This window comes from Caulobacter segnis (assembly GCF_029543125.1).
In the GTDB taxonomy this organism is placed as follows: domain Bacteria; phylum Pseudomonadota; class Alphaproteobacteria; order Caulobacterales; family Caulobacteraceae; genus Caulobacter; species Caulobacter segnis_D.
Genome location: NZ_JARQWW010000004.1, coordinates 1 through 221,492, shown reverse-complemented (window position 1 = coordinate 221,492; position 221,492 = coordinate 1). Strand labels below are relative to the sequence as shown.

Annotated in this window: 216 protein-coding genes, 4 tRNA genes and 1 pseudogene; 119 read left to right on the top strand and 102 right to left on the bottom strand. The window is 67.6% G+C overall.

Going from position 1 to position 221,492, the window contains the following annotated elements:
- Nucleotide 1: 1 nt before the first annotated feature.
- Entirely contained in the window at nt 2–2,212 is a 2,211-nt protein-coding gene (locus P7B02_RS13730) for a TonB-dependent receptor (protein ID WP_277786914.1), read from the bottom strand.
- Between the two features lie 183 nt (nt 2,213–2,395).
- On the opposite strand from P7B02_RS13730, the gene P7B02_RS13725 reads away from it, so the two are divergent.
- On the top strand, nt 2,396–2,869 hold the full coding sequence (locus tag P7B02_RS13725) for an SgcJ/EcaC family oxidoreductase (RefSeq protein WP_277786913.1): 474 nt from the start codon (nt 2,396–2,398) through the stop codon (nt 2,867–2,869).
- A gap of 58 nt (nt 2,870–2,927) precedes the next feature.
- Here the strand turns inward: P7B02_RS13725 and P7B02_RS13720 are convergent, their stop codons facing one another.
- Together P7B02_RS13720 and P7B02_RS13715 are read right to left on the bottom strand one after the other, a co-directional pair.
- On the bottom strand, nt 2,928–3,716 hold the full coding sequence (locus P7B02_RS13720; RefSeq protein ID WP_277786912.1) for an SDR family oxidoreductase: 789 nt from the start codon (nt 3,714–3,716) through the stop codon (nt 2,928–2,930).
- Nucleotides 3,713–4,117 (bottom strand): nuclear transport factor 2 family protein, encoded by a 405-nt coding sequence (locus tag P7B02_RS13715; protein ID WP_277786911.1) that lies wholly within the window; start codon nt 4,115–4,117, stop codon nt 3,713–3,715. The genes P7B02_RS13720 and P7B02_RS13715 overlap by 4 nt, the downstream gene beginning before the upstream one ends.
- A 52-nt stretch (nt 4,118–4,169) precedes the next feature.
- Here P7B02_RS13715 and P7B02_RS13710 point away from each other — a divergent pair, with 52 nt between their 5' ends.
- Entirely contained in the window at nt 4,170–5,096 is a 927-nt protein-coding gene (locus tag P7B02_RS13710; RefSeq protein ID WP_277786910.1) for a LysR family transcriptional regulator, read from the top strand.
- 12 nt (nt 5,097–5,108) lie between these two features.
- Here P7B02_RS13710 and P7B02_RS13705 read toward each other — a convergent pair whose 3' ends face one another.
- Entirely contained in the window at nt 5,109–6,317 is a 1,209-nt protein-coding gene (locus P7B02_RS13705; RefSeq protein WP_277786909.1) for an acetyl-CoA C-acyltransferase, read from the bottom strand.
- Nucleotides 6,318–6,412: 95 nt separating this feature from the next.
- On the opposite strand from P7B02_RS13705, the gene P7B02_RS13700 reads away from it, so the two are divergent.
- Complete coding sequence (locus tag P7B02_RS13700; protein WP_277786908.1) at nt 6,413–7,324, top strand: NAD(P)H-dependent flavin oxidoreductase; 912 nt, start codon at nt 6,413–6,415, stop codon at nt 7,322–7,324.
- On the opposite strand, the gene P7B02_RS13695 is transcribed toward P7B02_RS13700, so the two are convergent.
- The 4 genes from P7B02_RS13695 to P7B02_RS13680 all read right to left on the bottom strand — a co-directional run bounded on the left by P7B02_RS13695 (nt 7,321) and on the right by P7B02_RS13680 (nt 11,093).
- Complete coding sequence (locus tag P7B02_RS13695) at nt 7,321–8,757, bottom strand: coniferyl aldehyde dehydrogenase (RefSeq protein WP_277786907.1); 1,437 nt, start codon at nt 8,755–8,757, stop codon at nt 7,321–7,323. The two genes, P7B02_RS13700 and P7B02_RS13695, sit on opposite strands and share 4 nt — an antisense overlap.
- A gap of 132 nt (nt 8,758–8,889) precedes the next feature.
- On the bottom strand, nt 8,890–9,900 hold the full coding sequence (locus P7B02_RS13690; RefSeq protein WP_277786906.1) for an aldo/keto reductase: 1,011 nt from the start codon (nt 9,898–9,900) through the stop codon (nt 8,890–8,892).
- A gap of 36 nt (nt 9,901–9,936) precedes the next feature.
- Entirely contained in the window at nt 9,937–10,233 is a 297-nt protein-coding gene (locus P7B02_RS13685) for a putative quinol monooxygenase (RefSeq protein ID WP_277786905.1), read from the bottom strand.
- A gap of 59 nt (nt 10,234–10,292) precedes the next feature.
- Nucleotides 10,293–11,093 (bottom strand): type 1 glutamine amidotransferase domain-containing protein, encoded by an 801-nt coding sequence (locus P7B02_RS13680; protein WP_277786904.1) that lies wholly within the window; start codon nt 11,091–11,093, stop codon nt 10,293–10,295.
- A 117-nt stretch (nt 11,094–11,210) separates the two neighbouring features.
- Here P7B02_RS13680 and P7B02_RS13675 point away from each other — a divergent pair, with 117 nt between their 5' ends.
- The 8 genes from P7B02_RS13675 (at nt 11,211) to P7B02_RS13640 (ending at nt 21,868) form a co-directional block, all read left to right on the top strand.
- Nucleotides 11,211–12,107 (top strand): LysR family transcriptional regulator, encoded by an 897-nt coding sequence (locus P7B02_RS13675; protein WP_277786903.1) that lies wholly within the window; start codon nt 11,211–11,213, stop codon nt 12,105–12,107.
- 129 nt (nt 12,108–12,236) lie between these two features.
- Nucleotides 12,237–13,577 (top strand): amidohydrolase family protein, encoded by a 1,341-nt coding sequence (locus P7B02_RS13670; RefSeq protein ID WP_277786902.1) that lies wholly within the window; start codon nt 12,237–12,239, stop codon nt 13,575–13,577.
- 30 nt (nt 13,578–13,607) lie between these two features.
- The gene (locus tag P7B02_RS13665; protein ID WP_277786901.1) at nt 13,608–14,780 is read left to right on the top strand and encodes a sialidase family protein; all 1,173 of its coding nucleotides are present in this window, start codon (nt 13,608–13,610) and stop codon (nt 14,778–14,780) included.
- 124 nt (nt 14,781–14,904) lie between these two features.
- The gene (locus P7B02_RS13660) at nt 14,905–18,177 is read left to right on the top strand and encodes a TonB-dependent receptor (RefSeq protein ID WP_431355816.1); all 3,273 of its coding nucleotides are present in this window, start codon (nt 14,905–14,907) and stop codon (nt 18,175–18,177) included.
- Nucleotides 18,178–18,283: 106 nt separating this feature from the next.
- Entirely contained in the window at nt 18,284–19,009 is a 726-nt protein-coding gene (locus P7B02_RS13655; protein WP_277786899.1) for a SapC family protein, read from the top strand.
- Nucleotides 19,006–20,034: a cupin-like domain-containing protein gene (locus tag P7B02_RS13650; RefSeq protein WP_277786898.1), complete on the top strand. Its 1,029-nt coding sequence runs from the start codon at nt 19,006–19,008 to the stop codon at nt 20,032–20,034. Before P7B02_RS13655 ends, P7B02_RS13650 begins: the two co-directional genes overlap by 4 nt.
- A 36-nt stretch (nt 20,035–20,070) precedes the next feature.
- Nucleotides 20,071–21,555, top strand: a complete 1,485-nt coding sequence (locus P7B02_RS13645; protein WP_277786897.1) for a tryptophan halogenase family protein — start codon at nt 20,071–20,073, stop codon at nt 21,553–21,555.
- A 10-nt stretch (nt 21,556–21,565) separates the two neighbouring features.
- Complete coding sequence (locus P7B02_RS13640) at nt 21,566–21,868, top strand: hypothetical protein (RefSeq protein ID WP_277786896.1); 303 nt, start codon at nt 21,566–21,568, stop codon at nt 21,866–21,868.
- 82 nt (nt 21,869–21,950) lie between these two features.
- Here P7B02_RS13640 and P7B02_RS13635 read toward each other — a convergent pair whose 3' ends face one another.
- The 4 genes from P7B02_RS13635 to P7B02_RS13620 form a co-directional block, all read right to left on the bottom strand.
- Nucleotides 21,951–22,241: a helix-turn-helix domain-containing protein gene (locus P7B02_RS13635; protein ID WP_277786895.1), complete on the bottom strand. Its 291-nt coding sequence runs from the start codon at nt 22,239–22,241 to the stop codon at nt 21,951–21,953.
- Nucleotides 22,238–22,555, bottom strand: coding sequence for a type II toxin-antitoxin system RelE/ParE family toxin (locus P7B02_RS13630; RefSeq protein ID WP_277787152.1), 318 nt, complete (start codon nt 22,553–22,555; stop codon nt 22,238–22,240). The genes P7B02_RS13635 and P7B02_RS13630 overlap by 4 nt, the downstream gene beginning before the upstream one ends.
- 104 nt (nt 22,556–22,659) lie before the next feature.
- Entirely contained in the window at nt 22,660–23,844 is a 1,185-nt protein-coding gene (locus P7B02_RS13625; protein ID WP_277786894.1) for a DUF3089 domain-containing protein, read from the bottom strand.
- Between the two features lie 59 nt (nt 23,845–23,903).
- Nucleotides 23,904–24,326 (bottom strand): winged helix-turn-helix transcriptional regulator, encoded by a 423-nt coding sequence (locus P7B02_RS13620; RefSeq protein ID WP_277786893.1) that lies wholly within the window; start codon nt 24,324–24,326, stop codon nt 23,904–23,906.
- Between the two features lie 84 nt (nt 24,327–24,410).
- Here P7B02_RS13620 and P7B02_RS13615 point away from each other — a divergent pair, with 84 nt between their 5' ends.
- From P7B02_RS13615 to P7B02_RS13605, 3 genes are all read left to right on the top strand, one after another.
- Nucleotides 24,411–25,145 carry an SDR family NAD(P)-dependent oxidoreductase gene (locus P7B02_RS13615; RefSeq protein WP_277786892.1) on the top strand — a complete coding sequence of 245 codons (735 nt, stop codon included), beginning with the start codon at nt 24,411–24,413 and terminating at the stop codon, nt 25,143–25,145.
- A 198-nt stretch (nt 25,146–25,343) separates the two neighbouring features.
- On the top strand, nt 25,344–25,841 hold the full coding sequence (locus tag P7B02_RS13610) for a PAS domain-containing protein (RefSeq protein WP_277786891.1): 498 nt from the start codon (nt 25,344–25,346) through the stop codon (nt 25,839–25,841).
- 191 nt (nt 25,842–26,032) lie between these two features.
- Nucleotides 26,033–26,983, top strand: a complete 951-nt coding sequence (locus P7B02_RS13605) for an SDR family oxidoreductase (RefSeq protein WP_277786890.1) — start codon at nt 26,033–26,035, stop codon at nt 26,981–26,983.
- Here P7B02_RS13605 and P7B02_RS13600 read toward each other — a convergent pair.
- The 3 genes from P7B02_RS13600 to P7B02_RS13590 form a co-directional block, all read right to left on the bottom strand.
- On the bottom strand, nt 26,964–27,647 hold the full coding sequence (locus P7B02_RS13600; RefSeq protein WP_277786889.1) for a YkgJ family cysteine cluster protein: 684 nt from the start codon (nt 27,645–27,647) through the stop codon (nt 26,964–26,966). The two genes, P7B02_RS13605 and P7B02_RS13600, sit on opposite strands and share 20 nt — an antisense overlap.
- Before the next feature lie 14 nt (nt 27,648–27,661).
- Nucleotides 27,662–28,093, bottom strand: a complete 432-nt coding sequence (locus P7B02_RS13595; protein WP_277786888.1) for a hypothetical protein — start codon at nt 28,091–28,093, stop codon at nt 27,662–27,664.
- Between the two features lie 167 nt (nt 28,094–28,260).
- On the bottom strand, nt 28,261–29,154 hold the full coding sequence (locus P7B02_RS13590; RefSeq protein ID WP_277786887.1) for an AraC family transcriptional regulator: 894 nt from the start codon (nt 29,152–29,154) through the stop codon (nt 28,261–28,263).
- Nucleotides 29,155–29,376: 222 nt separating this feature from the next.
- Between P7B02_RS13590 and P7B02_RS13585 the strand changes: the two genes are divergently transcribed.
- A complete protein-coding gene (locus P7B02_RS13585; protein WP_277786886.1) occupies nt 29,377–30,603 on the top strand; it encodes an MFS transporter in 1,227 nt (408 codons plus the stop codon).
- Between the two features lie 187 nt (nt 30,604–30,790).
- On the opposite strand, the gene P7B02_RS13580 is transcribed toward P7B02_RS13585, so the two are convergent.
- Entirely contained in the window at nt 30,791–31,714 is a 924-nt protein-coding gene (locus P7B02_RS13580) for an AraC family transcriptional regulator (RefSeq protein ID WP_277786885.1), read from the bottom strand.
- Between the two features lie 122 nt (nt 31,715–31,836).
- Here P7B02_RS13580 and P7B02_RS13575 point away from each other — a divergent pair, with 122 nt between their 5' ends.
- Nucleotides 31,837–32,781 carry a zinc-binding dehydrogenase gene (locus tag P7B02_RS13575; protein ID WP_277786884.1) on the top strand — a complete coding sequence of 315 codons (945 nt, stop codon included), beginning with the start codon at nt 31,837–31,839 and terminating at the stop codon, nt 32,779–32,781.
- On the opposite strand, the gene P7B02_RS13570 is transcribed toward P7B02_RS13575, so the two are convergent.
- Together P7B02_RS13570 and P7B02_RS13565 are read right to left on the bottom strand one after the other, a co-directional pair.
- Nucleotides 32,768–33,013: a hypothetical protein gene (locus P7B02_RS13570; protein ID WP_277786883.1), complete on the bottom strand. Its 246-nt coding sequence runs from the start codon at nt 33,011–33,013 to the stop codon at nt 32,768–32,770. The two genes, P7B02_RS13575 and P7B02_RS13570, sit on opposite strands and share 14 nt — an antisense overlap.
- Before the next feature lie 352 nt (nt 33,014–33,365).
- The gene (locus tag P7B02_RS13565; protein WP_277786882.1) at nt 33,366–34,064 is read right to left on the bottom strand and encodes an alpha/beta fold hydrolase; all 699 of its coding nucleotides are present in this window, start codon (nt 34,062–34,064) and stop codon (nt 33,366–33,368) included.
- A gap of 228 nt (nt 34,065–34,292) precedes the next feature.
- Here P7B02_RS13565 and P7B02_RS13560 point away from each other — a divergent pair, with 228 nt between their 5' ends.
- Nucleotides 34,293–34,628, top strand: coding sequence for a hypothetical protein (locus P7B02_RS13560; protein WP_277786881.1), 336 nt, complete (start codon nt 34,293–34,295; stop codon nt 34,626–34,628).
- Nucleotides 34,629–35,277: 649 nt separating this feature from the next.
- Nucleotides 35,278–35,778: a DUF805 domain-containing protein gene (locus tag P7B02_RS13555; RefSeq protein ID WP_277786880.1), complete on the top strand. Its 501-nt coding sequence runs from the start codon at nt 35,278–35,280 to the stop codon at nt 35,776–35,778.
- A 278-nt stretch (nt 35,779–36,056) separates the two neighbouring features.
- Here the strand turns inward: P7B02_RS13555 and P7B02_RS13550 are convergent, their stop codons facing one another.
- Nucleotides 36,057–37,475 carry a helix-turn-helix domain-containing protein gene (locus tag P7B02_RS13550; RefSeq protein ID WP_277786879.1) on the bottom strand — a complete coding sequence of 473 codons (1,419 nt, stop codon included), beginning with the start codon at nt 37,473–37,475 and terminating at the stop codon, nt 36,057–36,059.
- Nucleotides 37,476–37,617: 142 nt separating this feature from the next.
- Between P7B02_RS13550 and P7B02_RS13545 the strand changes: the two genes are divergently transcribed.
- Genes P7B02_RS13545 through aceB form a run of 3 tightly spaced genes read left to right on the top strand, consistent with a single transcriptional unit; the run spans nt 37,618 to nt 41,072 of the window.
- Entirely contained in the window at nt 37,618–39,237 is a 1,620-nt protein-coding gene (locus tag P7B02_RS13545) for an isocitrate lyase (RefSeq protein WP_277786878.1), read from the top strand.
- Nucleotides 39,238–39,249: 12 nt separating this feature from the next.
- Nucleotides 39,250–39,474, top strand: coding sequence for a hypothetical protein (locus tag P7B02_RS13540; RefSeq protein WP_431355815.1), 225 nt, complete (start codon nt 39,250–39,252; stop codon nt 39,472–39,474).
- Between the two features lie 17 nt (nt 39,475–39,491).
- On the top strand, nt 39,492–41,072 hold the full coding sequence (gene aceB, locus P7B02_RS13535) for a malate synthase A (RefSeq protein WP_277786877.1): 1,581 nt from the start codon (nt 39,492–39,494) through the stop codon (nt 41,070–41,072).
- 36 nt (nt 41,073–41,108) lie between these two features.
- On the opposite strand, the gene P7B02_RS13530 is transcribed toward aceB, so the two are convergent.
- The 3 genes from P7B02_RS13530 to P7B02_RS13520 are packed head-to-tail and all read right to left on the bottom strand — an operon-like array spanning nt 41,109 to nt 45,495.
- Nucleotides 41,109–42,722, bottom strand: a complete 1,614-nt coding sequence (locus tag P7B02_RS13530; protein ID WP_277786876.1) for a carboxylesterase/lipase family protein — start codon at nt 42,720–42,722, stop codon at nt 41,109–41,111.
- A gap of 18 nt (nt 42,723–42,740) precedes the next feature.
- Nucleotides 42,741–44,348: a carboxylesterase/lipase family protein gene (locus tag P7B02_RS13525; RefSeq protein WP_277786875.1), complete on the bottom strand. Its 1,608-nt coding sequence runs from the start codon at nt 44,346–44,348 to the stop codon at nt 42,741–42,743.
- 13 nt (nt 44,349–44,361) lie between these two features.
- Nucleotides 44,362–45,495: a serine hydrolase domain-containing protein gene (locus P7B02_RS13520; protein ID WP_277787150.1), complete on the bottom strand. Its 1,134-nt coding sequence runs from the start codon at nt 45,493–45,495 to the stop codon at nt 44,362–44,364.
- Between the two features lie 150 nt (nt 45,496–45,645).
- Here P7B02_RS13520 and P7B02_RS13515 point away from each other — a divergent pair, with 150 nt between their 5' ends.
- From P7B02_RS13515 to P7B02_RS13495, 5 genes are all read left to right on the top strand, one after another.
- Complete coding sequence (locus P7B02_RS13515; RefSeq protein ID WP_277786874.1) at nt 45,646–46,380, top strand: IclR family transcriptional regulator; 735 nt, start codon at nt 45,646–45,648, stop codon at nt 46,378–46,380.
- A 130-nt stretch (nt 46,381–46,510) separates the two neighbouring features.
- The gene (locus tag P7B02_RS13510) at nt 46,511–49,426 is read left to right on the top strand and encodes a TonB-dependent receptor plug domain-containing protein (RefSeq protein WP_277786873.1); all 2,916 of its coding nucleotides are present in this window, start codon (nt 46,511–46,513) and stop codon (nt 49,424–49,426) included.
- Between the two features lie 63 nt (nt 49,427–49,489).
- Nucleotides 49,490–50,971, top strand: coding sequence for an MmgE/PrpD family protein (locus P7B02_RS13505; protein WP_277786872.1), 1,482 nt, complete (start codon nt 49,490–49,492; stop codon nt 50,969–50,971).
- Nucleotides 50,972–51,028: 57 nt separating this feature from the next.
- On the top strand, nt 51,029–51,775 hold the full coding sequence (locus P7B02_RS13500; RefSeq protein ID WP_277786871.1) for an IclR family transcriptional regulator: 747 nt from the start codon (nt 51,029–51,031) through the stop codon (nt 51,773–51,775).
- A gap of 5 nt (nt 51,776–51,780) precedes the next feature.
- Entirely contained in the window at nt 51,781–52,134 is a 354-nt protein-coding gene (locus tag P7B02_RS13495) for a MerR family transcriptional regulator (protein WP_277786870.1), read from the top strand.
- A 59-nt stretch (nt 52,135–52,193) separates the two neighbouring features.
- Here the strand turns inward: P7B02_RS13495 and P7B02_RS13490 are convergent.
- Nucleotides 52,194–52,269 (bottom strand) — tRNA-Lys (locus P7B02_RS13490).
- Nucleotides 52,270–52,353: 84 nt separating this feature from the next.
- Between P7B02_RS13490 and P7B02_RS13485 the strand changes: the two genes are divergently transcribed.
- A complete protein-coding gene (locus tag P7B02_RS13485) occupies nt 52,354–52,683 on the top strand; it encodes an Hpt domain-containing protein (RefSeq protein ID WP_277786869.1) in 330 nt (109 codons plus the stop codon).
- Here P7B02_RS13485 and P7B02_RS13480 read toward each other — a convergent pair whose 3' ends face one another.
- Both P7B02_RS13480 and gcvA read right to left on the bottom strand, forming a co-directional pair.
- Nucleotides 52,684–53,019: a chorismate mutase gene (locus P7B02_RS13480; protein WP_277786868.1), complete on the bottom strand. Its 336-nt coding sequence runs from the start codon at nt 53,017–53,019 to the stop codon at nt 52,684–52,686.
- Between the two features lie 7 nt (nt 53,020–53,026).
- Nucleotides 53,027–53,983 (bottom strand): transcriptional regulator GcvA, encoded by a 957-nt coding sequence (gcvA, locus tag P7B02_RS13475; RefSeq protein ID WP_277786867.1) that lies wholly within the window; start codon nt 53,981–53,983, stop codon nt 53,027–53,029.
- A gap of 177 nt (nt 53,984–54,160) precedes the next feature.
- Here gcvA and cobA point away from each other — a divergent pair, with 177 nt between their 5' ends.
- From cobA to P7B02_RS13450, 5 genes are read left to right on the top strand one after another with little or no spacing between them, the layout of a single operon-like run.
- Nucleotides 54,161–55,003: a uroporphyrinogen-III C-methyltransferase gene (cobA, locus tag P7B02_RS13470; RefSeq protein WP_347276654.1), complete on the top strand. Its 843-nt coding sequence runs from the start codon at nt 54,161–54,163 to the stop codon at nt 55,001–55,003.
- Nucleotides 55,000–55,359, top strand: a complete 360-nt coding sequence (locus tag P7B02_RS13465) for a DUF2849 domain-containing protein (RefSeq protein WP_277786866.1) — start codon at nt 55,000–55,002, stop codon at nt 55,357–55,359. Before cobA ends, P7B02_RS13465 begins: the two co-directional genes overlap by 4 nt.
- A gap of 13 nt (nt 55,360–55,372) precedes the next feature.
- Nucleotides 55,373–57,031 (top strand): nitrite/sulfite reductase, encoded by a 1,659-nt coding sequence (locus tag P7B02_RS13460; protein ID WP_277786865.1) that lies wholly within the window; start codon nt 55,373–55,375, stop codon nt 57,029–57,031.
- Nucleotides 57,015–57,515: a DUF934 domain-containing protein gene (locus tag P7B02_RS13455; RefSeq protein ID WP_277786864.1), complete on the top strand. Its 501-nt coding sequence runs from the start codon at nt 57,015–57,017 to the stop codon at nt 57,513–57,515. Before P7B02_RS13460 ends, P7B02_RS13455 begins: the two co-directional genes overlap by 17 nt.
- A 3-nt stretch (nt 57,516–57,518) precedes the next feature.
- Complete coding sequence (locus tag P7B02_RS13450) at nt 57,519–58,256, top strand: phosphoadenylyl-sulfate reductase (protein ID WP_277786863.1); 738 nt, start codon at nt 57,519–57,521, stop codon at nt 58,254–58,256.
- Nucleotides 58,257–58,266: 10 nt separating this feature from the next.
- On the opposite strand, the gene P7B02_RS13445 is transcribed toward P7B02_RS13450, so the two are convergent.
- The gene (locus P7B02_RS13445; RefSeq protein ID WP_277786862.1) at nt 58,267–58,626 is read right to left on the bottom strand and encodes a hypothetical protein; all 360 of its coding nucleotides are present in this window, start codon (nt 58,624–58,626) and stop codon (nt 58,267–58,269) included.
- Between the two features lie 123 nt (nt 58,627–58,749).
- Entirely contained in the window at nt 58,750–60,969 is a 2,220-nt protein-coding gene (katG, locus tag P7B02_RS13440) for a catalase/peroxidase HPI (protein ID WP_277786861.1), read from the bottom strand.
- A gap of 220 nt (nt 60,970–61,189) precedes the next feature.
- Here katG and P7B02_RS13435 point away from each other — a divergent pair, with 220 nt between their 5' ends.
- Nucleotides 61,190–64,450, top strand: a complete 3,261-nt coding sequence (locus P7B02_RS13435) for a hypothetical protein (protein WP_277786860.1) — start codon at nt 61,190–61,192, stop codon at nt 64,448–64,450.
- Between the two features lie 55 nt (nt 64,451–64,505).
- Here the strand turns inward: P7B02_RS13435 and P7B02_RS13430 are convergent, their stop codons facing one another.
- Together P7B02_RS13430 and P7B02_RS13425 are read right to left on the bottom strand one after the other, a co-directional pair.
- On the bottom strand, nt 64,506–64,805 hold the full coding sequence (locus P7B02_RS13430; protein WP_277786859.1) for a hypothetical protein: 300 nt from the start codon (nt 64,803–64,805) through the stop codon (nt 64,506–64,508).
- A 77-nt stretch (nt 64,806–64,882) separates the two neighbouring features.
- Nucleotides 64,883–65,380: a 3D domain-containing protein gene (locus P7B02_RS13425; RefSeq protein ID WP_277786858.1), complete on the bottom strand. Its 498-nt coding sequence runs from the start codon at nt 65,378–65,380 to the stop codon at nt 64,883–64,885.
- A gap of 91 nt (nt 65,381–65,471) precedes the next feature.
- Here P7B02_RS13425 and P7B02_RS13420 point away from each other — a divergent pair, with 91 nt between their 5' ends.
- The 6 genes from P7B02_RS13420 to P7B02_RS13395 all read left to right on the top strand — a co-directional run bounded on the left by P7B02_RS13420 (nt 65,472) and on the right by P7B02_RS13395 (nt 69,288).
- A complete protein-coding gene (locus P7B02_RS13420; protein ID WP_277786857.1) occupies nt 65,472–66,059 on the top strand; it encodes a glutathione S-transferase family protein in 588 nt (195 codons plus the stop codon).
- Between the two features lie 17 nt (nt 66,060–66,076).
- The gene (locus P7B02_RS13415) at nt 66,077–67,093 is read left to right on the top strand and encodes a S1/P1 Nuclease (RefSeq protein ID WP_277786856.1); all 1,017 of its coding nucleotides are present in this window, start codon (nt 66,077–66,079) and stop codon (nt 67,091–67,093) included.
- A 3-nt stretch (nt 67,094–67,096) separates the two neighbouring features.
- Nucleotides 67,097–67,543, top strand: coding sequence for an NUDIX domain-containing protein (locus P7B02_RS13410; protein ID WP_277786855.1), 447 nt, complete (start codon nt 67,097–67,099; stop codon nt 67,541–67,543).
- Nucleotides 67,544–67,602: 59 nt separating this feature from the next.
- A complete protein-coding gene (gene folD / locus P7B02_RS13405) occupies nt 67,603–68,496 on the top strand; it encodes a bifunctional methylenetetrahydrofolate dehydrogenase/methenyltetrahydrofolate cyclohydrolase FolD (RefSeq protein WP_277786854.1) in 894 nt (297 codons plus the stop codon).
- Between the two features lie 67 nt (nt 68,497–68,563).
- Entirely contained in the window at nt 68,564–68,914 is a 351-nt protein-coding gene (locus tag P7B02_RS13400) for an MmcQ/YjbR family DNA-binding protein (RefSeq protein WP_277786853.1), read from the top strand.
- Nucleotides 68,911–69,288, top strand: a complete 378-nt coding sequence (locus P7B02_RS13395) for a lysozyme inhibitor LprI family protein (RefSeq protein ID WP_277786852.1) — start codon at nt 68,911–68,913, stop codon at nt 69,286–69,288. Before P7B02_RS13400 ends, P7B02_RS13395 begins: the two co-directional genes overlap by 4 nt.
- A gap of 4 nt (nt 69,289–69,292) precedes the next feature.
- On the opposite strand, the gene P7B02_RS13390 is transcribed toward P7B02_RS13395, so the two are convergent.
- The 5 genes from P7B02_RS13390 to P7B02_RS13370 all read right to left on the bottom strand — a co-directional run bounded on the left by P7B02_RS13390 (nt 69,293) and on the right by P7B02_RS13370 (nt 75,468).
- Nucleotides 69,293–70,810, bottom strand: coding sequence for a S10 family peptidase (locus P7B02_RS13390; protein WP_277786851.1), 1,518 nt, complete (start codon nt 70,808–70,810; stop codon nt 69,293–69,295).
- A 255-nt stretch (nt 70,811–71,065) separates the two neighbouring features.
- Nucleotides 71,066–71,413, bottom strand: coding sequence for a type II toxin-antitoxin system HicB family antitoxin (locus tag P7B02_RS13385; protein ID WP_277786850.1), 348 nt, complete (start codon nt 71,411–71,413; stop codon nt 71,066–71,068).
- The gene (locus P7B02_RS13380; protein ID WP_277786849.1) at nt 71,410–71,664 is read right to left on the bottom strand and encodes a type II toxin-antitoxin system HicA family toxin; all 255 of its coding nucleotides are present in this window, start codon (nt 71,662–71,664) and stop codon (nt 71,410–71,412) included. The genes P7B02_RS13385 and P7B02_RS13380 overlap by 4 nt, the downstream gene beginning before the upstream one ends.
- Before the next feature lie 87 nt (nt 71,665–71,751).
- Entirely contained in the window at nt 71,752–74,163 is a 2,412-nt protein-coding gene (locus P7B02_RS13375; protein WP_277786848.1) for a TonB-dependent receptor plug domain-containing protein, read from the bottom strand.
- Nucleotides 74,164–74,232: 69 nt separating this feature from the next.
- Nucleotides 74,233–75,468, bottom strand: a complete 1,236-nt coding sequence (locus P7B02_RS13370; protein WP_277786847.1) for a dipeptidase — start codon at nt 75,466–75,468, stop codon at nt 74,233–74,235.
- Nucleotides 75,469–75,811: 343 nt separating this feature from the next.
- Here P7B02_RS13370 and P7B02_RS13365 point away from each other — a divergent pair, with 343 nt between their 5' ends.
- The 3 genes from P7B02_RS13365 (at nt 75,812) to rnk (ending at nt 77,692) form a co-directional block, all read left to right on the top strand.
- Nucleotides 75,812–76,417 (top strand): RBBP9/YdeN family alpha/beta hydrolase, encoded by a 606-nt coding sequence (locus tag P7B02_RS13365; protein WP_277786846.1) that lies wholly within the window; start codon nt 75,812–75,814, stop codon nt 76,415–76,417.
- Nucleotides 76,417–77,058, top strand: coding sequence for a DOPA 4,5-dioxygenase family protein (locus P7B02_RS13360; RefSeq protein ID WP_277786845.1), 642 nt, complete (start codon nt 76,417–76,419; stop codon nt 77,056–77,058). Before P7B02_RS13365 ends, P7B02_RS13360 begins: the two co-directional genes overlap by 1 nt.
- A gap of 208 nt (nt 77,059–77,266) precedes the next feature.
- Entirely contained in the window at nt 77,267–77,692 is a 426-nt protein-coding gene (rnk, locus tag P7B02_RS13355) for a nucleoside diphosphate kinase regulator (protein ID WP_277786844.1), read from the top strand.
- Here the strand turns inward: rnk and P7B02_RS13350 are convergent.
- Nucleotides 77,689–79,509 carry a DUF885 domain-containing protein gene (locus P7B02_RS13350; protein ID WP_277786843.1) on the bottom strand — a complete coding sequence of 607 codons (1,821 nt, stop codon included), beginning with the start codon at nt 79,507–79,509 and terminating at the stop codon, nt 77,689–77,691. The genes rnk and P7B02_RS13350 overlap by 4 nt on opposite strands.
- Nucleotides 79,510–79,591: 82 nt before the next feature.
- Here P7B02_RS13350 and P7B02_RS13345 point away from each other — a divergent pair, with 82 nt between their 5' ends.
- Nucleotides 79,592–79,894, top strand: coding sequence for a hypothetical protein (locus tag P7B02_RS13345; protein ID WP_277786842.1), 303 nt, complete (start codon nt 79,592–79,594; stop codon nt 79,892–79,894).
- A 58-nt stretch (nt 79,895–79,952) separates the two neighbouring features.
- On the opposite strand, the gene P7B02_RS13340 is transcribed toward P7B02_RS13345, so the two are convergent.
- Nucleotides 79,953–80,321 (bottom strand): YciI family protein, encoded by a 369-nt coding sequence (locus P7B02_RS13340; protein ID WP_277786841.1) that lies wholly within the window; start codon nt 80,319–80,321, stop codon nt 79,953–79,955.
- Between the two features lie 147 nt (nt 80,322–80,468).
- Here P7B02_RS13340 and P7B02_RS13335 point away from each other — a divergent pair, with 147 nt between their 5' ends.
- Complete coding sequence (locus P7B02_RS13335) at nt 80,469–80,714, top strand: type II toxin-antitoxin system Phd/YefM family antitoxin (protein WP_277786840.1); 246 nt, start codon at nt 80,469–80,471, stop codon at nt 80,712–80,714.
- On the top strand, nt 80,711–81,091 hold the full coding sequence (locus P7B02_RS13330; RefSeq protein WP_277786839.1) for a type II toxin-antitoxin system VapC family toxin: 381 nt from the start codon (nt 80,711–80,713) through the stop codon (nt 81,089–81,091). Before P7B02_RS13335 ends, P7B02_RS13330 begins: the two co-directional genes overlap by 4 nt.
- A gap of 31 nt (nt 81,092–81,122) precedes the next feature.
- Here the strand turns inward: P7B02_RS13330 and P7B02_RS13325 are convergent, their stop codons facing one another.
- From P7B02_RS13325 to P7B02_RS13285, 9 genes are all read right to left on the bottom strand, one after another.
- Entirely contained in the window at nt 81,123–81,776 is a 654-nt protein-coding gene (locus P7B02_RS13325) for an ABC-type transport auxiliary lipoprotein family protein (protein WP_277786838.1), read from the bottom strand.
- On the bottom strand, nt 81,773–82,711 hold the full coding sequence (locus P7B02_RS13320) for an MlaD family protein (protein WP_277786837.1): 939 nt from the start codon (nt 82,709–82,711) through the stop codon (nt 81,773–81,775). The genes P7B02_RS13325 and P7B02_RS13320 overlap by 4 nt, the downstream gene beginning before the upstream one ends.
- Nucleotides 82,712–82,721: 10 nt before the next feature.
- Nucleotides 82,722–83,537, bottom strand: coding sequence for an ABC transporter ATP-binding protein (locus P7B02_RS13315; protein WP_277786836.1), 816 nt, complete (start codon nt 83,535–83,537; stop codon nt 82,722–82,724).
- Nucleotides 83,534–84,646 carry an ABC transporter permease gene (locus P7B02_RS13310; RefSeq protein ID WP_277786835.1) on the bottom strand — a complete coding sequence of 371 codons (1,113 nt, stop codon included), beginning with the start codon at nt 84,644–84,646 and terminating at the stop codon, nt 83,534–83,536. The genes P7B02_RS13315 and P7B02_RS13310 overlap by 4 nt, the downstream gene beginning before the upstream one ends.
- A 125-nt stretch (nt 84,647–84,771) precedes the next feature.
- On the bottom strand, nt 84,772–84,987 hold the full coding sequence (locus P7B02_RS13305; protein ID WP_277786834.1) for a hypothetical protein: 216 nt from the start codon (nt 84,985–84,987) through the stop codon (nt 84,772–84,774).
- 70 nt (nt 84,988–85,057) lie between these two features.
- Entirely contained in the window at nt 85,058–87,316 is a 2,259-nt protein-coding gene (locus P7B02_RS13300; RefSeq protein WP_277786833.1) for an acyl-CoA dehydrogenase, read from the bottom strand.
- 80 nt (nt 87,317–87,396) lie between these two features.
- On the bottom strand, nt 87,397–87,813 hold the full coding sequence (locus P7B02_RS13295) for a DUF1801 domain-containing protein (protein ID WP_277786832.1): 417 nt from the start codon (nt 87,811–87,813) through the stop codon (nt 87,397–87,399).
- Nucleotides 87,814–87,826: 13 nt separating this feature from the next.
- On the bottom strand, nt 87,827–88,246 hold the full coding sequence (locus P7B02_RS13290; RefSeq protein WP_277786831.1) for an SRPBCC family protein: 420 nt from the start codon (nt 88,244–88,246) through the stop codon (nt 87,827–87,829).
- A complete protein-coding gene (locus P7B02_RS13285) occupies nt 88,243–88,563 on the bottom strand; it encodes an ArsR/SmtB family transcription factor (protein WP_277786830.1) in 321 nt (106 codons plus the stop codon). Before P7B02_RS13285 ends, P7B02_RS13290 begins: the two co-directional genes overlap by 4 nt.
- 85 nt (nt 88,564–88,648) lie before the next feature.
- On the opposite strand from P7B02_RS13285, the gene P7B02_RS13280 reads away from it, so the two are divergent.
- Nucleotides 88,649–89,044 carry a DUF1801 domain-containing protein gene (locus P7B02_RS13280; protein WP_277786829.1) on the top strand — a complete coding sequence of 132 codons (396 nt, stop codon included), beginning with the start codon at nt 88,649–88,651 and terminating at the stop codon, nt 89,042–89,044.
- An 86-nt stretch (nt 89,045–89,130) separates the two neighbouring features.
- Complete coding sequence (locus P7B02_RS13275; protein ID WP_277786828.1) at nt 89,131–90,684, top strand: glucan biosynthesis protein; 1,554 nt, start codon at nt 89,131–89,133, stop codon at nt 90,682–90,684.
- Between the two features lie 43 nt (nt 90,685–90,727).
- Here P7B02_RS13275 and P7B02_RS13270 read toward each other — a convergent pair whose 3' ends face one another.
- Nucleotides 90,728–92,647, bottom strand: coding sequence for a TonB-dependent receptor domain-containing protein (locus P7B02_RS13270; protein WP_277786827.1), 1,920 nt, complete (start codon nt 92,645–92,647; stop codon nt 90,728–90,730).
- Nucleotides 92,648–92,756: 109 nt separating this feature from the next.
- Between P7B02_RS13270 and P7B02_RS13265 the strand changes: the two genes are divergently transcribed.
- The 4 genes from P7B02_RS13265 to P7B02_RS13250 all read left to right on the top strand — a co-directional run bounded on the left by P7B02_RS13265 (nt 92,757) and on the right by P7B02_RS13250 (nt 98,565).
- Nucleotides 92,757–94,859 carry a winged helix-turn-helix domain-containing protein gene (locus P7B02_RS13265; RefSeq protein ID WP_277786826.1) on the top strand — a complete coding sequence of 701 codons (2,103 nt, stop codon included), beginning with the start codon at nt 92,757–92,759 and terminating at the stop codon, nt 94,857–94,859.
- 121 nt (nt 94,860–94,980) lie between these two features.
- The gene (locus P7B02_RS13260; protein ID WP_277786825.1) at nt 94,981–97,023 is read left to right on the top strand and encodes a winged helix-turn-helix domain-containing protein; all 2,043 of its coding nucleotides are present in this window, start codon (nt 94,981–94,983) and stop codon (nt 97,021–97,023) included.
- Between the two features lie 148 nt (nt 97,024–97,171).
- The gene (locus tag P7B02_RS13255; protein ID WP_277786824.1) at nt 97,172–97,801 is read left to right on the top strand and encodes a urate hydroxylase PuuD; all 630 of its coding nucleotides are present in this window, start codon (nt 97,172–97,174) and stop codon (nt 97,799–97,801) included.
- A gap of 65 nt (nt 97,802–97,866) precedes the next feature.
- Complete coding sequence (locus P7B02_RS13250) at nt 97,867–98,565, top strand: squalene/phytoene synthase family protein (protein ID WP_277786823.1); 699 nt, start codon at nt 97,867–97,869, stop codon at nt 98,563–98,565.
- Nucleotides 98,566–98,587: 22 nt separating this feature from the next.
- Here the strand turns inward: P7B02_RS13250 and P7B02_RS13245 are convergent, their stop codons facing one another.
- Both P7B02_RS13245 and trmFO read right to left on the bottom strand, forming a co-directional pair.
- Nucleotides 98,588–100,642, bottom strand: a complete 2,055-nt coding sequence (locus P7B02_RS13245) for an alpha/beta hydrolase family protein (protein WP_277786822.1) — start codon at nt 100,640–100,642, stop codon at nt 98,588–98,590.
- A 192-nt stretch (nt 100,643–100,834) separates the two neighbouring features.
- Nucleotides 100,835–102,244, bottom strand: coding sequence for a methylenetetrahydrofolate--tRNA-(uracil(54)-C(5))-methyltransferase (FADH(2)-oxidizing) TrmFO (gene trmFO / locus P7B02_RS13235; RefSeq protein ID WP_277786821.1), 1,410 nt, complete (start codon nt 102,242–102,244; stop codon nt 100,835–100,837).
- Nucleotides 102,245–102,355: 111 nt separating this feature from the next.
- Here trmFO and P7B02_RS13230 point away from each other — a divergent pair, with 111 nt between their 5' ends.
- Both P7B02_RS13230 and P7B02_RS13225 read left to right on the top strand, forming a co-directional pair.
- Nucleotides 102,356–103,171, top strand: coding sequence for a hypothetical protein (locus tag P7B02_RS13230; RefSeq protein WP_277786820.1), 816 nt, complete (start codon nt 102,356–102,358; stop codon nt 103,169–103,171).
- Nucleotides 103,171–104,082, top strand: a complete 912-nt coding sequence (locus P7B02_RS13225) for a hypothetical protein (RefSeq protein ID WP_277786819.1) — start codon at nt 103,171–103,173, stop codon at nt 104,080–104,082. Before P7B02_RS13230 ends, P7B02_RS13225 begins: the two co-directional genes overlap by 1 nt.
- On the opposite strand, the gene P7B02_RS13220 is transcribed toward P7B02_RS13225, so the two are convergent.
- On the bottom strand, nt 104,079–104,690 hold the full coding sequence (locus tag P7B02_RS13220) for a glutathione S-transferase family protein (protein ID WP_277786818.1): 612 nt from the start codon (nt 104,688–104,690) through the stop codon (nt 104,079–104,081). The two genes, P7B02_RS13225 and P7B02_RS13220, sit on opposite strands and share 4 nt — an antisense overlap.
- A gap of 140 nt (nt 104,691–104,830) precedes the next feature.
- On the opposite strand from P7B02_RS13220, the gene P7B02_RS13215 reads away from it, so the two are divergent.
- Together P7B02_RS13215 and P7B02_RS13210 are read left to right on the top strand one after the other, a co-directional pair.
- Nucleotides 104,831–105,724 carry a hypothetical protein gene (locus tag P7B02_RS13215; protein WP_277786817.1) on the top strand — a complete coding sequence of 298 codons (894 nt, stop codon included), beginning with the start codon at nt 104,831–104,833 and terminating at the stop codon, nt 105,722–105,724.
- A gap of 89 nt (nt 105,725–105,813) precedes the next feature.
- Entirely contained in the window at nt 105,814–106,704 is an 891-nt protein-coding gene (locus P7B02_RS13210; RefSeq protein ID WP_277786816.1) for a hypothetical protein, read from the top strand.
- Here the strand turns inward: P7B02_RS13210 and uvrA are convergent.
- From uvrA to P7B02_RS13195, 3 genes are all read right to left on the bottom strand, one after another.
- A complete protein-coding gene (gene uvrA, locus P7B02_RS13205) occupies nt 106,701–109,604 on the bottom strand; it encodes an excinuclease ABC subunit UvrA (RefSeq protein WP_277786815.1) in 2,904 nt (967 codons plus the stop codon). The genes P7B02_RS13210 and uvrA overlap by 4 nt on opposite strands.
- Nucleotides 109,605–109,947: 343 nt before the next feature.
- The gene (locus tag P7B02_RS13200; RefSeq protein ID WP_277786814.1) at nt 109,948–110,418 is read right to left on the bottom strand and encodes a DUF1203 domain-containing protein; all 471 of its coding nucleotides are present in this window, start codon (nt 110,416–110,418) and stop codon (nt 109,948–109,950) included.
- A 69-nt stretch (nt 110,419–110,487) separates the two neighbouring features.
- A complete protein-coding gene (locus tag P7B02_RS13195; RefSeq protein ID WP_277786813.1) occupies nt 110,488–110,754 on the bottom strand; it encodes a hypothetical protein in 267 nt (88 codons plus the stop codon).
- Nucleotides 110,755–110,940: 186 nt separating this feature from the next.
- Between P7B02_RS13195 and P7B02_RS13190 the strand changes: the two genes are divergently transcribed.
- Complete coding sequence (locus P7B02_RS13190; RefSeq protein ID WP_277786812.1) at nt 110,941–112,518, top strand: ABC-F family ATP-binding cassette domain-containing protein; 1,578 nt, start codon at nt 110,941–110,943, stop codon at nt 112,516–112,518.
- Nucleotides 112,519–112,521: 3 nt separating this feature from the next.
- On the opposite strand, the gene P7B02_RS13185 is transcribed toward P7B02_RS13190, so the two are convergent.
- Genes P7B02_RS13185 through P7B02_RS13175 form a run of 3 tightly spaced genes read right to left on the bottom strand, consistent with a single transcriptional unit; the run spans nt 112,522 to nt 114,418 of the window.
- Entirely contained in the window at nt 112,522–112,962 is a 441-nt protein-coding gene (locus tag P7B02_RS13185) for a flagellar basal body protein (protein WP_277786811.1), read from the bottom strand.
- A complete protein-coding gene (locus P7B02_RS13180) occupies nt 112,959–113,303 on the bottom strand; it encodes a rod-binding protein (protein ID WP_277786810.1) in 345 nt (114 codons plus the stop codon). Before P7B02_RS13180 ends, P7B02_RS13185 begins: the two co-directional genes overlap by 4 nt.
- 2 nt (nt 113,304–113,305) lie before the next feature.
- A complete protein-coding gene (locus P7B02_RS13175; protein ID WP_277786809.1) occupies nt 113,306–114,418 on the bottom strand; it encodes a flagellar basal body P-ring protein FlgI in 1,113 nt (370 codons plus the stop codon).
- Between the two features lie 186 nt (nt 114,419–114,604).
- Here P7B02_RS13175 and fliX point away from each other — a divergent pair, with 186 nt between their 5' ends.
- From fliX to gltX, 3 genes are all read left to right on the top strand, one after another.
- On the top strand, nt 114,605–115,042 hold the full coding sequence (fliX, locus tag P7B02_RS13170; protein ID WP_277786808.1) for a flagellar assembly regulator FliX: 438 nt from the start codon (nt 114,605–114,607) through the stop codon (nt 115,040–115,042).
- A 94-nt stretch (nt 115,043–115,136) separates the two neighbouring features.
- A complete protein-coding gene (gene dksA, locus P7B02_RS13165) occupies nt 115,137–115,565 on the top strand; it encodes an RNA polymerase-binding protein DksA (RefSeq protein ID WP_277786807.1) in 429 nt (142 codons plus the stop codon).
- A 74-nt stretch (nt 115,566–115,639) separates the two neighbouring features.
- Nucleotides 115,640–116,974: a glutamate--tRNA ligase gene (gltX, locus tag P7B02_RS13160; RefSeq protein ID WP_277786806.1), complete on the top strand. Its 1,335-nt coding sequence runs from the start codon at nt 115,640–115,642 to the stop codon at nt 116,972–116,974.
- Between the two features lie 4 nt (nt 116,975–116,978).
- On the opposite strand, the gene P7B02_RS13155 is transcribed toward gltX, so the two are convergent.
- Entirely contained in the window at nt 116,979–117,287 is a 309-nt protein-coding gene (locus P7B02_RS13155) for a CC_3452 family protein (RefSeq protein WP_277786805.1), read from the bottom strand.
- A gap of 73 nt (nt 117,288–117,360) precedes the next feature.
- Complete coding sequence (locus P7B02_RS13150; RefSeq protein WP_277786804.1) at nt 117,361–117,966, bottom strand: TIGR00730 family Rossman fold protein; 606 nt, start codon at nt 117,964–117,966, stop codon at nt 117,361–117,363.
- A 121-nt stretch (nt 117,967–118,087) separates the two neighbouring features.
- Here P7B02_RS13150 and P7B02_RS13145 point away from each other — a divergent pair, with 121 nt between their 5' ends.
- The 3 genes from P7B02_RS13145 to P7B02_RS13135 are packed head-to-tail and all read left to right on the top strand — an operon-like array spanning nt 118,088 to nt 121,208.
- On the top strand, nt 118,088–118,897 hold the full coding sequence (locus tag P7B02_RS13145) for a hypothetical protein (RefSeq protein ID WP_277786803.1): 810 nt from the start codon (nt 118,088–118,090) through the stop codon (nt 118,895–118,897).
- A gap of 38 nt (nt 118,898–118,935) precedes the next feature.
- Nucleotides 118,936–120,753 carry an ABCB family ABC transporter ATP-binding protein/permease gene (locus P7B02_RS13140; protein WP_277787149.1) on the top strand — a complete coding sequence of 606 codons (1,818 nt, stop codon included), beginning with the start codon at nt 118,936–118,938 and terminating at the stop codon, nt 120,751–120,753.
- Nucleotides 120,754–120,767: 14 nt separating this feature from the next.
- A complete protein-coding gene (locus P7B02_RS13135) occupies nt 120,768–121,208 on the top strand; it encodes a VOC family protein (protein WP_277786802.1) in 441 nt (146 codons plus the stop codon).
- 13 nt (nt 121,209–121,221) lie between these two features.
- On the opposite strand, the gene P7B02_RS13130 is transcribed toward P7B02_RS13135, so the two are convergent.
- Entirely contained in the window at nt 121,222–121,587 is a 366-nt protein-coding gene (locus tag P7B02_RS13130; RefSeq protein ID WP_277786801.1) for a VOC family protein, read from the bottom strand.
- A gap of 140 nt (nt 121,588–121,727) precedes the next feature.
- Here P7B02_RS13130 and P7B02_RS13125 point away from each other — a divergent pair, with 140 nt between their 5' ends.
- On the top strand, nt 121,728–122,189 hold the full coding sequence (locus P7B02_RS13125; protein ID WP_277786800.1) for an Lrp/AsnC family transcriptional regulator: 462 nt from the start codon (nt 121,728–121,730) through the stop codon (nt 122,187–122,189).
- 41 nt (nt 122,190–122,230) lie between these two features.
- Here P7B02_RS13125 and P7B02_RS13120 read toward each other — a convergent pair.
- From P7B02_RS13120 to P7B02_RS13110, 3 genes are all read right to left on the bottom strand, one after another.
- Nucleotides 122,231–122,305 (bottom strand) — tRNA-Asn (locus P7B02_RS13120).
- Nucleotides 122,306–122,676: 371 nt separating this feature from the next.
- The gene (locus P7B02_RS13115; RefSeq protein ID WP_277786799.1) at nt 122,677–123,339 is read right to left on the bottom strand and encodes a DedA family protein; all 663 of its coding nucleotides are present in this window, start codon (nt 123,337–123,339) and stop codon (nt 122,677–122,679) included.
- Between the two features lie 116 nt (nt 123,340–123,455).
- Nucleotides 123,456–123,974 carry an SAM-dependent methyltransferase gene (locus tag P7B02_RS13110; RefSeq protein WP_277786798.1) on the bottom strand — a complete coding sequence of 173 codons (519 nt, stop codon included), beginning with the start codon at nt 123,972–123,974 and terminating at the stop codon, nt 123,456–123,458.
- Between the two features lie 283 nt (nt 123,975–124,257).
- Here P7B02_RS13110 and P7B02_RS13105 point away from each other — a divergent pair, with 283 nt between their 5' ends.
- Nucleotides 124,258–124,911: a hypothetical protein gene (locus tag P7B02_RS13105; protein WP_277786797.1), complete on the top strand. Its 654-nt coding sequence runs from the start codon at nt 124,258–124,260 to the stop codon at nt 124,909–124,911.
- Nucleotides 124,912–124,939: 28 nt separating this feature from the next.
- Here the strand turns inward: P7B02_RS13105 and P7B02_RS13100 are convergent.
- Nucleotides 124,940–125,013: transfer RNA gene (locus P7B02_RS13100), tRNA-Cys, on the bottom strand.
- 148 nt (nt 125,014–125,161) lie between these two features.
- On the opposite strand from P7B02_RS13100, the gene P7B02_RS13095 reads away from it, so the two are divergent.
- From P7B02_RS13095 to P7B02_RS13070, 6 genes are all read left to right on the top strand, one after another.
- Nucleotides 125,162–125,734, top strand: coding sequence for a protein-L-isoaspartate O-methyltransferase family protein (locus P7B02_RS13095; protein WP_277786796.1), 573 nt, complete (start codon nt 125,162–125,164; stop codon nt 125,732–125,734).
- 193 nt (nt 125,735–125,927) lie between these two features.
- Nucleotides 125,928–127,367: a TolC family outer membrane protein gene (locus tag P7B02_RS13090; protein ID WP_277786795.1), complete on the top strand. Its 1,440-nt coding sequence runs from the start codon at nt 125,928–125,930 to the stop codon at nt 127,365–127,367.
- A 219-nt stretch (nt 127,368–127,586) separates the two neighbouring features.
- A complete protein-coding gene (locus P7B02_RS13085; protein WP_277786794.1) occupies nt 127,587–128,114 on the top strand; it encodes a DUF2497 domain-containing protein in 528 nt (175 codons plus the stop codon).
- Nucleotides 128,115–128,245: 131 nt separating this feature from the next.
- Nucleotides 128,246–130,951, top strand: a complete 2,706-nt coding sequence (locus tag P7B02_RS13080; RefSeq protein ID WP_277786793.1) for a valine--tRNA ligase — start codon at nt 128,246–128,248, stop codon at nt 130,949–130,951.
- Between the two features lie 197 nt (nt 130,952–131,148).
- The gene (locus P7B02_RS13075) at nt 131,149–132,903 is read left to right on the top strand and encodes a class I adenylate-forming enzyme family protein (protein WP_277786792.1); all 1,755 of its coding nucleotides are present in this window, start codon (nt 131,149–131,151) and stop codon (nt 132,901–132,903) included.
- A gap of 4 nt (nt 132,904–132,907) precedes the next feature.
- Nucleotides 132,908–133,273, top strand: coding sequence for an iron chaperone (locus tag P7B02_RS13070; protein WP_277786791.1), 366 nt, complete (start codon nt 132,908–132,910; stop codon nt 133,271–133,273).
- A gap of 4 nt (nt 133,274–133,277) precedes the next feature.
- Here P7B02_RS13070 and P7B02_RS13065 read toward each other — a convergent pair whose 3' ends face one another.
- Nucleotides 133,278–134,756, bottom strand: coding sequence for an amidase (locus tag P7B02_RS13065; protein ID WP_277786790.1), 1,479 nt, complete (start codon nt 134,754–134,756; stop codon nt 133,278–133,280).
- A 90-nt stretch (nt 134,757–134,846) separates the two neighbouring features.
- Here P7B02_RS13065 and P7B02_RS13060 point away from each other — a divergent pair, with 90 nt between their 5' ends.
- Both P7B02_RS13060 and P7B02_RS13055 read left to right on the top strand, forming a co-directional pair.
- A complete protein-coding gene (locus P7B02_RS13060) occupies nt 134,847–135,578 on the top strand; it encodes a TlyA family RNA methyltransferase (protein WP_277786789.1) in 732 nt (243 codons plus the stop codon).
- Nucleotides 135,579–135,629: 51 nt separating this feature from the next.
- The gene (locus P7B02_RS13055; protein WP_277786788.1) at nt 135,630–136,688 is read left to right on the top strand and encodes a M48 family metallopeptidase; all 1,059 of its coding nucleotides are present in this window, start codon (nt 135,630–135,632) and stop codon (nt 136,686–136,688) included.
- A gap of 7 nt (nt 136,689–136,695) precedes the next feature.
- On the opposite strand, the gene P7B02_RS13050 is transcribed toward P7B02_RS13055, so the two are convergent.
- Both P7B02_RS13050 and P7B02_RS13045 read right to left on the bottom strand, forming a co-directional pair.
- On the bottom strand, nt 136,696–137,292 hold the full coding sequence (locus P7B02_RS13050; protein WP_277786787.1) for a hypothetical protein: 597 nt from the start codon (nt 137,290–137,292) through the stop codon (nt 136,696–136,698).
- A 65-nt stretch (nt 137,293–137,357) separates the two neighbouring features.
- Nucleotides 137,358–137,774: a glycine zipper 2TM domain-containing protein gene (locus P7B02_RS13045; protein WP_277786786.1), complete on the bottom strand. Its 417-nt coding sequence runs from the start codon at nt 137,772–137,774 to the stop codon at nt 137,358–137,360.
- 241 nt (nt 137,775–138,015) lie between these two features.
- Between P7B02_RS13045 and P7B02_RS13040 the strand changes: the two genes are divergently transcribed.
- Nucleotides 138,016–139,263 (top strand): class I SAM-dependent RNA methyltransferase, encoded by a 1,248-nt coding sequence (locus P7B02_RS13040; protein ID WP_277786785.1) that lies wholly within the window; start codon nt 138,016–138,018, stop codon nt 139,261–139,263.
- A gap of 187 nt (nt 139,264–139,450) precedes the next feature.
- Here P7B02_RS13040 and P7B02_RS13035 read toward each other — a convergent pair whose 3' ends face one another.
- The gene (locus P7B02_RS13035) at nt 139,451–140,548 is read right to left on the bottom strand and encodes a PA0069 family radical SAM protein (RefSeq protein ID WP_277786784.1); all 1,098 of its coding nucleotides are present in this window, start codon (nt 140,546–140,548) and stop codon (nt 139,451–139,453) included.
- Between the two features lie 88 nt (nt 140,549–140,636).
- Here P7B02_RS13035 and P7B02_RS13030 point away from each other — a divergent pair, with 88 nt between their 5' ends.
- Nucleotides 140,637–141,047 carry a glycosyltransferase gene (locus tag P7B02_RS13030; RefSeq protein WP_277786783.1) on the top strand — a complete coding sequence of 137 codons (411 nt, stop codon included), beginning with the start codon at nt 140,637–140,639 and terminating at the stop codon, nt 141,045–141,047.
- Here P7B02_RS13030 and P7B02_RS13025 read toward each other — a convergent pair.
- The 3 genes from P7B02_RS13025 to P7B02_RS13015 all read right to left on the bottom strand — a co-directional run bounded on the left by P7B02_RS13025 (nt 140,982) and on the right by P7B02_RS13015 (nt 143,604).
- Nucleotides 140,982–142,100 (bottom strand): lytic transglycosylase domain-containing protein, encoded by a 1,119-nt coding sequence (locus P7B02_RS13025; RefSeq protein WP_277786782.1) that lies wholly within the window; start codon nt 142,098–142,100, stop codon nt 140,982–140,984. The two genes, P7B02_RS13030 and P7B02_RS13025, sit on opposite strands and share 66 nt — an antisense overlap.
- A gap of 67 nt (nt 142,101–142,167) precedes the next feature.
- The gene (locus P7B02_RS13020) at nt 142,168–142,983 is read right to left on the bottom strand and encodes a uracil-DNA glycosylase (protein ID WP_277786781.1); all 816 of its coding nucleotides are present in this window, start codon (nt 142,981–142,983) and stop codon (nt 142,168–142,170) included.
- A gap of 45 nt (nt 142,984–143,028) precedes the next feature.
- Nucleotides 143,029–143,604 carry an NUDIX domain-containing protein gene (locus P7B02_RS13015; protein ID WP_277786780.1) on the bottom strand — a complete coding sequence of 192 codons (576 nt, stop codon included), beginning with the start codon at nt 143,602–143,604 and terminating at the stop codon, nt 143,029–143,031.
- A 127-nt stretch (nt 143,605–143,731) separates the two neighbouring features.
- On the opposite strand from P7B02_RS13015, the gene P7B02_RS13010 reads away from it, so the two are divergent.
- From P7B02_RS13010 to P7B02_RS13000, 3 genes are read left to right on the top strand one after another with little or no spacing between them, the layout of a single operon-like run.
- Entirely contained in the window at nt 143,732–145,402 is a 1,671-nt protein-coding gene (locus P7B02_RS13010) for an electron transfer flavoprotein-ubiquinone oxidoreductase (protein ID WP_277786779.1), read from the top strand.
- A gap of 57 nt (nt 145,403–145,459) precedes the next feature.
- Entirely contained in the window at nt 145,460–147,202 is a 1,743-nt protein-coding gene (locus P7B02_RS13005) for a tetratricopeptide repeat protein (protein WP_277786778.1), read from the top strand.
- Nucleotides 147,203–147,217: 15 nt separating this feature from the next.
- Nucleotides 147,218–148,093: a 4-(cytidine 5'-diphospho)-2-C-methyl-D-erythritol kinase gene (locus P7B02_RS13000; protein WP_277787148.1), complete on the top strand. Its 876-nt coding sequence runs from the start codon at nt 147,218–147,220 to the stop codon at nt 148,091–148,093.
- 80 nt (nt 148,094–148,173) lie between these two features.
- Here P7B02_RS13000 and P7B02_RS12995 read toward each other — a convergent pair whose 3' ends face one another.
- Both P7B02_RS12995 and P7B02_RS12990 read right to left on the bottom strand, forming a co-directional pair.
- The gene (locus tag P7B02_RS12995; RefSeq protein WP_277786777.1) at nt 148,174–149,610 is read right to left on the bottom strand and encodes an ammonium transporter; all 1,437 of its coding nucleotides are present in this window, start codon (nt 149,608–149,610) and stop codon (nt 148,174–148,176) included.
- Between the two features lie 31 nt (nt 149,611–149,641).
- Nucleotides 149,642–149,980 carry a P-II family nitrogen regulator gene (locus P7B02_RS12990; RefSeq protein WP_269716426.1) on the bottom strand — a complete coding sequence of 113 codons (339 nt, stop codon included), beginning with the start codon at nt 149,978–149,980 and terminating at the stop codon, nt 149,642–149,644.
- A 327-nt stretch (nt 149,981–150,307) separates the two neighbouring features.
- Between P7B02_RS12990 and P7B02_RS12985 the strand changes: the two genes are divergently transcribed.
- Nucleotides 150,308–150,661: a DMT family protein gene (locus P7B02_RS12985; RefSeq protein WP_277786776.1), complete on the top strand. Its 354-nt coding sequence runs from the start codon at nt 150,308–150,310 to the stop codon at nt 150,659–150,661.
- Here the strand turns inward: P7B02_RS12985 and P7B02_RS12980 are convergent.
- The gene (locus P7B02_RS12980) at nt 150,651–150,788 is read right to left on the bottom strand and encodes a hypothetical protein (protein WP_277786775.1); all 138 of its coding nucleotides are present in this window, start codon (nt 150,786–150,788) and stop codon (nt 150,651–150,653) included. The two genes, P7B02_RS12985 and P7B02_RS12980, sit on opposite strands and share 11 nt — an antisense overlap.
- On the opposite strand from P7B02_RS12980, the gene P7B02_RS12975 reads away from it, so the two are divergent.
- The 4 genes from P7B02_RS12975 (at nt 150,787) to ppdK (ending at nt 156,867) form a co-directional block, all read left to right on the top strand.
- Nucleotides 150,787–151,170, top strand: a complete 384-nt coding sequence (locus tag P7B02_RS12975; RefSeq protein WP_277786774.1) for a hypothetical protein — start codon at nt 150,787–150,789, stop codon at nt 151,168–151,170. The genes P7B02_RS12980 and P7B02_RS12975 overlap by 2 nt on opposite strands.
- Nucleotides 151,171–151,262: 92 nt before the next feature.
- The gene (locus P7B02_RS12970; protein ID WP_277786773.1) at nt 151,263–152,162 is read left to right on the top strand and encodes a glycine--tRNA ligase subunit alpha; all 900 of its coding nucleotides are present in this window, start codon (nt 151,263–151,265) and stop codon (nt 152,160–152,162) included.
- 4 nt (nt 152,163–152,166) lie between these two features.
- Entirely contained in the window at nt 152,167–154,176 is a 2,010-nt protein-coding gene (gene glyS / locus P7B02_RS12965) for a glycine--tRNA ligase subunit beta (RefSeq protein WP_277786772.1), read from the top strand.
- 9 nt (nt 154,177–154,185) lie between these two features.
- Nucleotides 154,186–156,867 carry a pyruvate, phosphate dikinase gene (ppdK, locus tag P7B02_RS12960; RefSeq protein WP_277786771.1) on the top strand — a complete coding sequence of 894 codons (2,682 nt, stop codon included), beginning with the start codon at nt 154,186–154,188 and terminating at the stop codon, nt 156,865–156,867.
- Between the two features lie 150 nt (nt 156,868–157,017).
- On the opposite strand, the gene P7B02_RS12955 is transcribed toward ppdK, so the two are convergent.
- Together P7B02_RS12955 and P7B02_RS12950 are read right to left on the bottom strand one after the other, a co-directional pair.
- Nucleotides 157,018–158,220, bottom strand: a complete 1,203-nt coding sequence (locus P7B02_RS12955; protein ID WP_277786770.1) for a hypothetical protein — start codon at nt 158,218–158,220, stop codon at nt 157,018–157,020.
- Nucleotides 158,217–159,890, bottom strand: coding sequence for an amidohydrolase (locus P7B02_RS12950; protein ID WP_277786769.1), 1,674 nt, complete (start codon nt 159,888–159,890; stop codon nt 158,217–158,219). The genes P7B02_RS12955 and P7B02_RS12950 overlap by 4 nt, the downstream gene beginning before the upstream one ends.
- Nucleotides 159,891–159,998: 108 nt before the next feature.
- Between P7B02_RS12950 and P7B02_RS12945 the strand changes: the two genes are divergently transcribed.
- Nucleotides 159,999–161,189 (top strand): M48 family metalloprotease, encoded by a 1,191-nt coding sequence (locus P7B02_RS12945; RefSeq protein ID WP_277786768.1) that lies wholly within the window; start codon nt 159,999–160,001, stop codon nt 161,187–161,189.
- A 3-nt stretch (nt 161,190–161,192) separates the two neighbouring features.
- Here P7B02_RS12945 and P7B02_RS12940 read toward each other — a convergent pair whose 3' ends face one another.
- Entirely contained in the window at nt 161,193–162,314 is a 1,122-nt protein-coding gene (locus P7B02_RS12940) for a beta-ketoacyl-ACP synthase III (protein ID WP_277786767.1), read from the bottom strand.
- 238 nt (nt 162,315–162,552) lie between these two features.
- Here P7B02_RS12940 and P7B02_RS12935 point away from each other — a divergent pair, with 238 nt between their 5' ends.
- The 3 genes from P7B02_RS12935 to P7B02_RS12925 all read left to right on the top strand — a co-directional run bounded on the left by P7B02_RS12935 (nt 162,553) and on the right by P7B02_RS12925 (nt 164,414).
- Nucleotides 162,553–163,080 carry a porin family protein gene (locus P7B02_RS12935; protein ID WP_277786766.1) on the top strand — a complete coding sequence of 176 codons (528 nt, stop codon included), beginning with the start codon at nt 162,553–162,555 and terminating at the stop codon, nt 163,078–163,080.
- 111 nt (nt 163,081–163,191) lie between these two features.
- Nucleotides 163,192–163,515, top strand: coding sequence for a hypothetical protein (locus P7B02_RS12930; protein WP_277786765.1), 324 nt, complete (start codon nt 163,192–163,194; stop codon nt 163,513–163,515).
- Nucleotides 163,512–164,414 carry a sterol desaturase family protein gene (locus P7B02_RS12925; protein WP_277786764.1) on the top strand — a complete coding sequence of 301 codons (903 nt, stop codon included), beginning with the start codon at nt 163,512–163,514 and terminating at the stop codon, nt 164,412–164,414. Before P7B02_RS12930 ends, P7B02_RS12925 begins: the two co-directional genes overlap by 4 nt.
- On the opposite strand, the gene P7B02_RS12920 is transcribed toward P7B02_RS12925, so the two are convergent.
- The 3 genes and pseudogenes from P7B02_RS12920 to P7B02_RS12910 all read right to left on the bottom strand — a co-directional run bounded on the left by P7B02_RS12920 (nt 164,411) and on the right by P7B02_RS12910 (nt 166,968).
- Complete coding sequence (locus tag P7B02_RS12920) at nt 164,411–165,253, bottom strand: PhzF family phenazine biosynthesis protein (protein WP_277786763.1); 843 nt, start codon at nt 165,251–165,253, stop codon at nt 164,411–164,413. The two genes, P7B02_RS12925 and P7B02_RS12920, sit on opposite strands and share 4 nt — an antisense overlap.
- Nucleotides 165,254–165,340: 87 nt before the next feature.
- Nucleotides 165,341–166,352: pseudogene (locus P7B02_RS12915) on the bottom strand (NUDIX hydrolase).
- Nucleotides 166,324–166,968 carry an HD family hydrolase gene (locus P7B02_RS12910; RefSeq protein WP_277786761.1) on the bottom strand — a complete coding sequence of 215 codons (645 nt, stop codon included), beginning with the start codon at nt 166,966–166,968 and terminating at the stop codon, nt 166,324–166,326. The pseudogene P7B02_RS12915 and the gene P7B02_RS12910 overlap by 29 nt, the downstream one beginning before the upstream one ends.
- A 107-nt stretch (nt 166,969–167,075) precedes the next feature.
- Here P7B02_RS12910 and P7B02_RS12905 point away from each other — a divergent pair, with 107 nt between their 5' ends.
- Both P7B02_RS12905 and P7B02_RS12900 read left to right on the top strand, forming a co-directional pair.
- Entirely contained in the window at nt 167,076–167,891 is an 816-nt protein-coding gene (locus tag P7B02_RS12905; RefSeq protein WP_277786760.1) for a universal stress protein, read from the top strand.
- A gap of 68 nt (nt 167,892–167,959) precedes the next feature.
- On the top strand, nt 167,960–168,331 hold the full coding sequence (locus tag P7B02_RS12900) for a hypothetical protein (RefSeq protein WP_277786759.1): 372 nt from the start codon (nt 167,960–167,962) through the stop codon (nt 168,329–168,331).
- 6 nt (nt 168,332–168,337) lie between these two features.
- Here the strand turns inward: P7B02_RS12900 and P7B02_RS12895 are convergent, their stop codons facing one another.
- From P7B02_RS12895 to P7B02_RS12880, 4 genes are all read right to left on the bottom strand, one after another.
- Nucleotides 168,338–169,042, bottom strand: coding sequence for a hypothetical protein (locus P7B02_RS12895; protein WP_277786758.1), 705 nt, complete (start codon nt 169,040–169,042; stop codon nt 168,338–168,340).
- A gap of 109 nt (nt 169,043–169,151) precedes the next feature.
- Nucleotides 169,152–170,018 carry an AAA family ATPase gene (locus tag P7B02_RS12890; protein WP_277786757.1) on the bottom strand — a complete coding sequence of 289 codons (867 nt, stop codon included), beginning with the start codon at nt 170,016–170,018 and terminating at the stop codon, nt 169,152–169,154.
- Nucleotides 170,019–170,114: 96 nt separating this feature from the next.
- Nucleotides 170,115–170,372 (bottom strand): hypothetical protein, encoded by a 258-nt coding sequence (locus tag P7B02_RS12885; RefSeq protein ID WP_277786756.1) that lies wholly within the window; start codon nt 170,370–170,372, stop codon nt 170,115–170,117.
- A 45-nt stretch (nt 170,373–170,417) separates the two neighbouring features.
- Nucleotides 170,418–172,235: a tetratricopeptide repeat protein gene (locus P7B02_RS12880; RefSeq protein ID WP_277786755.1), complete on the bottom strand. Its 1,818-nt coding sequence runs from the start codon at nt 172,233–172,235 to the stop codon at nt 170,418–170,420.
- Nucleotides 172,236–172,387: 152 nt separating this feature from the next.
- On the opposite strand from P7B02_RS12880, the gene flbT reads away from it, so the two are divergent.
- The 13 genes from flbT (at nt 172,388) to P7B02_RS12815 (ending at nt 185,460) form a co-directional block, all read left to right on the top strand.
- The gene (flbT, locus tag P7B02_RS12875; protein WP_277786754.1) at nt 172,388–172,813 is read left to right on the top strand and encodes a flagellar biosynthesis repressor FlbT; all 426 of its coding nucleotides are present in this window, start codon (nt 172,388–172,390) and stop codon (nt 172,811–172,813) included.
- Nucleotides 172,773–173,132: a flagellar biosynthesis regulator FlaF gene (gene flaF / locus P7B02_RS12870; protein ID WP_277786753.1), complete on the top strand. Its 360-nt coding sequence runs from the start codon at nt 172,773–172,775 to the stop codon at nt 173,130–173,132. The genes flbT and flaF overlap by 41 nt, the downstream gene beginning before the upstream one ends.
- Before the next feature lie 269 nt (nt 173,133–173,401).
- Entirely contained in the window at nt 173,402–174,223 is an 822-nt protein-coding gene (locus P7B02_RS12865) for a flagellin (RefSeq protein WP_277786752.1), read from the top strand.
- A gap of 278 nt (nt 174,224–174,501) precedes the next feature.
- Nucleotides 174,502–175,323, top strand: a complete 822-nt coding sequence (locus P7B02_RS12860) for a flagellin (RefSeq protein ID WP_277786751.1) — start codon at nt 174,502–174,504, stop codon at nt 175,321–175,323.
- A 113-nt stretch (nt 175,324–175,436) separates the two neighbouring features.
- Nucleotides 175,437–175,721, top strand: a complete 285-nt coding sequence (locus P7B02_RS12855) for a flagellar protein FlaG (RefSeq protein ID WP_277786750.1) — start codon at nt 175,437–175,439, stop codon at nt 175,719–175,721.
- A 159-nt stretch (nt 175,722–175,880) separates the two neighbouring features.
- Nucleotides 175,881–176,717 (top strand): flagellin, encoded by an 837-nt coding sequence (locus P7B02_RS12850; RefSeq protein ID WP_277786749.1) that lies wholly within the window; start codon nt 175,881–175,883, stop codon nt 176,715–176,717.
- A 23-nt stretch (nt 176,718–176,740) separates the two neighbouring features.
- The gene (gene pseH, locus P7B02_RS12845; RefSeq protein ID WP_277786748.1) at nt 176,741–177,295 is read left to right on the top strand and encodes a UDP-4-amino-4,6-dideoxy-N-acetyl-beta-L-altrosamine N-acetyltransferase; all 555 of its coding nucleotides are present in this window, start codon (nt 176,741–176,743) and stop codon (nt 177,293–177,295) included.
- 79 nt (nt 177,296–177,374) lie between these two features.
- Nucleotides 177,375–180,317, top strand: a complete 2,943-nt coding sequence (locus P7B02_RS12840) for a hypothetical protein (protein ID WP_277786747.1) — start codon at nt 177,375–177,377, stop codon at nt 180,315–180,317.
- A gap of 39 nt (nt 180,318–180,356) precedes the next feature.
- Nucleotides 180,357–181,013, top strand: coding sequence for a hypothetical protein (locus P7B02_RS12835; protein WP_277786746.1), 657 nt, complete (start codon nt 180,357–180,359; stop codon nt 181,011–181,013).
- 9 nt (nt 181,014–181,022) lie between these two features.
- The gene (locus P7B02_RS12830; RefSeq protein ID WP_277786745.1) at nt 181,023–181,406 is read left to right on the top strand and encodes a hypothetical protein; all 384 of its coding nucleotides are present in this window, start codon (nt 181,023–181,025) and stop codon (nt 181,404–181,406) included.
- Between the two features lie 121 nt (nt 181,407–181,527).
- Nucleotides 181,528–182,040: a single-stranded DNA-binding protein gene (gene ssb / locus P7B02_RS12825; RefSeq protein ID WP_277786744.1), complete on the top strand. Its 513-nt coding sequence runs from the start codon at nt 181,528–181,530 to the stop codon at nt 182,038–182,040.
- A 180-nt stretch (nt 182,041–182,220) separates the two neighbouring features.
- Nucleotides 182,221–184,479 carry a TonB-dependent receptor domain-containing protein gene (locus tag P7B02_RS12820; RefSeq protein ID WP_277786743.1) on the top strand — a complete coding sequence of 753 codons (2,259 nt, stop codon included), beginning with the start codon at nt 182,221–182,223 and terminating at the stop codon, nt 184,477–184,479.
- Between the two features lie 60 nt (nt 184,480–184,539).
- Nucleotides 184,540–185,460, top strand: coding sequence for a DMT family transporter (locus P7B02_RS12815; protein ID WP_277786742.1), 921 nt, complete (start codon nt 184,540–184,542; stop codon nt 185,458–185,460).
- Here P7B02_RS12815 and bioD read toward each other — a convergent pair.
- Together bioD and bioF are read right to left on the bottom strand one after the other, a co-directional pair.
- Nucleotides 185,431–186,090, bottom strand: coding sequence for a dethiobiotin synthase (gene bioD / locus P7B02_RS12810; protein ID WP_277786741.1), 660 nt, complete (start codon nt 186,088–186,090; stop codon nt 185,431–185,433). The genes P7B02_RS12815 and bioD overlap by 30 nt on opposite strands.
- Nucleotides 186,087–187,247: an 8-amino-7-oxononanoate synthase gene (gene bioF, locus P7B02_RS12805; protein WP_277786740.1), complete on the bottom strand. Its 1,161-nt coding sequence runs from the start codon at nt 187,245–187,247 to the stop codon at nt 186,087–186,089. The genes bioD and bioF overlap by 4 nt, the downstream gene beginning before the upstream one ends.
- Nucleotides 187,248–187,383: 136 nt before the next feature.
- Here bioF and P7B02_RS12800 point away from each other — a divergent pair, with 136 nt between their 5' ends.
- Nucleotides 187,384–188,580, top strand: a complete 1,197-nt coding sequence (locus tag P7B02_RS12800; RefSeq protein WP_277787147.1) for an adenosylmethionine--8-amino-7-oxononanoate transaminase — start codon at nt 187,384–187,386, stop codon at nt 188,578–188,580.
- Between the two features lie 36 nt (nt 188,581–188,616).
- Here the strand turns inward: P7B02_RS12800 and P7B02_RS12795 are convergent, their stop codons facing one another.
- Entirely contained in the window at nt 188,617–189,138 is a 522-nt protein-coding gene (locus P7B02_RS12795; protein ID WP_277786739.1) for a superoxide dismutase family protein, read from the bottom strand.
- A gap of 151 nt (nt 189,139–189,289) precedes the next feature.
- Here P7B02_RS12795 and gyrA point away from each other — a divergent pair, with 151 nt between their 5' ends.
- Genes gyrA through P7B02_RS12775 form a run of 4 tightly spaced genes read left to right on the top strand, consistent with a single transcriptional unit; the run spans nt 189,290 to nt 193,874 of the window.
- Nucleotides 189,290–192,028 (top strand): DNA gyrase subunit A, encoded by a 2,739-nt coding sequence (gyrA, locus tag P7B02_RS12790; protein ID WP_277786738.1) that lies wholly within the window; start codon nt 189,290–189,292, stop codon nt 192,026–192,028.
- Between the two features lie 36 nt (nt 192,029–192,064).
- The gene (coaD, locus tag P7B02_RS12785) at nt 192,065–192,550 is read left to right on the top strand and encodes a pantetheine-phosphate adenylyltransferase (protein WP_277787146.1); all 486 of its coding nucleotides are present in this window, start codon (nt 192,065–192,067) and stop codon (nt 192,548–192,550) included.
- A gap of 22 nt (nt 192,551–192,572) precedes the next feature.
- Nucleotides 192,573–193,397 carry a peptidylprolyl isomerase gene (locus P7B02_RS12780; RefSeq protein WP_277786737.1) on the top strand — a complete coding sequence of 275 codons (825 nt, stop codon included), beginning with the start codon at nt 192,573–192,575 and terminating at the stop codon, nt 193,395–193,397.
- A 9-nt stretch (nt 193,398–193,406) separates the two neighbouring features.
- The gene (locus P7B02_RS12775; RefSeq protein ID WP_277786736.1) at nt 193,407–193,874 is read left to right on the top strand and encodes a peptidylprolyl isomerase; all 468 of its coding nucleotides are present in this window, start codon (nt 193,407–193,409) and stop codon (nt 193,872–193,874) included.
- On the opposite strand, the gene P7B02_RS12770 is transcribed toward P7B02_RS12775, so the two are convergent.
- Nucleotides 193,871–194,875 carry an endonuclease/exonuclease/phosphatase family protein gene (locus P7B02_RS12770; RefSeq protein ID WP_277786735.1) on the bottom strand — a complete coding sequence of 335 codons (1,005 nt, stop codon included), beginning with the start codon at nt 194,873–194,875 and terminating at the stop codon, nt 193,871–193,873. The genes P7B02_RS12775 and P7B02_RS12770 overlap by 4 nt on opposite strands.
- A 120-nt stretch (nt 194,876–194,995) precedes the next feature.
- On the opposite strand from P7B02_RS12770, the gene queA reads away from it, so the two are divergent.
- Both queA and tgt read left to right on the top strand, forming a co-directional pair.
- Nucleotides 194,996–196,045: a tRNA preQ1(34) S-adenosylmethionine ribosyltransferase-isomerase QueA gene (queA, locus tag P7B02_RS12765; protein ID WP_277786734.1), complete on the top strand. Its 1,050-nt coding sequence runs from the start codon at nt 194,996–194,998 to the stop codon at nt 196,043–196,045.
- Nucleotides 196,045–197,169, top strand: a complete 1,125-nt coding sequence (gene tgt, locus P7B02_RS12760; protein ID WP_277786733.1) for a tRNA guanosine(34) transglycosylase Tgt — start codon at nt 196,045–196,047, stop codon at nt 197,167–197,169. The genes queA and tgt overlap by 1 nt, the downstream gene beginning before the upstream one ends.
- On the opposite strand, the gene P7B02_RS12755 is transcribed toward tgt, so the two are convergent.
- From P7B02_RS12755 to P7B02_RS12745, 3 genes are all read right to left on the bottom strand, one after another.
- Nucleotides 197,166–197,759, bottom strand: a complete 594-nt coding sequence (locus P7B02_RS12755; protein ID WP_277786732.1) for a hypothetical protein — start codon at nt 197,757–197,759, stop codon at nt 197,166–197,168. The genes tgt and P7B02_RS12755 overlap by 4 nt on opposite strands.
- Nucleotides 197,760–197,831: 72 nt before the next feature.
- Entirely contained in the window at nt 197,832–198,365 is a 534-nt protein-coding gene (locus tag P7B02_RS12750) for a hypothetical protein (protein ID WP_277786731.1), read from the bottom strand.
- 61 nt (nt 198,366–198,426) lie between these two features.
- Nucleotides 198,427–198,501: transfer RNA gene (locus tag P7B02_RS12745), tRNA-Lys, on the bottom strand.
- 131 nt (nt 198,502–198,632) lie between these two features.
- On the opposite strand from P7B02_RS12745, the gene P7B02_RS12740 reads away from it, so the two are divergent.
- Entirely contained in the window at nt 198,633–198,824 is a 192-nt protein-coding gene (locus tag P7B02_RS12740; protein ID WP_277786730.1) for a hypothetical protein, read from the top strand.
- Here P7B02_RS12740 and panD read toward each other — a convergent pair.
- Nucleotides 198,821–199,189, bottom strand: coding sequence for an aspartate 1-decarboxylase (gene panD, locus P7B02_RS12735; RefSeq protein ID WP_277786729.1), 369 nt, complete (start codon nt 199,187–199,189; stop codon nt 198,821–198,823). The genes P7B02_RS12740 and panD overlap by 4 nt on opposite strands.
- Nucleotides 199,190–199,294: 105 nt before the next feature.
- Between panD and panB the strand changes: the two genes are divergently transcribed.
- The 3 genes from panB to P7B02_RS12720 all read left to right on the top strand — a co-directional run bounded on the left by panB (nt 199,295) and on the right by P7B02_RS12720 (nt 201,994).
- On the top strand, nt 199,295–200,146 hold the full coding sequence (panB, locus tag P7B02_RS12730; protein ID WP_277786728.1) for a 3-methyl-2-oxobutanoate hydroxymethyltransferase: 852 nt from the start codon (nt 199,295–199,297) through the stop codon (nt 200,144–200,146).
- Nucleotides 200,146–200,997 (top strand): pantoate--beta-alanine ligase, encoded by an 852-nt coding sequence (panC, locus tag P7B02_RS12725; RefSeq protein ID WP_277786727.1) that lies wholly within the window; start codon nt 200,146–200,148, stop codon nt 200,995–200,997. Before panB ends, panC begins: the two co-directional genes overlap by 1 nt.
- 64 nt (nt 200,998–201,061) lie before the next feature.
- Entirely contained in the window at nt 201,062–201,994 is a 933-nt protein-coding gene (locus tag P7B02_RS12720) for an alpha/beta hydrolase (RefSeq protein ID WP_277786726.1), read from the top strand.
- A 63-nt stretch (nt 201,995–202,057) separates the two neighbouring features.
- Here P7B02_RS12720 and P7B02_RS12715 read toward each other — a convergent pair whose 3' ends face one another.
- The 4 genes from P7B02_RS12715 to P7B02_RS12700 all read right to left on the bottom strand — a co-directional run bounded on the left by P7B02_RS12715 (nt 202,058) and on the right by P7B02_RS12700 (nt 207,244).
- Nucleotides 202,058–203,347 (bottom strand): MFS transporter, encoded by a 1,290-nt coding sequence (locus tag P7B02_RS12715; RefSeq protein WP_277786725.1) that lies wholly within the window; start codon nt 203,345–203,347, stop codon nt 202,058–202,060.
- Between the two features lie 64 nt (nt 203,348–203,411).
- Complete coding sequence (locus tag P7B02_RS12710; protein WP_277786724.1) at nt 203,412–204,233, bottom strand: 2-keto-4-pentenoate hydratase; 822 nt, start codon at nt 204,231–204,233, stop codon at nt 203,412–203,414.
- Between the two features lie 81 nt (nt 204,234–204,314).
- Nucleotides 204,315–205,739, bottom strand: a complete 1,425-nt coding sequence (locus P7B02_RS12705; RefSeq protein ID WP_277786723.1) for a mannitol dehydrogenase family protein — start codon at nt 205,737–205,739, stop codon at nt 204,315–204,317.
- On the bottom strand, nt 205,736–207,244 hold the full coding sequence (locus P7B02_RS12700) for a UxaA family hydrolase (RefSeq protein WP_277786722.1): 1,509 nt from the start codon (nt 207,242–207,244) through the stop codon (nt 205,736–205,738). Before P7B02_RS12700 ends, P7B02_RS12705 begins: the two co-directional genes overlap by 4 nt.
- A gap of 138 nt (nt 207,245–207,382) precedes the next feature.
- Between P7B02_RS12700 and P7B02_RS12695 the strand changes: the two genes are divergently transcribed.
- The 5 genes from P7B02_RS12695 (at nt 207,383) to P7B02_RS12675 (ending at nt 212,692) form a co-directional block, all read left to right on the top strand.
- Complete coding sequence (locus P7B02_RS12695) at nt 207,383–208,471, top strand: LacI family DNA-binding transcriptional regulator (protein ID WP_431355814.1); 1,089 nt, start codon at nt 207,383–207,385, stop codon at nt 208,469–208,471.
- Between the two features lie 94 nt (nt 208,472–208,565).
- Nucleotides 208,566–210,011 carry a glucuronate isomerase gene (uxaC, locus tag P7B02_RS12690; protein ID WP_277786721.1) on the top strand — a complete coding sequence of 482 codons (1,446 nt, stop codon included), beginning with the start codon at nt 208,566–208,568 and terminating at the stop codon, nt 210,009–210,011.
- 33 nt (nt 210,012–210,044) lie between these two features.
- A complete protein-coding gene (kduI, locus tag P7B02_RS12685; RefSeq protein ID WP_277786720.1) occupies nt 210,045–210,893 on the top strand; it encodes a 5-dehydro-4-deoxy-D-glucuronate isomerase in 849 nt (282 codons plus the stop codon).
- A 7-nt stretch (nt 210,894–210,900) separates the two neighbouring features.
- A complete protein-coding gene (gene kduD / locus P7B02_RS12680; RefSeq protein ID WP_277786719.1) occupies nt 210,901–211,656 on the top strand; it encodes a 2-dehydro-3-deoxy-D-gluconate 5-dehydrogenase KduD in 756 nt (251 codons plus the stop codon).
- Between the two features lie 19 nt (nt 211,657–211,675).
- Nucleotides 211,676–212,692, top strand: a complete 1,017-nt coding sequence (locus tag P7B02_RS12675) for a sugar kinase (RefSeq protein ID WP_277786718.1) — start codon at nt 211,676–211,678, stop codon at nt 212,690–212,692.
- Between the two features lie 9 nt (nt 212,693–212,701).
- Here the strand turns inward: P7B02_RS12675 and P7B02_RS12670 are convergent, their stop codons facing one another.
- The 3 genes from P7B02_RS12670 to P7B02_RS12660 form a co-directional block, all read right to left on the bottom strand.
- On the bottom strand, nt 212,702–213,376 hold the full coding sequence (locus tag P7B02_RS12670; RefSeq protein ID WP_277786717.1) for a hypothetical protein: 675 nt from the start codon (nt 213,374–213,376) through the stop codon (nt 212,702–212,704).
- Between the two features lie 25 nt (nt 213,377–213,401).
- The gene (locus tag P7B02_RS12665; RefSeq protein WP_277786716.1) at nt 213,402–213,701 is read right to left on the bottom strand and encodes a hypothetical protein; all 300 of its coding nucleotides are present in this window, start codon (nt 213,699–213,701) and stop codon (nt 213,402–213,404) included.
- 132 nt (nt 213,702–213,833) lie between these two features.
- On the bottom strand, nt 213,834–214,115 hold the full coding sequence (locus P7B02_RS12660) for a hypothetical protein (RefSeq protein WP_277786715.1): 282 nt from the start codon (nt 214,113–214,115) through the stop codon (nt 213,834–213,836).
- Nucleotides 214,116–214,213: 98 nt separating this feature from the next.
- On the opposite strand from P7B02_RS12660, the gene P7B02_RS12655 reads away from it, so the two are divergent.
- A complete protein-coding gene (locus tag P7B02_RS12655) occupies nt 214,214–214,462 on the top strand; it encodes a hypothetical protein (RefSeq protein WP_277786714.1) in 249 nt (82 codons plus the stop codon).
- A 114-nt stretch (nt 214,463–214,576) separates the two neighbouring features.
- Here the strand turns inward: P7B02_RS12655 and P7B02_RS12650 are convergent, their stop codons facing one another.
- Both P7B02_RS12650 and lepA read right to left on the bottom strand, forming a co-directional pair.
- Complete coding sequence (locus tag P7B02_RS12650) at nt 214,577–215,158, bottom strand: hypothetical protein (protein WP_277786713.1); 582 nt, start codon at nt 215,156–215,158, stop codon at nt 214,577–214,579.
- 233 nt (nt 215,159–215,391) lie between these two features.
- Nucleotides 215,392–217,197, bottom strand: a complete 1,806-nt coding sequence (gene lepA, locus P7B02_RS12645; RefSeq protein ID WP_277786712.1) for a translation elongation factor 4 — start codon at nt 217,195–217,197, stop codon at nt 215,392–215,394.
- Between the two features lie 197 nt (nt 217,198–217,394).
- Here lepA and P7B02_RS12640 point away from each other — a divergent pair, with 197 nt between their 5' ends.
- Nucleotides 217,395–217,994, top strand: a complete 600-nt coding sequence (locus tag P7B02_RS12640; RefSeq protein WP_277786711.1) for a DUF1134 domain-containing protein — start codon at nt 217,395–217,397, stop codon at nt 217,992–217,994.
- Between the two features lie 20 nt (nt 217,995–218,014).
- Here P7B02_RS12640 and P7B02_RS12635 read toward each other — a convergent pair whose 3' ends face one another.
- The 3 genes from P7B02_RS12635 to pheT all read right to left on the bottom strand — a co-directional run bounded on the left by P7B02_RS12635 (nt 218,015) and on the right by pheT (nt 221,345).
- A complete protein-coding gene (locus P7B02_RS12635) occupies nt 218,015–218,269 on the bottom strand; it encodes a hypothetical protein (protein WP_347276653.1) in 255 nt (84 codons plus the stop codon).
- A complete protein-coding gene (locus P7B02_RS12630; protein ID WP_277786710.1) occupies nt 218,266–218,568 on the bottom strand; it encodes a hypothetical protein in 303 nt (100 codons plus the stop codon). The genes P7B02_RS12635 and P7B02_RS12630 overlap by 4 nt, the downstream gene beginning before the upstream one ends.
- Before the next feature lie 350 nt (nt 218,569–218,918).
- Nucleotides 218,919–221,345 carry a phenylalanine--tRNA ligase subunit beta gene (pheT, locus tag P7B02_RS12625; RefSeq protein WP_277786709.1) on the bottom strand — a complete coding sequence of 809 codons (2,427 nt, stop codon included), beginning with the start codon at nt 221,343–221,345 and terminating at the stop codon, nt 218,919–218,921.
- Nucleotides 221,346–221,492 lie beyond the last annotated feature (147 nt).

Below are 221,492 nucleotides of genomic sequence, written 5' to 3'. Positions count from 1 at the left end.
CCTAGAACCGGCCGGAGAGGCGCACGCCGTAGGTGCGCGGCGGGCCGAACAGGGAGACCTCATCCCCGACGAAGGGGATGATGCTGGCGCGGTAGAGTTTGTCGGTCAGGTTCTTGCCGAACACCGCGACGTTCCAGCCGCGGTCCTGGCGGCCGAAGCTGATGCGGGCGTCCAGCTGGCCGTAACCGTCTTCCATGTTGGTCTCTTCGGGACCCCAGAAGATGTCGTCCTGGTAGCTGTACTCCACGTGGGCGGCCAGTTCGTACTCGCCGGCCACCTCGCGGCGCCAGTCGGCCCCGACGTTGAACTGGTAGTCCGGCGTGCGCTGGATCTTGTTGCCGCCGTAATTGATGCCGCGCAGCGGGTCGATGTAGTCGTCGTACTTGGCGTCCAGCACCGAGCCGGAGGCGAAGATGCTGAACTCGCGGGTCAGCTGGGCCTGGGTCTCGAGCTCGACGCCCTTGATCTTGGCGTTGGCGGCGTTGGCGATGACCAGGGTCAGGTTCACGTCGTCCAGCAGCTCGACCTGCAGGTCCTTGAAGCTGGTGTAGAAGGCCGCGATGTTGACCCGTAGGCGACGGTCGAACCAGTCGGTCTTCAGGCCAGCCTCGTAGTTCCAGGCGGTCTCGGGCTCATAGGCCTTGGAGGCGCCGGCCGCATTGGCCGCCGCGCCCTGCCAGCCGCCGCCCTTGAAGCCCTTGGAGGCCGAGGCGTAGAGCATCTTGCCCGGCGCCATCTTCCAGTCGAGCGAGACCTTGGGCGTGAACTCGGCCCAGTCCTTGGCGACGCTGATGTTGTACGGCGACAGCAGCGGCGAGGGCGACAAGGTGTTGGGCAGGCCCGTCGGACCCAGGCTCAGGACCTCGCCGCGCGACTGGAACGACTTCTTGTCCCAGGTGTAGCGGCCGCCCACGGTGAGGGTCAGGTCGGGGGTGACGTCGAAGTTGGCTTCGCCGAAGACGGCGTAGTTCTTGGACTCGCCAAAGCCGATGAAGATGTTGTCGCCGTCCAGGCTGTCGCGGGTGCTGCCGGCGCCGCCGGGCAGATACGACTTGGCGGTGTTGCGCGACGAGCGGTCGGTCTGCTCATTCAGATAGTAGAGACCGGCGAGCCAGCGCAGGCGGTCGCCGCGCGGCGAGGCCAGGCGCAGCTCCTGGGTGATGCCGCGATAGTCCTCGGCCTGGGTCAGGGTGGAGTCGGTGATCGACGGCGGCGAGCCGGCGCCGGCCTGGGTCCAGCGGTTGCGGCCCTCGCCCTCGCGGATCGCCGAGACATAGGTGACGGTGTAGTCGCCGATATCCCAGTCCGCGCGGCCGGTCAGGCCGCGCGTGTTGCGGCGGGCGTACTGCGGATAGGGGGACTCGTTGGTGCGCGGGTCCTGCGAGCGCAGGTTGGGCGTGATGAAGCCGAAACCCGGCTTGGTCGGATCGTCCACCGCGTGACGCGACGGGCCGCCGCCTTCGTCGCTGCTGATGTCGGCGGTGACCAGGACCTTGAAGGTGTCGGTGGGATCCCAGCTGACCGAGATGCGGCCGGCGTAGGATTCCAGATCCTCAAGCTCCTGGCCGATGACGATGTTCTTGGCGTAGCCGTCATGGCTGTTCTGGTAGAGCGCTATGCGGATCGCGGCGTTGTCGGTCAGGGGGCCGGTGATGTGGGCCTGGGTCGTGATGGCGTTGTAGTTGCCGTACGAGATGGAGCCGCTGCCGCCGACGACGGGTTCCGGCTTGGCGGTGATCAGGCTGATGGCGCCGCCGACGATGTTCTTGCCGAACAGCGTGCCTTGCGGGCCGCGCAGCACCTCCACGCGGGCCAGGTCGAAGATCGGCGGCGTCGCCGATCCGCGGCGGCCGATATAGACTTCATCGAGGAAGGTGCCGATCGAGGGGTCGGCGGTGGCGCCGTTCAGGCGCACCGAGCCCACCCCGCGGATGAACATCTCCGATTCCATCGAGTTCTGCTGCTGGTAGGTGAAGCTCGGGATGTGGGCGGCGATCTGGGACAGATCGGTGATGGCCGCCGCCTTCAGGGCCTCGCCGCCGATGGCGGTCACCGCCACGGGAATGGACTGGACGTTTTCCTCGCGCTTGCGGGCGGTGACGATCACCTCCTCGATCTGGGGCCCCGATTGGGCCCAGGCGCCGCCCGCGGTGAGGGCGGCCACGGCCGAGGCCGCGCAAAGAGACAGTCTGCCCGTGATCCTACGCGTCATCGATAACCCCCTAATGTTCTATGCGACACCTTGGTGGGTCGCTTTAAGAAAGTCTTCCGCCGCCTTGTGGGTCTTGTCAAGATAGTGACTGGAAGCGCCCGCCAGCCGGGAAGGTTTGACAGACCGCCGCCGGCTCGCTCATAACTTTCATAACAAGACTAAATGTGACTTAGGGAGATGATCATGAAGGCGATGCTGGCCATGGGCGCGGCGGTTCTGGCGATGGTGATGGCGGCCCCGGCGAGCGCGGCTCCGGCCGATGACGCCGCCAAGCTGGCGGTGGTCCAGGAGATGATCACCGCCTGGAAGGACCAGAACTGGCGCAAGGTCGCCGACCTGTTCACCCAGGACGGCGTTCTGCACTCGATGATGGTCGAGCCGGTGAAGGGGCGCGAGGCGATCTACAAGCGCATCGCCGGCCTGGGCGAAGGCGTGGACGCCGGCGGCGTCGTGCTGGACCCCCGCAACCTGGGCGTCATCAACGGGACCGTCTTCCTCGAACGCGTCGACCGCTTCTCCTACAAGGGCCACAAGGGCGCCGTGCCGGTGGTGGGCGTGATGGAGTTCGAAGGCGGCCTGATCAAGGAATGGCGCGAGTACTACGACCGCGCCCAACTGCTTTCGGAAATGGGCGTGAAGGCCGACTTTACGCACTAGGGGAGATCGGCCGGTCTCGACGCCCGCTTCTTTGGCGCGAACGTCGAGGGTGTTTGTTTCAGACGGTCGGAACCGTTCCGCCATCGACGGTGAGCTCCGATCCATGGATCGAAGAGGCGCGGTCCGAGGCCAGGAAGGCGATGGCTTCGGCGACCTCGAAGGGTTCGGCCCCGCGGCCTATGGAGATGCCGCCGAGGCCGTTCAGGACCAAATGGCGGGCGTCCTCTATCGTGCCGCCGCTGGCATCCTGGATGCGCTTGAGGAACGCGCCGGTCCCCTCGGTCATGATCCACCCAGGCGACAGGGTGTTGACCCGCACGCCCTTGGGGCCAAGTTCCTTGGAGATGGACTTGCTGTAGGTCCGCAGCGCCGCCTTGGCCGAAGCATAGGCAGTGGTCGCGTCCGGGAGAGGCAGGACCGACTGGATGGAGGTGACGTGGACTACCGCCCCGGCGCCCCGTTCGATCATCTGCGGGATGAGAAGGCGGTCCAGACGAACCGTCGCGAGAAGGTTCAGGTTCAGTTCGCCGAGCCAGTGTTCGTCCGTCAGGGCGGTGAAGCCGCCGCCCGGCGCCGACGAACCGCCGAGCACGTGGGCCAGGATATCGATGCCGCCCAGGCGATCGAGCGCCGCCTGGGCTAAGGCTTCACCACCCTCGACCGTCGTCAGGTCCGCCTGGACGAACTCGACGCCGTCGATGGGATCAAGAACTCCACGGGCGGAGGTAATGACCCGTGCGCCACCGGCCAGGAAGCGGTCGACGGTGGCGCGGCCCAAACCCTTGGTCCCGCCGCTGACGAGCACACGCTTGCCAACGAACTCCTTCGGATCCGCCGAGACGCTCATGCCGTGATCTCCAGGGCCTTGATGACGTCGCCATCGAGGTCGAAGCGGTAGGTGAAGCGGATCGGGCTCCCCTTGAAATCGCCATGCGTCTGACCTTCGACGACGACCTGACCATGGTCGTGTCGGATCGTGTCTGGGGTGAAGATCGCCTTGAGGCCGGTCCCCATCTTTGTAAGCAGGGTGCGTATCTCGGCCTGGCCCGCAAAGCGTTCGCCGTTGTCCAGCAGGACCGCATCGGCGGCGAAGGGCTTCATCATGCCGTCGATATCGAGCCGCGCGTTGGCCGCGACATAGTCTGCGATGGGAAGGGGAATTTCGAGCGACATTGTCCTTGTCCTGTTGGCTGCGGTCGCGGCCATGGCTGGCTGCCACCCTGATGAAGCCAAGTTAGCGATGGACATGTGACCCGATAATCGGGACAAATCGCGATGTGTCGTCACGGAAATCAGGACAATGGGGCAGGGCGGTCTGACGGAACTGGATGCCGTCCTGACGGTCGCGCGCTGCGGGAAGTTTCGGACGGCGGCGCTTGAGCTTGGCGTGTCGACGACCGCGCTCAGCAACGCGGTAGGCAAGCTGGAGCGCACCCTTGGGGTACGGCTCTTCAACCGGACGACAAGGAGCGTCTCCCTTACGGAAGCCGGCGAACAGTTCGTCGCGCAGGTCGCGCCGGCTGTAAGGGACATCCATGAGGCGATGAACATCGCGCGTTCCCGACAAGTGACACCCTCCGGTACGCTGCGCATCAACGCCTTTCCCACAGCCGCACGAGAGATTTTCTCGTCGCTCGTCCTGCCGTTTCAGCGGGAGCACCCTCAGGTCCACATCGACATTGTCACGGAGGGCCGCCTGGTGGACGTGGTCGCGGGTGGTTTCGACTTCGGCGTCCGGAGCGCCGACCTGGTTCCGGTCGACATGATCGCTGTTCCGCTGGGGGGCGCCCGGCGCAACGTCGTTGTCGGCTCGCCGAGCTATCTGCAAGCGCGGGGAACGCCCATCGTTCCTCAGGACCTCCTCGGACATTCCTGTCTGCGTGTCCGATTGCCGAATGGCGCGATCTACCGCTGGCCATTCGAGAAGGACGGACAGTCAGTCCATGTCGACGTCGAAGGCGCCTTCACCCTCGATGAAGCGAGTCTCGCCCGTACAGCCGTCCTCGCTTCGGTCGGTCTGACCCTGGCGATGGAGTCCGACGTTCGAGACGACATCGAGGCAGGCCGTCTTGTGCGGGTTCTTGAAGACTGGACGCCGGCTCTGTCACCCTTGAGCCTGTACTATCCGAGCAAGCGGAACCCGACCGCCGCATTCAAGGCGTTTGTGGACTTTGCCCGTCGGCGAAGTCACGCGACAACCTCAGATCAAGCCCTTCCTGCGCCCTGACGCTTACCCGCTCTACGCCCGCTCCAGCACCATGGCCGACCCGACGCCGACGCCGCCGGTGGCGGCGACAAGGCCGGTCTCCACATCCGTCTGACGCATCACGTCGATCAGGGTCCCAAGCAGGATCGCGCCGGTGGCGCCCATGGGATGACCCATGGCCAGATGCCCGCCATTGACGTTGACTCTATCCATGTCGGGCGCCCGGTCGCGCTCGAACTTCACCGGCACGGCGGCGAAGGCCTCCATGAACTCCACGGCGCCGACGTCGCGCAGGCTAAGGCCGGCGCGCTCCAGGGCCTTGTCCATGGCGGTGAAGCCGGCGGTCAGCTGCATCACCCGGTCGCCGGCCGCCTCGGCCTGGGCGCGGATGCGGACCAGGGGGTTCAGGCCCCATTTGTCGCCCGCCGCCTTCGTGCCCACCAGGACCAGCGCCGCGCCGTCCGAGATCGGCGGGCAGTGGGCGACGGTATGACGGTGGTCCACGGCGCCGATATCGGGGCGGTGAGCGGTCAGGATGTCGTCGAACCCGGCCGCGCCGAACGGGGCGAAGACGGGCGCGAGCTTAGTCAGGGACGCGCCGTCGCCGAAGTCGCGAATGTTCTCGTCGTGATCCAGGGCGACCGAGCCGTCAGGGTGGGTGACCGCCACCACGCGGTCGGCGTAGCGCCCCTGCGCCCAGGCCGCCGCCGCCCGTTGATGGGAGCGCAGCACGGCGGCGTCCATGGCCGCGCGGTCGATGCCCTCGGCGGTGGCGAGAAGGTCGGCGGCGACGCCCACGGGGGCCCAGCCCATGGCCGAGGCCATGCCCATGTCGGCGTAGTAGGTGGCCTTGTCGGTCATGAACTCGACCTGGGACATGCTCTCCACCCCGCCGGCGATGGCCAGCTCGGCCTCGCCCGACGCCACCCGCCGCGCCGCGTCGGCCACGGCGGATAGTCCCGAGACGCAGAAGTTGTTGATCGTCAGCACCGGCAGGTCGTCGGGCAGGCCGGCGCGGATGCGCGAGCCCAGGGCGATGTGTCCGCCCTGGGCGCCCACCTGGGTCACGCAGCCCAGGGTGAAGGCGCCGGCGGCATGCACCGCCTCGCGCCCGTTGCGGGTCTCCAGGGCCCGGACCAGCTGGGCGACCAGCTCCACCGGCGCGATGGTCGAGAGCGAGCCGCCGGGCCGGCCCTTGCCGCGCGGGCTGCGCACCGCGTCGTAGACATAGACCTCGACCATTCCTCGTCTCCCCGCTTGCGGCCGTGCCCGCCGCTTTGTAAGTCTCGTAGAGCAAGTTACAGGGCGGGCGAACCGCCTGACAAGGGGAGGGGCCTTTGACGCCACGCGAGAAACTGAAGTCCGGGCTGCGTCTGCCGGCCATCGCCGCGCCCATGTTTCTGGTCTCCGGTCCCGATATGGCCATCGCCGCCTGCCGCGCCGGCATCATCGGGTCCTTCCCGGCCAACAACGCCCGCACCCTCGACGTGCTCGACGAATGGATGAGCCGCATCAAGGCGGAGATCCCGGCGGACGGCCCGGCCTGGGCGGTGAACATCATGGTTCATCCGACCTATGCCCGTCTGGCCGACGAGATGGCCCTGGTGATGAAGCATAAGCCGCCGGTTGTGATCACCGCGCTGGGCAGTCCCGCGCCTATCGTCCAGGCGGTGCAGTCCTATGGCGGGATCGTCCTGGCCGACGTCAACTCGCTCAAGCACGCCAGGAAGGCGGCCTCGATCGGGGTGGACGGCCTGGTTCTGGTGGCCGCGGGCGCCGGCGGACACACGGGCCAGATCGCGGGCTTCGCCTTCGCCCCCGCGGTGCGGGAATTCTTTGACGGGATCATCGTGCTGGGCGGCGGCGTCGGCACGGGGCAGGCGATCCGGGCGGCGACCACGCTTGGCGCCGACTTCGCCTATCTGGGCACCCGCCTGATCGCCTGCGAGGAAAGCCTGGCGGACCCCGCCTACAAGCAGATGCTGATCGAGGCGACGGCCGAGGACATCGTCTGTTCCGCCGCGCTTACCGGCGCCTGCGCCAACTGGCTGCGGCCGAGCCTCATCGCCGCCGGCTATGATCCCGACAACATGGGCGACAAGGCCAGGATGAACCTGGGCGCGCCGGAGGACACCGCCGCCAAGCGCTGGCGCGACGTGTGGTCCGCCGGCCATGGCGTCGGCGGGGTCAAGGCGGTGGAGCCCATGGCCGCCATCGTCGACGGCCTGGCCGCCCAGTACGCCGCCTAGCGCCTGATCTGCCCGTCGACATAGCTGCGCATGCCCTTGCCATAGGGCGGGCGCAGCATCTTCAGGGGGCCGATGTCCCTGGTGATCTGGGTGAACACCGCCTTCCTGTGGCTGAACTCGCGAAAGCCGTCCTCGCCGTGATAGCTGCCCATGCCGGCGGGGCCGACCCCGCCGAACGGCAGCTCCTCCTGGGCCACGTGCATGATCACGTCATTGACCGTCACCCCGCCCGAGGTGGTGCGCGACAAGACGTTGTCCCGCTCGGCGGCGTCGGTCCCGAACCAGTAGAGCCCCAGGGGCCGGTCGTGGGCGTTGATGTAGTCCACCGCCTCGTCGATCCGCTCATAGGTCTTGATGGGCAGGATCGGGCCGAAGATCTCCTCGCGCATGATCTTCAGGTCGTCGCTGGGGTCGATGACCAGGGTGGGGGCGATCTTGCGGTGCTCCTGCTGGGCGAGGGTCTCGCCGGCGGGGTTGATCTCGATGACGCGGGCGCCGCTGGCCCGGGCCTCGTCCAGATAGCCCTGGAGGCGGTCATGGTGCCGCTGGGAGACCACGGCGGTGTAGTCGGGATTGTCGCGGATGGTGGGAAACATCCGCTCCACGGATTTGGTCGCCTCGTCCACGAAGCTGTCCAGCTTGTCCCGGGGAGCCAGCACATAGTCCGGGGCCAGGCAGATCTGGCCGGCGTTGAGGGTCTTGCCGTTCATCACCCGGGCCGCCGCCGTGGCCATGTCGGCCGAGCGGCTGAGGATCACCGGGCTCTTGCCGCCCAGCTCCAGGGTGACGGGGACCAGGTTCTCGGCCGCCGCCCGCATCACATGGCGGCCGATGCTGGTGGCGCCGGTGAACAGCAGGTGGTCGAAGGCCAGGCGGGTGAAGGCCTCGCCGATCTCGGGACCGCCCACCACCACGGCGATCTCCTCTTCGGAGAAGGCCGAGCCGAACATGCGGGCCATGAGGGCCGAGGTTGCGGGGGTATGCTCCGACGGCTTGATCAGGGCGCGGTTGCCGGCGGCCAGCACCCCGGCCAGGGGGGCGAAGGTCAGGTTCACCGGGAAGTTCCAGGGGCTGATGATGCCCACCACCCCCTTGGGCTGGAACTGAACTTCGGCCTTGGCGCCGAAGAGGCCGAGGATCGCCGGCGTGGTCTTGCGCTTCTGGGGGCGCATCCATTTGGCCAGGTTCGCCTTGGCATGTTTGAGCGCCCCGATGGAGGCGGCGACATCAGTGAAGGCGGTCACGTCCGGCGAGCGGGCGCCGAAGTCCTCGTTGGCCGCATCCTCGATTTCCCGCCGGTGGTCGACCAGCAGGGCGATGCAGCGCTCGATCCGCTCGATGCGGACCTGGGCGCTGGGCGCGCCATCCCTCAGGTGCGCCGCCTTCTGGCGGGCGAGGAGGGTCTTCATCGGTCCGGCGAGGCTGGCGTCCATGGGTCTTCTCCCGAGCGCCCCTGATTTGAGTGTTCTGAAGACGCGGGCGCGATTTATCCCACCACTGAAGGTTGGGCGCCGCAAGGTCAGTCAATCGCCCGCCGCGTCGTGCGGCGGGCGTGAGCGCCGGGATCAGGCGGTCGGAAGCGGCGCGTCCGGATGGACGAGGCCGGCTTCGCGCAGTTCGAGCCAGAAGGCGGCGGGAACGACCTCGTCGAGGGCCGCGCGGTCCTCGGCGATGCGGCCGGGGCGGCTGGCCCCGGGGATAACCGCGGCGACCGCCGGATTGGCCAGGGAGAACTGCAGGCCTGCGGCCTTCATGCTGATCCCGTGGCGGTCGGCGATGGCCTTGATCTTGGCGACCTTGGCCAGGATCTGCGGCGTGGCCGGCGCGTATTCGAAGTTCGGCCCGCCGACCAGGGCGCCGGAGCTGTAGGGGCCGCCGACCACGATCCCGAGGCCGCGTTCAGCTACCGTCGGCATCACGCGCTGCAGGGCGCGGTCGTGATCAAGCAGGGTGTAGCGGCCGGCCAGCAGGAAGCCGTCGGGGCGGGGGCCGTCGAGCGCCAGCAGAAGCTCGATCGGCTCCACCCGGTTCACGCCCAGGCCCCAGGCCTTGATGACGCCTTCGTCGCGCAGGCGGTCCAGGGCCTTGAAGGCTCCCTTGCGGGCGCTCTCGAAGACGCCAAGCCATTCGTCGCCATAAAAGTCCTGGGCCACGTCATGCACCCAGGCGATCTCGATGTGGTCGGTCTTCAGGCGTTTGAGGCTGTCCTCGATGGAGCGCAGGGTCGCGTCCTCGGAGTAGTCGTTGACGATCTTGTTGGGGCGGCCGTGCTTGAAGACGTCGCCCTTCTCGCCAAGGTCACGGGCGCTCACATCCTCGATCTCGTCCAGGATCACCCGGCCGACCTTGGTGCTGATCACGTACTGGTCGCGCGGCTTGTCGGCGAGGGCCTCGCCCATGCGGATCTCCGCCAGGCCCGCCCCATAGAAGGGGGCGTTGTCGTAATAGCGGATGCCGTCGCTCCAGGCCGCCTCCACCGTGGCGCGGGCCTCGGCTTCGGGGATGTCGCGGAACATGTTGCCAAGCGGTGCGGCGCCGAAGCCGAGCTTGCCGGGAAGAAGGGTCTTGAGACTCATGGTTCTGGTCCTCTGCGGGGGCAGGATGGAATGGGTTCAGGCGACCTGCGCCGGATCGAGCACCAGGGCGGTGCGTTCGGCCAGGTCGTTGATCTTCGACAGGTAGGTCTTGAAGTGCGCGGTCTCGCGGTGGGCGGCCACGGCGGCGTTGTCCACATAGAGCTCGTCGAGCACGAAGCGGTCGGGCTTGGCCTGGTCGCGCCAGACGTCCCAGCGCAGGTTGCCCGGTTCGGCCCGGCAGGCGGGCGCCATGCCGAACAGCAGGGACTGCAGCTCCTCGGTCTTGCCGGGGCGGGCGGTAAGGAGGGCCACGATCTTCACGGGTGCGGACATGTCTTGTTCCTGGATGCTGCTTGGGCGGAACGGGGGGCGTTCCGCCCAAGCCGATAGTTTCAGGCCCGGGTGAGCGAGCGGTCCAGAGCGGCCACGAACCTGGCGGCCAGCGGATGGTCTGACCGGGGGTTCTGACCTGTGATCAGTTCGCGATCCTCGACCACATTGGGCTCGAAATCGACGTCGTTGACGAGGACTTCGCCGCCGGCGGTCCGCAGGGCGTCGACCATGTTGAAGTAGAGCCTGGCGTGCAGGATGTGGTCCTCAACCACCTTCTCCTCCGAGTTGGAGAAGACGGTCATGCGGTAACCCGCATACTGCCAGCCCTTGGCCAGATCGGCGGCCCTGGCGACGTCGCCGTCGATCAGGGCGGCGCGGAACTCACTGGCCTGCGGCATGGCCGAGGCGACCGCGACGGGGCCGTGGCACAGCAGGGCGGTGGGTTTGCCGCGCTCATGGAAGTGGCGCAGGATCTCACCCGTCTCGGCGTCCTGCATCAGGTCGACCACGGGCGCCTGGCCGCCGGGGACAAAGACGCCGACGTAGTTGTCCAGGCCTTCGGCGATCACCGAGCGCAAGGTGCGGCCGGTGTTCATGGACGCATCCTTGGCGAAGAACGTCTTGGCCCGGGCATAGGCCGCTTCGTCGCCGCCGAAGTGGTCGGCGCTGTCGGAGGCCTCGTCGATGTGCGGCTTGGCGCCGTTTGGCGTGGCCAGCACCACTTCATAACCGGCCTCGACCAGCGCCATGGCCGGCACGACGGTTTCGTTCAGATATTGACCGGTGGCCGCCGTAGCGCCGCCCTGCACCTCGATGCGGGTGGCGTTGGAGCCGATCACGAGCACCTTTCCCTTGGTCATCACATCCTCCGTTGATCCAGGGTCATGTCCGTCTTGGACGGTCTGAAGGTGCGCCGATGGGTGATATTCCAGAAGTTTATTGATATGATCTTAGATATTCACCTGACGATATAACTCATGCGCTATGACCTGAACCTGCTGCCGGTGTTCGTCACCCTGATGGAGGAGCGCAACGTCACGCGCGCCGCCGAGCGGCTGGGCATCACCCAGCCGGCGCTGTCCAACGCCCTTGGGCGGTTGCGGCTGGTGATGCGCGACCCGCTGTTCATCCGCGAGCGTTACGGCATGCAACCGACGCCCATGGCGCTCGAGCTGGCCCCGGTGATCGCCGCGGCCCTGGCGAAGATCGACGATGTCGTCCTTGGTCAGCAGGAGTTCGATCCGGCCAGGGCCGAGCGCCTGATGGCCATCGCCTCCAACAGCTATGTGGAGTTCGTCATGGGCGCGGCGATCGTCACGCGGCTGGGCCGCAGCGCGCCGGGCATCAAGCTTCGGCTCATTCCCTACGGCAGCGACCTGGCCGAGACCGGGGTCGTCTCCGGCAACACGGCCATGGCGCTGGGCCGCATTGTCGAGGCGCCCGACAACGTGGTCGTCCAGCACCTGATGGACGAGACCCTGGCCTGCGTGGTGCGCGCCGATCATCCCGAGGTGGGCGACAGCCTCTCGCGTGAACAGTACGAGCGCCTGAAGCACGTCAACGTGCTGCCGCCCGGCCGTCTTCGCGCGGGCCTCTTCCAGGCGCTGGAGCAGCAGGGCCTTCGGCGCGAGGTGGCGGTGTCGGTGACCCACTTCCTGGCGGTGCCGGAACTGATCGCGGTCACCGACTATTGCTCGACCCTGCCCAGCCGCATCTGCCGCCGGCTCGCGGCTGATCCGCGCCTGAAGATCCTGCCGGCGCCGGCGGATCTTGGGACCTTCCCGGTGCAGATGGCCTGGCATGTGCGCTACCGGCATGATCCGGCGCACAGGTGGCTGCGCTCGGTGGTGAGCGAGGCGGCCAGGGCGCTCTGATCCGCCTGGCGCCGTGCGTGCGCACATTCGCGTCGCTCGGGGCCGATTACGTCTTCAGGTCGATTGCGCCTCCCGCTCCAGACGCTAGCCTCGCCTTCCGGTCTCAGGGGGCCAGTTCAGGGGGATTGCATGCGGGTTTTGACGACGGCGTTCATCGCGGCGCTTGGCTTGATGGGGACCGCCGAGGCGGTGGAGCGCAAGGCGCTGGTCGGGGGCACCCTGATCGACGGCACCCTGCGTGAGCCGATCCGCGACAGTGTCATCCTGATCGAGGACGAGCGGATCGTCGCCGTCGGCACGGTGGGATCCCTGGCGATCCCGGCCGACGCCGAGCGCATCTCCACCGAAGGCATGACGGTGATGCCGGGCCTTTGGGACATGCACGTCCACCTGATGCTGAGCGGGCATTCGGACTATCCCCACTGGCATTCGACCTATGTGGGAAAGGTCCAGCAGGAGGTGATCATGCCGGCGGGGGCCAAGCAGCTCCTGATGGCCGGCGTCACGGGCGCGCGCGATCTTGGCGCGCCGCTTGAGGAGAGCATCGCCGTCCGCGACGCCATCAAGGCCGGCAAGATTCCAGGTCCGACGCTCTTCGTCTCCGGCCCCTTCATCCAGAAGAAGCCCTATCCGGGGACCGAGGGCTATCGCTGGGGCGTGTCCTCGCCGGAGGACGCACGCGCCAAGGTGCGCCGCATCGCCAACGCCGGGGTCGACACGGTCAAGCTGATCGACATCGACCAGATGAGCGAGGCTGAGATCAGGGCGGTGGTCGACGAGGCCCACGCCCACAAACTGTCGGTGGTGGGTCATGCCCACCGCCCCGACGAAATCCGGCTGGGCCTGAAGTACGGGGTCGATGTCTTTGAGCACACGGGCCTGGGAACCTCGGCCGAGTATCCCGAGGACATCGTCAAGGCGCTGTCGGAGCGAACCGCGCGCAGCGGTCAGGCGGGCTTGCTCTACTGGACGCCGACGGTGTCGATCCTCAACAACTATCCCGAATGGCTCAAGGACCACGAGTTCGTCGACGCCATCGACTGGCATGAAGGCCTGACGCCCGAGATCATCGCCGACATCAAGGGCTCGCTGACCCATCCCGAGCGCATCGCCTACTTCCAGCAGGTGCCGCAGCGCGTGCCGACCCTGAAGCGCAAGTTCGAGCAGCTTCGCGCCTCGGGCGCGGTGCTGCTGATCGGCACCGACTCCGGCGTGCCGATGATGTTCCACTCCGGCAGCACCTGGCAGGAGATGGACCTGTGGGTGAACGGCTTTGGCGTGCCGCCCATCGAGACCATCCGCGCCGCCACCTACTGGCCGGCGGTGGCCATGAAGGCCGACAAGGACTACGGCACCGTCGCCGAGGGCAAGTACGCCGACATCATCGCGGTCAAGGGCGATGTGCTGAAGCACATGTCCCTGCTGCAGCGGGTCGATATGGTGGTCAAGCACGGCAAGCGCGTGAAGTAAGGGGCGGGCCTTGGAGCCCGCTGAGTTGTGATGGTGTTCAAGTCCCTGATGCTCGCCGCGGCGAGCCTGACCCTGGCCGGCGCGCCCTACGAGGTGGCGCCGGGATTGTTCCAGCCGGGCCAGCCGGACCTGGGGCTGAAGCCGGCGCCGGGCGCGCGGACCTTCACCGTCTTCGCCCCCGGAGAGCAGACGGACAGGTTCAGCAACGGGGTGGTGCTGATCCCCTTCAAGGGCAGGCTCTATGTCCAGTGGCAAAGCTCGGCCAAGGACGAGGACAGCGCCGACACCTGGGTGGCCTACAGTGTCAGCGACGACGGCGAGACCTGGAGCGCCCCTATGGAGCTGGCGCCGGCGGGCAGGGACGGCGTGATGCGGTCCAGCGGGGGCTGGTGGACGGATGGGGAGACCCTGATCGCCTACGCCAATGTCTGGCCGGAGGGCTTCCAGTCCGGCGCTGGCGGCTACGCCGAATACCGCACCAGCCGCGACGGCCGCGACTGGAGCGAGCCGAAGCGGGTCATGGGCGCGGACGGGCGGCCCGTTGAGGGCGTGATCGAGCAGGACCCCCATCGGATCGACGGGCGGGTCATGACCGCCTTCCACCTGCGCCCCGGCATGATCGCCAAGCCGTTCTTCACCGACGATCCGCTGGGCGTCTCGGGGTGGACGCAAGGCAAGATGGAGAGCCTGCAGCGCGACGCCTCGGCCGCCGCAGCCGCGCACGAGAAGCGCCTGAGCCGCGAGATCGAGCCCAGCCTTTATCGCCGCGCCGACGGCTGCGCGGTCATGGTGTTCCGGGACGAGGAGCTGAGCTTTCGGCAACTGGCGTCCGAAAGCTGCGACCGGGGCGTCACCTGGACGACGCCGGTCCTGACGAACATGCCGGACGCCCGCGCCAAGCAGAGCGCCGGCAACCTGCCCGATGGCTCGGCCTATCTGGTCAATGCGCCCAACGGCGACCGGCCGCGCATGCCGCTGGCGGTGACGGTCAGCCACGACGGCCGCCGCTTTGACCGAAGCTGGATGCTGCGTGGGGGAGGGGACCTTCAGCTCCTTCGCCATGCCGGCCAGTACAAGCGGCCGGGCTACCACTACCCCAAGAGCGTCGTCTGGAACGGCCATTTGTATGTCGGCTACGCCGCCAACAAGGAAGACGTGCAGGTGACGCGCGTCCCGCTGGCCTCGATCGCCCGACAGCCCTGATGATCCGACCCCGGCGGGGGCGATCACGCGAAAAGTGATGATCCCGGTGTCATTTTGACGCCGTCTGGAAAAATCGCGTCCCGCGTTTGTTAGCGGTCACAAAAAGTGATGTCAGCGCTGTCAAATGCTGGTTTCGCGCATTGACCCGCGATATTTTGCGATGTTACCGGTACCGAATTCGCCGATAGGTTGTCGCTCGGAAGGCTTGGCTGCCTCTCCGAAACGCTCAATTTTTCGTCGATGTCAAAAACGAAACAAGCCCCGCGCAGGGCACATTTGGGGGAACACCATGGAGCGGCAAAACCGCCTTCGGACATCCGCGTCCTTCCTCGCCATGTCAGCCGCCCTCCTGGCGGCGGGCCACGTCTCCGCCCAGGAAACCGGGGCCGGAACCGAGGTCGAGGAAGTCATCGTCACCGGCATCCGCGCGTCCCTGGACCGCGCCCTGGCCATCAAGCGTGAGAACAGCGGCGTGGTCGAAGCCATCGCCGCCGAGGACATCGGCAAGTTCCCGGACACCAACCTGGCGGAGTCGCTGCAGCGCATTCCGGGCGTCGCCATCGACCGCACCAACGGCGAAGGCTCGCAGGTGACGGTCCGCGGCTTTGGCGGGGGCTTCAACCTGGTGACGGTCAATGGCCGCTCCATGCCGACGGCAAACGTCCAGACCGTGGGCGGTGACCAGTCCGCCGACTTCGCCGGCGGCACCAGCCGCTCCTTCGACTTCTCCAATCTGGCCTCCGAGGGCGTCGCCACCCTGGAAGTCTACAAGACCGGCCGCGCGGCGGTGCCCTCGGGGGGGATCGGGGCCACCATCAACGTGCGCACCCGCCGTCCCTTCGAGGCGCGCGAGAGCGGCTTCAGCGGCAGCGTCGGCGCAAAGGCGCTTTACGACACCAGTCTCGAGGAGAAGCTGGAGGACGCCGACAAGATCACGCCTGAGCTGTCAGGCCTGCTTAACTGGGTGGATGAGGAGGAGCGATTCGGCGTCACCCTGTTCGGCAGCTACCAGCAGCGCAACTTCACCAGCCGCAGCGCCACCTCCAATGCGTGGAACATCCGAACGCTGGATCAATTCCTGAACCCCGGAAACGGCTTCGTGCGCGCCAATGGCAGCACGGTGATCGAGAACCGGCCGTCCAGCGGTTCGACCCTCGTGGCGATCCCCAACGACAGCCGCTACCACTTCTCGCAAGGCGAGCGTGAGCGCATCAATGGCCAGCTGACCCTTCAATGGCGGCCCATCGAGACCCTGACCCTCACCGCCGACGCGGTCTATGCCCGCAACAAGGCCTTCGAGCGCCGCAACGACCAGAGCAACTGGTTCAACCGTCCCTTCGACCGGGTGGTCTTCGACGACAACCCGGTGGTGGCCACCGCCGTCTTCCTGCAGGAGAACCTGTCGGGGGTGAAGGACGTGGGCTTCGAGCAGCAATACCGGGCCAACAAGGACAGCCTGGAATCCTACGCCGGCAACGCCACCTGGGAGCTGACCGACCGCTTCACCGTGTCCCTGGACGGTCACATCTCCAAGGCCGACAGCCTGCCGGACGCGCGCAATGGCGCGAGCTCCACGGCCGTGGCCATCGGCGCGCCGATCATCTCGTCGCACTCGGTGGACTATCGCGGCGAGATCCCGGTGCAGTCGGTGACGATCAACGACCGCACCGGCAACGCCAACGGCAACGGCGTGCTTGACGTGGGCGACCTGGGCAGCCAGGTGGCGCGCACGTGGTCCCAGGCCCAGACCCAGAAGGTCAAGGAGATCCGCCTCGACGCCGGCTACGAGCTGGACGACAACGGCAGCCGCTTCGACTTCGGGGCCAACTTCCGCAATTCGAAGATGCGCCAGCTGGCCTCGTCCACGCAGCAGGATCTTGGCAGCTGGGGCATATCCAATCCGCGCGACGTCAGCCAGTACGCGGGCAATCTCGTCGAGAGCTTCTGCCTGTCGTGCCGCTTTAAGGAGTTCAATCCGCAGCAGTCGGGGGCGGGTCTGATCGCCTTCCGCGCCGATGCGCTCGATCTCTATGATGCGCTCTCTCCGGTCTATGCCGCGCGCGGCAACCCGGTGGGAATCACCGGCCAGAACGACAACCGCGTGGATGAGGACATCTGGGCGGTCTATGGCCAGGTGACCTGGCGCGGCGAACTGGGCGGCCGTCCGGCCACCCTGGTGGCCGGCGTCCGCTACGAGCAAACCAAGGTGGAGGCCATCTCGCTGGTGCGCCGCCCGCGCGCCATCCGCTGGACCGCCGACAACGACTTCGCCGTCGCCACCGGCGACACCTACGAGCCGATCTCGGGCTCGGGCAAGTACAACAACCTGCTGCCAGCGCTCGATTTCTCGATCGAGCTTCGCGAGAACCTGCTGGGCCGCTTCTCCTTCAGCCGCACCATCGCTCGCCCGGACTTCGGCAACCTGTTCGCGGCGGCGGCGGCCCAGGCGCCCAACCGGCCGATCGCCAACGGCGCCGTGCCCCTGGGCACGTCCGGCAACCCGGATCTGGACCCGCTGATCTCCGACAACTTCGATGTGGCCGTGGAGTGGTACTACAAGCCCTCCAGCTACATCTCCGCCGGCTTCTTCGAAAAGCGGGTGAACAACTTCGTCGGCACGGGGACCTTCGAGCGCGGCCTGTTCGGTCTGCGCGACCCGAGCTCCGGCGCCCCTGGCACCCGATCGGGCACGGCGCGGGATATCCTGACCTCGCTGGGCGCCGACCAGACGGACGTCAATCTCTTCACCATGACCGCCCTGATCCAGACCACGGGATCGGCGGACGCGGCCAGGGCGCAGTTCGTGGCCAACCGCACGGCGGGCGGCGACCTCAACCAGGCCTTCGTCGACCAGATCCTGGCGGCGGTCGACCTGGAGGCGGTGGCGGGCGATCCTCTGTTCGAGTTCAACGTCTCCCAGCCGATCAACAACCGCACCGGCAAGATCCACGGCTTCGAGGTGGCGGCGCAGCACTTCTTCGGCGACACGGGCTTTGGCGTCGCCGGCGCCTACACCATGGTGGACGGCGATGTGACCTTCGACATCGGCTCCGACCCGGACGAGGACCAGTTCGCGCTTTTGGGGCTCAGCGACACGGCCAACGCCACGCTGATCTACGACAAGAACGGCATCTCGGCCCGTATCGCCTACAACTGGCGGGCCAGGTACCTGTCGGCCACCAACCGCGGCGATGGGCGAAATCCGGTGTTCGTGGCGCCCTTCGGCCAGCTGGATTTCAACATCAGCTACGACGTCACCGACAAGCTGGCGATCTCCTTCGAGGGCATCAACCTGACCAGGGAAAGCCTGCGCACCTACGCGCGTGACAGCAACCAGCTCTTCTACGCGCAGGAGCTGGACACCCGCTATCTCCTCGGCGCCCGCTATCGCTTCTAGCCAGGCGAGCCCAGGATAAGGGGAGGGGCCGCTGCTCCCACAGCGGCCCCTTTCCCGCCTCTTCATTCGAGGGGCGCGGTGTCAAAGTGTCGGAGAGGGAGCGGGCATGGCGGGACGAACCTTGCTCAACAATGTCGACCACATGGACGTGCGGGTGATCACCCGGCACGAGCCCAGGTTCGGCGACGCGGTGAACCAGGCGCTCGTCTTCCCCACGGAGTTCGAGGCGCTCCAGCGCGAGTACCCGATCTTCTTTCGGCGGGACGCCAACGGCGCACTGCAGGCGGTGGTGCTGCTGGGTCTGGACCGGGACGAGAACCTCTATCTGGGGGATGGCCGATGGCAGGCGCGCTACGTGCCGGCCATCCATCGGCGCGGCCCGTTCTCCATCGCCCTGCAGGCGCGGCCGGGCCAGGCGCCCGAGCCGATGATCCACATCGACCTTGATCATCCGCGCGTCAGCCAGACGGAGGGGGAGGCGCTGTTTCTGCCGGCCGGCGGCAATTCTCCCTACCTCCAGGAGCTCAGCCGGACCCTTGGCGACATCTATGAGGGGCTTGAGGCGGGCAAGGCCATGTTCGCCATCTTCGAGGAGATGTCGCTGATCGAGCCCGTGAGCGTGGGCGTCCGCCTGGATGAGACGGTCGAGTACGATGTGCCGGGCCTGCACACCATCAACGCCGAGCGGCTGGATCAGTTGGCCGGGGCGCAGCTGGAGGCCCTGCACCGCGCCGGCTTCCTGCGGCTCGCCTACGCGGTCGCCGCCTCGCTGCCCAACATGTCGCGCCTGATCGAGCTGAAGAACCGCAAGCGCGCGGCGCGGGCGGCATGATCGACATCGCCCGCAGGACGCAAGTTGTGGAAGGCGCGCGTCCCGGCGACATCGACTTCGACGCCATTCTGCGCGGGCAGTCGCCGACGGTGTTCAAGGGCATGGCGCGGGACTGGCCGCTGGTCCAGGAAGGGCTGCAATCGCCCGCCGCCGCCATGGCCTATCTGAACCGCTTCCAGGCGGGCCATCCGGTGGTCGCCTATGTGGGGCCGCCGCAGATCAAGGGCCGCTTCTTCTACGACGACGCCGGGGGCATGAACTTCCGCTCCGAGCGCGTCACCCTTGATGCGTTCATGGCGCGGATCGCCGCCAGCCTGGATGAGCCGCAGGCGCCGTCTCTCTATGTGGGCTCAACTGACGTCGACACCTATCTGCCGGGGCTGCGGGCGGAAAACGACCTTGGGCTCGATCCTGTGCTGTTCGGCGAGCAGGGGCCGCTGGTCGGCCTGTGGCTCGGCAACCGCACGACCGCGACGGCCCACTACGACATGTCCAACAACATCGCCTGCTGCGTCGTCGGACGGCGGCGGTTCACGCTTTTCCCGCCCGGCCAGGCGGCCAACCTCTATCCGGGGCCGCTGGAGCCGACCCCCGGCGGCCAGGTCGTCAGCATGGTGGACTTCCGAGAGCCTGACCCCGACCGTTTTCCAAACTTCGAAAAGGCGCTGGCCGCCGCCCAGGTGGCTGACCTGGAAGCCGGCGACGTGCTCGTCTACCCGGCGCTGTGGTGGCACCACGTGGAGGCGCTCGACCCCTTCAACGTGCTGATCAATTACTGGTGGAACACCGCGCCGGCCTTCATGGACACGCCCATGAACACCCTGCTGCACGGTCTGCTCAGCCTGCGTGATCGTCCCGATCATGAGAAGCAGGCCTGGCGGGCCCTCTTCGACTACTACCTGTTCGGCCCCGCCGATCGCGCCGGCGCTCATCTTCCCGAACCGATGCGAGGGCCGCTTGGTCCTTTGGACGCCCTGCAGGCGCGGCGCCTGCGGGCCCTTCTTCTCAACCGCCTCAATCGCTGACCGGTCCTCGAAGAGACCGGCGCAAGGGAGATCGCCATGGACGGACAGGTCGTAAGAAAGGTCGTGGTGGCCGGGGGCGGCTCGGCCGGCTGGATGGCGGCCGCGGCGCTGGCGCGTCAGCTTGGTCCGCTGCTGGATATCGTCCTGGTGGAGTCCGACGAGATCGGAACTGTCGGCGTGGGGGAGTCCACCGTCCCGACCGCCCGGACGTTCAACGCGCTGCTCAAGCTCGACGAGGCGGAGTTCATGAGCGCCGTCCAGGCGACCTTCAAGCTGGGCATCTCATTTGAGAACTGGGGCCAGGTCGGCGACCGCTACATCCACTCCTTCGGCCAGATCGGCAAATCCAACTGGCTGGGGCACTTCCATCACTTCTGGCTGGAGGCCAGGGCGCAGGGGTTCGGCGGCGAACTTGGCGACTACTGCCTGGAGCTGAAGGCGGCCGAGCAGCATCGCTTCGATGCCGGCGCCGAGGCTCCCCTGAACTACGCCTATCACATCGACGCCACCCTCTACGGCCGCTACCTGCGCGCCAAGTGCGAGGGCGACGGCGTGCGCCGGGTCGAGGGCAAGATCGTCGAGGTTAAGCAGCGGGCCGACGACGGCTTCATCGAGGCCCTGGTGCTCGGCTCCGGCGAGGTGGTCGAGGGTGATCTTTTCATCGACTGCACCGGTTTCCGAGGCCTTCTGATCAACGGCGCCCTGGGGGTCGGTTTCGAGGACTGGGGCCGGTGGCTGCCCAATGACCGGGCCTGGGCCGTCCAGACCAGCACCGACGTCGAGCCTGGCCCCTATACGCGCGCTATCGCCCACAAGGCAGGCTGGCTGTGGGGCATCCCGCTACAGCGGCGGGTGGGCAACGGCCTGGTTTTCAGCAGCCAGTTCATGAGCGACGAGGAGGGGCTGCGGCAGCTGGAGGCGATGATCGAGGGCGAGATGCTGATCGAGCCCAAGCTCATCCCGTTCCGCGCCGGGCGCCGTCACAAGGCCTGGGAGAAGAACTGCGTCTCCTTGGGCCTGGCCGCGGGGTTCATCGAGCCGCTGGAATCGACCTCGATCCATATGATCATGATCGCCATCCACCGCCTGCTTCAGCTGTTTCCCTTCGCCGGCTGCAACCCCTCGCTCAGCGACCGTTTCAACCATCTGGCCGACGACGAAATCCTGAAGATCCGGGACTTCATCGTGCTGCACTACAATGTCACCGAGCGGGCCGACAGCCCGTACTGGGACCACGTCCGGACCATGGAGATCCCCGAGACTCTGGCCCATCGCCTGGCGCTCTTCCGCGACAACGGCCACGTCTTCCAGGCGCCGGGGGAGCTATTCCAGATCGACTCCTGGCTTCAGGTGATGATGGGCCAGCGGCTGGAGCCGCGCGGCCATCACCACATGGGCCGCCTGATGCCCCCCGCCCAGCTGCGCGGCGCGTTGCATAACCTGAAGCTGGACATCACCCGGGCCGTGGAGCGCATGCCCTCGCACCAGGTCTTCATCGACAGCTACTGCCCGGCGCGCTGAGCTCTCGAAGATGACGCCGGAAGCCTTCCGCGCGTTGGTGATGAGCCTTCCAAGGGTTCGGGAGAGGGCGGTGCTTGGGGCCTGGGAGTATCGCGTCCGCGACCGTGCCTTCGCCACCCGTGGCTGGCCGCAGTCCGAATGGCTGACGCTCAAGGTTCCCGCAGGCGATCTGGCTGGGCTCCTCGCGCGGGAGCGCGGCTGGCAATCCCTTCCCGGCAGGCCGGGTGTCGTCCTGCGACCGCTTGGCGACCTCGACGAGGAAGGTTTGCGCCCGTTGCTTCGCGCCGCCTGGAAGCTTGCCAACGAGGGGTGAACGAGCGCTCGTTGGGGGCTCGAAACGGCGAAGCATCAGGCCCGCCCAGGCGGCCTCCGTTCCTGTCTGTATTGCGTCGCGGTCAGGCTGTCAGGGCTTCCTCGACCACATCAGGCCGCTTGGCGATCACGGTCAGATAGGCCCGATCCGACAGGCTGGGTTCGCTGCGGTGCTGTTCCCAGTCGCGCAGCTGACCGAGGGAGAAGCCGTACTGCATGGCGAATTTTTCCTGGGTCAGCTTCTGTCCCTTGCGGATCGCCTGAACATCGACCTTGGCGACAACGGCGTGCAGGCTCGCCCGTTCGGTGTCGCCCTTGGCGAATGCGATGGCGTCTTCAAGCCCGGCGGAGATCTTGTCGAAAGCGCGGCTCATCTTCGGGGTTCTTTCGTGTAGTGGTCGGTAAGTGTCGCGGTCAGCTTGGCGAGCTCGTTGCATTCCGCCTTCGTCAGGTTCGCCTTCTCGCCCTTGCCGAACACTGTCAGCAGGAACACCGGGAAGTTATCGCCAGCGAAAAAGGTGATGACACGAAAGCCTCCCGACTTGCCCTTGCCTCGGCCCGCGAGGCGAGACTTGCGGCAGCCACCCGTGCCTTTCATCAAGTCGCCGGTCGTCGGATCCTGCGCTACCGTATTGACCGCTGCGGTGCGGTCTTCGTCGGTCATGCCGGCATCGTTGGCGGCGGAGATGTAGGAACGGGTTCCGGCAACCGTCGCATAGCCAAAATATACGGATCTCCCGTATGCCCGTCTAGGGTAACTACGGGTTTTCCGTATTGCCCTGCGGCTGGGGTCTAAGGTTTTGCGGCTTGCCGCGCCTCGGTCTGCGTACGGATGACATCAGCCAGATTTCCCGCGACGAGATTGAGGTCAAGAATGTGCAGCCCCATCACGTCGAGCGGCCGTCCGTCTGCAAGCCAGTCGCCCGTAAAGTCGCCGGGCCGCTTGTCCTTGGGCTCGCGATTGATGCCGACCACCAGGAAGGCGCCGTGGACGTCGACCCGGCATCGCGCGCTCAGCATGCCGGAGAGATTGACGAAGGGGGTTTTGATCGCGTCGTTGTTCACCGTCCAGGGCTTCTGCTCGGCGGTCAGCTCCGGCAGGATCGTCTCTCCGGTCGTCGAAAGATACGGCTCGAGAACCCCACTCCCCCCAGCGAGGTTGGCGGGGTTTGTGCAGACCAGATCGCTCCCGGGAAAATCCGGCCTGACATCCTCGGCCAAGCGCGTTTCCTCGCGGATGGCGTTGAACGCCATGAAGCAGCTGGTCTGACGCGCGTCGCGGCACGGCGGAATATTCTTGAACGTTCCTCCGACCTGACCGCCCGAAGGGACCATGACGAACGCGCCAGGAAGGATCGCTGACAGCAATCGGCTTTGGGCTGGCTTGCCATCGATGCGGGCCTTGATCAGATCGATGGCCCTGTTCGCACCTTGAGAATGGCCGATGATCACGAAGGGGCGGCCCTTGTTGTCGTGAGCCATGTAGTGGTCCCAGGCCGCCAGGACATCCGCTTCCCCGATACGGCCCGCCGCGCGATAGACCGACCGTTCCGGTTTGGCGAAATCCGGTCGCATGGAGGTGGCGGTGAACTGCCGGTGAAACGGCGCATAAATTCGGCAAACCCGTCCAAGCCGGGCGACCTGTTGGCGAACCGCGCGAAGCTCCGCCTCCGTAACGCCCGGCGCGGCGATCAGACCCGGATCTTGGGATACCGTGGGATAGAGATAGAAGCAGTCAGCTGGCGTCTTTTGGGCCTTGAGGAATGGTTCAACGTGACCGACTCCGTCGCCGCCTATCCGGGTCGCGTCCAGGTTCCATTGGCAGGACTGTGACCCCGGTCGGCAGACCCAATTGGCGGTGAGCGTATAGTCGAGTGGGGCGGGCGCCGCCTGCGCGCGCGCCTGGACTGCGAAGGACAGGGCCGCAAGGCCCGCGAGGAGCGGCGCCGATTTCCTTCTGTAACCCAGACGCCGCATGTACCGCCCCGTTGACCGACGGTGAGCGTAGGCTCGGCCTGTAGCCAGGCCCAGAGGCTTTAGCCCTGCGCGGCCTTCCAGTTTTCGCGCTGCGCGAAGACGCGGGTCACCTCGGCCATGTTCTCGGTGCCCCAGGTGCAGAGGGGCACGAGCGCGGTAGCCAGGCTGACGCCCAGCGGGGTGAGGCTGTAGTCCACGCGCGGCGGCACCTCCTTGTAGTCGGTGCGCAGCACCAGGTCCTCGGCCTCAAGCTCCTTGAGCTGCTGTATCAGCACCTTGTCGCTGACATCGCGGATGGCGCGCCGCAGCTCGCCATAGCGGGTCGGTCCGCCCTGGGCGAGAAAGTAGAGGATCAGCGGCTTCCACTTGCCGGCGATGAGCCGAAGCGTGGCGTCCAGGCCGCAGGTGAATCCCGGCAGGGTCGGCGTGCAGACGTCGGTCTGGGACGGGGGGGAGGAGATGGTCGAGGGATACGATGACATTTTTAGGTACTTACCAAAAGGTGCATACTTGCGGATAGGTAGGCGTCTCGCCAGCTGAGTGCAACCTCATTGAAGGAGCACATCATGAGCAGACTGAACGGCAAGACGGCGGTTATCACCGGCGGCGGCAGCGGCATCGGCCTGGGCGCCGCAAAGCGCTTCATCGAAGAAGGCGCTTTCGTCTACATCTTCGGCCGCAGGCAGGCGGCGTTGGATGCGGCGCTCGCCGAGCTCGGCCCCAACGCCCGCGCTGTGCGCGGGTCGGTGACCGACCTGGCCGACCTCGATCGTCTCTATGAGACCGTCAAGGCCGAACGCGGCGGGATCGACATCCTGCTGGCCAACGCCGGCACCGGCTCGTTCGCGCCGCTGGGCGAGATCACGACCGAGCACTACGACCAGATCTTCGACCTCAATGTGAAGGGTCTGGTCTTCACGGTGCAGAAGGCCCTGCCGCTGATGGGACAGGGATCGTCGATCATTCTCACCGGTTCCAGCACCGGCGTGATGGGCACGCCCGCCTTCAGCATCTACAGCGCCACCAAGGCCGCGGTGCGCAACCTGGCGCGCAGCTGGGCTCTGGACCTGAAAGGCACGGGCATCCGCGTCAACGTCATGTCGCCGGGACCGATCACCACGGAGCTGGCGGTGGAGGTTCTGGGTGACGAGGGGGTCGCGCAGATGGGCGCCTCCACGGTTCTTGGCCGCATGGGCGACGCCTCGGAGACGGGCGCGGTGGCCGCCTTCCTGGCCTCCTCCGACAGCAGCTTCATGACCGGCGGCGAGGTGTTCGTCGACGGCGGCCTGGCGCAGGTCTGAAGCGGAGGCGCGGGAGCTTCGGCGGCAGCGCCAAAGCTCCCGCGCGGCCACCAGAGGACCATTGAGGCGGCTCAGCAGGGGAGCTGAATGAGGCTATCCGCCGCAGTGTGGAGATCAACGTATACGTTCAGCTTGACCAAATAAGCGCACCAGTGGAGTCCTCCGCCCCGGGTTGTTCCCGCGTATCTGGGGGTGGGGTTGTCGGAAGTCGTCGATCGACTGGGGCTGGGCGTCGCGTTCGCTGATCATGAAACCAGGGTTTTGGCGGCTAACGCCAACTATGCCCGCATCCTGGGGCGAAGTCTTGAGGCCGTGATGGGCCTGAGCATGACCGACGTCACCCACCCTGATGACGTGGGCTTCAATGGCAGGTTGATCGCGATGGCCGCCGGCACCGGCGAGCCGTTCACGGTGCGCAAGCGCTACCTGCTTCCGTGCGGCGAGGCGCTGTGGGTGGAGAACCGGGTCTTCGCCCTGTCGGCGGCGCCGCAGAAGGAGCCGCTCTATCTCGTGGTCAGCCGACGCATCGACGGATGTCCGGTGGTCGATGAAGGCGACGCGCGCGCACACATGGCTGAGTATGTCCGCGACGTGTCCGGGCAGCTTGCGAGGATGGCCAGGAGCGCCGGGCTTTTCGAGGCGGAGGAATTGCTCGACCTGGCGTCTCTCATCGTGCGTGAGGAGCTGGGAGCCTGAGCCTTCGATCTCGATCGCCTCAAGGACCGCCTGTTGATCGGGGCGACGGGTGCTGAGGCGAGGGATGTCAGCGCTAGATGGAGTTTTGGGCAGAAACCACGTGGCATCCGATATTCGCATTTCGCCGTGATCCGGCAGGTTGGCGGCCTTAAGGCCTCCGGCTCATCGGGCGGCCTCCGAATGAGGCGATCATGGCGAACTGGACAGCATCCGACATCCCCGACCAGCAGGGTCGAAAGGTCGTGGTAACAGGCACCGGGGGTCTGGGCTTCGAGGACGCCCTGGCGCTGGCGCGGGCCGGAGCCGAGGTGATCATCGCCGGCCGTAACCGGATCAAGGGCGCAGAAGCCGTGGCGCGGATCCGCGCCGCAGCGCCTGGGGCGCATGTCTCTTTCGAGCAGGTCGATCTGGCCAGTCTCGCCTCCATCGAAGGCTTCGCCGAGCGCCTGACGAGCGAGATCGACAGCCTTGATCTTCTGATCAACAACGCTGGCGTCATGCGCCCGCCAAGCCGCCTTGAGACCGAGGACGGCTTCGAGCTGCAGATGGGCACCAACTATCTGGGCCACTTCGCTCTCACCGCTCGTCTGATGCCCCTGTTGCGCAAGGGGCGCGCGCCTCGAGTGGTCACGGTGTCGAGCATCGCGGCCCGTCAGGGCGCCATCGATTTCGACGATCTGAACGCCAAGCGTCGATATGATCCCATGCCGGTCTACGCCCAGTCGAAGTTGGCCTGTCTGATCTTCAGCCTCGAGCTGCAAAGGCGCGGGGAAGCGGCCGGATGGGGTGTCCAGAGCATCGCCGCTCACCCAGGACTCTCGCGCACCGACCTGCTGCACAACGCACCGGGGCGCACGAGCCCCATCGGGATCTTGCGAAGCCTGCTGTGGTTCATGTTCCAGCCCGCGGCGCAGGGCGCCTTGCCGACGCTCTTTGCGGCCACGTCGCCGGCCGCGCGGGACGGAGGCTATTATGGGCCCGATCGCATGATCGAGACGCGCGGCTATCCGGCTGTAGCCCAGATCCCAGCGGCGGCGCTGGATTTGGAAGGCGCCGCGCGGCTTTGGGAGATTTCGGAAGCCCTGACCGGGGTGCGGTTCGGATCCGCGGGCCAGCGGCCCGTCAGGCTTCAAGCGCTCTGATGAGGGCAGGGGCCAGCATCTCCTGAGCCGCTGGCTGGCCCCTGTTCCTGGCCGTTCGTTGAAGTGCGGTTGTGGCGTCCTGGTGAAACCGAAAGAGGGCGGGGTGTTGCGAGATGCCCGTCTCGTCAGTGACCTCGAAGACCAGGCGACGACAAAGCGCCCGGGATGGCGAGGTGAAGGCGCGGCACGAGATCGGCCGCACGGGATAGACGCCGCAACGCTCATCGGGGCCCAGAAGCGGACACCGCAGGCGCAATCGAGCCGGGTCGTCGGCGGCCTCCACGATCGCCGCGGCGTCGCGAAGGCGCGCCATCAGCGCGCCGCGCTCCTCATCGGTGAAATGAGCGGTGATGTAGCTTGCGATCATCGCGGCCACACCGGGCGGCGTCGCTACGGCCAGATGGCAACAGGCGGCGCAGCCCGCCGCGCAGTCGATCGACCGCTGGTTCGGAAAGTGCTCCCCATAGGCCAAGCCGACCGCCGAGAGCAGCTCGATCACGCCCAGCGCCGCGTCGACGAGCGTCGCGGCCTCGTCCGCCCTGGCCTGGGCCTCGGCGCGGAAGGTCGAGAAGATCGTCTCATAACGCTCGGCGAGCGAGCGGGTGAGCGCGCCAAGCTCAGCGATGCTCGCCGCGGTGCGGCCGTGGGATTGATGTGCCGACAAGGCGTTCAGTCCTGTCAGTCTCGCCCGCCGCAGGCCTTAAGCCAGGCAAGGCGCCATCCGGCGCCCTGACCTTCGCCTCGGCCGGCTTCTCGCGAAAGCGCCGCACCGATCAGCAGGATCAGGACAACCGCCATGTGGATGCGCGGCTGGACGTAGTCGATGAACAGGAAGGCGAAGACCAGCCATGCGCTGGCGGCGGCGATGCCGATCGCCAGGCCGCCGCGGCGGGCCATGACGTCCGACCCCGCCCGTACGATGAGGACGGCGGCCAGGCCAAAGGCGACCTGGCCAAGCGCGTAGGCGCTGTGCAGGCCATAATAGAGCGAGGTTTGCGGACCTGGCGTCAGACGCCCTCCCAGATGGGAAAGGACGACCTCGATCAGGAAGTGCAGAGCGCCGGCCCAGAAGAGATAGCCGTAGGCGACAAAGAGCAGGTTTCTTCGCACGATCGACCCTCCAGGCATGTCGCGCAGGCGCGAGGCGGTGGCCCGGATCGGCTGAACATCCCGTCCAGGCCAGGCCTCATCGTGTCTCTGGGCGGGCGGTGCGACTATCGCCGATACGCCGGGAAACGTGCCCGATCCTGCGAACCTTCGCGGTCGCGCCCGGCCGATCAGCCGGGAACGGCGCGAAGGTTCATAGCGTCGCGCTTTGGCGCCAGGCCAAAGGCCCGCGCGTAGTCGCGGCTGAAGTGCGAGGGGCTCTCATAGCCCACCTGATAGGCCGCCTCGGCCACATTGGCGGCGTCGCAGATCATCAGGCGCCGCGCCTCCAGCAGCCGCAGCTGCTTTTGGAACTGGATCGGCGACATGGAGGTCAGCGCCTTGAAGTGCTGGTGATAGGAAGAAGGGCTCATCCCGGCCTCCCCGGCCAGATCCTCGACCCGAAGGGGCTGGGCGAAGTTGTTGCGCAGCACGAGGATCGACCGGCAGATCCGGTCGGTGTGTGAGTCTGGCAGGGCCTTCTTGCAGATGTCGCCGCCGTGCGGGCCGCTGAGCAGCCAGTAGTAAATCTCCCGCATCACCGATGGATAGAGAACGGGCACGGCCCCTGGCGTGTCGGCCATGCGCAGCAGGCGCAGGACGCAGTCTCCCAGGATGTCGTCTATCCGGGTGACGAAGGCGCTTGAGGCCGAGCGGGGGGAGGGGGTCGGCGGGGCCTGCATCATCTCGAGGACCTCGCGCATGGCCGACACGTCGATATCGATGACGATGCCAACGAAGGGCTCGGTGGGGCTGGCGTCGACGATCCGCCCGGTGGCCGGCAGCTCCATGCTGACGATCAAGGCCTCCATCACCCCGTAGTCGAGGGTCTCCTCGCCGATCATGATCTGCTTGCCCCCCTGCAGCACGATGCAAAGGGAGGGCTGGTGCAGCCTGCGATTGGCCATCGGACGATGATAGGCGCGCAGCAGATGCACCCCGCCCATGGGGGTCTCGAACAGGTTCTCCCCGCCGCCATTGGCGTCCGCGTAGGCGTTGGCCGCCGCCAGGAGCTTGTCGCGCATGGCCAGCGTAGCTGCCGACACATCGTCGTTTGTAGGAATGGGCAGATTTCTTGCGGTTTCAGACATTCGTCTCATCCGGGAGGGCCTCTAGCTTGATGGCGCCAACCCCAAGCGAGATGAGTTCATAAGATGGCAGATGTGATCGCTGCGTCAAATATAAAATCGGCGATCGATTCTGTTGAAAACGAATACAGCGATATCGAATACGTCACTGGATGGCGCATGATGCTGCTTTTGGCGGCGTTATTTCTCGTCAGCGCTCTTTGTCAGATCGACAGAATACTACCATTTATTCTGTCCGAGGCGATAAAGGCGGATCTGTCGCTGAGCGACACGCAGATCGGTCTGATCAACGGCGTGGCCTTCGCCGTCTGCTACTCGCTGCTCTCCCTTCCATTGGCGCGATCCGCCGACCGGGGCTCCCCGCGCATCGTTCTTGTCGCCTGCATCCTGGTCTGGAGCGCGATGACCTCGCTCGGCGGCTTGGCGGCGGGCTTCGCCTTCCTGGCCTTCAGCCGCCTGGGCGTCGCCATCGGCGAGGCCGGAGCCGTGCCGGCGGGTCATTCCTTGATCGCCCGCAAGATCGCGCCTCAGCGTCGAGGCCTGGCGATCGGCGTCTTCGCCATGGGCATCCCCATGGGGGCCATGGCGGGTTTCGCGCTGGGCGGGTTGATGAACGACGCCTTCGGATGGCGCGCGGCCCTTCTCGGCGCGGGAGCGCTGGGCGTGTTGATCGCTCTTGTCACATGGGTGACGGCCGGGCCGACCGCGCCGCTTCGCCGGGCGCAGGCGCTTGGCGAACCTTTCATGCGCTCGGCTCTTCGGCTGCTTTCGTCGCCTGATTACCGCTGGCTGTTCGCGGCGGCGGTCGCCATGGGCTTCGCCGCGGCGCCGTTCTACGCCTTCGCCACGCCGTTCCTGATCCGCGAGCATGGCTTCAGCGCCAGCCAGGCCGGGGTGGCGTTTGGTCTGATGCAGGGACTGCTTGGGCTGTTTGGCACCATCCTGGGCGGGCGCGGTTTCGACCGGGCCGTGCGCTCGGGATCGGGTCAGGTTCTGGCCCCGCCGGCCATCTTGTTTTTCGTGGCCGCGGTGACGACGACCGCCGCCTTGATCGTCCCGGTCGGCTGGATGGCGCTGGCGCTCTTTGCGCCTGCGATGTTGTCCTTCTCCTTCATGCTGCCATGGGCCTTCGGCTCTGGGCACCTGGTCGCCGGCCGGGGCAAGGAGGCGCTTGCTTCGAGCCTGGGCATGATCGGTTCCGGTCTTCTTGGACCCGCGCTGGGGCCCTTGATCGTCGGTGCGGTCAGCGACGCCGCCAGCGCCGCCCAGATCCCCAACGGCCTTGGCCTGGGGCTGCTCATCGTGCCCGCGGCCGCCGTCCTTGCCGGGGCGGCCTGCCTGATCGCCAACAACCGCATCGCCGCAAACCATTTTGGCAAACGGTGAGCGCACCGAAAGTCCGGATCGGGGACAGCCCCGTCCCCGCTCCGGCCGAAGACCGTCCGGCCATCCGGCCGCTCGGACTTCGAAGCCATCGATGGCGCAATCCCTCCCCAGAGCCAGCGCCATCGGTGGCCATGACTTTTGAGCCCGACCCCGGGGCGAGGCGCCGCCTTCCTGTTGGGGCGCGCGGCTAGGCGGGCGCGCCCCAACCGTCGGCCGCGAAGCGCCGGGGCGGGCTTCCCATCACGCGCCGAAAGGCGGCGGTGAAGGCGCTTTCGGATTCGTAGCCTACCGATCGGGCGATCACGCCGATCGGATCACGGCCCGCCAGCAGACGCTCGGCGGCGAGCATCATCCGCCAGCGCGTCAGATAGGCGATCGGCGTCTCGCCCATGCGCTCGCGAAAACGTCGCGCGAAGACCGTGCGCGACATTCCCGCGGCCGCGGCCAAAGCCTCCAGGCTCCAGTCACGGACGGGGTCGGCATGGATCTGCGCAAGCGCGGTTCCGATCTGAGGGTCGGCCAGTCCGGCAAGCCAGCCGACCGCGTCCTTTGGGACCTGCGCCAGGTAAAGCCGCAGGGCCTGCGCCAACATCATGTGCGCCAGATGCTGAGCGATCAGCCAGGCGCCTGGCCGCGCCTCACGAACTTCGCGCATCATGAGTTCGATCGACCAGCGAAGCGCTGACTGGTCGGCGGCGGAGCGGATATGGATGATCGGCGGAAGCGCCGCCAAAAGCGCTTCGGCGTGACTGCCGTTCACCTCGAAGCGGCTGCCAGCCAGGAGCACATCGCCGCCGCCATTATAGACCACGACCTCGCCATCTCGGTTGGGAGACAGGGCCGCGCTGGCCAAGGTCGGTTCAAGCGTCGGATCGCTGGCTATGCGCACATCGCAGCCGCTCGCCAGAACAAAGCAGTCGCCGTGCGACATCCGCAACGCCTCGGAGCCATCCTCCAGCTGGAGCCAGCAGGCGCCGCGCAGGACCGCATAGCACTTGATCCGTCCGCGAAGATCGTCGAGCCGCAATGACCAGTCGCCGCCCGCATCGAAGCCGGCGGTGATGTAGCTTCGCGGTTTGAGCAAGGAGAGGACTTCGGAGAGGGGATCCATCAACACCGGTACGCTTGCGATGAAGTTCGGGACGGCCGCGCATGGCTCGCCGCGGCCCAGGCGACTACCTGCTTTCGACGCCTGGCGCGCCGCCAGCGCGATCTTAGCAGCGGAGCTTCCCCATGAAGGCTGTAATTGTCAGGGAGTTTGGCCAGACGCCCGACTATGGCGAGTTTCGCGAACCATCGGCCGAGCCCGGCCTGGCGGTGGTCAAGGTGCGCGCCGCGCCGCTTAGCCCCATCGTCAAGGCCCTGGCCCGCGGCGCGCACTATACGAGCGCCGCCCAGGCCGGGTTCGTTCCCGGAGTGGACGGCGTCGGCGTCGACCCGGAGGGGCGGCGGGTCTATTTCCTCTTTCCGCAAGCCCCGTTCGGCTCGATGGGGGAGTTGTCGCTGGTGGCCGAGGGCATGACCGCCCCGGTGCCCGACACTTTGTCTGACGTGGACGCCGCCGCGGTGGCCACCGCTGGTCTGGCCTCGTGGATCGCCTTGACGCGCAAGGCGCGGCTCATGGAAGGGCAGACGGTTCTCATCAACGGCGCGACCGGCGCGGCGGGAGGCATGGCCGCCCAGATCGCCCGCCGCTTCGGGGCGGGCAAGGTTGTCGCCGTTGGGCGGAACCCCGAGCGGTTGGGCCGCGTCGACGCCGACGTTCATGTCGCCCTCGATGATGACGCGGACGGCCGGTTGAGGGGCCAGTTTGATGATGGCGTGGATGTCGTTCTCGACTTTCTTTGGGGAGACCCCGCCCGCAGGATGATCAATGCCGCCGCTCAAAGGCGGGCCTCCAGAACGGGAGAGCCCCGCCTTCGGTACGTCCAGCTGGGTTCAATCGCGGGCGACGAGATCAGTCTGCGCGCCGATAGCTTGCGTGGATCGGGGCTCGAGCTTCTGGGCAGCGGCATCGGCAGTGTATCGGTACACGACTTCATCGCCGGCGCTGGCGAGCTGCTCGCCGAGGCGGCAAGGATGAGCTTCAGCGCGCCCGCGCGATTGCTGCCCCTCAGCCAGGCCGCGCGGGCGTGGGAGGGACCGGAGGGTGTTCGCTATCTGCTCACGCCAGACTGAGGCGCTTCGGCGCGTTCGGGGGGCTCGACCGAACGCGCGTTCGCACCGCGGGGAGGGCGGCGATTTCGTCGGAGACGATGACGTCCTGTGACCCAACGGGCTGGCGCTTGATGTCGATCGCGTGCTGCAGGCTGCTGCCGAAGCCGGTTATGACGATCTCTTCAACCTGTGCGTCGTCCTGGGCGTGAACGGGCGCGGCGATCGGCAGGGCGGCGAAACCGGCGGTGCTCATCAAAGTCGCTTTGGTCACGCTCCGCCGGGCCATGTGTATGTCCTCGCAGCGATGATGCGGTGAGGGTCTTTGCGCCCCCGCCGTCACGCTGGGCAGACGTCAGCGAGCCGGCTGGGGACAGTTTTTAGCCCGCGTTTTTTGTGTAATCTTCGCTACGACGACCTGAGCGAGCCGCGATGGCTGCTTGCCCCTGAACAGGTCGTCTTCGATAGAAGGACGCCTGGGCGCTTTTGCGAGAGCCGGCAGCCGCCGTTGACGCCGCCGAGGTCGCGGCGACGCTCCTTTTCCAGCAGGTGGTGAAGTCGGCGCCGACGCTGATCTTCTCGATCACCGGCCGCGCCGCCGGCCGGATTCAGGTCCTGAACTCGCTGGCCACTTCCGCCAGCCAGTCCGCCAGCAGCCTCGAGAGCGCGCCCGCCGCCTCTAGCGGGATCATGTGGCCCGAACCCTCGATGACCGCCAGCCGCGCGCCGGGAATGCCATCACGTAGCTGCTCGGCCTCCGCCAGGCTGCGAAGCTGATCCTGCGCCGCCGCCACCACCAGGGTGGGACAGGCGATCTCGCCCAGCCGTCCCACATCTCCATCGCGCACCAGGGCCGACTGCCGCCGGAACACCTCATATCCCAGCCGCGCGCTCATCTTGCGCACCCGCTCCGCCAGGGCCGGGGCCGCCCCCGGCGCCAGGGACGCCGCCACCGCCGCCAGGCTCAGGCCCTTGAACGCCTCGGTCTTCATCTGCCCCGCCACCGCCGCCCGCCGCGCCGCCTGGATGTGGTTGTCGCCCCGCGCCGAGGTGGCGATCAGCGCCAGGGCGCTCACCCGCTCCGGCGCCCGCCGCACGGCCTCCCGCGCCACGTAGCCGCCCATGGAGAACCCGATCAGCACGAACCGATCCGGCGCTTCATCCAGCAGCCGCTCCGCCATGGCCTCGATGGTCCCGTCCCGCGTCACATCCGCCTGGCTCACCGGCCCATAGGGCGCGAACGCCGGCGCGATGTCCGTCCACAGATCCGCGTCGAGCATGTAGCCGGGGGTCAGGACGACGGGCATGGGGGGCCTTTCGTAGCGGGAACATGGTCTCTTAGGCCAATGACGCCTACGTTCCAAAATGCCCCCGCTGAGCCGGCGGCGTGGGGAAGCCCACTTGCGACAACCCTCGCGTGAAATCGGCTCGGCAGCGGACGAAATCCCGACTAGCTTTTACGTCTGGGCCGGGGGGCGACCATGAGCACGTTCGAGTTCTTCTTTGGTTTCTAAGGCCTGATCCTCGGGCTCGCGGTGGTCGAAGTCGTGAGCGGCTTTGCGAAATTGCTGCGCGCGCGCAGTCAGATCCGGCTGGGCTATTGCACCCCGTTGCTGGCGCTCTTCATCCTGCTGGATCTGATCCAGTTCTGGACCGACACCTGGAACGGCTATCAGAACGTCCCGGTCAATGCCGCGGTCCTGACGGTCGCCCTTGCGATCGCCGCGATCTATTACCTGGCCGCCTCCCTCATCTTCCCTGATCATCCGGAGGAGTGGGAGACGATGGACGCCTACTACGATGGCGCAAGCGGCTGGTCTTCGCCGCAAGCATCACCGCCAACCTCCTCAGCGCGTTCGTCCTTCCCCTGATAGCGGGCCAGCACGACCATTTCAGGCAAGCGACATCGACCGCCTTCCTGCTCTTCATCGCAGCGTGGACGGCGCCCATGGTGCTGATCTGTGTCGTTAAGGACCGGCGCATCAATGCGCTGGCTCTGGCTCTTTATTGCGCCGTCCTTTTGGCGGCGACCTTCTATGAGGCGATCATCGCCCTGTAGCCCTCGCAGGGCATTGACCCGCTATCCGGAACTTCGCTCCGGCAGCACCAGGGACACCGTCCGCGGCGCCGCGTCGATCAGCCGCCGCCCCGGCCTGACCCCATCGCTTCGGCGGGCGAGGGGAGGGGATAAGTGCGATCTTCCTCACGGGCGTCAGGACCCGCGCACAATCGACCCTCAAATCACATCCCGGCCGAGGCCGGACCTCTGGAGGATCGGTCATGAACGAGCTGCTGGCTTTTACGCTTCTCTTTGTCTTCGCCCTGCTCGCCCTGGCGGCGGTGCTGCACATGTTGCGGCGCTGACGAGGGGGCGCGCGACCTCGACGCGCCGACGCGCGGCGATGGCGCGCCTCTTCAAATTACATGGTAAAGCTTTTCGAGGGGGTGGCTCCCGCCGGTGGCCGGCGGGCCGTTTGGGCGCGTGCCGGGGACGGGCGCGGCAAGAAAACGAGGGGCTTTATGGACTGGAAGTTCTTGTTCTTCTCGACCGACAACCGGATCGGTCAGAAGGATTTCTGGATCGGCCTGCTGATCCTGTTCGGCGCCAACATCGTCGCGGGCCTGGTCCCGATCATTGGCTGGTTCGTCAGCCTGGCGCTGATCTGGTGCGCCATCGCCCTGACCGCCAAGCGCCTGCATGATTTTGGCAAGAGCGGCTGGCTGCAGGTGGCGCCCATGGCCCTGTGCATGATCATCGGGACCGTCGGGGTCATCATGACCAGCATGGGCGTGCTGATGGCCAGCCTGTGGGGGGGCGACCCGTTCATGGCCATGGCGGCCTTCAGCGGTCTGTTCGGCCTGATCAGCATCATCAGCCTGATTTACCTGGCCTTCCTGCTATGGGTCGGCCTGTCCAGGGGCGACGCCGGTCCCAACCAGTACGGCCCCGCCCCCACCCGCAGCCAGTTCGACAGCCCCCCGCCGGCCCCGCCATCGGACGCGCCGCCGCCGGCGGCTTGAGGCAAAGGCCGGGAGACCGCCGGCGGCTGGATGGCAGGCGACGAGGCAGACCCTGGCTTCGCCGCGGGCGATCGTGCATGCGTTGCGCCGCTGCCCGGTCCGCATGGGCGTCGGCGTGAACACCAGCCATGCCCGGTTCGACGCCGGTCGATCCTCCGATAGGGGCGATGGCGCAGCTGGAGCTTGTCGGCAGGCAAACAGCTGATCTCGCGAGTTGGAACCAGGCGCTTTGCCTGCGCGCCATGACCCACGCGGCCATGCCCGCGGAATGACCGCGATCAGGCGATGAAGGCGAATGGAGAGACGGGCTTGTTCATCTCGTCAATCAGCATGGTGCGGTTGATCGGGGCGGCGGCCCGTTGCGGGCAGGCGGGGCGTTCGCAGATCCGGCAGGCAGGCCCCACCTCGGTCACCACGGGAGAGGTGAGGTCGAGGCCGCGCGCGTAGGCCAGCTTGCTGGCGTAGCGCAGCTCGCAGCCCAGGCCGATGGCCAGCTGATCTTCCTGGCCCGAATGCAGGCCCGCGATCCGCCGCACCGTGCGCGCGAGCGTGAAGTACCGCTCGCCATCCGGCGTCTCGATGATCTGGGTGACCATCCGCCCGGGGGTCTTGAAGCTGTCGTGGATGTTCCAGCGCGGGCAGGTGCCGCCGAACCGCGAGAACGGAAAGGCGCCGGCGGCGAAGCGCTTGGAGATGTTGCCCGCCGCGTCCACGCGCACCATGAAGAAGGGCACGCCGCGTTGGCCGGACCGCCCCAGGGTGGTCAGCCGCTGGGCGGCCTGTTCAAAGCTCAGTCCGAAGCGCGCCCGAACCCGCTCGATGTCGTAGCCCGTGGCCTCCATGGCCTCCAGGAAGGGTCCGTAGGGCGTCATGACCGCCGCCGCCAGATAGTTGGCCAGGAACACCTTCAGCAGCTGACGCGAAGCGCGGTCGGGCGGCGTCAGCCGGTCGGCCAGGGCGTTGAGGTCGCCGCCGTGCTCCAGCAGCCCAAGCTGATAGGCCATGGAGAAGGTGCGGCTGGCCGGGGAGAGGGTCTCCGACAGCATCAGGCGCTTGCGGTGATGGTCGTACCGGCGCAGCGAGGCGCTCATCACCTCGGCGGGCATGACCCGGGTCTGCACGCCGTGGGCTTGCTGAAGTCGTTCGCGCAGCCCCGGGCCGAGGTCTTGCGGATCGGCGTTCAGCGCCCTGGACAAGGCTTCAGCCAGGCCCTCGAGCTCTTCGAAGTAGTTGCGGTGCGAGGCCGCCAGATCGCGCACCCAGTCGGTGGGCTGGGACGTTCCGGCTGCGGTCTCGCCATTGCGCTCCACGGCGCCCAGATCGATCAGCCGGCCGCGGTCCAGATAGCCGCGATAGAGGCGGATGATGGCCTCGCTCAGATCCGGCGAGGCCTCGAGCAATTCGGCGATGTCGTGCCGGCTGACGCGCAGGTCGGCGAACATCCCGTCGGCGAACACCTCCTCCAGGCCCGCGCCGCCGCCCGGATCGTCGGTGGAGAGCGCCCTCAGATCGATGTCGAAGGCTTCAGCCATCCGCAGCAGGACCTGGGCGGTGACCGGCCGCTGGTTGCGTTCAAGAAGATTGAGATAGCTGGCGGACACGCCCAGTTGCTCGGCGGTGGCCGACTGGGTCAGCCCCAGGTCCCGGCGCAGGCGACGCAGGCGTCCGCCCAGAAACAGCTTCTTGTCACCGGCCACATGTCACCGTGTAAAAAATTTACAGAAGTGACAGAGTAAAATCATTTCAACTTGGCTTCAATAGGTTCGCCTCGCGCCGCCTGTCCCGCCAAGGTCATCGCCACGAAACGGACGCCCCGGGCGCCAGCAAGGATCGATGACCATGACCACGCGCAAGACCTACGCCGAGCATCGCGACGAGCTTATGCGGCGCTATCCGCAAGGCGCCACGCCTGGCGGCGTCGCCATCGACGACATCATCCAGCTGCGCCTGCAGAACACCTTCCCAACCCACCTGGACATCGCCCGGGCCATGGCGCCGGTCATGCGCGCCGACATGGCCGCCTATGACGCCGATCCGTCGAAGTTCACCCAGTCCCTTGGCTGCTGGTCCGGCTTCCACGCCCAGCAGATGATCAAGTCGGTCAAGCGCCTGCGCGGCACGACCAAGGGGGCTTACGTCTATCTGTCGGGCTGGATGGTGGCCGGGCTTCGCAACCGCTTTGGCCACCTGCCGGACCAGTCGATGCATGAGAAGACCTCGGTGGTCGACCTGATCGAGGAGATCTACGTCTCCCTGCGCCAGGCGGACGAAGTGGCCGTCAACGACCTCTTCAAGGCGCTCAAGAAGGCGCGCCAGGAGGGCGACGCCGTCGCCCAGCAGGCGGCGATCAGGGCCATCGACGGCTTCGAGACCCACGTGGTGCCGATCATCGCCGACATCGACGCGGGCTTTGGCAACGAGCACGCCACCTATCTGCTGGCCAAGGAGATGATCAAGGCCGGCGCCTGCTGCCTGCAGATCGAGAACCAGGTCTCCGACGCCAAGCAATGCGGGCACCAGGACGGCAAGGTCACCGTGCCCCGCGAGGACTTCATCGAAAAGCTGCGCGCCTGCCGCCTGGCCTTCGAGGAGCTGGGCGTCGACGAGGGGGTCATCGTCGCCCGCACCGACAGCCTGGGCGCGGGTCTGACCCAGAAGGTGCCGGTCAGCCAGGCCGACGGCGACCATGCCGCCGACTATATCAAATGGCTGAAGACCGAGCCGATCACCACGGACGCACCGCTGCGCGACGGCGAGCTTGCGATCTACAAGGACGGCGACTTCGTCCGCCCGGTGCGCATGCCCAACGGCCTCTTCGCCTTCCAGGAAGGGTCGGGCCGGGCCCGCGTGGTCGAGGATTGCATCGCCTCGCTCACCGACGGCGGCGCCGACCTTCTGTGGATCGAAACCGACACCCCCAATGTCGACGAGATCGCCTCCATGGTGGCCGAGATCCGCAAGGTCGTGCCCAACGCCAAGCTGACCTACAACAATTCGCCGTCCTTCAACTGGACCCTGAACCTGCGCAACCAGGTCCGCGCCCAGTGGGTGGCCGAGGGCAAGATCCATCAGGACAGCTATCCCGAGGGCGCGTCCCTGATGTCGGCCGAGTTCGACGGCACGGATCTGGGCCGCGAGGCCGATGAACGCCTGGCGCGTTTCCAGGTGGACATCGCCGCCCGCGCGGGGGTGTTCCACAACCTCATCACCCTGCCGACCTTCCACCTCACCGCCAAGAGCATGGACGAGCTGTCGCGCGGCTACTTCGGCGACGATCGCATGAAGGCCTATGTCAATTCGGTCCAGCGCGAGGAGATCCGCCGCGGCGTCTCCGCCGTGAAGCACCAGCACGAGGTGGGCTCGGACCTTGGCGACACCTTCAAGGAGATGGTCGCCGGCGAGCGCGCCCTGAAGGCGGGCGGCCACGCCAACACCATGAACCAGTTCGCGGCCGAATAGGGAGCACGCACCATGGAACTGCAATTTTCCCCCACGCCCATGCCCGATCCCAGCGACGAGCAGCGCGCCGTCCACCGGGTCGCCGAGGCGGTCCACCGTCTCAACGAAGCGGTTCGCCGCGCCACGGAAGCAGGCTATTCCGTCGAACTGGTGCGGACCTCGCGCATCCACGACGGAGCGGGCAACTGGGGCGACCAGATCGTCCCGACCGTTCGTGGCGCGACCGCCGCGTCCTGATCTTCGGAGAGCCAAGAATGCCCCTGGACCACGCCGCCCATCACCAAGTCGTCGGGCCGGTCGAAGGCCGCGCCGCTGAAGTGCTCACGCCCGAAGCGATCAGCTTCGTGGCCGACCTTCACCGCCGCTTCAACGCGCGGCGCAAGGCGCTGCTGGAGACCCGCCAGGCCCGCCAGGCCCGCTTCGACGCCGGCGAGCTGCCTGACTTCCTGGCGGAGACGGCCGACGTGCGGGCGGCGGACTGGGTGGTCGCGCCGCTGCCGGCCGACCTGTTCGACCGCCGCGTGGAGATTACGGGGCCGGTGGACCGCAAGATGATCATCAATGCGCTGAACAGCGGCGCGAAGGTGTTCATGGCCGACTTCGAGGACGCCACGGCCCCGACCTGGGACAACGTCGTCTCCGGCCAGGTGAACCTGAAGGATCGCTGGGCCGGATCGCTGTCCCACACCGATGCGAAGTCGGGCAAGTCCTACGCCCTGGGAGCCACCCCGGCGGTTCTGCTGGTCCGGCCGCGCGGCTGGCATCTGCCGGAGCGTCACCTGGAGGTGGATGGCGAGGCGGTCAGCGGCGCGCTGTTCGATTTTGGCCTCTACTTCTTCCACAACGCCCGCGCCGCTCTGGCTCAGGGTTCGGGGCCGTACTTCTATCTGCCCAAGCTGGAGAGCCATCTCGAGGCGCGGCTGTGGAACGATGTCTTCGTCCACGCCCAGCAGGCGCTCGGCATCCCGCAGGGGTCGATCAAGGCCACGGTGCTGATCGAGACCATCCCGGCGGCCTTCGAGATGGACGAAATCCTCTACGAGCTGCGCGAGCATGCCGCCGGCCTCAACTGCGGGCGCTGGGACTACATCTTCTCGTTCATCAAGCGTCTGGGGCGGCGGCCTGAGTTCCTCACCCCGGACCGCTCGGCCATGGTCATGGGCAAGGCCTTCCTCGGCGCCTATTCGCTGAAGCTGATCCAGACCTGCCATCGCCGGGGCGCCTTCGCCATGGGCGGCATGGCGGCCCAGATTCCGGTCAAGGACGACCCGGCGGCCAACGCCGCGGCGTTCGAACGTGTCCGCGCCGACAAGGAGCGCGAAGCCTCCGCGGGACATGACGGCACATGGGTGGCGCACCCTGATCTGGTGCCCGTGGCCCTGGAGGTGTTTGACCGTCTGATGCCCCAGGCCAATCAGCTCGACCGCAAGCTGGAGGACCTGGAGATCACGCAAGGCCAGATGCTCGAGCTGCACCCGGGCCATCGCTCGACCGCCGGGGTGCGCGAGAACATCCGGGTGGGCGTGCGCTACACCGAGGCCTGGCTCGCCGGCCGGGGCGCCGTGCCGCTCTACAACCTGATGGAGGACGCGGCGACCGCCGAGATCTGCCGCACGCAGCTTTGGCAATGGGTGAAGCTGGGCGCGACGCTGGACGACGGCGGCCTGATCGACCGAGCTCTGTTCGAGCGGCTCCTCACCGAGGAGGTCGCCGAAATCCGGGCCCGGTTCGCGCCGCAACGCCTGGACGCCGCCGTGGAGCTCTTCTCGCGGATGGTCCTGGCCGATCAGCTGGAAGAGTTCCTGACATTGCCTGCCTACGGGCTCATCGTCTGAGCGCTGGTTTGAAGGCCGCGCGCACCGGCGCGGCCTTCACCCCTCGGTGCTGGTTGTGGCGCGGACCGGGTCATAACGATCCATGAAGCGGCGTTCGGCGCTGAACGGATCATCCCGCGGTTCGACCGGAATGTCGAAGAGCAGGGTGGAGCGCCGCCTGGCGTCATAGGTCGGCCATCGTGGCAGGCCCGCATGATTGGGATCGCCGGTGTGGGCGAAGGCGAGCCAGGATTTGGCCATGGCCTCGGTCATGGCCCGCGTCTGATCGCTGGCCGGACCGGTAAGGTGTTCGGCCTTGTCGACATTGTCGAACATGAACGGCAGGTCCAGCGTGTGCTGGCTCAGGCGTCGGCCGCCTTCGGCCGGAGAGCGCCAGGTGAGTTGGTACATCCAGGTGGGGTTGTTCGGCCCGTTCAGCGCGGCGCGCCGCTCGCCCATGATCACCGCGTTGCGGATGTAGGATTTCCACGACACGATCCGGAAGAAGAGCTCGCTGTTGGCGGCTTGCGGAGCCGATCGTCGGAAGACCGCAAGGGCCTCGGCGACATCCTCCGCGGGGATGAACCTCGCCAATCTCGCCGCCAGCTGCGTGTCGTCCATCACGTAGACCGAAGGATCGCGTCCCAGCTGATTGGACAGTTCCGTCTGGGTCGTTCCCACCATCATCGGCTTGCGGGCGCTGATCGCCGGGGCGTTGGGGATGAAGGGATGAGCCTCGAAAGAGACGCCGTCGAGGCAGGGTTCGAACCTGTAGCCAGCCTCGCCGATCACCTTGCGCTGGGCGACGATCAGCGCGCGCAGGGGCGCCGCCTGCAGGGCCGCAACGTCTCCGGGCGCGATGGAGAGCGCCTTGAGCAGGGCCTGGGTGAGCGCGTCCGACTGATCCTGGGTCTGCACCATCAGATGTGAGCCGGACTGCACGACGCCCTTGTGGAAGAGCGGAGCCGCCTCTTTTCCGGCAAAGCAGATGCTGACTTTCCGGCCGCCGCCCGACTGGCCGTAGATCATCACATTGTCGGGGTCTCCGCCGAAGGCCTCGATATTGTCGCGCACCCAGGCCAGGGCGGCGACGAGGTCGAGGTAGCCGACATTGCCCGACTGGGCGAAGCGGTCGCCAAACGCCCGTGACAGGTCGCAAAAGCCAAGGACGTTGAGGCGATGGTTGATGGTGCAGACCACCACGTCGCCGCGCCTGGCCATGCGTGTTCCGTCATAGACCGCGGCGGAGCCGGAGCCGGCTTCGAAGCCGCCGCCGTGAAACCACACCATCACAGGCCGCTTGCGATCGCGGCTGGCCTGCGGCGTCCACACATTGATGCGCAGGCAGTCCTCGCTCATGGGCCGGTCGTCGGCCAGGGCGCTGGGGATCTGAGGGGCCTGATCGCCATAGTCGAAGGCGTCGCGGACGCCCGCGAAAGTTTCCGGCGCACGCGGCGGCATGAAGCGGCCCGTCTGCGCGGTGTCCGCTCCGTAGCGCATGCCCTTGAAGACATGAACGCCCTCCACCGTGCGGCCGCGATAGCGGCCGGCGCGGGTCTCGACGACGGGCTCGTCCTGCGCAGCGGCCCGTGAGACGCCGGCTCCGAGCATGGGAGCGCCGAGCATGGCGGCGGCGAGCATGGAGCGCCGGGTGAAGTCGCCTGCGGTCATGGGATGGCTCCTTGGGGATCAGCTGTCAGTGGGGGCGGCCGCGGCTCGCCCCGCCCAGTATTGGCGGAACTCACCGCGCGGATCGTCGACGACACCCGTCCGCGCGCCGAGGATGAGCGTGGCGCGGCGATCGGGCGTGTAGGGCGACCAGTCGGCCAGGGCGCCGCCGGATGGATCGCCTGCGGCGGCGAAGCGGACGAAGGCGCCGGCGAGGTCGTCGGCGAGGCGTCGATGCAGGGTGGAGTGCCCATAGAGCGGCAGGCGCTCGTCATGCATGGCCGCCGCCACGTCGATGCCGTGGGTCGCGCCATAGCGCCTGCCGAATGCGGGGCTGGCTTGCGTCCAAAGATAGCTCCACACGGGCGCGCCGCCGGCCCTGGCCTGGGCGGCCTTGCGCTCGGCGATCAGGGTCTGGCCGCGTCTGTAGGTCTGGTCGCTGACGGCGCGGGCGACGAGGATGAGCGGCGTGGCCGTGGGATCGTCCTGACGATAGCGCGCCAGGAGATCTGGCGCGTCGTCGCCGACCAGGGCGGCGATGCGCTCCAGGGCGCCGGCCCAGGACAGATCGAAATCGCGTTCCCGGTAGGTGCGCTCGTCGAGCACCGTGCTGACGATCAGGGGCACGTGCGCCGAGACAGCGGGTGCGTCGGGATCGAAGGGGTGACGGGGCAGGGCGGGGCCGAGCACGGGCGCGAAGTTGTTGGGCGCCTCGCCGCGCCGTCGCGCCTCGGCCTCGAGACTGGCCTGGGCGGCGAGGATCTGGTCCCAGGGCAGGGCCTGCAGCTTTCGGATGTCGCCGCGGCCAAGGCCAAGCGTCCTGAGAAGGGCGTCGCTTGCCCTGGCGCCGGCCTCCTGATCGACCGCCCTCAGACGCGGTCCGCTCATCACCGCGGCGCGATGGAACAGGCCCTTGGCCGAGGGCATGGCCATCAGGTGGCAGACCTTCGCGCCGCCGCCTGACTGGCCGAAGATCAGCACGCGTCCGGGATCGCCGCCGAACCGCGCGATGTTGTCCCGCACCCATTCCAGGGCCGCGACCAGATCGAGCAGGCCCGCGGCGCCCGCGTCGGCGAAGGGGCCGGTCTCGGCCAGATGCAGATAGCCAAAGGCGCTCAGGCGGTGATTGACGGTGACGACGACGCAGTCGCCGAACCTGGCCAGCATCTCGCCGTCCGATCCCGGTCCATTGCTCGATCCGCCGTAGAAGCCGCCGCCATGGAAGCGCACGAGCACCGGCCGCCGCCCGGCGTCGAGACCGGGCGTCCAGAGGTTCAGGACCAGGCAGTCTTCACCAAGGCCCCCCGGCTGGACATCGTTCATGATCAGGTCGGCATAGGCGTGCCGCCGGTCGGACGGCGCCTGGGGCGCGACATGGCCGTAGTCGAGGCAGTCGCGCACGCCGGTCCAGGGCGCGACGGGCCGGGGAGCGAGGTAGCGATTGGCGCCGCCGGTGGGCGCGCCATAGGGCACGCCCTTGAAGCTGTTGATCCCGCCAGCCTGAAGGCCTCGGATCTTGCCCGCCGCCGTCTCCACGATCGGGAGCATCGTCGCGGCCGAGGCGGCGCGGCTGAAGGCGAGGCCGGCGACCAGGCCGCCCAGCATCATGCGTCTTTGAAGGAGGATCATCGTACGGGCGTCCTCAGAGCAGGGCGGGCGCCAGGGCCGCCCAGGCGGCTTCGGCGGTCAGTTGCTGGCGGCCAAAGCCCATGGTGGCGACCACCAGGTCCTGCTCGGGCAGGACAAAGCAGAACTGACCCCGGGCTCCGGCGGCGAAGGCCATGCTCCTGGGCGCCAGCGGCACGCGGCCGGTGGTGTTGAGCCACCAGAGAAACCCGTAGGAGGCGTTGAGGGGGGAGGGGGTCCAGGCCGCCGCGATGAAGGCGGGATCGATCAGCTGGCGGCCGCCCCATCGCCCCTTGTCCAGGTAGAGCTGGCCAAGCCTGGCCATATCGCGGCAGGACAGGGTGATCGAGCCGCCTATGCGGATGTTGCCGCGCGGATCGATCCCTTCGCTCTGATAGGCGAAGTCCTCGCATCCCAAAGCGGCGACCACCTCGCGCATCATGTAGGCATGGCTGGTCTCGCCCACGGCGGCGGCGACGATGTCGGCCAGGTGATCGGCCGCCGCGCCGTCGTAGTAGAACGTCGTGCCTGGCGCGATCGACCGGCCATAGCCATCCGGAGAGCCCGGCTCGCCCCTGGTCTGCCATTCATAGTCCACCCCCGGCCCTGGAACGGCCGGCTGATCGAGCCGCTTTGGCGGCTTGGAGCTGGGTTTTACGTTGAGCGTGCCGCCGGAGGTCATGGTCAGCAGATGGCGGATGGTCGTTTGCGGCTGCAGGCCCGACATCTGCGCGCAGTGATAGTCTGACGCCAGGTCGTCGAGCTTCAGGCGGCCTTGCGTGACCGCGCGCCCCACCATGGTGGCGCCCCACGACTTGCCCGACGAGAAGGAGACGTTGCGCCAGTGCGGGTCGGCGCGATGCCAATCGTTGGCGAAGTAGCGCTCATAGACCAGCGCGCCGCCGCGGACCACGGCGAGGCCCTGCCGCTCGCCTGCAGCGCCAAGAGTGTCAGCGGCTCTATCCAGAGCCTCCCGCGACAGGCCGTGCGCCATGGGATCGCCAGACCGCCAGGGGCCAGGGCCTGGTCCGCGTCCCGCGGCGTTCACCGAAGGGGCGCTGGTGGCGCAACCGCCCAGCGCCAGCCCGGCCGCGCTCAGCGCGCCGGCCAGCAGACCTCTGCGCCCGGGCGCCCAGGCGCCCCCACCCATCTCCACCGCGTCCTCCCCGTGTTCCGTCAGGCGGAACAGCGTTTCGTTATATTGAACCCATAGTCGAACGCTTGTTCGAATTGTCAATGCCGTGAACTTGCGGCGCGGTCCGCCTGTCCTCTAGCTTCGCACCCCATTGGAGGTGTGCAATTGGACACGTCGGTCGCCCGAGCATTCTCGATCCTGGAAGCGGTGGCCCGCGCGCCGGCGCCCGTGCGCCTGTCTGATCTGGCCCACGATCTGGCGCTCCAGAAGAGCACCGTGCATCGCATCCTCAAGACCTTGTCGGCGCTCGGCTATGTGGATCAGGAGGCGGTCACCGACCGCTACCGGCCAACCCTGAAGGCCTGGGAAGTGGGCATGGTCGCCGTTCGCAACCATCCGGTCCGTCGCGCCGCGGCGCCGTTCCTGACCGACCTGCAGACCGCCACGGGCGAGACCGTAAGTCTCACGGTGCTTAGTGGCGACGACGTGCTCTATCTCGACAAGATCGTCTCGCCCCGGCCCATGAAGTTCAGCACCCAGCCCGGCAGCCGCATTCCTGCGCCGCTTGCGGCGGGCGGTCAGGCGATTCTCGCGCATGAACCCGAGGCGGCCGCCATCGTCCGGCGCGTCGCGGCGCGCCTGCTCAACAGGCGCGATTTCGATTCCGACGCCTTCCTGCGCCAGCTTTTGGTCATCCGCGAGCGCGGCTACACCCTGTCTCGCCCCGAGCCTGACGTGGTGGCCGTGGCCGCCCCGATCATGGGCCGCGACGGGCGCGCCGCCGGCGCCCTGACCGTGTCGGGACCGGCTTCGCGGCTGGGCGAAACCGAGCAGCAGGCGGCCATCGAGGCCCTGCTCCTGGCCTGCGCGCGCCTCGCCGAAACGGTCGGCCAAATCTAAAGCCCATCCGGCGCCGCGCTGAGCCGCATACCGCAATTTCTAACGGGCGTTTGACACGGCATTCCACTCGATACAGCATGTAGCGGCAAAGTGTGCCGCAAGACGGCACAATAGAACATTAGGGTGGATCATGCGGTTGAACGTCATCTGCGGCGCCTCGGCGCTCGCCTTGCTATGGGGGGGCGGCGCGGCCGCCCAGGAAGCCTCCTCGGAAGTCGAGGAGATCGTCGTCACCGGATCGCGCATCGCGCGCACCGACTATGTGGCCGAAAGCCCGATCGTCACGGTGGGGGCCGACGCCATCGCCGCCCGGGGGCCGGCGACCCTCGACGCCACCTTCAACCAGATGCCGCAGTTCGCGGCCAGCAACGCCAACAGCGGCTCAAGCCCGGCGCGTCAGGGGCGCAACAACGCCAACCTGCGCGGCCTGGGCATACAGCGCACCCTGGTGCTGATCGACGGACGCCGCACCCAGCCCTCGGACGCGCTTGGCGCGGTGGACCTGAACACCATCACCCCGGCCTTGGTGGAGAATGTCGAGATCATCACCGGCGGCGCCTCTGCCATCTATGGCTCGGACGCCATCGCCGGGGTGGTCAACTTCAAGCTCAAGCGCGACTTCAAGGGCCTCGAGCTCGACGCCTCCTACGGGATCACCGACCGCGACGACGCAGAAGCCGTGTCATTCTCGGCGACCTTCGGCGCCGGGACCGGCGATGATCGGGGCCGCATCGTGGCCGCGGTCACTTACTTTGACCGTCAGGGCGCCTATCGCGACAGCCGCCCGTTCTTCGAGCGTTCCGGCTTCGCCAGCGCCCTGCAGGGCGGTGGTTTCGTCTCGGCGGCCACCAACCTGCCATCGCAAGGGGTGCTCAACACGGTGTTTGGCCGTTATGGCGCCGGCACGCCAGCCCGCAACGCCTCCTTTGGCGTCAATCGCGACGGCACGATCTTCACCACGGCGGCGCCGATCCTCAACCTGCGCTATCCGGACGACGATCCTTATGTGACCTATGAGGACCGGGTGGTCTTTCCGCTGGGCAACACTCTGCCTTTGCAGACGCCCATCGAACGCTACACCGCCTTCGTGCGCGGCTCCTACGATGTGGCGCAGGACGCGGAAGCCTACTTCCAGTTCAACCACATGCAGTACGACAGCGCCTACAGCCGCGCCGGCTGGTCAGCCGGATCGGGCACGCCCGCCGGCCTGATCCCGGTGACCAATCCGTTCATTCCCGCGGACCTTCGCACGATCCTGGCCTCGCGGCCCAACCCCACCGCGCCGGCCAACTTCGTCTTCAGCACCAGCCGCATCGGCCGCACAGACTACCAGTTCGCCTATGATCTCAACGAGACGGTGCTGGGCGTCAAAGGCAAAGTCCCGTTCCGTGACTGGACCTTCGACGTCTACGGCTCCTACGGCACGACCAAGACCGACGAGACCAGCTCCGGCTTCGTCAACATCGCCGCCTGGAACACCCTGGTGAACGCCGCCGACGGCGGCGCCTCGGTCTGCCCGGGCGGGTTCAATCCCTTCATCCCCGCCGCCCTTGAGGACACGCCGGGTCAGGAGGGGTGCTACAACTTCCTCAACCGCAATCTGAAGGAGACGACGAAGCTCACGCAGCAGATCGTCGAAGGCTCCCTTCAGGGCGGACTGTTCAGCCTGCCAGCCGGGCAGGCGAGGTTCGCCGCCGGCGCCAGCTACCGCCGCGCCACCTACGAGTACGCCCCGGACAACGCGCGGGTGTACAATGAGGTGTGGCCCGTGCAGCTGACCGGGCCGACCGACGGCTCCTACAACGTGCGCGAGGTCTTCGCCGAAGTCTTCTTGCCGGTGCTGCGGGACCTGCCGTTCCTAGACGAGCTGAACCTCGACCTGGCCTGGCGCCACTCCGACTACAACCTCGTCGGCGGGGTCAACACCTATAAGGCGTCCGTCGACTGGGCCATGGGCGGCGGGCTTCGCGCCCGCGGCGGCTATCAGCGGGCCATCCGCGCGCCGAGCCTTGGCGAGCTCTACGCGCCGCCCGAACGCGCTTCGGCCGCCCTGGGCTCCACCGCCATCGGAGCGGGCGACCCCTGCGACGTGGGCGGACGGCTGCGCAACCCGGCCCTCAATCCCAACGCCGCCCAGGTGCGCACCCTTTGCCTGGCGCAAGGGGTGGGGACCAGCATCATCGACATCTATCGGTTCGCCGGCAGCTCGGTGGGGGGGCTGGCCTCGGGCAACGAGGCGCTCGAGGAAGAAAAAGCCAACACTATCACGGCGGGCCTGGTCTGGCAGAGCCGCTTCGAGGCGCCGCTGCTTCGTCGCCTGTCAGCCTCGGTGGACTACTACAATATCGAGGTGGAGGACGCGATCGGGGTGATCACCGCCCAGGTCGGTCTGTCGCGCTGCTTCAACGCCGACGGCCAGTCCAACCCGACCTACGATCCGGCCAACTTCTATTGCAGCCTGACCGAGCGCAACGCCAACGGGGGCATCGAGACCCAGCGCCAGCCGACCCTGAACCTGGCGGCCTACAAGACGTCGGGCGTCGACGTTCAGGTGGACTGGGGCTTTGACATGGCGGACATCGGCCTGGGCGACACCGGCGCCCTGAGCTTCAACCTGATCGTCACCCGCCTGCTGGACTACAAGATCCAGAACCTGGCCGGGGCGCCCTTCCTCGACTACGCCGGCACCATCGGCAACAGCCAGATCGACAGCGGCGCCATCGGCTTCCCGGACTGGAAGGTCGCCCTGACCTCCGGCTGGCGCAAAGGCCCGCTGGACGTGCGTCTCAGCTATCGCTGGAACGACAGCATGAGCCACTACAGCGCCGTCGGCGTGGCCAACTCGACCCTGCCGGGGGTCAAGACCCGCCAGTACTTCGATCTGGCGGCCAGCTGGCAGTTCGATGAGAAAACCCGGCTGCGCGCCGGCGTCCAGAACCTCCTCGATGAGGCGCCTCCGGGCTGGGTGGGGCAGGGCGCTACGGACCTTGCGCTCTACGACCTGCTGCAGCGCCGCTACTCGATCGGCCTGACCCGCCGCTTCTAGCCAATCCTCCCTCGCGGGCCCGCCTGGACGCGGGCCCGCATCCTTTTGCATCGAGGATGCGTCATGACTGAAGCCAATCGCCGAGACCTCGTCGCCGCCATGGCCTTTGGGGCGTTCGCCCTGCCGGTCGTCCCGGCGCTCGCCCGCCAGCCAGGACCTGGCGCCGCGCCCGCCGGCAAGAACACCGCGGCCCTGTCGCGCTACATCGCCACAAGCCAGAGCTTCTCGTTCCCGGAAGAGCACCGCGAGCTGGCCCGGCGCCACATCCTCGACACGCTCGCCTCGGCGGTCGCCTGCCGCGACCTGGAGCCGTCGGTCCTGGCGCGCGACTACGCCCTGGCCCAGACGGGCGACGCAAGGAAGAACGCCGTCACCATCCTGGCCAGCAAGGATAAGGCCGCCCTGGTCGACGCCGTCTTCGCCGGAGCCATGACCGCCCACGGCGCCGAGATCAACGATTTCAACCCGGCCTCCTTTGTCCAGCCGGGACCGTCGGTGGTCACCACGGCCCTGGCCCTCGCCGAGGCGCGGGGCAAGTCGGGCGAGCAGGTGCTGCGCTCGGTGATCGTCGGCTACGAGCTGGCCGGCCGCGTGCCCCGCGCCATCGGCAACAAGAACCTGCAAAAGGCCAATATCGCCAACCACGGCTTTGGTCCGGTCTTCGGCACGGCGGCGACCGCGGCCTCAATCCTTGGCATTGCCGAGGCGCGGATCGGCGACGTGCTCACCTACTGCGCCCAGCAGGCCTCCGGGTCCTGGCAATGGATGTCGGATGTCGAGCACATCGAAAAGTCCTTCGTGTTCGCCGGCATGGGCGCGCGCAACGGCCTGCAGGCGGCCTTGATGGTCGAGGCGGGCTTCACCGGCGTGCGCAACAGTTTTGACCTTTCCAACGGCTGGTTTCGCTCGCCGATCTTCAGGGGAGAGGGGAGCAATCCCGACTACCTGATCGAAAGGCTGGGCGAGCGCACCGAACTGCATGAGACCGCCTACAAGCGCTATCCGGTGGGCGGACCGACGCAGCCGGCCGTCGACGGCTTGCTGAAGCTCCTGCCCAAGATCGACCGGAGCAAGGTCGCCAGCGTGACCATCTCCATGCCAGGGCGCTGGGAGGCCTTCCGAAACGCCGAGATGCCGGCGCTCAATCTGCGCTACCTGTCCTCGATCATCCTCATCGACGGCCGCCTGGACTTCGTCTCCGCCCAGTCCCTGCAGCGCATGCATGGGGACGCGGCGGTCAGGGCGCTGATGGCGCGCGTGGAGGTCGTCCACGACCCCGCCCAGGAGCACGCCGAAGGCCAGGCACGAACCGAGTCAGCCCGCGTGGTGGTGGTCCAGGAGGATGGCCGCCGCCATGAAATCTTCGTCCCCTGGGTCGCAGGCTTCCCCTCGCATCCCATGAGCAAGGCCGACGTGGAGGCCAAGGCGCTGGAGCTGATGACGCCGCTCCTGGGGGGCGGGCGCGCCAAGGACGTCGTCGCAGCCGTGTGGGACATCTCGTCATTGCGAAATGGGGGCGAACTCGTGCGGCTCGTGGCGCGCTGAGTTGCATCGCGCCGCGAACCAGCGTCACTGAATGACCTTGAGTACACGAAGACCATCATGCGCCCAGTCGAGACGGCCCTGAACATCCTCGAAGCCCTCGGCAGGCTGCAGCCGGCCGGGGTCTCCGAACTGGCTCGTGAGCTGGACCTGCCCAAGTCCACGGTGCAGCGCGCTTTGCGCGCCCTGGCCGAAACCGGCTGGATCGAGACCGTGTCGGACGAGAAGGGGGCCTGGTCGCTCTCCCTGCGCGCCGGCCTTGCGGTCGGGCCGTCGGATTTCGCCACGCGTCATCTTCGCGCCGCCGCCATCCCGGTGATGGAGGAGCTTCGTCGCCGCACCTCGGAGTCGGTCTATCTGGCGGTGCGCGACGGCTTTCGCATGGCGCTGGTGGAGCGGCTGGACGGGATTAACCCCGTGACTCACGCCTGGCCGCTCTGGCGGCCAGGACCAATGCATCCTTCCTCCCTGGGGCGGGCGATCCTGGCGGTCATGCCCGATGAGGAGCTCGACGAGTATCTGTCGCGTCCTTTGGCCAAGGTCAGCGCGCAGACGATCACCGATCCGGACCTGCTGCGCGCTGAACTGCGGCGGTCGCGCGAAAGGGGCTTTGCCCTGGCGTATCGTTCCAACTGGCCCAACGAGAACGGGGTCGGCGCGGCGATCAGGAACAGTCGGGGCGAGCCGTTCGCGGCGATCTCGGTGTCGGCGCCGGTGGAGCGGGTCGATGAATCGGCCTGCGAGGCCATGGGCGACCTCCTGGCCGATGCGGCGCGCCGCATTAGCCTGGGCCTGCAACGGCGTTGATCGCAATGACCTTGACCGCTTCACGAGCGCCCGCCGTTGATTGCTCCATTCAGGACCTCGCGCCGCGCCTGGGCGTCAGCGCCCGCACCCTGCGTTTCTATGAGGAGCGGGGCCTCATAAAATCCACGCGCGGCCGCGGCGGCGCCCGTCACTACGACCCCCGCACCGCCGACCGCGTCGCCAGGATCGTGACGCTGCGGCGTCACGGCCTCAGCCTTGATCAGATCCAGCAGGTCGTCGACGCCGGCGGCCAGGACGGATTGATCAGCACGCTCGAGGCGATCCCGGACGACCAGGCCGCGCGGCTCGCCGAACTGGAACGGTTGATCCACCGGTTGTCATCGCAGCGGGCGGACTAGCCACGGCGGGCCGCGACCCGAAGGTCATCCCGCTAAGGTCTTATTTTTCAGGGAAGAAGTGGTGGGTGTACAAGGATTCGAACCTTGGACCCGCTGATTAAGAGTCAGCTGCTCTACCAACTGAGCTATACACCCACACCCGTCTCCGAAGCGCTTGGCCCCGGCGGCGAGGCGCGGAACATACTCGAAAAGATGGGCTTGGCAAGCGTGGTTTCAGCGATGACGAAAGATATCTCCCAGGCCGTCGATTTTCCTTATCTGGAAGGCTTCGCGGCCGGGGATTTCGTGGTCATCGACGCGGTGCTCGGCCTGTTCTGCGAGCAGGCCCAGATCTGGATCGCGCTGCTGGAGACCGACGGCGACCAGTGGATCGACGCCGTCCACACCATCAAGGGCGCCGCGCGGGGCATCGGCGCCTTCCCGCTGGGCGAGGCCTGCGAGCATGCGGAGGCTATCGGTCCCGCTGGGATCGGGGCCGTGCGCCAGGCGCTGGATGCGGCTCTGCTGGAGGTCGAGGTCTACCGCCAGAGTCTGGCGGCGAAGGCCTGATCAGCCCTCGCGCGTCTTGTCCCAGACGGTGAATTCATAGGCGATGCAGCGGTCGATCAGCTGACGCCACACTGGCTCGGCGATGGCTTCCGACAGGCCGGCCTCACGGGCGGCGGCCTTCACCTTCTCCACCACGTCCTCGATGCGGGCGCGGTCGTGGACGGCGTTGCGGTTCGGCTTGATGCGCGCGGCGGCGTCCATGTAGCGCTGGCGTTCGGCCAGCATGAGCACGAGCGCCCGGTCCAGGGCGTCGACCCCCTGACGAACGTCGATCATGGTCGTGCAGTCGGCGGGCGCGGGCCGGGGATCGGTCGCGCTGAGGATGTCTTTGGGCATGAAGTCTCTAGATGCCTGCGCCGTTGTCCAGGGTTTGGAGCGCCGCCTCGTGGGCCGCCGCCTCCGCGTTCAGCCATGCGACGAACGCCTTCACTTGCGGCAGTCGTCCCTTGGCCTTGGGATGGACGACGTAATAGGCGAAGTCGACAGCCGTGGCGATCTCGAAAGGCGTCACCAGGCGCCCTGAATCCAGATCGGCCTGGGCCAGGGTCCGTTTGGCCAGCGCGATCCCCCGGCCGTTGGCCGCCGCCTCGATGACGAGGCTGGACTGGTTGAAGCGCGGGCCGCGCTGGCCGTCCACGTTGCGGATCCCGCGCGCCGCCAGCCACATGGCCCAGTCGGGGCAGGAGGGGTCGGCGTCGGGCGAGCCGTCGTGCAGGAGGATGTGGCGCGCCAGATCCTCCGGCTTCTCCAGCGGGTTCTGCTCCAGCAGCTCGGGGCTGGCGACCGGGATCACCGTCTCATTGAGCAGGCGGATGGTCTCAAGTCCTGGGTAACGCCCGGAGCCATAGCGGATGGCCAGATCCACCTCGCCGGCGGCGAAGTCGACGACCTCCATGCCGGCCGACAGCCAAACGTCCACCTGGGGATGGGCCTCCTCGAACTTGCCAAGGCGGGGCACCAGCCACTTGGCGGCGAAGGAGGGGGCGGCGGTCAGGCTCAGGCGGCGGCCGTCCACAGCGGCGGTGAGCAGGGAGGCGGCCTCGGCCAGGCGGTCGAAGGCCTCGCGAAGGGCGGGCAGGGCGGTCTGGGCCGCGTCGGTCAGCAGCAGGCCCTTGGGCGTGCGCTTGAACAGCGCCGCGCCGACATACTCCTCCAGGTTCTGGATCTGCTGGGACACGGCGCCGGGCGTCACCGACAGTTCGTCGGCGGCGCGGCTGAAGTTCAGATGGCGGGCGGCCGCCTCGAACGCGCGGAGCGCGTTCAGGGGCGGAAGACGCCGCCGTTCGGTGCTCTTTTCCATGAGTTTTACTGAACGCCCCGGCAGAAGACCTCGTTTGCGATCTGGACCCTCCCGAACCAATTTGCAACCACCCGCAGGCGTATCGGCCCTTTTCGTCCGCGGGGGCTGCGGGGCGGATCTTCGGGTCTGCCCCGCAGGCGATTCAAGGGTTCAGCTTTTAGAGGACCTGCAAGGCCCATGTCCCTCAAGGGCGCTTCCTCCGCCAAACCCGCCCGTCTCGTCGCCCTGCGCGGCGGGGCTTCGAACGCGCGCGTGGAAGGCAGCGTAGTGCTGGTCGGCGCGGGTCCCGGCGATCCGGACCTGCTGACCATCAAGGCCCTGAAGGCGCTGCAGGCCGCGGACGTGATCGTCCATGACGGCCTCGTCTCCGCTGAAATCCTCGATCTGGCGCCAGCCAAGGCGCGCCGCATTGATGTCGCCAAGCGCAAGTCGCGCCACACCTTGCCGCAGGATGACATCAACGGCCTGCTGGTGGCGCTGGCCCAGGACGGCCTGTCTGTGGTGCGCCTGAAGGGTGGCGATCCCTTCATCTTCGGCCGCGGCGGCGAGGAGCTCGAGGCCTGCCGCGCCGCGGGCGTCGACTGCACGGTCATTCCTGGCGTCACCGCGGCTTTGGCCGCCGGCGCCTCCTCCGGCGCGCCCCTGACGCATCGCGGCGCGGCGCAGGCGGTGACCTTCGTCACCGGTCACGCCGCACACGGTGAGCCCGATCTGGATTGGCCGGCTCTGGCGCGGCCCAACCACACGGTGGTGATCTATATGGGTCTGTCGACGGCGGGCCTGATTGCTGGCCGCTTGATGGACGCCGGTCGTGCGTCGGCGACGCCGGCCCTGGTAGTCGTCAACGCCAGCCGCGCTGACGAGCAGCGCATCACAACCACCCTGTCCGACTTGGCCGAGGTCGCAGCCGGCCTGTCGGGCCCGGCGCTGCTGATGGTCGGCGAGGCCATGGCGCTGGCCCAGGCGGGCGGCGCCGATCTGGCCTTGGACATCCTGACCAACCGGAGCGCCCTGGCATGAAGGTCGTCACCGCCAACCGCCTGATCGACGGCGAGGTCGTGTTCTGGAAGGCCGGCCAGTGGGTCGAGCGCTTCGCCGACGCCGAACTCTTCACCGAGGCTGAACCCGGCGAGGCCGCCGTGGCCGTGGGCAAGGGCCAGCCCAAGGTGATCGTCGAACCCTATCTGATCGACGTGGTCGAAAGCGGCTCGGGTCTCGCGCCCGTCAGCTATCGCGAGCGCATCCGGGCGCTAGGCCCCACCAACGAACCCACCCACGGCAAGCAGGCCGAGGGCGGCGCGGCCATCGAGGCCCTGCAACACGCCTCCGGCGCGGCGCGGTCCTCGGGCCGTCTTGATCTGATCCGCAGAAAGTAAGGGGAGGGAGCCGATGTATCTTTACGACGCCCTCGACAAGGAATTCCTGGCCGACCGTTCCGCCGAGTTTCGCGGGCAGGTGGCCCGTCGTCTCGCCGGCGAGCTGAGCGAGGACCAATTCAAGCCGCTGCGGCTGATGAACGGCCTCTATCTGCAGCTTCACGCCTACATGCTGCGCGTGGCGATCCCCTATGGCTCGCTGAACGCCGTCCAGGCCCGCCGTTTGGCCGAGATCGCGCGGCGCTACGACAAGGGCTACGGCCACTTCACCACCCGCCAGAACATTCAGTTCAACTGGATCAAGCTGGCCGACGCGCCGGATATCCTGGACCAGCTGGCCGAGGTGGACCTGCACGCCATCCAGACCAGCGGCAACTGCATCCGCAACGTCACCGCCGACCCCTATGCCGGGGCGACCGCCGAGGAGGTGGACGATCCGCGCGTGTGGTCCGAGGTGATCCGCCAGTGGTCGACCCTGCACCCGGAATTCTCGTTCCTGCCGCGCAAGTTCAAGATCGCCATCACCGCCGCGCCCAAGGACCGCACGGCGGCGCGGGTTCACGACATCGGCCTGGTGGCGCGGCGCGATCGCGACGGGACGCTGGGCTTCGAGGTGATTGTCGGCGGCGGCCAGGGGCGCACGCCCTATGTGGGCCCGACCATCAAGGAGCACCTGCCGGCTGGACGCCTGCTGAGCTATCTGGAGGCGGTCCTTCGCGTCTACAACCGCCACGGCCGGCGCGACAACATCTACAAGGCGCGGATCAAGATCCTCGTCGCCGCCCTGGGGGCCGAGGAGTTCGGCCGCCAGGTGGAGGAGGAGTGGGCCAAGATCGACGGGGCCCGCGCCGACCTGCCTGACACCGAGCTTGCCCGCATCCGCGGCGCCTTCGCCACGACCCCGTTCGAGACCCTGCCGGCGACGTCGGCGATCTTCGAGGCCAACAAGGCCGCCGATCCCGCCTTCGCCCGCTTCGCGCGCAACAACGTCAAGCCGCACAAGAAGAGCGGCTACGCCGTCGTCGTGGTGTCGCTGAAGGCCGTCGGCCAGACGCCGGGCGACGCCACGGCGGATCAGCTGGAGGTGGTCGCCGATCTGGCCGAACGCTACAGCCTGAACGACCTGCGCGTGACCCACGCTCAGAACCTGGTGCTGCCGCACGTGAAGCTGGACGACCTGCCGGTGGTCCACGCGGCGCTGCAAAAGGCGGGTCTGGCCACGGCCAATATCGACCTGGCGTCCGACATCATCGCCTGCCCGGGTCTAGACTACTGCGCCCTGGCCAACGCCCGGGCGATCCCGGTGGCGCAGCACATCGCGGCCAAGTTCGCCGACGCCGACTACGCCGAGAAGGTGGGCGAGCTGAAGATCAAGATCAGCGGCTGCATCAACGCCTGCGGCCACCACCACGTCGCCCACATCGGCGTGCTGGGCGTCGATAAGAAGGGCGAGGAGTTCTACCAGCTCTCGCTCGGCGGCTCCGGCGCGGAGGATGCCTCCATCGCCCAGATCCTTGGCCCGGCGCTTCCCGCCGACAAGGTGGCCGAGGCGGTGGACACCCTAGTCGACAAGTACCTGTCGGTGCGGGAGGGTGAGGAGCGCTTCCTCGACACCTTCCGCCGCGTGGGCATGGCCCCGTTCAAGGAGGCCGTCTATGCCGACGCTCATTAAGCTGACGGGCGGCGCCTTCGCCGACCTCGACAACGAGTTCGTCCATGTGGCGGACGAGGACGACGCGCCCAACGTGGACGCGGTGATCCTGTCCTTCACCCGCTTCCAGGCCGAGGGCGAGGCCCTGCTGGCCGCCGGCCGTAAGGTCGGCGTGCGGCTGGAGAGCGATCAGGCGGTCGAGGACCTGGCCTATGACCTGCCGCGCCTTTCGGTGGTGGCCTTGGCGTTCCCCAAGTTCCGCGACGGCCGCGCCTTCACCAGCGCGCGGCTGCTGCGCGAGCGCCTGGGGTTCACAGGCGAGGTGCGCGCCGTAGGCGATGTGTTCCGCGAGCAGGCCGGGTTCATGGTCCGCTGCGGGTTTGACGCCTTCGAGCCTTCCGATGGGTCGACGGCGCAGGAGTGGGGAACGGCCGCCGGGCGGTTCCGGCATGTCTACCAGCGCGCCGCCGACGACCGTGCGCCAGCGTTCGAGGAAAGGGCCTGAGGCATGGCCTTTGACCGCGAGCATCCCCATTCCTTCGCGGCGCGACTGAACGCCGACCTGCGCGACGCTCACCCCGGCCGGGTGCTGGAGGCGGCGTGGGCGGTCTATGGCGACAAGCTGGCGCTGGTCTCCTCCTTCGGGGCGGAGTCGGCGGTGCTGCTGCACTTGGCCTCGAAGGTCACCAAGAAGATTCCGGTGCTCTTCCTGGACACCGGCATGCTGTTTGGCCAGACCCTGGACTACCGCAAGCAGCTGGCCGAGCAGCTTGGCCTGACGGATGTGCGCGACCTGCGTCCCAAGTTCGCCGATCTGGCCCTTAAGGACCCCAGGTCCGACCTTTGGAAGACCGACACCGACGCCTGCTGCGACATCCGCAAGGTGCGCCCACTCGACGAGGCGCTTGGCGGTTTCGAGGCCTGGATCACCGGCCGCAAGCGCTTCCATGGCGGCGACCGCCTGAACCTTCCGGTGGTGGAGGAGGCGGGCGCCCAGGTGAAGTTCAACCCGCTGGCCAACTGGTCGAAGCAAGAGCTCGACGCCTACGTCGCCAAGCACGACCTGCCGGCCCACCCGCTGGTGGCCAACGGCTTTCCGTCCATCGGCTGCTGGCCCTGCACCAAGCCTGTCGAGGCCGGCGGCGACGTCCGCGCCGGCCGCTGGCAGGGACAGGAGAAGACCGAGTGCGGCATCCACGTGGCCCGCGCGCCGGGACGTGAAGCGAGCATGGGCGAGGGGATTTAGGCGTTCAGCTTCAGCGCTTGATCAGGTCGCTGTCGAAATAGATCACGCCGCCGCCGTCGAGCTTGCGCACCTCCATATGGATCACGCCGGGTTTGACCTTGGTGATCTTGGCGCGGGCGAACGACTTGGGGCCGGTGGCGAAGGTGTTCGGGCCGGCGGCCGAGAGGACGAGGTAGCGGTTTTTCTTGTCGCCCACGTGGTCGGGAAGCGAGACCTCGAGGACGCCCGGCAGCTCCTTGATCCGCCAGTCCGCGCCGGCGCCCGACGGGCCGTCCTTTTGCGTCCAGACGCCGGCATACTCCGATAGCGGGCCTGCGAGCGCCACGGCCGGAGCGGCCAAAAGGGCGGCGATGATGGCGGCTTTGTGCATTTGCATCTCCCAAGAGCCACAACCTGCCATTGCGGGGGCCGCTCTTGGATTAAATCCAGTTCATGCCGCAAGCGCGCAAGGCGAAGCCTCCAGCGCCGCGAACGACGCTGGAGGTTGACCTCATCAGGCCGCCTTGTATCCCCGCTTCAGGTCGAAGCGGTCGGCATTCATGACTTTCGTCCAGGCCGCCACGAAGTCGCGGACGAACTTCTCACCGGCGTCCGCCGAGGCATAGACCTCGGACAGGGCGCGCAGGAGTGAGTTGGAGCCGAACACGAGATCCGTGCGCGTCGCCGTCCAGCGCTCGTCGCCGCTGGCGCGGTCGGAGCCCACGAACACCTCGTCCCCACGGTCATCGACCTCTTTCCAGGCCGTGTTCATGTCCAGCAGGTTGACGAAGAAGTCGTTTGTGAGCTGACCCGGGCGGTCGGTGAGGACCCCGTGTCTGGAGCCGCCATGATTGGCGCCCAGCACCCGAAGGCCGCCCACCAGCACCGTCATCTCCGGGGCGGTCAGGCCCAGAAGCTGCGAGCGGTCGACCAGGAGCTCCTCGGTCGGGACGTTGAACGGAACCTGCAGGTAGTTGCGGAAGCCGTCGACCCGGGGCTCCAGGACCGCGAAGCTGTCCACGTCGGTCTGCTCCTGGGTCGCGTCGGCGCGGCCGGGCGAGAAGGGGACCTCTATGGCGTGGCCGGCGGCCTTGGCCGCCTGCTCCACGCCCAGCGAGCCGCCCAGGACGATCAGGTCGGCGATGGACACCGTTCCGGAGAAGCCGGCCTTGATGTCCTCATAGACCTTCAGGACCTTGGCGAGCTTCTTGGGCTCGTTGACGTCCCAGTCCTTTTGCGGGGCCAGGCGGATGCGCGCGCCATTGGCGCCGCCGCGATGGTCCGAGCCGCGATAGGTGGCGGCCGACGCCCAGGCGGTGGAGACCAGCTCGGCGACCGAGAGGCCAGAGGCGGCGATCTTGTCCTTCAGCGCCTTGATGTCGGCGTCGCCGATCACTGGGCCCGACACCGGCGGGATCACGTCCTGCCAGATCAGGTCTTCGGCCGGAACCTCTGGGCCGAGGTAGCGGATCTTCGGCCCCATGTCGCGGTGGGTCAGCTTGAACCAGGCGCGGGCGAAGGCGTCGGCGAAATAGGCCGGATCATCCCGGAACTTCTCGGAGATCTTGCGGAAGCCCGGGTCGATCTTCAGCGCCATGTCGGCGGTCGTCATCATGGTCGGAAGGCGGCGGTCGGGGCTGTGGGCGCCCGGGGCCATGTCTTCCGGCTTCTGGTTGATCGGCTGCCACTGCTTGGCGCCTGCCGGGGAGCGGACGAGCTCGTACTCATAGTCGAGCAGCATGTGGAAGAAGGTGTTGTCCCACTTGGTCGGCGTCGGCGTCCATGCGCCCTCGATGCCCGAGGTGATGGTGTGGTCACCCATGCCGCTCTCGTGGCCCGACTGCCAGCCAAGGCCCTGCTGGGCGATGTCGGCGCCTTCCGGGCTGACCCCGACCTTTGAGGCGTCGCCGGCGCCGTGGGCCTTGCCGAAGGTGTGGCCGCCGGCGGTCAGGGCCACGGTCTCCTCGTCGGTCATCCCCATCCGGCCGAAGGTCTCGCGGATGTCGCGGGCCGATTTGAGCGCGTCAGGAACGCCGCCGGGGCCTTCGGGATTGACGTAGATGAGGCCCATCTGGATGGCGGCGAGCGGGCTCTCCAGGGCCTTGCCTTCCTCCTCGATGATGCGGGTCTTGTTGTCGGGGTGGCCGACCCACTGTTCCTCCGTGCCCCAATAGACGTCCTGCTCGGGCTGCCACACGTCGGCGCGGCCGCCGCCGAAGCCGAACACCGGCCCGCCCATGGACTCGATGGCCACGTTGCCGGCGAGGATCATCAGGTCGGCCCAGCTGAGTTTCGCGCCGTACTTCTGCTTGATCGGCCACAAGAGGCGGCGGGCCTTGTCCAGGTTGCCGTTGTCCGGCCACGAGTTCAGCGGCGCGAAGCGCTGCTGGCCGGAGCCCCCGCCGCCCCGTCCGTCGCCGGTGCGGTAGGTGCCGGCGCTGTGCCAGGCCATGCGGATGAAGAAGGGGCCGTAGTGGCCATAGTCCGCCGGCCACCAGGGCTGGCTGTCGGTCATCAGCGCGTGCAGGTCGCGCTTGACCGCCTGGTAGTCCAGGGACTTGAAGGCTTCGGGATAGTTGAAGTCCTCGCCCATGGGATCGCCGGGCTTGAGGATCTCCAGCGACAGCTGGTTGGGCCACCAGTCGCGGTTGGTGCGGCCGAGCAGCTTGCGCAGCGCGGCGGGTTCTTTTCTCGGGTCGCTGAGCGGGCTGCCCAGGTTCGATGCGTCATCCATGCGTAACCTCCCTTTGTCTCAACTCCCCCGTCCATGACCGTAGGCCCGCGCCATGAGCGTCGGCAAAATGAAAAACCCTATGGCGAAGCATGAGCGGCTCTATGGAGGCCCGTTTTGGGTACGGCGGGGCCTTTCAAGCGCAGCCTTGGGTAGAGTCGGGCCCCCGAATCTGAGCACTTTCCTGGCCTGGTCCGGCGCAATCTGAACAAGGGAGGGGAAAATGGTCTCGCCGATCATCAAGTATTCCCTCGACCAGTTCCGCATGCTTTCGGTCACCGAGGCCCAGAGCCTGACCGCCGCGGACATGAAGCTGCTGTCGGCCTCGCAGCTGGGGGCCATGAGCGCCACGGCGATCGGGGAGCTTTCCCAGGCCCAGGTCGATGCTCTGTCCGCCGCCCAGATCAAGGGTCTGAAGGCGGCCCAGATTCCGCTGATGGACGATGCGGTGTCGTTCTCGGCCGCCCAGCTGAAGGTGTTCGCCGCCGATCAGATGCGGGGCTTCTCCACGACCCAGATCGCCGGTTTCGACGCGGTCGAGCTTGGAGCGCTGTCGGGTCAGCAGCTGTCAGGCCTCACCGACACCGCGCTCAACGCCCTGGTGGCGACCCAGCTCGACGCCATCAGCGCCCGGCAACTGGCCGGACTGACCGCCCAGGCTCTGTCCCAGCTCGACGCCACCCGTGTCGGCTTCCTGGACGCCAGCCAGATCCGCGGCCTCAGCGTGGCCCAGCTGCGTGGCCTCAGCGCCGCCGATTTCGCCGAGTTCAGCACGACCCAGGTGTCGTCCATGACCGGCGCCCAGCTTGGCGCCCTGTCGGCGACCAACCTGCAGAGCCTGTCGGTCACCCAGATGCGCGGCCTGGACGCGACCCAGGTCAAGGGGCTGACCTCGTCCCAGCTGAAGGCCCTGGGAGCGGCCGACTTCGCCGAGTTCGGCCAGATCCAGATCGCCGCCCTCAGCACGGCGCAGGTCGGCGCGCTCAGCAGCGCCCAGCTGGCCGCCCTCGACCAGACGCAGGTGCGGGCCTTGGCTGGAACCCAGATGCGCGGCCTTGCGCCGGCGCAGCTGAAGGCCCTGACAACGGCTGAAATCCTGCGCTTTGGCCCCGAACAGATCGGCGGCCTCCTGGCGAGCCAGCTGGCGGTGCTCGGCGCCGGCGCCCTTGGGGCCATGGACGCCACCCAGATCAGGTCGCTGCCGGCCAGCCAGATGCAGGGGCTGACCCCGGCCGCCTTCGCCGGATTGAACCAGACGCAGGTCGGCCTGCTGAGCGTGTCCCAGATCCGGGGCATGTCGGCCAACCAGGTGCGGGCGCTCGACGCGGGGGCCTTCGCGCAGCTCAGCGCCACCCAGATCTCCGCCCTGACCGGCGGGCAGATCGGAGCGCTGTCGACCACCAACTTCCTCGGTCTCGACGCCACCCAGGTGCGCTCCCTGGACGCCAGCCAGGTGCGCGGCATCGCCGCCAGCCAGCTCGCCGCCATGGACCTGGGCGACGTGGCGGAGTTCGGGACCACCCAGATCAGCGCCATGAGCGGCACGCAGGTGGGGGCGCTCAGCGCGGCGCATCTTTCGGCGCTGGACCGCACGCAGGTCCAGGCGCTGGGCGCGTCGCAAATGCGCGGGGTCACCGTCGCCCAGATGGCCGGGCTCAGCCTGACGGATCTGGACGAGTTCGAGACGACGCAGATACAGGCCATGTCGATCGGCCAGCTGGCGGCGCTCGGCGCCACGGCGGCCGGGGCGCTCGACCAGACCTGGATCGGCGCGCTTTCGGCCCGGCAGATGACGGGGTTGTCGACCACGCTTCTCGATCAGTTCAGCGCCACCCAGTTTGGCCAGTTGAGCATCGACCAGATCAAGGGACTCAGCGCCGCGCAGATACGGTCGCTGGACGTGACCGCCTTCAGCGCCCTTGGCGATGCGCAGATCGCCGCCTTCTCGACGCTTCAGTTCGGGGCGATTTCGGCGACCAATCTCAATACCCTCGACGCCGCCCAGATGCAGGCGCTGGACCCGGCCAAGCTGAAGGCGCTGAGCGCCGGGCAACTGGCCGGACTTTCGGCGACGCGGATCGGCGACCTTGATCCGGCCCAAGTCGCCGCCCTGGCCCCGTCCCAGATCAAGAGCCTCTCGGCGACCGCCTTCGCGGGCCTCGACGCCGGCCAGGTCGCCGTGCTCAGCGCCGCTCAACTGAAGGCGCTGGCGGCCACGCAGCTGTCGGCCCTGGACGCCACGGGAGTCGCCCGGTTCAGCGGCGCCCAGCTGAAGGTGCTGAGCGGAGGGCAGCTGAGCGGGCTGTCGTCGCTGGCCCTGCTTGGCGAGGCCGCGCTTGACGGTCTGAGCGCGGCGCAACTGGCCGGACTGAAGCCGGCCCAGTTCACCTCGCTCACGGCGACCCAGGTAGCCTCCCTGGAGGCCAGCCAGATACGCGGCCTGACCGCCCAGCAGATCAGGGCGCTCAGCGCCGGAGATCTGGCCGAGTTCGCATCGACACAGCTCGCCGCGCTCAACAGCATCCAGCTTGCGGCCCTGAGCGCCGGTCAGCTTTCGGGGCTGGCGGACACCCAGCTGCAGTCCCTCAGCGCGACCCAGATGCGCTCCTTGACCGTCGCCCAGCTGAAGGAGTTGAGCGCTGCCGATTTCGCGCGTTTCGGAGCCGAGCAGCTGAGCGGTCTGACGACGCTTCAGATGGCGGCGTTGCCCGGCGACCGTTTCGTCGGTCTCGATCAGACCAGGATCGCCGGCCTGAAGCCCAGCCAACTGGCGGGCATGGCCGCCCAGGCCTTCGCGCAGCTGACCAGCACCCAGGTGGGCCAGCTCACCACGACCCAGACCCGCGGGCTCACGGTGGCCCAGCTGCGGGCGCTCGGGGCGGGCGATTTCGCCGAATTCACCCCGGCCCAGATCGCCGCCTTCAGCGGCTCTCAACTGGGCGCCCTGTCGACCACCAATTTCGCCGGCCTCAGCGCCACGCAGATCGGCGGCCTTGACGCGACCCAGGTGCGGGGGCTCGGCGCCAGCCAGCTGGGACGACTGGCGCCGGACCGCCTGGCCGCGCTCGCCGAGACCCAGATCCGCGCGCTCAGCCAAAGCCAGCTGCGCGGACTGGCCGAAGGCGCGCTTGGCTTGTTGGCCGCCACCCAGATCGCCTTCCTCGAGCCCACCCAGATCCAGGGCCTGAGCGCCACCCAGATGCGCGCCATGTCGATCACCGACCTGGGACGCTTCTCGACCACCCAGGTGTCGGCCCTGACGCGATTCCAGGTCGCGTCGCTGGCGGCGGATCTTCTCGACGCCCTGACGACCACTCAGATGTCGCTCTTCGCGCCGACCCAGATCGCGAGCTTCTCGGCCGCCCAGCTTGACCGTCTGTCCGCCGCCCACATCGCGGCCCTGACCGACGAGCAGGTCGCAGGCATGACCGCCGCGCAAATCCAGTCCCTGAACGACGCCCAGCGTCAGGCGCTGGTGGAGTAGCTTCGAGCGCGCGGCGAGCGTCCGGGTTTGGATGACGCCGGCGCGGCCGCGTTTTCTACAGACGGCTGCGGTCGTGCTGCACCGTTGATCGCGGGATGCGGGTGGCTCCGCGACGCGTGGAGCGGGTGCTCGCGGCGGAGGTTTCCTCAGCGGCGCGGGCGGAGTCCGCGGCCTGGTTGGTCCCGGCGGCCGCCAGCGCGGTGTTTTTCTTCTTCGGCGGCGGAAGATCGAAGCGCGGCCTCGGCGTCGGCCACGAATAGGGCGCGTATTGCGGGGGCTGGTTCAATCGGGTCTGCGCCACGGCGGCGGGCGCGATCAGGGACAGGCTGGCGGCGCACAGGATCAGCAGGCGCATGGGAGCTCCGACGGGTTGAACGCCCATCGAGTTTGTCCGAAAGCTTCGCGGACTTCAACCTGAGGTGGTTTTTGCCCTTACCTGGGCGGGCAGCCCTTGAACTGGCCGACCTTCGAGACGCTGAGCCTGGACAGGTTCAGCGGCATCATCGGGCTCATGGAGCCGCGGCCGGAGCCGGTGAAGAGGTCGATGCGCTCGCCCTTGATCGCGCCGCCCACGTCGGAGGCGTACCAGTAGCCGTCATGCACGCCGCCGTCAGGCATGGGCAGGCCAACGGTCTCCTTGATGAAGAGCACGGTGCGGCGGGGGATAAGCTTGCTGTCGATGGCCGCCGTGCGCATGGCCACGACCTTGCAGCCCAGGCTGTCCAGCGCGCCGACGCCGCGGGCGCCCGCGTGATACAGCGTGGCCTTCAGCTTCATGTCGACGATGCCGGGCGTGATCGCCGACAGCGCGCCGATGATCAGATCGCCCATGGGATCGGATCCCGTCGTCTGGGCGTTGTTTGCGTGAGCGGCCGAGGAAAAACCGGCCGCGACGGTGATGGCGGCCACAAGGCCAACAAGGCGACGCATGGGAGGTGGTCCTCTTTGGCGGCGTATCTGGTTGTGCGGGCCATTGCTTAGGCTATCAAGACGGCTCCGGCAACCTCCTTGGAGTCGCACCGTGTCCCTGCGCGTCTATGGCGACAGCATCTCCGGCAATTGTCTCAAGGTTAAGTGGGTCGCCGATTTTCTAGGGATTCCATACGTCTGGACCGAGACCAGCGTGGTGAACGCGGAGACCCGGACGCCGGAGTTCCTGACCTTGAATCCGGCCGGCCAGGTGCCGATGATTATTCTGGAAGACGGCCGACCGCTGGCCCAGTCGAACGCCATCATCGGCTGGATGGCGCGTGATTCCGTCCTGGTCCCGGCCGATCCTTATGACCACGCCCGGATGATGGAATGGCTGTTCTGGGAGCAGTACAGCCACGAGCCCTATGTCGCCGTGGCGCGCTTCCACATGCATTACATGGGCAAGACACGCGAGGAGATCGGCGAGCGCATCTATGAGCGTGGCGCCGCGGCGCTGAAGCGCATGGACGACGCCCTGCAAGGCGGCGGCTTCCTGGTCGGCCAGGCCGTCAGTCTCGCGGATGTCGCGCTTGTCGCCTATACCCGCGTCGCCCACGAAGGCGGGTTTGATCTTTCCGACTATCCCGCCGTCACGGCCTGGGTGGCGCGTGTCGAAGCCGCCCTCGGCATCGTCTGATCCTTCGGAGACCCTTCATGCGCCGCGCCGCACTCGCCATCGCTCTCAGCCTCGCCGCCATCGCGCCCGCCGCGCCGGCCTTCGCCTGGGGCGCCTACGGCCACCGCCTGGTGGGGCAGCTGGCGACCCAGGCCCTGCCGGCCGAGGTGCCCGCCTTCCTGCGCACGCCCAGGGCCGTGGACGACATCGGCGAATACGCCCGCGAGCTGGACCGCTCCAAGGGCTCCGGCCGCGTCCACGACCATGACCGCGATCCGGGCCACTTCGTGGACCTGGACGAGGCGGGCAAGGTGCTGGGTGGACCGTCGTTCCTGCCGCTGCCGGCCACCAAGGCCGACTACGAGACCGGCCTTCGCGCCCACAATCTCGACATGTGGAAGGCCGGATACCTGCAGTTCTCGCTGATCGACGGCTACCAGCAGCTGGTCAAGGACTTCACCTACTGGCGCATCCTGACCATCGTCGAGAAGCGCGAGAAGAATGCCGGGCGCCTGAAATACTACCGCGCCGACCGCATCCGCCGCGAAGCCCTGCTGATGCGCGACCTGGGCGTCTGGGCGCACTATGTGGGCGACAGCGCCCAGCCCCTGCACGCCTCGGTCCACTTCAACGGCTGGGGCGATTATCCCAACCCCAAGGGCTACAGCCAGGAACGCAGCGTGCACGGCGTGTTCGAGGGGGAGGCCGTTGTGGCCAACGTCACCGCCGCCTCGGCCAGGGCGCGGATGAAGCCGTTCGCCGACTGCAACTGCCCGGTGGATCAGCGCTTCACCAACTTCCTCACGGAATCGGCGGGCCATGTGGAGCCGCTCTATGTCCTGTGGGGCGAGAAGGCGTTCAGCACGGAACCCAACACCCGCGGCGCCGCTTTCCTGAACGACCGCATCGCCGCCGGCGCCTCGGAGCTGCGCGACCTCGTCGTCATGGCCTGGCGTGAAAGCGCCAACGGCGTGATCGGCTATCGCCCGACCATCTCGGTCAAGCAGGTGGCCGAGGGCGGCGATCCCTGGAAGGACCTCTACGGTAAGGACTGATCCATGCTGCAGTTCGGCGAGCCCAAATCCGGCCTGACCTATGTGGAGCGGCCGGCGGCTTTCGGGATCGCCGGGCGGGATGGGAAGGTCGCCCTGGTGGAGGTCGTCCGCGACGGCGGCCGTCACTGGGACCTGCCGGGCGGCGCGATCGACCCCGGCGAGGATGAGGCGAAAGCCCTGGTCCGCGAGTTTGGCGAGGAGACGGGGCTGAAGGTCAGCCTTGGCCGGCGGGTGGTCAACGTCGCCCAGCGCTTCCTGAAGGACCCAAAGACGCCCGTGAACAATCGCGGCGGCGTCTACGAGGTGATCGTCGATGGCGAGGACGCCGCCCTGAAGATCGAGGATGACCACACCCTGGTCTGGCTCGATCCCGGCGAGGCCCTGACCTGCCTGCGCCACGAGGCGCACGCCGTGGCCCTGTTGTTCTGGATGCGCGCCCGGGCCGCCTGAGCGGTTGCCTATTGGCCGGCGAGCGACTAGGCGGTGGCGCGACAACCGGAGTGCGCCCCATGGCTGAAGCGACCATCATCGACGGCAAGGCCTTCGCGGCCGATCTGCGCGGGCGCATCGCCGAGGAGGTCGCCGCGCTGAAGGCCGACCACGGGATCACCCCGGGTCTGGCCGTGGTGCTGGTGGGCGAGGATGCGGCCAGCCAGATCTATGTGCGCAACAAGGGCGAGCAGACCGAGGCCGCCGGCATGTATTCGGTCACCCATCGCCTGCCGGCCGACGTCAGCGAGCCGGATCTGATGCGCCTGGTGGCGGAGCTGAACGGTGACCCAGCCATCCACGGCATCCTGGTGCAGTTCCCGGTGCCAGCGCATCTGAGCCAGGACCGCATCGTCGCCGCCATCAGCCCGGACAAGGACGTGGACGGCCTGAACGTCGTCAACGCCGGCCGTCTGGCCAGCGGCCTGCCGGCCCTGACGCCCTGCACGCCGCTGGGCTGCATGATGCTGCTGAAGGACCGGCTGGGCGACCTGAAGGGCAAGCGCGCCGTGGTCATCGGCCGCTCCAACCTGATGGGCAAGCCCATGGCCCAGATGCTGCTGGCCGCCGACTGCACCGTCACCATCGCCCATTCGCGCACCGCCGACCTGCCGGCCGTCTGCCGAGAGGCTGACATCGTGGTCGCCGCCGTGGGCCGGCCCGAGATGGTCACGGCCGACTGGATCAAGCCGGGCGCGGCGGTGATCGACGTGGGCATCAACCGCATCCCGGCTCGCGATCCGGAAGCGGCGGCGGCGGGCAAGACCCGCGTGGTGGGCGACGTGGCTTTCGATGAAGCCAAGGCCGTGGCCGGCTTCATCACCCCCGTGCCAGGCGGGGTGGGGCCGATGACCATCGCCTGCCTGCTGCAGAACACCCTCACCGCCGCCCGTCGCCTGAACGGCCTCGGATAGAACGGCCTGGGCTGGTCCTTCAGCCGTCGGCTGCTAACCTGATCTCCTGAATGCGGGAGGCCTGGTGATGGCGGTGACGGTGGAGCGGGCGCGGGAGCTTTGTCTGGCGCTGGACGGCGCCAGCGAGGCGCCGCATTTTCATCGCGTGGCGTTCAAGACCCCGCGCAAGACCTTCGCCACCCTCGATCCCGCCGCGCCGGACATCAACCTGATGTTCGATCCAGACCATCGCGACTTCTGGTGCGAGCAGGCGCCGCACGCCTTCGCGCCGGTCGCCGGCGGCTGGGGCCGCATGGGCGCCACGCGTTGCGACCTGCTGACGGTGGACGAGCCGACCCTGGCCTCGGCCCTGAAGGCGGCGCATCTGCTGGCCCAACCCAAGCCGAAGAAGAAACCCAAGCCGAAGCAGAGCAAATGATCGGACTGCTCCTGAGCCTCGCGCTGGGCGCGGCCGAGATTGACCCGAAGAAGGAATACTCGCCGGCCCTCGACGCCTGCCTCGCCGGTGACGACGCGGCCAGGGGCGTGAGCGTCGCCATGGCCACTTGCTTCAATGAGGAGCGGGGGCGTCAGGATGCGCGGCTGAACGCCGCCTACAAGGCCGTCATGGCCAGGCGGTCGCCTGGCGACCGCAACAGTCTTCGTGATGTTCAGCGCGCCTGGATCAAGCGGCGCGACGCCGAGTGTGAGGAGAACCTGACGGGCGGCACGATCGACATGGTCGAGCGCGCCGCCTGCCATCTGGAGCTGACCGCCATGCGCGCCGTCGAACTGGAGCGGCTGGCGCGCTGACGTCTTACCGGGCCTTGATGAAGGCGCGGATGTCGGTGGACAGCTTACGCAGGTCCTCGTCGCGCACGTACATCATGTGGCCGGCATGGTAGTAGTGCCACTGGATGCGGCCGTCCGTGGGGATGCCCGTGCGGTTCAGCGAGTACTCGGCCCCGAAGAACGGGGTGGCGAAGTCATAGTAGCCCTGGCCGACCCACACGCGCAGGCCGCTGTTCTCGCGCAGGGCCTTGCCGATGTAGGGGGCCACGTTCAGGTAGCCCGAGCCGCCGCGCGGCCCGCCGATGTTCCAGTCCCAGTTGCCCGTGGCGCCGATCGACGAATAGACCACGTCGGGCGAGTACTTCAGGGTCTCGCGCGAATAGGCGTTCATGGCGGCGGTGTAGGCGCCGTCGATGCCGTAGAAGCTGGGATCGTTGTCCGGACGGTCGCCGGCGTTGTCGTAGTCGACGCCGGTGTAGCGGGTGTCCAGGCGGCCGATGGTCAGGCCCCGGTCACGCAGCAGCTCCTTGTAGAAGCGGCTCGGCGACAGGCGCAGGTTGGCGTTGGACAGATAGGCCTGCGACACGCCGGTGAAGCGCGACAGCTGCGGCAGGATCGCGGCCCGCTCCTCGGCGGTCAGCGAGTTGCCTTTCAGCAGGGCCGAGGCGTAGGGCCCCAGCGCCCAGGCGCGGGCTTCGGCGACGAACTCCTCGACCGTGGCCGGCTTGTTGGCGACCTTGTTGTGGTACCAGGCGGTGGCCGCCATCGACGGCAGGTTGGTCACGTAGCCCAGCTCGTTGCCGGGCGCATCGGCGGCCTGGCTGAAGTCGAGGATCGACGAGATCAGCAGGATGCCGTTGACCGACACGTCGGTGTAGCTGCCTTCCAGCTCGTTGATCACCGCCGCCGAACGGGTGGTGCCGTAGCTTTCGCCGCCGATGAACTTCGGCGCATTCCAGCGGCCATGCTCGTTCAGCCAAAGGCGGATGAACTCGGCCATGGACTTGGCGTCCTTGGTCACGCCCCAGTAGTTGGACGGATCGGTCTTGCCGAGCGCCCGGCTGTAGCCGGTGCCCACCGGGTCGATGAACACGATGTCGGTGACGTCGAGCAGCGAGTCCGGGTTGTCGATGATCGGGAAGGGCGGGGCGCCGTCGTCCTTGGCGTCCGAGGGCACGACCACGCGCTTGGGCCCGAAGGCGCCCATGTGCAGCCACACCGAGCCGGAGCCCGGGCCGCCGTTCCACAGGAAGGTCACCGGACGGTTCGGATCGGTCGGACCTTCCTTGATGTAGCTGTAGGAGGTGATGGCCGCGAGCGGCTTGCCGTCCTTGTCCTTCAGATAGGTCTCGCCGGCGATGGCGCGGTAGCTGATCTTCTGGCCGCCGAAGGTGCCGGTGTGCTTGGTCACCGAGACGACGGGGGGCGGTATCGCGCCGTCGGCGCGTTCACGGGGGGCGCCGTCGGGACGCGGGCCTTCCTGGGCCACGGCCGGGCCGGCCAGGACGAGCGCCGACACAGCGGCGACGAGCAGTTTCTTCATTGAAAATCCCCCCGGGGAAATGACGTCAACGGCCCTCTCGGACCCGGCGCGCGAACAGCGACGCCCACCGGAATGAGGAAACAACCGGGGCCGAATGTAAACCGGCGCCTTGCGCGGATTTTCAGAATGTTTGGGAGGATGCGGGCGTGTTTTCCGAAGAATGTGCGGATGCACCCCTTGGGGGGTGACCGCACCACCCCGATTGAGGCGCTTCCCCTGTCTCCAGGCGGAAGTTCGGTGAGCGAAGGGGAGGTCCTAGGCCCGCTTCAATTCGCGCTCCGCGGCGTCACTGAGCTTTTCCTCCGCCCAGGCGGCGAGGCTCTTGCCGGCAAGTTCCGCTGCCTTGGCGGATCGGGCGTGCACCTGAGGATCCACCCGCACCATGATCTGGCCGGAATAGGCCTTTTGCGGGCTCTTGCCCGCGCGGGCGCAGACGTCGAGGTAGCCGGTGACCGCCTCGTGGAAATTGGCCTTCAGCTCAGCGACGGTTTCGCCGTGGAAGTTGATCCCGTCGCTCAGTCCGGCGACGCGGCCGAAGAAAATCCCGTCCTCGTCATCATACTCGACGCGCGCTGAATATCCCTTGTAGCTCATCACGTTCATGGCTTTGCTCCGATGCGGGCGAGGAAGGCTTGGGCGGCCCGGACCTGATACCGCTTTGCTTCCTTGGCCGGGTGGGGGCGGTGGAAGAACTCAAGCTCGTCTCCGTATTTGAACGAGACCGACGAGCCTGGGCCTTCAATCACCTCGCAACCGACGGCCGTCAGCAAGCTTTCGATGTCGCTCCAGACGATGGTCGCGGAAGTGGGCTTCCTGAACACCGCCTCAAGCGTCTTTCGTTGCTTGCTGTTCATGCAAGCATAGTGAGATCGCTGAATGATTTTTGCAAGCAAAAACCGCTAGCAGCTGGTGGGCGGCGACCGCGGCCGCCGCCCCTTACGTCACCAGTTCACGCTGAGGCGCGTGTAGAGATAGCGGCCGTTGAAGCCGAACGGCGAGAACGACGAGAACGGCGCGGCCCCGCTGGTGTTGAGGTTCTGCGGGATCTGGTCGGGATAGGTGTCGAAGAGATTGTCCGCCCCGATCGCCCAGGTCGCCCCGAACGGGAAGCGGTAGCGTGCCTCCAGATCCACGATGGCCTTGTCGCCGGTCTTGGAGTCGTTCAGTCCGTCCGCCGTGCTGCCGGGCGACAGGACGTCGCCATAGAAGGTTGTGCGCAGCGTCGCTCCGAACGGTCCGCGGCTCCAGTCGGCCTGGCTGCTGACCTTCCAGGGCGGCGTGCCGTTCTCGAAGCGCAGCACCGCCTGGCGGCCGAACAGGGTCTGCGGCTGGGGCAGGACCGTGGTCGTGGGCGTATTGGTGACGTCGAAGTTGTTGACGTTGCCGGCCAGGGTCAGGTCGAAGCTTCCGGCCCGCTCGGTGTCGAAGCGGTAGCGCGCCACCGCATCCAGGCCCTCGGTCCTGGTGTCCACGCCGTTGATGAAGAAGCGGGCGGCCGAAGCGCCGTATGGGGCCAGAAGGTCAAAGATCACCCTGGCGTTGGTCCCCGCCGCCGCCGTGGCGCTGCCGGTCAGGGTCTCAGACAGGATGATCCGGTCATCGACCTCGATGCGGTAGGCGTCGAGCGTCAGCTCCAGCGGCCCGCGCCGCCACACCAGGCCCAGGGAGTAGTTGCGCGATTTTTCCGCCTCCAGCGCCGTGCCGCCCAGCGAGACGCCCTGAGTGCTGACCGACGGATAGGTGCCGGTCTCGAAGGGGGCGCCATTGATGTAAACGATCGCGGTCGAGGTGAAGTACTGCTGTTGCAGGCTGGGCGCCCTAAAGCCGGTGGACGCCGCGCCCCGAAGCGCGAACGACGGAGTGAAGTCGTAACGCGCGGCGATCTTGCCCGACAGGTTGTCGCCGAAGTCCGAATAGTCCTCGTAACGCAGGGCGGCCGAGGCGGTGAGCTTGTCGGTCAACTTGCCTTCCAGGTCGGCATAGACCCCCACCGAGTGGCGATCGACGTCCACCGCGTTGCTGGGCGTAAAGCCGGTGAAGCCGCGCGAACCCAGGGCCAGGGTGGTGAAGGGCCCGCGGATATAGGAGCCCGGCTCACCCGGGGTGATGGCGTAGTCCTCGCGCCTTGCTTCAAGACCGAACGCGACGTTGAGGGGGCCGGCCAGGCCGACCTCGAACTCGCGCGCCGCATCCAGCTTGTAGGCCAGTTGCTCGTAGCGCAGGCCGCCGGCCTGGAAGCTGGTGGGCGATGTCGGGCCCAGGGAAGGGTTGAGGGTGTTCTCGACGCCAAAATCGATGGTGTTCTTGCCGAACACCAGATTGCTGTCGATGCGCCAGCCGCCGGCCTCGCCGCGCAGGCCGCCGGCGATGCTGAAGTCCTCGGTGTCGGTGAGGATCAGGGGCAGATAGCCGTTGGGATAGACCGACGGAATGTTCTGAGTGGCGTCGGTGGGCAGTCGGTAGGTCGCCGAACTGGACCCGTCACGCTGCTGGTAGCCGACCCAGCCATAGGCCTCCCAGGCTGCGTTCAACCGCTTGCCGGCGTTGGCGTAGAGCGACAGATCCTCGATCTCGGCGTCGCCGAAGCGCGAGGTGATGCGCCGCGGCGTCACGCGCGGATCGACGTCGGAGCGATTGGTCGGCTCCCGGTCGCGATACTCAGCGGAAACGGTCAGGAAGCCGTCAGCGCCCAGCTTGAAGCCCTGCCAGCCGGAGACGGTGATGGTGCGCCCATCGGTGATGTCGCGCTTCTCGCCGGCATGATTGCCCGTGAAGCTGGTGACGTATTCCCCATAGGTGACCGAAGCGCCGCCGCCGCTGGAGGCCTCGCGCAGGCGGATGTTGATCACGCCGGCGATGGCGTCCGAACCATACTGGGCGGCGGCGCCGTCGCGCAGGACCTCGATCCGCTCGATGGCGGTGGAGGGGATGGCGTTCAGGTCGGCCGCCGCCGAGCCGCGGCCCACCGAGCCGTTGGTGTTGACGAGCGCGGTGACGTGCCGGCGGGCGCCGTTGACCAGAACCAGGGTCTGATCAGGCCCCTGACCGCGCAGCGTGGCGGGACGGATGGCGTCAGTGCCGTCGGTGTTCGACGGGCGGGGGAAGGTGATCGACGGCACGGTGGCGGCCAGCGCCGCCGCCAGCTCGGTCGAGCCGCGCTGCTCCAGGGTCTTGGCGGTCACCACGTCCACGGGGGCGATGGTGTCCAGCCGCGAGCGCCCGGCGGTGCGGGTGCCGGTGACGACAAGCTCGTCGACCTCGGCGTCGGCGGCGGGCGCGGTCTGCGCGTATGCGACGGTGGCGGCGAAGGCGGCGGCTGACGCCGCCGCCAGAAGCAGGATGCGATAGTTCATGGATGATCCCCGAGATGCGGGCCTTTGGCCCCTTGTTGACTGAGAGAAAAGTATGCCGTGCGGGCTTGATCAGCCTGGCGACGCGGCGGCCTGGGCGGCGGCGAGCACACGCAGGAAGTTGCCGCCCCAGATCTTGGCCAGGTCGGCCTGGCTGTAGCCGCGCGCCAGGAGTTCGGCGGTCACCGCCGGCGCCTCGCTGGCGTCGGCGAAGCCGATCACGCCCGAGCCATGGTTGAAGTCGCTGCCGACGCCCACGTGATCGACGCCGATCCGCTTGGCGACGTAGTCGATGTGGTCGACAAAGGTCTTCACCGTCGCCTTGGGATAGAGCTTGTCATAGGCGGCGAAGAAGGCGTCGCGCTGCGGCGCGGGCAGGCCGTCCGCACCCGAGTAGCTCAGGATCTTCTCATCCAGCCCGTACTGTCGGCGCAGCGCCCGCAAGGCGTCGTCGTAGCCGGCGGGTTTGGGGACGAGATAGGGATTGAACGGGGTGATCTGCACGACCCCGCCCTTGGCCTTGATGGCGTCCAGCTCGGCGTCGGAGAGGTTGCGGGTGCTGTCCACCAGGGCGCGCGCCGCCGAATGGGTCGCCACCACCGGCGCCCGGGACAGCTCCAGCGTCTGCTGCACGCCCTGCGGCGTCAGTTGCGAGACGTCGATCAGGACGCCCAGGTCGTTGAAGCGCTTCACCGCCGCCTTGCCCAGGGGCGACAGGCCGCCATGCTCCGCGCCCGCGCCGAACTGGGGCCGCGAGGAATCGGCGAAGGCGTTGTTGCCGGCGTGGGTCAGGCCCGCCACCCGGACGCCGCCGGCGAAATAGGGGTCGAAGGCGGCCAGATCCTCGCCCAGCGAGTAGGCGTTCAGGAAGCCGATCAGCACGGCGATCTTCCTACCGCCGGTGATGCGGCGCACGTCATCGGCGGTGCGTGCGATCTCGATGCGCCCGTTGCTCTGGGCCGGCAAAGCCTCGATCGCCGCCAGCTTGGCTTGCGCTTCCTTTTGAGCGGCGGCGTAGCCTTGCGCCGTGCGCGGGCCGGTGGAGACCGCCACCGCGTAGACGAGGGCGTCCACGCCGCCGGTCTTCAGTTTCTCCAGGCTGGTGAAGGTGTCGCCGTCCTTGGCGTAGGAGCGTCGCGGCGATCCGGGCAGAAGGATGTCGGCGTGGCTGTCCAGAACAAGAAGCCTGTCGTGCGTCGCGCGCGCGCCGCCGGGCAGGGAAGGCTGGGCTCGCGCCGCGCTTGAGCCAAGGGCGGCGAGGGCGGCGATGGTCGCCAGAGCCGTCCTGCGGGTACGCATAATCGCCATCTCGCATCCTCCAAATTGAAGTCAAAATCTATAATCGACTTGTTTTATAGGAATTGAAGGCAGCTTTTCTGCGCAGCTTGATAGGTCGGCTCCCTAGCGCTTTGTATCTTCGTCAAAGAGTGGGCTCTTGGAGGAAATGACCACCCGCTTGTACACGCGAGGCTCGTGTCTTCTCGATCGCAAGAGATCGGGATGTGGCGGTAGAAAAACTTAAAAGACAATTCCCATTCGAAAGGTAGGTTTTGGGGGCGTGCGGCCTCATCGGTCCATGTGGCTTCCTTAACTGGGCGTCGAGGCGGGGACTGGACACCGCGCCTCGACGCCTATCCTTCGGATCGAGCTGATGCGGCCTTCCATCCTCATTCTGCCGGGCCTGCACGGCTCGGAAGAAGATCACTGGCAAAGCCAGTGGGAGCGCCTGCTGCCGCAGGCCGAACGAGTGGTGCAGGCGGACTGGAGCGATCCGCTTCGCACCGACTGGCTTCTTCGTCTTGATCGGGCGCTGGAGCGTCGTCCCGGCGCCTTCCTGGTGGCCCACAGCCTTGGTTGCGCCCTCGTGGCGCATCACGCCGAGCTGACCGGTGGGCAATCGGTCGCCGGGGCGCTTCTCGTCGCGCCCGCCGACGTAGAGCGGCCAGGCGCGCGTGAGCCGCTGACGAGGTTTGCGCCCCTGCCGCGTAAGGCGCTGCCGTTTCCATCTGTTCTAGTGGCCAGTCGCGATGATCCCTGGATGGCGTTCTCCCGGGCCCGGGCTTTGGCCGAGCACTGGGGATCGCGTTTCGTGGACGTCGGACCGCTTGGCCACATCAACGTCGCCGCCGGCGTCGGTCCCTGGATCGATGGCCTGCGGCACCTGACGGACCTCATGGAAGCCTCCGCCCGGCAAGAGCGCTTCCGGCCGCGGGATGACGAGACCACCACCCGCGACCTCAACAAGGAGAGCTACTGATGAGCCGAAGCGACGGCGATCGCGCAAGTGTCGATCGCGACTGGGCCGAAGCGCTGGCCCCCAACCGACGCGGTCTTCTGGGCGCGAGCCTGCTGGCGGGTCTCGCATCGGGGCCCGCCTTGGCTGCTCCGGCCGCGAAGGTCAGCCCCTGGGGCGCCGACACCTGGAAGCAGGCCACGCCGGCGCCGATCAGCGTGCGGCCTGGCGAGGAGACCCTTCCGGCTCGCCCGCGCGCCTTCACCGATATCGAGAGCTACCACGCCCACATCTATTTCGATGAGGACACCTACCAGAAGGCGGCGCTGATCCGGCGCTGGGCCGCCGAGCGGTTCGAGGTCGAGCTTGGCGACTGGAACCTGGAGCCCCGCGGCCCTCACGTGACGCCGTCCTTCTACTTCGGCTTCGCCAATGAGCAGCTTTCGACCATCGTCCCGTGGCTGCAGCTCAACAGCCTGGGGCTGACGATCCTGCTGCATCCCAACACCGACGATCCGCGCGCCGATCACCTCTACTACGCCCTGTGGGTCAACCGGTCTCAGCCGGTGAACGCCTACGGGATGAAGCGTCCGGGCCCTGGCCAGCCGCCGGTGGAGCAGATCATTCCCAACACGGTTCCGAGCGTGACGTTGGAGCGCGGCTGAGGGCGTGCGGCCCGCCTCATTTGACAAAGCCGCCCCTTCGGAGCCCTATGACGGCATGTGCTCGCAACCGGCATTTCGGCGGTTCTTTCATCACGGCGGGAGCCTTCAGGCAGGCTCCTAGCCCCGGGCGCGCGTGGGTGCGCGACGTCCGGGGTTAAGCGACGAACGCGCCGGCGCGGCCGGCTTTCTCCCGTCTTGTGAGCTCATCATGCAAAGCCTTCAGGCCGCCGGTACGCGGCCATCCATCGTCCTCGCCGAGAGCGAGGCCGACCGCCTGACCGCGCTGGCGCAGCAGGTCGTTTCCGCTGACGTGTCCGCCAATGGCGCGGCCCTCCTGCTCGAGGAGATCGAGCGGGCCTCGGTCGTGCCCGACCACGAGCTGCCGCCCCATGTGGTGCGCATGCACGCCGTCGTCGAGTTCGAGGACGAGGGCCGTGACCAGCGCCGCACCGTGGTTCTGGTCTATCCGCGCGAGGCCGACATCGCCGCGGGCAAGGTGTCGATCACCTCGCCCGTCGGCGCGGGCCTGATCGGCCTGTCGGTCGGCCAGGAGATTCTCTGGCCGGACCGCGACGGCCGCGAGCGGCCGCTGCGCATCCTGAAGGTCCGCGCGCCGGAGCGGCTGGCCTTCTAGACCGCCGCCTTGCCGGCGATGTAGCGGTCCACTTCCTGGGCCAGGACCTCCAGCGGCAGGCCGCCGTTGGCCAGGACAGCGTCGTGGAAGTCGCGGATGTCGAACCTGGCGCCCAGGGCCTTGGTGGCCTTGGCGCGCAGCTTGGCGATCTCCAGCTGGCCGATCATGTAGCTGGTCGCCTGGCCCGGGTTGTTGATGTAGCGGTCGACTTCCTTGTTGATGTCCCGTTCGGAGTTGGGCGAGTTGTCGCGGAAGTAGCTGACCGTCTGTTCGCGGCTCCAGCGCTTGTGGTGGACGCCGGTGTCCACCACCAGGCGGATGGCGCGCCACAGCTGCAGGCTGAGCATGCCGAACTCGGAATAGGGCTCCTGGTAGCCGCCCATCTCCTTGGCCAGGCGCTCCGAATAGAGACCCCAGCCTTCGGAATAGACGCCGTAGCCGCCGGTGCGGCGGAACTTCGGCACGCCAGGCAGCTCCTGGGCCAGGGCGATCTGGAAGTGGTGGCCGGGCGCGCCCTCGTGGAAGGCGATGGCCTGGCCCTGGGGCTTTTGCACCTCGTTCATGTCGGCGAGGTTTACGTAGTAGATGCCGGGGCGCGTGCCATCGAGGGTGGGGGCGTTGTAGAAGGCCACCGCGGCGGTCTCCTGACGCCACTTCTCCACCGCGCGGACCTCCAGCGGCGCCTTGGGCAGGCGGTGGAAGAACTTCGGCGCCTCGCGCATGGCCAGCGCGATCGCCGCGCGGCCGTCGGCCAGGTACTGCTCGCGGCCCGCGTCGGTGTTCGGATACTTCAGCTCTGGCGCGGTGCGCACGTGCTTGAAGAGCTCCTGCAGCGAGCCGGTGAAGCCGAGGCGGGGCTTCAAGGCCTCCATCTCGGCATGGATGGCGCGCACCTGATCGAGGCCGATCTGGTGGATTTGGTCGGCGGTCAGGTTGGTGGTGGTGGAGAAACGCAGACGGCTGGCGTAGTAGGCCGCACCGTCCGGCAGGCGCCAGGCGCCGTCATTGCTCTTGGCCAGGGGCTCGATCTCGTCGAGCACCGCGAAGAAGGTGTCGTAGCCCCGCTTGAACGGACCGGTCAGGGCGGCGCTGGCCTCGGCGACGAGGGCCGTCTTCTCCGCGTCGGCGATCTGCAGCTTGGCGACCTTGGCCTTGAAGTCGGCGAACACCGGGGTGTCCGCGCCGCTGGTGAAGGGGGCGCCGGCCAGCACGGCCCTGGCGTCGCCGCGCGCCGGGGTGAAGACCATCTTGGGCGGCACGATGCCCTGGCGGGCCTGCTCGCGCACATTGGCGGCCACCTCGCTCATCACCCGCTCCACCTGGGTCAGGCGCGAGATGTAGGCGCGGGCGTCCTGCGCGTTGTCCACGCGATGGCGGTTGATCAGCATGACCGGCAGGTTGCCGGCGGGCGTGCCGTTGGTGGAGATCGGGAAGTTGTACCAGCGCCAGCGGTAGTTCTCCCGCGCCGTGGCCACCGTCCGCTCGAAGAGCTGGTAGCTGAGCTGGCCGGAATGGGTCAGGCGCTCGGCTTTGAACTGCGCCTTCATCTCTTTCAGGTGGCGCTCATAGAGGGCCAGCATCCGGGTGCGCGCCGCGTCGGTGTAGTCGTTCAGCTTGTCGTTGTCGGTCTTCAGGCCCAGGCCCGTCATGGCCTCGGGGCTGAGCGCCACGACCTCGTCGAAGGCCTTGTCGAGGAAGGCCAGCAGGCGGGCGTCCTCGGCCTGCGCATCGGTGCCTTGGGCCTGCGCGTAGGTGGCGAAGGCGGCGGCCAGGGGCAGGCCGAGGAGGAGCGGGCGGCGGGTGATGTGCTGGGTCATGGTGCGGAGCCTAACCTTGGCCGCGAGCGCCGTCATCAACGACAGATCGCACGGCGGTATATGAATCGGCGTCCGGGAATGGGTGAATTTCGGCCCCGATCAGGCCTGCAACCTCACTGGCATCCGCTTCGGCCTCACCCAAAAATCCCGGCCGAAAGTGGACCTGCAGGGCCAGTCCACCCACCCCTACAACGCCTCCCTGTTCTACGAGCGCGGCCAGCTGGACCTGACCGGCAGCTACCAGATCAACAACATCAGCGCCTTCTTCGAGGCCAGGAACCTGACCAACAGCACCGGCGTCCGCTACTACGGCGACCGTGACCGCGTGCTGGAGTACGAAAAGTTCGGCTACAGCCTGTTCGGCGGCGTCCGCCTGAAGCTGTAATCGCGCTCTGGCAATCTGGAAGGCGGCCCCGCACCGAAAGGCGCGGGGCGGTTTTCGTTCAGGCCCAGTCCTCGGGCTCGTAGAAGGGGCGGATCTCAAGCTCGCTGGGGCCGGGCATCGGGTTGGGACAGCGCCTCGCCCAGGCCACCGCCTCGTCCATGTCCTTGACCTCCCAGATCCAGAAGCCGGCCACCAGCTCGTTGGCGTGAGGGAAGGGGCCGCCGATCACCGTCCGCCCCGGCCCGTCGAATGCGATCCGCTTGCCTGCCGAGGAGGGTTTGAGCCCATCGGCCAGGACGAGGATCCCGGCGTCGGTCAGTTGGTCGTTGAACTCGCCCATGGCCGCCATCATGGCGTCGGACTCGGGCGAGGGGACGAAGCCCTTCTCGCTCTCCTGTGTGGCCTTCACCAGCACCATCACCCGCATTGTCGTTCTCCTCGCTCTCGATGATGGAACGACGAACGGCGATTGGGGAAGCCGACATCGCGTCGAGGTTCTCCGCAATTCCTCGACATCGGGTCCACTACGAACTAGACTAAGTTAAATGAACTAAGTCTGACTTCGGGGTGAAACGTGCGGACCGTCAATATCCATGACGCCAAGACCAATCTGTCGAAGCTGGTCGAGCGCACGGTCTCGCAAGGCGAACCGTTTGTCATCGCCAAGGCCGGCAAGCCATTGGTGAAGGTTGTACCGTTGGTCCTGGCCGATAAGCCGAAGTCGCGCATCGGCTTCATGGCGGGACGCATCAACGTGCCGGACGATTTCGACGCGATGGGGCGTGACGACATCGAAGCGCTTTTCGATGGTGGCCGATGAAACTGCTCGTCGACACTCACCTTCTTTTATGGGCCGCCGCGGGGCAGGGATTGTCGGAGGCTGCCTTACACCGGCTTGAGACCGCCGATACCCTGATGTTCAGCGCCGCGAGCATCTGGGAGATCGGAATAAAATCCGGTCTGGGCCGTGCTGACTTCAATCTCGACGCCAGCGTTTTCCGACGCGAGCTCCTCGACAACGAGTACGAGGAGCTGGCGATCACCGGAGCCCACGCGGCGGCGGTATCGTCGCTGCCCGATCTTCACCGCGATCCCTTCGACCGGATTTTGATCGCCCAGGCGATTGTCGAAGGGGTCACGCTGGTGACGGCGGACCGGACGATCGCCGGCTATCCGGGACCGATCCTGGCGGTGTGATCTCAAAACGCTGTTGAAAGGGGAGCGCCTCTTACTTCGCCCGCTTCCCCATCTCGTTCGTCCAGCCGACGATCTCGCCCAGCACCTTGCCGGTCGCCTGGTCGTAGGCGGCCACGATCGGGCCCTGGCGGTTGTCGGACGCGCGGACGCTGGCCGTGAACATGCGGTCGTCGAGGAGGGTGCGGTCGGACGTCTTCAGCAGGACGGCGCGGACCGAGACGGTGACGTTCGGCGGGGCGTCCTTGCCCTGGTCGTAGCGGGCTTCGAAGGTGCGCACGTCCAGGCGGATGGCCATGTCGGCGGACTGGCGTTCGCCCCGGGCGATCAGGCGGGCGGCGCCGGTGTTGGCGTCGAAGGCCTTTTGCACCGCTTCATCCCACAGGACCACGGCGGGGGCGATCCAGCGGGCCTCGGCGATATAGGCCGCCTCGCCGCCGGGGGAGATGGTCAGCAACTGGTCGCCGGCCGCCGGCTTGGTGAAGGCGCTGGGCGGCTTCAGCACGCCGATGGTGTCGCCCACATTGCCGGCCGGCGCGTCCGCCGCCGGCACGTCGCCGAAGCGGTACATCTGGGCCGGGTCCGATTTCGGAAACAGCGAGATGCAACCGCCAAGGCCGAGGGGCAGGGCGAGGGCGGCCGTCACCGCCAGGGCCTTCAGGGCGCGGGAGGTGGTGTTGCGGGTCACGGCTTGATCTCCACTTCCTTGGCGGGCGACTTGCTGATGAGGGCGCGCGGGTTCTGCTCCACCCGGCCCACCAGGCGGTCGAGGGACTCGGCGGCCTCCTGCAGGCTGACGATGGCGCCGGTGAGCTGGGGCAAGCCCTGGCGGGCGAACTCGCCGGTGGGCTCCTTCAGCTGATTGACCATGACGCGGACGTCCTTGGCGGCGGCCGAGATCTCGTTGGCGGCGCTGCTGAGCTCCTGCAGGGTCTTGCGGCCGTCGGTGTCCACCAGGCTGTTGGTGTTCTCGATCAGCTTCTGGGCCGACTGCAGCGAGGCGTCGATGGACTGCAGGGCCTTTTGCGCGTCGGCGATGATCGCCTTGCGCTCGCGCAGCTCGGCGGTCACGGCCTGGACGTCGTCGAGGCTGGCGCTGAAGGTCTTGATGTTGTCGTCGGACAGGACGCGGTTGACCCGGTCCAGGGCCTCGATGGTGCGGGTCAGGACGGTGCCGCCGCCCTCCAGCAGATCCGACAGGGCGCTGCGCTGGGTGCGCAGGACCGGGATCTGGTTGTCGGGCACGGTGTCCTTGAGCAGCGGATTGGTCGGCTGGCCGGCGGTGATCTGGACGTAGTTCACGCCGGTGATGCCCTGCGGCTCCAGCGTGGCGTAGCTGTCGGTGCGGATCGGCACGTCGGAGGTGACGCGGGCGCGGGCGATGACGCGGTTGGGGTCGCGCTTGTCCAGGCCAATCTGGGTGACCTCGCCGACCTTGATGCCGTTGAAGTGGACCTCGCCGCCCTCGGACAGGCCGCGCACGGGGCCGATGAACAGGATGTCGTACTGGTCGTACTCGCGGTTGAACTGCAGCCGCGCCAGCCAGACGACGAAGACCACCAGGCCCACGAACAGGGCCAGGGAGATGATCCCCACAAGGCCGTAGTTGGCGTTTCTCTCCATGGGTCTTCCTCTACGCCGTTGCGGCGGATTGCGCCGCCCGTCCGCGTTTGCCCAGGAAGTACTCCTGGATCCACGGATGGTCGGAACGCTCAAGTTTGGAAATCGGCGCCGTCGCCACGACCTTCTTGTCGGCGATCACGGCCACGCGGTCGGTGATGGCGTAGAGGGTGTCCAGATCGTGGGTGATCATGAACACCGTCAGGTCGAGGCTGTCGGACAGGTCCTTGATGAGGTCGTCGAAGGCCGCCGCGCCGATGGGGTCGAGGCCGGCCGTGGGCTCGTCCAGGAACAGCAGCTCGGGGTCCATGGCCAGGGCGCGGGCGAGGCCGGCGCGCTTGCGCATGCCGCCGGACAGCTCGGCGGGCTTCAGGGCGCCGGCGCGGGCGGGCAGGCCGGCCAGGGCGATCTTCAGGTCGGCCAGCTGCTCGATCTCGGCCTTCGGCAGATCGGTGTGCTCGTAGAGCGGAGCGGCGACGTTCTCGCGCACCGTCAGGTTCGAGAACAGGGCGCCCTGCTGGAAGAGCACGCCCCACTTGCGCTCGATGGCGCTCCACCGGCGGCGGGAGGCGCGCTGGCTGTCCTGGCCGAACAACTGGACCGTGCCGCCGTCGGGCTGCTTGAGGCCGATGATGGTGTTGAGCAGGACCGACTTGCCCGCGCCGGAGCCGCCGACGACGCCCAGCACCTCGCCCCGCCGCACGGTGAGGTCGAGGTTCTCGTGGACCACGTTGTCGCCGAAGCGCGAGACCAGGCCCTTGATCTGGACCGGGGGCGCCTTGTCGTCGAGCAGCTCGTCGTCGCTCAGATGATCCTCGGCCGAGCTCATATGGCGAGCTCCATGTAGATAAGCGCGAAGATCGCGTCGATCAGGATGATCGAGAAGATGGCGTGGACCACGGCGGCGGTGACCCGGCGGCCGAGGCTTTCGACGTCGTTGCCGACCTCCAGCCCCTGGCGGCAGCCGATGCAGGCGATGACTGCGGCCATGACCGGGGCCTTGGACATGCCGACCCAGAAGTGGGTGGCGCCGACATTGTCGACGATGCGCTGGAAGAAGAAGCCGGGCGACAGGTCGAGCACGCTCCAGGTCACCAGCACGCCGCCGGCCAGACCCGCCAGCGTCGCCACGAAGGTCAGCAGCGGGATCATGATCAGCAGGGCCAGGAAGCGCGGCAGGACCAGGGCCTCGAACGGGTCGACGCCCAGCACCTGCATGGCGTCGATCTCCTGCTGCATCTTCATGGAGCCGATCTCGGCGGCGAAGGCCGAGGCGGAGCGGCCGGCCAGCAGGACGGCGGTGATGATGATGTTGAATTCGCGCAGGACGGCGATGCCGATCAGCTCGACCGCGAACACCTGGGCCCCGAACTGGGTCAGCATGTTGGCGCCCAGCAGGCCCACGACGGCGCCGATGAAGAAGGTGGTGGTGGCGACGATGGGGATGGCGTCCAGCCCCGCGCGCTCGGCCATGGAGACGATGGCCGCCCAGCGGATGCGCTTCGGATTGGCGAAGCTGCGGACGATGGCCATCATCAGGTGGCCGATGAAGCCCATAGTCTCCCAGAACTCGTGGCCGAGGTTGAACACCCCGCGCCCCAGGCGCTCCACGAGATCGGTGGTGCCGCGCCGCTTGGAGACCGGCGTCGGCTCGGCCTTCACCGCGTTGTCCACCAGATGCAGCAGGCGCTGCGTCTCCGGCCGGGCGGTGATCTTCTTCTTCTCCACGTCGCAACCGGCGCGGATGACGGCATAGGCGCCGGCGGTGTCGAAGCGGCCGATCTGGCGCAGGTCGAAGACGGCGGCGTCGTTGCCGGACACCGCGTCGGCCAGGCGCGCGGGGGCGTCCTCCAGCGTGGTCGCCGTCCAGTCGCCCGTCAGCACGGCGGTCGCGCCCCGCTCAGTCGTTTCGACGTGGAAGTCGGCGTTGGTTTCCATCAGCCCCAGAACTCTAGCAGCCCTTGCGGAGCAACCCGCGCAAGCCTGCCATACCTATGCAGGTTCCGAACGTCTTTAAAGCTCAGGTTGTTCCGGAAACCGGGGATAACGCCGGCGAAGGGGCCTTAAGCGTCCTGACGCCGGGCGCCCTGGCGCACGGTGCGGTGGCGATGGGTGTGGCGGCGGAACGCCATCACCCGTTCGGCCAGGCTGTGGTCGTCCTGCAGCGAGCCGCGTAGGGAGGCGATTTCGGCGTTGATGCGGTCACGCTCCAGGGAGCCGGCGACCAGGGCGTCCGTGCGGGCTTCAAGCTTGCGCAGGGTGCATTCGATGGCGCTCATGGTCGTCGTCTCCTCTGCGTGGGCTGTGATCTCCTAGATGGTTCGCAAGCGCAGCTTCGCAAGGGGGCGGCTACTCCGCCGGCTGCATCGCGGGGCGTTTTGCGGCAAGGGGTTGCGGCGGCGCGGCGCGCTTCAGCTCCTCGGGCGAGAAGTCGTCCACGGCGAGGACGGCGCTGACCGCTTCGTCGGCGGCCTGCAGCTGGGCGCGCTCGCCCGGAGACAGCAGGCCCTGCTCGGCGGCGTCGCGCCAGTCGCGGATCTTCATGGCGCGCAGGCGGTCGTGAATGGGCTGGGTGTCGACCACCTGGTGGAAGGCGGCCTCCAGCTTCGCCACCGCGCCCTCGGCCGTGAAGACGCCTTCGGTCAGGCGGTCGCGGGTCGCGGACGGCTCGGTGATCAGGTGGGCGCAGGCGCGCACGGTGCGGTCGCTGGGGCCGCTGCGGATCACGCCGAAGGGCAGGACGAAGACCCGCAGCAGCCAGGCGGCCGGGCGGTTGGGGAAGTTGTCGAGAATCTCCTTCAGGCGACGCTCGATGGTCAGGAAGCCGTCCTGCATCACGTAGTCGAGCAGGGGCAGGTCGGCGATCTGGCGGCCTTCGTCCTCCCAGCGCTTGAGGGCGGCGCTCATCAGATAGAGCTCCGACAGGATGTCGCCGAAGCGGGCCGACAGCATCTCGCGCCGCTTCAGCGAGCCGCCCATGGTCAGCAGGGCCATGTCGGCGGCCAGGGCGAAGGCGGCGGCGTAGCGGCCCATGCGGCGGTAGTAGCGGCGGGCCGGGCCGCTGTCGGGCGCGGCGGCCAGGCGGCCATCGGTCCAGGCGCTGACGAAGGCGCGGCGGGCGGTGCGCAGGGTGTGGACCACGTGGGTCCAGAACACCGCGTCGAACTGGGCCAGGCCCTTGTTCACGTCCGTCTCCGCCAGGGCCTTCATCTCGTCCAGGATGTACGGGTGGGCGCGGATGGCGCCCTGGCCGAAGACGATCAGGCTGCGGGTCAGGATGTTGGCGCCCTCCACCGTGATGCCCACCGGCACCGCCCGATAGAAGTTGCCCAGGTAGTTGTTCGGCCCGTCGATCACCGCCTTGCCGGCGTGAACGTCCATGGCGTCGTTGGCGGCGATGCGCATCCGCTCCGTCGCGCCATGCTTCATGATCGCCGAGATCACCGACGGATGGTGGCCCAGCGCCAGGCCGGCGCAGGTGAAGCGGCGGGCGGCGTCCAGCAGGTAGGCGTTGGCGCCGATGCGGGCCAGGCGCTCCTGCACCCCCTCGAACTGGCCGATGGGGATGCGGAACTGCTGGCGCACGCGGGCGTAGGCGCCCGTGGTGCGGGCCGCCAGCGCCGCGCCGGCCGCCGACAGGGAGGGCAGGGAGATGCCGCGCCCGGCCGCCAGGGCCGCGTTCAGCATCATCCAGCCCTGACCGATCCGCTCCCGCCCGCCGAGCACGGCGTCCAGGGGCAGGAAGACGTCATGACCCTCGTTCGGACCATTGATGAAGGCCTGCATGGAGGGAAGGTGCCGGCGGCCGATGACCACGCCGGGGGTGTCGGTGGGGACGAGGGCGACGGTGATGCCGAGGTCCTTCTCACCGCCCAAGAGGCCGTCCGGATCGCGCAGCTTGAAGGCCAGGCCGAGGACGGTCGAGATGGGGCCAAGGGTGATGTAGCGCTTGTTCCAGTTCAGGCGCATGCCCAGGACCTTGCGGCCTTGGTACTCTCCCTCGCAGACCACGCCCTCGTCGGTCATGGAGGCGGCGTCGGAGCCCGCCTCGGGGCTGGTCAGGGCGAAGGCGGGAATGTCGCGGCCGTCGGCCAGGCGCGGCAGCCAGCGGTTACGCTGCGCATCAGTGCCGAACTGCATGAGAAGCTCGCCGGGGCCAAGCGAGTTGGGGACCATCACGGTCACCGCGGCGGCCACCGAGCGGGTGGAGATTTTGCGCACCACTTCGGAATGGGCGTAGGGCGAGAACTCCAGCCCGCCATAGCGGCGCGGGATGATCATGCCGAAGAAGCGTTCGCGCTTGAGGAAGTCCCAGACGTCCTTGGGCAGGTCCTGGTCCTTCCAGGTGATCAGCCAGTCGTCGAGCATGGCGCACAGCTCCTCCACCGGACCGTCGATGAAGGCGCGCTCCTCGGCGGTGAGGGCGGCTGGCGGGATGGCGAGCAGCTTGTCCCAGTCGGGGGCGCCGGTGAATAGCTCGGCGTCCCACCAGGTGTCGCCGGCCTCGATCGCCTCAGCCTCGGTATCCGACATCTCAGGCAGGACCGACTTGGCCCAGTGATAGATCGGACGCGAGATCACGTCGCGGCGGATGGACGATGCGGTCATGAGGTACGCTCCCGGCTTACGAGACGCATCAACGAGCCGGCGCGGTGAAGGTTCAGGGCGAAGTGCCCTGAACGCGGTTCTCACATCTTCTCGCCCGGCAGCTTGGCCGCCTGGTTCACCCAGTCGGTGAACTGAGCTTCGTCCAGGGGCTCGTCCTCTCGGATGTGAAGGTAGCGGACGCGCTCCTGCTTCGAGGTCTCCGGCGGGACGGGGGTCAGGGACGCGCCGTTGAAGAAGGCGACCTTGATGTATCTGGCGTAGACGTGAACGCCGAGGAACCATCCCTGGCCCTCAATCCCGTAGAGGGGCGAGTTCCATTTGACCGCCTTGTTCACGCCCGGGACGGCCGCGGTGATCAGGGCGTCGAGGCGGCGGCCCGCCTCGCTTTTCCAGCCGGGCATGGCGGCGATATAGGCCTGGACGGGCGCATCGCCGTAGCCCTTGGCGATCTGCGGGTTGCCGCCGGACAGCAGCTTCGGTTCGGGCTTGTCGGTCATGACGTCTCCTTAGTCAGTCCAGGCGGACGGCGACCTGTTCGAGCTTGTCGAAGAAACTCCGCCAGCCGTGCTGGGCTCCGCCGAAGGCCTGCTTCTGGTCGGGGCGGAAGCCGCTCTGTTCGACACGCAGATGCGTGCCGGCGCCGGTGGGCGTGAGGGTGAAGGTCACGACGCTGCGCAGGTCGAAGGCGGGGTCTTCGTGCTCATAATTCCACGTGTAGGCGAGGGTGCGCTCCGGCTCGATGGCCAGCACCTCGCAGTCCAGGACGCCGCCCCATTCGCCGCGCAGGTTGAAGCGATGACCGACGGCCGGAACGAAGTCGTTCTGCATCAGCCATTCGGCGATCAGGTGCGGCTGGGTGAGGGCGCGCCATAGCTTTTGCGGCGAAGCGGTGAACTCGCGCTCGATGGCGACGCTGCGGATTTCGGTCATTGGTCCATCCTGTTGAGCAGGTCTTCAAGCTTGTCGAAGCGGGCCTCCCAGAATCCGCTCATACGGCCGGTCCAGTCGACCAGAGGGGCCAGGGCGCCGGGCAGGGCGCTGTAGTGGGTCTGGCGTCCATCCTGCCGGTCGCGCACCAGGCCGGCCTGCTTGAGGTGGGCCAGGTGCTTTGAAACGGCAGGCTGGGAGACGCCGGCCTGGGCGGTCAGGGCGCCGACCGTCTGTTCGCCGTCGCGGCACAGACGCTCGAACAAGGCGCGGCGGGTCGGGTCGGCGAGGGTGCGGAAAATGACGTCGGGGGCGGTCATGACCCATAACTCATTGGCTATTGATAAATTCATAACCGTGGAGTTATTTATTGGTCAAGAGGCCTCAGGCCGAAGGGAGGAACCGATGAAGAAGCGAGCCCCCGGCGACGACCGGCCCGCCGCCGTCCTGATCGACGAGAAGATCGAAACGCTCGGCGACTGGCGCGGCGAGATCCTGGCTCGCGTGCGGGCCCTTATCCACGAGGCGATCCCCGATGTGGTGGAGGAGTGGAAGTGGGGCGGGCCGGTCTGGGAGAGCGACGGCATCCTGTGTACGGGCGAGACCTACAAGGCGGCGGTGAAGCTGACCTTCGCCAAGGGGGCGTCGGTGGACGATCCGGCCGGACTGTTCAATTCCAGCCTGGAGGGGAACGCCCGGCGGGCCATCGACATCCGCCAGGGCGAGCCGATCAATGAGCCCGCGTTCAAGGCCCTGATGCGCGCCGCCGCCGCGTTCAACGCCGCGTCGAAGACGGGCTGACCACCAGGCGGGCGCCAGAGTTTCGGACATCAATCGTCACATTCCCGCCCTTGACCTTGGCGGCGACGCGCGGCTTGTGGCGTCTGATGGCAGTCGATGATCTCCGCTCGGGCGCGCCGCGCCGCGACGTCTTCGCTGGCCTGGCGGCTCTCGCCGGCCTGATGCTCACCCCCCGCTTCGCCGCCGCCCAGGCCGCGGCGCCGGCCCAGCCGTTCTCGCAGGACTGGCTGCGTGGACAGGCGCGGGCCCTGGCGGCCGCGCCGTACAAGGCGCCGCCTGCGGGCAAGTCGCAGCTTGAGGGGCTGACCTACGACCAGTACCGGCAGATCCGCTTCAACAAGAAGCGGCAGATGTGGGCGCAGGAGGGTCTGTCGTTCCGCGCCGAGTTCTTCCCACCGGCCTTCATGTATCCCCGGCCAGTCAACCTGTTCGAGGTGACGGGCGGTCAGGCGCGGCCCATCAGCTATGACCCCGAGTTCTTCACCTTCCCCGAGGGGCACAAGGCGTCCGGCGAGAACATGGGCGGGTTCTCCGGCCTGCGCCTGCTGTGGCCGATCAACCGGCCGGACATCCTGGACGAGATCGGCGTGTTCCAGGGGGCGAGCTATTTCCGCAGCCTGGGCAAGGGCAACTACTACGGCGCCTCGGCGCGGGGCCTGGCCATCGGCACGGGCGAGCCGAACGAGGAGTTCCCGGTCTTCGACGCTTTCTGGATCGAGCGTCCGGCGGCGGGGCAGGATTTCGTGGTCGTCCACGCCCTGATGAACAGCCCGAGCGTGGCGGGGGCCTACAGCTTCCGCATCACGCCGGGGCAGAACACCGTCTATGAGGTCGACGCCGCGCTCTATCCGCGCAAGACGATCGACAAGGGCGGCGTGGCCGCCATGAGCAGCATGTACCTGTTCGGTCTGGCCGACCGGCCGGACGATCACGACTTCCGCACATCCGTCCACGACAGCGACGGCCTGGCCATGTGGACGGGCCGGGGCGAGCGCATCTGGCGGCCGCTGGCCAATCCGAAGTCCCTGCGCCTCAGCTCCTTCGAGGACGACAGCCCGCGCGGTTTCGGCCTGCTGCAGCGCGAGCGCCAGATCGAGGCCTATGGCGACCTGGAGGCCCGCTACGAGAAGCGGCCAGGCATCTGGGTCGAGCCGCTGGACGACTGGGGCCCTGGCCGCGTCCATCTGGTGGAGATCGCCACCCGCAAGGAGACGGACGACAACATCGCCATCTTCTGGCGGCCCATCGCGCCTTGGAAGGCCGGGCAGGAGGTCAAGCTGCGCTACCGCCTGCACTTCGGCGACGAACCCTATCCGAGCCAGCTGGCGCGGGTGCGCCGGACGCGGGCCGGGGACATCATCCAGGAAGGCGCCCAGGGCGGCGCCGACGCGCGGATGTACGCCATCGACTTCGAGGGGATCGCCCCCGACGCCAAGGGCCTTTACGAGGACGTCGAGGTCGAGATGGAGATCAAGGGCGGCGAGCTGATCTGGCGCGCCGTCGGACCCTATCCGGCGCCCAATGCCGCCCGCGCCGCCTTCGGCTTCAGGCCCACCTCGCGGGAGGTGGAGCTGATGCTGCGGCTGAAGCGGAACGGGCAGTTCGTCTCCGAGACCTGGCGCCATCGCTGGAGCGCGTGAGGCGGCAGGGGCCTGATGGACATGGCCATTTAGAATTGGGCCATTAGAACGTGACCGTCAGGCTGGCGCGATAGGTGCGCGGGCCCTGCTTCCAGATGTACTCGGCCGGGTCGCCCCACCAGCCCCGGTCGTCCAGGGCGTTGACGACGGCGGCGCGGAACACCGCGTCGTTGTCGGCGATCTTGAAGCGGTAGCGGGTTCCCACCAGCAGCTGGGCGTTGGCCTGGGCCTGGAAGTCCGAGGCAGCGGTGACCTTGCGGCCGCTCCACCAGCCGAGGTTGGCGTCCACCGACCAGCCGGGGGCGAAGGGCAGGGTCTGCTCGATATTGGCGTTGATGACGGCCCTGGACAGGCCAGTGGCGAGGGCGCCGATCTGGCCCGAGTCCACCAGCTCGCCGCTGACCTTCGGGTCCATCCACATGCCGCCGATCACCACGCTGGTTCCGGGACGGATATCCCCGGCGAGGGAGGCCTCGACACCCCGGTGGCGCACCTGGCCGACCAGGGTGAAGACGTTGTCGGCGCGAAGGCCGGTGGTCGGCTTGCTGGCGTCGAAGGTCGCGGCGATCAGGGTGAGGTCCGGGGTGAGGGCGTAGCGCACGCCCAGCTCGAACTGCTCGGCCTGGACCGGGGGCAGGACCTCATCGCGGTTGGCGGCGTTCTTGGGGGCTGTTCCGGTCTCCTCCAGACCGGTGGTCCAGCTGCCGAACAGGGTGGCCCGGTCGTTCAGCGCCCAGGTGGCCGAGGCGTTGTGGAACCAGCGTGACTGCACCCGTTCAGTGAGGCCGCCGTCGAGCTGGCGGAAGCTCTTGTCATAGCGTGTGCGGTGCAGGCCGGCGCGCAGGGTGAGCGGCCCCCAGGCCAGGGCGTAGCCGAGGCTGCCGGTGATCTGCTCCACGCGGTCGAGGCCGCGGCGGCCGTCGTCAATGAGCACGGGCTGCGGCGCCTCCGGCGGGCGGCGATAGTCGAAGGCGCCGAGGGGGATGCGCTGGGCGGCGGCGAGCTCGGTCTCGCTGATCCGCCCGCGGGCGGCGATGCTGATGCGGTGGCTGAGATCGCCGGTGCGGAACACGCGGGCGGCGCGCAGCTCGGCGGAGTCGGACCACATGGCGCGCGAGGGGGTGGACCAGGTGGTGGCGGTTCCCTGTCCCTCGCGGTTGACCGCGAGCACGGTGAAGTCCGTGCGCTCCGGATCATAGGTGGAGCGGAAGGCCGAGGCGTCGAGGGACCAGCCCATGACCCGCGCGTCGATCAGCAGGCCGAGGTTGGTCTGGTCGTAGATCGCGGTGCTCCAGCTCGGCGCGTGCTGGGTGAGGGGGGCGGCGTCCGGCGGCAGGCCGCCGTCGGTGGTCATGAAGGCGGAGTCGCCGTTGTAGTCGCGGGTGGAGTAGCTGACGAAGGCGCGGGCTCGCAGGGCGTCGCTGGGCCGCCATTGGGCCAAGGCGCCGTAGTCATAGGCCTCGCCCTTGCCGCCGCCGTTCCATTGCACGTCAGGCCGCAGCAGAGCGCCGCCGACGATGCCGAAGCGGCCGTCCTGGCTGACCAGGGCGCCGTTGAGGTCGGTGAAGGGCGTCTCGTAGTCGCGCATGCCGGCGCTGACCGTCAGGCGGTTGTCGGTCCCCACGTCGCGCAGGCGGTAGTTCACGACGCCGGAGGGGGAGGTGAAGTCGAGCCGCGAGGCGCCGACGCCGACCATCACCCCGACCCCCTGGAGGATGGGGTCGGCCAGATAGGACGTCCGGGCGAAATAGGCGCCGTCGATTCGGTAGGCGCCGCTGTTCCCGAGGTCGAAACCCCGCACCTGGCCCTCGTCATAGAGGCCGATCTGCTCGACGCCCTGGCGTTCGCCGAAGGCGTCCTCGGCGGCCTGGGCGGCGTTGTTGTCCTGCGCCAGCGCAAGCGTGGCGGGCGCGCAGGCGCACAGGAGCGCGGCTGTGAAAGAGATGAAGCGGAAGGCGGACATGGGGCGTGCTCGCGGTTCGGTGAACGGGGGCTGTTCAGCGACCTGCGTTTGTCAGACACTGGCCCCGGGGACCTGGGGCGGGCGACGATGATTTTCTGATGTTTGGGTGATGAACGAACTCATCTCGCCGTTCCGCCGGCTCGGGCGGATCACGCTCGCCGTGGAGCCGCCGTTCCGTCTGGGCGTGTTCGAGGTGCGGCCCGCCGCGCTCGAAATCTCCGGCCCCCAGGGGGAGGAGACCCTTGAGCCGCGTGTGATGCAGGTGCTGGTCGCCCTGGCCAAGGCGCGTGGCGAACCCGTGGGCCGGGATGAGATGATCGACCTGTGCTGGGACGGTCGGATCGTGTCAGAGGACGCGCTGAACCGCTGCGTGGCGCGCCTGCGCAAGGCGCTGTGCGCCGACCCGCGCGTGGCGCTCGAGACCATTCCCAAGATCGGCTATCGGCTGAAGGTGCGCGAAGGCGCGCCGCCGGAGCCGGAGGCCGCCGCCAAGCCGCAGGCGATCCTGCGCGGGCGTCGCCCGTCGAAGCGCGCTCTGCTGGTCGGGGCGGCCGTGCTGCTGTTCGCGGCGGCGGGTGGAGCGAGCTGGTTCCTGAACCGGCCGGGACCGGCGCGGACCGCTCAGGGCTTCCGCCCCCTGACCAGCGAGCCGGGCATCGAAAGCTATCCCGCCCTGTCGCCGAGCGGCGACGTGCTGGCCTATGCGGCGGCGGCGCGGACCCATGCGCCGCGCGACCTCTACATGCGGGCGACGCGGGATGGGGAGCCGGTGCGCCTGACCGACAATCCGCTGGATGACTTCGCCCCGGCCTGGTCGTGGCGCGGGGACCGCATCGCCTTCGTCCGCAGCGACGGTCAGGGCGCCTGCCAGATCCTGGTCATGAGCATTCCGGGCGGCGCCGAACGGGTGGTGGGACGTTGCGCGGGCGACTCGTACACCCGCGTGTCGTGGGTGGATGAGAAGACCCTGGTCTATGCCGACCGCCCATCAGCCGGCGGGCCGCGTCGGATCATGAGCCTGAATCTCGACACCGGCGCGGCGACCAGTCTGACCAACCCCTCGCCGGGCCTGATCGGGGACAGTGATCCGCTGCTGTCGCCGGACTGCCGGCTGCTGGTGTTCCGGCGCAGCTCGGCGGCGGGGGTCGACGACCTGTTCGTGCGCGACATGCACACGGGTCGCGAGCGGCAATTGACCAATGACGGGTGGAAGGCCCACGGCTTCGCCTGGACCCACGACAACCGCTACGTCGTGTTCGGCTCCAACCGGGGCGGAGATTTTGGCCTGTGGTCCGTGGACGCCAAGCGTCCCGCGCCGCCGCGCCGGGTGAGCGTGGGCCTGCTGGGGCTCGGCCGCCTGAGCTCCGACGACGAGGACCGGCTGGCGGTGGAGATGAACAGCGACCGCCTGAACCTGGAGAAGGTCGGGGCGGACGGGGCTCTGACAAAGCTGACCGCCAACACCGGGGTGGAGTGGGACCCGGCGGTCGCGCCCGATGGCGCCATGGCTTTCGTGTCGGACCGCAGCGGCGCCTCCGAGCTTTGGGTGGGGCCGTCGGGCGGACGGGTCACGCGGCTGACCTCGCTCGGCGCCAGCTACGTGCATGGGCCGCATTGGTCGCGCGACGGCCGGCGGGTCGCCTTTGTGGCGGCGATCCAGCGCAAGGTGGACATCCATGAGATCGGCCGCGACGGATCGGGCCTGCGTGCGCTGACCCAGGATGGACGGGACAAGGCGTCGCCCGTCTGGGCGCGCGACGGGGCGCTGCACTACGTGGAGCGGTCGGCGCAGGGGTGGCGACTGATGCGCCTGGGCGCTGACGGGCAGGCGCGGCCGGTGCCTGGCGGCGAGGGCTGGCGTCTGGTGCGCACGGATCCGGAGGGGCGGCTCTATGGCGTGCGGACGGGCGATGCTCGGCTGTGGACCTTGCCGGAAGGCGGCGGTGCGCCGCGTGAGGCGGCTCCCGGGCTTCGGCTGGAGGACGACGCCTGGGCTGTGGGGCGGGACGGCGTGAAGTACGTCCGTGATCGCCTGACCGACCATTCGTCGCTATGGCTGGCCCCTTGGACGGGAGCCACGAGACAGTTCGCGTCACTTCCAGGCATGTCGTGGATGACGAGCCTCGCCGTCGACCCTCGGGATGACGGGGTGGTCTATGGGCGTGTCATCGAGGACGAGACCGACATCGGTCTGTTGGAGTTGTCGCGATAGGATCGCATCACAACGTTCTATGCAGTAATTACTAGATATGGCATCTTCTTGCGCGAACATGAGGGGTGGGTCGGGCTAGTTGAACGAATATTCCACGATAACACCGCGTTTCAGCGGCATCGTGCTCGCACAGGAACGTCCGTTCGACCTTTCCGCCCTCAATGTGCGGCCTGCTTCGCTGCAGTTGGTCGGCCCCGGCGGCTCCTGGCAGGTCGAGCATAAGGTGATGCAGCTCCTCGTTGTCCTGGCCAAGGCCGGCGGGGGCGCGGTCGGTCGTGACGAAATCATCGACATCTGCTGGCAGGGCCGGGTCATTTCGGAAGACGCGCTGAACCGCTGCGTCAGCCGGCTGCGCAAGGCGCTTCAGCCAGACCCGCGCCTGGTGGTCGAGGCGGTGCCGAAGGTCGGCTACCGCCTGCGGGTGCTGGAGACGGCGCCGGTCAGGCCGGCGGCCGAGGCTGGGCTGCCGCAAGGCGCGCTGCGCTGGCTGGCCGCCGGCGTGCTGCTGGCGATCTGCGTCGCCGGGGGGCTGGCCTGGATGCTGCGCCCGCCCCAGGCCGTGACGGCGGTGAAGTCGCTGCAGATTCTCACGGGCGAACCCTTGCCCACCCTGCGGCCGGCCCTGTCGCCCGACGGCGGGACGGTGGTCTATTCAGCGGGGGCGGAAACCATCGACCTCTACATGCGCTCCACCCGCGACGGCGCGCCCGTCCGCCTGACCGACACGCCGGAGATGGACGAGTACTCCCCCGCCTGGTCGCCCAAGGGGGATCGCCTGGCCTATGTGGTCAGCCATTCGTCCATGGACCGGCCAGACGCCGAACTGCGCTGCCGGGTGATGGTGATGAGCGTTCCCGGCGGTCGGCCGCGCGAGGTCGGCCGCTGCGTGACCGATGCCGGCACCGGCCTGTCATGGCTGGACGAGAAGACCCTGCTCTATGCCGACCGCGAGGCGCCGCGGACGCCCCGGCGCATCCGCGCCATGGACGTCGACACCGGCCAGACCCGCGATCTTTCGCAGCCCAGCGAAGGCCTGGCTGACCAGGATCCCTTCGTCTCGCCCGACGGCCGGCGCGTGCTGTTCCGCCGGATCAAGAGCGTCGGCGTAGACGAGATGATGATCCAGGAGGTCGATAGCGGCCGCGAGTGGCCCTTGCTGAGCGATGGGAACGCCATTCACGGCATGACCTGGACCAGGGACGGGCGGCAGGTGGTGTTCAGCTCCAACCGCGGCGGTGACAAGGGGCTGTGGGTGATCGACGTGAAGAGCCGCGCGGAGCCCCGTCGGCTGAGCGTTGGATTGATGGCCTTTGGTCGGATGAGCGCCGACGACAACGACCACATCGCAGTGGAGATCCATAACCAGCGCGCCCGCATCGAGGCGGCCCGCGCGGCGGGCTCCGAGCCTGTGGACCCGGCCGAGGGCATGGACGCCGATCCGGACGTGGCGCGCGACGGCGCGACGGCCTTTGTCTCCAGCCGCAGCGGAACGCCGGAACTGTGGATGGCGCCTTCCGGCGGCCGCGCCGTGCGCCTGACCCGTCGGGAAGGCGGCTCCCTGTACCAGCCGCGCTGGTCCCCGGACGGCGCCCGCATCGTCTTCATCGCGGTGGAGCGCGGCGCTTCGGACCTGTACGAGATCGGCCGCGACGGCTCCGGTCTCCGCCGCCTGACCAACAACGGGACGCCAAAGCATTCGCCGGCCTGGGGCGGCGACTGGACCATCCGCTATGTGACCACCACGCCGGAAGGCTCGCGGGTCATGCGGGTCGAGGCGAACGGATCGGTGCGGCCGGAGCCCGGCGCCGGCGAGTGGCAGGTTCTGCGCACCGCCCCCGACGGACGGCTCTATGGCTGGGGACGCGGCGACCGTCGCCTGTGGGTGATGACGCCTGGCGGCGGCAAGCGCGAAGCCATTCCGGGTTTCAGGATGCAGGATCCGTACTGGGTCGTCGGCCGCAACGGCGTCTATTTCCTCAGCAACGCCGGCCGCCGGGCGGGCTTGCGCTTCAAGCCGTGGGTTGGGGAGGAGCAGGAGTTGCGGCGCCTTTCAAACGTCTCCTGGACCTCGGACGTCTCTGTCGATCCGCGCGACGACAGCTTCGTCTACGCCAACAATGGCGAGGAGGTTCGCGACATCGCGGTGGTCAGCCTGGCTCGCTGACCGCTGTTCACGGTTCCGCGCGCTTGCCTTGCGGGCCTCGCGAAGCAGCCTATACCTGAGCGTCAAGCTGGGCCTTGGGCGTGGCGGCTGAAGACGGGGGGCCGGTTTCAGCGGACATCACGCCCTGGAGCTGATGAGGGAGGAAACCATGGCTGGGCTGCTTTCTAATTTCCGCAACACGATCATTCTGAGTTTCGCGCTCGCGCTGGTGATGATCGCCGGCTACGGCGCGCACGCGCCGGGCGGTTGGGACGCGATCTTCTGGCAGGCGGTGTTCCGCTGGCTGCACGTGTTCTTCGGCATCCTGTGGATCGGGCTGCTGTACTATTTCAACTTCGTCCAGATCCGGGTGATGCCGAACATCCCGGCCGAGCTGAAGCCGGCCGTGTCCAGGCACATCGCGCCCGAGGCGCTGTTCTGGTTCCGCTGGGCGGCGCTGCTGACGGTGGTCATGGGCCTGGCCATCGCGGCCTCGCGCGGCATGGGCTACCTGCACGAGACCCTGACCCTGGGCTTCGCCGGCGGCTATGTCACCGGTCCGGGCGGCGACGCGGCCTATTCGATGATCGGCACCGGCATGTGGCTGGCCATCATCATGTTCCTGAACGTGTGGGTGTTCATCTGGCCGAACCAGAAGATCGCCCTGGGCATCGTCGAGGCCGACGCGGACGCCAAAGCGAAGGCGGCCAGGACCGCCATGCTGTTCAGCCGCACCAACCTGCTGCTGTCGATCCCGATGCTGGTCACCATGACCATGAACCAGACGCTCTTCGGCTAAGCGCCGCGGCGCAAATCGTGTAGGGAAGGGCCCGCTCGCACCGAGCGGGCCTTTTTCTTTGAGCGATGACCAACCCGACGCCGCCCCTGGACGACCTCGACGCCACCATCCGCCGCGTGGACCCGGACCGATGGCTGTCGACCCGCTTCATCGCCGACGAGACGGCGCGGGCGGCGGTGATCGCCCTCTACGCCTACAACTACGAACTGGCCCGGGTGGCCGGCGGCGTGCGCGACGCCCTGATGGGCGAGATCCGCCTGACCTGGTGGCGCGAGGCTATGGAGGAGCTGCTGGCCGGCAAGACCCCGCGCCGTCATCCGGTGGTGGAGGCCATCGCCAAGGCCCGCATCCCCTATGGCCCGCTGGTGGACATGGCCGAGGCGCGCCTGGCCGATCTTGACCCGCCGCCGGAGAACCGCGACCAGGGCCTGGCCTATATCGACGCCACGGCGGGCGCGGTGATGATGCTGGCGGCCATCCGTCTCGATCCTGAGGCTGACCCCCATGCCGTCAAAGGCGCGGCGCGGGCCTTCGGGATTTCGGGACTGCATCGCCTGGGGCGGCTGTGGCCCGAGGCGGACGCGAAGACGGAAGTCGCGGCGGCGTTGAAGGACGCGCGCCGTCAGTTGAAGGACCTGCCCGTCGGGGCGTTCCCGGCGGCGGCCTATGCGGCCCTGGCGGCGGGCTATGTGAAGGCCCGCGCGCCTACCGATTTCGAGAAGCGGGCGCGGGTGACCCTCGCGGTGATGACCGGGCGCATCTGAGCGCCTACTTCGCCTACTTCGCCTACTTCGCCCACTTGTCCAGCCAGCCCAGCACCTCGTCGTGCCACTGGACCACGTTCTGCGGCTTCAGGACCCAGTGGTTCTCGTCGGGGAAGTAGAGGAACTTGCTCTCGATCCCCTGGCGCTGCAGGGCGGTGAAGGTGGACAGGCCCTGCTCCAGCGGGACGCGGAAGTCGTTCTGGCCGTGGACGACCAGCATGGGCTTGGACCACTTGCCCACGTGATCGGCCGGGTTGAACGCCGCGTAGGTGGTGTTGGGCATGTAGGGCATGCCGCCGTTCTCCCACTCGGTGAACCACAGCTCCTCGGTGGAGTAGGCCATGAAGCGGGTGTCGAAGAGGCCGTCGTGATTGACGAGGCACTTCCACGGCTCCTTCCACTGGCTGGCGATCCAGTTGACCATGAAGCCGCCGTAGGAGCCGCCGAGCGCGCAGGCGCGGCCGCCGTCCAGGAACGGGTACTTCTGCTGCGCGAAGGCCCAGCCCTTCTGCAGGTCCTCCAGCGGGCGGTCGCCCCAGTGCTGGCTGATGGCGTCGGTGAAGCCCTGGCCGTAGCCGGTGGAGCCGTGGAAATCGATCATCACCACGGCGTAGCCGCGCGCCGCATAGGCCTGGGCGTTCCAGCGGTAGTGGAACAGGTTGCCGAACGACCCCTGCGGCCCGCCGTGGATCAGGAAGGCGACCGGGTACTTTTTGGCGGCGTCGAAATTGGCCGGTTTGACGAGGTAGCCGCGGACGGTCTCGTTGTTCCAGCCGGGGAACTCGAACTGGTCATAGGCGCCCCATTGGACCTCAGCGAGCTGTGGGTTGGCGTTGACCAGCTCGACGACGTTCTTGCCCTTCAGGTCCATGCGGTAGAGGCGGGCGGGGCTGTCCAGGGTGTCCTGGGCGTAGACGATGCTGTCGCCGCTGACGTCGAAGGCGCCGACGTGGCCCTTGCCGGTGAGGGGTGTGACCTTGCCGGTGGCCACGTCGATGGCGAACAGGCGCGTCTGACCGATGTCGCCGGCGGTGGTGTAGATGGTCTTGCCGTCCCTGCTCCACACGACCGTGTCGGCCGAGCGGTCCCAGGCCGGGGCGATCTCGCGGTCCTTGCCTTGGGCGTCGCGGACGATGATGCCGTAGCGGTCAGCCTCGAACCCCGGGCGCTTCATGGCGCGATAGGCGCCGAACTTGCCGTCGGGCGAGAAGACCGGGCCGGCGTCCCAGGCCTTGTTGCCGGGCGTGCGGTTCACGGGGGCGGCCGAGCCGTCCACCGGGGTCAGCCACAGATCGTAATTGGTGGTCCAGGGTTCGTCCTTGCCTGCCAGCTTGGCGGAGAAGGACACCGCCTTGCTGTCGGGGGTGAAGTTGAAGTCCGCCTCGTCGCCGTATGGCTTGGTGGGGATGTCGCCGTCGAAGCCCTTGGTGATCGCCACCGGCTCGCCCGACGCCACGCCGTCGGCGCCGAGGGTGAGGGCGTAGAGGTGGTTGCGGCGGCCGTCGGCCCATTCGTCCCAGTGGCGGACAAACAGCTTGTCGTGGACCGCGCCGCTGGCCTTGGTGGTCTTGGTCAGGCGCTCCTTGGTGCAGGCCAGGGTCGGACAGTCGGGGAAGACCGCCTGGGAGATGACCACCGTCTTGCCGTTGGGAGACACGCGGAAGGCGCCGACGTCGAACGGGGCGCTGGTCACCTGGACCGCCGCATCGCCGGTCAGGTCGGTGCGCCACACCTGGGCCGAGCCGCCGCGCGAGGAGTTGAAGTAGATCGCCTTGCCGTCCGGCGACCAGCGGGCGGCCGCGGCCCCGCCGTCAGAGGCCTTCAGCCGGCGCGGCGCCGCGCCCTTGGCCTTCAGGTCGATGACCCAGATGGCGTTGACGCCCCGGTTCGCCGCGTAGTCCACCGTGCGCAGGCCGTAGAGGGCGTAGCGCCCGTCCGGCGAAATCTGCGGCGCGCCGATGCGGGCGGCGGTCGCCATGTCCTGCGGCGTGAACGGACGGGCCTGAACCGCGCCGGCCGCCAGGGCCAGGGTGGCGGTGAGGGCGGAGGCGGCGGCCAGGCGTGCGATGAGCGTCATGGGTGTTCCGGCGTAACTGTGTAACAGCGGGCCGGCACCGTACTCCTTCTCCTCCCTCGTGCAACGGGGGAGGGGGACCGCGAAGCGGTGGAGGGGGCGTGACTGGGCTCTGAGGAAGCTGACGCCCCCTCCGTCACGGCGCTGCGCGCCGCGCCACCTCCCCCGTACGCTTCGCTACAGGGGAGGAGAAAATCAGCCCAGCCAGCCTTCCAGATCCGCCAACGCCCGCACGCTCATCAGGCGCTTCTTGGCGCGGCCGCGTTCCTTGACCGGGACCTTCCTGCCGTCGCCGTCGACCTTGGGGGCCTCCATGGGCGGCAGCAGGCCGTAGTTGATGTTCATGGGCTGGAAGGAGCCGGAGCCGCCTTCAAGGTGGCCGCCGGTGATGTGGGCGATCAGGGCGCCCAGGGCGGTGGTCGGCGGCGGCGGCGTCAGGGGCTTGCCCAGCGCCTCGGCGGCGGCGAAGCGGCCAGCCAGCAGGCCGACGGCGGCGCTTTCCACATAGCCCTCGACCCCGGTGACCTGGCCGGCGAAGCGCAGGTTCGGCCGGACCTTCAGGCGCAGCTGGTCGTCCAGCAGGCGCGGGCTGTTGATGAAGGTGTTGCGGTGCAGGCCGCCCAGGCGGGCGAACTGGGCGTTCTCCAAACCCGGGATCATGCGGAAGACATCGGCCTGGACGCCGTGCCTCAGCTTGGTCTGGAAGCCGACCATGTTCCACAGGGTGCCCAGGGCGTTGTCCTGGCGCAGCTGGACGATGGCGTAGGCCTTCACCGTCGGGTTGTGGGCGTTGGTCAGGCCGACCGGCTTCATGGGGCCGTGGCGCAGGGTCTCGCGGCCGCGCTCGGCCATAACCTCGATGGGCAGGCAGCCGTCGAAATAGGGGACGTTCTCCCAGTCCTTGAACTCGGCCTTGGGGCCGGCCAGCAGGGCGTCGATGAACGCCTCGTACTGGTCCTTGTCCATGGGGCAGTTGATGTAGGCGGCCGCGTCGCCGCCGGGGCCTTCCTTGTCGTAGCGCGACTGGCGCCACGCCTTGGACATGTCGACGCTCTCCAGATGCACGATGGGCGCGATGGCGTCGAAGAAGGACAGCTGGCCCTCGCCGGTGGCGTCCAGGATCGCCTGGGCCAAGGCGGGGGATGTGAGGGGACCGGTGGCGACCACCACGCTCTCCCACTCCTCGGGCGGCAGGCCGGCGATCTCCTCGCGGACGATGCTGACCAGGGGGTGATCGGTCAGGCGCTTGGTCACCGCGTCGGAGAAGCCGTCGCGGTCCACGGCCAGGGCGCCGCCGGCGGGCACCTGGTGCGCGTCGCCGCAGCCCATGATGATCGAATCGCAGCGGCGCATTTCGGCGTGCAGCAGGCCGACGGCGTTGAACTCCCAGTCGTCCGAACGGAAGGAGTTGGAGCAGACGAGCTCGGCCAGACCGTCGGTCTGGTGAGCATCAGTCGTGATCTTTTCCGCTACCGCTTCGCTGCTTGAGCGCAGGGCCCCGCGCATCTCGTGGAGAACGACGGGAACGCCGGCCTGGGCGATCTGCCAGGCGGCTTCGGAGCCGGCGAGGCCGCCCCCGACGACATGGATGGGCTTGGTGGTCATGGCGCGCTCTTTAAGCCCAAGGGCGCCGCGACGAAAGCGCCCTCGCTATCGGCGAGGCGACACGGTAAGGCAGGAGGGATGGCCAAGGCTTGGCTGTAGAAGGATTTTCCCATGGCGCACCAGCGCCTGAACATTGGTGAAGCCGTCGGCGAGGCGGTTCGTTTCTGGAGCCATTCCTGGCGTCACGCGGCCGGCGCGCTGGGCGTCGCGGCCCTGGCTCTGATCGTCTATTCGGTGAGCAAGTCGCCTGTCATGGGCGTGGCTTACGGCGTCTATGTCGTCGCCACGCTGATGGCTCAGGGCGCGCTGTTCCGCGTGGCCTTCGCCGACCGCTTGGGTGCGCCGCCAACACCCAGGTCACCGATCATGGCCGGCCTGCAATGGACCCCGATGGAGGGGCGGCTCGCCACGACCCTGATCCTTCTGGTGGTGCTGTTCGCCATCGTCATCGCGGTGGGCGTCATCCTGCTGGCCGCGATCACGGTGGGTTTCGCCTCACGGGGCGGCATGGCCGATTACTCCTCGCCCGAGGCGATCGTGCAGGCCATGGGGCCGGGGGGCAGCGCGGCCATGACCTTCGTGATCTTCATCGCCGCCTTCCTTCTGGCCTGGATGTCGATCCGCCTGAGCTTGTCCCTGCCGGCCACCGCGGCGGAAGGCAAGGTGCGCCTGATCAGCACTTGGGATCTGACCAAGGGCAACGCATTTCGCATCTTCGTCGCCTATCTGGTGGTCAGCGCGCCCGTGCTGTTGGTCACGGTGATCGCGACCCTCGTCGCGGAGGGGCGTCCGGATCCCGCCGCCAGCCGTATATGGCTCAACGCCGCCGGCAGCGCGGTGGCGGTGGTGTTCTATCTGCCGATCACCGTGGGCCTTGTATCCCACATCTATCGCCGCCTGGCGCCTAACCCTGGAGCCGCCGCCTGATGTCGAAATTCTCGGCCTCCGATGCAGCGTTCGAAGGTTTCCGCCTCGCCCGGCATCACCCGCGCGCGGTGCTGATCTGGGCGGGGGCGTCGTTCCTGACAACCATCGCGGTGGGCGTGCTGACGGCGGTGCTGCTCAGCGGCTCGCTGGCGCGGGCCGGCGGCGATGTCGATCCGGCCAACGCCACCCTGACGCTGGAGCTGATGCGTGACGCGCTGATCAGCCTGTTGCTGGGCTTGGCGATCATCTCGGTCTACCTGAACGGCGTCTACCGCGCGGTCCTGAGGAGCGACGACTTCCATGAGGACCGCTGGGGCTATCTGCGCGTGGGCCGGGAGGAGTTGCGCACGGCCGGCGCGGTGGTCCTTTACGGCCTGATCTTCGTGGGCCTGACCTTCGTGGTCAGTCTAGGCGCCAGCATCGTCTACAGCCTGGCCACCCTGACCGGGCCGGCGCTGGGTCTGATGGCCGTGCTCATCGGGCTTGGCGTGTTCTTCATCTTCATCTTCTGCTGGGTGCGCCTGACCCTGGCCCTGCCCATGACCTTCGACCGGGGGCGCATGAGCTTCCGCGACTCCTGGCGCCTGACGCGGGGCTGGTTCTGGCCGCTGCTGGGGATGAAGGTCCTGACCTTCGCGATCACGGCGGTGGTCATCCTGACGATCTTCATCATCGCCCTGGCGGTGGCGGCGATCGCCTCGGGCGGAAACCTGCGCGAGATGCTGCAGGGGTTCAACGACAACACCCCGACACTGGCCAGCTACCTGAACCCGCTGAGCCTGACCTGGCTGCTGCTGAGCGCGGCGGTGGGCGCGCTTCAGAACGCTCTGCTCTACGGGCCCTCGGCCCATGCCTATCGGGTGATCTGGGCCGTGACCGAGGAGCGCGAGGCGGCGAAGGCCGAGTCTTAAGCGGCCGCGCTGGGCCGGGCCGTGGCCCGCGCCCGCCAGGCGGCGAGGTTGGTCAGACCCTCCGGCGGCTCCAGCCCGATGAAGGCGGCGAAGTCCACCGTGGTCAGGGCGACGATGTCGGCCATGGAATAGGCCTCGCCCGCGATCCAGGTCTTGCCCGCCAGCTCGCGGTCCAGCCACTTCAGCGCCCGCTCCACCAGGGGGCGGTTGGACTCGCCAAAGGTGGTGTTCTGCTCCAGCAGGTGCGCCGTGAACGGGTGGGCGTGGCGCCAGAACATGCCGGTGGGGATCAGCAGCTGAAACTCCACCCGGCGGATCCACATGTCGATCTGCGCCTGCTCCAGACCCGTGCGGCCGAACAGGGGCGGCTCGGGGTGCAGGCTCTCCAGGTAGCGGCAGATGGAGACGCTTTCGGACAGCATGGTCCCGTCATCCAGCTCCAGGGTCGGCAGCTGGCCCAGGCTGTTGCGGGCCTTGTGCTCCGGCGACTTGTGCTCGCCCTTGCGCATGTCCACCCGGATCTGGGGCAGGTCCACGTCCTTTTCGGCCAGGAAGATGCGCACGCGGCGCGGATTGGGGGCGGGGTTGTTCTCGCCGTAGAACTTCATCGGGCGTGTCCTCCATGACCGCTCTGACCGGCGGTTCAAACGGACGTTAGAGGGCGCGTCCGGGGCGAGGCAAGGGCTGCTTGACCGCGCAGCCGGCCCTTGCGACGACTTGGCCTTGAATTGATTTGCGGGAGCCTGTGGTGGCGCACTTCTCGACCTCGGACGCGGCGGTGAAGGCTTTCGAAGTGATGGGGCGGCGGCCCAAGCCGATCATCGCCTGGGCCGTGTTCTATGCTGCGTTCAGCATCTTCATCGCGGCGCTCAACGCTCAGATCGCCGGCCCGGTCATGCTGGCGATGGAGACCAAGCAGGCCGCGCCTATGGAAATCTTCAGGCTGTTCCCCTGGTTCGCGGTCTGCGCGGTGCTGTTCTTCGCCGTCTGGACCATCGGCTATACCGCCATGATCCGGGCTGTGCTGACGCCGGAGGACGACCGGGCGTTCTATCTGCGCCTTGGCGGCCAGGAGTTGCGACAGGCGGGCGTGTTGCTGGCGTTCACCCTGATGCTGCTGGGCGTCTATTTCCTGTTGTTCATGGCCCTGCTGGCCGTGGGCTTTGGCGGCACGGTCGGCGGGCGTCCGTCCGCATGGAGTCTAGCCGTCATCGTGGCGCTAGTCCTGGCGACCGTAGGTGCCATGGTGTTCGTCGGCGTTCGATTGTCGCTCGCCATGCCCATCACCTTCGTCCAGGGCAGGGTGGAGCTGTTCGACTCCTGGAGCATGACCAAGGGCCGGTTTTGGCCGATGTTTGGGGCGTACCTGCTGGCGGCGGTGGCGGTGACCTTGATCTACATCGTCGTCATGGTTCTGACGGCGGTGATCGCCTTCTTCGCGGGCGGCGGGTTCGGTGGCCTCATATCCATGTTCAACACGATGCCGGTCGGCGCAGCGGAGGTCCTCCGCCCATTGCCCCTGACCCTGGAGATCGTCACCGCGCTGATGACCACGGTGACCAGCTTCATCACCGTCGCCCCGGCGGCGGAGATCTACCGACAGCTGACGGCGGAGAAGGCGCCCGAGTCTGAGGCTTCCTAGGCCGGGCTTAGATTCGGCAAGTACGAAGCTTGACCATATGGGGTCGGCGTGAAACTACTTTAGAGTGAAGAACAAATAGAGTGCGCGCCATGACGTTCCCGATAAAGGGGACAGGGCTGATCGGCTGGTCGTTGGCCCGCCGCCACCCACGCCTGGTTCTGATCTGGTCGGTGATCCAGCTCGCCGAAATGCTGGTGATGCAAGTCGTGGCGGATGTCTTCTTTCGCCCGTCCTTGCTTGCGCTTGGCGCCGTTTCAGCGGGTAGCCCGGGGTTGCCTGCGGAGGCGTTTCCACTGTTGGCGTTCTACGGCCTGTACTTCCCTATCTCCTATGGAATCGTCTTCGGAGCGGCGAACCGGCTGATTTTACGTCCTGAGGACAGTGGCTGGGCGTACCTGCGGCTCGGACGGGATGAAGGCCGGCAAGTTCTGGTGCTTTTGCTGGCGTTTGCCGCTTTGTCTGGAACCTACCTCGCCGCCGGCATCGGAAGCGCGCTCTTGGCTGTCGTCATCGGTCTCGGGGCGACGGCGCTTGGCGCAAGCTGGGCGCTGATGGGGATCGTCGCTGTCTCCGTCGCAGCGATGTTCGTGTTGGTCATCTGGCTTTCATTGCGGATTTCGCTCAGCAGCCCGGACACCTTTGTGCGGCGCAAGGTGTCTCTGAAGGGCTCATGGCGCCTGACCAAGGGCCATGTGTGGCGATTGCTGGGAGTCTTCTTTCTGGCCACCATCAGCTCTGCGCTGCTCTACGCGGTGGTCACGCTGCTGACGGTCGGGGTCGAGGCGCTGCTGGGTGGAACCTCTGGAGCTTTCGATCGTGTCTTCAGCCTTGACCCCTCCGCGCCGGCGTTCGGCCGGCCGAGCCAGATGATCATGCTTCCGCTGTCGGCCGTGGTTTCGGTTGTCAGTTGCATTGTCATGATCACGCCAGCCGCCGAAATCTATCGGCGACTGGCGGGACAGCTGGACGGTGCGGTTTAGGCCCGCTTCGACTTCAGGGCTTTCACGCGGGCCTGGCGGCGTTCCTCGTGTTTGGCGAGGACGTCCTTCAGGTAACGGCCGGTCCAGCTGGCCTCTACGGAGGCGACCTTTTCCGGAGAGCCGACGGCCACGACCTCGCCGCCGCCGTCGCCGCCTTCCGGACCGAAGTCGATTAGCCAGTCGGCCGTCTTGATGACGTCGAGGTTGTGTTCGATGACCACGACGGTGTTGCCCTGGTCGGCCAGTTCGTGGAGCACCTCGAGCAGCTTCTTGGTGTCCTCGAAGTGCAGGCCGGTGGTGGGCTCGTCGAGGATGTAGAGGGTGCGGCCGGTGGCGCGGCGGGACAGCTCCTTGGACAGCTTCACGCGCTGGGCCTCGCCGCCGGACAGGGTCGTCGCCTGCTGGCCGACCTTGATGTAGCTGAGGCCGACGCGTTTCAGCGTCTCCATCTTGTCGCGGATCGGGGGCACAGCCTTGAAGAAGTCGGCGGCCTCCTCGACGGTCATGTCGAGGATGTCGGCGATGGTCTTGCCCTTGAACAGGACCTCCAGCGTCTCGCGGTTGTAGCGCTGGCCCTTGCAGACGTCGCAGGTGACATAGACGTCCGGCAGGAAGTGCATCTCGATCTTGATGACGCCGTCGCCTTGGCAGGCCTCGCAGCGGCCGCCCTTGACGTTGAAGCTGAAGCGGCCAGGGCCGTAGCCGCGAGCCTTGGACTCCGGCAGCTGGGCGAACCAGTCGCGGATCGGCCCGAAGGCGCCGGTATAGGTGGCCGGATTCGAGCGCGGGGTGCGGCCGATCGGGCTCTGGTCGATGTCGATGACCTTGTCGAAGTTCTCCAACCCCTCGATCCGCTCGTGCGGGGCCGGGGCGTCGCTGGCGTTGTTCAGGCGGCGGGCTGCGGCCTTGTACAGAGTCTCGATGGTGAAGGTGGACTTGCCGCCGCCGGACACCCCGGTGATGCAGGTGAAGGTGCCCACCGGGATTTCGGCCGTGACGCCCTTCAGGTTGTTGCCCGTGGCGCCAATGACCTTCAGCCGCTTCTTGCCGATGGGACGGCGGTCCTGCGGCACCTCGATCTCGCGCTCGCCGGTCAGGTACTGGCCGGTGACGCTCTTCGGGTTCGACATGATGTCGGCGGGCTTGCCCTGGGCGACGATCTCGCCGCCATGGACGCCGGCGGCCGGGCCCATGTCGATGACGTAGTCGGCGGTGAGGATGGCCTCCTCGTCATGCTCGACCACCAGCACCGAATTGCCCAGGTCGCGCAGGCCCTGGAGGCTGGTGAGCAGGCGGGTGTTGTCGCGCTGGTGCAGGCCGATGGACGGCTCGTCCAGGACGTAGAGCACGCCGGTCAGGCCCGAGCCGATCTGGCTGGCCAGACGGATGCGCTGGCTCTCGCCGCCGGACAGGGTGCCGGAGCCGCGCGACAGGTTCAGATAGTCGAGGCCCACGTCCACCAGGAAGCGCAGGCGGTCGTTGATCTCCTTCAGGATCCGCCGGGCGATCTCCATGTTCTTGTCGGAGAGCTGGCCTTCCAGGCTGGCGAACCAGTCGCGGGCCGGGCGGATGGCGAGGCCGGAGACTTCCGAGATGTTCTTGCCGACGATCTTCACCGCCAGGGCCTCGGGCTTCAGGCGCGCGCCGCCGCAGGCTTCGCATGGAGTGTCGGACTGATAGCGGCCCAGCTCCTCGCGGACCCACGAGCTGTCGGTCTCGCGCCAGCGGCGCTCCAGGTTCGGCAGCACGCCCTCGAAGGGCTTCACCACCTCGTATTTGCGGGCGTTGTCGTCGTAGACGAACTTGATCTTGTCGCCGCCGGAGCCTTGCAGGACCACGTCCTTGGCCTTGGCCGACAGCTTGTGCCACGGCTCGTCCATCGAGAAGCCGTAGTGCTTTGACAGGGCCTGCAGCGTCTGGGTGTAGAGCGGCGAGGGGCCGCGCGACCACGGGGCCACCGCGCCCTTGTGCAGGGACTTGTCCTTGTCCGGGATCACCAGATCGGCGTCGAAGGCCAGCTTGGCGCCCAGGCCGTCGCAGACCGGGCAGGCGCCCGCCGGATTGTTGAACGAGAACAGGCGCGGCTCGATCTCGGCGATGGTGAAGCCGCTGACCGGGCAGGCGAAGCGCTCGGAGAACAGAAGGCGCTGCGGTTCGGTCTCGCCTTCCTTGGTGTCGGCCCATTCGGCCACGGCGATGCCGTCGGCCAGGCGCAGGGCGGTCTCGATGGAGTCGGCGTAGCGGCTCTCAAGGCCGGGCTTGGTGACCAGACGGTCCACGACGATGTCGATGTCGTGCTTGAACTTCTTGTCGAGGGCCGGGGCGTCCTCGATGGGATAGAACTGGCCGTCGATCTTCAGGCGCTGGAAGCCGGCCTTCTGCCACTCGGCGATCTCCTTGCGGTACTCGCCCTTTCGGTCGCGGACCACGGGGGCTAGCAGATACAGGCGCTCGCCATCTGGCAGGGCGGCAAGACGGTCGACCATCTGGCTGACGGTCTGGCTCTCGATCGGCAGGCCGGTGGCCGGGGAATAGGGCACGCCCACCCGCGCCCACAGCAGGCGCATGTAGTCGTGAATCTCCGTCACCGTGCCGACGGTGGAGCGGGGGTTCTTTGAGGTGGTCTTCTGCTCGATGGAGATGGCCGGGGACAGGCCCTCGATCAGGTCCACGTCCGGCTTGCTCATCAGCTCCAGGAACTGGCGGGCGTAGGCCGACAGGCTCTCCACATAGCGGCGCTGACCCTCGGCGTAGATGGTGTCGAAGGCGAGGGAGCTCTTGCCCGAACCCGACAGGCCGGTGAGCACGACCAGCTCCCCACGGGGAATGTCGACGCTGACGTCTTTCAGATTGTGCTCACGTGCGCCGCGCACGCGGATGAAGTTCAGTTGCTCAGCCATGGGTCCCGGAACGCAAGGGCCGCAGGGGAGGCTGCGGCGCGACAGCGATATGTAGTGCTCAGGCGGCTGATTAATACAAGAACAAGGTGAGAACAAATGCCGCACTGCTGACAGCAAGTGTCAGCAGCGGTGTCAGCAGGGTGGCCGGAGGGCTCTCCGAGCCTTCGATGGTGAGAGCATATCTACCGTCGCCGCTCCTTCACCGTCTTCCTCGCCCTTGTGGCGAGGACTCAGAAACGGCTGCGCTCCTTCGCTCGTAAAAGCGGGGCCGCCTCGCTACTCAGACCGACGCGGAGTTTCTGGGCCCTAGGCACAAGGCCTAGGGAGACGGAGTTTGATTGTCTCAAGCTCGCTCGATCTGCGCCGCGTAACAGCCGCGGCGGGCGTTGTGGACCTGCAGGAAGGACACCTGCGGGTCGGCGAAGAAGCGGTCAGTAATGAGCGATTCCAGCTCAGTCCCCTCGACCACCTCGGCGTCGCGCATCATGCCGGCGACGTCGAAGGCGCGGACGGACAGCAGGCGGACGCGGAGCTGTTCGGGGATTTCATCCTTGAACCGGGCGGCGGGAATGTCCGCCTCGCGCACGAAGATGGCGTGGCGGCCGCGATAGGGCGTGTCGGCGTCGAGATATTCGTGGTTCAGCAGCAGCAAGGTCTCGCCCGGCTCGGCGTCCTTCAGGCTGACGCGGCAGGGGAAGCCGGGCTTCTTGTCGGCGGTCATGCGGATCACGCCGGCCTCGGCGAGGGCGGCCTCCGACTGGCTGAACAGGTGGCGGAAAGGTTCGGCGGACAGGCCGGTGACGACGTAGGACATGAAGGGCTCCTTCTGTGGAGACCCTGCTGTCGCGGATGTAGCCGCCTGCGCCCACCCGAAGCTTGCGGTCTAGGAGGCGGGCGGCGTCTTCACGGCCCGGGCCAGCTCAGCTCGCTTGGCCTCTTCCCGAGCGCGCTGGGCGCCGACAGCGGGCGAAGGCTTCCGCTTGGCTTCCATCCGCTTGCGCATGTCGTCGTGGCGCTGCCGCCAACCATCCTCGTGAAAGTTGTTGGCGTCCCAATATCCCCCTCGGGGCGCACCGGCCGGTTGGGCCAGGGCCGGGGCGGCGGTCAAGGTGATTGCGGAGGCGAGGGCGATGAGGATCACGCGCGGCATCGGAGGCTCCAAATACAACCTGGAGTTAAATCCATTGGGCCGCAAAGCTGGTGGTAAAGCAACGAGCGGATTGCCGAGGATAAGGCGCGCGCCTATATCCACCGCCTGTCCAGAAGGAGGCCTCGGCCATGATCAGCACCGGAAACGACCGCTCCGTCCTTTCCCTCATGCTGTCCCAAGGTCGCCATGTCCGCCTTTCTCACCCTGGATCATCTCGCCGCCCGCACGCCTGACGGCCGGCCGCTTTTTGAAAACCTGACGCTGGCCTTCGGGCCCGAGCGCACGGGGCTTGTGGGCCGCAACGGCGTCGGCAAGTCGACGCTGCTGCGCGTCATCGCCGGCGAGATCGCGCCGTCCGTCGGCAATGTCGGCGTCAGCGGCCGCATCGGCGTGCTGCGCCAGAACCTCGCTCCACCGCCGGGCGCCAGCGTCGCCGACCTTTTGGGCGTGGCGGAAGCCCTCGCGTGCCTGGCCCGGATCGAGGCGGGGGAGGGCGATGAGGCCGACTTCTCCGACGCCGACTGGACCCTGCCGGCACGGCTGGAGCAGGCCCTTGCTGAGGTCGGGTTGGAGGGCGTCGATCCGTCCCGCCCGGCGGCGACGCTGAGCGGCGGGCAGGCGACCCGCGCGGCCCTGGCCCGATTGCTGGTGGAGGCGCCGGACCTGATCCTGCTGGACGAGCCTACCAACAACCTCGACTCCGAGGGGCGGGCCCTGGTCGCCCAGGTGCTGCGCGGTTGGCGCGGCGGGGCGCTGGTGGTCAGCCACGACCGGGACCTGCTGCGCCAGATGGACCGGATCGTCGAACTGTCGAGCCTGGGGCCCAAGGTCTATGGCGGCGGCTACGACCTTTATGCCGAACGCAAGGCCGAGGAGCAGGCGGCCGCCGAACGCGACCTGGCCGCCGCAGAACGCGACAGCGACCGCGTGGCGCGGGAGGCCCAGGCGGCGCGGGAGAAGCAGGCCCGCCGCGACGGCGCCGGCAAGCGTTTCGCAGCCAAGGGCGGCACGCCGAAGATCGTTCTGGGCATGATGGCCGAGCGGGCCCAGAACAGCGGCGCGCGGGGCGAGGCTCTGGCCGAACGCCAGCGTGAGGCGGCGGCCGAGCGGCTGGAGAGCGCCCGAGAGCGTGTGGAGCAGGTGCGCGAGCTGGGCTTCACCCTGCCCTCCGCCAACCTGCCGGCGGGGCGGACGGTGTTGGCGCTTGAGGATGTGTCGTTCGGCTATGGCGGCGAGCCGATCCTGAAAGGAGTGTCGCTGCGCATCACCGGGCCGGAGCGTATGGCGATCACGGGTCCCAACGGGCGGGGCAAGACGACCTTGCTGCGACTGGCGGCGGGCCGGGTCGAGCCGACAGCCGGAACAGTGACGCGCGGCGGATCCGCGGCCTTGCTGGACCAGCGGACCGCGCTGCTGAAGGACGACGAGACGATCCTGCAGAACTTCCAGCGCTTGAATCCGGCGGCGACGCAGAACGACGCCCATGCCGCCTTGGCGCGGTTCCTGTTCCGCAACACGGCGGCGCATCAGGTGGCGGGGACGCTGAGCGGCGGGGAGCGCCTACGGGCCGGCCTGGCCTGCGTCCTGGCGCGGGCGGAGCCGCCGCAGCTGCTGATCCTGGACGAGCCGACCAACCACCTGGATCTGGCCAGCATCGTCGCCATCGAGATGGCGTTGGCCGCCTATGACGGGGCCATGCTGATCGTCAGCCACGACCCGGATTTTCTGAGGGCCGTGGGCGTAGAGCGGAACGTAGAGCTGTAAGCGTCAGGCCCGGCGGTTGAGCGCGATGGCGATGCCGGCGTCAGCGGGGGCGTTGCGCTCACCGCTGGAGCCGTAGCCCCCGACCGATCCACGCTGGGCGGCGACTTCGGCGGCGATGGCCTGGACGAGGCCCTCTGTGATGCTCTTGGCCGCCTCTAGGGCGCGGCCGTGCCGGGCGAGGACGGAATCGAAGGCCTCGGTGGCGCGCAGCAGGCGGGCGCGCAAGGGGGGCGGGGCGCCGTTCAGCACCGACGGGTCGCGCTTCAGGCGCACCGACTCATGGCGATAGATGTTGGCCAGCTTGGCCGACTCCTCGATCGTGTCGGCGGCTTCATGCGGGCGGCGGCTTTCGAAGGCCTTGGCCTGGTGAGCCAGCAGCTCGGTCAGGCGCTCGGTGAGGTTCACCAGCGCCTCGGCGCGGACGACGACGTCAGGGTTGCTCATTGGGCCGGGGTCTCCATGACGGGGTGTTCGGTCAGGCCTTGCATCTTCAGCATCTCGCGCTCGACGCTGGCGGCGAGGCCGACGCCGCCAGAGCGGGCCATCTGCTTGCCCATGGCTTCGAGCAGGAAGCCGCGGACCATCTGCTCGCCATGGCCGCCGTTGAATTCGCCGTCGCCGATGCCTTCGAACATCGGGGCCATCATCTGGGTGAGGAACGAGGCCTCGAAGGACTGGGCCGTCTCTTTGATCTGGCCGCGCTTGGCCAGTTCGGCGGCGGTGGCCGGAGTCTTGGCGGCGCCGGCCAGGGCGGCGTCGACGGCGGTGAGGTTGAGGCTGCTCATCATCACATCACCTGAATGTCGGCTTGCATGGCGCCCGCGGCCTTGATGGCCTGCAGGATCGAGATCATGTCGCGCGGCGTCACGCCCAGGGCGTTAAGGCCGTTCACCAGGCTGGTCAGCGAGGCGCCTTCCTGAAGGGTGATCAACTGGCGGCCCTTCTCCTCCTCGAAGGAGACGTTGCTCTGCGGCACGACGGCGGTCTGGCCCTGGCTGAAGGGCGCCGGCTGGCTGACGCCCGGGGTTTCCTGGACGCTGATGGTCAGGTTGCCCTGAGCGATGGCGACGGTGGAGACGCGGACGTTTTCGCCCACCACGATCACGCCGGACACTTCGTCGATAATCACGCGGGCCGGCGCGTCGGTCTGGACGGGCAGGTTCTCGATCATGCTGACGAAGCTGATCAGGTCGCGGCCGGCCGGCGGACGGATGCTGACGATGGTCGGGTTCTCGGAGACCGCCGCGCCGAAGAAGCGGGCGTTGATGGCGTCGGCCACCTGGCGGGAGGTGGTGAAGTCCGGGTTGCGCAGGGTCAGGCGCATCTGCCCCATGCTGGCGAGCTGGAAGCCGGTCTCTTCTTCGACGATGGCCCCGCCGGCGATGCGGCCGGAGGTCGGCACGCCCTTGGTGACCGAAGAGCCCGAAGCGCCCTGGGCCGAGACCGAACCGGTCTGCACCGTGCCCTGGGCGACGGCGTAGACCTTGCCGTCAGCGCCGGCGAGGGAGGTGACCAGCAGGGTGCCGCCCATCAGGCTCTTGGCGTCGCCCACCGCCGAGACGGTGACATCCACGGCCGAACCCGGCGCCGCGAAGGGCGGCAGCTTGGCGGTGACGATCACGGCCGCCGCGTTCTTGGAGTTCAGGTTGGCGTCGCGGATGTTGATGCCCATCCGCTCGAAGCTGGCCTCCAGGGCCTGCTTGGTCATGGGCGAGTTGCGCAGGTTGTCGCCCGTGCCGTTGAGGCCGACCACCAGACCCTGGCCGATCAGGACGTTCTCACGGACGCCTTCGAACTCGACGATATCCTTGATCCGCGAGGCGGCGGAAGCCGTGCCGGCGAAGGCGAGGCTGATGGCGGCGAGGGCGGCTGCAAACAGAGGCGAAAATGAACGACGCATGGGGATCCCGATGAATTCGGAAGACGCCATGCCAGAAGCGGGCCAGAAAGAATCCCAACGGAATCAAGGCGATTCCAAACGGGGCGTCGCGTATCCGGCGCCGAGGGCAATTTCTGCCCGGCATTAACCATACCTCAAGCCCGCGTGGCCGAGAGTTATATGGTTAACGGGCGAGTGGAATTTACCATGAAGGTAAGTGGTTCGAGCGGGGCGGGATCGGTCGGCGGCCCGGGACGCGCCAAGGGCGCATCCTCCGGCGGCGGCTTCGCCCTGCCGAGCGTCGGCGGGGCGGCGGCTTCGACCGGGGTGGCGGGCGCTCAAGGCGTCACAGGCGTGGCGTCTGTCGACGCGCTGCTGGCAATGCAGGCGGTTGGAACGCCCCTGGAAGGCCGCCGCCGCGCCGTGAAGCGGGCGGGGCGCATCCTGGATGTTCTGGACGAGGTGAAGCTGGCGCTGCTGGATGGGGTGCTTTCCGGCCCGCAGCTGCAGAAGCTGGCCCGCGCGGTGCGTGACCAGCGTGACGCCACGGATGATCCGCAGCTGGAAGCTCTGCTCGACCAGATCGAAACCCGTGCGGCGGTGGAGCTGGCCAAGTTCGAAATGTCCCGCAAGGCGATGGCATGAGACATGCGGTGCAATGGCCCGTTGAACGGGAATTTTGTTTTGCTATAAGCGGCCTGCCTGCTGTGGGTGGGTTTTTATGGGGCGTGAGGCGCTAATGACAGCGGCCGCGGTTCTGGTTTCGAAAGATACCTATCGTCCTTCCGAGGGCGAAGAGTTCATGAACGAGCGTCAGCTCGAGTATTTCAAACAAAAGCTGCTCGACTGGAAGGAAGAGATCCTTCGCGAATCTCGCGATACGGTCTCGCATCTCCAGACGGAGACTGAGAATCATCCGGACCTGGCCGACCGCGCCTCGTCGGAGACTGATCGGGCTCTGGAGCTGCGCACCCGTGATCGACAACGCAAGCTGATCTCGAAGATCGACGAGGCCCTGCGCCGAATCGAGGACGGGTCCTACGGCTTCTGCGAAGAGACGGGTGAGCCCATCGGTCTGGCCCGACTGGAAGCCCGGCCGGTGGCGACCCTGAGCCTTGAGGCCCAGGAGCGTCACGAGCGCCGCGAACGCGTCCACCGCGACGACTAAGCCGTTCAGGCCGCTTGACTTCCCGACGTCGAGGGCCGACCTAGCCGGCCTTCGATAGGGAAGGCTTTGGCTCCATGACCGTGAAGGTCCGTTTCGCGCCGTCGCCCACTGGGCGTCTGCATGTCGGCAACATCCGCGCTGCGCTGATCAATTGGCTGTACGCCAAGCGGCAGGGCGGGCAGTTCGTGCTGCGCATCGACGACACCGACCTCGAGCGTTCGACCAAGGAATTCGAGCAGGGCATCGAAACCGACCTGACCTGGCTGGGCCTGGTCTGGGACGAGCGTCACAATCAATCGGCCCGCTTCCCGGTCTATCAGCAAGCTGTCGAGCGCCTGAAGGCGCAGGGCCGCCTTTACCCGGCCTATGAGACCGGCGAAGAGCTGGATCGCCGCCGCAAGGTGCAGCTGTCGCGCGGCCAGCCGCCGATCTATGACCGCGCAGCCCTTAAGCTGACCGACGAGGAGAAGGCCGCCCTGGAGGCCGAGGGCCGCCGTCCGCACTGGCGCTTCCGCCTAGAAGGCAAGCGCGTGAAGTGGATGGATCTGGTCCGCGGGGAGTGCGAGGTGGACACCGCCTCCATGTCCGATCCGGTGCTGATCCGCGAGGACGGCGCGTTCCTCTACACCCTGCCGTCGGTGGTGGACGACATCGACATGGGCATCACCCATGTGATCCGCGGCGAGGACCACGTCACCAACACCGGCGCCCAGATCGAGATCTTCGAAGCCCTGGGCGCGGCCGCGCCGACCTTCGCGCACATGACCCTGCTGGTCGGAGCCGACGGCGGGGCGCTGTCCAAGCGTCTGGGCTCGCTGTCGATCTGCGACCTGCGGGAGCAGGGCTTCGAGCCGCTGGCCATCACCTCGCACCTGGCGAAAATCGGCACCTCCGACAACCTGGAGATCGGCGAGTCGCTGGCCGTGCTGGGCGAGAGCTTCGAGTTCTCGAAGATGGGCCGTTCGGCCGCGCGTTACGATGAGGCGGACCTGGGCCGCCTGAACGCGGCGCTGCTGCACGTCATGCCCTACGAGACGGCCAAACCGCGTCTGGCGGCGCTGGGCGTCGACCTGGGCGAGGGCTTCTGGAATGCCGTGCGCGGCAACCTCAACATGTTCGGCGACGTGAAGACCCTGGCCACGGTCGTGGCGGGCGAGGTGACTCCGGTCGTCGAGGATCAGGCGTTCCTGGACGCCGCCAAGGCGCTGCTGCCCGAGACCATCGGCCCGGACACCTGGGGCGAGTGGGTCAATGCGGTGAAGGAAAAGACCGGGGCCAAGGGCAAGGGCCTGTTCCTGCCCCTGCGTCGCGCGCTCACCGGTATGGATCACGGCCCGGAGATGGGCCCGCTGCTGGCCCTGATCGGGCGGGAGAAGGCGGTCCGCCGGCTGTCCGGCGAAACCGCCTAGTCCTTTAGGCGGCCTTGGCCGAGGCGTTGCATTCGGCCAGGGCTTCGGCGGACAGTTCCTGGCCCTTGAACGTGAAGGCCGCGACTTCGCCCAGTTCGCCGGCGACGCGCTTGCAGGCGCGGACCGGGGGCTGGGACTTCACGTTGCCGGCGACGCAGACGGTGTCCTTGCAGACCCAGGCGGCGCCGTCCTGGATCATACGGGTCTTGGCCGGGGCGGCCTTGAGGGTGACGGCGGCGCCGTCAGAAGCGGCTTGCGCCGCGGTCGCGCCCATGAGGGCGGCCACGGCCACGAGGCCGAGCACGATACGCATGATGACTCTCCTAAAAATCCCCCCGCCGGAGGGAGAGCCGGCGGACAGCGCTATAGTGCGTTTCGAAACGCAACTATGTCAAGCGAATGGCGTCGCTTACATCCTCGACGGGGTCGGCTGCAACCATCGCGCGCAGGGCGGGGACCACGTCCTCGGGCTTGTCCACCACGCGATAACCCTCGCGGAAGGAGGCGGGAGTGAAGCCGGTGGCGATGGTGTGCTCGAACAGAGCGAACAGCGTGTCCCAGAAGCCGTCGGGGCTGTAGAACACCACGGGCTTGTCGTGCAGGTTCAGACGGCGCCAGGACAGCAGCTCGACAATCTCCTCCAGGGTGCCGATGCCGCCCGGCAGGACAACAAAGGCGTCGGATTCATCGAACAGGCCTTTCTTGCGCTCGGCCATGGTCTCGACCACCCGGGTCTCGACCTTGGTGAGGGGGCGTTCGCGGCCGATCAGGAAGCTGGGGATGACGCCCAGCACCCGCCCGCCGGCGTCGTGCGCGGCTCCGGCGCTGGCGCCCATCAGGCCCACGCCGCCGCCGCCATAGACCAGGCGAAGGCCCGCGCGAGCGAACTCGCGGCCCACCTCGGCGGCGTCTTGCAACAGCTTGGGGTCAACGGCGTCGGAGGACCCGCAATAGACGCAGACCGAATCCAGACGCCTGGACTCGTGCGACATGGTCAGTCACTCCAGGAAAGAACGTTGGGCGCGCTTGAAGGCGCGTCTTTTGATCACGATCTGGCTGTGATCGTGTGACAGCCAACATCGGCCGTCGGCGACAAGGTTGCAAGGAGTGCACGTGAATCTGGTCGGAAGGATGCTCTGGACCCCGGTGATCCTGGCCGGGGCGCTGGCCCTGAACGCCTGTGGCCGCGAGGAGCGCACCGCCGCCTGGAGCACGCCGGCGGCGCCGCCGGCTCCGGACGCGGCGGAGGCCGCCTATACGGCCCCGCCGAGCGTGTCGGCGATCGAATCGACCGCCGCCGGGCTGCGCCTGTCTGGCAAGGCGGCGAGCGGCGCGCGGGTGCGCCTTGGCGCCCCGACCGGCGAGACCCTGTTCGCCACAGCCGACGGGGAGGGGCGCTGGACAATCATTGCGCCAAGGTCGGAAGAGCCGCGCCTGTTCGGCCTGTCCATGACCCAGAACGATCGCACCGTTCAGGCGGAGGGGTATGTGCTGATCACCCCGACCGGCGCGGCGGCGATGCTGCGCGCGGGGGCAGGCGCCGATGTGGTCGCTGGAGCGGGCGCGCGTCCGCGCATCCTGGCGGTGGACTACGACCAGGAGGGCGGGGCGGTGATCTCCGGCCTGGCCGTGGCCGATACGCCGCTGGAGCTGCGCGTGGACGGCGTCACGCGCGGCCAGGGCGAGGCGGACGCCAAGGGGCGCTTCAGTCTGCCCCTGAGCCGGCCGCTGGAGCCCGGAAGCTACGAGATCGTGGCGGCGGGCCAGGGCGGCGAGGATTCGGTGCGTCTCGCCGTCGCCGCGGTGGGGCCGCTGCAGTCCGGACCGTTCCAGGGCGAACGCGCGCCGCGCGGCTGGCGCATCGACTGGATGACCCCGGCCGGCGGCGTGCAGACCACGGTGGTCATGGAGGACGGGGCTTGAGCCTTCGTGCGGCGGCGCGCCGACGGGGCGCGGCCGAAATCGAAGTCCAGACCAAGGCCAAGCCGCTGACCGCCCTGGGAGACCTGGGCCGGCTGCTGCTGCGTTCGGATGCGCCGGGCCTGAAATGGCGGCTGTCGGCCGCCCTGTTCCTGACCATTGTCGGCAAGGCGCTCGGCGTCGTCGGTCCGTTGCTGCTGGGCGCGGCCGTGAACCGTCTGACGGCGGGGCAGGGGGCGGTGGCGACAGTGACCTTCGCCTTCGCGGGTCTGGCGCTCGGCTGGGCGCTTATCCGGTTCCTGTCCTACGCGGCGCCCCAGGCGCGGGACGCCATCTTCACCCCAGTGGCCCAGGCGGCCCAGGCCAAGGCGGCCACCGAGACCTTCGCCCACGCCCTGTCGCTGTCCATCGACTTCCACCAGACCAAGCGCACCGGGGCTCTGTCGCGGACCATCGACCGGGGCGCGCGGTCCATGGACTTCCTGGTCCGGTTCCTGGTGTTCAACATTGGCCCCACGGTGCTGGAGCTGGTCATGGCGGCGGTGGTGCTGGCCAAGGCTTTCGACTGGCGCTTCGCCGTGACGGCGGTGGGGACGGTGGCGATCTATTCCTGGATCACGCTCAGCATCTCCAACTGGCGGATCGAGCATCGGCGGGAATTGAACGAGGCCGACAGCGAGGCGGCGGGCCGGGCGGTGGACGCCCTGCTGAACTACGAGACGGTGAAGGCCTTCGGCGCCGAGGCGCGCGCGGCCGAGGGCTATGAGCACGCCATGCGCGCCTATGCCCGGGCGCAGGTGAAGTCGACCACCTCGCTCAGCCTGCTGAACGTGGCGCAGTCGGCGATCCTGAGCCTGGGTCTCGGCGTTATGGCGGTGCTGGCGGGGGCGGAGGTGGCGGCCGGCCGCATCGGTCCCGGCGATGTCACCGCCTCGATCCTGATCCTCATCAACCTGTATAACCCGCTGAACATCCTGGGCTTCGCCTATCGCGAGATCCGCCAGGCCTTCATCGACATGGAGGCGATGATGGACCTGCGCCGCCAGCGGCCGGAGGTGGCCGAGGCGGCCGATCCCGTGGACCTGCCCCCGTGCGACAGCCGGGGCGGGGCGGTGGCGTTCGAGGATGTCTCCTTCCGTCACGGCGCGCGGTCCGAGGGGATCACGGATGTCAGCTTCGTCGCCGCGCCGGGCACGACCACGGCCCTGGTGGGGCCGTCTGGCGCGGGCAAAACGACCCTGGTGCGCTTGGCCCTGCGTTTGATCGATCCGCAGAAGGGGCGCGTGACCCTGGACGGGGCGGACCTGCGCCAGCTGAAGCAGCCGGCTCTGCGCGGGGCGGTGGCCCTGGTGCCGCAGGACGTGGCGCTGTTCAACGACACCCTGGCCGCCAACATCGGCTTCGCCCGGCCGGGCGCCACGGACGACGAGATCTGGGCCGCCGCGCGGGCGGCGGAGCTGGGCGCCTTCATCGAGGCCCTGCCGGAAGGTATGGCGACCAAGGTGGGCGAGCGCGGCCTGAAGCTGTCGGGCGGGGAGCGGCAACGTGTCGGCATCGCCCGCGCCCTGCTGGCCGAGCCACGGGTGCTGATCCTGGATGAGGCGACCAGCGCCCTGGACAGCCGCACCGAGGCGGCCATCCAGGAGACCCTGCGCAAGGCCCGTCGGGGCCGCACGACCCTGGTGGTGGCGCACCGGCTGTCGACCATTGTCGACGCCGACCAGATTCTGGTCCTGCGTCGTGGCCGGATCGTGGAGCGTGGCGATCACGCGAGCTTGTTGGCGGCGGGGGGCGAATACGCCGCCCTGTGGCGTCGCCAGACGCGCGACGGCGCGCTATCAGAAGCGCCTCAGCCTTAAGAGGGAGCGCTGCGATGGAATATCTGCACACCATGGTCCGGGTGAAGGACCTCGATGCGGCGCTGGCCTTCTACTGCGACGGCCTGGGCCTGGTCGAAGCCTACCGCACCGACCACGAGAAGGGCCGCTTCACGCTGGTCTTCCTGGCCGCCCCCGGCGACATGGACAAGGTGAAGGCCGGCAAGAGCCCGCTGGTCGAGCTGACCTACAACTGGGACACCGAGGACTACGGCGGCGGCCGCAACTTCGGCCATCTGGCCTATCGCGTGGACGACATCTACGCGCTCTGCCAGAAGCTGATGGACAAGGGCGTGACCATCAACCGCCCGCCGCGCGACGGCCACATGGCCTTCGTCCGCTCGCCGGACGGCATCTCCATCGAGCTGCTGCAGCGGGGCGACAGCCTGCCCCCCGCCGAGCCGTGGGTGTCCATGCCCAATACGGGCGTCTGGTAGCTCATAGAACCCGCTAGGCGGCCTTCTGGCAGACGAACTCCACGAGGTGGCCGTCGGGATCGCGCAGATAGCCGGCGTAGTAGTTCTCGTGGATGTTGGGAGCCAGGGCCGGCGGCCGGTCCTGCTTGCCGCCGGGCGCGTCGCGGCCGGCCTCGAAGCAGGCGTCCACCGTGGCGCGGTCCGGCGCCACGAAGGCGTAGTGGACCTTCTGCGACGTGCCGCCGGCGGTGACGAAGAAGTCCAGGCCGTGGGCGTCGCCGAACCCCTTTTTGATCTCCTCATCCACCCGCAGGGCGTAGCCCAGCGGAGCGAGCACCCGTGAATAGAAGGCGGCGGCGAGATCGAGGTCGGTGCTTTTCAGTTCAAGGTGGTCGAGCATTTCGGCGGTCTCCGAGGTGGCCGTCTTGAGGGAGCGGCACCATATGGGCGAGGCCGTGCGGAAGGGGCGCAAAGTCCGGGCCCTTCCTGCGCGAAATCGCCATGATGGCGGCTGACCAGGTTCGAATCTCGCGGGGACCCATGATCGACGGTTTCGACGCCAAGCTCCTGGCGGCGCTGCAGCGGGACAACCAGCAGACCGGCGCCCAGCTGGCGGAGAAGGTGGGCCTGTCCTCAGCGGCCTGCCTGCGCCGCGCCCAGCGCCTGCGTGAGGAGGGCGTCATCGTCGCCGACGTGTCGGTGGTGGCGCCCGAGAAGGTCGGGCGCGGCCTGACCATGATCGTCCTGGTGGAGATGGAGCGCGATCAGGCGGAACTGCTTGAAAGCTTCAAGGCGCGGATGCGCGCCGCGCCGGAGGTGATGCAGTGCTGGTACGTCACCGGCCGCGCCGATTTCGTCCTCACCCTGACCATGCGTGACATGGCCGACTATCAGGCTTTTACGACCCGGCACTTCGCCGATCCGAACGTGCGCGGCTACGAGACGCTGGTGTCGATGGATGCGGTGAAGCGCACAGGTGCGACACCTGTTTCGATCGATTGAATTTGTCAGGGATCAGCGCCGATCGACGGCGTTCTGAAACCTGGCTCCGCGGGTAGGATTCGAACCTACGACCAGCCGGTTAACAGCCGGCTGCTCTACCACTGAGCTACCGCGGATCAGGTGTCTCAGAAGAGGTGGGGGCTATAGCCTCCGGCGGCGGGGCGCGCAACACCTCTTCGAAAGAAAAACAGCTCGGCGCAAACCGAGCTGTGGAAAGTTCAGATTGGTGGGTGTCTTCAAGAAGACATCCACAACTCAGGCTGATGCGGTTAACCGCGGATTAAGCCTTGGGCGCGCCGGGCGCGCCGTTGTGTGATCGAGCATTTTGGAAAGAGAGGTGACCGGCCGGGAGCGTCTCGTCGGGGGGGCGTAAGGTGCTCACCGGCCGGTCTGTTCCCCCTTTGGATATTTCCGCGCGGGGACATGACTAGAAAAGCCCGGCGCCGCGAAGCGTTCCAAGCTTGACCGCAGGATGGTCAGAAAGTTTTCAGGCGCGGCCGCGGGCGGCGCGCAGGGGCAGGTTGGTGCGCGCCATGCGGCGGGCCATCACGCGCCAGGCGACGACCACGGCGACCGCGACGATCAGGCCGCCGACGATCAGCAGGGTCAGCAGGTCCGCCTCGCCCAGCGCCTCCAGCCGGGCCAGGCCCAGGGCGGCGAAGTAGCCGGGGGCCAGCATGATCGGCACCCAAAGCAGGGCCGACACCACGTTGGCGATCTGGAAGCGGCGGCTCTTCATCAGCATCATGCCGGCGACCAGCGGAATGAAGGCGCGCAGCGGGCCGAAGAAGCGGCCGATGAAGATCGAGATCGGGCCGTAGCGGCGGAAGAACAGGCGCGTGCGGGCGATCACCCGGCGGTGCGGCTTGAACTCCGGACGGCGCAGGGCGCTGGGGCCCCAGCGGCGGCCGAGCTGATAGGAGACCGCGTCGCCCATCACCGCGCCGACCACGCACCACAGCAGGACGGAGACGGGATCGAGCACGCCGGCCGCGACCAGGCCGCCGGCGATCACCATCAGGGCTGTGGCCGGCACGAAGGCGCCGATGAAGACGAGCGATTCGACAAAGGTGATCACGCCAAGCACGGCGCCAGCCCACGCATGATGCCGTGAGATGAAGTCGCCGAGCGGATTGAGAAGCGCGTCCATGATGATCCCTGTCTGGACGGGGATATGGGCTTTTCGGCGCCGTTACGTCAGGGGGCGCAACCGCGCAGGGGCGCATTCATTTGGTGCGTTGCAAAATTGGCGCAGGCTGAGTGTCTTCAGTGTGCCGGAACGGTCCACATGTAGATCATGTTGCCGTCCACCTCGCGCTCCTGGTCGGGCTTCCAGTCGCCCATGTGAAAGGCGTGGCTGACCACCCGGGTCCCCGGCTTCAACTCGCTCAGCAGCTTCGGCCGCAGGCGCAGGTTCACGCTGTCGAGCAGATAGAGCGTGACGACGGTGGCCTCGCTCAGGTCGGTGGTGAAGAGGTCCGCCGTGCGGAAGGTGGCCAGCTTGTCGAGCTTTTGCCGCCAGGCTTGATGCGAGGCTTCGCGCGCCAGGGCCGGGTCGATCTCGATCCCCACCGCGCGGACGCCGAAGCGTTTGGCGGCGGTGATGGGAATCCGGCCGTCACCGGAGCCCAGGTCATAGAGAACGTCGCCGGGTCCAACCTTGGCCATCTCCAGCATGGCGTCGACCACGGGCTGGGGCGTCGGCACGTAGATGACGTCCGGCTTCGGCGCGGCGGCGGCGTTCCCGGCCAGGCAAAGACAGAAAAGGGCGACGAGCAGTTTCATCTCGCCAGAGGACCACGCGCCGCCTCGCGCTGGAAGCGTCCGTCATGAATCTGGAGGGCCTGAGCGACCATCACTCAACCCCGCGCATGCTGCTCACGAAGGCCATGAAATGGGCAAGGCGGGCTACTGCACCCGGTTGATGCGGGCGCCGATCGTTGATGGACCGCCATGATTCTGACGGCGTCCATTCCGGCCACCAGGTGCTTCGCTGAACAAGAGGCTGAAGATCGTTACGGCCTATGACGATGCATTCGCCGTCATGGGGGAAGTCTGCGCCCGGTCTATGCGCATCTACGCGGCGATCCACGACGCTGACCACCAAGTCTATCCGATAGAGGATATCGGACGCCCGCCAGCATGGATGAAGGTGAAGGTCATCCTGGATGAACTTCGCCGCGGAGAGCATGAGTTCATCATGTGGATCGACGCTGACGCCTGCTTCGTTCGCGGTGACTGCGACGTTCTGAACTTGGTTCAGCAAGACAAGGACCTCTATCTCGTACGCCAACACATCCGCGTCGCTCTGGTCCCGCCCGGCGGGCTGTTTCTGTTCGCCGAGCGGCCGAACACCGGGGTGATGCTGATCCGGAATTGTGCATGGTCACTCGAGCTCTTCGAGGAGATCTGGAGCCGCACGCAGTACATCGGTCACTACTGGTGGGAGCAGGCGGCCTTCATGGACCTGATCGGCTACCACTACGAGATCACCGGCGGCCGATGCGAAAATGCGTTTCAAGAGGAGCGTCTGGCCCGGATCGAATGGATTTCCGGCGAGTGGAACGCCATCCCCACCTTGGTGCCGGGCCACCCCGACGCCATGCGCGCAGATCCGATCATCATCCATTTCGCGGGCATGCCGAACGACCAGCGAAGCCGGGAGATGCCAAGCCAGATCTTCGGATCGATACCGCTCGGGCGGGGGCCGCAGGCCCCGTAGGCTAAAGCGCCAAGCTAAGGAAAGTGTTTGGAGGCCTGACCGGGAATCGAACCCGGGTGCACGGATTTGCAGTCCGCTGCGTCACCACTCCGCCATCAGGCCGCCTCGGCGTCGCACAGGCGGCCGCCGAAGAGGGCGGATCGCTATCAGAAGGGCGGGGCCGTTGCAATCGAAGCCTTCAGATCGCTTGGCGTCGGCGACGGGCGGACCTATAAGCGCAGCGAATTTTCGCTCGGGCCCAGAGGGATAGATGAGCTCCGACTTCGCGGCAGCCCGGATCAACATGGTCGACAGCCAGATCCGCGTAAACGACGTCACCGATTTCGCGCTGCAGGACGCCCTGCGCGCGACGCCGCGTGAAACCTGCGTTCCGGCGGATCAGGCGTTCCGCGCCTATGCCGACCTGGAGGTGCAGTACGCGCCGGGCCGCTGGCTGCTGCGCCCGCGCGACGTATCCAAGCTGCTGCAGGCCCTGCACCCGCAGGCCGGCGAAAAGGCCCTGGCCATCGCCGCGCCCTATGCCGGCGCCGTTCTGGAGAACATGGGCCTGTCGGTGACCCATCTGGCCGAGGGCGACCTGACGGCCGTGTCGGGCGGCCCCTACGACGTGATCGTCGTCGAGGGCGGCGTGGCGCAGGTTCCGGCGAGCTGGACCGCGGCCCTGGCCGTGGGCGGCCGCCTGGGCGTCGTCGAGCGTTCCGGCCCGGTGGGCCGCGCTACGGTCTATGTGCGCGCCGCCGACGGCGTGGGCCGTCGCGTGATGTTCGATTCGGCCGCGCCGCTGCTGGCCGGCTTCGAACCGGAAGCCAAGTTCGCCTTCTGATCTGAGCGCCCGCTTTTCAGGGCCGACATACGCCCGGCCTTCGCGTGTGAAAAAAGCTTAACTGGCCCCGGCTCATGCTGGGGCCTAAACGGCGCTTACCTATCAGGCGCCGAGCGCGCTTCTTTGAGGATCAACGGGGATGTTCACTAGCCGCCGTGCGGGTTTGCTTGCCGCCGCTTGCAGTATCGGTCTGATGGTGGGGGCCGGGACAGCCCACGCCGAGACCCTGGCCGAGGCTATCGCCCTGGCCTACCAGACCAACCCGACGCTGCAGGCCCGCCGCGCCACGCAACGGGCCCTCGACGAAAGCTACGTCCAGGCCCGCACTGGCTTCCGCCCGAGCATCAACGGCACGCTGGGCGCCAGCTACAGCCACATCAAGCCCGGCAGCCCCGGCGCCATCGACACCAACGGCGACGGCATTCCGGACGTGACGGTGGGCGGTTCGTCCGAGAACAACACCGGTTCCGCCCAGCTTTCGCTCACCCAGCCGATCTTCACCGGCGGCCGCGTCAGCTCTGAAGTCGCCGCCGCCGAGGCCGACGTGAACGCCGGCCGCCAGGGCCTGCGCGGCGTCGAGCAGACCGTGCTGACCTCGGTCATGCAGGCCTATGTGGACGTGCGCCGCGACCAGGAGCGCCTGCGCATCAGCCAGGAGAGCGTGGCGGTCCTGCAGCGCCAGCTCGACGAATCGAACGCCCGCTTTGAAGTGGGCGAGATCACCCGCACCGACGTGGCCCAGTCGCAGGCGCGCCTCGCGGCCGCTCGCGCCAATCTGGCCTCGGCCCAGGCTCAGCTCGCCGTGAGCCGCGCGACCTACGCCGCGGTGGTGGGGCAGAACCCGGGCGACCTCGTCGCCGAGCCGTCTTTGGCGACGCTCCTGCCCGCCACTGTCGATCAAGCCTTCGAGTCGGCGGAACAGCAGAACCCGCAGATCCTGGGCGCCGATTTCACGGAGCAGGCGAGCCGTTCGCGAGTCGCTTCCGCCAAGGCCGCGAACCGCCCAACGGTCGGTCTGACGGGCACGCTCGGCTATACCGGCCACATCGAGCCGTTCCATCTCGACGAGTACGACCGCGCCATCCGCGTGGGCGCCACGGCGAGCGTGCCGATCTTCACCGGCGGCCTGAACACCTCGCGCATCCGCGCGGCCGTGGAGCGCAACAACGCCGACCGCATCGCCATCGAAGGCGCCCGCCGCCAGGTGATGCAGCAGGTCTCCACCTCCTGGAACCAGCTTCTGGGCGCCCGCGCCAACCTGGCCTCCAACGAAGAGCAGGTCCGCGCCGCGCAGATCGCCTTCGAAGGCGTGCGTCAGGAGAATCAGGTGGGTCTGCGCACCACGCTCGACGTGCTGATCGCCGAGCAGGACCTGCGCAACGCTCAGCTCGCCCTGGTCAACGCCCGTCGCGACGAATACGTGGCCGCCGCCAACGTGCTGGCTTCTTCGGGCCGCCTGGAAGCACAGGCTCTGGCGGGCGATGTGCCGGTCTATGACCCGGCGGCGAACTTCAACAAGGTGAAGGGCAGCGGCGCCATGCCTTGGGATCCGCTGGTCGCCGGGGTCGACAAGCTCGGCGCTCCGACCATCGCTCCGGCGCCGACGGACGTGCCGATCGCCACCGCGAAGTAACAAGCTTGGCCGCTTCATAGTGAAGCAGCCGACGTCATGACGGGGGCGGGCCGCGCATCAGCGAGGCCCGCCCTTGTTGCGTTTGCGGCAAGCCCGGAGCGGGCGGGCGGACGGCGAGTCCTTTCGGCTCCACATTCCTGTCGTCAAACCGGTTTCCACTTTGCCGGGATGCAGGCTAGGCTCCGCCGGAATCGCACCGCCAATAGAGACGGCCCGCATATGTCCGACGCAGCTCAAGAACCGACGATGGAGGAGATCCTCGCCTCCATCCGCCGCATCATCTCCGAAGATGACGCGCCAGCGGAGGAGGGGGCTGCGGAAGAGGCCGCCGCGCCGGCCGCGGAGGATTCCTCGTACGAAGAGTATACGCCGGACACCTCCGCCGATGATGAGGGCGAGGATGTGCTGGAGCTGACCGAGCCGCTCGACGCGCCGGTGGAGAGCCACGGCGATCTCGATGTCTACACCCCGCCGGCCGCCGCCGCGCCGGAGCCCGAGCCGGCCCTGCCGCCTCTGGCGGAGACCGAGCGTCTGGTGGGGGACCAGGCCGCCGCCGCCGCCGCTTCGGCCTTCACCAGCCTGTCGGCCGCCATCACCATGCCCAAGGAAGGCCGCACGCTCGAGGACGTCGTCCGCGAGATGCTGCGCCCCATGCTGAAGTCCTGGCTGGACGACAACCTGCCGCGCATCGTCGAGGCGCAGGTAGCCCAGGAAGTCGAACGCATCGCCCGCCAACGCGCGGGCTGACCGCCGCTTCTGGCTGAAATTCAGCGCCGCGACGGTCCCGCCGTCGCGGCGTTTTTCATTTTCGCCAGACAAACTGACGCCTTGGCCGCCTTTCCTGCTATAGGGCGCGGCTGGAAATCCATTGCATCGCCATGCTTGAAAAAACCTTCGATCCCAAGACCGTCGAACCGCGCCTGTATGAAGCCTGGGAGGCGTCCGGCGCCTTCAAGCCGATTGACGACCCCAAGGCCGAGCCGTTCAGCATCGTCATCCCGCCGCCGAACGTCACCGGTTCGCTGCACATCGGGCACGCGCTGAACAACACGCTGCAGGACGTGCTGACCCGCTTCCACCGCATGCGCGGCAAGGCCGCCCTGTGGCTGCCGGGCACGGACCACGCCGGCATCGCCACCCAGATGGTGGTGGAGCGCCAGTTGGCCGCTGCCGGCAATGTCAGCCGCCGCGACATGGGCCGTGAAGCTTTCGTCGAGAAGGTCTGGCAGTGGAAGGCCGAGAGCGCCGGTTCGATCCAGAACCAGCTGCGCCGCCTGGGGGCGTCCTGCGACTGGAGCCGCGAGCGCTTCACCCTGGACGAGGGCCTGTCGGCTGCCGTCCGCAAGGTGTTCGTCCAGCTCTACAAGGAAGGCCTGATCTACCGCGACAAGCGGTTGGTGAACTGGGACCCGCACTTCCAGACCGCCATCTCCGACCTCGAGGTTGAGCAGAAGGAGGTCGATGGCCACTATTGGCACTTCGCCTATCCGCTTGCCGACGGCGTCACCTATCAGCACCCGATCGCCTTCGACGAAGAGGGCAAGGCGACCGAGTTCGAGACCCGCGACTTCATCGTGGTCGCCACCACGCGGCCGGAAACCATGCTGGGCGACACCGGCATCGCCGTGCATCCGGATGACGAGCGCTACAAGATCCTGGTCGGCAAGGAAGTGATCCTGCCGATCACCGGCCGCCGCATCCCGATCGTCGCCGACGACTACGCCGACCCGACCAAGGGGTCTGGCGCGGTGAAGATCACGCCGGCCCACGACTTCAACGACTTCCAGGTCGGCAAGCGTGCGGGGCTGGAGGCGATCAACATCATGGACGCCTATGGCCGCATCAGCGAGCCGGCGCCCGCCGACTATGTGGGCATGGACCGCTTCGCCGCCCGCAAGGCCATCGTGGCCCGGGCCGAGGAAGAGGGCTGGCTGCGCGAGATCGAGAAGACCCGCCACATGGTCCCGCACGGCGACCGTTCGGGCGTTGTCATTGAGCCGTGGCTGACGGACCAGTGGTACGTCGACGCCGCCACCCTGGCCAAGCCGGCCATCGCCGCCGTTGAGAACGGCGACACGGTCTTCGAACCCAGGAACTGGGAGAAGACCTACTTCGAGTGGATGCGGAACATCGAGCCGTGGTGCGTGTCGCGCCAGCTTTGGTGGGGCCACCGCATTCCGGCCTGGTACGACGAGGACGGCGGCATCTACGTCGAGGAGACGGAGGAGGCCGCCCGCGCCGCCGCCGGCAACAAGGCGCTGAAGCAGGACGAAGACGTCCTGGACACCTGGTTCTCGTCCGGCCTGTGGCCGTTCTCGACCATGGGCTGGCCGGAGAAGACCTCCGACCTGGAGCGGTTCTATCCGACCCACACTCTGGTGACCGGCTTCGACATCATCTTTTTCTGGGTCGCCCGGATGATGATGATGGGCCTGCACTTCACCGGCGAGGTCCCCTTCAAGCGCGTGGTCATCAACGCCCTGGTCCGCGACGAGAAGGGCCAGAAGATGAGCAAGTCCAAGGGGAACGTCATCGATCCCCTGGAGATCATCGACGACCTGGGCTGCGACGCCATGCGCTTCACCCTGACGGCGATGTCGGGCCAGGCGCGGGACATCAAGCTGTCGCGCCAGCGCATCGAGGGCTATCGCAACTTCGGCACCAAGCTGTGGAACGCCGCGCGCTTCGCCCAGATGAACGAATGCGTCCGCGTGGAGGGCTTCGACCCCGCCGGCGTGACCCAAACGATCAACAAGTGGATCCGCGGCGAGACCGCCAAGACCGCCGCCGAGGTGACCAAGGCGCTTGAAGCCGCGGCCTTCGACGAGGCGGCCGGCGCGCTGTACCGCTTCGTGTGGAACGTCTTCTGCGACTGGTACCTGGAGCTGGCCAAGCCGATCCTGAACGGCGACGACCAGGCGGCCAAGACCGAGACCCGCGCCACCGCGGCCTGGGCCCTGGACGTGTGCCTGAAGCTGCTGCACCCGGTGATGCCGTTCATCACCGAGGAGCTGTGGGACAAGACCGCCGAGTTCGGTCATCCGCGCGACGGCATGCTGATCAAGGCCCAGTGGCCCGATCTGCCGCTATCCTATGTCGACACCGCCGCCGAGGCGGAGATCGGCCTGGTCGTGGCCGCCGTGAGCGACGGCCGCTCGGTCCGCGCCGAGCTGAACGTGCCGCCGTCGGCCAAGCCGCCGCTGCTGGTGCTGGAAGCCAGCGACGCCCAGCGCGCCGCCTTCCAGTCCAACGCCGCGGTGATCGCCCAGACTCTGCGCGTCTCTGGCGTGAAGTTCGAGACGACCGCGCCGGAGGGTGCCATCCCCTTCGTGGTCGAGGGCGCGACCCTGGCCCTGCCGGTGGCCGAGTTCATCGACCTCACGGCGGAGAAGGCCCGTCTCGGCAAGGAGATCGCCAACCACGTCTCCGACATCGAGCGTACGGCCAAGAAGCTGGACAACGCCGACTTCATCGCCCGGGCCAAGCCCGAGGTGGTGGAGGAGAACCGCGAGCGTCTGGCCGCAGCCGAGGCCGCCAAGGCCAAGCTGGAGGCGGCGCTCGCCCGTCTTGAAGCCGTCGGCTGATCCGGCCTGAAGGCCAGATGGAATGAAGGAGGCGGCGCCTGGAGATCGGGCGCCGCCTCTTTGCATTTGTGACGAGCAACATTTCCTAACTTATCAGCGATCCGTTGGGCTCAAACGCCCGTTTACATCCCGCGTCCGGCGGTGTTTTCTGTGCGGCGAGGCGCTCGATAGAAGCGCCGACCTACCGGGAGTGAATGATGACCCAGGCCGCCGCAGCCGCCGCCACGATTCCTTGGCCCGCCATGTCGGTGAAGCAGGCCTTCGCCATGATCACGGCGCCGGGCACGCCCTGCGAGATGGACGAGATCGAAATTCGGGGCGTGAAGACCCGGATCTGGAAGAACGCGCCGCCGACCCTGCGCACCGTGGTCGAGATCGGCCGCGCCCACACCCAGAAGGTGTTCCTGGTCCACGAGGACGAGCGCGTCACCTTCGAGGCGTTCTATCGCGCCGTGGCCGCCTTCGCTGCCGAGCTGCAGTCGTTCGGGGTGCAGAAGGGCGACCGCGTCGCCCTGGTCATGCGCAACCTGCCGGAATGGCCCGTGGCCTTCTATGCGGCTGCGTCGGTGGGCGCGATCGTCACGCCGCTGAACGCCTGGTGGACGGGGCCTGAGCTGGAATACGGCCTGACCGATTCCGGAGCCAAGGTGCTGGTCACCGATTCCGAGCGCTTCGAGCGCATGGCCGAGCATCTGCCCAACTGCCCCGAACTGAAGCGCGTCTATGTCAGCCGCGAGGTGGACGAGATCACGCATCCCTACGTCTGCAAGCTGGAGACGAAGATCGGCGGGCCGAACGACTGGGCGGCCTTGCCGGATGCGCCGTTGCCGAACGTGGACATCCAGCCGGACGACGACGCCACGATCTTCTACACCTCGGGCACCACGGGGAAGCCGAAGGGCGCCCTGGCGACCCACCGCAACATTAACTCGAACATCATCGCCGCCCTGTGCTCCGGCGCCCGGTCGTTCCTGCGCCGCGGCGAGGCGCCGCCCGCTCCCGATCCGATGGCTCCGCAGAAGGCGTCGTTGCTGTCGGTGCCGTTCTTCCACGCCACCGGCTGCTTCGCCGTCCTGAACCCTTCGCTGTTCGCCGGCGCCAAGCTGGTGATGATGCGCAAGTGGGACCCCGAGAAAGCGATGCAGGTGATCGAACGCGAGAAGATCACCCAGATCGGCGGCGTGCCGACCATCGCCTGGCAGATCATCGAGCACCCGGCCCGTGAGAACTACGATCTGTCGTCCATCGAGACGGTGGCCTATGGCGGCGCGCCGTCCGCGCCGGAGCTGGTCCGCAAGATCAAGGAGCTGTGGCCCAAGTCCGCCCCCGGCAACGGCTGGGGCATGACCGAGACCTCGGCCACGGCGACCAGCAATTCCGCCGAGGACTACGAGCACCGTCCCGACAGCTGCGGCCCCGCCGTGCCGGTCACCGACCTCAAGATCATGAGCGTCGAGGGCGACCGTGAGCTCGCTATCGGCGAGGTGGGCGAGCTGTGGTGCAAGGGCCCGCAGGTGGTTAAGGGCTACTGGAACAAGCCGGAAGCCACGGCCCAGGCCTTCGTCGACGGCTGGGTGAAGACCGGTGACCTGGCGCGTCTGGACGATGAAGGGTTCTGCTTCATCATCGACCGGGCCAAGGACATGCTGATCCGCGGCGGCGAGAACATCTACTGCATCGAGGTCGAGAACACCCTCTACGACCACCCGGCGGTGATGGACGCCGCCCTGGTCGGCATTCCGCACAAGAGCCTCGGCGAAGAGCCGGCGGCGGTGGTGACCCTGAAGCCGGACACCCACGCCACCGAGACCGAGCTGCGCGCCTTCGTCGCCGACCGGCTGGCCGCCTTCAAGGTGCCGGTGAAGGTGGTGTTCTGGCACGAGACCTTGCCGCGCAACGCCAACGGGAAGATCCTGAAGAACGAACTGAAGAAGGTGTTCGTGGAGGGGTGACCCCATGGTGCAGTCGAAGGCCGCGACGGTCGATGCGTACATGCAGACGGTTGAAGCCGATCGTCTGCCCGCCCTTCAGCGGTTGCGCGATCTCTGCCGAAGCGTCCTCGACGGCTATGAAGAGAAGATGGCCTGGGGCATGCCGGGCTACAGCGTGAACGGCCAGGACCCGTCCGTGGCCTTCAACAGCCAGAAGCGCCACATCGCCTTCTATGCCGGCCAAACCGCCGTGGACCGGTTCAAGGACCGGCTCGGCGGCATCGACTGCGGCAAGGGCTGCGTGCGCTATAGCAAGCCCGACAAGATCGACTTCGCCGTGGTCGAAGACATGCTCAAGGACATCAAGGCGCGCGGCCAGGGCATGAACTGACCGGTCAGGCGTGAACCGGCGGCCGGCGGTGCGCCCACGGATGGGCGTGCTCCAGCTCGTAGGCCAGCTCGAACAGCGTCTTCTCGTCGCCGGCCCTGGCGGCGAACTGCACGCCTACGGGCAGGCCGTCCGGCGTCCAGTGCAGGGGTACGCTCATGGCTGGGGCGCCGGCCACGTTCTCCAGCGGGGTGTAGCCCACATAGGCCACAAGGCGCTGAATCAGGGTGTCGAACGGCACGTCGCCGGACACGTAGCCCAGCTCCACCGGCGGTTTGCCGAGCACCGGCGACAGGATGACGTCGTAGCGGTTGAACCAGGCGTCATAGGCCGCGCCCGCCGCTTTCAGCCGGGTGAGAACGCCCTCCATCCCGCCAGGCGGTGAAGCGCCGAGTTGGGCGACGCCGAGGGAGAAGGGCTCCATGATCGAGGCGTCGGGCGCCTTGCCCATGGCCTTGGTCAGCATGTCCACCAGGCCGGCGGCGGACGAGCCCCACAGGGCGTTGAAGTCCTGGGCGAACTGCGGCCCGTCGATGGGCCACTTGGTGGGCTCGACCGTGTGGCCGAGGCCCTGCAGCAGGCGGCCGGCGTTCTCAACCGCTCGGGCGACCTCGGCGTCCGGCTTCAGGCCGGTGCCGCCTTCGATCAGCACGCCCACGCGCAGGCGGCGCTTGGACGGGCCGAGGACGAAGCCGACCGGCGTCAGCGGCGCGCCCGCGGCGGTGTTCTCGGTGGCGGCGAACAGGGCGGCGCTGTCGCGGACGCTGTGCGAAACGCAGTGCTCAACGGCCAGGTCGATGGCGCGGGCCGGTTCCCGCCCGGCGATCATCCGTCCACGCGACGGCTTCAGCCCGAACAGGCCGCAGTTGGCGGCGGGAATGCGGATCGAGCCGCCGCCGTCATTGGCGTGGGCGATGGACACCACCCCGGCCGCCGTGGCCGCCGCCGCCCCGCCGGAGGAGCCGCCGCTGGAACGCTCCAGGTTCCAGGGATTGCGGGTGGGGCCGGAGGCCAGAGGCTCGGTGGTCGGCAGGAAGCCGTACTCCGGCGTCGCCGACTTGCCGATGATGATGAAGCCCGCGCGCTCCAGCGCGTCCACATAGGGCTCCTGCATCTTCGCCGCCTGCGCGCGGGCCCCGGTGCGCGAGCCGTAGCGGGTGGGCAGGCCGATGACGTCGTTCAGGTCCTTCACCAGGAAGGGCACGCCGGCGAAGGGGCCGGTCTGGCCGCCCTTCTTGGCCTTGTCCATGGCGCGCTGATAGTCGGGCGTGACCATGAAGTTGAGCTTGGGGTTCAGGGCCTCGGCCCGGCGGATGGCGCTCTCCACCGCTTCGACCGGCGACAGCTTCTTGCGGCGGATGCGGCTGGCGATCTCGGTGGCGTCGGGCGTCCAGGGCGTGTGCGCGCTGGCGGCGACGGCGGGCAGGGCGGGGGCCAGGCCGGCGGCCGCTGCGGCGGCCAGCAGATCGCGACGAAGCAGAGACATCCAAACCCTCCCGTTTGTCCCAAACTGGCCTGTAATGCTTGGGCTTCGCAACCCCATGACGCCAGGAGAGGGGGAGTCTAAGGAGTGCGCATGAAGAAGCGCGCCGACATCCTGCTGGTCGAACGCGGCCTGTTTGACAGCCGCGCCAAGGCCCGCGCCGCTATCGAAGCGGGGCGGGTGACGGCCGGCGGCGCGGTGGTGGCAAAGGCCTCCGACATGCTGGCCGAGGATGCGCAGATCGTCGCCGAAGCGGCGCATCCCTGGGTCGGGCGCGGGGCGCTGAAGCTGGACCATGCCCTGAACCTGTGGCCGATCCCGGTGGAGGGCAGGGTGGCCGTCGACGTCGGCGCCTCCACCGGCGGCTTCACCGAGGTCTGCCTCAGCCGCGGCGCGGCGAAGGTTTATGCGGTGGATGTGGGGCGACGGCAGCTGCACCCGAAGCTGGCCGGCGATCCGCGCGTGGTCGATCTGTCGGGGACGGACGCCCGGTCGCTGGACGCAGGCCTGATCCCGGAGGCGCCCGGCCTGATCGTCAGCGACGTCAGCTTCATCTCCCTGGCCAAGGCCCTGCCGGCGGCCTTGATCCTGGCGGCGCCGGGGGCGAGCCTGGTCGCGCTGATCAAGCCGCAGTTCGAGGTCGGTCGCGAGAACATCGGCAAGGGCGGCCTGGTGAAGGACGAGGCGGCGCGGGACAAGGCGGTGGCCGATGTCTTGGCTTTCCTGGCAGACAGCGGCTGGATCGTGCGCGAAACCGCGCCCAGCCCGATCCTTGGTGGCGAAGGTGCTGTTGAGCACCTCGTTTGGGCAATCCGCCCAGCTTGACCATAACAACGTTCGACGAACAACTTTCGCGGGTCATTCGGGGAATGAACCATGAAGCGTTGCATCGTCGCCCTCGCGGCCGCGAGCCTGCTCGGCTGCGCCACGCCTGTGACCGAGGGACCGGAAGTCAGCATCGACGCCCGGAACGAGGAGGTTCGGCGGCAGCAGGAGTACGTGCTCGGCGTCCGGTCGGCGGAGGACGAGCGCTTCTATCGCGTGGCGCATCGGATCAGTTCCGCCAACGTGGAGCTTTGCCGTCGGCGAGGCATGTCGATCGGCGCGACCTTCGAGACGATCTATGACTACTCCGCCCAGATGCGTTCCGCGGCCAAGGCTGTGCGCGGTGTGTCAAGCGCGCCGCAGGTCGCGTGGCTGGATGAAAAGGGACCGGCGGGCGCCGCCGGCCTGCGTCGAGGGGACGTGCTTCTCGCGGTGAACGGCACGCCGGTCGCCAAGGGACCCAAGGCCGGCAAGTCGGCGAGGGGGCTGTTGGCGGCCGCATTGCATGGATCGCAGCGCCTCACGATCCTGCGCAACGGCGAGACGATCAATCTCGACATCGCTGGCAAGCAGGTCTGCGGCTATCCATTCTATCTCGTGGATGGCTCAGACCTGAATGCGACGGCGGATGGGGATGTCATCCGCTTTTATCGCGGCATGCTGCGGTTCGCGCAGAGCGACGACGAGATCGCGCTCATCCTCGGCCATGAGCTGGCGCACAACGTCATGCGCCATATTCAGAAATCGCAGATCAACAGGGTCGCCGGAGCAATCGGCGGCGCCTTGCTGGACGCTGCTTTGGGCGGTGACGGCGATCTCGCGGAGATCGGCGCCTCGATCGGCGACGCCGCCTTCTCGCAGGCGTTCGAAACCGAGGCTGACTATGTGGGGCTCTATTTCGCGGCTAGGGCCGGCTATGGCGCGAACGAGCCGGAAAAGCTGTGGCGGCGGATGAGCACTCTGGACCCGAGCCAGATCCGCAAGGGCTCCAGCCATCCCCCGAACGCGGCGCGCTATCTCAGCTTGGCCGCCACCCAACGCGAGATCGCCGAAAAGAAAGAGGCGGGACAGCCGCTGCTGCCCCGCCTCAAGAAGGATTCACCTCTGTAGAGGCTGTTTAGTCGACGACCTGATAGTCGCCGCGGGCGTCCTGGCAGACGCGGACGAAGCGCTTCTGGATGCGGCCGTCCGGCAGGTGGATCGGGCTTTCGGCCAGGGTGCAGGTCCCCGTGCCCGGAGCGGCCTCGGCCACCGGAACGGCGCGGTCGTCATAGCGGTCGCGGTCGTCATAACGGGCCGAGTAACGGTCCTGATAGCGGTCGTAATAGTCGCGACCATCATAGTGGCTGACTTCCGGCGGAGGCGGCGGCGGGGTGTAGGCAGCGCGCTGGCCCGGCTCGCAGGCGGCGCCGTTGCGGCCCACCGCGCTGCCCGCGAAGGCGCCGACCAGACCGCCGAGAACCGCGCCCTCGGTGCGGACGCCCTTGGCGGCGACGCCGCTGCCGATCAGGGCGCCGAGACCAGCGCCGACCAGGCCGCCGGCGGTGCCGCGGTTGGTCGTGTCACGACGGCAGGGATCGTAATAGTAGCCGCCGCGGCTGTCGTAGTAGCCGGGCTGGGCCGCCGCCACCGTGGGCATGGCCGAGGCGCCGGCCAGGGCCGCCACGGAGGCGACCAGGCCAAAGCCGGCGGCGATCTTGGAACGGAAGTTCATGTGGTTACCCCTAAGAGAGCGGTGATGCTGCTTGTTGTTATTGGCGAAATTTAGCCGCGCCGGCCCTAGCCTCGGCCGGACGGACGCCAGGTGCCGTCGCGGCCGCGGCAGACTTCGAAGCCGTGGTTGCGGCCGCCGTAGTATTCATTGACCCAGCGGCAGTCGCGGCGCGCCTGGACGCGGCGCGGGTAGTCCACGCACTTGACCCGACCCTTGGCAATTTGGTGGCCGGCGACCGCGCCGACCACGCCGCCGAGGACCGCGCCCTCGGTCTTGGCGCCGTTGCCGGCGACCGCGCCGCCCAGCAGGGCGCCCGACAGGCCGCCGATGATCGTGCCCTGGTTGGCCTTGCGCTTCTGCTCCGAGCGGCAGACGTCGCCCGAACCGTAGGAGCGGGCCGATTGCGCGGCGGCGAATTGGGGAACAGCCAGGGTCGGGACGGTGACCGCGACGGCCGCGGCGATGGCGAGAATGGTCTTCATAAGAGAGCTCCTTCCGACCGCTTCGCACCAACCCTTCCCGGCCGGTACGCTGCTGATGGGTTCTGTCTAGATGAATGAAGCTGAACGGTGCTTGAGCGATCCGTTCATATTCGTTCATCGGAGCCGTCCAAGAACGAGGGCGGCGATCCACGGCTGGCTGTGGTAAGGGCGGCGGTCTCGCGCCCCGACAGCTTCACTGTGAAGCTTGAAACGAGGCGATCCCACAGGAAGTTCCAAGTTCATGGGCAAGCCCGCCGAGGTCCGCGACCTGACCATAAACGCCATCGGCGCCCAGGGCGACGGTCTGGCGGAAGGCCCGGCCTTCGTGCCCCTGACCCTGCCGGGCGAACTGGTTCGCGCGCGGGTCGAGAACGCGCGGGGCGAGGTGCTGGAGATCCTGCAGGCCAGCGCTGAGCGCGTCTCCCCGTCCTGCGTGCATTTCGGCGAATGCGGCGGCTGCGCCCTGCAGCACTGGGACAGCGCGCCCTATCTGGAATGGAAGCGCGAACAGGTGCGCCTGACCCTGTCGCGGGAGCGGATCGAGACGGAGATCCTGCCGACCTTCGCCTCGCCTCCCGCCACGCGCCGGCGTCTGTCCCTGCACGCCCGCAAGGGCAAGGGCGGCGCGCGCATCGGGTTCAAGGCGCGGCGGTCCTGGGATCTGGTGGAGATCGGCGAATGCCCGATCACCGACCCGCGCCTGGTGGCGGCGTTCCCGGCCCTGCGGAAGCTGGCCGAGCCGTTCCTGGAGCATCCGAAGTCCGCGCCGACCCTGCACGTGACCCTGACCGCCACCGGCATCGACGTCGATGTGACCGGGGTTGAGCGCAAGAGCGGCGGGCTGTCCGCCGACGCCCGCATGCGCGCGGCGGAGGCCGCTCAGGCCGCCAATTTCGCCCGCGTCACCATGGCCGGCGAGCCGGTCTATGGGGAGCGCCAGGCCGTGGTCCGCATGGGACCGGCGGCCGTCGCCCTGCCGGCCGGCGCCTTCCTGCAAGCTGTGCCGGCGGCGGAGAAGGCCATGGTCGACTTCGCCGTGGAGGCGTCGCAGGGCGCCAGCCGCCTCGCCGACCTTTATTGCGGGGCCGGGACCTTCACCTTCCGTCTCGCGGAGATCGGCGCCGTCCACGCCGCAGACTTCACCGAAGGGGCCATCCGCGCCCTGAACGCGGCCATCGGCACGGCGCCGGGCCTGAAACCGATCAAGGCCGAGGCGCGCGATCTGGTCCGTCGTCCGGTGCTGTCCACCGAACTGGCCAAGACCGATGTGGTGGTCATCGATCCGCCGCGTGCCGGGGCCGCAGAACAGACCGCCGAGATCGCCAAGTCCAAGGTGGCCAAGGTGGTGAGCGTATCCTGCAACCCCGCCACCTACGCCCGCGACGCCCGAACCCTGGTGGACGCCGGGTTCAGGCTGGAGAAGGTGATGCCCGTCGACCAGTTCCTGTGGTCGCCGCACATCGAGCTGGTCAGCGTCTTCACGCGCTAGAGGGCCGACGCCAGGGGCACCGGGCCAGCCCACCGTGCCGACGCCGCCTTCGCCGCCCTGGCGGGGGAGCGGGCGGCGTAGCGTCCTTCGAGACGCCGGCTGAGCCGGCTCCTCAGGATGACGAATTCAGAATGCAACAAAGCTCGTCATGCTGAGGAGCGCGCAAGCGCGTCTCGAAGCCGCACGCCTAAAACAGGCTCATCTGATCCCCAGCCTTGGGCGGCACGCGGAACTGCGTCAGGTCCAGCGCGCCCCAGCGGCGGTCCAGCCCCAGCCTTGCGACAGCGAGTTTGAAGCGGCGGTTCATCACCTCGGCCACAGGGCCTTGCCCAGTCATCCGCTGCCCCCATTCGGCGTCATAGTCGAGGCCGCCGCGCATCTGGCGGACCAGGGACATGACCCGGCTGGCGCGGTCCGGATGGTCGGTGGCCAGCCATTCGCGGAACAGGTCCTTGATCTCCCTAGGCAGGCGCAGGGCTACATAGCCGGCCCCCACCGCGCCCGCCTCGGCGGCGCGTTCCAGCACCGCCTCCATCTCGTGATCGTTCAGGCCGGGGATGGAGGGGGCGAACATGACGATGGTCGGCACGCCCGCTTCGGTGAGCTGGCGGATGGCGTCCAGGCGACGCTCGGGCGTGGCTGCGCGGGGCTCCATGCTGCGGGCCAGACGGCGATCCAGGGTGGTGATCGACACCGCCGCGTGCGCCAGGTTCGCCTTGCCCATAGGCCCCAGGATGTCGAGGTCGCGGGTGATCAGGGCCGACTTGGTGATGATCGAGAATGGGTGGTTGAACCGCTGCAGGGTCTCCAGCACCGCACGCGTCACCCGCATCCGCTTCTCCTGCGGCTGATAGGGGTCGGTGTCGCCGCCGATGTGAATGGCGCCGGGCTTGTAGGTCGGCTTGGACAGCTCCTTGTCCAGCAGCTTGCCGGCCTCGGGCTTGAAGTAGAGGCGGCTTTCGAAGTCGAGGCCGGGCGACAGGCCCAGATAGGCGTGGGCCGGGCGGGCGTAGCAGTAGATGCAGCCGTGCTCGCACCCCCGATAGGGATTGATCGAGCGGTCGAAGCCGATGTCCGGGCTGTCGTTGCGCGCGATGATCGTCTTGGACTTCATCGGCTGGATGGTGGTCGACAGCACGCGCGGCCTGTCGTCCTCGGCGGTCCAGCCGTCGTCGAAGTCCTCCGACTTCAGGGTGTCGAACCGGCTGGTGACATTGGAGCGGGCGCCCCGGCCCTTGATGTCGGTCTTGCCGTTCAGGCGCTGAAAGTTGAGAGGCGCGGCCATGGGCGCATTCTAGCGCACGATGAGAACATAACAAGAACGATCCTTGACCGTTTGGAACGGGCGGGCTTCATGGCCGGCGATGCTGAGCGTGATCATTCCCACGAACGACGACCCGGCCGGGCTTGTCCGAACCCTGGCGGCCCTGGTGCCCATGGCGATGGACGGCTTCGTGAAGGAGGTGATTCTGGCGGATCCCGCCAATCAGGCCTCGACGGTCGATATCGCCGAGGAGACGGGCGCCAAGATCGTCGAAGGGACGCTCAAGGCCGCCTGCGCCACGGCGCGTCATTGTTGGCTGTTGATCCTGGGACCTGGAAAGGTCCTGCCGGCAGGGTGGGAGGAGGAGGCCGCGCGCCACATCGCCGATCATGGGAGCAAGGCCGCGACCTGGGGCAAGTCGGGTCTGTTCAGCCGCCCGAAGCTGGAGGACGGCCTACTGCTGCGAGCCGATCAGGATGCTGTCGATGCTCTGCGCGGCCGCCCACGGCGACTGGGCTGAGAACGACCACTTGTCGAGCGAGGCGTCGGCCAGCTTCTCGCCGCGCGCCAGGGCGTCCAGGGTATGGTTTTCGCCGCCCATCATCTTTCGGTAGGTCCAGTAGTTGGCCATGACCTTCTCGACGTAGTTGCGCGTCTCCTGGGCCGGCAGGCTCTCGATCAGCAGCAGGCTGTCGCAGTCGGCGCCCAGTTTCTCGGCCGCCCTGAGCAGGGTGCCGGGTCCGCCGTTGTAGGCGGCCACGGCGCGCAGCAGGTCGCGGTTCTGCAGGCCGCGATCCATCAGCCAGGTGAAATAGTCCTGCCCGACCCGCAGGTTGAAGGCGGGATCGAACAGCGGAGTGTTGTCGGCCAGCAGCTTGTCGTCGCCGGCGGCGCGAGCGGCGGCGGCCGGCATCAGCTGCATCAGGCCCACGGCCCCGGCGCGCGACACGGCGGTGGGGTCGAAGCGGCTTTCTTGCTTCACCAGGGCGTAGACCATGGCGCGGTCGATGGTGAAGCCGCCCACCGGCTCCAGCGTCGGCATGTCGAAGCCTCGCGGCGCCGTGAATGTCGGGGCTGAATAGGAGGCGCGGATCAGGCGGGCGATGGGATCGACTTCGGCGGCCTGGACGCCGCCCAGGGCCAGCTGACGCTCGGCGATCATGCCGTAGAAGGTGTGGGGCGCGGCGGCGGCCAGCTGCAGGAACTCTGCGGCCTGGGCATGCGACCCGGCGACGGTGGCCGAGCGGGCGGCCCAGAAGGCGGCGGCGGCGCGCTGCCAGCCGTCCTGCTTCGTGTCGCCGGCCACGGCCTGGAAGAAGGTCTGAGCCTCGCTCGGACGACCGAGGCGGAAGGCGGAGAGACCGGCGATCCAGCGCTCGCCCGCCATGGCGGCCAGGGTGAAGGCGCGTTTGACGTCGCCGCCGTAATAGGCCTCGCGGGCCAGCTTGGCGCGATCGACCTTCACCGCTGCGGCGCGGCCCTTGCGCGGGCGCGCCTCAGCAGAGACGTGAGTCAGGCTCAGGCTGAACACGGCGACGAAGGCCATGAACAGCATGCGCGCGGATCGCTTCATGCCGTCTGTTCCCGCCCCATTCGCTTTTGCGATTCTGGCGCGGCCCTTTTCCGATGATGTCCTTTGACTAGCCGGGCCGGCCCAGACGATCAAGCCGCTCTGAAAGCGTCAAAAGGTCCGTCCACGCCTTCTTCTTGGCGGCAGGCTGCCGCAGCAGGAAGGCGGGGTGCAGAGTCGGCATGGCGGGCAGGGTCTCGCCGCCGCCTTCCGGGGTCCATTCGAACCAGCGGCCGCGCATGGACAGGATGCCCTCGCTGGTCTTCAGCATGGCCTTGGCCGAGGCGCCGCCGGCCAGCAGCAGCATCTTCGGCTTCACCAGGGCGACGGCGCGCTCCACGAAGGGCGCGCAGACCGCCTGCTCGGCCGGGCTGGGCGTGCGGTTGCCCGGCGGGCGCCAGAAGACGGTGTTGGTGATGAACACCCGGTCGGTCAGGCCGGCGGCGGCCAGCATGCGGTCCAGCAGCTTGCCGGCGCGTCCGACGAAGGGCGCGCCCTCGCGATCCTCGTCCGCGCCGGGCGCCTCGCCGATGATCATCAGGGGAGCATTCGGATCGCCGCGCGAGAACACGGCCTGGCGGGCGCCTTCCAGCTTCAGGGAGCAGCCCTCGAAGGCGGTGATGGCGGCGAACAGCTCTTCCAGCGTGTTGGCGGCCGCCGCGGCCTGTTTCGCGGCGGCGATGCCTGCGCCGGTCTGCGGCGCGGCGGAGACCCGCCCGGCCATCTGGATCGGCGGAGGAGGGGGCGGGGCCTGACGCGCCTTCAGCAGCGCCGCGCCCTCGGCAAGGCGGTCGATGGGCGCGTCGGCATAGGACGCCTCGACGCCGGCTTCGGCCCAGAAGGCGAGCAGGCTCTCGACGGCGCGCATGTCGGAGGCGGCGAGCATCCTTCTCTGTGAGGCCCCCCAGCGCCCGGGGTCAATAGGAAAGGGCTAGACCAGCCCCTTCAGCCGCAGGTGCTGCAGCAGCATGATGGTCTTGGCGTCGGCGATGCGGCCGTCGGCGGTCATGGCCAGAGCCTCATCCAGGCTCATCTCCAGGACTTCGATGTCCTCGCCTTCGCCCTCGACGCCGCCGCCTTCACCGGTGCGGTCGGCGGGGCGATAGCGGGCGATGAAGAAGCTGAGCTTCTCCGTCACCGAGCCCGGGCTCATAAAGGCGTCGAAGACGTGGACCGGAGCGTCGATGCGGCAGCCGAGCTCCTCCTCAGCCTCCTTGAGGATGGCGGTCGTCGGGTCGTTGTCGTCCAGCAGGCCGGCGCAGGCCTCGATCAGCGGTTCGGGATGGCCGTTCACGAAAGCCGGGAAGCGGAACTGCCGGGTCAGCAGGATCGTGCCGCGTTCCGGGTCGTAGGGCAGGATCACCGCGCCGTTGCCCCGGTCATAGGTCTCGCGGCTCAGGGTCTGCCACGATCCGTCCCGGCGGCGATGCTCGAAACGCGTTTTCTTCAACAGGTACCAGTCGTGGGACAGGACCGTTTCTTCAAGGATGCGGACGTCTTCGCTCATGAGGTTGCTTATAGAGAACCTTTCGCAAGTGCAGCAAAGCCCTTGACCACCCTTGCGTCGCTTCCCGATAAGCGATTCAAACAGACGTAAGCGGCGAGGGGACAAGCCGCAGCGTGAGGAGAGGGCCATGTCGGAAACGATCGAACGCGAATCCATGGAGTACGACGTCGTCATCGTCGGCGGCGGTCCCGCCGGCCTGGCGTCGGCGATCCGGCTCAAGCAGATGGCCGAGAAGGCCGGGACCGACGTTTCGGTGGCGCTGGTGGAGAAGGGCTCGGAGGTCGGCGCCCACATCCTGTCCGGCGCGGTGATCGATCCCAGGGCGCTGAAGGAGCTGTTCCCCGACTGGAAGGAACGCGGCGCGCCGTTGGAGACCCCGGTCACCAAGGACAAGTTCATCCTGCTGGGCGAGGCGGGCGAGTTGTCCCTGCCGATGTTCGCCATGCCGCCGTTCATGCACAATCACGGCTGCTACATCGGCTCGCTGGCGAACCTGACCCGTTGGCTGGCCGAGCAGGCCGAGGCCCTGGGCGTCGAAATCTATCCGGGCTTCGCCGCATCCGAGCTGGTCTGGCGCGAAGACGGCTCCGTCAAAGGCATCGTCGTCGGCGTGGTGGGCGTCGCCAAGGACGGCGAGAACAAGCCGGACTACCAGCCCGGAATGGAGCTGCACGGCAAGTACGTGTTCATCGCCGAGGGCGTGCGCGGCTCGCTGGCCAAGGTGCTGATCAACAAGTTCGAGCTGGACAAGGGCCGTTCGCCCCAGAAGTACGGCATCGGCATCAAAGAGCTGTGGCAGATCCCGGCCGACAAGCACCAGCCGGGCCTGGCGCAGCACACCACGGGCTGGCCGCTGGACGACAAGACCGGCGGCGGCAGCTTCATGTACCACTTCGGTGAGAACTACGTGGCCATCGGCTACGTGGTTCACCTGAACTACAAGAACCCCTGGCTGTCGCCCTTCGACGAGTTCCAGCGCTTCAAGCATCACCCCACCGTCAAGCAGCACCTGGAAGGCGGCCGCCGCATCGCCTACGGCGCGCGGGCCATCACCGAGGGCGGCTACCAGTCGGTGCCCAAGCTCAGCTTCCCGGGCGGCGTGCTGATCGGCTGCTCGGCCGGCTTCGTGAACGTGCCGCGCATCAAGGGCAGCCACAACGCCATGAAGACCGGCATGCTGGCCGCCGAGGAGGCCTTCGCCGCCCTGCAGGCCGGCCGCGCCGGCGATGAACTGACCAGCTACCAGACCGCCTATGAGAAGTCCTGGGTGGCCAAGGAGCTGAAGACCGTCCGCAACGCCAAGCCGCTGCTGTCCAAGTACGGCACCTTCATCGGCGGCGCGCTGGGCATGTTCGACATGTGGACCAACCACCTGTTCGGCGTCTCGGTGTTCGGCACCATCAAGCACGACAAGACCGACGCCGCGTCCACCGGCCTGGCCAAGGACTACAAGCCGCTGGTCTATCCCAAGCCCGACGGCGTGATCAGCTTCGACAAGCTGTCCTCGGTCTTCCTGTCAGCCACCAACCACGAGGAAGACCAGCCGGCTCACCTGAAGCTGAAGGATCCGTCGGTTCCGATCCAGGTGAACTTGCCCAAGTACGGCGAGCCGGCGCGTCTCTACTGCCCGGCTGGCGTGTACGAGGTGCTCTACAACGAGCAGGGGACCGATCCGCGCTTCCAGATCAACGCCCAGAACTGCGTCCACTGCAAAACCTGCGACATCAAGGATCCGTCGCAGAACATCGTGTGGACCACGCCCGAGGGCGGCGGCGGCCCGAACTACCCCAATATGTGAGCCGGGACAGCACAGGCTGCACTTGCGGCGGCGCGGGAATGGGACAAGGTAAGGGGCATGAAGCTGCTCCCCCGCCTTGTCGCCCTTGCTCCGCTTGCCTTCGCCGCCGCCTGTGCGGGAACGCCCAAGGCGGCGCCTGAAGCGAACGCCTTCGCGGACTCCGACGTCATCGTCTCCAGCACGGCGCGCAGATCGACGCCCTATGGCCTGTTCCTGGCCGGGCAGGCGGCGCTGAACGACGGCGACAGCCGCAAGGCGGCGGAGCTGTTCGACCGCGCCGATCAATTGGGCGGCGACGCTGCCGTCAGGGAGCGCGCCTTCACCGCCGCGCTGCTGGCCGGCGAGGTGCGCCGCGCGGCCACCCTGGCTCCCACGGACGAGGCCAGCGAAAGCCAGATGACCTATCGCCTGGGCCAGCTGGTGACGGCGGTCGAGGATCTGGCCTCCGGCCGGGCCAAGCAGGCGCAGGCCGCCCTGACCGGCGGCCGCATCACCTTCCCTCATGCGGGGGCGGCGGCGCTGCTGGCGCCCTGGGCCGCGGCGGCGGCGGGCGACAAGGACGGGGCGGTGGTCCGCCCCGAGGTGCGCGGCGATCGCGTGGTTCAGGTGTTCGGCCTGCTGGGCCAGGCGCATTTGTATGAGCGCGCGGGCCGCTATGACGAGGCCGAGACCGACTTCAAGGCCCTGACCACCGACGCGCAGACCGGCACGCTGTTCAGCCTGGACTACGGCGGCTTCCTGGAGCGTCGCGGGCGCAAGCTGGACGCCGCGGCGGTTTACAAGGAAGCGCTGGCGATCCGCTCCAACGATGCGGGCCTGCGCACAGCTCTGGCGCGGGTTGAGGCGGGGAAGTCCGCGCCGCCGGCCCCGACGCTGAAGCAGGGCGCCGCCCAGGCGCTGATCGCCGCATCGGCCGTCTATATGGGTGAGCGCCAGCGGCAGATCGCCCTGGCCTATCTGCGTCTGGCCCTGCGGCTGGACGATCAGCGGGACGAGGCCTGGGTCATGCTGGGCGACCTGCTGGGCGCCACCGGCGACATCCAGGCGGCGCGCGAGACCTATCTGCGGGTCGGTCCGAAGTCGGCGCTCTACGCCTCCGCGCGGGGCAAGCTGGCCTGGACCTATCAGGCCGAGGGCGACAAGGAGACGGCGATCCGTCTGGTGCGCGAGACCGCCCAGGCCGCCCCGAACGAGGCGGATCGCCAGATCGCCTGGGCCGAACTGCTGCGGGCTAACGACCGCTGGGCCGAGTCCGTCGAAGTGCTGAATCCGGTGATCGCCCGTCAGGGCGAGAACGTGGACTGGCGGCTGCTCTACATGCGCGGCGTTTCGCTGGAGCGGGCCGGCAACTGGCCCGAAGCCGAAAAGGATCTGGAGCGCGCCCTGGCCCAGCGGCCGGACGAGCCGGAGCTGCTGAACTACCTCGGCTACACCTGGATCGACCGGGGTGAGCGTCTGCCCGAGGCCTTGGCCATGGTGCAGAAGGCCGTGGCGGTGAACCCCCGTTCGGGCGCCATGCTCGACAGCCTGGGTTGGGCCCACTACCGCATGGGCGACTACAAGGCCGCCGTGGAGACGCTGGAGCGCGCGGTGGTGCTTGAGCCCGCCGATCCGGACGTGAACAACCACCTGGGCGACGCCTACTGGCGCGTCGGCCGCCGGACCGAGGCGCAGTTCCAGTGGACCCGTGTCCTGTCCCTGGAGCCCAGCGACGTGCTGCGGTCCGAGGTCGAGGCCAAGCTGAAGAACGGCCTGGGCGCCAAGGGGCCGGCCACGTCCCCCTCCGTCGCCGAACGCTAGGGGCGTCTCGTGAAACTGACTGACGGCAGGGCCGCCTTTGCTCCGGCCAAGGTGAACCTGTTCCTGCACGTGGGCGGACCCGACGCCGACGGCTATCACCCCGTCTGCAGCCTGATGGTCTTCGCCGACGTGGGCGACCGGGTGACGATCCAGCCGGCCGACGCCCTGGCGTTCGAGGTGACCGGGCCCTGCGCGCAGGGTGTGCCGACGGATGACTCCAATCTTGTCGTCCGCGCCGCCAATTCGGTGATCCGCCGCGCCGGTCGCCCGACGCCGCCGTTCCGCCTGATCCTGGAGAAGAACCTGCCGACCGCCGCCGGTCTGGGCGGCGGGTCCAGCGACGCCGGGGCGGCGTTCCGCCTGCTGCGCGAGGCCCTGGGGCTGACCCTGGCTGACGAGACGCTGGAGGCGCTGGCCTCCGAGCTGGGCGCGGACGGCGCGGTCTGCCTGTGGGCCCAGCCGGCCATCGGGGAGGGCAGGGGCGAGGTGCTGAGCGCCGCGCCGGTCCTGCCGCCGCTGCACGCCGTGCTGGTGAACCCGGGCGCGCCGTCGCCCACGGGGGCGGTCTACAAGGCCTATGACGCCGCCGTGTCGCCCTGGGGCGCCGACCGGCCGCCGCTGCCGGATGACTTCGAGAGCGTGGAGGAGGTCGCGGCCTTCCTGACCCTGACCCGCAACGATCTGGAGGCGCCGGCCGTGGCCCTGACCCCGATCATCGGCGAGGTGCTTGAGCTGCTTCGCGGCGAGCCTGAGGTCCTGCTGGCCCGCATGTCCGGATCGGGGGCGACCTGCTTCGCCCTGTGCGCCGGCGACATCGAGGCCGAAGGCCTGGCGGAGCGCATCCTGGCCATGCGCCCGGACTGGTGGGTCCGGGCCTGCCGTCTGGCCTGACATGACCCCTTAAAAGAGATGGGGCGCGGAGGTCCCCCGACCGCCGCGCCCCGGTTCCCCCAGGAACCTTTCTCCGTCGCTTACGAGTGGTAAGCGCGCTCGCCGTGCTCGGCGATGTCCAGGCCTTCCTCTTCGGTCTCAGGAGCGGCGCGCAGGCCGATCGTGAACTTGATCAGGAAGAAGACGATGGCGCTGGCGATGGCCGACCACACGATGGTGACGCCGACGCCCTTCAGCTGGGCGATCACCTGGGTGACCATGTCGTAGGTCGCCGCGTCGCAGGTCGAGATGTCGCCGTCCGCCGCGCAGCTCGTGTAGTCCACGACGCCGGCGCCGCCGAGGGCGGGGCTGACTAGGATGCCGGTGGCGATGGCGCCGACGATGCCGCCGACCCCGTGGATGCCGAAGGCGTCCAGGCTGTCGTCGTACTTCAGGGCGTTCTTCACGACCGAGCAGAAGATCACGCAGATCGGGCTGACGATCAGACCCAGGATCACCGCGCCCATCGGGCCGGCGAAACCGGCGGCCGGGGTGACGGCGACGAGACCGGCGACCACGCCCGAAGCCAGGCCGAGCGCGCTCGGCTTGCCGCGGGTGATCCACTCCGTGATGATCCAGGACAGACCCGCCGCGGCGGTGGCCACGAAGGTGTTGATCATCGCCAGGGCGGCGTAGCCGTTCGATTCCAGGTTGGAGCCGGCGTTGAAGCCGAACCAGCCCACCCACAGCAGGCCCGCGCCGACCAGGGTCAGGGTCAGGGAGTGCGGGGGCATCGGCTCCTTGCCGTAGCCGGTGCGCTTGCCGAGGATCATGGCGCCGACGAGGGCCGCGATGCCGGCGTTGATGTGGACGACGGTGCCGCCGGCGAAGTCGAGAGCGCCGAAGCTCCAGATCAGGCCCGCCTTGACCGCGGCGTCAGGCGCCGAGGCGATGGCGTCCGGACCAGGCCACCACCAGACCATGTGGGCCATCGGGTAGTAGGACAGGATCGGCCACAGGACCGCGAAGGCCACGATGGCCGCGAACTTCATGCGCTCGACCAGCGAACCGACCACCAGGGCGGCGGTGATGGCCGCGAAGGTCGACTGGAAGGACAGGAAGACCAGTTCCGGGATGACCACGCCGGTGGAGAAGGTCGCCACGTTGCTGGCGGGGGTCACGTCTTTCAGGAACAGGCGGCCGAAACCGCCGACGAAGGTGTCGAGCGAGCCGCCGTCGGTGAAGGCCAGGCTGTAGCCCCAGAACACCCAGGCGACGATGCCGATGGCGCTGACCACCGACACCTGCATCATGACCGACAGCATGTTCTTGGCGCGCACGAGGCCGCCGTAGAACAGCGCCAGACCCGGCAGGATCATCAGCAGAACCAGAACCGTGGAGACCAGCATCCACGCGGTGTCGCCCTTGTCAGGCACAGGCGCGGCGGCGTCTTGCGCCAGAGCCGGGAAGGCCGCCAAGGCCCCCGCGGCGGTCGCCGCGAGCGCTACGCCCGCCAGCGATTTGAATCCCAGTTTCATCGAGTTGAACCCCTTGTCCCCGTATTGTTTGTCAGAGCGCGGCGGCGCCGGTTTCACCGGTGCGGATGCGCACGGCGTTCTCGACGTTGAGGACGAAGATCTTCCCGTCCCCGATCTTGCCCGTGGCCGCGGCGGCCTTGATGGCCTCGACCGCCTTGCCGGCGGCGGCGTCGTCGACCACGGCCTCCAGCTTCACCTTCGGCACGAAGTTCACCTGGTACTCCGCGCCGCGATAGATTTCGGTCTGGCCCTTCTGGCGGCCGTAGCCCTTGACCTCGGACACGGTCAGGCCCTCGACGCCGGCGGTGACGAGCGCTTCGCGCACCTCGTCCAGCTTGAAGGGTTTTACGACCGCAATGATCAGTTTCATCCGCTTGCTCCCCGCACGATCCCGAAGGCCGCACGCCCCGTGAATGTCTGTTTCGTCGTTAGACGCCCGTCCGGCCCTCACCGAAGGCAGGCGACGGTCACGCTAGCGGCGGGGCGGAAGCGGCGCCTTCGGAAGGTAAGGATTTCGCAAGAAGCGCCATATTTGGGCCGCGAGATGATTGATTTGCGGGCAACTTGCTCAAGTGTTGAGCAAATGGCGTTCTCCGGGCGGGTTTGAGCTCCGGATAAACCTTCCCGACGGAATATCAGCCGCCCAGTGGACGGTCCGTGGAATCTGCCTCAAATGGCCTCCGAACTGGAGAGAACCATGAGCGCGGGCCTGTGGCCGAAGATCCTGCCGATCCTGCTTCTGGCGGTCTCGAACGTCTTCATGACCTTCGCCTGGTACGGGCACCTGAAGCACAAGGCCTCGGCCCTGGTGCTGGTCATTTTCACCAGCTGGATGATCGCCCTGCCGGAGTACATGCTGGCCGTTCCCGCCAACCGGATCGGTTCGGCCGTCTATACCGCGGGGCAGCTGAAAGCGATCCAGGAGGCGATCACCCTGATCGTCTTCGTGGTCTTCTCGGCGCTCTACTTGGGTGAACCTGTGAAGTGGACGACGCTCGTCGGCTTCGGATTCATCTTCATCGGTTCTCTGTTCATTTTCCTCAATCGCTGAGCTGGTCTGTCCAGCAACGGGCGGCGCCGTTGCTGGAACCGGACAAGCCGCTCGCGCGCTTCATCGACGGTGGGAAGCGGAGCCGCGCCCCGGCCTCGCCCTGATAAAAATCGATGAGGAAGACCATGAAGATCGTTCAGCTCATGACCGCCGCCGCCGCCACCGCCCTTCTGGCCGGCGCGGCTCACGCCCAAGGCATGGACTCGAGCCAGCCGGTGAATCCGACGCCGAACACGGCCACGTCGACGACCGACGGCGCGGTGCGCCAGTCGGGCATGACCAACACCATGGACCCGGCCATGGCCGCCCCGGCCTCGACCACGATGGCCCCGACCGGCACGCGCACGGACGTCGTCTCCACCAGCTCGCCCGAGCAGCAGGCGACCCTGAAGGCCGGCGACGCCAATGTGGTGTCCAACGGCCCGGTGGCCGACACGCCGGAAAACCGCGCCAAGTATGGCCAGCCGATGTCGCGCGCCGGCAAGCGCACCGATCCGGCCGGCAACTAAAACCCAGTCGCCCGACAGCCGACTTGGCTTGAAGGAGAGGTCGGCGGGCCCTATGGTCCGCCGACTTTTTTCTGGCCCTCTTTCGAGCCCTCATGTCCGCTGAAAAACCCAAGTCTTTTCAAGGTCTGATCCTCACCCTGCACGACTACTGGTCGAAGCAGGGCTGCGTGATCCTGCAGCCTCACGACATGGAGGTGGGCGCCGGCACCCTGCACCCGGCCACGGTCCTCCGCGCGCTCGGCCCCAAGCCGTGGAACGCGGCCTATGTCCAGCCCTCGCGCCGTCCCAGCGACGGCCGCTATGGCGACAACCCCAACCGCCTGCAGCACTACTATCAGTATCAGGTCATCCTGAAGCCGAACCCGGCCGACATGCAGGACCTGTATCTGGGCTCGCTGGAGGCCATCGGCCTCGACCTGCGCCTGCACGACATCCGCTTCGTCGAGGACGATTGGGAGAACCCCACCGTCGGCGCCTGGGGCCTGGGCTGGGAAGTCTGGTGCGACGGGATGGAGGTGTCGCAGTACACCTACTTCCAGCAGGTGGGCGGCCTGGACGTCAGCCCCGTGGCCGGCGAGCTGACCTATGGCCTGGAGCGCCTGGCCATGTACGTGTTCGGCGTCGACAACGTGTACGACCTGCCGTTCAACGACCCCTCCTCTCCTTTGGGGGGCGTGTCCTATGGCGACGTGTTCCTGGAGAACGAGCGCCAGCACTCGCAGGCCAATTTCCACGGCCATGACGTCGCCACCCTGAAGCGCCAGTTCGAGGACATGGAGCGCGAAGTGCCGCTCATGCTCGAGCGCGAGTATCAGGGCCGGGCGCTGGTCCTGCCCGCGTACGACATGGTCCTCAAGGCCAGCCACCTCTTCAACCTGATGAACGCCCGCGGCGCGATCGCCGTCGCCGAGCGCGCCAGCTATATCGGCCGCATCCGCGACCTTTGTAAGATGTGCGCCCAGAAGTGGGTCGAGCAGCAGGAAGCCGCGTAAGACCATGCCCCAACTGCTTCTCGAACTTTTCTCCGAAGAAATCCCGGCCCGCATGCAGGCCCAGGCCGCCAAGGACCTGGAGCGCATGGCGCGCGAACGCCTGGCCGCCGCCGGTTTCCTGCCCGAGGGCCTGACCGCCATCGCCGGTCCGCGCCGCCTGACCCTGGTGGCCGAAGGCCTGCCCATCGCCCAGCCGGAGCGCCATGAAGAACTGAAGGGCCCCAAGGTCGGCGCCCCGCCGCAGGCCATGGAAGGCTTTCTGCGCAAGGCGGGCCTGACCCAGGACCAGCTGACCGAGCGTGACGGCGTCTATTACGCCCACATCCACAAGGCCGGCCGCCAGACCACCGAGATCGTCGCCGAGATGGTCGAGGAGATCGTCCGCGGCTTCCCGTGGCCGAAGTCGATGACCTGGGGCTATGGCAAGCTGCGCTGGGTCCGCCCGCTGAAGCGCATCCTGTGCGTCTTCGACCGCGAGATCGTGCCGTTCAGCATCGACGGCATCGAAAGCAGCGACCTGTCGGAAGGCCACCGCTTCATGGGCTCGGGCGAGCGCGTGTTCCGCGCCCGCGACTTCGACGAATACCGCCAGGGCCTGCTGGCCCACCACGCCGTGCTGGACCCGGAAGAGCGCAAGTCGCGCATCCTGGAAGGCGCCAAGACCCTGTGCTTCGCCCGCAATCTGGAGCTGGTCGAGGACCAGGGCCTGCTGGAGGAGGTCGCCGGCCTGGCCGAATGGCCGACCCCGATCCTGGGCGACATGGACCCCGCCTTCCTGGCCCTGCCGCCGGAGGTGATCCGCACCTCCATGCGCACGCACCAGAAGTACTTCGCGGTCCGCGACCCGGCCACGGGCAAGCTGGCCCCGCACTTCCTGGTGGTGGCCAACATCCAGGCGCCCGACGGCGGCGCCGAGATCGCCCGCGGCAACGCCAAGGTGCTGTCGTCGCGTCTGTCCGACGCCCGGTTCTTCTGGGACGAGGACGTGAAGGTCGGCTTCGACGCCTGGCTGAAGAAGCTGGACGGCGTCACCTTCCACGCCAAGCTGGGCGCCATGGCCGAACGGGTGGAGCGCATCGTCGCCCTGGCCCGCGAGATCGCGCCCCTGGTCGGCGCCGATGTCGAAAAGACCGCGCAGGCCGCGCGCCTGGCCAAGGCCGATCTGACCTCGGAAATGGTCGGGGAGTTCCCCGAACTGCAGGGGATCATGGGCGGCTACTACGCCCGCGAATTCAAGCTGGACGGCGAGATCGCCGACGCCGTGCGCGATCACTACAAGCCGCAGGGCCCGGGCGACTCCGTGCCGACCGCGCCGGTCAGCATCGCCGTGGCCCTGGCCGACAAGCTGGACACCCTGGTCGGCTTCTTCGCCATCGACGAGAAGCCTACGGGTTCGAAGGACCCCTTCGCTTTGCGCCGCGCGGCGCTGGGCGTGATCCGGATCATCACTGAGAACGGCCTGCGCCTGCCGCTCAGCGGCTTCGCGACCAAGACGCCGGACCTCGTCGCCTTCTTCGCCGACCGCCTGAAGGTCGCCCTGCGCGACCAGGGCAAGCGTCACGATCTGGTCGACGCCGTGTTCGCGCTAGGCGACGACGACCTCGTGCGGATCGTTTCGCGCGTCGAGGCGTTGGACGCCTTCCTGAAGACGGACGATGGGGCGAACCTGCTGGCGGGCTACAAGCGCGCGGCCAACATCCTGAAGGCCGAAGAGAAGAAGGGCGCGCTGCCGCAGGGCGACGCGACGTCCCTGGCCGGGGCCCCCGCCGAGGAATCGGCGCTGCTGGCCGCGGTCGAACGCGCACGTCCTGTTGTGGATTCGGCCCTGTCCTCGGAAGATTTCGCCGCGGCGATGCAGGCACTCGCCCAACTTCGTGCGCCGGTGGACGCCTTCTTCGAGAAGGTGCTAGTTAACGACACGGATGTTGCAGTGCGGGATAACCGTTTGCGGCTTCTGTCCCAGGTCAAGACGACCACTGAAAAGGTCGCGGACTTTTCACTTATCGCAGGGTGAGCTTTCAATATGCCGGTCGAGACGATGACCAAGACGCGCTGGGTTTATTCCTTCGGGGGAGGCGGCGCTGACGGCGACGCCTCGATGAAGAACCTGCTGGGGGGCAAAGGCGCCAACCTGGCGGAGATGTCTTCGCTGGGCCTGCCGGTCCCTCCGGGCTTCACTGTCACGACCGAGGCGTGCGTCCACTACTACGCCAACGGCCGCCAGTACCCGGCCGAGCTGGCCGAACAGGTGGCCGCCGGCCTGGCGACCGTCGAGAAGCTGACCGGCAAGACCTTCGGCGACCCGGCCAACCCGCTGCTGGTGTCGGTGCGCTCCGGCGCCCGCGCCTCCATGCCGGGCATGATGGACACGGTCCTCAACCTCGGCCTCAATGACGAGACCGTGGCCGGTCTGGCCGCGCTGTCGGGCGACGAACGCTTCGCCTATGACAGCTACCGCCGCTTCATCCAGATGTTCTCGAACGTGGTGCTCGGCCTCGACCACCACTCGTTCGAGGAGATCCTGGACGACCACAAGGACCGCCTGGGCGTCACGGTCGACACCGACCTGACCGCCGAGGACTGGCGCGAGGTGGTCAAGGACTACAAGGCCGTCGTCGCTCGCGAGCACGGCAAGCCGTTCCCGCAGGACCCGCAAGCCCAGCTCTGGGGCGCCGTCGGCGCCGTCTTCGCCAGCTGGATGAACGACCGGGCCAAGTTCTATCGCCGCATGCACGACATCCCGGAAAGCTGGGGCACGGCGGTCAACATCCAGTCCATGGTGTTCGGCAACATGGGCCAGACGTCCGCCACGGGCGTCGCCTTCACCCGCAACCCGTCCACCGGCGAAGCGCGCCTGTACGGCGAATTCCTGATCAACGCCCAGGGCGAGGACGTGGTGGCGGGCATCCGCACGCCGCAATCCCTGACGAAAGTCGCCCGCGAAGAGATGGGCGACGTCGCCCCCTCGATGGAAGAGGCGATGCCGGAGGTGTTCGGCCAGTTCAAGACCGTGGTCGAGACGCTGGAGCGTCACTACCGCGACATGCAGGACATCGAGTTCACGGTGGAGCAGGGCGTGCTCTACATGCTCCAGACCCGCAACGGCAAACGCACCGCCAAGGCGGCGCTGAAGATCGCCGTGGACATGGCGGGCGAGGGCGTCATCAGCCAGGACGAAGCCGTCCTGCGGGTTGAGCCGGCGTCCCTGGACCAGCTTCTGCACCCGACCATCGACCCCACCGCCCAGCGCGACGTGGCGGCCGCCGGCCTGCCGGCCTCGCCCGGCGCGGCCACCGGCAAGATCGTGTTCGACGCCGACGAGGCCGAACGCCTGGGCCATATGGGCGAGGCGGTCATCCTGGTCCGCGAGGAAACCAGCCCCGAAGACATCCACGGCATGCACGCGGCCAAGGGCATCATCACCGCCCGCGGCGGCATGACCAGCCACGCCGCCGTGGTGGCGCGCGGCATGGGCCGTCCCTGCGTTTCGGGCGCGGGCGAGATCTCGATCTTCGAGCACCAGGGCTTGTTCCGCGTCCGCGGCCGTGAATTCCGCGCGGGCGACATCATCACCGTCGACGGCTCCAAGGGCGAAGTCCTGGCCGGCGCCGTGAAGATGATCGAGCCGGAGCTGACCGGCGACTTCGCCACCCTGATGGAGTGGGCCGACAAGGCCCGCCGCCTGAAGGTGCGCGCCAACGCCGAGACGCCGCTGGACGCCAAGACCGCCCGTCAGTTCGGCGCCGAGGGCATCGGCCTTTGCCGCACCGAGCACATGTTCTTCGACGAGGACCGCATCGCCGCCGTGCGCGAGATGATCCTGGCCGACGACGAGCGCGGGCGCCGCACGGCCCTGGCCAAGATCATGCCGATGCAGAAGGGCGACTTCGTCCAGCTGTTCACGATCATGGAAGGCCTGCCGGTGACGGTGCGCCTGCTGGATCCGCCGCTGCACGAGTTCCTGCCGCACACCGAAGGCGATGTGGAAGCCGTGGCCACCGCCACCGGCCTGGACGCCGCCAAGCTGATGCGCCGCGCCAAGGAGCTGCACGAGACCAACCCCATGCTCGGCCACCGCGGCTGCCGCCTGGGGGTCTCGTACCCCGAGATCTACGAGATGCAGGTCCGCGCCATCATCGAGGCCGCCTGCCAGATCGCCAAGTCCGGCAAGGCCGCTCCGGTGCCCGAGATCATGCACCCGCTGGTCGCCAAGGGTGAGGAGATGAAGTTCCTGCGCGAGCTGACGGACCGCGTCGCCAGGGAAGTCATCGCCGAGCAGGGCGTCGAGCTGGAATACATGGTCGGCACCATGGTCGAACTGCCGCGCGCCGCCCTGCGGGCCGGCGACCTGGCCGAGAACGCCGAGTTCTTCAGCTTCGGCACCAACGACCTGACCCAGACGACGTTCGGCATCAGCCGCGACGACGCCGGCAAGTTCCTGAACGCCTATATCGACAAGGGCATCTTCGAGAAGGACCCCTTCGTGTCCCTCGACCAGGAAGGCGTGGGCGACCTGATCCGTCTGGCCGCCGAACGCGGCCGGGCCCAGCGTCCGGACGTGAAGCTCGGCATCTGCGGCGAACACGGCGGCGACCCCGCCTCGATCACCTTCTGCGAGCAGGTCGGCCTGGACTACGTGTCCTGCTCCCCGTTCCGGGTGCCGATCGCCCGCTTGGCGGCGGCGCAGGCGGCGCTGTCGAAGTAAGGTTCAAGGGCTCGCCGAAAGGCGGGCCCTTTTCTTTTCAGCCCTGCGTCCTTCGAGACGCGTCGTTCCGACGCTCCTCAGGATGACGGGCGTGATTTGCTGAGTTCGCCATGCTGAGCGGTCGCGTAGCGGCCAGTCGAAGCGCGTACTTCACTTCCGCTTCGCCGTCACCAGCACCGGCAAATCCCCCAAGGCCGGGTTGATGAAGTCCAGCCGCGTGCGGCCGTCTTCCGTCTCGCTGACCACCACGGGGGCGGCGGAATTGGTCAGGGTCCAGCCGGCGGGCAGGACCACGGCGTTGGCCGGGCGGCCCAGGGCGCGGTCGAAGACCAGTTCGTCGCCGACCAGCTTGTAGCGGCCGGGATCGGTGTAGGTCTCCGTCATCCGCAGGCGCACGGACTCCCCAGACTTCACCGGCGGGAAGCTGAACAGGACCACCTCGCTGTCCGCCGTCACCTCGCGCAGGCCGGGGTCCTTGATTCCGGCGGCGGTGATGGCGGCGCCTTTCAGGTGCTGGGCCTTCAGCGTCTCGCCGGTGTCCATGTTGCGGGCCACAGGATCGGAGGCCGTGCTGCCGGGACGCACCACGTTCACGTACTGGCCCACGCCAGGCTGGTCCTCGGTGTAGTCGTGATGGAGCCGGAAGCTGTTCGTCTCTGGCGCGTTCAGGAAATAGACGATGTCCCGTGTCTGGCGCGCGCGCTCGGACACCTTGGCCGCCGCGCCGTTCGCCGTCGGCGTCAGCTTGCCCGGACGCGCGCGCAGCTTCAGCGGCGCCTGGGCCGAGGTGTTGTTGATGAAGCTGATCCGCAGGCGGCCGTCCGCCTCCTGCGCCACCTGGGACGGGTAATTCGACGACACCAGCTGATAACCGGCCGGCAACACCACAGCGTTGCGCTTCACGCCCAGCGGACGGTCGAAGACGATGTCCTGGCCGTCCTGGAAGTAGGACTTGGCGTCCTCATAGGTCTTGTCGATGCGCACCCGGCCCTGGCCGCCGTCGGCCGGCACCGGGCGGGCGAGGGTGACGCGGATGTAGTCGCTGTCGAGGCTCGCTTCCGGCAGGCCGGTGGTGCGGGCGGTGGCGCCGTCCACCACCTTGAATTCCAGCGGCTTGCCCGTGGCCATGTCGACCACGCTTTCGTCCGTGGCGATGCTGCCCTTGCGGATGGGGTTGAAATAGGCCGTCGCGCCCGGACGGGCGGCGGTCACGTCATAGATGATGCGGAACTTGCCCGACCCCGGGGCCAGCAGTTCGTAGCGGGTGTAAGCGTTGATCTCCTGCGGCGCGGCGAAGGCCGGGGCGGCGATGCAGACGACGATTGCGGCGATGGGGGAGGCGAAGCGGATCACTTGGCGGCGCCTTCACGCTGGAACACGCGCTTGCCGCCCACCCAGGTCTCCTGGACCTTGATCTTCCACAGGTCCTTGGGCTGGATCTTGTACGGGTCGGCGTCGAGGATCAGGAAATCGGCCCATTCGCCCTGGGACAGGCTGCCGAACTTGCCTTCGCCGAACTCGGCATAGGCCGCGCCGGTGGTGAAGGCGGCCAGCGCCTCGTCCAGGGTCAGGGCCTCGCCCGGATACCAGCCGCCCAGGGGCTGGTCGTTGTGGTCCTGGCGGGTGACGGCGGCATGGATGCCGAAGAAGGGGTTCGGCGCCTCAACCGGGAAATCGGAGCCGCCGGCGAACTTCGCCCCGCTGTCCAGCACGCTGCGCCAGGCATAGGCGCCCTTCATCCGCGCCTTGCCCAGGCGGTCCTCGGCCATGTTCTTGTCGGAGGTGGCGTGGGTCGGCTGCATGGAGGCGATCACCTCCAGCTTGGCGAAGCGGGGCAGATCCACGGGATCGACCACCTGGGCGTGCTCGATGCGGTGGCGCAGGCCCTTGGGCGTGGAGCCCTTCACACTCTCGAAGGCATCCAGCACCTCGGCGTTGGCGCCGTCGCCGATGGCGTGGACGTTGACCTGATAGCCGCGCGAGGCGGCGCTGCGGACCATGCCGTTCAGCTTGTCTTGCGGCAGGAACTGCAGGCCGATGTTCTTGGGATCGTCGCTGTAGGGCGCCTTCAGGAAAGCCCCGCGCGAGCCGAGCGCCCCGTCCGAATAGAGCTTCACCGACTTCAGGGCCAGACGGTCGTCATGGGTCCAGTCGATGGGCCCCTTGGGCGAGATCGCCTCCAGGGACTCCATGCCGCCGGCCATGGCGTAGATGCGGGCGGTCAGCCGGCCTTCCTTGCCGAACCGGTCATAGATCGCCCAGGTCTTGGGATCGGCGCCGGCGTCGCCCACGCCGGTCAGGCCGACCTCGGCCATGATCTTCAGGGCGGCGGCGAGGGCGGCTTCGGCGTCGGCGGCGGTGGGGGCGGGGACCTTGGCGTCCACCACGTCCTGGGCCGAGTCCACCAGCACCCCGGCGGGGGAGCCGTCCGCCTTGCGCTCGATGCGGCCGCCCGTCGGGTCCTTGGAGGCGGCGGTGACGCCGGCGATCTCCAGCGCCTTGCTGTTGGCCCAGCCCGCATGGCCGTCCACGCGGCCCAGCCAGACGGGACGGTCGCTGACCACGGCGTCGATCTCGGCGGCGGTGGGGAAGCGTCCGAGTTTCCAGATCTCCTGGTTCCAGCCGCGGCCGATGATCCACGGCTTGTCCGGATTGGCGGCGGCGTAGGCCTTCAGCCGCTGCAGGGCCTCATCCAGCGATTTCGTGCCGTTCAGGTCCAGCGCCAGGGCTTGAAAACCCAGGCCCATGACGTGGCCGTGGGCGTCGATCAGGCCGGGGATCACCGTCTTGCCGCCGGCGTCCACCATCACGTCGTCCGGCCCCCAGGCGATGCGGGGAACGGCCTGGGTCACCCAGGCGATCTTGCCGTCCTTACCGATGCGCATGGTGCGGAAGGGGACCGGCTTGCCGTCCTTGCCCAGGGCGTAACCGTTGGCGTTCATCACCCAGGTGTCGGCCTTGGCCGCCGTAGCGGCGGCGAGCAGCGCGGCCCCCGCCAGGAAGATCGCCTTCAGCTTCATCATCGCTCCCGCATCCTGAATCTTGCGCCTGAACCATAGCTTCGGCGGGGCCGGTGACAACCGGCGCGGATCATGTCCAACTCAAGGTCAAGCTTGGAGTCCAGTACAGCCGTGTCGAGTTTCGACCCCGCCGCCGCGACCGCCGCCTATCTGGCCCAACTTCCGCCCGCCGCGCACGAAAAGGCGCAGGCCTACACCCAGGGCGGCCACTGGCTGATCCTGTGGGGCGCGCTGGTCTCGATCCTGGCGGCGTGGATCATCCTGCGTCTGGGCGTGTCGCGCCGGGCCGCGGCGGCCGTGCAGCGTCGTCGCCCGAGGCCGTGGCTCGCGGCCTTCCTGGCGGCGGCGGCCTTCTTTGCCGTCAGTTGGGTGATCGAGCTGCCGTGGGCCGCCTATTCCGGCTGGTGGCGCGAGACGCAGTACGGTCTGACGAGCCAGCCTGTCGCGGGCTGGATGACCGAGCATCTGATCGGCGGCGTCATGGGCGTGGTGGTGGTCAGCCTGCTGATCATGCTGATCTACTTCCTGATCCGCCGCGCGCCGCGCCTGTGGCCGGTGTGGACGGGCTTGGTGGTCAGCGCGTTCGGCCTGTTCATGCTGTTCCTGGCTCCGCTGTTCATCGAGCCGATCTTCAACAAGTACGAGCCGGCCCCGCCCGGGCCAGTGCGCGACATGGTGGTCGCCATGGGCCGGCAGGTGGGCGTGCCGACGGACAAGATCCTGGTCTACAACGGCTCCAAGCAGTCGAACCGCTACACCGCCAACGTCTCGGGCTTCCTGGGCACCTCCCGTATCGCCATGAGCGACGTGATGTTCAAGAAGGACGCCGACCTGGCCGAGGTGCGCGGCGTCGTGGGCCACGAGATGGGCCACTACAAGCGCGGCCACCTGTTCGAGCTGATCGCCTTCTTCGGCTTTGGGACCATGATCATGGGCTTCATCGCCCAGGCCCTGTTCCCGGTGGCCGCGCGGCTGCTGGGCGGCTGGGGCGTGACGGGGATCGCCGATCCGGCGGGCCTGCCCATTCTGATGATCCTGGTGACGATCATCGGCGTGCTCGCCACGCCAGCCATCAACACCATGGTCCGCTTCCCGGAATCAGACGCCGACCGCTACTCCCTGGAGAACTTCAACGAGCCGGACGGGCTGGCGCGGGCCTTGGTGAAGACCATCGACTATCGCGCGGCCACGCCCAGCAAGCTGGAGGAGGTCCTGTTCTACGATCACCCCGCCGTCAGCGTGCGCATCCGTCGCGCCATGGACTGGAAGGCGGCCCACCTGGGCGAGCCGCCGCGTCCGTAGGCACTACCGCTTCCGGACAAACACCGTCCCCGCCGAATAGCCGGCGCCGAAGCTGCAGATCAGGCCTTCGTCGCCCGACTTGAACCCGTCGTGGTGCAGGTGGAAGGCGATGATCGAGCCGGCCGACGAGGTGTTGGCGTACTCGTCCAGGATGATGACGTTCTCGCCCGGCGCCGGATCGCGGCCCAGCACCTTGCGCCCGATCATCTCGTTCATGTTGATGTTGGCCTGGTGAAGCCACATGCGCTTCAGGCCGTGCGGATCGACGCCGATGTTGTTGGCGTGCTCGACGATCATCTCGCTGACCATGGGCACCACCTCGCGGAAGACCTTGCGGCCTTCCTGCACGAACAGCTTGTCCTTCTGACCAATGCCTTCCGGCGCGGCGTTGTTGAGGAAGCCGAAGTTGTTGCGGATGTTGTTGGAGAACTGGGTCTTCAACCGCGTCCCGAGGATGTCCCATCCCTTGCCCTCGGGGACGTCCTCCGCCCGCTCCACGATCACCGCCGTGGCCACGTCGCCGAAGATGAAGTGGCTGTCGCGGTCCTTGAAGTTCAGGTGGGCGGAGCAGATCTCCGGGTTCACCATCAGCACCGCCTTGGCCGAGCCGGTGGCGATGAAATCCGCCGCCGTCTTGATGCCGAAGGTGGCCGACGAGCACGCCACGTTCATGTCGAAGGCGAAGCCGTCGATGCCCAGGGCCTGCTGCACCTCGATGGCCATGGCCGGATAGGCGCGCTGCATGTTCGAGGCGGCGCACAGCACGGCGCCGATCTCGCTGACCGGCTTGCCCCAGGCGGCGATGGCGTTCTTGGCCGCCTCGACCGCGATCTCGGCCAGGACGGAGATTTCCTCGTTCGGGCGCTCGGGGATGATCGGGCGCATGATCTCGGGATCGACGACGCCCGTCTTGTTCATGACGAAGCGCGACTTGATGCCCGAGGCCTTCTCGATGAACTCGGGAGAAGAGGGGCTCAGCGCCTGGACCTCGCCGGCCTCGATGGCGGCGGCATTGGCGGTGTTGAAGCGCTCGACGAAGGTGTTGAAGGCGTCGACCAGTTCGGTGTTCGAGACGCTGTGCGGCGGGGTGAACAGCCCCGTGGCGGCGATGACGGCTTGATGCACGAAAGACTTCCCGACGCCGCGCGCAGGCGCGGCTCACATTGGTTTTATGGCCCGATCAATAGCACGCCGGATAGCGCCGTCACGTGTCTGGATGTGGCCCGGATATGGCCGCGACGCCCCAATTAAGGCCGCAACCGCCCTTGGCAGGTCGCGTTTGGCTGCGAACCAGGGGCGTCCCGCGAGGGACGAACTGGGGTGCTGTTCGAGTAGAGTGAGTACAATAAAAATGAAGTCTCTCATGATCGCGGCTAGCGCCGCTGCTTTCGCCGCCGCCATCGTTCCGGCCGCTGCTTCGGCCCAGGCCATGGGCGGGACCACCATCTACGGCACGGCCGGCGTCGCCAGGTCGGGCGTAGACGGCGCCGACCTCGGCTCGGTGCAGGGCCGCATCGGCGCCCGCTTCGGCCAGTATTTCGGTGTCGAGGGTGAAGCCGCCACCGGCGTCGACAAGGACCACAGCTACGTGGGCGGCGTGCGCGTGAAGCGCGACATCGACCACCAGATCGCCGGCTATGCGGTGGGCTATGTGCCGATTCAGCCGAACCTCGACCTGTTCGCCCGCGTCGGTTACGGCAACACGCAGATCAAGAGCTCCGTGGCCGGCATTGAGAGCGAGGCCGACGGCGATTCCTGGAACTACGGCGCGGGCGCCCAGTACTTCTTCGACGAGAAGAACGGCGTGCGCGTGGACTACACCCGCCACGACTTCAAGAACGACGGCGGCAAGGCCGACGTCGCCTCCGTGGCCTACGTCCGCAAGTTCTAAACCCGATCCGGCCGCCCCTTCCCGTTCGCGGGGAGGGGCGAGCCCTCCATCGAACTTGACGCTGCCGTCACCGTGACCGAGGCTCCCCGTTCAAGGGGAGGAAAGCGTCGCGTGAACAAGGCGCTGCTCATACAGCTTTTGACGTCAGCCGGCATGGTCGCCGGCATGGTCGCTGTCGCCTGGTGGGCGAAGATCGCGCGGCCCACGCCGCCGCTGGACGAGACCGCCGTCCGGACGCTGCTGGCCGACGACTTTCCCGACATCGAACCCGATCAGGTCTGGATCGCAGACCAGGGCCGCGGCGCCGTGGCGCGCGCCGGCGACAAGGCCCTGGTCCTGTTCCGCCTGGGCGACGGCTATGTGGCCCGCCTGGCGCCCTGGCGCGATGACTTCATCGGCGCGACCCCGTGGCCGCCCAAAGGGATGCGGGCATGAAGCCGGACATCGACCCCGTCACCCTGGCGGTGCCGTTCTTCGTCCTCGCCGTGGTGCTGGAGATCATCCTGGCGCGGTTCGGCAAGGCCAAGGCGGTCTATGAGCCGAAGGACGCCGCCACATCCCTGCTCATGGGTTTCGGCAGCAGCATCGCCGGCCTGTTCACCGGCGGCCTGATCTTCGCGACCAGCCTGTGGGTCTATCAGCACCGGCTGTTCGACATCCCGATGACCGCCATCTGGGCCTGGGTGGTGATCTTCTTCGCCGAGGACCTGACCTACTACTGGTTCCACCGCCTGTCGCACGAGCGCCGGTTCTGGTGGGCCAGCCACGTGAACCACCACTCCTCGCAGCACTACAACCTGACCACCGCCCTGCGGCAGACCTGGACCGGCGGCGTGGCGGGCACCTGGCTGCTGTGGCTGCCGCTCAGCTTCATCGGTTTCCCGCCGGCCATGGTGGCGATCCAGAAGGGCATCAGCCTCGTCTATCAGTTCTGGATCCATACCGAGGCGGTGAAGCGCATGCCGCGCTGGTTCGAGGCGGTGTTCAACACCCCGTCGCATCACCGGGTCCACCACGCCCGTAACCCACGCTACCTCGACGCCAACTACGCCGGCATCCTGATCATCTGGGATCGCCTGTTCGGCACCTTCACGCCCGAGACGGACGAAGAGCCGCCGCGCTACGGCCTGGTGCGCAACCTCGGCGGCTTCAACCTGCTGCACGTGGCGTTCCACGAATGGATCGGCATCGGCAAGGACCTGCTGAAATCCCGCTCCCCGCGTGAAGTGGTCGGCTACCTGTTCGGCCCGCCGGGCTGGAGCCCTGACGGATCGCGCGACACCTCGGCCAGCCTCAAGGCCAAGTGGCGGGCGCGGACGGGGCGGGACGGTTAGGCCCCAAGCGGCTTCATCAGGCGCGCCGCGCCTGAAACGCGGATGCTGGCGCCTTTCTCCGGCGTGATCTGGGCGAACAGGCGGGATTTCGCGCCCATGTCCTCGCCCTGGATGATCTCGATCGACCCGCCGTGCGGCCAGTCCAGGTCGCGCAGATAGCCGGAGAAGGCCGCCGCCGCCGCGCCGGTTGCGGGGTCCTCGTACACGCCGCCAGCCGCGAAGGGGTTGCGGGCGTGGAACAGGCGCTCGGTCTCGGCGTGGACCAGGCTGATGGTCACCCAGCCATGCTCCCGCATCAGCACCTGGCCCGCCGCCAGATCGTACTTCATGGCGGAAAGCGCCGCGCGGTCGGCCAGGGCCAGCAGCAGGTGCGCGGCGCCGCCATTGACCTGAGCAGGCGGGATGCGCGGATCGAGGTCGGCGGCCGTATAGCCGAACAGCGCCAGCGCCGCCTGGACCTGATCGGCCGTGGCCGGCGCGCTGCGGGTCGTCGGGGACTGCAAGGCGGCGGTCAGGCGGTCTCCGTCCCGGCGGCCTTCCACCGAGATCGCGGTTTCGTTCAACTGAAGCGGATAGACGCCGTCCCCATGGTTCAGGGCGAGCACCGCGCCCAGGGCGATGGTGGCGTGACCGCAGAACGGCACCTCCATCTCCGGCGCGAAATAGCGGGTGCGCCAGACCTCGCCTTCGCGGGCGGAGAAGGCGGTCTCCGAATAGCCGACCTCTGCGGCGACAGCCTGCATCTCTTCGGCGGACGGCAGGGTGTCGCACAGGACGACACCGGCCGGATTGCCTCCGGCGTCACCATCGGAAAAGGCGGCGACATTGGCGACATTCATGGCAAGGCTCCAGCTGACAGGGCGCTTCGCCTACCAGCGTTATGGTCGCGGTTGAAGTCAGATGCGATGAACGCGCTGATAGCGAAGCTACAGCAGGGGCAGCGACAGGCCGAAGGCCGGGCGGGCGGCCAGGGCTTCGCGGCGGAAACGGAACAGCTCGGCGGGGCGCCCGCCGGTCTCCACGTCCAGCCGGCCCAAGCCTTCCACCAGATCCGTGCGCTCGACCACGCGGCGGAAGTTCTGCTTGTGCAGGGCGACGCCGGCGATGGCCTCCACCGTGCGCTGCAGGGCGCTGAGGGTGAATTCCGTCGGCATCAGTTCGAAGACGACCGGGCGATACTTCAGCTTGCCGCGCAGACGGCCCAGGCCTGTGGCCAGGATGCGGCGGTGGTCGGAGATCATCGGCTCGCCGAAGGCCGGCGACAGGGCGGCGGGCTCGGCGGCGGGGCGTCCCTGGTCGCGAGCCAGGTCGCGGGCGGCTTCCGGGGCCAGGCCGGCCTCGTACAGCAGCTCGTAGCGCTCCAGCACGCGCTCCTCGTTCCATGGGGCGCCGTCCAGGGCGAAGTGGATGCGGATGCGCGACAGCCGGCTTTCATCCTGTCCGGCCCAGGCGCGCAAGGCGGGGGCCAGGGCGTCGTCGATGGCTGCGGGCCGCCCCTCGCGCCAGTCCTCCCAGGGGAAGAAGCGCGACCAGGGGGCCCAGGCCGTGTCCGCCTTGGCGCCGGCGGCCGAGGGCGTGAGCGCCAGATAGCCGACCGAGACCACGCGCGCCGCGCCGGCCCCGACCTCGGCCCGGGGAGCGTCGCGGCCCTTGTCGCCGAAGGTGTAGAGCTGCTCCACATAGCCGAGCTCGAAGCCCGTCTGCTCGGTCACGAAGTCCCGCAGGGCCAGTTCGAAGGTGCGGTCGATCTGCGGATTGAACGGGCCGAACGGCAGGCCCGCCAGGGTCGAGGTGCGGTCCGTCACCGCGTCGTGTGGCCGGACGGTCAGGACAACCGCCTCGCCGTCGCGGATGGCGACCGTGACGGCCGACAGTCCGATGACGACGGAGGGAGACTCGACCGGGGTGCTCATTCGGTCTCGTGCGCGGCGGCGACAGGTTCGAACCCGGCGGCCTCGGACAGGACGTGGAAGCGGTGGACGTAGCGTTCCTGCGCCTCGCGGGCGGGCTGCGGGTCGATCACCAGATTATACCCGGCCGGCGGCGCGCCGAAGAAGCCCAGGGACTCCTCCACCGAAAAGCCCGCCAGTTGCGTCGCCTCGAAGAAGGCGCAGGCGCGGTCGGCCTGCTTGATCAGCTTCTTGATCTCAACCGGGACCTTCGGCGGCAGGCCGAAGCGGATGTGGATCGCGTCCTCCAGCTTCGCCTCGAAAGCCTTGTAGCTCACGCCCAAGGCCGCCTTAAAAGGCGAGATCATGTCGCCGATCACGTACTCCGACGCGTCGTGCAACAGGGCGGCCAGGCGCCACTTGGGCTCCAGGTCCGGTCGGATGTGGACGGCGATCTCTTCGACCACCACGGAGTGCTGGGCCACCGAGAAGCCATGCTCGCCGATCGTCTGGCCGTTCCAGCGGGCCACGCGCGCCAGGCCGTGGGCGATGTCCTCGATCTCGATGTCCATGGGCGAGGGATCGAGCAGGTCCAGGCGCCGGCCGGACAGCATCCGCTGCCAGGCCCGGGGTGGCGCTTTCGTTCTTTGCAGCCCTTTCGCCACTTGATCGTTCCCATAGTGAAGGCTGTTGGCTTGGCCCATCGCTTGACGAAGATCAACGACGCGCCGGCTGTCGCCCACAACAAATGCCTCGAAGAGGAGAATGGATCATGAGCTGGGCGAGGATCATGGCGCCGCTGGCTGGCGGCAAGGGTGATGATGCGGTTCTGGCCGTCGCCGCCGCGGTGGCGGCTCCCTTCGAGGCGGAAGTGGCGGCTGTGCATACGCCCGCCGACGTGGCCGACCTGATGCCCTGGATGGGCGAGGGATTCATGGGCGGGGTTCAGATCACCGCCATCGAGAGCCTGAAGGAAGCCACCGCCACGGGCGAGCGCGCCGCCCGAACGGCCTTTGACGCCTGCACCGCCAAGACCAAGCGCTTCATCTCGCTGGAAAGCCCGGTCTGGGCGGGCCTGTCCATGCAGGGGCGCCTGTCGGACGTGGTGGTGTTCGATGACGCCGCCGCGCGGGGGCGCGGGCCCCTGGCCGAGGCGTTCCAGCAGATCGTCGCCGACGAGCAGCGCCCGACCATCGTCGCGCGCCCGAACTTCACCGCCACTGGCGTGGCTCTCGTAGCCTGGGACGGCGGCAAGGAAGCCAGCCGCGCCGCCCGCACGGCCTTGCCGCTGCTTCAGAAGGCGTCGCGCGTGGTGATTTTCAGCGCCCCGACGGCGACCTCGCGCAAGTTTGATCCGGCGGAGCTTCAGGCCTTCTACGCCGTGCGCGGCGTGGTGGCGGAGGTCCAGACGGGCGGGGAGGGGGGCGACGCCGCCTCCATTCTTCTCGATGCGGCCAGGCAGCTGGGCGCCAGCCTGATGGTGGCGGGCGCCTTCGGGCATCCGCGTCTGCAGGAATACATTTTCGGCGGCACGACCCGCTCCCTGTTGGGAGCCGAAGACGGTCCGTCGCTGTTCCTGTCTCACTAGTCTCCGCGCAGTCGCCGAATTCTCTCGGTTTCTGTCTCTCAATTCTCCACAAGAAGAAGGGAAGACCCATGACTCTTTCGCGCATCGTGATGCGGCTGGCCCGCAATCCTGGCACCGAATTCGCCGGCGGGGATGACCATCGCGGCTATGCACTGACAGCCCCGCTGACCAGCGACGGCATGTTGGACGAGGCAGCCTACGCCAAGGCGAAGGGCGACTGCACCGTCCGCCGCTTCGCCCCGGACGAGGACGCCGCTGACGGGCGTCTGGCTCGTAAGGGCAGCCGCTGGTTCTTCGACTATGACGGCGAGGATGATGGAGACGACGAACCGGTGCATCGCCTGGGCGAGCACCGCTTCGCGGTCGGTGAATATGTGACCGTGACCGACGAGGACGGCCGCCCGCTCACCTACAAGGTGGTGGACGTCCAGCCGGTCTGATCCGGCCTACTTCTCGTCGACGTTCATCCGCACCAGCTTCTTCATGCTGGAGAAGACCCCGTCCTTATCCTTGTTGTCGGTGTAGTCCCGGTCCTTGGCCTTGACCACGGCGACGACGAGGGGCCCGTTCGCCGGCCCGCGGGCCTCATAGCCGACCACATGCTGTTCCGGCGCATCGTCGCCGGCGGCCAGGATCAGGCTGGCGCGCACGGCGTTCTCGCCGAAGTGTTCGGCGCGGATCTCCGCCCCGTTCTCATTGGCGTTGATGTGAATGCCGGCGACGCGGACCTCGGCCGCGCCGCCGTCGCCGCCCTCGTCGTCATGGGCGGTGATGTGCAGGCCGGGCAGGTTGATCTCGGTGTGCTTGCCGCCCGGCGTGGGCTTGCGGACTTCGAACGGCACGATGGTGCGCAGATCGTTCTCGATGGGCGCCAGGGCGGCCTGTGCGCCTTCCGGACCCACGGGCAGGTGGCGGATGACCACCTCGGCGTCCTTCGCGGTGTAGGTGCAGGACTTGCCGTCCGGCGCAACGCTGACGCGGGTCAGCTCGCCCTGCTTGTCGGGGCATTCCAGACGCGCCTTCACGGTGGAGGCCTTGTCGTTCCAATGGTTGTTGCTGGGCTTCGGCGGCTTGCCGTCAGGACCGCAGGCGGCCAGGGCGAGCCCGGCGACGCACACGACTCCGGCCGTGAACAGGAACGAGCGTTTCATCGTTTCTTCCCCTCTCAAAACACGCCGCGAGGGTGCGGCGTGGCCGGGGGAGGGTCCAATGAAATTGCGGTAAGACTTGCCGGTGCAGCATTAAATCGCCGCAACGAAACTATGCGCCGGGGCGCCCCGAACCGCCTTCGCGACGGGCCAGGAAGGCCAGCCGCTCGAACAAATGGACGTCCTGCTCGTTCTTCAGCAGCGCGCCGTGCAGGGGCGGGATCAGCTTGGTCGGGTCTTTCTCCCGCAGGACAGCTTCGTCGATGTCCTCGACCAGCAGCAGCTTCAGCCAGTCCAGCAGCTCCGACGTGGAGGGCTTCTTCTTCAGGCCCGGCACCTTGCGCATGTCGTAGAAGATGCGCAGCGCCTCGCCGACCAGCTTGGCCTTGATGCCCGGGAAGTGGACGTCAACGATGGCCTGCATCGTCGCCTCGTCCGGGAAGCGGATGTAGTGGAAGAAGCAGCGGCGCAGGAAGGCGTCCGGCAGCTCCTTCTCGTTGTTGGAGGTGATGATCACCACGGGGCGGACAGCCGCCTTGATCGTCTCGCCCGTCTCATAGACGTAGAACTCCATGCGATCGAGCTCCTGCAGGAGGTCGTTCGGGAATTCGATATCCGCCTTGTCGATCTCGTCGATCAGCAGGACAGGGCGCGCCGGGGCCTCGAACGCCTCCCAGAGCTTGCCCTTCTTGATGTAGTTCTTGACGTCCTTGACCCGCTCCTCGCCCAGCTGGCTGTCGCGCAGGCGGGTGACGGCATCATATTCGTAGAGGCCTTGCTGGGCCTTGGTGGTCGATTTGATGTGCCAGGTCAGCAGCGGGGCGCCCATGGCCTTGGCCACTTCGTAGGCAAGGACGGTCTTGCCGGTGCCGGGCTCGCCCTTGATCAGCAGCGGCCGCTCAAGTGCGATTGCGGCGTTGACGGCGACCTTCAGGTCCTCGGTGGCGACGTAATCCTGAGTGCCTTCGAAACGGCCCATGCGATCGATCCAAACAAGTGTTCAACAGATCGCAAACTAAAGGGCGGCGCGGGACATTCAAGTCCCACGCCGCCCTGATCAGGCTTCAGCGTGGATCTAGTCGGCGCCGGGATTGATCGAGACCGGGTCGGAGGCCGGGAAGGTCTCTTTCAGCCCGTGATCGAGCTGCTTCTCCTTGTCCAGCTTGCTGGGCGGGAGGGGATTGGCGTCTTCGGCCTCGTCTTCATCGTCGTCGTCGAGGTCTTCATCCTCGTCGACCGTATCGTCGGCACTCAACTGGCGGATCGCGCCATCATCCGGCGCGGGCCGGAGCGGCAGCGGGTCATGAAATCGGTAGTCGACTTCGGGGGTCATGGGGCGACTCCTGGAGCTGGCGGGGACCGTCCCCGCCGCCCTGAATCAACCCGCTGACCGAACCTCAGTTCCTTGAACTACGAACTGAGTCAGCGCCTCACCGAGATGCTCCATGAACGGCGCCCAGTCTCTGAAGTCAGGGATGATGAAACAGCGGGCGCTGGGGTGCCACGGATAGTGGTCCGTTCCCAAGCGCGTCCAACTCAGACGCCCGGTAGTGATCCAGATCGGGGCGCCGCAACTGCCGGCGATCTGTGTGGTGGCGTTCGCACAGCCCATGATCAGGTCCATAGCGGTGCAGAGGGCGGCCAGGTCGTCGAGATCCTCCTTCAGATCGAGGCCCGGCGGCTGGATGATGTCGACGCCAAACTCGTTCTTGGCGATTGCGATCTCCTCCTCACAATCCCCGTACTGAAGATTGATGAACACGGCGCCGGGGACTGTCAGCACGGGCTTCCATTGATGGAATGGCGAGTAGCCACGGGCGCGGTCCCCATGGACTTTCAAGCTCTTCCATAGGATGCCGACCTTCGGACCGGCTGGCAGCGAGGAAAGCCAAGCCCGCCAGTAAGCTACGCGTTCAGGGTCAGCGGTGAGAAAGCCCGCCTGTGTCGGGAAGTCGTCCACCGACCGGCGGAATTCGCGCAAGAGCGAGCCAATGGGGGTCCAGTAATCGACATCCTCCCAGGTTTCGATCTCCAGAGAGCCCCGCGTGATGCGTCCTTCGAGACTGACCGTCTTGTGGTTCAGGATGCGAGCCGTGGGGAAGGAGCGCTCGAACAAGGGCTTCAAGCGTCGTTCTACAGCGATTGTAAGGCGACCATCCGGGCCCAGCGCCTCTATGACGTCGGGGATGACATTGGTGAACAGCACCTCATCGCCGATGCCTTGTTCCGTGTAGACGACAAGGTGTTTGCCAGCGAGATCGTCGCCAGGACGCCACCGCGTCGCCTTCGCGATGAACCGCGGAGCGTTTGTGTGCCCCGGCAGGAAGCGGGCTTCGTACGCTTCCCAGCCTTCCTCAAGACGTCCGCTCGCGATCAACAGCAGCGACCGCGAGAAATGCATGTTGTCGAGATCACTGGCGGAGCCGCCGAGACCGATGGCGGCGTCGCAGTCGGTCATGGCGCCGTCCATGTCGCCCAGGTCGAAGCGGGCGGCGCTGCGGTTGTAGAGCGCCAAGCCGAAGTCGGGACGCAGGCGGAGGGCTTCGTCAAAGAAGATGCGTGCGGTCTCGGAATCGCCCTTGTTCGACAAAATCGTGCCGAGCGTGTTCCACAGCATGTCGCTCTGAGGATGCTCCGTCAGGAACGGTTTGACGACATCGATAGCTTCGTCAAAACGGCCCATCTCCCGCAGAGAGGTCGCCATGTTGTTCGAGGCCTCGATAGATGCGGGGTCTCGCGACAGGTGAATGCTGTAAAGCTTGATCGCGATCTCGGGCATGCCGAGCCGGCCTGCCAACCGGCCCAGGTCCAACGCGATAGCGCCATCGTCCGGCAGCAGTTTCTGGGCGGCGTCGTAGCAGCGGAGTGAACCGCCGTAGTCGCCGATCTTCTCCCGCGCGATCGCTAGAACGTGCCAAGCAATGCCCTGATTGTTGTCGAGCTTGAGGGCGGCCAGCGCCAGCTTCTCGGCTTCATCGTAGCGCGCGGCCCGGATGGAGCTGATCGCCCGGCGCAGGATGTTCGGCATTTCCTGCTGTTTGAGATCCGCCACGGCCTTGCTGAGGCGTTCAAGGGCGGTTTTGGACGCGGAGTCTCCAATCTGCGGAGCTTTCGGCGACACCCAGCCGCCTACGGCCGCCACCTCAGTCGTGCCGAGCAGGGCTGCGTGGGATATCTGCGCTTTGCTGGAGGACATGGACGCTTTCCGATTCTCAAGTGACTCGAATCTGAATTGGCATGCTTAATTGATTGCTAAGGGGTGGCGCGTTGCGCAACTCGGGGAAACGGCTTGTTAACCACGTTTCGCCTAGTTCAGCCCCTGTCTGACGTGGCTGGAGGGAAGCTGTCTTGCCGTTGAAGTTGTCCTTGAAGCCGGGGGAGCGCTTCGTGCTGAACGGAGCGGTTCTGCAGAACGGCGATCGGCGGGCGACTGTGATTCTGCAGAACAAGGCCTCGGTTCTTCGTGAGAAGGACATCATGCAGGCCTCGGAAGCGGTTACGCCGGCACGGCGGATCTACTTCCCCGTAATGATGATGTATCTCGACGAGGGTGGCCTTGAGGCCCACTACGACGAGTTCGTCCGCCGAATGAGCGAGTTCATGGGGGCGATCAGCAATCCGACTGTGTTGGCCGATTGCGTAACCATTTCGAAGCATGTTCTGGCGAAGGAATTCTACAAGGCGTTGATGCTGAGCCGTCGACTGATCGAGTACGAGAACGAGAGGCTGGGGAATGTCCCTTCGGGCGTACCAACAAATAGCAACCAGCGCTGAGGCGCCTCGCGACATTGAGTACCGTCTGTTTGGCGAGGTGACGCGCGGCCTTATGGACGCGGCGGCTGGTTCGCGTGACGATATTCAGGGGCGCATGGCCGCCCTGGATCGCAATCGCAAGCTTTGGTCGGCCTTGGCGACGGACTGCTCGTCGTCCGCAAACAGGCTGCCCCCTGAGCTGCGGGCCTCGATCATCTCCCTGAGCCTTTGGGTCGCTCGTCACTCCAGCGCGGTGATGCGCAAGGAAGAGGAGTTCGAGCCTCTGATCGAGATCAATCGGGCGATCATGCAGGGCTTGTCGCAGCGAGCTGTAGCTTAAGGGTCAATTCGATCGTGGTGGTGTGATGCGGCGCGGGTTTCCCGCGCCGTTTTGCTTTCTGCTCGGCGAAATTTGCAGGCAGAAAGTGCCGCTAGCTCGGCAATATTTGCTGGCGATTTATTGCGCGCGCTGAAGAGCGCGATGTCTTCCTCTGTTTTTGTTGGGCTTTCTTGTCGCCGCAATGTGGTCCGCAGCTTGCGATGGCCTGGGTGAGCATAATGCTCGTCCGGCAAAAAGCCGGGAAATTCCGACCAAAATGGTAGGGACCCATGATCGCTAACTCCGTGAACACCAACGCCGGCGCGATGGTTGCGCTGCAGAACCTGAACGCTACGAACACCGAGCTTCAGATTTCGCAGGGCCGCATCAACACCGGCAAGAAAATCGGTTCGGCCAAGGACAACGGCGCCATCTGGGCGATCGCCGAGAACCAGTCGGCTATCGCTAACTCGCTGAACGCCGTGCGCGACTCGCTGCAGCGCGGTCAATCGACCATCGACGTCGGCCTGGCCGCTGGCGATACGGTCGTGGACCTGCTGAACAAGATGAAGGAAAAGGCCCTTGCTGCGGCCGACACCTCCATCACCAGCGCCAGCCGTGCGACCCTGGCCGCAGACTTCACGACTCTTCGTGACCAGATCACCAAGGCTGTCAGCAACGCCAAGTTCAGCGGCGCCAACATCGTCGACGGCTCGACCGATCAAATGTCGTTCCTGTCGAACGACTCGGGCGACGCCTTCACCGTGGTGGCTCGTAACCTGTCGCTGCAAGGCATCGGTCTGGACTCGGATTCGACCTTCGCCACGGCCGCTGACGCGAGCGCCATGATCAGCACGATCACGACCGCTCTGTCGACGGCGACCAACAAGCTGGCTTCGCTGGGTACGAACTCGGCCGGCCTGGACGCCCACCTGACCTTCATCAACAAGCTGCAAGACAGCCTGGATGCCGGTGTGGGCAACCTGGTCGACGCCGATCTGGCCAAGGAAAGCGCTCGACTGACCGCTCTGCAGACCAAGCAACAGCTCGGCACGCAGGCCCTGTCGATCGCCAACCAGGCGCCGCAGTCGGTCCTGTCGCTGTTCGGCTAACTACTGGCATGGGGAGGCGCTCGCCGCCTCCCCATTAACTTTAAGCTAAGTACGTTTGAGGCGTTTTTGCCCGGCAACTTCTGCCGATTCCGCCCTGGAATCGGCAGAAGTTGCCGGGCATTTCTGTTCTAAACAAACCTATAACGCTGCAATTTCAATGCGTTGGGAAATTTCTGCCGGCTAGGCAGATTTGGCCCGGTCATTGCTACCCATCACCATGGGCAAAATGCCCCCGGCCGTCAAAACGACGTCGGAAATCGAGAAAAAGGAACTCTCGAATGGCGCTGAACAGCGTGAACACCAACGTCGGGGCTATGGCTGCCCTGCAGACCCTCAACGGCACCAACACCGAACTGGGCGTGGTCCAAGGCCGCATCAACACCGGCAAGAAGATCGCCACCGCCAAGGACAACGGCGCCATCTGGGCTATCGCCAAGAACCAGGCCGCCACCTCCAACTCGCTGAACGCCGTGCGCGACTCGCTGCAGCGCGGTCAATCGACCATCGACGTCGGCCTGGCCGCCGGCGACACGGTCGTGGACCTGCTGAACAAGATGAAGGAAAAGGCCCTCGCTGCGGCTGACACCTCCATCACCACCGCCAGCCGTGAAACGCTCGCCGCCGACTTCAATTCGCTGCGCGATCAGATCACCAAGGCCGTCAGCAACGCCAAGTTCAGCGGCGCCAACATCATCGACGGCTCGACGAACTCCATGTCGTTCCTGTCGAACGATTCGGGCGACGCCTTCACCGTGACCGCGCGCAACCTGTCGCTGGGCGGCCTGGGTCTGGATTCGGACTCGACCTTCACCAACGCGTCTGACGCGGTGGACATGGTCAGCACGATCACGACCGCTCTGTCGACGGCGACCAACAAGCTGGCTTCGCTGGGTACGAACTCGGCCGGCCTGGACGCCCACCTGACCTTCATCAACAAGCTGCAAGACAGCCTGGATGCCGGTGTGGGCAACCTGGTCGACGCCGACCTGGCCAAGGAAAGCGCCCGACTGACCGCTCTGCAAACCAAGCAACAGCTCGGTGTGCAGGCGCTGTCGATCGCCAACTCCTCGACCTCCACCGTGCTGGGTCTGTTCCGCTAAGGAACTCAGGAAGGCGGGCTTGTCGCCCGCCTTCCACCCTCCCGTGCGGCGCGCCCTAGGGCGGCGCCATCTGTCAGAAAGGCGTCGGCCCCTGGCGGCCGGCGGAAGGAGAGATGACCGATCCAGTTCCGCAACTGAACCTGTCTGTCGATGTCGAAGGTCGCGCCGCCCCCGGAGTCGAGGGCGGCTTTGCTCGTACGGGCCAGCCCTTGACCGAGCCGTCGGCTTCGGACGTGCGCCTGTTCATCGAGCGTGATGAGACCACGGGCGTCTATGTCTACAAGACCCTCGACCGCGTCACGGGTGAGGTGGTCTCGCAGTTTCCGCGCGAGGAAGTGCTGCGGATCATGAAGGCGCCGGACTACGTTCCGGGGACGATCTTCGACGCCAAGAGCTAAGGCTCCGCCTGCGACGTAGGGGCGTCCAGGTGTTAAAATTCGTGGTTTATTCTCGTTAACCATACGGACACCTCTTATGGTTAACGCTCGTCTCTATGGCGGAACGGCCTCGAATCGAGGCGTTCTGCGGCCAGGCAAAACGCCTATGGGAGACGGCTCATGACGCTGAGCGTTAACACCAACAAGTCCGCTCTGATCGCCCTTCAGAACCTGAACAAGACGACGGACGAACTCGGCAAGGCCGAGGACCGGATCAGCACTTCGCTGGCGATCTCTGGCGCGAAGGACAACGCTTCGATCTGGTCGATCGCTCAGGATCAACGCGCGGATGTCAGCTCGCTCAGCTCCGTGAAGATGAGCCTGAACCGGGCTCAATCGATTTCGGACGTGGCCATGGCCGCGGGGGAGTCCGTCTCGGGCCTGCTCAACCAGATGCGCGAGAAGGTCATCGCCGCGATGGAGACATCGCTGGGCAGCTCCGCGCGCAAGGCGCTGAACGATGATTTCACAGGGCTGTTGTCTCAGCTCGGCCAAGTGGTCGCCAACGCCAGCTTCGACGGGTCCAACATTCTGGACGCCTCGCTTTCGCAGAGCCTCCGGTTCCTCGCCGATGCGGATGCGGTCCTGGCGGTGACCCTGTCATTGCAGGACCTCACCGTCGGCGGTCCCAATGTCACGGTTCCGACGGGGTCGGATATTCTCACGCCTGGCAATGCCGGTACGGTGCTGGGCCTGCTCGACGCCTCCATTCAGCAGACCAACGGCGCGGTCGCCACGGTCGGCTCGCAGGCCAAGCGGATCGAGGCGCACCTGACCTTCATCGGCAAGCTCAGCGACACGCTGGAAGCCGGCGTCGGCAACCTCGTCGACGCTGACATGGCGAAGGAAAGTGCGCGTCTGCAGGCCTTGCAGGTCCAGCAGCAGCTTGGCGTGCAGGCGCTGTCGATCGCCAACGGGGCGCCGCAAGTGATCCTTTCGCTTTTCCAGGGCCAGTAGCGCCTTAGGGCAGGGGCTTAGTTATGATTAGCCTTCGCGAGCTTCAGGACGCGGACGAGCAGGTGCTTTTCGCCTGGCGTCGCGAGCCCGAGGTGGATCGCTGGATGTCCGACGCCGCCTTTCCAAGCGAAGCTGCGCACAAGGCATGGTTTGATGCGTTGCGCGGCGATCCCGACATGCGCGGGTGGATGATTGTTCAGGGGGAGAAGCCGGCAGGCCTTCTGACGCTCACCGGACTTCAGAACCATCATCGGCGAGCAGCCTGGAACTGGTTCCTGGGCTCGGTTGAGGCGCGTGGCCGCGGCGTGGGGCGCGCTGCGCAAGTTCTTGGAATTGATAAGGCTTTCGGTGAGCTTGGCCTTGAAAAGGTGTTCGCCGAGGTGATGGCCGACAACGATCCGGCGCTGAAAGCGCAGACGGCTGTTGGCTTTCTGCGCGAGGGCTATCTGCGCGCTCACGTTCTGAAGGACGGCGTCCGCCGTGATGTCGTTCTGCTGGGTCTTCTGGCTGACGAGTGGAAGAGCAGCGGCGACCGCGTTCGCCAGTCGCTTATCGACGCCCGAATGATCGCCGCCTAGCGCCAAGTCTTAACGACTTGAAAGGCCTGAACGGCGATAATCTTCGCGGAAGCGCCATGCGCGCCAAGGAGTTGTCCGGTTGATCACCTTCGATAGCAGCTTGTTGCTCGGCTACTATCAGGCCCGTTCCGGCGTCGCCAACGCGACGGCAGCGGCGTCATCCGGCGGATCGGCCAACAGCAATCGCGTCGTAGCGCCGTGGGCGTCCTCGAACGAGGACCTGAAGGCTGACGCCTTGGTCAAGAAGGTGCTCGGCGGACGCAAATTCATCGATGAGGGCAGCGCCAATCTGGAGTCCGCGGGCGCCGCAGAAGATCACCGCAAGCTTTTCGCTCTGCATCAAGGTCTGGCCGCCCTGTCCGGCCTGGCGGCCCGTGCGGGAGAGAAGGGCGTCACCGACAGTGAGCTGGCGCGCATTCAAACGGCCTTCAACAAGGGCATGGATGAGGTCGCGAAGTACACCCACGGCCTGAATCTGGAGGATGTGCGCTTAACGACGGGCGTGGCCCAAAGCACCGTGAAGAGTACGGTCGGGGTCAAGAAGTCGAACTACACCTACAGCACCGGAACCATCTACTCCGGTAAGGCCGGTGATGAGGTTCCTGCCCTGCAAGGCCCCGCCGCGTTCAAGATTCAGGTGAAGAAGGTGAACAACACCTTCGATATCGACATTGATCTGGCGGAGATGGGCGCCACGCCGCGGACCATGCAGTCGGTCGCCGCCTTCATCAACGGCAAGCTGAAGGATGCCGGGCTCTGGACGACCTTCGCCGTCCAACAGACCAAGGGCGCCGAAACCGAGGTCAAGGGCGCCAACGGCGAGACGATCAAGCTGCCGGCCAAGGGCGACGATTTCTCCTTCAAGGTGAACGGCGACATGGCCGAGACCCTGACCTTCTCGGCGGCGACGTCTTCACCAGCAGTCTATGTGACGACCCGTTCGGGTGATCCGGATCCGGACAAGGACGCCAAGACGGACGACGGCGTGTTCAGGAACACGCTGACGAAAATCAACGGCGCGCTCGGGACGGCGGTGGGCGGTTCCATCTTCACCGACACGCTTCAGGGCACGATCGACAGTGTTCAGAAGACCGTCACGGGCGCTGACGGCTCTGTCTACATGCTGGCCAATGTCTCGCACGCCGAGAACGACTCCCTGAACATCGACAGTCAGGCGATCAAAGGCAAGCAGGACGTCGCGCTGCTTAAGTACGACTCTTCCGGCAACCTGATGTTCGCGCGCTCGCTGGGCGCGGCGGAGACGGCTTCGGGCTTCAATCTGGCGGTCTCGGCGGACGGCAAGGTGGCCGTGGCCGGCTCGGTGACAGGGGAGCTGACGGGCCTGCCTGACGGCGGGAACGGCCCGCTGAACTCTGGCGCCGGCAGCGACAAGTCCGACAGCTTCGTCACGCTGTACGACACCAACGGCGACGAGACCTGGACCGTGCGGCGAGGGGCTCTGGAGACGGACGCCGCAACCGCGCTGGCCTTTGGCGCGGACGGCACGCTCTATGTGGCGGGCAACACCAGTTCAGCCATGGCGGGTCACGATGGCGCCGCCTCTCCGACATTCGCCTCAGCCAAGGGCGGGCAGGACGGCTATCTGACCGCCTTCGCCACCCAGGCCGACGGCAAGCCCAAGGCCCTGTTCACAACCCAGTTCGGTACTGCCGAGAAGGACAGCGTCGCGGGCCTCGTGGTCGATGGCGACAAGGTCTATGTGGCCTCTGTCGAGGCTGGGCGAGCGGTGGTTCGCAACTTCGACGTGGCTTTGACCAGCACGACCGTGAAGCGCACCAGCTTCCAGAACGGCGGTTACATCGAAGAAACGTCAACGAGCTTTGACGGCGGCGCGCCGACGACGGCGACGACCACCGGAGGCGACACCAGCCAAGCGCAGGTCGGCGTGAAGACGACCAGCGCGGTCACCGCCGGCCTTGTCACGAGCGGTCCGGTCCGCGATCTCGGCGGCCTTGGCGGAGGATCGATCGCAGGCCTGGTTCTGGAAGGCGGAAAGCTGTGGATCGCCGGCTCCTCGGGCAATGGCGCGCTGAACGTCAGTAATCAGAAGAACAGCGCCCAGGGGCGGATGGACGGTTTCGCGGCCACCCTGTCGACCGATCTGGCCAGCACAGCCGGTGATGCGATCACCTATTACGGCGGCGCCGAGGATGACACCGTCACCGGCATGGCCGTGTCCAGCGGCAAGGTTTATCTGACGGGTCTGGCCGGCAAGGATCTGGGCGGCACGACCCCGCTGGGCAAGCAGGACGGCTATGTCGCGCAGATCGACATGGGTTCGGGCCTCGCTGACTGGATGCAGCGCATCACCGGCAAGGACGGCATCGCCGCTCCGACCTCCATCGCCGTGGATGCTGGCGGCGCGAGCGTGCTGGACACCTTCGGCCTGCCGCGCGGACAGATGTTCGCCAAGGCCTCCGAGCTGATCACCTCCAGCACGGGCGTGCGCGCCGGCGACCAGTTTCAGCTCCGCACCCGTCCAGGCGGTCCGCTGACCACCATCACAATCGACGGCAAGGACACGCTGGACACCCTGGCCGACAAGATCCGGCGCGCCAGCGGCAACCAGGCCAAGGTCGAGTTCGCCACCACCGGCGACCGTCGTCAGCTGCGCATCACCGCCGCCTACAACAGCTCCTACGTCGAGATCGTCTCCGGCAAGGGTGACAAGGACGCGCTTGAAGCGCTCGGTCTGTCTGAAGGGCTGATCTACAAGACCCGGGAAGAGGGCGGCCGCAATGTTCCGGCGGACGGCAAGGGCGCCATCTGGGGCTTACAGCTGGATCAGAGCTACGACCTCACCTCGAAGGTGGATTTGAAGTCGGCCACGGACGCCCTGACCAAAGCCATGACCACGGTGCAACGCGCCTATCGCGAGTTGCTCAACCCGCCGGCGCCGATCACTGAGGCCCAGGGCAAGCAGGGCGGCACGGTTCCGGCCTATCTGACAAAGCAGATCGCCAGCTACAGGGATGCACTGGCGAAGCTGACCGGCGGTTAGCGCCTTGAATCGGGCGCCGCCGCGTCGTAGGCGTCGAGCATGGCATTCCCCACCGACCGCAAGTTCATCCTCATCGGCGCAGGCGTCGCCGTTGTGGCCGGCGTTGCTATCGCTGCCGGCCTGATGGCCCGCGACAGCGGGCCCCGGTCTGATCCGCCCGCGTCGCGTGGGGGGCTCGTGGTCGAGATGGGGACCCAGGAGGAGAGCAAGCTCGATCCTGCCCGCCCGCTGCGCTGCTTTGTCGGCGGACAATTCGTGGGCGAGCTGACCCTGGCCGAGTGCGCCTCGCGCAATGGCGTCGGCACCGGCGCCCTGGACGTCGGCGTGGACGAGACGGGCGCCCTGGCCGCGGCCGACGAGGCGGGCATGATGCTGACGCCTCTGCCGCCGCCCGAGGCTCAGCCGGCCAATCCGGCGCCGGCGCCGACGGGTCCCGAGGTCCAGGAAGCCTCTTCGCCCGTTTCGTCCTGCTGGCGCTATGAGGCCGGACAATGGAGCCGCATCCCGGGCGAGGGGACGATGAACGAGTGCATCCAGATCCTCTATGCCGGCCGGTGTGACGCAGGCACGGCTTATGGCCGTTGGGGTGATCAGACCCTGCGCCTGACCTCGGGCCGCATCGAGGCTTCTAACGACAACCGCCGCTTCCGCGCTATCGCCCCGTCCGTGCCCGGCTGCGCGCCGCCCGCCGGCTAAGGAGACGTCATGAAGACCAAGCTCGCCCTCATCGCCGCCGCCGGCCTGGCGGCCGTCACCCTGGCCGGCTGCGAGAAGCCGATCGAGGCGCCGTACGACACCGGCGTCTGCTGGCACGTGGCGGCGCAGAAGGACGGAACGATGAAGTTCAACGTCCTGGCCAAGAACCAGCCCAATGTGGAGAACTGCGCCGCGTCGCTGGAAGGGATGCGCATCCGTTTCAACCGGATGGGCATGAACCAGCAACAGCTGATCGGCGCCTATCAGGGCAACTTCCTGTTCGTGCAGCGTGAGGGGATCTTTGTCGGCAAGACCCTGACAGGCGGGCGCTATCTTGCGCTGGTGCGCACTGGCGACGGTCGCTTGGCCGTCCCGGGGGCAATGCCGCAATAGCGGCGACTGTCGTCCACAGGAAGATTGGCGAGGGCGGATTGCTTCCGCTCTCGGTCCGCCATTAGGTTCCCGTTAAGATTCTGACGCATGGGTCGTCAGGCGAGCCTCGGGAGAGCGAGCGATGGCGGGCAGCGTCAACAAGGTCATTCTGGTCGGCAATCTGGGCGCGGACCCGGAAATCCGCAGCCTCGGGTCGGGCGACCGCGTCGCCAACCTGCGCATCGCCACCTCGGAAAGCTGGCGCGACCGCACCTCGGGCGAGCGCAAGGAAAAGACCGAATGGCACCGGGTCGTGATCTTCAACGACAACCTGGTGAAAGTCGCCGAGAACTACCTGCGCAAGGGCTCGACCGTCTACATCGAAGGCGCGCTGCAGACCCGCAAGTGGACCGATCAGAGCGGCCAGGAAAAGTACTCCACCGAGATCGTGCTGCAGAAGTTCCGCGGCGAGCTGACCATGCTCGGCGGGCGTGGCGACTCCTCGGGCGCCAGCTCGGGCGGCGGTGATTTCGATGGCGGCTACAGCGGCGGTGGCGGTGGCGGCGGCGGGTTCAGCGGTGGCGGTCAACGCAACCAGCCCAGCGGCCCGCGCGAGAACTTCTCGGCCGACCTGGACGACGAAATCCCGTTCTAGGCTTCGGCGCAAGAACTTGAATTCTACGACGGCCGCCTCGGAAACGGGGCGGCCGTTCGCATGTTTGGACGTTTGCGGCCGATCATGTAGATTACGCTTGTAATTCGATTTGACCTGCCTACAAATCGCCACACGGTGAAGCTGTGCTGTTCATGCATAGCTCGTAGAAGTCGGGGTTTCATGCGTTCTCTGCACATGCGTCCGCGCGCCCCTATGGCGGCGCGCCCCGAAGTCCTGCGCCTGGCGTCGGCGCTCATGATGGCGGCGTCAGCCAGCTCCATCGCCGTTGCGCAGACGGCGGCTCCCGCCAGCGCCGCTCCGGCGCCCGCCACGCCTCCGGCGACCGCGCCAAGTCAGCCCAACACGGTGCAGGGCGTCGTGGTCACGGCTCCGGGGCAGGAGCTGCGGACGTCGATCGATCGCCGTAGCTACAGCATCGCCAAGGATCTGCAGGCCACCACCGGCTCGATCGCCGACGCCTTGCGCAACATCCCCTCGGTGGACGTGGATGTGCAGGGCAACATCAGCCTGCGCGGCGATCCGAACGTGACCATCATGATCGACGGCAAGCCTTCCGGCATGTTTCGCGGGGAGGGGCGGACCGCGGCCCTGCAGCAGTTGCCGGCCGACCAGATCGAGCGGGTCGAGGTGATGACCAATCCCTCGGCGGCCCTGCGCCCCGACGGTTCGGCCGGGGTCATCAATCTGATCAGCAAGACCTCGCGCAAGCCGGGCTGGTCTGGCTCCGTTCGCGCCAACCATGGCTCCGAAGGCCGTACCAGCGGCGGGGTGAGCGGCGCCTACAATTCCAGGAAACTGACCGTGGCCGGCGACTTCGGCTTCCGCACGGACCCCCAGAAGTATCGCAGCCTGGATGACCGCATCCAGATCGACGAGGAAACCGGCGGCGTTCTGATCGGTAAGGACCGCACGACCGGTATCGGCGACGGCAGCATGTGGAACGCCCGCACCAGCGTCGACTACGACCTGACCGACCGCACACGGCTGAGCGCCCAGGTCCGCCACAGCGACGTGGACGTCTCGGCCGGCACCTTCGAGCATTTCGAGCAGCGGCTCATGGACGCCTTGTCCCGCGTCTACGACCGCAACGGCACGATAGACTTCGACGTCCGCAACACCGAGGTCAGCGGCAGCTGGCGTCAGAGGTTCAAGGATCCCGACCATGAGCTGGTGGTCAATCTCAGCCACGAGAACAGCTATGCCGACTTCCGCAACGGCCTGCTTTACGCCGAGCGTGTACCGCCCAGAGCCGACGTCTACGAACGTCTCGCCTTCGTCACCGAAACGGACGAGACGGAGCTGAAGGTCGACTACACGCGGCCCATGAGCGGCGGGTCGAAGCTGAAGCTCGGCTATAACCTGAACGTCGAACTCAACGACTACGACAACTTCGGCGCCCGCGGGCCTCGGTCCGACGCCGTGGTCGTCGATCCGTCGATGACCAACCTGTTCGCCTACGACCAGACCGTCCACGCAGGCTACGTGACCTATGAGCGGCCGATTGGAGACCTGACCGTGCTGGCGGGTCTGCGGGCTGAACAGACCCTGATCGACATCAACCAGATCACCAGCAATGTGCAGGTGGAGAACGACTATTTCCGGCTCTATCCGAGCCTGCACCTCTCACACAAACTGCCGGGTGATCAGCAGGTCACGGCCAGCTACAGCCGCCGCATCCAGCGGCCCTCGGCGCGCGACCTCAACCCGTACCGCGTCTATGTCGATCCGCTGAACTACCGGGAGGGCAATCCCTTCCTGGAGCCGCAGGTCACGGACAGCTTCGAGGTCGCGTACCAGCGCCGCAAGGGTTCGACCTACTATCTGGCGACGCTCTACTATCGCGAGAGCAGCAAGGGCGTGACGGATGTGGTGCGCGAGCTGGGCGACGGCATCCTGCTGAGCACCCGCGAGAACTTGGGGCAGGGGCGCAACGGCGGCCTGGAGCTGGTCGCCAACGGCAAGATCACCAAGACCCTCAGCTACAACGTCAGCGGCAACGCCTACTGGTTCGAGATCGACGCCTCGCGGCTGGGCTTCTCCGGCACGCGCTCAGACGTCACCCTGGCGGGGCGCGGATCGCTGAGCTGGCAGGTGACGCCCAAGGATTTCCTGCAGGCGCAGGGCAACCTGATGGGCCAGCGGCTGACGGCGCAGGGCTACATCAAGAATGTGGGCCTGCTGAACCTGGGCTACCGCCGCAAGCTCAACGACAGCCTCTCGTTCGTCGTCACCGCGCCGGACGTTCTCGGCACGCTGCGGCTTCGGCAGGTGTTCGAAACGCCTGGACTGGAACGGCGCACGCTTCGCGAGAACAACATGCGGGCGATCCATGTGGGCCTGACCTACACCTTCGGTTCGGCGGGGCGGAAGCCCAGGGATCCCGGCTTTGATTTCGGGGGCGGGACCACGCCGCAATAGCTTGGGCGACAAGAGGGGCGTTCCGGTCTAGGAAGCCACGCCACAGCTGTTTCCTGAGCCATGAGCCGCCCCTCAACGCCGTTCACGCCTGTCGAGGTCGCCGCGATCGCGACGATCATCCTGGTCTGGGGCCTGAACAACGCCGCGGCCAAGGTGGCGACGACGGAGCTGCCGCCTCTGTTCGTGGGCGGCTTTCGCTTCCTGATCTCGCTGGCCGTGCTGTTCCCCTTGCTGGCGCGGCCGCCGTTTCCCGATCCGAAGAAGCTGGGCCCGATCATCGTGCTATCCGGGCCGCTGCATTTCGGCCTGGTCTATATCGGCTTCGCCATGGCCGAGCAGTTGAGCCCGCTGGTGGTGGCCAGCCAGCTGTGGATTCCGTTCACGGCCTTGTTCGCCTGGCGGGTCTTGGGCGAGCGGATGACGCGGGCCGGCGTCCTGGGCCTGGCGGTCGCCTTCGTAGGCGTGACCTGGATGACCCTCGATCCGCACACGGCGGGTGATCTTTGGCCCATCGTCCTGATCGTGGCCGCGGCGGCCCTGTGGGCGTTTGCGACCATCCTCGTCCGCCGCCTGCCCGGCGTGCGGCCCTTAAAGATGCAGGCCTTCACATCCCTGATCGCCGCGCCGGTGCTGCTGGGCTCCGCCGTGGGGTTTGAACCGCAGCTTGTGGAACAGGTGAAGTCGGCCTCGCCCTTCGCCTGGGCCTGCGTGGTGTTCGCGGGGCTGGCCTCGTCCATCGGCGCGTCCAGCCTGCTGTTCTGGCTGGTCCAGCGGCGGGAGCCGTCGCGGGTGACGCCCTTCTTCCTGCTGACGCCGCTGGTGTCCTGCGCCATCGGCATCCTGCTGATGGGCGACAAGGTCACGGTGCAACTGATCGGCGGCGGGGCCGCGACCCTGGCCGGGGTCGCCATCGTCACCTTCGATGAGCGGCGCCGAGCCCGGCTGGCGGCGCTAGAAGCTCAGGCCGCGAGCCAGAGCTGAGGCGTCCCAACCGCCTGCGTCTCGCGGCGCGGTGAATAGCGGGATGTCCGGCATGAAGGCTGACAGGCCGGCGGCGGTCTCGGCGAGGTCCGGAGCGTTCTCGCTTTCGCTCATGACCACGGCGGCGACAGGCACGCCGCGCGCTTTCAGAACCTCCAGCGCGGTCAGGGTGTGGCTGATCGTGCCTAGGTAGCTGCCCGTCACCAGGATGGCGGAGACGCCGAGCCGGTCGATCAAATCGAGGTTGGTCTCGCTGTCGGTAAGGGGCGACATCACGCCGCCGGCGCCTTCGATCAGCAGGGGCGCGTCGCCCGCCATCTGATCCCGGCAGAGCGCTTCGAGTTGGTCCAACGACAGGGTGACGCCCTCCATCTGCGCCGCCAGGGGCGGGGAGAGCGGGGCGGCGAAGCGCAGCGGGGCGATCTGCTCCAGAGATGGCGCATCCGGTCCGAGGGCGGCGCGCAGACGGCCGGGGTCGCTGGCCCCCGCCTCTGCGGGGTCGAAGCCGCTGACCACCGGCTTGAAGGCCCGGATCGGCCGCCCGGCGGCGCGCAGGGCGCGGATCAGGGCGCAGGAGACGTAGGTCTTGCCCACATCGGTCCCGGTGGCGGTGACGAACAGGACGCTCATGCCGCCTGCCTCTCGGCGGTCAGGCTCTTCACCAACTCGGCCAGGCGCAGAATCTCGGCGTCGGGGTGAGCGGCGGTGAACGCCAGGCGCAGGCGCGCCGTGCCGGCGGGCACGGTCGGCGGCCGGATGGCCACGGTTAGGAAACCCTCGGCCTCCAGCTTGGCGGCGGCGTCCAGGGCGGCCGCGGCCTCGCCGATGATCACCGGGACAATCGGGCTGGCCGCATCCGGCAGGCCGGCGGCGCGGGTGAACAGGCGCGCCTTGGCCAGTGGAGCGGCGGTCAGCGCCGGATCATTCTCGATGATGTCGAGCGCGGCGATGGCCCCGGCGGCGGAGGCGGGCGGCAGGCCGGTGGCGTAGATCACCGTGCGGGCGCGGGTCTTCAGCAGGTCGATCACCGCTTGCGAGCCGCAAAGATAGCCGCCGTAGCCGCCGACCGCCTTGGACAGGGTGCCCATCTGCAGAGGAATCTCGGCGCCCGGAAACTCATGCGCCGAGCCGCGTCCGCCGCCGAGCACGCCGACCCCGTGGGCGTCGTCGCTGAGGAGCCAGGCGTCATGCTCGCGGCACAGCGCTGACAGTCGGTCCAGCGGCGCAAGGTCGCCGTCCATGGAGAAAACCCCGTCGGTGGCGACCAGCACGTGCCGCACTTCGCCGCGCCGTGCCTTCAGGATCGCTCCAAGCGCCGCGACGTCATTGTGCGGGAAGGAAATGGTCTCAGCGCCGGACAGCTTGGCCCCCGCCCAGATGCAGGCATGAGCCAGCTCGTCCACGAGGATCAGGTCGCCCGGCCCGGCGAAGGCGGGAATGACCCCGGTGTTGGCCAGATAGCCGGAGCCGAAGACGCAGGCCGCTTCGGCCCCCTTCAGCCGCGCCAGTCGGGCTTCCAGTTCGGACAGCAAGGGATGATCGCCCGTGACCAGCCGCGAGGCGCCCGCGCCCACGCCATACAGGTCCACGGCCGCCTGGGCCGCCGCCTTCACCGCCGGATGATGCGACAGGTTGAGGTAGTCGTTGCACGAGAACGACAGCAGGCGGCGCCCGCCACGCTCCACCCACAGGCCGTCGAGGCGGTGAGTCGGCTTCAGCGTCCGGCGCAGGCTGCGGGCCTCGAGCCCGGCCAGCTTGGATTCCGCGAAGGTCTGGAGGCTGTCCATGCGCCGCTCCGTTGCGAACAAGGGGCGCAGGGCATAGCAACGCCCGCCGACTGTGCAATGGAGATTCCCTGTGACCAACGCCCAGCCCGCCTGGCTGACCGCCGGCGCGCCGCATGTCTGGCGGCCCTATTGCCAGATGAAGACCGCTCCGGCGCCCCTGGCCGTGAAGGCGACCCGCGGCGCGCGGCTGGTGCTGGAGGACGGGCGGGAGCTGATCGACGGGGTGGCCTCCTGGTGGACCGCCTGTCACGGCTACAACCACCCGCACATCGCCGCCGCCGTGCGCGAGCAGCTGGATCGGATGCCGCATGTGATGTTCGGCGGTCTGGCGCATGAGCCGGGCTATCGGCTGGCGCAGCGGCTGGCCGGGCTGCTGCCGGGCGACCTGAACCATGTGTTCCTGGCCGAAAGCGGCTCGGTCTCGGTGGAGATCGCCATGAAGACGGCGGTGCAGTTCCATCTGAACCGGGGCGAGCCGGGCCGGTCGAAGTTCCTGGCCTTCCGGGGCGGCTATCACGGCGACACCCTGGCCACCATGACGGTGTGCGACCCGGAGGAGGGGATGCACGCCCTGTTCGCCGGAGTCATGCCCGCCCAGGTGATCGGCGACCTGCCGGTGGATGAGGCGGCCGAGGCGACGCTGGACGCTTTGATGACCGAGCGTGGCGGAGAGATCGCCGCCATGCTGGTGGAGCCGCTGGTGCAGGGCGCGGGCGGCATGCTGCTGCACGATCCGGAGGTGCTGCGCCGGCTGCGTCGCCTGGCCGACAAGCATGGCGTGCTGCTGATCTTCGACGAAATCTTCACCGGCTTCGGCCGGACGGGGACGCTGTTCGCCATGGAGGCGGCGGGCGTGACCCCAGACATCGTCACCCTGTCCAAGGCCCTGACCGGCGGCACCCTGCCGCTATCGGCGGCGGTGGCGAGCACCAGAGTGTTCGAGGCGTTCTGGAGCGACCGGGGCGACGCGGCCCTGATGCATGGGCCGACCTATATGGCCAACCCGCTGGCCTGCGCGGCGGCCAACGCCTCGCTGGACCTGCTGGAGGCGGGCGGCTGGAAGACGGATGTGCCGCGCATCGCCGCCGCCTTGCGGGAGGGGCTGGAGCCTTGCCGCAGCCTGCCCGGCGTCGCCGATGTGCGGGTGCTGGGAGCGATTGGGGTGGTGGAGATGAAAGAGGCGGTGAACGCTTCCGCGCTCACCGCCCGCTTTGTCGATCAGGGGGTCTGGATCCGGCCGTTCGGCAAGATCGTCTATCTGACCCCGGCCTTCGTGACGTCGGATGCGGAGCTGGCGACCTTGGCCAGTGCGATCCGGACGGTGCTTTCCTAAAGTTCCTCCCCCAGCGGGGGAGGATCGAGCCGATGCCTACTTGATCACCGCGCAGGCGACGCGGTCGCCGGCGCCGCCGATGGGCTGGCTGATGTGGTCGTCCTGCTTGGCGTGAATGACCAGGGCCGAGCCGTCCGCGTCGGTCAGGGCCGGGCGGCCGTCCTTGCCCGACCAGGAGACGAGCGCGCTCCAAAGCTGGGCTTCGGACACGCCGTCGGCGCCGGCGAAGATGTTCGGCAGTTCGCCGAAGTCGTTGCCGTCCGGGTTCAGCAGGCCGTGCGGCAGCTTGTGGTCGCCGCCGTGATTGATGTGGGCGCCCGACTTCTGGAACTTGGCCGTGTCCGAGCAATCGCCCACGGCGTGGAAGTGGATGCCGTGCCAGCCGGGGGTCAGGCCGCTGACCTTGACCTGTACCAGGACACCCTTGGGGCCTTCCTGGAAGGTGGCCGTGCCCACGGTCACGCCGGCGTTGTTCTTGATCTCGGCGGAGGGCGGCGTCTGAGCGACGGCGGCGGTGGCGACGAGGGCGGTCGCGGCGGCGAAGGCGATCAGGCGCATGGGGAGGCTCCGTTTTTCGAGATGCGAACAGGTCTCAACCTTAGCCGTGCGCGAAGGGTTCCGGAAAGCGTTTGGTTTTTTTGCGTGACGGGCGCCGGGATGGTAACAAGGGGGGTGAAGATTCCGCAGCGATTCCGGGCCATTCCCCACAGTGACTGACGACACCGATAACGCCGCCCTGCGTGGGGGCGTGGCCCCCATCGCCATCGAAGACGAGCTGAAGCGCTCGTACCTCGACTACGCCATGAGCGTGATCGTCAGCCGCGCCCTGCCGGACGTGCGCGACGGTCTGAAGCCGGTGCACCGGCGCATCTTCTATTCGATGCACGACCTGGGGATGACGCCGGAAAAGGCGTACTCCAAGTCGGCCCGCGTGGTCGGCGACGTGCTGGGTCGTTTCCACCCGCACGGCGACGCCTCGGTCTATTTCGCCATGGTCCGCATGGCCCAGCCGTTCTCGATGAACCTGGTGCTGATCGACGGCCAGGGGAACTTCGGCTCCATCGACGGCGATATGCCGGCGGCCATGCGCTACACCGAAAGCCGCATGGCGCCGCCGACCACGGCGCTGCTGGCCGATATCGACAAGGACACTGTCGATTTCCAGGAGAACTACGACGGCAAGGAACTGGAGCCGGTCGTCCTGCCGGCGCGGATTCCGAACCTGCTGGTCAACGGCGCGGGCGGCATCGCGGTCGGCATGGCCACCAATATCCCGCCGCACAACCTGGGTGAGATCATCGACGCCGCCCTGGCGATGATCGACACGCCGGATATCGCGCTGGACGACCTTCTGGACATCGTGCCCGGGCCGGATTTCCCGACCGGGGGCGAGATCATCGGCCGTTCGGGCCCGCGCCAGGCGCTGCAGACGGGCCGCGGCTCGGTCATCATGCGCGGCATCGCCACGGTGGAGGAGATCCGCCAGGGCCGCGACGCCATCATCATCACGGCCATCCCGTTCCAGGTGAACAAGGCCAGCCTGGTTGAGCACATCGCCGAGATGGTGCGCGACAAGAAGATCGAGGGCGTGGCCGACCTGCGGGACGAAAGCGACCGCGACGGCATGCGCATCGTGATCGAACTGAAGCGCGAAGCCTCGGGCGACGTGCTGCTGAACCAGCTCTACCGCTACACGCAGCTGCAGACCTCCTTCGGCGTCAACATGCTGGCGCTGAACCGCGGACGGCCCGAGCAGATGGGCCTGCGCGAGATGCTGTCGGCCTTCATCGACTTCCGCGAGGAAGTCGTGGTCCGGCGGACCAAGTTCGAACTGGGCAAGGCGCGGGATCGCGGCCACGTCCTGGTCGGTCTCGCCATCGCCGTCGCCAATATCGACGAGTTCATCCACATCATCCGCTCGTCCAAGGACCCGGCGGAAGCGCGCGAGCGCCTGTGCGAGCGGAACTGGCCGGCCGGTGACATGATCCCGCTGGTCGAGCTGATCGCCGACCCCCGCACCGTGATGCTGGAAGGCGGCAATGTCCGCCTGACGGACGAACAGGCCCGCGCCATCCTGGCCCTGACCCTGTCGCGCCTGACCGGCCTGGGCCGTGACGAAATCTTCGAGGAAGCCGGCGCCCTGGCGGTCGCGATCCGCGGCTATCTGGAACTGCTGTCCGACCGCGCCAACATCATGGGCGTGGTCCGCGAGGAGTTGGTCGAGGTCAAGGACCGCTTCGCCATTCCGCGCCGCACCACCATCGTCGACGGCGAGGCCGGCGTCGATGACGAGGACCTGATCCCCCGTGAGGAGATGGTGGTCACCGTCACCCACGGCGGCTACGTGAAGCGCACGCCGCTGGCCAGCTATCGGACGCAGCATCGCGGCGGCAAGGGCCGTTCGGGCATGGCGACGAAGGAAGAAGATGCGGTCACCCGCGTATTCTCCGCCTCGACCCACGCGCCGGTGCTGTTCTTCACCTCGGGCGGCAAGGTCTACAAGCTGAAGGTCTGGCGTCTGCCGCTGGGCAATCCGACTTCGCGCGGCAAGGCGTTCGTGAACCTGCTGCCGATCGAGCCGGGCGAACAGATCACCTCCATCCTGCCGTTGCCGGAGGACGAGGCCACCTGGGATCGCCTGGACATCATGTTCGCGACCGAGTCCGGCAATGTGCGCCGCAACAAGCTTTCGGACTTCGCCGACATCCGGCGCAACGGCAAGATCGCCATGAAGCTGGACGAGAGCGACCACATCGTGGGCGTGAACCTCTGCACGGCGGACAATGACGTGCTGCTGACCACGGCCATGGCCCGCTGCATCCGCTTCGCGGTGGATGAAGTGCGTGTCTTCGCCGGCCGTGACTCCACGGGCGTGCGCGGCGTGAGGCTGGCGGAAGGCGACACCGTCATCTCCATGGCCATCCTGCGCAGCGTCGATGCGACGCCGGCCGAACGTGCGGTCTATCTCAAGCACGCGAACGCTCTTCGCGCCGCCGCTCAAGGCGAAGGGGAGGAGGCTCCCGTCTCGGCCCCCGAGGACGAAGAGGACGTGGGCGACGCCTATGTCTCGCCCGAGCGCCTCATCGAGCTCGGCGCGGCGGAGGAGTTCATCCTCACCGTTTCGTCCGAAGGTTTCGGCAAGCGCACCAGCGCCTACGACTATCGCCGGACGGGCCGTGGCGGTCAGGGCCTGCTGGCCCAGGACATCACCAAGCGCGGCGGCCGCCTGGCGGCTTCGTTCCCGGTCGAGGAGAGCGACGAAATCCTTCTGGTGACAGACGCCGGGCAATTGATACGTTGCCCCGTCGGCCAGATCCGTGTTGCAGCGCGAAACACCCAGGGCGTGACCATCTTCCGCAAGTCGGGCGATGAGCATGTGGTGAGTGTCGAGCGTCTGGCGGAAGCTGGCGGCGAAGAGGAAGAAAGCGGGGCGGACGAGACCCCGTAGGACGCGCACGCAGCCAAGGGGGTCAGTTTGTCTTTCATCGGTCTCTATCCGGGCACTTTCGACCCGATCACCAACGGCCATCTCGACATCATCGGCCGGGCCGTGAAGCTGGTCGACAAGCTGGTCATCGGCGTGGCGATCAATGCGGGCAAGGGGCCGATGTTTCCCCTGGAAGAGCGTGTGGAGATCATCCGCCGCGAAACCGCCCAGTTCGCCGGCAAGACCGAGATCGTGGTCCAGCCGTTCGAAAGCCTGCTGATGAACTTCGCCCGCGAGGTCGGCGCCAAGATCATCGTCCGCGGCCTGCGGGCCGTGGCCGACTTCGAGTACGAATTCCAGATGACGGCCATGAACCAGCAGCTCGATCGGGAGATCGAGACGGTGTTCCTCATGGCCGATCCGCGCCACCAGGCCATCGCCTCGCGGCTGGTCAAGGAGATCGCCCTGCTGGGGGGCGATGTCTCCAAGTTCGTCCCTCCGGGCGTGCGTGACGAGCTGCTGGCCAAGGTCGCCCGCTCCTAAGTTTCAGTCCCAGAGAAGTGACATGATCCGATCCCTGACCATCGCCGCTGTCGTCGCGGTCGTCGCCGCTCCGGCGTTCGCCCAGCCGGGCGCCGCAGATTGGCGGACTCCCGATCCCGAAAACGTCCTGGTGATCGACACCAACAAGGGCCGGATCATCGCCGAGCTGTCGCCGGAGGCGGCGCCGAACCACGCGACGCGCGTTCGCGAACTGGCGCGCGCCGGTTTCTATGACGGCCGCAGCTTTTTCCGTGTGATCAACGAGTTCATGGCCCAGACCGGCGATCCGAAGGACGACGGCACCGGCGGCTCGGAGAAGGACGACCTGGTCGGCGAGTTCACCTGGCGCCGGGGTGCGGATTCGATGTTTTCGACCGTGGCCAAGCCGGCGGGCGCTGAGCTCGGCTTCATCGGCACGATGCCGGCCATGAGCCAGACCACCGCCTTGGCCGCCATGACCGCCGACCGCAAGGTCTCGGCCTGGGGGATGTTCTGCCCCGGTGTGCTGGGCATGGCCCGCGGCGACAATCCGGACTCGGCCAACAGCCAGTTCTTCCTGATGCGCCAGGCCTATCCGTCCCTGGACAAGCGCTACACCGCTTTTGGCCGCGTTCTCAGCGGTCTCGAAGCCGTGCGCTCGATCAAGACCGGCGAACCGGTTCCCGCGCCGCAGGACGTGATGCAGAAGGTGCGTGTCCTGGCCGATATTCCGGCCAAGGAACGCCCGTCGGTCCGCGTGGTCGACACCCGAAGCGCCTGGTTCAAGGCCGAGGCCGACCGGGTCAAGGCGACGCGGGGCGCGGATTTTTCACCCTGCGACGTCGACATTCCCGTTGAAGTGAAATAGGGCGGTTTCATGAGCACCGATCCTGAAAACACCATCGTCATGACCCTGGAAAGCGGTCGTGTCGTCATTCGCCTCCGTCCTGACCTGGCTCCGGGCCACGTCGCCCGGATCAAGGAACTGGCCCGCGAGGGTTTTTATGACGGCGTGACCTTCCACCGCGTCATCCCCGGCTTCATGGCCCAAGGCGGCGATCCGACCGGCACCGGCCGCGGCGGGTCGGACAAGCCGGACCTGAAGGCGGAGTTCTCCAACGCCGAGCACGTCCGTGGCGTCTGCTCGATGGCGCGCACCCCGGATCCGAACTCGGCCAACAGCCAGTTCTTCATCTGCTTCGACGAAGTCACCTTCCTGGACGGTCAGTACACCGTGTGGGGCGAGGTGGTTGAAGGCATGGAGAATGTGGACGCCCTGCCGGTCGGCGAACCGCCGCAGAACCCGGGCAAGATCCTGAGCTTCAAGGTCGCCGCCGACGCCTAACGGCCGACGCGCGTCAATGTGACGACCACCGGGCGGTGGTCCGAGCCCAGTCTCGGACCCCGCTCGACCTTCACCGTCCGCCAGGCCTTGCCGGCGTAGACGTGATCAATCGGCAAAATCGGAAACAGCGGTTGGAAGCCCGTCCGCTCGAAACGCGCCGGCCAGCTGGGCATGGCGCGGGTGCGTCGCTCCATGGCGAACGCCTTGTCCTGCCGCTGCAGGGTGAATGACCACGGGGTTGAGTTGAAGTCCCCCGTCAGGATCAGGTTGTCGTGGTCGAACGACGTCAGCTTCTCGGCCAGGGCGGCGGACTGGGCCTGCTGATAGCCGGCGGGCCAAGGCCAAGCGTAGTGGGCGTTCATGGCGGTGAAGGCGCGGTCGCCCTCGCCGAACTTGGCATAGACCACAGACAGGAAGGGCCTTCCGTTCCGCTCGCCGGGGCGGTCAGCGAAGTCGCCCTGTTCGGTCGGCTCCTCCTTGCTGAGGATCAGGTTCTGGCAGGGACGGGTCCTGGGGCAGGCAGTGCGGTGGGGATAGGCCTCGCGCAGCAGCTTGTGGAAACGCCCGCGCCCGCCATAGCTCTCCTCGACCAGCACAATGTCGGCGTTCTGCTCGATGACCCAGCGGGCGGAGCCTTCCGGGTCGTCGTTGTCGCCCCAGGCGTTGAACTGGATGACCTTCAGCGTCTCGCCCCCCGGCGCGACCGTTTCCTGGGTCGCACGGGCCCACAACTCCGGCGCCATCTGAAGCCCGGACAGGATCACCGCCGTCGCCGCCACGACCAGGATCGCGCGCCGTTCCTCCTGACGGGAGACGAGGGCGCCGAGAACAGCCGCCAGAAGACCGCCCACCAGCCAGAGCGGCGAGAAGTGCGCCGCCGTGTCCAGGGTCGCCGACCAGCGGCCGCCCTGCGCAGCGATGGCCAGCAAGGCGCAGCCCAGGGCCAGGGCCAGGGCGCCGGCGCGCAAAAGCAGCAGGGCAAGATTCAAAATCAGTCTCACGGCGTGCCTCTAGCACGTTATTTCGGACGCGTTTGAGGAAGCTTGGCGATGGCGCTGCGGCGTCTTCACCGGCGCCTTGTGCTTGACCTGATCCTCGCGCCGTGGCCTTCACCGCGCCCAATGCGCCTGTCCGATTTCGATTTCGACCTGCCCGAAGACCGCATCGCCCTGCGGCCGGCCCAGCCCCGCGATTCCGCGCGCCTGCTGCTGGTTCAACCCGAGCAGGGAATGTCCGACCTGATCGTCCGCGATCTGCCGGGTCTGCTGCAGCCTGGCGACGCCCTGGTGTTCAACGACACCAAGGTCATTCCCGCTCGTCTGTCAGGCACGCGGGCGCGGGACGGCAACATCACCGTGGTCGAGGCGACCCTGCACAAGCGCGCCGCCGCCGACCGCTGGACCGCCTTCATGCGGCCGGGCAAGCGCCTGAAGGCCGGCGACCGCGTCAACTTCGGCGAGGGGCTCGACGCCACGGTGGTCGAAAAGCACGACGGGGGCGAGGTGCTGCTGGCCTTCGACCTGTCGGGGCCGGACCTGGACCAGGCGATCAACACCCGGGGCGACATGCCCCTGCCGCCCTATATCGCCGCCAAGCGGGGCGAGGACGCCCAGGACCGCAGCGATTACCAGACGGTCTATGCGCGCGAGGACGGCTCTGTCGCCGCGCCGACCGCCGGCCTGCACTTCACGCCGGAGCTGCTGACCGCGATCCGCGAGCGGGGCGTATCGACCCACTTCGTCACCCTGCATGTGGGGGCGGGGACCTTCCTGCCAGTGAAGACCGACGACGTATCCGAACACAAGATGCACGCCGAGTTCGGCGTGGTGCCGCGCGAGACCGCCGACGCCCTGAACGCCGTCCATGCCGCTGGGGGGCGGATCATCTGCGTGGGCACGACGTCCCTGCGCCTGCTGGAGAGCGCCACGGGCGAGGACGGGGTGATCAAGCCGTTCGCGGATGACACCGCCATCTTCATCACGCCGGGCTATCGCTTCCGGGCCGCCGACGGTCTGATGACCAATTTCCACCTGCCCAAATCGACCCTGTTCATGCTGGTCAGCGCCTTCGCCGGGCAGGCGACCATGCGGGCGGCCTACGAGCACGCCATCGCGGACGGATACCGCTTCTATTCCTATGGCGACGGCAGCCTGCTATGGCGGGCCGCCTGATGGCAGCCTTTCCCTTTGAACTGAAAGCAACCGACGGCGGGGCCCGCACGGGCGTCCTGAAGACCCCGCGCGGCGATATCCGCACCCCGGCCTTCATGCCCGTGGGCACGGCCGGCACCGTGAAGGCCCTGACCGTGGATCAGGTCGCCCAGACCGGCGCCGACATCATCCTGGGCAACACCTATCACCTGATGCTGCGGCCCACGGCCGAGCGGGTGAAGCGCCTGGGCGGGCTGCACAGGTTCATGCGCTGGGACAAGCCGATCCTGACGGACAGCGGCGGCTTCCAGGTGATGAGCCTGTCGGGCATCAGCAAGGTGACCGAAGAGGCGGTGACCTTCGCCAGCCATATCGACGGCTCCAAGCACGTCCTGACGCCGGAACGGTCCATCGAGATCCAGGCCGACCTGCTGGGCAGCGACATCGTCATGCAGCTGGACGAGTGCGTCGCCTGGCCGGCGGAGGAGAAGCGCGCCCGCGAGGCGCTGCTGCTGTCCGCCCGCTGGGGCGCACGGTCCAAGGCCGCGTTCGGCGACCGTGACAGCCAGGCCCTGTTCGGCATTCAGCAGGGCTCGACCTTCGAGCATCTGCGTCGGGAGTCGGCGGAACGCCTGCAAGAGATCGGCTTCGACGGCTACGCCCTGGGCGGCCTCGCCGTGGGCGAGGGGCATGAGGCCATGTGCGAGGTGCTCGACTACGCCCCCGCCATGCTGCCCGCCGACCGGCCGCGCTACCTGATGGGGGTGGGCAAGCCCATCGACCTGGTGGAGGCGGTGGCGCGCGGCGTCGACATGTTCGACTGCGTCCTGCCGACCCGTTCGGGCCGCCACGGTCAGGCCTGGACGTGGGACGGTGCGATCAACCTGAAGAACGCCCGCTTCGCCGAGGACGACAGCCCGCTGGACGAGGCCAGCGCCTGTCCGGCCAGCAGCGCCTATTCAAAGGCCTATCTGCATCACCTGGTGCGGTCGGACGAGATCCTGGGCCAGGTCCTGCTGTCCTGGCACAACATCGCCTTCTTCCAGACCCTGACCGCCGCCATGCGCGCGGCGATCGAGGAGGGGCGGTTCGAGGCGTTCCGCAAGAACTTCCGCGAACGCCACCTGGCCGCCAAGGGCGGCTAGCGGATCGGGTATTTCGGCCCGGAGCGCTTCTCCTCGCGGGGGATGCTGCTCTTCACGTGGGTGGGGGTCGCGGGCGGATTGCAGCCCTTGGATTCGCCGAGGCCCTTCAGATAGGCGCGGCGCACGTTGCCCGAGGTGATGGCCGCCGCCACCAGTCGATCGTGCCGTTCCGCGCCGGTCAGCATCCGCACGCCGCCCCGGAAGGGGATGAGGCTCGACGCCACGCCGGCCATGACGCCGTAGGAGACGGTCTTGCCGCGATCCAGCAGGTCCTCGTCCTCGCCGGCCGGAAGCTGGTCCAGATCGACGCCCAGGGCCTCGTCCAGCGGACGGACCAGTTCAGCTATCCGACGGCAGTTGGAAGGTGATGGCCGCTCGTAGGGGTCGTGCATGACCTCCAGCAGGATCGGGGGGATCTTGGTGCGGACCACGTTCAGGTCACGCAGCGGCGCCTGGGCCGCGCCCTGGATGCTTTCGCTGTTGGCCTCGCCGGTGGTCTTGATGCGCGCCTCGTCGTCTTGCGGACGGGAAGGCTGGGCGAGGGCGACCGCCGGAACGGCCAGGGCGAGAGTGATCAGAAGCATACGCATAGGGCCAAGATACCGCTCGTCTCGAAGGCGGCAACGAGGAACGGTGACGTTACGAAAGTATAATTCTGGCGCTCAAGCGCGAGCCGCGGCCAGGGCCTCGGTGAACTTCTGTTCCGCGTCGGCGGAACGCCGCAGGGCGCGGTCGAACTCGTCCCAATCGGCCTTGGACAGCCGCTCTTGCGTCGAGAGCTCTCCCATCGCCCGGATCAGATGGTCCCGCTGCAGCGACACCTGGAAGGCGCGACGATACAGCTCCGCCGTCGGCCACTGGGTGGGCGGCATGGAGAACAGGCCGTTCAGCGCCTCGTCGTTGTGACGGAACTCCGAGACGGTGATCTGCTGGATATGGCCGTGATCGCGATTCTTGGCGGCGTTGCGGATCACGGCGTTGTGGCGGGTCACCGCCTGAACCACGTCCTGCACGGCGTCGAGCAGGCTCAGCCGCTCGGCCGCCCGCCGGGCCTCGATGTTCCGGCGCTCGGCCGTGGCCAGCTCCAGGGTGACTAAGACCACCAGCACGCTGGCGCCCGCCGCCGCCCAGTCCGCCGCAGAGCCCCAGCTTTCAGGGCCTGACAGCAGCCGCACGGCTGTCATGACGACGAACAACGCGATGACGCCGACGTAGATCCAGTGGGTGGGGCGGTCGAACTTTATTCTCGTAGGAGAATGGTAGGCCGGGTGAGGTTCGAACTCACGACCATTCGATTAAAAGTCGAATGCTCTACCACTGAGCTACCGGCCCGCTCGTTGGCGCGGGGCGCCGGTCGAAGCGGCGCGGACCATAGTCGGGGGGATGCTTCGCCGCAAGGGTGGAAGTCTCCGATTTGGAACCAAGACTGTCAGCCCCCGGTTTCCCTCCCAAAGGAGATCGCCATGGCGGAAAAGATGCAGGGTTCGGTCAAGCGCGGCTGGGCGATCCTGGGCGTGGTCGGCGCGTTGATTGTCGGCGCTATCGCCTATTTCGGCCTGAACAGCCCCGGCCATGAGTCGGGCGGCCAGATCGCGGCCACAAGCCCGGCTGGCGGTCAGGAGGGACCGCGCCAAAACAGCCCAGCGCAGAACTAGGCGATGACGGTCGAGGGCTCCTCGACCAGCGAACGCACGAAGCGGTTCTTCTCGTCCACCAGGATCACCTTCGGCTGAACCGGCTTGTCGGTGATTTCGAAGGCGATGATGATTATCTGCTCGCCCTCGCCGATCAGGTGGGCGGCGGCGCCGTTCACGCAGATGCAGCCAGAGCCGCGCGGGCCGGCGATGACATAGGTCTCAAGGCGCGCGCCGCTGGTGTTAGACACCACCAGCACCTTTTCGCCCGCCCACAGATCCACATGGTCCAGCAGGTCCTGGTCGATGGTGATCGACCCGACATAGGCTAGGTTGGCCTCGGTGACCGTGGCGTTGTGGATTTTCGAGCGCATCAGAACGCGCATGATCAACTCTCTATCTCGACCTGCGGGTGACGGTTCGTCTGGGCGCCGTCTTGGCGCGTGATATAGGGTCCGCGACCCGTTTTGTCAGCTTACGTGTGATAACCTATGTCCGCGACGATTTCGCAGAAGTCCGTGACGACCCTCGACCTGGCCGACATGAAGGCCCGGAGCGAGAAGATCGCCATGCTGACCGCCTATGACTTCACCTCGGCGATCCTGGCCGAACGGGCGGGCGTGCCGGTGCTGCTGGTGGGCGACAGCCTGGGCATGGTGGTCCACGGCCACGGCACGACCCTGCCGGTGACGGTGGACGACATGGTGCGCCACGCGGCCGCCGTTGTGCGTGGCGCGGGCAAGGCCCTGGTGATCGCCGACCTGCCGTTCCTGAGCTATGCCGACGAAGCCTCGGCCGTGCGGTCGGCGGGCCGTCTGCTGCAAGAGGCGGGCGTGGCTGGCGTGAAGCTGGAGGGCGGGGCGTCCATCGCGTCCATCGTCCGCAAGCTGGTGGACCTGGGCATCCCGGTCATGGGCCATATCGGCTTCACGCCGCAGTCGGTGAACCAGATCGGCCTGAAGGTGCAGGGCAAGGCCGCCGCCGACGCGCGACGGATGCTGGAGGATGCCCTGGCCCTGCAAGAGGCCGGCGCCTTCGCCGTGGTGATCGAGCTGGCCCCCGCGGCCCTGGCGGCGGAGATCACCAAGCGCCTGACCATTCCAACCATCGGCATCGGCGCCGGCGCGGGCTGCGACGGCCAGGTGCAGGTCTGGCACGACATCCTGGGTCTCTATGGCGACAAGCCGCCCCGCCACGCCAAGCAGTTCGCCGACGTCGGCGCGGCGATCGAGGGCGCGGTGAAGGCCTATGCGGATGAGGTTCGCGGAGGCTCGTTCCCCACTGACGCCAACAGCAGCAAGATCGACCCGGCCGAGCTGGCTGAAGCTCTGAAGGGCGCGTGATGAAGGTCGTCGCCACCATCGCCGAATTCCGCGCCGAGCGGGCGCGTTTCGGCGACCTCGGCTTCGCCCCGACCATGGGCTACCTGCACGAGGGCCATATCAGCCTGATGAAGCGGGCCAAGGAGGAGTGCGGGGCCGCGGCGGCCAGCATCTTCGTCAACCCGACCCAGTTCGGCCCGAACGAGGACCTGTCGCGCTATCCCCGCGACCTGCCGCGCGATCTGTCGCTGCTGGAGGCGGCGGGGGTGGACCTGGTGTTCACGCCCGAGCCGATCGAGATGTACCCCGAGGGTTTCGACACGAGCATCACCGTGGGCGGGGTCAGCGAGGGGCTGGAGGGCGGCTCGCGTCCCGGCCACTTCAACGGCGTGGCGACGGTGGTGGCCAAGCTGCTGAACATCGTCCAGCCGACCCGCGCCTATTTCGGCCAGAAGGACGCCCAGCAGGCGGCGGTGATCCGCAAGCTGGCCCTGGACCTGTCGATCCCTTCGGAGATCGTCATCTGCCCGACGGTGCGGGAGCCGGACGGCTTGGCCATGAGCAGCCGCAACGTCTACCTGTCTCTGGCCGACCGCCAGTCCGCGCGGGTGCTGTTCCGCGCCCTGACCCTGGCGCGCATCCTGGTGGAGCGGGGCGAGCGGAAGGCCGAGGCGGTGCGCGAGGCGATGCGCCGGACCATCGGCGAGGAGCCGTCTGCTGAAGTCGACTATGTCAGCCTGGCCGACAATCTGACCTTGAAGGAGGTCGAGGACCGCCTGTCGGGCGAGGTCCTGGCCTCCATGGCCGTGCGCTTCGGCAAGACGCGCCTTATCGACAACCTGGTCATCAACGTCCCCAAGGGCCGCAAATAGCCGCCCAGCCCGCGCCACATTCCTCCGCGAAGCCTTCCATGGTGAAGCTTTAGGGGAGAGATGCATGCGGTTGATGGTTCTGGCGGCGACGGCGGCGATCGCCGTTTCCGGGTGTGGCAAGACCGAGAACAGCGCGGTGCGGACGACGCAGACGCCGACAGTGACCACGGCGCAGTCAGGGAACGGCGCGCCCTATGTCCTGACCGGCACTCAGGTTTGGGATGTGCCTGACCCGGCCTCCGGGCGGAAGTACCAGGTCTTCGTCAGCCTGCCGGCCTCCTACGAGTTCGATGCGCAGCGGCGCTATCCGGTGCTGTACGTCACCGACGCCGACTATGCGTTCCCGGTGATCCGCTCGATGGTGCGGCGGCTGAACCTGGACCGGCCGAAGGTCGACGACTTCATCCTGGTGGGGCTGTCCTACGCTGAGGGCGACAGGGGCGCGTCCAGCCGCCGCCGCGACTATACGCCGACGTCCAATGGCCCCAGCAGCTCGCCGCCGGGCGAGGTCCACGGCGGCAGCGCGGCTTATCGCCAGTACATCCGGGAGCAGGTCCTGCCGTTCGTGGAGGGGAAGTTCCGGGCCGACCCCGCGAAGAGGACCATCCTGGGCCATTCCTATGGCGGGCTGCTGGGCGCCGAGTTCCTGCTGAACGAGCCGGAGTTGTTCAAGGGCTACATCCTGGGCAGCCCATCCTTCTGGTTCGACAAGAAGCACATGCTGAAGGTCGAGGCGGAGTACGCCAAGACGCACAAGGATCTGCCGGCCAAGGTGTTCATGTATGTGGGCGGTTACGAGACGATCCGGCCGGCTGACCCCCGCTACAACCGCGACGCCGATCTGGTGGGCGACATGCAGCTATTCGAGGCGAACCTGAAGTCGCGCGGCTATCCAGGCCTGACCATCAGCTCCGACGTGCTGCCGGGCGAGGATCACCTGACGGTGGCGCCGTCCGGTTTCGCCCGAGGGCTGATGACCGTTCTGCCGGCGAATTGATCCAAAGAAAAACGGCGGCGCTCGAGTGAGCGCCGCCGCTGATCTTCAGCCGATGCTGGCCGGTCAGACCTTGACCGGATCCATCTTCGGCATGAGCACGTGAACCACGGCCAGGGCGATCAGATAGGCCGAGGCCGCCAGGATGAAGATCGGGGTGTAGGTGCCGATCTGATCCAGGACGTAGCCGGCGTACTTGGCCATGGCCATGCCGCCGAAAGCGCCCAGCATGCCGCCGATGCCGACCACCGAGCCCACTGCGCCGCGCGGGAACACGTCGCCCGGCAGCGTGTAGAGGTTGGCCGAGAAGCCTTGGTGAGCCGCCGTGGCGATGCCGATGATCAGCACGGCGACCCAGAGGTTGTCGACATTGGCCGCGAAGGCCACGGGCACAGCGAGCAGGGCGCAGATCAGCATGGTGATCTTGCGGGCCTTGTTGATGCTCCAGCCCATGTTCATGAACTTGGACGACAGCCAGCCGCCGCCGACGCTGCCGACGTCCGACAGCAGGTAGATGGCGATCAGCGGGGGGCCGAAGCTCTTCAGGTCGAGGCCGTGGCGCTTGCCCAGGAAATCCGGCAGCCAGAAGAGGAACATCCACCAGACCGGGTCGATCAGGAACTTGCCCAGAGCGAAGGCCCAGGTCTCGCGCTTGGTCAGGATCTTCGACCAGCCGATCTTCTCGACCGGGTCAGCGGGATCCTGGGTGATGTGGGCCAGTTCGCCCGGCGAGACGCTCTTGTGCTCTTGCGGGCTGCGGTAGACCAGGAGCCAGATCGGCAGCCAGACGAGGCCGGCGATGCCGGTGACGATGAAGGCCATCTGCCAGCCCCAGGTCAGGGCCACGACGGGCACGACCAGCGGGGTGACGATGGCGCCGATGTTGGTGCCGGCGTTGAACAGGCCGGTGGCGAAGGCGCGTTCCTTCTTGGGGAACCACTCGGCCACGGCCTTGATGCCGCCCGGGAAGCCGCCGCCTTCACCGGCGCCCAGCGCGATGCGGGCAAAGATGAAGCCGGTCAGGCCGCGCGCGCCGGCGTGGGCGATGTGCGCCACCTGCCAGATCGCGAAGGCGATGGCGAAACCGTAGCGGGCCCCGATCTTGTCTATGATCCGGCCCCAGAAGAGGTAGGCCACGGCGTAGGACGCCTGGAACCAGAAGACCGTGTCGGCATAGTCGGTTTCCGACCAGCTGAATTCCTTGGACAGGTCGGCCTTCAGCAGGCCGATGGTCTGCCGGTCGACGTAGTTGATGACCATGGCCGCGAACAGCAGGCCGACGATCACCCAACGGAATTTCGTAATTCTCTCTGAGACGGGAGGAGGCGTGACGCCTCCGAACTTTGCATCGCTCATGAACTCTCTGCCTGTCCCTGGCGCTCCCGGAACAGGGAGCGCCGTTCATCCCTGATGTTCTGCGTTAGACCGAGGCCGGTTCAGCCTTGACCGTGCTGCAGGCAATCTCGCCGTAGTCGCCGAAGCGCACAACAGTCGATTGTCCGAGGAAGATCTCGTGGACGCCGGTGGCGGCGCCGGTGGTGATCAGGTCGCCGGCCTTCAGCGGGTGGCCGCGACGCGCGCAGTTCTCGATCAGGAAGCGGAAGGCCTCGATCGGGCTGCCCGGAATGCTGGCGGCCGTGCCCGTGCCGATGAGCTTGTCATCAATCCAGGTTTCGCAGGGCAGGTTGTCCCAGCCCTTCTCGCGCCAGTCCTTGATCTCCGGACCGACGATCAGGCCGGCGTTGTTGCCGAAGTCCGAAGCGACGACGCGGGGGCCCATGCCGTTGATGTCGGGCAGGGGGCTGCCGGCCAGTTCGAAGCCGATGTGGATCGCGCCGACATATTCCTCGGCGTCTTCATAGGACCAGTCGGTCTTGTCGGCCGGGGCGTCCTTGGCCACGCGGACGATAAACTCTGCCTCGGCGGCGGCGAAGCCGTTCGGGATCACCGGCAGGGGGAAGGTCTCGCCTTCGCCGATGGTCCAGATGTTGTTCTTGAACACCGGGCCGGCCAGGCGCTCGGCGCCCAGTTCGGCGCGCAGAGCCGGGGCGATGAGGCCCACTTTCCAGCCGCCGACTTCGGCGGGGTAGAGGCCGATGGCGATGTCCTGAATGGCGTAGGCGTCATCCATGGTCGCCGGCGTCTCGCCGGGATAACCGGGGAGGGCGGTGGCGGACAGACGCGCCTCTACAAGTGTCTTGGCGATCGTCGAGGCGGCCGTTGCGGTCCGTACTGCGTCCACTCCGTTACGCTCCCTGTTCCCTGAGGGTTGTTGATTGTCGTCGTGTGTAGGGGAAACCGGTGTCATTGACAATTGAGGCCGTCAGGCCCGCGAGAGGGCGGCATAGGCGTCTTTGACAGCGGTTCGATAGGTGGTGTTCGAGGCCAGCGAAACCGGGAACACCTCGGTCAGACCGAGGAAGGCGTCCACGTCTTCAGGCCCGCCAGTGCAGGCGCCGCCTAGGGCGGCGAGCTTGTCGGCCAGCGGGTCGACCAACGGCACACCCGCTTCGGTACGGGTGGCGATGAAGCCGATCCAGGCGGCGATCGGCACGGCGAGGCGATCGACCGAACGGCCGGCCTCCAGGGCGTCAGCCGTCGTCTCGAGGATTCGGAACGGCAGCTTCTTGGAGCCATCCCAGGCGATCTGCGAGAGCAGGTGGCGAATCTCCGGATTGCGGAAGCGGCCGAGGATCGCCTCCACATAGGTCGGGATGTCGAGGCCGGGCGGGGTGCTGAGGCTGGGAGCGATGTCCTCCAGCATCATGCTGCGCACGAAGCCGGCCAGTTCGGCGTCGGCCATGGCGTCGCCGACGGTCTCGTAGCCCTTGAGCGAGCCCACATAGGCCAGGGTGGAGTGCGCGCCGTTCAATAGGCGCAGCTTGGCGCCCTCGAAGGCGGCCACGTCGTTGGTCAGGGTCACGCCGACCGAGGCCAGGTCCGGCGCGTCGGCGGGCAGGACATCCTCGACCACCCATTGCACGAAGGCTTCGCGCTGGATCGGCCAGGCGTCTTCGAAGCCGGTCTCGGCGGTGACGCGGGCGCGCAGGGCGTCGTCGGTGGCCGGGGTGATGCTATCGACCATGGTGCGCGGGAAGGCGGTGTTCGCCTTGATCCATTCGCCCAGGCCGGCGTCCAGCTTGCCGGCGAAGGCGACGACCGCGTCGCGCAGCTTGTGGCCGTTGTCGGCGAGGTTGTCGCAGCTGATGACGGTGAAGGGGGCGACGCCCGCCTCGCGGCGGCGGCGCAGGCCTTCGACGATGTAGCCGATGACGCTGTCGGGGCGCTGCGGATGCTGCAGGTCGTGGGCGATGTCGGTGTTGGCGAAGTCCAACTTGCCGTCGCCGCCCAGGCAGTAGCCCTTTTCGGTGACGGTGGTGGTGACGACCTTGGTCGACGCCTTGGCCAGACGGGTGAAGACCGTTTCTGGATCTTCCGGCGCCACGAGAATCTCGCGCATGGCGCCGATCACGCGGAAGGTCGTCTCGGCGTCGAGCTGGGCCAGAACGTAGAGGCCGGCTTGCGGGGCCAGGGCGTCGCGGACGCCGGGGCTCTTCAGGGAGACGCCGCTGATCGCCCAGCGCGGGTCCTTGGCCAGCAGGGCGTCGAAGTAGAAAGCCTGGTGGGCGCGGTGAAAGGCGCCGGGGCCGAAATGCACCACGCCAATCTCGACGGCGGTCGGATCATAGGCAGGCTGAAGCACCTTGGCCGAGGCTTCGGACAAGGTGGAGAGAGTAAGCTTGGTCAAAGGGTAACGCCCTGCTTCCAGATGGCGATCTCACGTTCGCCGTTGATTTCGGCCTTGGTCGGCTTGCCCGAGGCGGTGTCCACCACGAGGGCCATCAGATCGTCGGCCGCCTCGTCCATGGACTTTTCTTCCAGCACCACGCCGGCGTCGAAGTCGATCCAGCCCGGCTTGCGCCCGGCCAGACCGCTGTTGGAGGCGATCTTCAGGGTTGGGGCGGGGAAGCCCAGCGGCGTGCCGCGGCCGGTGGTGAAGAGAATGACGGTGGCGCCGGCGGCGGTCAGGGCGGTGGACGACACCGCGTCGTTGCCCGGCGCCTCCAGCACGGTCAGGCCGTGGGGGCCGATCTGCTCGCCATAGCGGATGACATTGACCACCGGGGCGCGGCCGCCCTTCTGCACCGCGCCGAGGGACTTCTCCTCCAGCGTGGTGATGCCGCCGGCGATGTTCCCCGGAGAGGGGTTCTCATAGATCGGCTGGTGGTTATCGATGAAGTACTGCTTGAAGTCGTTGACCACCGAAACGAGGTCCTGGAACACGCCCTGGTTGGCGGCGCGGGCCATGAGGATGCGTTCGGCGCCGAACACTTCCGGAATCTCGGTCAGGACCGGGGTGCCGCCGGCGTCGGCCACCTTGTCGGCGATGCGGCCGACCAACGGGTTGGCAGTGACGCCCGAGAAGCCGTCGGAGCCGCCGCACTTCAGGCCGACCACGAGGTCGGAGACGGGGCAGGGCTCGCGCTTGTCGTTCTCGGCCAGGGCGACCAGTTCCTCGACGGCGGCGAGGCCGTCTTCCTGTTCGTCCTCGACGGTCTGGGTCGTGAAGTAGCGCAGGCGGTCGCGGTCGATCTCCGGCGCGGTCTCCAGCAGCTTCGAAAGCTGGTTGTTCTCGCAGCCGAGGCCGAGGATCAGGACGCCGCCGGCATTGGGGTGGGCGGCGAGGCTGGCGATCAGCTTGCGGGTGTGGTCGAGGTCGCCGCCCAGCTGCGAGCAGCCGAAGGGGTGGGGGAAGGCGTGGACGCCGTCCACGCGGCCGGCGAAGCGCACGGCGGCCTTTTCGGCGATGCGGCGGGCGGTGTTGGCCACGCAGCCGACGGTGCAGAGCACCCAGATCTCGTTGCGCGTGCCGACCCGGCCATTCTTGCGGCGGTAGCCCATGAAGGTTCCGGCATCGAGGTCATGCCCGATGGAGTCGATCGCCGGCTGGTAGGCATAGGTCTCAAGGTCGGACAGCTTGGTCTCGACGTTGTGGACGTGGACGTGGTCGCCGATCTCGATGGCTTGGGTCGCGCGGCCGATGGGCCAGCCGTACTTGCAGACATCGTCGCCGACGGCGGCGGTGCGGACGGCGATCTTGTGACCCTTGGGGATATCGGCGCGGACAGTGATCGTCTGACCTTCCGAGGTGACGATTTCGCCCGAACTGAGGTCGCGCAAAGCAGTCGCAACGTGATCGCGAGGGTCCACGTGGTGAATCACATGGTCGGTTGCAGGAGTGTCAGACGCCATTTTCCATCCCGACGCACCGTGTCTTCTGGCTTAGGTAACCGGTGTCATTATCCACAATAGCGCTTTCTTGCCCGTGTTTGTAGTGAGACGTGCGATCAGGCTAAGAAAACAGAACTCGACCAAGTTGATCGGACCGCCGTGACCGCATCCAAGACGCCTGACGATCATTCGCCTGACGGCCCGATTTTCGACGCGGACCCGAACCGCAAGCGCCCGACGATCAACGATATCGCGCGCCTGGCGGGCGTGTCGAAAAAGACGGTGTCGCGGGTAATCAACCAGTCGCCGTCGGTGCGTGACGAAACGCGCGAGCGGATCGAGGCGGTGATCGCCGAGCACGGCTACGAGCCCGATCCCCAGGCCCGGGGCCTGGCGTTCCGCCGGTCGTTCCTGATCGGCATGATCTACGACAACCCGAACCCGCAGTACGTCGTGAACATGCAGCAGGGGCTGCTGGACGGGATGAAGGGGTCGGGCTTCGAGCTGGTGGTGCATCCGTGCGACCGCGCCAGCCCGCACTTTCTGACCGACCTGCGCACCTTCATCGAGCGCCAGCGCCTTTACGGCGTGGTGGTCACCCCGTCTGTGTCGGAAGACGAGCGGGTGGGGCGGCTGCTGCGCGAGATCGGTTGCGAGTACATCCGCATCGCCTCCGTGCCGGTGGATGATGCGGAGCGCATGATCGTCGGCCGCGACCGGTTGGGGGCGCATCAGGCCGCCAAGCATATCGCCGATCTGGGTCACGTGCGGGTCGCGTTCATTTCCGGTCCTGACACCTTCCGTTCGTCCCACGAGCGCCGCGGGGGCTTTGAGGATGGCCTGGCCGAGGCCGGGCTCAAGCTTGAGCCGAGCCTGGTGGCCAACGCGGCCTACACCTTCGAATCCGGCATGGCCGCGGCGGAAGAGCTGCTGAAGCTGGAGCCGCGTCCCACAGCCATCTTCTGCGGCAACGACGAAATGGCCGCCGGCGCCCTGCAGGCGGCGCGCCGCGCGGGCCTGAGCGTGCCGGCCGACCTGACCGTGGTCGGCTTCGACGACTTCCAGATCGCGTCGCGCGTCTGGCCGCCCCTGACCACCATCCGCATCCCCACCCGGGAGGTGGGCCGGATGGCCGCCCTGAAGCTGATCGCCGGCGGCCAGGAGCCCCGCGAACTCAAGGCGGAGCCGGAACGTATTGCCCCGTCGCTCGTCGTGCGCGAGTCTTCAGGGCCGCCGCCCAGGAAGTGAGCCCTCAAGCTTGCTTCAATCTATGACACCGGTTACCACGCCGGCAGAACGGGAAGGGTAAGTTCCCGCGCCGGAAACCCAGGAGCATCCCCCGATGGCCCAGCCGCTGATCTTCCACGACGACCGTCTGTTCCCGGCCGATCCGACCACGCGCGGCATCGCGCGGGAGCTTTACGCCCTGGTCGAGAAGCTGCCGATCATCAGCCCGCACGGGCATACGGATCCGTCCTGGTTCTCCACCAACGCGCCGTTCGAGGACGCCTGCGACCTGCTGCTGGCGCCGGACCACTACCTGTACCGGATGCTGTACAGCCAGGGCATCGCGCTGAAGGATCTGCGCGTACCGTCCAAGGAAGGCGTGCCGAACACCGACCCGCGCAAGGCGTGGAAGCTGTTCGCCTCGAACTTCCATCTGTTCCGCGCGACCCCGTCGTGGCTGTGGCTGAACTACGTGTTCTCCAAGGTCTTCGGCTTCCAGGTTCGCCTGAGCGCCGAGACCGCGGATAAGTATTTCGACGAGATCAATGCGCAGCTGGCCACGGACGCCTTCCGTCCGCGTGCGCTGTTCGACCGCTTCAACATCGAGCTGCTGGCCACCACCGAAGGCCCGCACGAGAGCCTGAACCATCACCACGCCATCCGCGACAGCGGCTGGAAGGGCCGGGTGGTCACCGCCTATCGTCCGGACGCGGTCGTCGACTTCGAGGACGAGCGTTTCGGTGACGCCATGCAGCGCTTCGCCGAGGTGTCGGGCCACGACGTCTATAGCTGGGCCGGCTATCTGGAAGCCCACCGTTCGCGCCGGGCCGACTTCATCGCGGCCGGCGCCACGTCGACCGACCACGGCCACCCGACGGCGGCCACGGCGGACCTGTCGGCGGCCGAGTCCGAGGCCCTGTTCCAGAGCCTGCTGAAGGGCGACGTGACGCCGGAGAAGGCCGAGCTGTTCCGGGCGCAGATGCTGACCGAGATGGCCAAGATGAGCCTGGACGACGGTCTGGTCATGCAAATCCACCCCGGCTCGACCCGCAACCATAACCGCCAGCTGTTCGAAGCTTACGGCCGCGACAAGGGCGCGGACATCCCGGCCAAGACCGAATACGTCCAGGCCCTGCGTCCGCTGCTGGGCAAGCTGGGCAACGATCCGCGCCTGTCGATCATCCTGTTCACCCTGGACGAGACGACCTACAGCCGCGAGCTGGCGCCGCTGGCCGGCCACTATCCGACCCTGAAGCTGGGCCCGTCCTGGTGGTTCCACGACAGCCCGGAAGGCATGATGCGCTTCCGCGAGCAGGTCACCGAGACGGCCGGCCTGTACAACACCGTGGGCTTCAACGACGACACCCGCGCCTTCCTGTCGATCCCCGCGCGCCACGACGTGGCCCGCCGCGTGGACAGCGCCTTCCTCGCCCGGATGGTCGCCGAACACCGCATGGATCTGAACGAGGCGGCGGAAACCGTCGTGGATCTGGCCTACAACCTGCCCAAGCAGGCCTACAAGCTGGACCAGCCGCTGACCGCCACGCCCGCCGCCGCCTGATCCCTGGAAGAACCCCGCGCCCCGGAGGCCGTCATGTTCGCCAAGACCTATCACGCCACGCACCCGGACATGATGTTCGGCGTCACCAATGACGAGCTGCGCGACCGCTACCTGATGCAGGACCTGTTCGAGGAGGACGGCATCAGCCTGAACTACTCGCACAACGAACGCTTCGTGGTCGGCGGCGCGGCGCCGGTGAGCAAGCCGGTGGTCCTGCCGCACCAGACGGAGCCGGCCTCGGCGGCGGGTCATCCGTTCCTGGAGCGTCGCGAGCTGGGCGCCATCAATGTGGGCGAGGGCAAGGGCAAGGTGACCGTGGACGGCGTCGTCTACGACATCGAGCCGCGCGACGGCATCTATGTGACCATGGGCGCCAAGGACGTGGTGTTCGAGTCCGTGGACGCGGCCAACCCGGCCAGGTTCTACATTACCAGCGTCCCGGCCCACGCGGCCTTCGAGACCAAGAAGCTGGTGTTCGCGGACGCCATCCCGCTGGAGCGCGGCGCGCTGGAGACCTCCAACGAGCGCACCATCTACCAGTACATCGTCCCCACCACCTGCAAGTCGGCGCAGCTGCTGCTGGGCATGACCGTCCTGAAGCCGGGCAGCGTGTGGAACACCATGCCGCCGCACCTGCATGACCGCCGCTCGGAGGTGTATTTCTACTTCGGCCTCGGCGAGAACGACCGGGTGTTCCACTACATGGGCGAGCCGGACGAGATGCGTCACATCGTGCTCGCCAACGAAGAGGCCGTCATGAGCCCGCCGTGGTCGATCCACATGGGCTCGGGCACCGCCAACTACACCTTCATCTGGGCGATGGGCGGCGAGAACCTCGACTATACGGACATGAACGTCCTCGACATCTGCCAACTCAAGTAGGCCCATTATGACCAAGCTTTTCAGCCTCGAGGGCAAGACCGCCCTTGTCACCGGCGCCAACACCGGCATCGGCCAGGCCATCGCCATCGCCCTGGCTGAAGCCGGCGCGGACGTGGCCGTCGCCGGCCGCAGCGAGCCGACCGAGACCCAGAAGGCCATCGAGGCCGCGGGCCGCAAGTTCCTGTCGATCAAGGCCGACTTCGGTTCGACCGAGCCGGTGCAGCGCGTGGTCGACGAGACGGTCGCCGCCTTCGGCAAGCTCGACATCCTGGTCAACAACGCCGGCATCATCCGCCGCGCCGACTCGATCGAGTTCAGCGAGGCCGACTGGGACGCGGTGATGGATACGAACCTGAAGGTCGTGTTCTTCCTGACCCAGGCCGTGGCGCGTCAGATGCTGAAGCAGGGCGGCGGCAAGGTGATCAACATCGCCAGCCTGCTGTCCTACCAGGGCGGCATCCGCGTGCCGTCCTACACCGCTTCGAAGAGCGGCCTGGCCGGCCTGACCAAGATCCTGGCCAACGAGTGGGCCGCCAAGGGGATCAACGTCAACGCCATCGCCCCCGGCTATGTCGAGACGAACAACACCGAAGCCCTGCGCGCCGACGCCGAACGTAACGCCTCGATCCTGGCCCGCATCCCCGCCGGCCGCTGGAGCCAGGCAAGCGACCTGGGGGGCGCGGCGGTGTTCCTCGCCGCGGCCGCTTCGGACTATGTTCATGGGGTGACGCTGCCGGTCGACGGCGGCTGGCTGGCCCGCTGATCTGACTGGAGACTGAACGTTGAGCCGTGTCGTCTGCTTCGGCGAGGTGCTGCTGCGCCTCTCTGCTCCCACCAATGAGCTGCTGCTGCAGTCGGCCCGGCTGAATGTCTGCGTCGGCGGGGCGGAGGCCAATGTGGCCGTGTCCCTGGCCAAGTTCGGCCACGACGCGGCGACGGTCTCCATCCTGCCCGACAACCCGCTGGGCCGTTCGGCCCGGGACGAGCTGCGCCGGCACGGGGTCGACACCTCGAGCCTGCGTTTCGTCGACGGGCGCATGGGCCTGTATTTCCTGTCGCCGGGCGCCGTGGTGCGTCCGTCGGAGGTCACCTACGACCGCGCCGGCTCCGCCTTCGCCCTGGCCTCGGAAGACGCCATCGACTGGGAGAAGGAGCTGGAGGGCGCCGACTGGTTTCACGTCTCGGGCGTGACCCCGGCGGTCGGTCCGTCGGCCGCCAATGCGGTGATCAAGGCGGTGCAGACCGCCCGCAAGCTGGGCGTGCCCGTCAGCTTCGACGGCAACTACCGCGCCAAGATGTGGGCCGCCTGGAACGGCGACGGCCCGGCCGTGCTGCGCCAGATCCTGGACTGCGCCGACCTGGCCTTCGTCAACGACCGCGACATCGCCCTGATCCTGGGCGAAAGCTTCCTGGACGAGTCCGCCCAGGTGCGCCGCCGCAAGGCCGCCGAGCGCGCCTTCGAGGTGTTCCCGAACCTGAAGCGCATGACCTCGACCGTGCGCCTGACGCCCTCGGCCGATCATCACGAACTGTCGGCGGTGATCCTGTCGCGCGGCGGCGGCGAGCACATCACGCGCGCCTTCCCGCTGGCCGGGGTGGTGGACCGCATCGGCGGGGGCGACGCCTTCGCCGCCGGCGTGCTGCACGGCCTGCTGACCGGCATGGACGACGCCGACGCGGTTGAGTTCGGCCTGGCCGCCGGCGCCCTGAAGCATGCGGTGTTCGGCGACTTCAACCTGGTGTCGGCTGGCGACGTCCACGCCCTACTCGACGGCGAAGGCCTGGACGTCAAGCGCTAGGCTAGCGCCTTAGGCGAACAGGGGCGCGACGATCGCCAGGATCGCCACCCCCTGGGCCGTGGCGATCACGGCGTCCAGCAGGCTGCGCCCGACCGAGGCGCCCAGCTCCTGGCGGAACCACGCCGCCTCAACGGCCACGAACCAGATCAGGGCGATGATGACCATCGCCGCGCCCGTCAGCTCCGCCCAGGGCAGGGCGTGCATCTGCAACAGCGTCCCGGCCATGCCCAGGGTCAGAGCGAAGGGCGCGGCCAGATAGCACTGGCTGTAGAAAGGCGGCTTGAGGGTGTCGCGCGTCAGGGCGGCGCGCCGGCGCTGCAGCAGGCGGATCGACACCAGCAGCGGAAAGACCGCGAACAGGGCCAGCCGCAGGACCAGCAGGCTGGTGTCGTCGTTCACCAGATCGCCCAGCCGATGATGCTCGGCGAGCAGGGGACTGTCGCCGATCAGCGCCAGCTCGAGCCCGTGCGACAGCAGCAGAGATAGAAAGAGGAACAGCGGCGGGCTGACCGTGGCCACATGGCGGCGCTCCTCCGCCTCGTTCATCTGCTGGTCGGCGAAGGCGGTCATCTTCAGGGGATGCAGCACCGTCCGCCACAGGGTGAGCGGATAGAACACCAGCCAGCTCATCACCCGGAACAGAAGCTCATCGAGGGAATCGAGAAGCTGAATCATGAAGTTCATGGGTGGGTCCCGTTTGGCGACGGGGTCAGTATGGGGGGGATTGGGGTTTGAGGGGAAGCATGCCGCGCTGCTCGCGCACCATGGCGATGACCAGCTTGGTGAACGCATGCACTTCCTGTTCCCGCGCTTTCGTCACCGGGCCCGAGAAGGGTTTGAGCTTCGGGAGCGAAGGCGTCCTGGGCATTCGCGGCTCGCCACGTACGGGTGGATAGAGCGCCAGGGCGATGTTGAGCATCTCTTCCAGGTCCGCCAGATCCCGGGCGAGCTTTTGCTCAAGCTCCTCCGTCGTGGGCGGGCCGGGTTTCCGTTGACGATTGCGGCTCATGGGGTGGTCCTTGGGGTTGCTTCTTCCTTTCCCCCTTGATGGGGGAAGGGCAGGTAAGGGGGTGGAAGAGGTTCAGGATGTGGCGCGGCCGAGCTGAACTCCGCCGCCGCTGTCACCCTCACCCTCGATCCCTCACCCATCCCGCTCGATCTGGATCGAGTTGATCCAGTCGTCCAGAACCAGGGACGCCCGGTCTTTCAGCCGCGCCACGGCGTCTTCCTCGCCGCCGATGTCCATTTCGTAGAGGCGGCCCTGGGCGACTTCGTGCAGTTCGCGCAGGCGGCCTTCGGGGTCGTCGCTGAAGCCGCTGACGGCCACGCCGATCAGCCAGGGCAGAAGGGCGCGGGTTGCGAAGCTTTCGGCTTGCAGGTCGCGCACCGCCTGTTTCAGAAGCTCCAGTTCGTCGTCGGCCATGGAATCTCCGTGGGGCAGGGCTCCATCATGCGCCCGTGTCGCCGGTGGGCAAGCGGCGGCTGGCGGAACAGCGGTCGCCGCCCGCACGTTGCCTGCCCATGGAACAGGCCGTCGAGGACGAGCTGCGCGCCAAGATCGAGGCGAACGACCGCCTGCTCAAGGCGCTGATGACGCTGCTGGCGCTGCGCGATCCCGATCTGCTGGACGAACTGCGGGCGGTGTTCACTATCGCCGCCGTCGAGGGCTCCAAGGTCGGCGACGCGAGCCCCGAGGTCTGGGCCCACATCCGCAAGGAGCTGGCCATCGTCGCCGACCTGGCGCGGGATGCGCCGGATGATCTGCATTAGCGAGTGCATCCTTCGACTTGGCGCTGCGCGCCAGCTCAGGATGAGGAATTCAGAGCGCACCCACGTTCATCATGCTGAGCGCGAGTGAAGCGAGCTGTCGAAGCACGCATCCCCTCACCGCATCTGCGGCGTATCCACCACCGGGCTGTCCGTATCGCTGAGCCCTGCATTGCTCATGGCCGCCTTCAGGGTCCGCACAGGATCATCCCCACGCGGGCGGGTGCCGAAGGCCAGGGTGGCGGGCAAAGCGCTGCGGCCGCCCAGGTTGGCGAAGGCGGTGGGCGTTCCGTCCGGCGACACCGGCGCGGCGCCGGGCGCGTTCAGAGCCACCACATAGTGCCGCCCGGGCAGGGTGCGGCACAGGACCACGAAGCTCTTCTCGTCCTTCAGCAGGCGCGGCACGCCCAGGCAGTCCAGGGGCGAGGTCGCGGCCTCGGGCGCGGCGCCGTCAGTCGCGGCCATGTTCGGAGAGGCCTGGGCGATGCGCCAGCCCTTGGGGTCCATGGGCTGGTCGAAGGTCAGCTTCAGGGCCAGCAACCCGGCCACGACTTCGGCCCCTTCGGCCGGATAACTGCCCGCCAGCTTCGGCGGATCCCCCGCCGGCATGACGGTGACGGGGGACACGTCCGTCGGCGCGTCCTGCGCGAGGGCAGGCGCGGCGAGGGACAGGGCGATGAGGGCGGCGGTCAGGCGCATGGGAGGATGCTGCCCGCGGGTGGTGACAATCTCAAGGCGCGGCGGCGCGGATGCGTCGTCGCGCCCTAGGCCTTGTGCCTAGGGCCCATTCCCCACTGCCTTTGGAGTTACGTGTTGCGTCCGCTGACCTTCCGGAAAAGCGGAGCGTATGGGCCCTAGGCACAAGGCCTGGGGAGACGGTGAGAGCTTAAGTCTCCCCCGTACGCTTCGCTACGGGGGAGGAGAAACTGAACTCAATCCCCGTCCATCTTCAACGCGGCGATGAAGGCTTCCTGGGGGATTTCGACCTTGCCGAACTGGCGCATGCGCTTCTTGCCGGCTTTCTGCTTGTCCAGCAGCTTGCGTTTGCGCGAGGCGTCGCCGCCGTAGCACTTGGCGGTCACGTCCTTGCGCAGGGCGCGGACGGTTTCGCGGGCGATGATGCGGCCGCCGATGGCCGCCTGGATCGGGATGACGAACATGTGCTGCGGGATGAGGTCCTTCATCTTTTCGCACATGCCGCGGCCGCGGCTTTCAGCCCGGTCGCGGTGGACCAGCATGCTGAGGGCGTCCACCGGCTCGGCGTTGACCAGGATCGACATCTTCACCAGGTCGCCGGCGCGGTAGTCCTCCACCTGATAGTCGAAAGAGGCGTAGCCCTTCGAGATGGACTTCAGGCGGTCGTAGAAGTCGAACACCACCTCGTTCAGCGGCAGGTCATAGACCAGCATGGCGCGGTTGCCGACGTAGGACAGTTCGCGCTGCTCTCCGCGGCGGTCCTGGCACAGCTTGATCACGCCGCCGAGGTACTCGTCCGGGGTGAAGATGGTCGCCTTGATCCACGGCTCCTTGATGTGCTCGATGTGCATCGGATCGGGCATGTCGGCCGGGTTGTGCAGCTCGATCTCGCTGCCGTCGCGCATCTGGATCTTGTATACCACCGAGGGGGCGGTCGCGATCAGGTCCAGGTCGAACTCGCGGCTCAGGCGCTCCTGGATGATCTCCAGGTGCAGCAGGCCGAGGAAGCCGCAGCGGAAGCCGAACCCCAGGGCCGCGCTGCTCTCCATCTCGTAGGTGAAGCTGCCGTCGTTCAGGCGCAGGCGGCCGACGGCGGCGCGCAGGTCCTCGAAGTCGGCGGCGTCCACCGGGAACAGGCCGCAGAACACCACCGGCTGCACGTCCTTGAAGCCCGGCAGGGCGGAGGCGGTCTGCTTCTTCTCGTCGGTGATGGTGTCCCCGACGGCGGCGTCGGCCACTTCCTTGATGCTGGCGGTGAAGAAGCCGACCTCGCCGGGGCCCAGGACGTCGACGTCGGTGGCCTTGGGCTTGAACACGCCGACCTTGTCGATGCGGTGGGTGGCGCCGGTCTGCATCATGCGGACCTGCTGGCCGGCCTTCAGGGTGCCGTCGAAGATGCGCACCAGCACGACCACGCCCAGATAGGCGTCGTACCACGCGTCGACCAGCAGGGCCTTCAGCGGGGCGTCGATGTCGCCCTTGGGGGCGGGCAGGCGGGTGACGATGGCTTCCAGCACGTCATGGATGCCCAGTCCGCTCTTGGCGCTGGCCAGGACCGCGTCGCTGGCGTCCAGGCCGATCAGGTCCTCGATCTGGGCCCGCACCCGCTCCGGCTCCGCCGCCGGCAGGTCAATCTTGTTGAGGACAGGGACGATCTCATGGTTGTTATCGATCGCAGAATAGACGTTGGCCAGCGTCTGCGCCTCGACCCCTTGGGAGGCGTCGACCACAAGGATCGAGCCCTCGCACGCGGCCAGGGAGCGGGACACCTCGTAAGCGAAGTCCACATGGCCCGGCGTGTCCATCAGGTTGAGGATGTAGGTTTCGCCGTCGTCGGCCTTGTAGTGAAGGCGCACGGTCTGCGCCTTGATGGTGATGCCGCGCTCCTTCTCGATCTCCATGTTGTCGAGCACCTGGGCGCTCATCTCGCGCGCGGTCAGGCCGCCCGTCTCCTGGATGAGGCGGTCGGACAGGGTGCTCTTGCCGTGGTCGATGTGGGCCACGATGGAAAAGTTGCGGATCTTGTCGAGAGGCGTCGTCATGGGGGCTGCCTCTAGCATATTCGCGGGCTTATGCATCATCCCGACGGTTGTTGAACCGTGAGGGCAGGGGCCGGGCGTCAGCGTGCCGTCAGCTTGACCATGCGAAAGGCGCTTAACGCCTCATTAAGCTTGCCGCCGCAAACCCGACGAAATGGTCGGCCATTTTCGGCCAAGCTCCTGATTCGAAAGGCCCGCCCATGGACCGCCGCGCTCTCATCGCCTCCGGCATCGCCACCCTCGCCACCACCGGCTGCGCCACGGCCCAGCCCCGCCAGGATCAGGGCGGCTTCAACGAGGACGGCTCGCAGCGCGCGGACACCTACACCATGGACGAGATCGTCCAGAAGGGTTCCGACTTCCTGGGCGTGACCGCCGAGGCCCTGGGCGGCGCGGTGGAGAAGATCTTCGCCGACAACGGCCGTCCCACCGCCTACATCGCCGGCGAGGAGGCCTCGGCCGCCTTCACCATCGGCGCGCGCTACGGCCGCGGCCTGATCTACATGAAGGGCCGTCCGACCACGGACGTGTACTGGCAGGGGCCGTCCATCGGTTGGGACATCGGCGGCAACGGCAGCCGGGTCTTCACCCTCTGCTACAATCTGCAGTTCCCCGACGCGATCTTCCGCCGTTTCCCGGGCGTCGAGGGGTCGGCCTATCTGATCGGCGGCCTGGGCGTGAACTACCAGCGCGCCGACGACATCACCCTGGCCCCGATCCGCGCCGGCGTCGGCCTGCGCCTGGGCGCGAACGTGGGCTACCTGGCCTACAGCCGCCAGCGGAACATCATCCCGTTCTAAAGGACGGAGGCTGGCGAGCTTCACATTCGCCAGCCGAAACCGACCCCGCGCACGGCCAGGCAGGCGCCCAGGCGGCTGGCCAGCAGGTCGGCGCGATCGTCGCCCTCGTCGTCGGTCTCCAGCGAAATGGTCAGGCCTTCGGCGGTCTGGGCGGCCTCCACGCGCCGCAGCCGCGCCTGCTGCACGGCCACGACGTTGAGCACGCGGATCAGGGCGTCGGTGGTGTCGGCCGCGCTGACCATGAACAGGCGGCGTTTGTCGCTGTCCGGCTTCACGAGGCTTTCCCCCACACATGCTCGACGCGGGCCGAGCTGACGCCCGGACGGCTGGCGAGGTTGGCGGTCAGGCGCACGGCCGCGTCATCGCTGAGCGAGCGCACGCTGAGCGAGGCTTCGACGATTTCGCCGCGCGGCTTCAGGGTCAGGCCGGCCAATTCGCCGCCGGACAGGTCCAGGCCCGTGCGCACGGCTTCCAGCGCCGCCTGGGCGTTGGCCGCGGCCACCAGCAGCAGGTGCGTCACCGACCTTTGCGGCTGCGCATCAGGGAGGGGTAGAGCGTAGGGTAGGGAAGACATTTCGTTCTGGTCCTTGGGTTGGACCGACGAAGACCGCACGACAAAAACCCCGCGTCCGTTTCCGGAGCGGGGCTTTGGAAGATCCTGCGATCTTTGTCGGCGATTTTAAGTGGTCGCGCGCCGACGCCCCGTCCGAGTGGAGACGGTCATAATTTTAATGGTGGCGGTCATGAGCGCGGCGCACGGCGAAACGCACGAGGCCATGCGGCTCGTGGCGTTCATTTCAGCGATGTCGAAACGCGCATGCATTTCGGCGAGGCTCTCCGTGTGCGGGTCGTGTTTAACCTGAGCCGTCGTCGGCGACAACCAGACTTCTCCTACCCCGCAAGCGGGGCAGGAGAGAAGGAGGATTAGCCCCTGAGTTTCGCCCCGGCCTTCTCAGCTCCCGCCACGATCTTGGTCGACAGGGCTTCGATCTCGGCGTCGGTGAGGGTGTGGTCGGTGGGCTGGATGGTGACTTCCAGGGCGACGGACTTGAAGCCGTCGGCCACGCCCGGGCCCTGATAGACGTCGAAGACCCGCGCGGCGGTGACCAGGGCCTTGTCGGCGCTCAGCGCCGCCTTGACCAGATCGCCGGCCGGCTTGGCGGCTTCGACCACGAAGGCGAAGTCGCGCTTCAGGGGCATGAGGGCCGAGCCGGTGTAGGCGGGCTTGGTCTTCAGGGCCTTCTTCTTCGGCTCCGGCACGGCCTCCAGCCAAATCTCGAAGGCATAGACGGGACCGGCCACGTCCAGGGCCTTGAGCACGGCGGGGTGGATCTCGCCGAACTCGGCCAGGACGGCCTTGGGGCCGAGCTGCAGGCGCGCTGAGCGGCCCGGGTGCCACCAGGCGCCGGCAGAGCCCTGAGCCGTCTGCAGGGAGGCGACGGGCGCGCCCATCTCCTCCAGCAGGGCCACGAGGTCGGCTTTTACCGAATAGAGGTCGTCCGCCGGGCGCTTGTCCCAACCGCGCGGGGCGTGGGGCGCCAGGATGGCGGTCACGGCGGTGCGCTGGCCGTCGGGGCGGTCGCTGTGGAACACCGGGCCGACCTCGAACAGGGCGACGTCCGGGAAGCCCTGGCGGGCGTTGCGGCCGGCGGCCTCGATCAGGTTGGGCAGGATCGACGGACGCATGCAGTCGAGCTCGGCCGCGATCGGGTTGGCCAGGACCAGGTCCGCCTGACCGCCGCCGAACAGCTCTGCGGTGGCCTTGGAGGTGAAGGACCAGGTCACGGCTTCCTGATAGCCGGCGGCGGCCAGGGCGCGGCGCGACAGGCGGGCGCGGGCCTGCTTGGCGGTCAGGATGCCGCCGACGGCGCGGGCGACTTCCGGCAGGGGCGTGGACGGCAGGCTGTCGAAGCCGGCGATGCGGGCCACTTCCTCGACCAGGTCGGCCTTGCCGTGGACGTCGCGACGCCAGGAGGGGGGCGTGACCTTGCCGCCTTCGACCGTGAAGCCGAGCGCGGCGAGGATGGCGTTGGTCTTGTCGGCGGTGACCGACAGGCCGGAGAGCTGCTGCACATAGGCCGGATCGAAGGCGACCGGGGCCGGGGCGGCCGGAGCCTGGCCGGCGACGGTGACGTCCGACGGCTCGCCGCCGCAGAGGTCCAGGATCAGCTGGGTGGCCAGCTCGACGCCGTCGATGCAGCTTTCCGGATCGACGCCGCGCGCGAAGCGGTACTGGGCGTCGGAGTTGATGCCGGTGGTGCGGCCGGTCTGGGCCGTGCGGATCGGATCGAACCAGGCGGCCTCGACGAAGACGTTGACCGTCTCGTCCGAGCAGCCGGTGGACTCGCCGCCCATGACGCCGCCGATGCCGACGGGACGCTCGCCGCCGGCGTCGGCGATGACCGACATCTCCGACGACAGGTCGTAGGTCTTGCCGTCCAGGGCGATGAGCTGCTCGTCGGCGTGCTTCTCCGGCGAGGGCTCATGCGCGCCGCCGGGCTGGGCGGGGCCCTTGCCGAGGCGGGCCTCGATCACGTCGCCCACCAGCTTGTCGGCGTCATAGACGTGCAGCGGCCGGGCGCGGTCGTAGGTGATCAGGTTGGTGATGTCGACGAGCGTGTTGATCGAGCGCAGGCCGATGGCGGTCAGGCGGTCGGCCAGCCACTTGGGCGAAGGGCCGTTCTTGACGCCCTTGATCAGGCGGCCGGCGAAGATGTGGCAGGCGTCGCCGTCCACCTTCACCGTGATCGGGCAGGGGAACTTGCCGGCGACCGGCTCCACCTTGCGGTCGATGAACTTGCCGAGGCCGGTGGCGGACAGGTCGCGGGCGATGCCGTTGACGCCCAGCCAGTCGGGGCGGTTCGGGGTGACCTCGAAGTCAATGACGCCTTCCAGGCCCAGGGCGTCCACGGCGGGCGTCCCGACGGCCAGGCTGTCGGGCAGCTCCATGATGCCGTCGCTCTCGTCGGCGGCTTCAAGCTCGGAGGCCGAGCAGAGCATGCCGTTGGAGACGACGCCGCGCACCGGTTTCTCCACCAGGGTCACGCCAAGGCCCGGCACATAGGCGCCGATGGGGGCGTAGATGGTGGTCAGGCCGGCGCGGGCATTCGGGGCGCCGCAGACGATCTCCTTGCGGCCGTCCACCGTGTCCACCTGACAGACGCGCAGGCGGTCGGCGTTGGGGTGCTGCACCGCCTCGACGATCTTGGCGACCGTGAACGGGGCCAGCTTGGTGGCCGGGTCGGTGACGTGTTCGACCTCGAGGCCCGCCATGGTCATGGCGTCGACGACCTGGCTGATCGTCGCGTCGGTCTCGAGGTGGTCCTTGAGCCAGGAGAGAGTGAATTTCATCGGTCAGCTCTTCAAAATCCTCCCCCTCCGGGGGAGGGGGACCGCGAAGCGGTGGAGGGGGCTCCCCCACACCCAACATCCCCCGGAGCTCCCCCCCCGGGGGGGCCACGAATCAGCTCAGGACCCGAGCCCCGTTCGGCGCCGCGA

Bases quoted from the DNA above. Each gene is read 5' to 3' on its own strand.
- P7B02_RS13575 (WP_277786884.1), top strand. From the start codon at position 31,837: ATGAAGGCTGTAATTGTCAGGGAGTTTGGCCAGACGCCCGACTATGGC.
- P7B02_RS12865 (WP_277786752.1), top strand. From the start codon at position 173,402: ATGATCGCTAACTCCGTGAACACCAACGCCGGCGCGATGGTTGCGCTG.
- P7B02_RS13615 (WP_277786892.1), top strand. From the start codon at position 24,411: ATGAGCAGACTGAACGGCAAGACGGCGGTTATCACCGGCGGCGGCAGC.
- P7B02_RS13375 (WP_277786848.1), bottom strand. From the start codon at position 74,163: ATGAACTATCGCATCCTGCTTCTGGCGGCGGCGTCAGCCGCCGCCTTC.
- P7B02_RS13200 (WP_277786814.1), bottom strand. From the start codon at position 110,418: ATGTCCTACGTCGTCACCGGCCTGTCCGCCGAACCTTTCCGCCACCTG.
- P7B02_RS13545 (WP_277786878.1), top strand. From the start codon at position 37,618: ATGACCACGCGCAAGACCTACGCCGAGCATCGCGACGAGCTTATGCGG.
- P7B02_RS12835 (WP_277786746.1), top strand. From the start codon at position 180,357: ATGGCATTCCCCACCGACCGCAAGTTCATCCTCATCGGCGCAGGCGTC.
- P7B02_RS13525 (WP_277786875.1), bottom strand. From the start codon at position 44,348: ATGATCCTCCTTCAAAGACGCATGATGCTGGGCGGCCTGGTCGCCGGC.
- bioF (WP_277786740.1), bottom strand. From the start codon at position 187,247: ATGGACAGCCTCCAGACCTTCGCGGAATCCAAGCTGGCCGGGCTCGAG.
- tgt (WP_277786733.1), top strand. From the start codon at position 196,045: ATGGCAGCCTTTCCCTTTGAACTGAAAGCAACCGACGGCGGGGCCCGC.
- P7B02_RS13105 (WP_277786797.1), top strand. From the start codon at position 124,258: ATGCGCATCTACGCGGCGATCCACGACGCTGACCACCAAGTCTATCCG.
- ssb (WP_277786744.1), top strand. From the start codon at position 181,528: ATGGCGGGCAGCGTCAACAAGGTCATTCTGGTCGGCAATCTGGGCGCG.
- P7B02_RS13220 (WP_277786818.1), bottom strand. From the start codon at position 104,690: ATGAAGTTCTACGGCGAGAACAACCCCGCCCCCAATCCGCGCCGCGTG.
- P7B02_RS12740 (WP_277786730.1), top strand. From the start codon at position 198,633: ATGGCGGAAAAGATGCAGGGTTCGGTCAAGCGCGGCTGGGCGATCCTG.
- gltX (WP_277786806.1), top strand. From the start codon at position 115,640: ATGACCGTGAAGGTCCGTTTCGCGCCGTCGCCCACTGGGCGTCTGCAT.
- P7B02_RS13710 (WP_277786910.1), top strand. From the start codon at position 4,170: ATGGGGCAGGGCGGTCTGACGGAACTGGATGCCGTCCTGACGGTCGCG.
- P7B02_RS13500 (WP_277786871.1), top strand. From the start codon at position 51,029: ATGCGCCCAGTCGAGACGGCCCTGAACATCCTCGAAGCCCTCGGCAGG.
- P7B02_RS12655 (WP_277786714.1), top strand. From the start codon at position 214,214: ATGGAACAGGCCGTCGAGGACGAGCTGCGCGCCAAGATCGAGGCGAAC.
- P7B02_RS12895 (WP_277786758.1), bottom strand. From the start codon at position 169,042: ATGAAACGCTCGTTCCTGTTCACGGCCGGAGTCGTGTGCGTCGCCGGG.
- P7B02_RS13410 (WP_277786855.1), top strand. From the start codon at position 67,097: ATGCTGCAGTTCGGCGAGCCCAAATCCGGCCTGACCTATGTGGAGCGG.
- P7B02_RS12660 (WP_277786715.1), bottom strand. From the start codon at position 214,115: ATGGCCGACGACGAACTGGAGCTTCTGAAACAGGCGGTGCGCGACCTG.
- fliX (WP_277786808.1), top strand. From the start codon at position 114,605: ATGAAGGTAAGTGGTTCGAGCGGGGCGGGATCGGTCGGCGGCCCGGGA.
- panD (WP_277786729.1), bottom strand. From the start codon at position 199,189: ATGCGCGTTCTGATGCGCTCGAAAATCCACAACGCCACGGTCACCGAG.
- uvrA (WP_277786815.1), bottom strand. From the start codon at position 109,604: ATGGCTGAGCAACTGAACTTCATCCGCGTGCGCGGCGCACGTGAGCAC.
- aceB (WP_277786877.1), top strand. From the start codon at position 39,492: ATGCCCCTGGACCACGCCGCCCATCACCAAGTCGTCGGGCCGGTCGAA.
- P7B02_RS13330 (WP_277786839.1), top strand. From the start codon at position 80,711: ATGAAACTGCTCGTCGACACTCACCTTCTTTTATGGGCCGCCGCGGGG.
- P7B02_RS12700 (WP_277786722.1), bottom strand. From the start codon at position 207,244: ATGGCGTCTGACACTCCTGCAACCGACCATGTGATTCACCACGTGGAC.
- P7B02_RS13050 (WP_277786787.1), bottom strand. From the start codon at position 137,292: ATGAACTTCCGTTCCAAGATCGCCGCCGGCTTTGGCCTGGTCGCCTCC.
- P7B02_RS13530 (WP_277786876.1), bottom strand. From the start codon at position 42,722: ATGACCGCAGGCGACTTCACCCGGCGCTCCATGCTCGCCGCCGCCATG.
- P7B02_RS12880 (WP_277786755.1), bottom strand. From the start codon at position 172,235: ATGTCCTCCAGCAAAGCGCAGATATCCCACGCAGCCCTGCTCGGCACG.
- P7B02_RS12820 (WP_277786743.1), top strand. From the start codon at position 182,221: ATGCGTTCTCTGCACATGCGTCCGCGCGCCCCTATGGCGGCGCGCCCC.
- pheT (WP_277786709.1), bottom strand. From the start codon at position 221,345: ATGAAATTCACTCTCTCCTGGCTCAAGGACCACCTCGAGACCGACGCG.
- P7B02_RS13565 (WP_277786882.1), bottom strand. From the start codon at position 34,064: ATGCCCGTCGTCCTGACCCCCGGCTACATGCTCGACGCGGATCTGTGG.
- P7B02_RS13175 (WP_277786809.1), bottom strand. From the start codon at position 114,418: ATGCGTCGTTCATTTTCGCCTCTGTTTGCAGCCGCCCTCGCCGCCATC.
- P7B02_RS13060 (WP_277786789.1), top strand. From the start codon at position 134,847: ATGAAGAAGCGCGCCGACATCCTGCTGGTCGAACGCGGCCTGTTTGAC.
- P7B02_RS13680 (WP_277786904.1), bottom strand. From the start codon at position 11,093: ATGACCAAGGGAAAGGTGCTCGTGATCGGCTCCAACGCCACCCGCATC.
- P7B02_RS12630 (WP_277786710.1), bottom strand. From the start codon at position 218,568: ATGTCTTCCCTACCCTACGCTCTACCCCTCCCTGATGCGCAGCCGCAA.
- P7B02_RS13445 (WP_277786862.1), bottom strand. From the start codon at position 58,626: ATGCACAAAGCCGCCATCATCGCCGCCCTTTTGGCCGCTCCGGCCGTG.
- P7B02_RS12905 (WP_277786760.1), top strand. From the start codon at position 167,076: ATGAGCTGGGCGAGGATCATGGCGCCGCTGGCTGGCGGCAAGGGTGAT.
- trmFO (WP_277786821.1), bottom strand. From the start codon at position 102,244: ATGACCACCAAGCCCATCCATGTCGTCGGGGGCGGCCTCGCCGGCTCC.
- P7B02_RS12920 (WP_277786763.1), bottom strand. From the start codon at position 165,253: ATGAATGTCGCCAATGTCGCCGCCTTTTCCGATGGTGACGCCGGAGGC.
- P7B02_RS13095 (WP_277786796.1), top strand. From the start codon at position 125,162: ATGAGCTCCGACTTCGCGGCAGCCCGGATCAACATGGTCGACAGCCAG.
- P7B02_RS12855 (WP_277786750.1), top strand. From the start codon at position 175,437: ATGACCGATCCAGTTCCGCAACTGAACCTGTCTGTCGATGTCGAAGGT.
- P7B02_RS13430 (WP_277786859.1), bottom strand. From the start codon at position 64,805: ATGCGCCTGCTGATCCTGTGCGCCGCCAGCCTGTCCCTGATCGCGCCC.
- P7B02_RS13365 (WP_277786846.1), top strand. From the start codon at position 75,812: ATGCGGCCTTCCATCCTCATTCTGCCGGGCCTGCACGGCTCGGAAGAA.
- P7B02_RS13315 (WP_277786836.1), bottom strand. From the start codon at position 83,537: ATGAGCTCGGCCGAGGATCATCTGAGCGACGACGAGCTGCTCGACGAC.
- P7B02_RS12830 (WP_277786745.1), top strand. From the start codon at position 181,023: ATGAAGACCAAGCTCGCCCTCATCGCCGCCGCCGGCCTGGCGGCCGTC.
- panB (WP_277786728.1), top strand. From the start codon at position 199,295: ATGTCCGCGACGATTTCGCAGAAGTCCGTGACGACCCTCGACCTGGCC.
- P7B02_RS13210 (WP_277786816.1), top strand. From the start codon at position 105,814: ATGACGTTCCCGATAAAGGGGACAGGGCTGATCGGCTGGTCGTTGGCC.
- P7B02_RS13255 (WP_277786824.1), top strand. From the start codon at position 97,172: ATGGCTGGGCTGCTTTCTAATTTCCGCAACACGATCATTCTGAGTTTC.
- P7B02_RS12780 (WP_277786737.1), top strand. From the start codon at position 192,573: ATGATCCGATCCCTGACCATCGCCGCTGTCGTCGCGGTCGTCGCCGCT.
- cobA (WP_347276654.1), top strand. From the start codon at position 54,161: ATGTCCCTCAAGGGCGCTTCCTCCGCCAAACCCGCCCGTCTCGTCGCC.
- P7B02_RS12950 (WP_277786769.1), bottom strand. From the start codon at position 159,890: ATGATGAAGCTGAAGGCGATCTTCCTGGCGGGGGCCGCGCTGCTCGCC.
- P7B02_RS13340 (WP_277786841.1), bottom strand. From the start codon at position 80,321: ATGCGGGTGATGGTGCTGGTGAAGGCCACACAGGAGAGCGAGAAGGGC.
- P7B02_RS13265 (WP_277786826.1), top strand. From the start codon at position 92,757: ATGAACGAACTCATCTCGCCGTTCCGCCGGCTCGGGCGGATCACGCTC.
- P7B02_RS13640 (WP_277786896.1), top strand. From the start codon at position 21,566: ATGACGCCGGAAGCCTTCCGCGCGTTGGTGATGAGCCTTCCAAGGGTT.
- P7B02_RS13665 (WP_277786901.1), top strand. From the start codon at position 13,608: ATGGTGTTCAAGTCCCTGATGCTCGCCGCGGCGAGCCTGACCCTGGCC.
- P7B02_RS13125 (WP_277786800.1), top strand. From the start codon at position 121,728: ATGATCGACGGTTTCGACGCCAAGCTCCTGGCGGCGCTGCAGCGGGAC.
- P7B02_RS13675 (WP_277786903.1), top strand. From the start codon at position 11,211: ATGCGCTATGACCTGAACCTGCTGCCGGTGTTCGTCACCCTGATGGAG.
- kduI (WP_277786720.1), top strand. From the start codon at position 210,045: ATGTTCGCCAAGACCTATCACGCCACGCACCCGGACATGATGTTCGGC.
- P7B02_RS13035 (WP_277786784.1), bottom strand. From the start codon at position 140,548: ATGGCCGCGCCTCTCAACTTTCAGCGCCTGAACGGCAAGACCGACATC.
- P7B02_RS12990 (WP_269716426.1), bottom strand. From the start codon at position 149,980: ATGAAACTGATCATTGCGGTCGTAAAACCCTTCAAGCTGGACGAGGTG.
- P7B02_RS13295 (WP_277786832.1), bottom strand. From the start codon at position 87,813: ATGACCGACAAGCCCGAACCGAAGCTGCTGTCCGGCGGCAACCCGCAG.
- P7B02_RS12815 (WP_277786742.1), top strand. From the start codon at position 184,540: ATGAGCCGCCCCTCAACGCCGTTCACGCCTGTCGAGGTCGCCGCGATC.
- P7B02_RS13460 (WP_277786865.1), top strand. From the start codon at position 55,373: ATGTATCTTTACGACGCCCTCGACAAGGAATTCCTGGCCGACCGTTCC.
- P7B02_RS12980 (WP_277786775.1), bottom strand. From the start codon at position 150,788: ATGGTCTTCCTCATCGATTTTTATCAGGGCGAGGCCGGGGCGCGGCTC.
- P7B02_RS13250 (WP_277786823.1), top strand. From the start codon at position 97,867: ATGACCAACCCGACGCCGCCCCTGGACGACCTCGACGCCACCATCCGC.
- P7B02_RS13070 (WP_277786791.1), top strand. From the start codon at position 132,908: ATGGTGCAGTCGAAGGCCGCGACGGTCGATGCGTACATGCAGACGGTT.
- katG (WP_277786861.1), bottom strand. From the start codon at position 60,969: ATGGATGACGCATCGAACCTGGGCAGCCCGCTCAGCGACCCGAGAAAA.
- P7B02_RS13005 (WP_277786778.1), top strand. From the start codon at position 145,460: ATGAAGCTGCTCCCCCGCCTTGTCGCCCTTGCTCCGCTTGCCTTCGCC.
- P7B02_RS12665 (WP_277786716.1), bottom strand. From the start codon at position 213,701: ATGAGCCGCAATCGTCAACGGAAACCCGGCCCGCCCACGACGGAGGAG.
- P7B02_RS13180 (WP_277786810.1), bottom strand. From the start codon at position 113,303: ATGAGCAGCCTCAACCTCACCGCCGTCGACGCCGCCCTGGCCGGCGCC.
- P7B02_RS12985 (WP_277786776.1), top strand. From the start codon at position 150,308: ATGAGCGCGGGCCTGTGGCCGAAGATCCTGCCGATCCTGCTTCTGGCG.
- P7B02_RS13480 (WP_277786868.1), bottom strand. From the start codon at position 53,019: ATGCCCAAAGACATCCTCAGCGCGACCGATCCCCGGCCCGCGCCCGCC.
- P7B02_RS13015 (WP_277786780.1), bottom strand. From the start codon at position 143,604: ATGAGCGAAGACGTCCGCATCCTTGAAGAAACGGTCCTGTCCCACGAC.
- P7B02_RS12715 (WP_277786725.1), bottom strand. From the start codon at position 203,347: ATGAGCGATGCAAAGTTCGGAGGCGTCACGCCTCCTCCCGTCTCAGAG.
- P7B02_RS12935 (WP_277786766.1), top strand. From the start codon at position 162,553: ATGATCGCGGCTAGCGCCGCTGCTTTCGCCGCCGCCATCGTTCCGGCC.
- queA (WP_277786734.1), top strand. From the start codon at position 194,996: ATGCGCCTGTCCGATTTCGATTTCGACCTGCCCGAAGACCGCATCGCC.
- P7B02_RS13505 (WP_277786872.1), top strand. From the start codon at position 49,490: ATGACTGAAGCCAATCGCCGAGACCTCGTCGCCGCCATGGCCTTTGGG.
- P7B02_RS13270 (WP_277786827.1), bottom strand. From the start codon at position 92,647: ATGTCCGCCTTCCGCTTCATCTCTTTCACAGCCGCGCTCCTGTGCGCC.
- bioD (WP_277786741.1), bottom strand. From the start codon at position 186,090: ATGAGCGTCCTGTTCGTCACCGCCACCGGGACCGATGTGGGCAAGACC.
- P7B02_RS13370 (WP_277786847.1), bottom strand. From the start codon at position 75,468: ATGGCGATTATGCGTACCCGCAGGACGGCTCTGGCGACCATCGCCGCC.
- P7B02_RS13310 (WP_277786835.1), bottom strand. From the start codon at position 84,646: ATGGAAACCAACGCCGACTTCCACGTCGAAACGACTGAGCGGGGCGCG.
- kduD (WP_277786719.1), top strand. From the start codon at position 210,901: ATGACCAAGCTTTTCAGCCTCGAGGGCAAGACCGCCCTTGTCACCGGC.
- P7B02_RS13150 (WP_277786804.1), bottom strand. From the start codon at position 117,966: ATGTCGCACGAGTCCAGGCGTCTGGATTCGGTCTGCGTCTATTGCGGG.
- P7B02_RS13645 (WP_277786897.1), top strand. From the start codon at position 20,071: ATGGACGGACAGGTCGTAAGAAAGGTCGTGGTGGCCGGGGGCGGCTCG.
- P7B02_RS13245 (WP_277786822.1), bottom strand. From the start codon at position 100,642: ATGACGCTCATCGCACGCCTGGCCGCCGCCTCCGCCCTCACCGCCACC.
- P7B02_RS13080 (WP_277786793.1), top strand. From the start codon at position 128,246: ATGCTTGAAAAAACCTTCGATCCCAAGACCGTCGAACCGCGCCTGTAT.
- P7B02_RS13730 (WP_277786914.1), bottom strand. From the start codon at position 2,212: ATGACGCGTAGGATCACGGGCAGACTGTCTCTTTGCGCGGCCTCGGCC.
- P7B02_RS13305 (WP_277786834.1), bottom strand. From the start codon at position 84,987: ATGAGCGCCATCGAATGCACCCTGCGCAAGCTTGAAGCCCGCACGGAC.
- P7B02_RS13570 (WP_277786883.1), bottom strand. From the start codon at position 33,013: ATGAGCACCGCCGGTTTCGCCGCCCTGCCGATCGCCGCGCCCGTTCAC.
- P7B02_RS13695 (WP_277786907.1), bottom strand. From the start codon at position 8,757: ATGGACGCCAGCCTCGCCGGACCGATGAAGACCCTCCTCGCCCGCCAG.
- P7B02_RS13280 (WP_277786829.1), top strand. From the start codon at position 88,649: ATGAAGAAGCGAGCCCCCGGCGACGACCGGCCCGCCGCCGTCCTGATC.
- flaF (WP_277786753.1), top strand. From the start codon at position 172,773: ATGTCCCTTCGGGCGTACCAACAAATAGCAACCAGCGCTGAGGCGCCT.
- P7B02_RS13065 (WP_277786790.1), bottom strand. From the start codon at position 134,756: ATGTCTCTGCTTCGTCGCGATCTGCTGGCCGCCGCAGCGGCCGCCGGC.
- uxaC (WP_277786721.1), top strand. From the start codon at position 208,566: ATGGCCCAGCCGCTGATCTTCCACGACGACCGTCTGTTCCCGGCCGAT.
- P7B02_RS13395 (WP_277786852.1), top strand. From the start codon at position 68,911: ATGATCGGACTGCTCCTGAGCCTCGCGCTGGGCGCGGCCGAGATTGAC.
- P7B02_RS13085 (WP_277786794.1), top strand. From the start codon at position 127,587: ATGTCCGACGCAGCTCAAGAACCGACGATGGAGGAGATCCTCGCCTCC.
- P7B02_RS13130 (WP_277786801.1), bottom strand. From the start codon at position 121,587: ATGCTCGACCACCTTGAACTGAAAAGCACCGACCTCGATCTCGCCGCC.
- P7B02_RS13195 (WP_277786813.1), bottom strand. From the start codon at position 110,754: ATGCCGCGCGTGATCCTCATCGCCCTCGCCTCCGCAATCACCTTGACC.
- P7B02_RS13625 (WP_277786894.1), bottom strand. From the start codon at position 23,844: ATGCGGCGTCTGGGTTACAGAAGGAAATCGGCGCCGCTCCTCGCGGGC.
- P7B02_RS12795 (WP_277786739.1), bottom strand. From the start codon at position 189,138: ATGCGCCTGATCGCCTTCGCCGCCGCGACCGCCCTCGTCGCCACCGCC.
- P7B02_RS13580 (WP_277786885.1), bottom strand. From the start codon at position 31,714: ATGGATCCCCTCTCCGAAGTCCTCTCCTTGCTCAAACCGCGAAGCTAC.
- P7B02_RS13055 (WP_277786788.1), top strand. From the start codon at position 135,630: ATGAAGCGTTGCATCGTCGCCCTCGCGGCCGCGAGCCTGCTCGGCTGC.
- P7B02_RS13230 (WP_277786820.1), top strand. From the start codon at position 102,356: ATGGCGCACCAGCGCCTGAACATTGGTGAAGCCGTCGGCGAGGCGGTT.
- P7B02_RS13590 (WP_277786887.1), bottom strand. From the start codon at position 29,154: ATGCGCGACAAGCTCCTGGCGGCGGCCAACGCCTACGCGGACGCCAAT.
- P7B02_RS13155 (WP_277786805.1), bottom strand. From the start codon at position 117,287: ATGCGTATCGTGCTCGGCCTCGTGGCCGTGGCCGCCCTCATGGGCGCG.
- P7B02_RS13620 (WP_277786893.1), bottom strand. From the start codon at position 24,326: ATGTCATCGTATCCCTCGACCATCTCCTCCCCCCCGTCCCAGACCGAC.
- P7B02_RS13495 (WP_277786870.1), top strand. From the start codon at position 51,781: ATGACCTTGACCGCTTCACGAGCGCCCGCCGTTGATTGCTCCATTCAG.
- P7B02_RS13705 (WP_277786909.1), bottom strand. From the start codon at position 6,317: ATGGTCGAGGTCTATGTCTACGACGCGGTGCGCAGCCCGCGCGGCAAG.
- P7B02_RS13190 (WP_277786812.1), top strand. From the start codon at position 110,941: ATGTCCGCCTTTCTCACCCTGGATCATCTCGCCGCCCGCACGCCTGAC.
- P7B02_RS13660 (WP_431355816.1), top strand. From the start codon at position 14,905: ATGCTGGTTTCGCGCATTGACCCGCGATATTTTGCGATGTTACCGGTA.
- P7B02_RS13450 (WP_277786863.1), top strand. From the start codon at position 57,519: ATGGCCTTTGACCGCGAGCATCCCCATTCCTTCGCGGCGCGACTGAAC.
- P7B02_RS13115 (WP_277786799.1), bottom strand. From the start codon at position 123,339: ATGGACGCGCTTCTCAATCCGCTCGGCGACTTCATCTCACGGCATCAT.
- P7B02_RS12755 (WP_277786732.1), bottom strand. From the start codon at position 197,759: ATGCGTATGCTTCTGATCACTCTCGCCCTGGCCGTTCCGGCGGTCGCC.
- P7B02_RS12900 (WP_277786759.1), top strand. From the start codon at position 167,960: ATGACTCTTTCGCGCATCGTGATGCGGCTGGCCCGCAATCCTGGCACC.
- P7B02_RS13185 (WP_277786811.1), bottom strand. From the start codon at position 112,962: ATGAGCAACCCTGACGTCGTCGTCCGCGCCGAGGCGCTGGTGAACCTC.
- P7B02_RS13300 (WP_277786833.1), bottom strand. From the start codon at position 87,316: ATGACCGCATCGTCCATCCGCCGCGACGTGATCTCGCGTCCGATCTAT.
- P7B02_RS12975 (WP_277786774.1), top strand. From the start codon at position 150,787: ATGAAGATCGTTCAGCTCATGACCGCCGCCGCCGCCACCGCCCTTCTG.
- P7B02_RS13360 (WP_277786845.1), top strand. From the start codon at position 76,417: ATGAGCCGAAGCGACGGCGATCGCGCAAGTGTCGATCGCGACTGGGCC.
- glyS (WP_277786772.1), top strand. From the start codon at position 152,167: ATGCCCCAACTGCTTCTCGAACTTTTCTCCGAAGAAATCCCGGCCCGC.
- P7B02_RS13650 (WP_277786898.1), top strand. From the start codon at position 19,006: ATGATCGACATCGCCCGCAGGACGCAAGTTGTGGAAGGCGCGCGTCCC.
- P7B02_RS12800 (WP_277787147.1), top strand. From the start codon at position 187,384: ATGAAGACCGCTCCGGCGCCCCTGGCCGTGAAGGCGACCCGCGGCGCG.
- P7B02_RS13290 (WP_277786831.1), bottom strand. From the start codon at position 88,246: ATGACCGAAATCCGCAGCGTCGCCATCGAGCGCGAGTTCACCGCTTCG.
- P7B02_RS13040 (WP_277786785.1), top strand. From the start codon at position 138,016: ATGGGCAAGCCCGCCGAGGTCCGCGACCTGACCATAAACGCCATCGGC.
- P7B02_RS12720 (WP_277786726.1), top strand. From the start codon at position 201,062: ATGCGGTTGATGGTTCTGGCGGCGACGGCGGCGATCGCCGTTTCCGGG.
- rnk (WP_277786844.1), top strand. From the start codon at position 77,267: ATGCAAAGCCTTCAGGCCGCCGGTACGCGGCCATCCATCGTCCTCGCC.
- P7B02_RS13605 (WP_277786890.1), top strand. From the start codon at position 26,033: ATGGCGAACTGGACAGCATCCGACATCCCCGACCAGCAGGGTCGAAAG.
- P7B02_RS13075 (WP_277786792.1), top strand. From the start codon at position 131,149: ATGACCCAGGCCGCCGCAGCCGCCGCCACGATTCCTTGGCCCGCCATG.
- P7B02_RS13390 (WP_277786851.1), bottom strand. From the start codon at position 70,810: ATGAAGAAACTGCTCGTCGCCGCTGTGTCGGCGCTCGTCCTGGCCGGC.
- P7B02_RS13400 (WP_277786853.1), top strand. From the start codon at position 68,564: ATGGCGGTGACGGTGGAGCGGGCGCGGGAGCTTTGTCTGGCGCTGGAC.
- P7B02_RS13585 (WP_277786886.1), top strand. From the start codon at position 29,377: ATGATGCTGCTTTTGGCGGCGTTATTTCTCGTCAGCGCTCTTTGTCAG.
- P7B02_RS13385 (WP_277786850.1), bottom strand. From the start codon at position 71,413: ATGAACGTGATGAGCTACAAGGGATATTCAGCGCGCGTCGAGTATGAT.
- P7B02_RS13540 (WP_431355815.1), top strand. From the start codon at position 39,250: ATGGAACTGCAATTTTCCCCCACGCCCATGCCCGATCCCAGCGACGAG.
- P7B02_RS13725 (WP_277786913.1), top strand. From the start codon at position 2,396: ATGAAGGCGATGCTGGCCATGGGCGCGGCGGTTCTGGCGATGGTGATG.
- P7B02_RS13485 (WP_277786869.1), top strand. From the start codon at position 52,354: ATGACGAAAGATATCTCCCAGGCCGTCGATTTTCCTTATCTGGAAGGC.
- P7B02_RS13025 (WP_277786782.1), bottom strand. From the start codon at position 142,100: ATGAAGCGATCCGCGCGCATGCTGTTCATGGCCTTCGTCGCCGTGTTC.
- P7B02_RS13715 (WP_277786911.1), bottom strand. From the start codon at position 4,117: ATGTCCATCGCTAACTTGGCTTCATCAGGGTGGCAGCCAGCCATGGCC.
- dksA (WP_277786807.1), top strand. From the start codon at position 115,137: ATGACAGCGGCCGCGGTTCTGGTTTCGAAAGATACCTATCGTCCTTCC.
- P7B02_RS13465 (WP_277786866.1), top strand. From the start codon at position 55,000: ATGAAGGTCGTCACCGCCAACCGCCTGATCGACGGCGAGGTCGTGTTC.
- P7B02_RS13510 (WP_277786873.1), top strand. From the start codon at position 46,511: ATGCGGTTGAACGTCATCTGCGGCGCCTCGGCGCTCGCCTTGCTATGG.
- pseH (WP_277786748.1), top strand. From the start codon at position 176,741: ATGATTAGCCTTCGCGAGCTTCAGGACGCGGACGAGCAGGTGCTTTTC.
- P7B02_RS13435 (WP_277786860.1), top strand. From the start codon at position 61,190: ATGGTCTCGCCGATCATCAAGTATTCCCTCGACCAGTTCCGCATGCTT.
- P7B02_RS12640 (WP_277786711.1), top strand. From the start codon at position 217,395: ATGGACCGCCGCGCTCTCATCGCCTCCGGCATCGCCACCCTCGCCACC.
- P7B02_RS13010 (WP_277786779.1), top strand. From the start codon at position 143,732: ATGTCGGAAACGATCGAACGCGAATCCATGGAGTACGACGTCGTCATC.
- P7B02_RS13425 (WP_277786858.1), bottom strand. From the start codon at position 65,380: ATGCGTCGCCTTGTTGGCCTTGTGGCCGCCATCACCGTCGCGGCCGGT.
- P7B02_RS13275 (WP_277786828.1), top strand. From the start codon at position 89,131: ATGGCAGTCGATGATCTCCGCTCGGGCGCGCCGCGCCGCGACGTCTTC.
- P7B02_RS13455 (WP_277786864.1), top strand. From the start codon at position 57,015: ATGCCGACGCTCATTAAGCTGACGGGCGGCGCCTTCGCCGACCTCGAC.
- folD (WP_277786854.1), top strand. From the start codon at position 67,603: ATGGCTGAAGCGACCATCATCGACGGCAAGGCCTTCGCGGCCGATCTG.
- lepA (WP_277786712.1), bottom strand. From the start codon at position 217,197: ATGACGACGCCTCTCGACAAGATCCGCAACTTTTCCATCGTGGCCCAC.
- P7B02_RS13655 (WP_277786899.1), top strand. From the start codon at position 18,284: ATGGCGGGACGAACCTTGCTCAACAATGTCGACCACATGGACGTGCGG.
- P7B02_RS13690 (WP_277786906.1), bottom strand. From the start codon at position 9,900: ATGAGTCTCAAGACCCTTCTTCCCGGCAAGCTCGGCTTCGGCGCCGCA.
- P7B02_RS13110 (WP_277786798.1), bottom strand. From the start codon at position 123,974: ATGAAACTGCTCGTCGCCCTTTTCTGTCTTTGCCTGGCCGGGAACGCC.
- P7B02_RS12925 (WP_277786764.1), top strand. From the start codon at position 163,512: ATGAAGCCGGACATCGACCCCGTCACCCTGGCGGTGCCGTTCTTCGTC.
- P7B02_RS13415 (WP_277786856.1), top strand. From the start codon at position 66,077: ATGCGCCGCGCCGCACTCGCCATCGCTCTCAGCCTCGCCGCCATCGCG.
- P7B02_RS13285 (WP_277786830.1), bottom strand. From the start codon at position 88,563: ATGACCGCCCCCGACGTCATTTTCCGCACCCTCGCCGACCCGACCCGC.
- P7B02_RS12670 (WP_277786717.1), bottom strand. From the start codon at position 213,376: ATGAACTTCATGATTCAGCTTCTCGATTCCCTCGATGAGCTTCTGTTC.
- P7B02_RS12860 (WP_277786751.1), top strand. From the start codon at position 174,502: ATGGCGCTGAACAGCGTGAACACCAACGTCGGGGCTATGGCTGCCCTG.
- P7B02_RS13380 (WP_277786849.1), bottom strand. From the start codon at position 71,664: ATGAACAGCAAGCAACGAAAGACGCTTGAGGCGGTGTTCAGGAAGCCC.
- P7B02_RS12850 (WP_277786749.1), top strand. From the start codon at position 175,881: ATGACGCTGAGCGTTAACACCAACAAGTCCGCTCTGATCGCCCTTCAG.
- ppdK (WP_277786771.1), top strand. From the start codon at position 154,186: ATGCCGGTCGAGACGATGACCAAGACGCGCTGGGTTTATTCCTTCGGG.
- P7B02_RS12775 (WP_277786736.1), top strand. From the start codon at position 193,407: ATGAGCACCGATCCTGAAAACACCATCGTCATGACCCTGGAAAGCGGT.
- panC (WP_277786727.1), top strand. From the start codon at position 200,146: ATGAAGGTCGTCGCCACCATCGCCGAATTCCGCGCCGAGCGGGCGCGT.
- P7B02_RS13685 (WP_277786905.1), bottom strand. From the start codon at position 10,233: ATGTCCGCACCCGTGAAGATCGTGGCCCTCCTTACCGCCCGCCCCGGC.
- P7B02_RS12890 (WP_277786757.1), bottom strand. From the start codon at position 170,018: ATGGGCCGTTTCGAAGGCACTCAGGATTACGTCGCCACCGAGGACCTG.
- P7B02_RS13635 (WP_277786895.1), bottom strand. From the start codon at position 22,241: ATGAGCCGCGCTTTCGACAAGATCTCCGCCGGGCTTGAAGACGCCATC.
- P7B02_RS13020 (WP_277786781.1), bottom strand. From the start codon at position 142,983: ATGCTCGCCGCCTCCGACATGCGCGCCGTCGAGAGCCTGCTCGCCTTC.
- P7B02_RS13090 (WP_277786795.1), top strand. From the start codon at position 125,928: ATGGTGGGGGCCGGGACAGCCCACGCCGAGACCCTGGCCGAGGCTATC.
- P7B02_RS12885 (WP_277786756.1), bottom strand. From the start codon at position 170,372: ATGACCCCCGAAGTCGACTACCGATTTCATGACCCGCTGCCGCTCCGG.
- P7B02_RS13135 (WP_277786802.1), top strand. From the start codon at position 120,768: ATGGAATATCTGCACACCATGGTCCGGGTGAAGGACCTCGATGCGGCG.
- P7B02_RS13555 (WP_277786880.1), top strand. From the start codon at position 35,278: ATGGACTGGAAGTTCTTGTTCTTCTCGACCGACAACCGGATCGGTCAG.
- P7B02_RS13520 (WP_277787150.1), bottom strand. From the start codon at position 45,495: ATGGGTGGGGGCGCCTGGGCGCCCGGGCGCAGAGGTCTGCTGGCCGGC.
- gcvA (WP_277786867.1), bottom strand. From the start codon at position 53,983: ATGGAAAAGAGCACCGAACGGCGGCGTCTTCCGCCCCTGAACGCGCTC.
- P7B02_RS12650 (WP_277786713.1), bottom strand. From the start codon at position 215,158: ATGCGCCTGACCGCCGCCCTCATCGCCCTGTCCCTCGCCGCGCCTGCC.
- P7B02_RS13225 (WP_277786819.1), top strand. From the start codon at position 103,171: ATGTCGAAATTCTCGGCCTCCGATGCAGCGTTCGAAGGTTTCCGCCTC.
- P7B02_RS13720 (WP_277786912.1), bottom strand. From the start codon at position 3,716: ATGAGCGTCTCGGCGGATCCGAAGGAGTTCGTTGGCAAGCGTGTGCTC.
- P7B02_RS12970 (WP_277786773.1), top strand. From the start codon at position 151,263: ATGTCCGCTGAAAAACCCAAGTCTTTTCAAGGTCTGATCCTCACCCTG.
- P7B02_RS13320 (WP_277786837.1), bottom strand. From the start codon at position 82,711: ATGGAGAGAAACGCCAACTACGGCCTTGTGGGGATCATCTCCCTGGCC.
- P7B02_RS13670 (WP_277786902.1), top strand. From the start codon at position 12,237: ATGCGGGTTTTGACGACGGCGTTCATCGCGGCGCTTGGCTTGATGGGG.
- P7B02_RS12995 (WP_277786777.1), bottom strand. From the start codon at position 149,610: ATGAAACTGGGATTCAAATCGCTGGCGGGCGTAGCGCTCGCGGCGACC.
- P7B02_RS13045 (WP_277786786.1), bottom strand. From the start codon at position 137,774: ATGAAGACCATTCTCGCCATCGCCGCGGCCGTCGCGGTCACCGTCCCG.
- P7B02_RS13350 (WP_277786843.1), bottom strand. From the start codon at position 79,509: ATGACCCAGCACATCACCCGCCGCCCGCTCCTCCTCGGCCTGCCCCTG.